The sequence below is a fragment of the Streptomyces sp. NPDC043176 genome (genome assembly GCF_056436715.1).
Map to the genome: position 1 here is coordinate 347,640 of NZ_JBWKCA010000002.1, position 168,382 is coordinate 516,021.

The 168,382-nt window shown below is 73.9% G+C and carries 146 protein-coding genes and 10 pseudogenes (1 of these 156 running past the window's edge); 84 read left to right on the top strand and 72 right to left on the bottom strand.

Annotated features, from left to right (window positions below; genetic code table 11):
• Positions 1 to 948, bottom strand: a pseudogene (locus AC067A_RS04145) (WD40/YVTN/BNR-like repeat-containing protein) (it extends 135 nt beyond the left edge of the window).
• Positions 949 to 1,050: 102 nt separating this feature from the next.
• Positions 1,051 to 2,133 carry an NADH:flavin oxidoreductase/NADH oxidase gene (locus AC067A_RS04150; protein ID WP_478614205.1) on the bottom strand — a complete coding sequence of 361 codons (1,083 nt, stop codon included), beginning with the start codon at positions 2,131 to 2,133 and terminating at the stop codon, positions 1,051 to 1,053.
• A 123-nt stretch (positions 2,134 to 2,256) separates the two neighbouring features.
• Here AC067A_RS04150 and AC067A_RS04155 point away from each other — a divergent pair, with 123 nt between their 5' ends.
• Complete coding sequence (locus AC067A_RS04155; protein ID WP_478614208.1) at positions 2,257 to 2,628, top strand: ArsR/SmtB family transcription factor; 372 nt, start codon at positions 2,257 to 2,259, stop codon at positions 2,626 to 2,628.
• 196 nt (positions 2,629 to 2,824) lie between these two features.
• Here AC067A_RS04155 and AC067A_RS04160 read toward each other — a convergent pair whose 3' ends face one another.
• Entirely contained in the window at positions 2,825 to 3,475 is a 651-nt protein-coding gene (locus AC067A_RS04160) for a DUF305 domain-containing protein (RefSeq protein ID WP_478614211.1), read from the bottom strand.
• A gap of 241 nt (positions 3,476 to 3,716) precedes the next feature.
• On the opposite strand from AC067A_RS04160, the gene AC067A_RS04165 reads away from it, so the two are divergent.
• The gene (locus AC067A_RS04165; protein ID WP_478614214.1) at positions 3,717 to 5,177 is read left to right on the top strand and encodes an LVIVD repeat-containing protein; all 1,461 of its coding nucleotides are present in this window, start codon (positions 3,717 to 3,719) and stop codon (positions 5,175 to 5,177) included.
• Here the strand turns inward: AC067A_RS04165 and AC067A_RS04170 are convergent.
• From AC067A_RS04170 to AC067A_RS04185, 4 genes are all read right to left on the bottom strand, one after another.
• Positions 5,165 to 5,827 carry a TetR/AcrR family transcriptional regulator gene (locus tag AC067A_RS04170; protein WP_478614217.1) on the bottom strand — a complete coding sequence of 221 codons (663 nt, stop codon included), beginning with the start codon at positions 5,825 to 5,827 and terminating at the stop codon, positions 5,165 to 5,167. The two genes, AC067A_RS04165 and AC067A_RS04170, sit on opposite strands and share 13 nt — an antisense overlap.
• Positions 5,828 to 5,956: 129 nt before the next feature.
• A complete protein-coding gene (locus AC067A_RS04175) occupies positions 5,957 to 6,637 on the bottom strand; it encodes a phosphatase PAP2 family protein (protein ID WP_478614220.1) in 681 nt (226 codons plus the stop codon).
• Positions 6,638 to 6,727: 90 nt separating this feature from the next.
• Complete coding sequence (locus AC067A_RS04180) at positions 6,728 to 7,663, bottom strand: M56 family metallopeptidase (protein ID WP_478614223.1); 936 nt, start codon at positions 7,661 to 7,663, stop codon at positions 6,728 to 6,730.
• A 285-nt stretch (positions 7,664 to 7,948) separates the two neighbouring features.
• Entirely contained in the window at positions 7,949 to 8,509 is a 561-nt protein-coding gene (locus tag AC067A_RS04185; RefSeq protein ID WP_478614225.1) for a DUF5134 domain-containing protein, read from the bottom strand.
• 211 nt (positions 8,510 to 8,720) lie between these two features.
• Between AC067A_RS04185 and AC067A_RS04190 the strand changes: the two genes are divergently transcribed.
• The 5 genes from AC067A_RS04190 (at position 8,721) to AC067A_RS04210 (ending at position 13,385) form a co-directional block, all read left to right on the top strand.
• Complete coding sequence (locus AC067A_RS04190; protein WP_478614228.1) at positions 8,721 to 9,272, top strand: GNAT family N-acetyltransferase; 552 nt, start codon at positions 8,721 to 8,723, stop codon at positions 9,270 to 9,272.
• Between the two features lie 156 nt (positions 9,273 to 9,428).
• Positions 9,429 to 10,835 carry a DUF6421 family protein gene (locus AC067A_RS04195; RefSeq protein WP_478614231.1) on the top strand — a complete coding sequence of 469 codons (1,407 nt, stop codon included), beginning with the start codon at positions 9,429 to 9,431 and terminating at the stop codon, positions 10,833 to 10,835.
• Between the two features lie 35 nt (positions 10,836 to 10,870).
• Positions 10,871 to 11,632 (top strand): SDR family NAD(P)-dependent oxidoreductase, encoded by a 762-nt coding sequence (locus AC067A_RS04200; protein ID WP_478614234.1) that lies wholly within the window; start codon positions 10,871 to 10,873, stop codon positions 11,630 to 11,632.
• Positions 11,629 to 12,708 (top strand): threonine aldolase family protein, encoded by a 1,080-nt coding sequence (locus tag AC067A_RS04205; protein ID WP_478614603.1) that lies wholly within the window; start codon positions 11,629 to 11,631, stop codon positions 12,706 to 12,708. The genes AC067A_RS04200 and AC067A_RS04205 overlap by 4 nt, the downstream gene beginning before the upstream one ends.
• A gap of 77 nt (positions 12,709 to 12,785) precedes the next feature.
• Positions 12,786 to 13,385 (top strand): transglutaminase-like domain-containing protein, encoded by a 600-nt coding sequence (locus tag AC067A_RS04210; protein ID WP_478614236.1) that lies wholly within the window; start codon positions 12,786 to 12,788, stop codon positions 13,383 to 13,385.
• Positions 13,386 to 13,397: 12 nt separating this feature from the next.
• Here the strand turns inward: AC067A_RS04210 and AC067A_RS04215 are convergent, their stop codons facing one another.
• Positions 13,398 to 14,123 (bottom strand): lysophospholipid acyltransferase family protein, encoded by a 726-nt coding sequence (locus AC067A_RS04215; RefSeq protein ID WP_478614239.1) that lies wholly within the window; start codon positions 14,121 to 14,123, stop codon positions 13,398 to 13,400.
• A 222-nt stretch (positions 14,124 to 14,345) separates the two neighbouring features.
• Between AC067A_RS04215 and AC067A_RS04220 the strand changes: the two genes are divergently transcribed.
• The 6 genes from AC067A_RS04220 (at position 14,346) to AC067A_RS04245 (ending at position 20,991) form a co-directional block, all read left to right on the top strand.
• Entirely contained in the window at positions 14,346 to 14,657 is a 312-nt protein-coding gene (locus AC067A_RS04220) for a TlpA family protein disulfide reductase (RefSeq protein WP_478614242.1), read from the top strand.
• Positions 14,658 to 15,006: 349 nt separating this feature from the next.
• The gene (locus tag AC067A_RS04225; RefSeq protein WP_478614245.1) at positions 15,007 to 15,531 is read left to right on the top strand and encodes a flavin reductase family protein; all 525 of its coding nucleotides are present in this window, start codon (positions 15,007 to 15,009) and stop codon (positions 15,529 to 15,531) included.
• 194 nt (positions 15,532 to 15,725) lie between these two features.
• The gene (locus AC067A_RS04230) at positions 15,726 to 16,511 is read left to right on the top strand and encodes an electron transfer flavoprotein subunit beta/FixA family protein (protein WP_478614248.1); all 786 of its coding nucleotides are present in this window, start codon (positions 15,726 to 15,728) and stop codon (positions 16,509 to 16,511) included.
• A 57-nt stretch (positions 16,512 to 16,568) separates the two neighbouring features.
• Positions 16,569 to 17,531, top strand: coding sequence for an electron transfer flavoprotein subunit alpha/FixB family protein (locus tag AC067A_RS04235; RefSeq protein ID WP_478614251.1), 963 nt, complete (start codon positions 16,569 to 16,571; stop codon positions 17,529 to 17,531).
• Positions 17,532 to 17,686: 155 nt separating this feature from the next.
• Entirely contained in the window at positions 17,687 to 18,976 is a 1,290-nt protein-coding gene (locus AC067A_RS04240; protein ID WP_478614254.1) for a DUF6986 family protein, read from the top strand.
• A gap of 101 nt (positions 18,977 to 19,077) precedes the next feature.
• Positions 19,078 to 20,991: a serine/threonine-protein kinase gene (locus tag AC067A_RS04245; RefSeq protein ID WP_478614257.1), complete on the top strand. Its 1,914-nt coding sequence runs from the start codon at positions 19,078 to 19,080 to the stop codon at positions 20,989 to 20,991.
• A gap of 56 nt (positions 20,992 to 21,047) precedes the next feature.
• Here AC067A_RS04245 and AC067A_RS04250 read toward each other — a convergent pair whose 3' ends face one another.
• Entirely contained in the window at positions 21,048 to 22,028 is a 981-nt protein-coding gene (locus AC067A_RS04250) for a LacI family DNA-binding transcriptional regulator (protein ID WP_478614604.1), read from the bottom strand.
• Positions 22,029 to 22,226: 198 nt separating this feature from the next.
• On the opposite strand from AC067A_RS04250, the gene AC067A_RS04255 reads away from it, so the two are divergent.
• Positions 22,227 to 23,210, top strand: coding sequence for an ROK family protein (locus AC067A_RS04255; RefSeq protein WP_478614260.1), 984 nt, complete (start codon positions 22,227 to 22,229; stop codon positions 23,208 to 23,210).
• 251 nt (positions 23,211 to 23,461) lie between these two features.
• The gene (locus AC067A_RS04260) at positions 23,462 to 24,496 is read left to right on the top strand and encodes an NUDIX hydrolase (protein WP_478614263.1); all 1,035 of its coding nucleotides are present in this window, start codon (positions 23,462 to 23,464) and stop codon (positions 24,494 to 24,496) included.
• A 145-nt stretch (positions 24,497 to 24,641) separates the two neighbouring features.
• Here AC067A_RS04260 and AC067A_RS04265 read toward each other — a convergent pair whose 3' ends face one another.
• Both AC067A_RS04265 and AC067A_RS04270 read right to left on the bottom strand, forming a co-directional pair.
• Complete coding sequence (locus tag AC067A_RS04265; protein WP_478614266.1) at positions 24,642 to 25,331, bottom strand: MBL fold metallo-hydrolase; 690 nt, start codon at positions 25,329 to 25,331, stop codon at positions 24,642 to 24,644.
• An 85-nt stretch (positions 25,332 to 25,416) separates the two neighbouring features.
• A complete protein-coding gene (locus AC067A_RS04270; protein ID WP_478614269.1) occupies positions 25,417 to 26,781 on the bottom strand; it encodes a M20/M25/M40 family metallo-hydrolase in 1,365 nt (454 codons plus the stop codon).
• 439 nt (positions 26,782 to 27,220) lie between these two features.
• Between AC067A_RS04270 and AC067A_RS04275 the strand changes: the two genes are divergently transcribed.
• On the top strand, positions 27,221 to 28,534 hold the full coding sequence (locus tag AC067A_RS04275) for a geranylgeranyl reductase family protein (RefSeq protein WP_478614606.1): 1,314 nt from the start codon (positions 27,221 to 27,223) through the stop codon (positions 28,532 to 28,534).
• 62 nt (positions 28,535 to 28,596) lie between these two features.
• Here AC067A_RS04275 and AC067A_RS04280 read toward each other — a convergent pair whose 3' ends face one another.
• Positions 28,597 to 29,049 carry a nitroreductase family deazaflavin-dependent oxidoreductase gene (locus AC067A_RS04280; RefSeq protein ID WP_478614609.1) on the bottom strand — a complete coding sequence of 151 codons (453 nt, stop codon included), beginning with the start codon at positions 29,047 to 29,049 and terminating at the stop codon, positions 28,597 to 28,599.
• Positions 29,050 to 29,342: 293 nt separating this feature from the next.
• On the opposite strand from AC067A_RS04280, the gene AC067A_RS04285 reads away from it, so the two are divergent.
• The 3 genes from AC067A_RS04285 to AC067A_RS04295 all read left to right on the top strand — a co-directional run bounded on the left by AC067A_RS04285 (position 29,343) and on the right by AC067A_RS04295 (position 32,592).
• Positions 29,343 to 30,038, top strand: a complete 696-nt coding sequence (locus AC067A_RS04285) for a TetR/AcrR family transcriptional regulator (RefSeq protein ID WP_478614272.1) — start codon at positions 29,343 to 29,345, stop codon at positions 30,036 to 30,038.
• Between the two features lie 548 nt (positions 30,039 to 30,586).
• Positions 30,587 to 31,678, top strand: a complete 1,092-nt coding sequence (locus AC067A_RS04290) for a sensor histidine kinase (protein WP_478614275.1) — start codon at positions 30,587 to 30,589, stop codon at positions 31,676 to 31,678.
• Between the two features lie 248 nt (positions 31,679 to 31,926).
• Positions 31,927 to 32,592 (top strand): response regulator transcription factor, encoded by a 666-nt coding sequence (locus AC067A_RS04295; RefSeq protein ID WP_478614611.1) that lies wholly within the window; start codon positions 31,927 to 31,929, stop codon positions 32,590 to 32,592.
• Between the two features lie 354 nt (positions 32,593 to 32,946).
• On the opposite strand, the gene AC067A_RS04300 is transcribed toward AC067A_RS04295, so the two are convergent.
• Both AC067A_RS04300 and AC067A_RS04305 read right to left on the bottom strand, forming a co-directional pair.
• Entirely contained in the window at positions 32,947 to 33,699 is a 753-nt protein-coding gene (locus tag AC067A_RS04300) for a maleylpyruvate isomerase family mycothiol-dependent enzyme (protein WP_478614613.1), read from the bottom strand.
• 97 nt (positions 33,700 to 33,796) lie between these two features.
• On the bottom strand, positions 33,797 to 35,026 hold the full coding sequence (locus tag AC067A_RS04305; RefSeq protein WP_478614278.1) for an MFS transporter: 1,230 nt from the start codon (positions 35,024 to 35,026) through the stop codon (positions 33,797 to 33,799).
• Positions 35,027 to 35,140: 114 nt separating this feature from the next.
• Here AC067A_RS04305 and AC067A_RS04310 point away from each other — a divergent pair, with 114 nt between their 5' ends.
• Positions 35,141 to 36,367 (top strand): ROK family protein, encoded by a 1,227-nt coding sequence (locus AC067A_RS04310; RefSeq protein WP_478614281.1) that lies wholly within the window; start codon positions 35,141 to 35,143, stop codon positions 36,365 to 36,367.
• Positions 36,368 to 36,668: 301 nt separating this feature from the next.
• Here the strand turns inward: AC067A_RS04310 and AC067A_RS04315 are convergent, their stop codons facing one another.
• A complete protein-coding gene (locus AC067A_RS04315; RefSeq protein ID WP_478614284.1) occupies positions 36,669 to 37,142 on the bottom strand; it encodes an SRPBCC family protein in 474 nt (157 codons plus the stop codon).
• A 210-nt stretch (positions 37,143 to 37,352) separates the two neighbouring features.
• On the opposite strand from AC067A_RS04315, the gene AC067A_RS04320 reads away from it, so the two are divergent.
• The gene (locus AC067A_RS04320; protein ID WP_478614287.1) at positions 37,353 to 38,123 is read left to right on the top strand and encodes an SAM-dependent methyltransferase; all 771 of its coding nucleotides are present in this window, start codon (positions 37,353 to 37,355) and stop codon (positions 38,121 to 38,123) included.
• Positions 38,124 to 38,201: 78 nt separating this feature from the next.
• Here AC067A_RS04320 and AC067A_RS04325 read toward each other — a convergent pair whose 3' ends face one another.
• Both AC067A_RS04325 and AC067A_RS04330 read right to left on the bottom strand, forming a co-directional pair.
• Positions 38,202 to 38,786: a DUF4865 family protein gene (locus AC067A_RS04325; protein ID WP_478614290.1), complete on the bottom strand. Its 585-nt coding sequence runs from the start codon at positions 38,784 to 38,786 to the stop codon at positions 38,202 to 38,204.
• A gap of 55 nt (positions 38,787 to 38,841) precedes the next feature.
• Positions 38,842 to 39,411: a TetR/AcrR family transcriptional regulator gene (locus AC067A_RS04330; RefSeq protein WP_478614615.1), complete on the bottom strand. Its 570-nt coding sequence runs from the start codon at positions 39,409 to 39,411 to the stop codon at positions 38,842 to 38,844.
• A 213-nt stretch (positions 39,412 to 39,624) separates the two neighbouring features.
• Here AC067A_RS04330 and AC067A_RS04335 point away from each other — a divergent pair, with 213 nt between their 5' ends.
• Entirely contained in the window at positions 39,625 to 39,912 is a 288-nt protein-coding gene (locus AC067A_RS04335; protein ID WP_478614293.1) for an SHOCT domain-containing protein, read from the top strand.
• A gap of 308 nt (positions 39,913 to 40,220) precedes the next feature.
• Entirely contained in the window at positions 40,221 to 40,775 is a 555-nt protein-coding gene (locus AC067A_RS04340) for a dihydrofolate reductase family protein (RefSeq protein WP_478614296.1), read from the top strand.
• A 56-nt stretch (positions 40,776 to 40,831) separates the two neighbouring features.
• On the opposite strand, the gene AC067A_RS04345 is transcribed toward AC067A_RS04340, so the two are convergent.
• The gene (locus AC067A_RS04345; RefSeq protein WP_478614299.1) at positions 40,832 to 41,431 is read right to left on the bottom strand and encodes an ATP-binding protein; all 600 of its coding nucleotides are present in this window, start codon (positions 41,429 to 41,431) and stop codon (positions 40,832 to 40,834) included.
• Between the two features lie 188 nt (positions 41,432 to 41,619).
• The gene (locus AC067A_RS04350; RefSeq protein WP_478614302.1) at positions 41,620 to 41,931 is read right to left on the bottom strand and encodes a hypothetical protein; all 312 of its coding nucleotides are present in this window, start codon (positions 41,929 to 41,931) and stop codon (positions 41,620 to 41,622) included.
• A gap of 173 nt (positions 41,932 to 42,104) precedes the next feature.
• Here AC067A_RS04350 and cds1 point away from each other — a divergent pair, with 173 nt between their 5' ends.
• Complete coding sequence (cds1, locus tag AC067A_RS04355; protein WP_478614305.1) at positions 42,105 to 43,247, top strand: L-cysteine desulfhydrase Cds1; 1,143 nt, start codon at positions 42,105 to 42,107, stop codon at positions 43,245 to 43,247.
• Here the strand turns inward: cds1 and AC067A_RS04360 are convergent.
• The 3 genes from AC067A_RS04360 to AC067A_RS04370 all read right to left on the bottom strand — a co-directional run bounded on the left by AC067A_RS04360 (position 43,207) and on the right by AC067A_RS04370 (position 45,944).
• Positions 43,207 to 43,710: an SRPBCC family protein gene (locus AC067A_RS04360; RefSeq protein WP_478614308.1), complete on the bottom strand. Its 504-nt coding sequence runs from the start codon at positions 43,708 to 43,710 to the stop codon at positions 43,207 to 43,209. The genes cds1 and AC067A_RS04360 overlap by 41 nt on opposite strands.
• A 969-nt stretch (positions 43,711 to 44,679) precedes the next feature.
• Positions 44,680 to 45,120 (bottom strand): SRPBCC family protein, encoded by a 441-nt coding sequence (locus AC067A_RS04365; protein WP_478614311.1) that lies wholly within the window; start codon positions 45,118 to 45,120, stop codon positions 44,680 to 44,682.
• On the bottom strand, positions 45,117 to 45,944 hold the full coding sequence (locus tag AC067A_RS04370; RefSeq protein WP_478614314.1) for a DeoR/GlpR family DNA-binding transcription regulator: 828 nt from the start codon (positions 45,942 to 45,944) through the stop codon (positions 45,117 to 45,119). Before AC067A_RS04370 ends, AC067A_RS04365 begins: the two co-directional genes overlap by 4 nt.
• A 134-nt stretch (positions 45,945 to 46,078) precedes the next feature.
• On the opposite strand from AC067A_RS04370, the gene AC067A_RS04375 reads away from it, so the two are divergent.
• Positions 46,079 to 48,484 (top strand): hypothetical protein, encoded by a 2,406-nt coding sequence (locus tag AC067A_RS04375; RefSeq protein WP_478614317.1) that lies wholly within the window; start codon positions 46,079 to 46,081, stop codon positions 48,482 to 48,484.
• Here AC067A_RS04375 and AC067A_RS04380 read toward each other — a convergent pair.
• From AC067A_RS04380 to AC067A_RS04415, 8 genes are all read right to left on the bottom strand, one after another.
• Entirely contained in the window at positions 48,454 to 50,862 is a 2,409-nt protein-coding gene (locus tag AC067A_RS04380) for a right-handed parallel beta-helix repeat-containing protein (RefSeq protein WP_478614320.1), read from the bottom strand. The two genes, AC067A_RS04375 and AC067A_RS04380, sit on opposite strands and share 31 nt — an antisense overlap.
• 533 nt (positions 50,863 to 51,395) lie before the next feature.
• Complete coding sequence (locus AC067A_RS04385; RefSeq protein ID WP_478614323.1) at positions 51,396 to 52,220, bottom strand: MOSC domain-containing protein; 825 nt, start codon at positions 52,218 to 52,220, stop codon at positions 51,396 to 51,398.
• 53 nt (positions 52,221 to 52,273) lie between these two features.
• On the bottom strand, positions 52,274 to 52,762 hold the full coding sequence (locus tag AC067A_RS04390; protein ID WP_478614326.1) for a DUF6643 family protein: 489 nt from the start codon (positions 52,760 to 52,762) through the stop codon (positions 52,274 to 52,276).
• A 537-nt stretch (positions 52,763 to 53,299) separates the two neighbouring features.
• Positions 53,300 to 53,722 (bottom strand): GlcG/HbpS family heme-binding protein, encoded by a 423-nt coding sequence (locus tag AC067A_RS04395; protein WP_478614329.1) that lies wholly within the window; start codon positions 53,720 to 53,722, stop codon positions 53,300 to 53,302.
• A gap of 75 nt (positions 53,723 to 53,797) precedes the next feature.
• Positions 53,798 to 55,003, bottom strand: a complete 1,206-nt coding sequence (locus AC067A_RS04400) for an MFS transporter (RefSeq protein ID WP_478614332.1) — start codon at positions 55,001 to 55,003, stop codon at positions 53,798 to 53,800.
• Positions 55,004 to 55,254: 251 nt separating this feature from the next.
• A complete protein-coding gene (locus tag AC067A_RS04405) occupies positions 55,255 to 56,235 on the bottom strand; it encodes an ATP-grasp domain-containing protein (protein WP_478614335.1) in 981 nt (326 codons plus the stop codon).
• A complete protein-coding gene (locus AC067A_RS04410; RefSeq protein ID WP_478614338.1) occupies positions 56,232 to 57,530 on the bottom strand; it encodes an MFS transporter in 1,299 nt (432 codons plus the stop codon). The genes AC067A_RS04405 and AC067A_RS04410 overlap by 4 nt, the downstream gene beginning before the upstream one ends.
• A gap of 348 nt (positions 57,531 to 57,878) precedes the next feature.
• Positions 57,879 to 58,910: an MBL fold metallo-hydrolase gene (locus AC067A_RS04415; protein ID WP_478614341.1), complete on the bottom strand. Its 1,032-nt coding sequence runs from the start codon at positions 58,908 to 58,910 to the stop codon at positions 57,879 to 57,881.
• A gap of 802 nt (positions 58,911 to 59,712) precedes the next feature.
• On the opposite strand from AC067A_RS04415, the gene AC067A_RS04420 reads away from it, so the two are divergent.
• Both AC067A_RS04420 and AC067A_RS04425 read left to right on the top strand, forming a co-directional pair.
• Positions 59,713 to 60,618 (top strand): AfsR/SARP family transcriptional regulator, encoded by a 906-nt coding sequence (locus AC067A_RS04420; protein WP_478614344.1) that lies wholly within the window; start codon positions 59,713 to 59,715, stop codon positions 60,616 to 60,618.
• A 32-nt stretch (positions 60,619 to 60,650) separates the two neighbouring features.
• Positions 60,651 to 61,904: an MFS transporter gene (locus AC067A_RS04425; RefSeq protein ID WP_478614347.1), complete on the top strand. Its 1,254-nt coding sequence runs from the start codon at positions 60,651 to 60,653 to the stop codon at positions 61,902 to 61,904.
• A gap of 252 nt (positions 61,905 to 62,156) precedes the next feature.
• On the opposite strand, the gene cs1 is transcribed toward AC067A_RS04425, so the two are convergent.
• Genes cs1 through AC067A_RS04450 form a run of 5 tightly spaced genes read right to left on the bottom strand, consistent with a single transcriptional unit; the run spans position 62,157 to position 68,621 of the window.
• Positions 62,157 to 63,134 (bottom strand): clavaminate synthase Cs1, encoded by a 978-nt coding sequence (gene cs1, locus AC067A_RS04430; protein WP_478614350.1) that lies wholly within the window; start codon positions 63,132 to 63,134, stop codon positions 62,157 to 62,159.
• A gap of 4 nt (positions 63,135 to 63,138) precedes the next feature.
• Entirely contained in the window at positions 63,139 to 64,041 is a 903-nt protein-coding gene (gene speB / locus AC067A_RS04435; RefSeq protein ID WP_478614617.1) for an agmatinase, read from the bottom strand.
• A gap of 53 nt (positions 64,042 to 64,094) precedes the next feature.
• A complete protein-coding gene (locus tag AC067A_RS04440) occupies positions 64,095 to 65,378 on the bottom strand; it encodes an ATP-grasp domain-containing protein (protein WP_478614353.1) in 1,284 nt (427 codons plus the stop codon).
• On the bottom strand, positions 65,375 to 66,898 hold the full coding sequence (locus tag AC067A_RS04445) for an asparagine synthase-related protein (protein WP_478614356.1): 1,524 nt from the start codon (positions 66,896 to 66,898) through the stop codon (positions 65,375 to 65,377). Before AC067A_RS04445 ends, AC067A_RS04440 begins: the two co-directional genes overlap by 4 nt.
• Before the next feature lies 1 nt (position 66,899).
• Positions 66,900 to 68,621, bottom strand: a complete 1,722-nt coding sequence (locus AC067A_RS04450; protein ID WP_478614359.1) for a thiamine pyrophosphate-binding protein — start codon at positions 68,619 to 68,621, stop codon at positions 66,900 to 66,902.
• Between the two features lie 145 nt (positions 68,622 to 68,766).
• On the opposite strand from AC067A_RS04450, the gene AC067A_RS04455 reads away from it, so the two are divergent.
• The 4 genes from AC067A_RS04455 to AC067A_RS04470 all read left to right on the top strand — a co-directional run bounded on the left by AC067A_RS04455 (position 68,767) and on the right by AC067A_RS04470 (position 74,229).
• Complete coding sequence (locus AC067A_RS04455; RefSeq protein WP_478614362.1) at positions 68,767 to 69,849, top strand: GNAT family N-acetyltransferase; 1,083 nt, start codon at positions 68,767 to 68,769, stop codon at positions 69,847 to 69,849.
• The gene (locus tag AC067A_RS04460) at positions 69,849 to 71,477 is read left to right on the top strand and encodes an ABC transporter substrate-binding protein (protein WP_478614365.1); all 1,629 of its coding nucleotides are present in this window, start codon (positions 69,849 to 69,851) and stop codon (positions 71,475 to 71,477) included. The genes AC067A_RS04455 and AC067A_RS04460 overlap by 1 nt, the downstream gene beginning before the upstream one ends.
• Positions 71,474 to 72,526, top strand: a complete 1,053-nt coding sequence (locus AC067A_RS04465; RefSeq protein WP_478614368.1) for a GNAT family N-acetyltransferase — start codon at positions 71,474 to 71,476, stop codon at positions 72,524 to 72,526. The genes AC067A_RS04460 and AC067A_RS04465 overlap by 4 nt, the downstream gene beginning before the upstream one ends.
• A gap of 80 nt (positions 72,527 to 72,606) precedes the next feature.
• Positions 72,607 to 74,229, top strand: a complete 1,623-nt coding sequence (locus AC067A_RS04470; protein WP_478614371.1) for an ABC transporter substrate-binding protein — start codon at positions 72,607 to 72,609, stop codon at positions 74,227 to 74,229.
• Positions 74,230 to 74,307: 78 nt separating this feature from the next.
• Here AC067A_RS04470 and AC067A_RS04475 read toward each other — a convergent pair whose 3' ends face one another.
• Positions 74,308 to 75,543 carry a glycosyltransferase gene (locus AC067A_RS04475; protein WP_478614374.1) on the bottom strand — a complete coding sequence of 412 codons (1,236 nt, stop codon included), beginning with the start codon at positions 75,541 to 75,543 and terminating at the stop codon, positions 74,308 to 74,310.
• Between the two features lie 58 nt (positions 75,544 to 75,601).
• Here AC067A_RS04475 and AC067A_RS04480 point away from each other — a divergent pair, with 58 nt between their 5' ends.
• The 6 genes from AC067A_RS04480 (at position 75,602) to AC067A_RS04505 (ending at position 82,088) form a co-directional block, all read left to right on the top strand.
• Positions 75,602 to 76,402, top strand: coding sequence for a glutamate racemase (locus AC067A_RS04480; RefSeq protein ID WP_478614377.1), 801 nt, complete (start codon positions 75,602 to 75,604; stop codon positions 76,400 to 76,402).
• Positions 76,403 to 76,457: 55 nt separating this feature from the next.
• The gene (locus AC067A_RS04485; protein WP_478614380.1) at positions 76,458 to 77,021 is read left to right on the top strand and encodes a hypothetical protein; all 564 of its coding nucleotides are present in this window, start codon (positions 76,458 to 76,460) and stop codon (positions 77,019 to 77,021) included.
• Positions 77,022 to 77,106: 85 nt separating this feature from the next.
• Positions 77,107 to 78,705 (top strand): apolipoprotein N-acyltransferase, encoded by a 1,599-nt coding sequence (gene lnt / locus AC067A_RS04490; protein ID WP_478614383.1) that lies wholly within the window; start codon positions 77,107 to 77,109, stop codon positions 78,703 to 78,705.
• Between the two features lie 55 nt (positions 78,706 to 78,760).
• A complete protein-coding gene (locus tag AC067A_RS04495; protein WP_478614386.1) occupies positions 78,761 to 79,243 on the top strand; it encodes an NUDIX hydrolase in 483 nt (160 codons plus the stop codon).
• A 55-nt stretch (positions 79,244 to 79,298) separates the two neighbouring features.
• Positions 79,299 to 80,126: a 3-hydroxybutyrate dehydrogenase gene (locus AC067A_RS04500; protein ID WP_478614389.1), complete on the top strand. Its 828-nt coding sequence runs from the start codon at positions 79,299 to 79,301 to the stop codon at positions 80,124 to 80,126.
• 69 nt (positions 80,127 to 80,195) lie between these two features.
• On the top strand, positions 80,196 to 82,088 hold the full coding sequence (locus tag AC067A_RS04505) for a helix-turn-helix domain-containing protein (protein WP_478614392.1): 1,893 nt from the start codon (positions 80,196 to 80,198) through the stop codon (positions 82,086 to 82,088).
• Between the two features lie 54 nt (positions 82,089 to 82,142).
• Here AC067A_RS04505 and AC067A_RS04510 read toward each other — a convergent pair whose 3' ends face one another.
• Entirely contained in the window at positions 82,143 to 83,510 is a 1,368-nt protein-coding gene (locus tag AC067A_RS04510; RefSeq protein WP_478614395.1) for an MFS transporter, read from the bottom strand.
• Positions 83,511 to 84,023: 513 nt separating this feature from the next.
• Here AC067A_RS04510 and AC067A_RS04515 point away from each other — a divergent pair.
• A pseudogene (locus tag AC067A_RS04515) lies at positions 84,024 to 84,309 on the top strand (dihydropyrimidinase); the annotation flags it as partial.
• 248 nt (positions 84,310 to 84,557) lie between these two features.
• Positions 84,558 to 84,769 (top strand): annotated as a pseudogene (locus AC067A_RS04520) (ADP-ribosylglycohydrolase family protein); the annotation flags it as partial.
• 39 nt (positions 84,770 to 84,808) lie between these two features.
• On the opposite strand, the gene AC067A_RS04525 reads toward AC067A_RS04520, so the two are convergent.
• Positions 84,809 to 85,843: a helix-turn-helix domain-containing protein gene (locus AC067A_RS04525; RefSeq protein ID WP_478614398.1), complete on the bottom strand. Its 1,035-nt coding sequence runs from the start codon at positions 85,841 to 85,843 to the stop codon at positions 84,809 to 84,811.
• A gap of 106 nt (positions 85,844 to 85,949) precedes the next feature.
• On the opposite strand from AC067A_RS04525, the gene AC067A_RS04530 reads away from it, so the two are divergent.
• Positions 85,950 to 86,846, top strand: coding sequence for an alpha/beta hydrolase (locus tag AC067A_RS04530; RefSeq protein WP_478614401.1), 897 nt, complete (start codon positions 85,950 to 85,952; stop codon positions 86,844 to 86,846).
• A 71-nt stretch (positions 86,847 to 86,917) separates the two neighbouring features.
• Positions 86,918 to 88,156, top strand: coding sequence for a serine hydrolase domain-containing protein (locus tag AC067A_RS04535; RefSeq protein WP_478614404.1), 1,239 nt, complete (start codon positions 86,918 to 86,920; stop codon positions 88,154 to 88,156).
• 386 nt (positions 88,157 to 88,542) lie between these two features.
• Here the strand turns inward: AC067A_RS04535 and AC067A_RS04540 are convergent.
• Positions 88,543 to 88,660, bottom strand: a pseudogene (locus AC067A_RS04540) (IS5/IS1182 family transposase); the annotation flags it as partial.
• A 363-nt stretch (positions 88,661 to 89,023) separates the two neighbouring features.
• Between AC067A_RS04540 and AC067A_RS04545 the strand changes: the two are divergent.
• From AC067A_RS04545 to AC067A_RS04555, 3 genes are read left to right on the top strand one after another with little or no spacing between them, the layout of a single operon-like run.
• Positions 89,024 to 90,343 (top strand): esterase/lipase family protein, encoded by a 1,320-nt coding sequence (locus AC067A_RS04545; protein WP_478614408.1) that lies wholly within the window; start codon positions 89,024 to 89,026, stop codon positions 90,341 to 90,343.
• A gap of 11 nt (positions 90,344 to 90,354) precedes the next feature.
• Positions 90,355 to 91,380, top strand: a complete 1,026-nt coding sequence (locus tag AC067A_RS04550) for an alpha/beta fold hydrolase (protein WP_478614411.1) — start codon at positions 90,355 to 90,357, stop codon at positions 91,378 to 91,380.
• Positions 91,377 to 92,828, top strand: coding sequence for a carboxylesterase/lipase family protein (locus AC067A_RS04555; RefSeq protein WP_478614414.1), 1,452 nt, complete (start codon positions 91,377 to 91,379; stop codon positions 92,826 to 92,828). Before AC067A_RS04550 ends, AC067A_RS04555 begins: the two co-directional genes overlap by 4 nt.
• Positions 92,829 to 92,956: 128 nt before the next feature.
• Here AC067A_RS04555 and AC067A_RS04560 read toward each other — a convergent pair whose 3' ends face one another.
• From AC067A_RS04560 to AC067A_RS04575, 4 genes are all read right to left on the bottom strand, one after another.
• On the bottom strand, positions 92,957 to 93,568 hold the full coding sequence (locus tag AC067A_RS04560) for a hypothetical protein (RefSeq protein ID WP_478614416.1): 612 nt from the start codon (positions 93,566 to 93,568) through the stop codon (positions 92,957 to 92,959).
• Positions 93,565 to 93,936, bottom strand: coding sequence for a hypothetical protein (locus AC067A_RS04565; RefSeq protein ID WP_478614418.1), 372 nt, complete (start codon positions 93,934 to 93,936; stop codon positions 93,565 to 93,567). The genes AC067A_RS04560 and AC067A_RS04565 overlap by 4 nt, the downstream gene beginning before the upstream one ends.
• Positions 93,933 to 99,257 carry an HD domain-containing protein gene (locus AC067A_RS04570; protein WP_478614420.1) on the bottom strand — a complete coding sequence of 1,775 codons (5,325 nt, stop codon included), beginning with the start codon at positions 99,255 to 99,257 and terminating at the stop codon, positions 93,933 to 93,935. Before AC067A_RS04570 ends, AC067A_RS04565 begins: the two co-directional genes overlap by 4 nt.
• Positions 99,258 to 99,456: 199 nt before the next feature.
• Complete coding sequence (locus tag AC067A_RS04575; protein ID WP_478614423.1) at positions 99,457 to 100,254, bottom strand: SGNH/GDSL hydrolase family protein; 798 nt, start codon at positions 100,252 to 100,254, stop codon at positions 99,457 to 99,459.
• A gap of 148 nt (positions 100,255 to 100,402) precedes the next feature.
• Here AC067A_RS04575 and AC067A_RS04580 point away from each other — a divergent pair, with 148 nt between their 5' ends.
• Both AC067A_RS04580 and AC067A_RS04585 read left to right on the top strand, forming a co-directional pair.
• Positions 100,403 to 100,819, top strand: a complete 417-nt coding sequence (locus tag AC067A_RS04580) for a nuclear transport factor 2 family protein (RefSeq protein ID WP_478614426.1) — start codon at positions 100,403 to 100,405, stop codon at positions 100,817 to 100,819.
• A 141-nt stretch (positions 100,820 to 100,960) separates the two neighbouring features.
• On the top strand, positions 100,961 to 101,542 hold the full coding sequence (locus tag AC067A_RS04585) for a DinB family protein (RefSeq protein WP_478614429.1): 582 nt from the start codon (positions 100,961 to 100,963) through the stop codon (positions 101,540 to 101,542).
• A 39-nt stretch (positions 101,543 to 101,581) separates the two neighbouring features.
• Here the strand turns inward: AC067A_RS04585 and AC067A_RS04590 are convergent, their stop codons facing one another.
• Positions 101,582 to 102,496, bottom strand: a complete 915-nt coding sequence (locus tag AC067A_RS04590) for a LysR family transcriptional regulator (RefSeq protein WP_478614431.1) — start codon at positions 102,494 to 102,496, stop codon at positions 101,582 to 101,584.
• Between the two features lie 72 nt (positions 102,497 to 102,568).
• On the opposite strand from AC067A_RS04590, the gene AC067A_RS04595 reads away from it, so the two are divergent.
• Positions 102,569 to 102,961: a RidA family protein gene (locus AC067A_RS04595; protein WP_478614434.1), complete on the top strand. Its 393-nt coding sequence runs from the start codon at positions 102,569 to 102,571 to the stop codon at positions 102,959 to 102,961.
• A gap of 89 nt (positions 102,962 to 103,050) precedes the next feature.
• Here the strand turns inward: AC067A_RS04595 and AC067A_RS04600 are convergent, their stop codons facing one another.
• The gene (locus tag AC067A_RS04600) at positions 103,051 to 104,457 is read right to left on the bottom strand and encodes an MFS transporter (protein ID WP_478614437.1); all 1,407 of its coding nucleotides are present in this window, start codon (positions 104,455 to 104,457) and stop codon (positions 103,051 to 103,053) included.
• Positions 104,458 to 104,567: 110 nt separating this feature from the next.
• Between AC067A_RS04600 and AC067A_RS04605 the strand changes: the two genes are divergently transcribed.
• Positions 104,568 to 105,146 (top strand): helix-turn-helix domain-containing protein, encoded by a 579-nt coding sequence (locus AC067A_RS04605; protein WP_478614440.1) that lies wholly within the window; start codon positions 104,568 to 104,570, stop codon positions 105,144 to 105,146.
• Positions 105,147 to 105,254: 108 nt separating this feature from the next.
• Here the strand turns inward: AC067A_RS04605 and AC067A_RS04610 are convergent, their stop codons facing one another.
• Positions 105,255 to 105,608 carry a PRC-barrel domain-containing protein gene (locus AC067A_RS04610; RefSeq protein ID WP_478614443.1) on the bottom strand — a complete coding sequence of 118 codons (354 nt, stop codon included), beginning with the start codon at positions 105,606 to 105,608 and terminating at the stop codon, positions 105,255 to 105,257.
• Positions 105,609 to 105,747: 139 nt separating this feature from the next.
• Between AC067A_RS04610 and AC067A_RS04615 the strand changes: the two genes are divergently transcribed.
• The 8 genes from AC067A_RS04615 (at position 105,748) to AC067A_RS04650 (ending at position 121,715) form a co-directional block, all read left to right on the top strand.
• Positions 105,748 to 106,152, top strand: a complete 405-nt coding sequence (locus tag AC067A_RS04615) for a hypothetical protein (protein ID WP_478614446.1) — start codon at positions 105,748 to 105,750, stop codon at positions 106,150 to 106,152.
• A gap of 81 nt (positions 106,153 to 106,233) precedes the next feature.
• Positions 106,234 to 106,929 (top strand): DUF6766 family protein, encoded by a 696-nt coding sequence (locus AC067A_RS04620; RefSeq protein ID WP_478614449.1) that lies wholly within the window; start codon positions 106,234 to 106,236, stop codon positions 106,927 to 106,929.
• A gap of 117 nt (positions 106,930 to 107,046) precedes the next feature.
• The gene (locus AC067A_RS04625; protein WP_478614451.1) at positions 107,047 to 108,321 is read left to right on the top strand and encodes a geranylgeranyl reductase family protein; all 1,275 of its coding nucleotides are present in this window, start codon (positions 107,047 to 107,049) and stop codon (positions 108,319 to 108,321) included.
• 220 nt (positions 108,322 to 108,541) lie between these two features.
• Positions 108,542 to 109,399 carry a DUF4132 domain-containing protein gene (locus AC067A_RS04630; RefSeq protein ID WP_478614454.1) on the top strand — a complete coding sequence of 286 codons (858 nt, stop codon included), beginning with the start codon at positions 108,542 to 108,544 and terminating at the stop codon, positions 109,397 to 109,399.
• Positions 109,396 to 114,309 carry a DNA-binding protein gene (locus AC067A_RS04635; protein WP_478614457.1) on the top strand — a complete coding sequence of 1,638 codons (4,914 nt, stop codon included), beginning with the start codon at positions 109,396 to 109,398 and terminating at the stop codon, positions 114,307 to 114,309. Before AC067A_RS04630 ends, AC067A_RS04635 begins: the two co-directional genes overlap by 4 nt.
• Positions 114,310 to 114,670: 361 nt before the next feature.
• The gene (locus tag AC067A_RS04640) at positions 114,671 to 115,825 is read left to right on the top strand and encodes an ATP-binding protein (RefSeq protein WP_478614460.1); all 1,155 of its coding nucleotides are present in this window, start codon (positions 114,671 to 114,673) and stop codon (positions 115,823 to 115,825) included.
• The gene (locus AC067A_RS04645; RefSeq protein WP_478614462.1) at positions 115,822 to 119,709 is read left to right on the top strand and encodes a vWA domain-containing protein; all 3,888 of its coding nucleotides are present in this window, start codon (positions 115,822 to 115,824) and stop codon (positions 119,707 to 119,709) included. Before AC067A_RS04640 ends, AC067A_RS04645 begins: the two co-directional genes overlap by 4 nt.
• Entirely contained in the window at positions 119,706 to 121,715 is a 2,010-nt protein-coding gene (locus AC067A_RS04650) for a hypothetical protein (RefSeq protein ID WP_478614463.1), read from the top strand. The genes AC067A_RS04645 and AC067A_RS04650 overlap by 4 nt, the downstream gene beginning before the upstream one ends.
• Positions 121,716 to 121,770: 55 nt before the next feature.
• On the opposite strand, the gene AC067A_RS04655 is transcribed toward AC067A_RS04650, so the two are convergent.
• Positions 121,771 to 122,364 (bottom strand): CGNR zinc finger domain-containing protein, encoded by a 594-nt coding sequence (locus AC067A_RS04655; RefSeq protein WP_478614620.1) that lies wholly within the window; start codon positions 122,362 to 122,364, stop codon positions 121,771 to 121,773.
• A gap of 81 nt (positions 122,365 to 122,445) precedes the next feature.
• Here AC067A_RS04655 and AC067A_RS04660 point away from each other — a divergent pair, with 81 nt between their 5' ends.
• Entirely contained in the window at positions 122,446 to 123,669 is a 1,224-nt protein-coding gene (locus AC067A_RS04660) for an MFS transporter (protein ID WP_478614465.1), read from the top strand.
• Here the strand turns inward: AC067A_RS04660 and AC067A_RS04665 are convergent.
• The 3 genes from AC067A_RS04665 to AC067A_RS04675 form a co-directional block, all read right to left on the bottom strand.
• Complete coding sequence (locus AC067A_RS04665) at positions 123,593 to 123,931, bottom strand: NIPSNAP family protein (protein ID WP_478614467.1); 339 nt, start codon at positions 123,929 to 123,931, stop codon at positions 123,593 to 123,595. The two genes, AC067A_RS04660 and AC067A_RS04665, sit on opposite strands and share 77 nt — an antisense overlap.
• A 48-nt stretch (positions 123,932 to 123,979) precedes the next feature.
• On the bottom strand, positions 123,980 to 125,362 hold the full coding sequence (locus tag AC067A_RS04670; protein WP_478614469.1) for a cytochrome P450: 1,383 nt from the start codon (positions 125,360 to 125,362) through the stop codon (positions 123,980 to 123,982).
• Between the two features lie 175 nt (positions 125,363 to 125,537).
• The gene (locus AC067A_RS04675; protein ID WP_478614471.1) at positions 125,538 to 126,740 is read right to left on the bottom strand and encodes an MFS transporter; all 1,203 of its coding nucleotides are present in this window, start codon (positions 126,738 to 126,740) and stop codon (positions 125,538 to 125,540) included.
• On the opposite strand from AC067A_RS04675, the gene AC067A_RS04680 reads away from it, so the two are divergent.
• On the top strand, positions 126,739 to 127,005 hold the full coding sequence (locus AC067A_RS04680; protein ID WP_478614474.1) for a hypothetical protein: 267 nt from the start codon (positions 126,739 to 126,741) through the stop codon (positions 127,003 to 127,005). The genes AC067A_RS04675 and AC067A_RS04680 overlap by 2 nt on opposite strands.
• 84 nt (positions 127,006 to 127,089) lie before the next feature.
• Here AC067A_RS04680 and AC067A_RS04685 read toward each other — a convergent pair whose 3' ends face one another.
• Positions 127,090 to 127,413 carry a plasmid stabilization protein gene (locus AC067A_RS04685; RefSeq protein WP_478614477.1) on the bottom strand — a complete coding sequence of 108 codons (324 nt, stop codon included), beginning with the start codon at positions 127,411 to 127,413 and terminating at the stop codon, positions 127,090 to 127,092.
• Positions 127,414 to 127,571: 158 nt separating this feature from the next.
• Here AC067A_RS04685 and AC067A_RS04690 point away from each other — a divergent pair, with 158 nt between their 5' ends.
• Positions 127,572 to 129,863 (top strand): SpoIIE family protein phosphatase, encoded by a 2,292-nt coding sequence (locus AC067A_RS04690; RefSeq protein ID WP_478614480.1) that lies wholly within the window; start codon positions 127,572 to 127,574, stop codon positions 129,861 to 129,863.
• 81 nt (positions 129,864 to 129,944) lie between these two features.
• Here AC067A_RS04690 and AC067A_RS04695 read toward each other — a convergent pair whose 3' ends face one another.
• The 3 genes from AC067A_RS04695 to AC067A_RS04705 form a co-directional block, all read right to left on the bottom strand.
• Complete coding sequence (locus tag AC067A_RS04695; RefSeq protein WP_478614483.1) at positions 129,945 to 132,932, bottom strand: hybrid sensor histidine kinase/response regulator; 2,988 nt, start codon at positions 132,930 to 132,932, stop codon at positions 129,945 to 129,947.
• Between the two features lie 63 nt (positions 132,933 to 132,995).
• A complete protein-coding gene (locus tag AC067A_RS04700) occupies positions 132,996 to 133,457 on the bottom strand; it encodes an ATP-binding protein (protein ID WP_478614486.1) in 462 nt (153 codons plus the stop codon).
• Between the two features lie 28 nt (positions 133,458 to 133,485).
• Positions 133,486 to 133,887, bottom strand: a complete 402-nt coding sequence (locus tag AC067A_RS04705) for an STAS domain-containing protein (RefSeq protein WP_478614488.1) — start codon at positions 133,885 to 133,887, stop codon at positions 133,486 to 133,488.
• 158 nt (positions 133,888 to 134,045) lie between these two features.
• Between AC067A_RS04705 and AC067A_RS04710 the strand changes: the two genes are divergently transcribed.
• Together AC067A_RS04710 and AC067A_RS04715 are read left to right on the top strand one after the other, a co-directional pair.
• Entirely contained in the window at positions 134,046 to 134,471 is a 426-nt protein-coding gene (locus tag AC067A_RS04710) for an STAS domain-containing protein (RefSeq protein WP_478614490.1), read from the top strand.
• The gene (locus AC067A_RS04715) at positions 134,455 to 134,928 is read left to right on the top strand and encodes an ATP-binding protein (protein ID WP_478614492.1); all 474 of its coding nucleotides are present in this window, start codon (positions 134,455 to 134,457) and stop codon (positions 134,926 to 134,928) included. The genes AC067A_RS04710 and AC067A_RS04715 overlap by 17 nt, the downstream gene beginning before the upstream one ends.
• On the opposite strand, the gene AC067A_RS04720 is transcribed toward AC067A_RS04715, so the two are convergent.
• Entirely contained in the window at positions 134,876 to 135,796 is a 921-nt protein-coding gene (locus AC067A_RS04720; RefSeq protein ID WP_478614494.1) for a SigB/SigF/SigG family RNA polymerase sigma factor, read from the bottom strand. The two genes, AC067A_RS04715 and AC067A_RS04720, sit on opposite strands and share 53 nt — an antisense overlap.
• A 205-nt stretch (positions 135,797 to 136,001) precedes the next feature.
• On the opposite strand from AC067A_RS04720, the gene AC067A_RS04725 reads away from it, so the two are divergent.
• Complete coding sequence (locus tag AC067A_RS04725) at positions 136,002 to 136,343, top strand: DUF3040 domain-containing protein (RefSeq protein WP_478614497.1); 342 nt, start codon at positions 136,002 to 136,004, stop codon at positions 136,341 to 136,343.
• Between the two features lie 136 nt (positions 136,344 to 136,479).
• On the opposite strand, the gene AC067A_RS04730 is transcribed toward AC067A_RS04725, so the two are convergent.
• The gene (locus AC067A_RS04730; RefSeq protein WP_478614499.1) at positions 136,480 to 136,635 is read right to left on the bottom strand and encodes a hydrophobic protein; all 156 of its coding nucleotides are present in this window, start codon (positions 136,633 to 136,635) and stop codon (positions 136,480 to 136,482) included.
• Between the two features lie 210 nt (positions 136,636 to 136,845).
• Here AC067A_RS04730 and AC067A_RS04735 point away from each other — a divergent pair, with 210 nt between their 5' ends.
• The 3 genes from AC067A_RS04735 to AC067A_RS04745 all read left to right on the top strand — a co-directional run bounded on the left by AC067A_RS04735 (position 136,846) and on the right by AC067A_RS04745 (position 138,298).
• Positions 136,846 to 137,496 (top strand): type 1 glutamine amidotransferase domain-containing protein, encoded by a 651-nt coding sequence (locus tag AC067A_RS04735; protein WP_478614502.1) that lies wholly within the window; start codon positions 136,846 to 136,848, stop codon positions 137,494 to 137,496.
• An 88-nt stretch (positions 137,497 to 137,584) separates the two neighbouring features.
• Positions 137,585 to 137,761: a CsbD family protein gene (locus AC067A_RS04740; RefSeq protein ID WP_478614505.1), complete on the top strand. Its 177-nt coding sequence runs from the start codon at positions 137,585 to 137,587 to the stop codon at positions 137,759 to 137,761.
• Positions 137,762 to 137,878: 117 nt separating this feature from the next.
• Positions 137,879 to 138,298: a CBS domain-containing protein gene (locus AC067A_RS04745; RefSeq protein WP_478614507.1), complete on the top strand. Its 420-nt coding sequence runs from the start codon at positions 137,879 to 137,881 to the stop codon at positions 138,296 to 138,298.
• 65 nt (positions 138,299 to 138,363) lie between these two features.
• Here AC067A_RS04745 and AC067A_RS04750 read toward each other — a convergent pair whose 3' ends face one another.
• Complete coding sequence (locus AC067A_RS04750; RefSeq protein WP_478614510.1) at positions 138,364 to 139,101, bottom strand: nucleotidyltransferase family protein; 738 nt, start codon at positions 139,099 to 139,101, stop codon at positions 138,364 to 138,366.
• Positions 139,102 to 139,284: 183 nt separating this feature from the next.
• Here AC067A_RS04750 and AC067A_RS04755 point away from each other — a divergent pair, with 183 nt between their 5' ends.
• On the top strand, positions 139,285 to 139,602 hold the full coding sequence (locus tag AC067A_RS04755) for a hypothetical protein (RefSeq protein ID WP_478614513.1): 318 nt from the start codon (positions 139,285 to 139,287) through the stop codon (positions 139,600 to 139,602).
• Between the two features lie 163 nt (positions 139,603 to 139,765).
• Here the strand turns inward: AC067A_RS04755 and AC067A_RS04760 are convergent, their stop codons facing one another.
• From AC067A_RS04760 to AC067A_RS04770, 3 genes are all read right to left on the bottom strand, one after another.
• Complete coding sequence (locus tag AC067A_RS04760; RefSeq protein ID WP_478614516.1) at positions 139,766 to 140,812, bottom strand: iron-containing redox enzyme family protein; 1,047 nt, start codon at positions 140,810 to 140,812, stop codon at positions 139,766 to 139,768.
• Positions 140,809 to 141,126: a CDGSH iron-sulfur domain-containing protein gene (locus tag AC067A_RS04765; protein ID WP_478614518.1), complete on the bottom strand. Its 318-nt coding sequence runs from the start codon at positions 141,124 to 141,126 to the stop codon at positions 140,809 to 140,811. Before AC067A_RS04765 ends, AC067A_RS04760 begins: the two co-directional genes overlap by 4 nt.
• A 644-nt stretch (positions 141,127 to 141,770) precedes the next feature.
• Entirely contained in the window at positions 141,771 to 142,889 is a 1,119-nt protein-coding gene (locus AC067A_RS04770; RefSeq protein WP_478614521.1) for a carboxylate-amine ligase, read from the bottom strand.
• 147 nt (positions 142,890 to 143,036) lie between these two features.
• Here AC067A_RS04770 and AC067A_RS04775 point away from each other — a divergent pair, with 147 nt between their 5' ends.
• From AC067A_RS04775 to AC067A_RS04805, 7 genes and pseudogenes are all read left to right on the top strand, one after another.
• Complete coding sequence (locus tag AC067A_RS04775) at positions 143,037 to 143,693, top strand: UdgX family uracil-DNA binding protein (protein ID WP_478614524.1); 657 nt, start codon at positions 143,037 to 143,039, stop codon at positions 143,691 to 143,693.
• Between the two features lie 111 nt (positions 143,694 to 143,804).
• The gene (locus AC067A_RS04780) at positions 143,805 to 144,278 is read left to right on the top strand and encodes a hemerythrin domain-containing protein (RefSeq protein WP_478614527.1); all 474 of its coding nucleotides are present in this window, start codon (positions 143,805 to 143,807) and stop codon (positions 144,276 to 144,278) included.
• An 89-nt stretch (positions 144,279 to 144,367) separates the two neighbouring features.
• A complete protein-coding gene (locus AC067A_RS04785) occupies positions 144,368 to 144,553 on the top strand; it encodes a hypothetical protein (RefSeq protein ID WP_478614530.1) in 186 nt (61 codons plus the stop codon).
• 169 nt (positions 144,554 to 144,722) lie between these two features.
• Positions 144,723 to 145,181: pseudogene (locus tag AC067A_RS04790) on the top strand (SRPBCC family protein); the annotation flags it as partial.
• Between the two features lie 566 nt (positions 145,182 to 145,747).
• Positions 145,748 to 146,245: a hypothetical protein gene (locus AC067A_RS04795; RefSeq protein ID WP_478614533.1), complete on the top strand. Its 498-nt coding sequence runs from the start codon at positions 145,748 to 145,750 to the stop codon at positions 146,243 to 146,245.
• Between the two features lie 43 nt (positions 146,246 to 146,288).
• Positions 146,289 to 147,254, top strand: coding sequence for an LLM class F420-dependent oxidoreductase (locus AC067A_RS04800; protein WP_478614535.1), 966 nt, complete (start codon positions 146,289 to 146,291; stop codon positions 147,252 to 147,254).
• An 11-nt stretch (positions 147,255 to 147,265) separates the two neighbouring features.
• Positions 147,266 to 147,961: an HAD family hydrolase gene (locus AC067A_RS04805; RefSeq protein WP_478614538.1), complete on the top strand. Its 696-nt coding sequence runs from the start codon at positions 147,266 to 147,268 to the stop codon at positions 147,959 to 147,961.
• A 58-nt stretch (positions 147,962 to 148,019) separates the two neighbouring features.
• Here the strand turns inward: AC067A_RS04805 and AC067A_RS04810 are convergent, their stop codons facing one another.
• Positions 148,020 to 148,373, bottom strand: a complete 354-nt coding sequence (locus tag AC067A_RS04810) for a hypothetical protein (RefSeq protein ID WP_478614623.1) — start codon at positions 148,371 to 148,373, stop codon at positions 148,020 to 148,022.
• A gap of 292 nt (positions 148,374 to 148,665) precedes the next feature.
• Positions 148,666 to 148,857 (bottom strand): annotated as a pseudogene (locus AC067A_RS04815) (DNA topoisomerase IB); the annotation flags it as partial.
• A 155-nt stretch (positions 148,858 to 149,012) separates the two neighbouring features.
• Between AC067A_RS04815 and AC067A_RS04820 the strand changes: the two are divergent.
• The 4 genes from AC067A_RS04820 (at position 149,013) to AC067A_RS04835 (ending at position 152,088) form a co-directional block, all read left to right on the top strand.
• Positions 149,013 to 150,257, top strand: a complete 1,245-nt coding sequence (locus AC067A_RS04820) for a cytochrome P450 (RefSeq protein WP_478614541.1) — start codon at positions 149,013 to 149,015, stop codon at positions 150,255 to 150,257.
• 153 nt (positions 150,258 to 150,410) lie between these two features.
• A complete protein-coding gene (locus tag AC067A_RS04825; RefSeq protein ID WP_478614544.1) occupies positions 150,411 to 151,034 on the top strand; it encodes a DUF6328 family protein in 624 nt (207 codons plus the stop codon).
• Positions 151,031 to 151,282 (top strand): BON domain-containing protein, encoded by a 252-nt coding sequence (locus AC067A_RS04830; RefSeq protein ID WP_478614547.1) that lies wholly within the window; start codon positions 151,031 to 151,033, stop codon positions 151,280 to 151,282. The genes AC067A_RS04825 and AC067A_RS04830 overlap by 4 nt, the downstream gene beginning before the upstream one ends.
• A gap of 26 nt (positions 151,283 to 151,308) precedes the next feature.
• Positions 151,309 to 152,088 carry a metallophosphoesterase family protein gene (locus AC067A_RS04835; protein ID WP_478614625.1) on the top strand — a complete coding sequence of 260 codons (780 nt, stop codon included), beginning with the start codon at positions 151,309 to 151,311 and terminating at the stop codon, positions 152,086 to 152,088.
• Positions 152,089 to 152,106: 18 nt separating this feature from the next.
• On the opposite strand, the gene AC067A_RS04840 is transcribed toward AC067A_RS04835, so the two are convergent.
• The 3 genes and pseudogenes from AC067A_RS04840 to AC067A_RS04850 form a co-directional block, all read right to left on the bottom strand.
• A complete protein-coding gene (locus AC067A_RS04840) occupies positions 152,107 to 152,559 on the bottom strand; it encodes an iron chaperone (RefSeq protein WP_478614550.1) in 453 nt (150 codons plus the stop codon).
• A 157-nt stretch (positions 152,560 to 152,716) separates the two neighbouring features.
• Entirely contained in the window at positions 152,717 to 153,088 is a 372-nt protein-coding gene (locus tag AC067A_RS04845) for a hypothetical protein (RefSeq protein ID WP_478614552.1), read from the bottom strand.
• Between the two features lie 81 nt (positions 153,089 to 153,169).
• A pseudogene (locus AC067A_RS04850) lies at positions 153,170 to 153,728 on the bottom strand (dimethylarginine dimethylaminohydrolase family protein); the annotation flags it as partial.
• Between the two features lie 82 nt (positions 153,729 to 153,810).
• Between AC067A_RS04850 and AC067A_RS04855 the strand changes: the two are divergent.
• The 3 pseudogenes from AC067A_RS04855 to AC067A_RS04865 all read left to right on the top strand — a co-directional run.
• A pseudogene (locus tag AC067A_RS04855) lies at positions 153,811 to 154,137 on the top strand (hypothetical protein); the annotation flags it as partial.
• A gap of 1 nt (position 154,138) precedes the next feature.
• A pseudogene (locus tag AC067A_RS04860) lies at positions 154,139 to 155,353 on the top strand (phosphopantetheine-binding protein); the annotation flags it as partial.
• Between the two features lie 44 nt (positions 155,354 to 155,397).
• Positions 155,398 to 156,481, top strand: a pseudogene (locus tag AC067A_RS04865) (amidohydrolase); the annotation flags it as partial.
• A 33-nt stretch (positions 156,482 to 156,514) separates the two neighbouring features.
• Here the strand turns inward: AC067A_RS04865 and AC067A_RS04870 are convergent.
• Both AC067A_RS04870 and AC067A_RS04875 read right to left on the bottom strand, forming a co-directional pair.
• Positions 156,515 to 157,435 carry an adenosine kinase gene (locus tag AC067A_RS04870; protein ID WP_478614554.1) on the bottom strand — a complete coding sequence of 307 codons (921 nt, stop codon included), beginning with the start codon at positions 157,433 to 157,435 and terminating at the stop codon, positions 156,515 to 156,517.
• 87 nt (positions 157,436 to 157,522) lie between these two features.
• Entirely contained in the window at positions 157,523 to 158,515 is a 993-nt protein-coding gene (locus AC067A_RS04875; protein WP_478614557.1) for a GlxA family transcriptional regulator, read from the bottom strand.
• A gap of 88 nt (positions 158,516 to 158,603) precedes the next feature.
• On the opposite strand from AC067A_RS04875, the gene AC067A_RS04880 reads away from it, so the two are divergent.
• Positions 158,604 to 159,554 carry an NADP-dependent oxidoreductase gene (locus tag AC067A_RS04880; RefSeq protein WP_478614627.1) on the top strand — a complete coding sequence of 317 codons (951 nt, stop codon included), beginning with the start codon at positions 158,604 to 158,606 and terminating at the stop codon, positions 159,552 to 159,554.
• 102 nt (positions 159,555 to 159,656) lie between these two features.
• Here the strand turns inward: AC067A_RS04880 and AC067A_RS04885 are convergent, their stop codons facing one another.
• On the bottom strand, positions 159,657 to 160,367 hold the full coding sequence (locus AC067A_RS04885; RefSeq protein WP_478614630.1) for a LamG domain-containing protein: 711 nt from the start codon (positions 160,365 to 160,367) through the stop codon (positions 159,657 to 159,659).
• A gap of 283 nt (positions 160,368 to 160,650) precedes the next feature.
• Between AC067A_RS04885 and AC067A_RS04890 the strand changes: the two genes are divergently transcribed.
• The 3 genes from AC067A_RS04890 to AC067A_RS04900 are packed head-to-tail and all read left to right on the top strand — an operon-like array spanning position 160,651 to position 163,380.
• Entirely contained in the window at positions 160,651 to 162,225 is a 1,575-nt protein-coding gene (locus AC067A_RS04890; RefSeq protein ID WP_478614560.1) for an FAD-dependent monooxygenase, read from the top strand.
• Positions 162,226 to 162,276: 51 nt separating this feature from the next.
• Positions 162,277 to 162,990: a TetR/AcrR family transcriptional regulator gene (locus AC067A_RS04895; protein ID WP_478614562.1), complete on the top strand. Its 714-nt coding sequence runs from the start codon at positions 162,277 to 162,279 to the stop codon at positions 162,988 to 162,990.
• 42 nt (positions 162,991 to 163,032) lie between these two features.
• Entirely contained in the window at positions 163,033 to 163,380 is a 348-nt protein-coding gene (locus AC067A_RS04900; RefSeq protein ID WP_478614565.1) for a hypothetical protein, read from the top strand.
• 71 nt (positions 163,381 to 163,451) lie between these two features.
• Here the strand turns inward: AC067A_RS04900 and AC067A_RS04905 are convergent, their stop codons facing one another.
• From AC067A_RS04905 to AC067A_RS04920, 4 genes are all read right to left on the bottom strand, one after another.
• A complete protein-coding gene (locus AC067A_RS04905; RefSeq protein ID WP_478614567.1) occupies positions 163,452 to 165,017 on the bottom strand; it encodes a pectate lyase family protein in 1,566 nt (521 codons plus the stop codon).
• Between the two features lie 357 nt (positions 165,018 to 165,374).
• Positions 165,375 to 166,811: a DEAD/DEAH box helicase gene (locus tag AC067A_RS04910; protein ID WP_478614569.1), complete on the bottom strand. Its 1,437-nt coding sequence runs from the start codon at positions 166,809 to 166,811 to the stop codon at positions 165,375 to 165,377.
• Between the two features lie 213 nt (positions 166,812 to 167,024).
• Positions 167,025 to 167,228, bottom strand: a complete 204-nt coding sequence (locus tag AC067A_RS04915; RefSeq protein ID WP_057577999.1) for a cold-shock protein — start codon at positions 167,226 to 167,228, stop codon at positions 167,025 to 167,027.
• Between the two features lie 226 nt (positions 167,229 to 167,454).
• The gene (locus AC067A_RS04920; protein WP_478614573.1) at positions 167,455 to 168,240 is read right to left on the bottom strand and encodes a DUF817 domain-containing protein; all 786 of its coding nucleotides are present in this window, start codon (positions 168,238 to 168,240) and stop codon (positions 167,455 to 167,457) included.
• Between the last annotated feature and the right edge of the window lie 142 nt (positions 168,241 to 168,382).

Below are 168,382 nucleotides of genomic sequence, written 5' to 3' on the forward strand. Positions count from 1 at the left end.
GTCCGTGCAGAGGGCGTCGCGCAGCACCGTGCCGTAGTGGTCGCCCTCGGGCAGGCCCCGGGTCAGCGGTTCCCAGGAGGCTCCGGCGTCGGTCGTGCGGTAGACGCGGCAGCGGCGGCCGGCCGGGACGCGGTCGGAGTCGGCGGTGATGGGGAAGACGTAGGCGGTGTCGGGGCGGTGGGGGTGCGCGGCGACCGCGAAGCCGAAGTCGGAGGGCAGGCCGGAGCCGATGTCGGACTAGTGGGCGCCGGCGTCGTCGCTGCGGAAGACGCCCCAGTGGTTCTGGAGGTAGAGCCGGTCCTTGTCGCCCGCGTCCTGGGCGATCTTGTGGACGCACTGCCCGAACTCGGGGTTCGCCTCGGGCAGGAAGACGGCGGACACCCCGTGGTTGGAGGGCGCCCAGGCGGCGCCGCCGTCCCGGGAGCGGAACACGCCCGCGGTGGACACCGCGACCGTCAGCGCCTCCGGGTCGCGCGGGTCGGTGACGACGGTGTGGACCGCCTCGCCGCCGCCACCGGGCACCCATTTCGAGCGGGTCGGGTGCTCCCAGAGCGGGCGGACGAGCTCGAAGGACTCCCCGCCGTCGGACGAGCGGAAGAGAGCCGCCGGCTCGGTCCCCGCGTACACGACGTCGGGGGAGTGGCGGGGCGCCGGGTGCAGCTGCCAGACCCGCTCCAGGGAGGCGCCGGTGTCCTCGGGGAACTTGACGGCGGGCCGGGCCGGTTCGGTCCAGGTCCTGCCGAGGTCGTCGGAGTGGAAGACGGACGGGCCCCAGTGGGCGCTGTCCCCGCCCACGAGCAGCCGCGGGGTCGGCCGCCGGGTGTCGATGGCGACCGAGTACACCGCCTGGGCGGGGAAGGCGGGGTCGTCGAACTCCCACCGTCCGTCGTGCCTGCGGCCGATGAAGAGGCCCTTGCGGGTGCCTACGGTGAGGAGTACGTCGGGCATGGCTGCCACCTCCAGGACGCCGTTGTCGCGGGACATCGGCCAGTCTGCACCCACCCTCTGACAACGACCCCCGGAACACACGTGCGTCCTGGGCCCGGCCGGTCAGATCGCCCAGGCGTACGGCGCCGGGGCATGGGTCTCGGCGCCGAGTTCGCGGGCGGCGCGGCGGGGCCAGGAGGCGTCGCGCAGCAGTTCCCGGCCGAGGAGGACCGCGTCGGCCTCGCCGTTGGCGAGGATCTTCTCCGCCTGCCGGCTCTCGGTGATCAGGCCGACGGCGGCCACCGGCAGCCCGGTCTCCGCCTTGACGCGGGCGGCGAAGGGCACCTGGTAGCCGGGGCCGACCGGGATCTCGGCCGGTCCGCCGTTGCCGCCGCTGGACACGTCGAGGAGGTCGACGCCGTGCTCGCGCAGGAGCGCGGCGAAGCGCACGGTCTCGTCGGCCGTCCAGCCCTGCTCCTCCAGCCAGTCGGTGGCGGAGACGCGGAAGAAGACGGGCAGTTCCTCGGGCCACACGGCCCGTACGGCGTCGACGACCTCCAGGGCGAGCCGGGTGCGGTTCTCGAAGGAGCCGCCGTACGCGTCCGTGCGGTGGTTGCTGTGCGGGGAGAGGAACTCGCCGATGAGGTAGCCGTGGGCGCCGTGCACCTCGACGACCTCGAAGCCCGCCGCGAGGGCCCGGCGGGCCGCGTCGGCGAACAGGCCGGTGATCTCGCGGATCCGCTCCACGGTGAGCTCGGTCGGCACCGGGTAGCCGTCGGCGAACTCGACCGGGCTGGGGGCGACGGGCTGCCAGCCCGGTCCGCCGGGTGCCACGGGGCCGCGGCCTTCCCAGGGGCGGTTGGTGGAGGCCTTGCGGCCGGCGTGCCCGAGCTGGATGCCGGGTACGGTGCCGTGCTCCTTGACGAAGCCGGCGATCCGGCGCAGGCCCTCGATCTGGTCGTCGTTCCAGAGGCCGAGGTCCGCCGGGCTGATCCGGCCCTCGGGGGCGACGGCGGTCGCCTCGACGAGGATCAGGCCCGCGCCGCCGGTGGCCCGGGCCGCGTAGTGGGCGAAGTGCCAGTCGCCGGCGACGCCCGCGTTCGGCCCGGTCATCTCCGCGGAGTACTGGCACATGGGCGCCATCCAGACCCGGTTGGGCACGGTCAGCGAACGCAGGGTGTAGGGCTGGAACAGGGCGACGCTCATGACGGACTCCGTTTCGGGGTGCCTCGAAGATGCTCGTACGATACGCATCGTAGTACGGCACCTGTCAAACTACGAGAGGTCTCGTACAATGGGCGTGATCCCGGAAGAAGTGGAGCCGCCGCCGTGACGACCACGACCAGCCCCCGCGCCCTCGAACACCCCGCGCGCGACCAGATCCGCCTGGAGGCGGTGCTGCACGCGCTCGCGGACCCGGTGCGGCTGCGGATCGTGCGCGACATGGCGCGGGAGGGCACCGAGCTGAGCTGCTCGCACTTCGACCTGCCGGTGACCAAGTCGACGACGACGCACCACTTCCGGGTGCTCCGCGAAAGCGGCGTGATCCGGCAGGTGTACCGCGGCACGGCCAAGCTCAACGCCCTGCGCGGCGACGACCTGGACGCCCTCTTCCCCGGTCTCCTGGACGCCGTCCTCGCGGCGGCCGTCGCCCAGGCCGGCCGCGAGGGTGAGGACGACCACGGGCTCGCGACACCGTGACGCCCCGCCGTACCCGGTGCGCGGGACGCCGCGAGTCCCTCGCGGTACCGGGTCGGCGCGGTGCGGTGACGCCCTCGCGGTGCCGGGTCGGCGCGGCGCCGCGGCGCCCTCGTCGTAACCGGTCCGCGGGGGGCGCCGCCGCGCCCCCGCGTCCCCGGTAGGCACGGCACCGTGACGTGAGCGGTGCCGTCTGTCCCTACAGGGACCGCATCCGGTTGATCTCCGCGGTCTGCTGTGCGATCACGTCGTTGGCCATCTCCTCCACGAGGACGTTGTTGCCGTCGCCGAGTACCTCGGCCGCCATCGTCACGGCGCCCTCGTGGTGCGTGATCATGAGCTTCAGGAAGAGCTCGTCGAAGGCCTTGCCCTTCGCGTTCCTCAGCTGGGTCAGCTGGGCCTCGGTCGCCATCCCCGGCATCGAGTGATGGTCGTGGCCGCTCTGTTCGCGCGGTCCGCCGTTGTTCTTCAGCCAACCCTCCATCGCACCGATCTCCGGCTGCTGGGCCGCCGCGATGCGCTCGGCCACCTTCCTCACCTGCGGAGAGCCCGCCCTCCGGGGGGCCAGTGCCGTCATCGTCAGCGCCTGGCGGTGGTGGGCGATCATCATCTGGGCGTAGCGGAAGTCCGCGCTGTTCGGGCTGTCGTCGGGCAGCAGCCGGGCGGCCTCCTCGGGGGATATCCGCCGAGCCGGCTCCCCGGGCCTGCCGGGTGCCACCACCGAGGCTCCGGTCGAGCTCTTGACCTGTGGCGCGGCCCCCTCCGGCCCCGACTCGCAGGCACCCAGGGCGAGTACGGCGCCGACGGCGAGTGCCACGGCGGGGAAGAGACGCTGACGGTAGATCAACAACACGACCTCCAGGCGTTCTTGCGGGGCGATGGACCGTTCCTAGCACTTATCTCGGGTCGACCCGCCAGAAACCCGCGTTACGTCTGTGTTGCCATCTGTTGATATGAGCACGGCAAGGCGGATACTGCCGGGGTCCAGCACTTGTTCCATGTCGAACGGCTACAAGGGAAGACGGGTGACTTCGTTGCGTACCTCGCGTGACGCGTCAGACACGCGCAACCCCCGTGCACGGAACCGCCACATGGGCGTGACGGCCGCCGCGGCCGGACTGTTGGCCACACTGCTGGCGGTGAGTCCCGCGGCCGCCACCCCCGACCCCGGGGACGCCCCGGCGGGAGGCACGGTCTCCGCGGAGCAGGCGGCCGAAGCGCGGGCCGCGATCCAGAGCGGTGAGATACCCGGCGTGGACGAGATCGTCCACAGCGGGAACATCGAGCACGTCGCGAACATCCCCAAGGACGCCCTCAAGGGGACCAACTCGGACCTCGCCTTCCAGGGCAAGTACGCCTTCGCCGGCAACTACGACGGCTTCCGGATCTTCGACATCAGCGACCCCAAGGCCCCGAAGACGGTCGCCCAGGTCCTCTGCCCGGGCTCCCAGAACGACATCTCGGTCTCCGGGAACCTCGTCTTCCTCTCCACCGACTCCTCCCGGAGCGACGACTCCTGCGCCAGCACCACGCAGCCCGCGTCGGTCAAGGAATCCTGGGAGGGCATGAAGATCTTCGACATCAGCGACATCACCAACCCCCGGTACGTCGCCGCCGTCGAGACCGCCTGCGGCTCGCACACCCACACGCTGGTGCCCCAGCGCAAGGACGTCTACGTCTACGTCTCCTCGTACTCGCCCAACGTCGCCTTCCCCGACTGCCGGCCCCCGCACGACGGCATCTCGGTCATCAAGGTGCCCCGCAAGGCGCCCGAACAGGCCGCCGTCGTCAACTTCCCCGTCCTCTTCCCGGGCGAGGGCCCGGACGGCGGCGGAAACCCGGGCGGACCGACCAACCCGGGCGTCTCCAAGACCACCGGCTGCCACGACATCACCGTGCTGCCGGAGAAGGACCTCGCGGCCGGCGCGTGCATGGGCGACGGCATCCTCTTCGACATCGAGGACCCCGAGCACCCGCGGGTGATCGACCGCGTCCAGGACAACGTCAACTTCGCCTTCTGGCACTCCGCGACCTTCAACCAGCGGGCGAACAAGGTCGTCTTCACCGACGAGCTCGGCGGCGGCGGCGCGGCCACCTGCAACGCCGTGGTCGGACCGAACCGCGGAGCCGACGGCATCTACGACATCGTCGGCAAGGGCAAGAACCGCAAGCTCGTCTTCCGCAGCTACTTCAAGATCCCGCGCCACCAGGCCGACACCGAGAACTGCGTCGCCCACAACGGCTCGCTGATCCCGGTCAAGGGCAAGGACCTCATGGTCCAGGCCTGGTACCAGGGCGGCGTCTCCGTCTGGGACTTCACCGACTCGGCGAAGCCGAAGGAGATCGCCTACTTCGAGCGCGGCCCGATCTCCGCGACCACCCTCTCCACGGGCGGCTCGTGGTCCGCGTACTACTACAACGGCCACATCTACTCGAACGACATCGCCAAGGGCTTCGACGTCCTGAAGCTCTCCGACCCCCGCACCGACCCCGCGAAGCGGATCCGGATGGACGAGCTCAACGTCCAGACCCAGCCGGACTACTTCGACTGACGAGGACCGTGACGGCCGGCTGACGGCCCGAACGCCTGCGTGCCGCCGGGCGGACCACCGTCCGGCGGCACGCCCATGTCCCAGTCGAGGCCGTAGCGGTGGAACAGCTCCGCACGCAGCCGCGCGAGGGGCATCGGAGCCCCCGGGAGCAGCACCGCCACCACCGTGCCCATCAGCAGGGCGCGCAGCATCGGATAGTCGGTGTCCACGTCCTCCGAGCCGTACCGGGTGACCGTGTCCCGCAGGAGGTGGGCGAGGCGCTGCTGCTCCTGGCACTGCACGAACCCCTCGGCCTGCAGGATGCCCGCCATGTGGGTGCGCATCAGCGTGGGACGTGCCGCCGCGAGCCCCAGGATCGCGTCGATCGCGCGGGCCAGCCGCTCGCGCCCGTCCTCCGTGCGCGGCTCGCGCTCCAGCCCCTCCTCCAGCGTCAGGTGCATGAGCCGGTGCACCGCGGACTGGAGGAGTTCGCGCTTGCCCGCGAAGTAGTAGGAGATCAGCCCGCGCGCCGTACCGGCCCGCTCCGCGATGTCGCCGAGCGTCGTCGACTCGTAGCCGTTCGTGTCGACGAGCTCCACGGTGGCCTGCAGAATGCGCTCGCGCGACCGGCGCCGGAGCTCTTCATTGACCGATGGGCTACGCGGGGACATGCTGGGCTCCTGCGTTGATTGGCTGCCAGCCAATATACTCGGCGCATCCGGTCGGCCTGCCTGTGTGGCGGGCCCTCCGGCATGCCGTCTGTTCTGGGCGACACGGGGGATCGTCCAGAACAGACGGCTTCATCGTCCTTCTCCCGTTCCGCGCCCCGGGGTGCCTCCGCCGGGCGCGGTCCGCGCCGGCCGCCGCTCGCCGCACCGGTACGTCAGGATCGCCAGGGCCACGCAGAACCAGCCGAGGAGCCATCCCCCGACGACGTCCGACGGCCAGTGCACCCCGAGGTAGACCCGGGTCCACCCCACTCCGGCCACGGAGACGACCGCGGCCCCGGCGAGGGCGCCCCAGCCGCGCCACTCCTCCCGCCAGTGCAGCGCGAGCACCCAGAGCAGCAGCCCGCAGGTCACCGTGGCCGTCATCGCGTGCCCGGACGGGAAGGCGGCGTACCGGGCCGAGTCGACCGGGTCGGGCCACTGAGGCCGGTCCCGTCCCACCAAGGCCTTGAGCCCCTGCTGGAGTCCGACGGCGAGCAGGCTCGTCCCGGCCACCCACAGGGCCGCCCGCGGCTCCCTCCGCGTGTACAGCAGCACCACTGCGGCGGCGGCCAGGGCGCGCATCGTCCACGGGTCCCACACCCAGTCGCTGAGCACCCGGTTGAGCTGGGTGAACCCGGGGTGGGCCAGGGCGTTTCGGTGGAGGGCGTCGGCGACCCACCGGTCGAAGGAGAGCAGCGGCGACCACCCCGCGGCGACGAGCGCGAGCAGGAGTACGGCCAGAACCCCGGAGACCACGGCGGAGGTGCGCATGCGCCGATCCTGCCCGACGAACCCGCCCGTGCGGTCGTCCGCGCGTTCCCCGCGTGCCGCCGCTGCCGGGGCACAGGCCGCCACCCGCGACTATCCGAGTGCGCTGAGGGCCGGGACGAAGGCGACGAGCACCGGGATCACGGGCACCAGCGAGGCGGCCGCGGTCAGCCGCAGCCGGCGTCCGGCCGTGAGCCGGGGGGCGGCGGTCAGCAGCCGGTTCACCCGCTGCGGCAGATCCGCGTCCGGAGCGTGGCCGGGGCCGAACACTCCGCGGTCCTCGTTCAGTTCGACGAGTGCGAGCGCGATCGTCAGCCGGCCGAACCGGCGCGAGGCGACGTCGTCGGCGGCGAGCTCCACCAGCCGGTGCATCTCCTCGCGGAACGCGGTGAAGACCGGAATCCCGGGGAATCCGCCGGCCAGTGCCGCCGAGCAGTGCAGCAGCCAGTCGTGCCGGGCCCGGGCGTGGCCCTGTTCGTGGGCCAGGACCGCGTCCAGCTGACGGCCCTTCAACCGCCGCAGTGCCGCCGTGGTGACGACCAGCCGGGGCGTGGTGCCCGCCATCCACCAGGCGTCGGCCCGCTCGCCCTCCAGAACGACGAGCCGCTCGCCGGCCGGCCGCTCTCCGGGCAGCAGGGGGGAGCGGACGAGGAGATCGCGACGGCGCTGCCCCCGCCGGACGCGGGCCCTGCCGATCTCACGGCCCAGCATCGCTCCGGACCAGAGTCCGCCCGCCGCCAGGACGACCGCGAGCACCGCCGACCACGGTCCGGTCGTGCCGAGTTCGTAGGCGTCGACCACCGCGCGCGGGGCGGGCGCGAAGAGCTGCCCCCGCACGGCCTGCCAGGCGGTCGAGGCGCTGAGCGTCATGGAGAGGGCGAAGCTGAGGAGCACTCCGGCGACCACGCACTGCCACACCCACAGCGCCACCACGGGTTCTCGCTCCACCCAGTCGGCCCGGGCCAGCAGCCGCGGTGCCGCGAGGGCGGTCAGAACACCGAGCAGGAGCAGTGCGAGGGAGACCCACATGGGCGCCACCCTATGAGCGTGGTACGGGTCGGGGGTATGGGCTCGGGCGGCAAGTGACGTACGCCACGGTTTCGTTGCGCACGGCGTCCGCACCACCGGCGAGCACAGGGCCGCATCACCGACGCACGGCGGGGAGGGATCGCCGGCGAGCACAGGGCCGCATCACCGACGCGCGGCGGGGACGGATCGCCGGCGAACGGAGGGCGGCATCACAGGCGCGTGGAGGGGCGGGGGTCCGGCGCGCGGAGGGCCGGACCACCGGCCCCCTTCACCGGCGTCGGGACCTCACAGCGTCACCAGCATGGCCAGCATGGCGAGCGCCATCGCGAGCCGGCACGCGAGCACCGACTCCGGGCGGGCCGCCCAGGTCGTCGCCGGCCCGCCGGCGGTCGCCGCCACGGGAACCAGCCGTGTCCCGGTGTGGAGCACGTACCCGACGTAATAGAGGAGCAGGGCGCCGGTCAGGACGGGTACGCCGCCGGCCGGGCCCGCCACGGACGCCGCGTGCCCCGCGTGCGCCCCCGGTGCGCCCATCGCCACCGCCATGTACAGCATCGCGAGCGACCCGATCAGATGGTGGAGATGGTGGCCGCCGCGCCCGAGCGCCGGCAGGGCGTGCAGGGTCGCCCCGCCGAACACCGCCGCGTACACCACCCAGCTCCAGCCGGGCTGCGCGAGGACGACGGCGGGCAGCGCCATGACCGCCATCCCGAAGCCCATGACCGCCTCGGCTCCCGCGCCGCGCCGCTCCTCACCGGCCGTGGCCCGCATCCGGATCAGGCAGGACAGGCCCGTCGCCGCGCAGAGTGCGAACAGCAGCCACCCGGACAGAGCCGGTCCCCCCACGACACACCTTCCCTTCGACGCCGTCCCGTCCAGGGAGCCATGCCCGCCGTCACCGCCCCGCACGCGGGCGCACGGGCGCGCACAGGCGTACGAGAGGGGAGTGGAAGGCGCGCGCGTTAGGCTCGACGACGATCGCGCACCGATCGCGCACGCCCGACGCGTGCGCCGTCGTCAGCGCCCGCACGTCAGCGCCCGAGGGAGCCACGCTCGTATGGACATCGCCACGCCCCAGGAGACCGGCCGGATCACCTACCGGGAGGCGGTCCTGGACGACGTCCCCGTGCTGGTCCCGCTCGTCGAGTCGGCCTACCGGGGCGACGCGAGCCGGGGCGGCTGGACCACGGAGGCGGACATCCTCCAGGGCCGGCGGACCGATCCCGAGGGCGTCGCCGCCGTCATCACCACCCCCGGCAGCCGGCTCATGGTCGTGGAGCGCGACGGAGCCGTCGTCGCCTGCTGCCAGCTCGAGCACCGCGGCGAGGTCGCCTACTTCGGCATGTTCGCGGTCCGCCCCGAGCTTCAGGGCGGCGGTCTCGGGAAGCGGATCATCGCGGAGGCGGAGCGCCGGGTGCGCGAGCTGTGGGACGTCCGCGAGATGCAGATGACGGTGATCTCCGTACGCGAGGAGCTCATCGCCTGGTACGAGCGGCGCGGCTACCGGCGGACCGGGCGGACGACGCCGTTCCCGTACGGCGACGAGCGTTTCGGGCTCCCCCAGAGGGACGACCTCGAGTTCGAGCTGCTGATCAAGCCGCTGCACTGATCGTCCGGCGGAAGAGTCGCCTCCTCCCCAGCGGACAGGAAAAACTTCGGTCTCCCCGGGGGTCGCACAGGATAATTTCTCTTGCTTCTACTTGTGGAGAAGAACCGTCGATGGTTACGGTGTCTTAACGCGAGGTTCTCCTGTGAAGGAAGAGGAATGACGGAAATTCTTGTGCAGGACGTGACCGGTGGGGGCATAGCCACGGACGCCCGGGTGATCGACCACCCGGCCTGGACCCAGCTCAAGAATGCCGTGGAGGAGTTCCGCGTCTGGCAGAGCGCCGACGGGTCCGTCGACTTCGAGGCCGAGGGCGCGCCCGCCCGCTCCCTCGTCGAGCTGACCGTCGACCGCATGGTCGCCGCGGTCGAGCAGCTCTCCCCGCTGGTCCCGCACGACGGCGCCTACCACCGCGCGCTCGTCTCCGACCTGCGCAAGTGGGTCGAGAGCGGCTTCACCGTGCCGGACTTCCTGGACTCCCTCATGGAGTTCCACCCGGCCGCCGGCCGTGCCGACGGGCTGCAGCACCTGGTGCTCTTCCCCATGTACACGCAGAACGGCAACCCGGACCGCAACTTCGAGGCCGTCGTGCTCCGCATGGTCTGGCCGGAGTGGCTCTCCGAGCTGGAGCGCACCCGCTACGACAACCCCGGGTTCTGCGGCATCACCTTCGAGGACTTCACCGCCGGGTACGACACCAACTCGGCCGTCCTCTTCCCCGAGACCGTCGCCGTCCGCGAGGTCCCGGAGCGCTTCACCTGGGGCGGCATCTTCTGCGACCGCGAGGCCGCGCGCTTCCGCAAGGTCACCGAGGCCGCGGTCGACACCCTCGGCGTCAAGCTGCCCGAGGACATCGCCGTCATGCTCGGCGACCAGCAGCGCTGCCAGCAGGCCTTCGCCCTGTGGGACCTGGTCCACGACCGCGCCCACAGCCGCGGCGACCTGCCCTTCGACCCCTTCATGATCAAGCAGCGCCAGCCCTTCTGGATGTACGGGCTCGAGGAGCTCCGCTGCGACCTCACCGCCTTCAGGGAGGCCGTGAAGCTGGAGGCCGAGGGCAACGCCCACGGCCGCGACGTGCAGTACACGGTGCTCTTCGACCGCATGTTCCGCTTCCCGCTCACCGGCGACCGCAACCGGAACTACGACGGTCTCGGCGGCCAGCTCCTCTTCGCGTACCTCCACAAGAACGACGTGGTGCGCTGGACGGACAACGTCCTGACCATGGACTGGGACCGCGTCCCCGAGGTCACCAACCGCCTCTGCTCCGAGATCGAGACCCTCTACCGCGAGGGCATCGACCGCCCCAAGCTGGTGCACTGGTTCAAGGCGTACGAGTTCGTCTCCGCCTACCTCGCCCCGCACCCGGGATCGAAGTGGGCCAAGGGTCCCGACGCCCTGGACCTCTCCCTTCCGCCGCGCAAGCTCGTCGACGACGTGCTTCCGGACGAGTTTCCGCTCAGCATGTTCTTTGAGGCCCTCGCCAAGAAGCTGAAGGGCGTGATCGCCGACACCAAGGGGATCACCGCCGCCGACGTCCCGAGCACCGTGCGGGCCGCCGCGTGAGCGACCTCACCGAGCACACGGAGGAGGCGTCGCCCATGAACGCCAACGGAAACGGCGGGCCGCTCGACGGCGCCGTCATCGCGGTCGCCGGCGCGGCCGGCCCCGCGGGCCGCGCGACGCTGATCCGCCTCGCCGAGGCGGGCGCCACCGTCGTCGGCTCCGACGCCGATCCGGCGCGCCTCGCGGAGGCCGTCGACGCCGCCCGCTACGCCCACGGCGGCGCCAAGGTCATCGGCGACACCGTCGACCTCCTCGACCTCGACGCCACCCGCGACTGGGCGGCGAAGACCGAGAAGGAGTTCGGCCGGATCGACGGCCTGGTCCACCTCGTCGGCGGCTGGCGCGGCAGCGCCTCCTTCACCGAGACCGACCTCGGCGACTGGAACTTCCTGGAGAAGCTCCTGATCCGCACCGTCCAGCACACCTCGCTGGCCTTCCACGACGGGCTGCTGCGTGCCGGCGGCCGCGGTCGCTACGCCCTGATCAGCCAGGTGGGCGCGCACAAGCCGCTCGCCAACAACGCCGCGTACAACGCCGGCAAGGCGGCCGCCGAGGCCTGGACCCTCGCCATGGCGGACTCGTTCCGCAAACTGGGGGGCGACGACGGCCCGCAGGCGGCGGCTGCGATCCTGGTGATCAAGGCGTTGGTGCACGACGCGATGCGCGCCGAGCGCCCCAACGCGAAGTTCGCGGGCTTCACCGACGTCAAGGATCTGGCCGACGAGATCGCCGGCCTGTGGGACAGGCCCGCCCAGGAAGCGAATGGACAGCGTCTGTGGCTGACCCCCAAGCCGTGACAGCGGCCCTCGGCCCCAGGACCGACGCACGTCGTCACCACGACCCGTCGGTCCGGGGCTTCGCCAGCGACAACTACGCCGGCGCCCACCCCGAGGTGCTCGCCGCCCTCGCCCTCGCCAACGACGGCCACCAGGTCGCCTACGGCGAGGACCAGTACACCGAGCACCTCCAGCGGATCATGCACAGCCACTTCGGCTCCACCGCCGAGGCCTTCCCGGTGTTCAACGGCACCGGGGCGAACGTGACGGCCCTCCAGGCGCTCACCGACCGCTGGGGCGCCGTGATCTGCGCCGAGTCCGCGCACATCAACGTGGACGAGGGCGGCGCGCCCGAGCGCATGGGCGGCCTCAAGCTGCTCACCGTGCCCACCCCGGACGGCAAGCTCACCCCCGAGCTGATCGACCGCCAGGCCTGGGGCTGGGAGGACGAGCACCGCGCGATGCCGCAGGTCGTCTCGATCACCCAGAACACCGAGCTGGGCACGGTCTACACGGTCGAGGAGATCCGCGCGATCGTCGAGCACGCCCACTCCAAGGGCATGAAGGTGCATCTCGACGGCGCCCGGATCGCCAACGCGGCCGCGTCGCTCGACGTGCCGATGCGCGCGTTCACCAACGCCGTGGGCGTGGACGTGATCTCGTACGGCGGCACGAAGAACGGCATGCTCTTCGGCGAGGCGGTCGTCGTCCTCAACCCGGACGCGGTCAGCCACATGAAGCACCTGCGCAAGCTGTCGATGCAGCTCGCCTCGAAGATGCGCTTCGTGTCGGTGCAGTTGGAGGCGCTCCTCGCGAAGGACCTCTGGCTGCGCAACGCCCGCCACGCCAACGCGATGGCCCAGCGTCTGGCCGCCGGGGTCCGCGAGGTCGACGGGGTGGAGATCCTCTACCCGGTGCAGGCCAACGCCGTCTTCGCCCGGCTCCCGCACGAGGTGAGCCGGCGACTGCAGGAACGGTTCCGCTTCTACTTCTGGGACGAGTCCGCCGGCGACGTCCGGTGGATGTGCGCCTTCGACACCACGGAGGACGACGTCGACGCCTTCCTCCAGGCGCTGAAGGAAGAGATGGCCCGGTAACCGGGATTCATGCATGAATATACGACCGGGCGGAAAGTCATTGACTCCGTCCGGTCGTCTTCATAAGGTCGTCCCGTATGGAACTCATCCAGCAGGACCCGGACATTCGCGCCTACCTCGCCGCGAGCGAGGCCGTCGACCATGGGCACCGGCTGGTCCGGAGCACGGCCGAGCGACTCTCCGGTGATCACCCCGACGCATACGCATACGCCGAAGCCGCCTTCGAGTTCGTGCGCGACACGATCCCGCACTCCGCCGATTCCGGAGACCTCCGCGTCACCTGGCGAGCCTCCGACGTCCTGGGGCAGCGCACCGGGATCTGCTACGCCAAGGCGATCGCGTACACCGCGCTCCTGCGGGCCCGCGGCATCCCGGCCGCCCTCTGCTACCAGCGGCTGGCCGACGACGACGGTACGCACCCGGCCGTCCACGGCCTCGTCGCCGTCCTGCTGCCGGGCAGGGCCGCCTGGGCCCGCCAGGACCCTCGGGGCAACAAGCCGGGCGTCGACGCCGGGTTCTCGCTGGGGGAGGAGCGGCTCGCCTGGACCGTACGGCCGGAGCTCGGCGAGGCGGACTACCCGGAACTCCACGCCGCACCGCACCCGGCCGTCCTGGGCGCCCTCAAGGCCGCCCGGGACCGCCCCCACCTGTGGCGGACGCTCCCGACGGCGCTCTGACCTCCGCGGGGGCTACTTCTCGGCGGCCTTGACCTGTTCCGGCGTCGGAGCCGTCCCGCCGAGGTGGGCGGGGATCCACCAGGTGTCGCTCGCGTCCTTGGGGCGGACCGGGTAGGCGCGCTGGGCGGCTTCGAGCAGCTCCTGGACGCGCTCGCGCAGCCGCCGCGTGATGGCGCCCGCGTACTGGTCGGCGGGGGCCTCGACGGGCTCGCCGACACGGATCGTCACGGGGATGTGGCTGCGCTTGAAGTTCCGCGGACGGCCCTTCGTCCACAGCCGCTGGGTGCCCCACAGCGCCATCGGGACCAGCGGCACGCCCGCTTCCTGGGCGAGGCGCGCCGCGCCCGTCTTGAAGCCCTTGAGCGTGAACGACTGGGAGATGGTCGCCTCGGGGAAGACGCCGACGATCTCGCCGGCCCGGAGGGACTCGAGGGCGTGCTGGTAGGCGTGCTCGCCCTGCGAGCGGTCGACGGGGATGTGCTTCATGCCGCGCATGAGCGGGCCCGAGACCTTGTGCCGGAAGACCGAGTCCTTCGCCATGAAGCGGACCAGACGCTTCTGCGGCAGGGCCGCGAGACCGGTGAAGATGAAGTCCAGGTAGCTGATGTGGTTGCTCACGAGCACGGCACCTCCCGTCCGGGGGATGTGCTCCGAACCCTGGGTGTCGATCTTCAGGTCGAGCGCCTTGAACACGGTCAGTGCGGCGCCGACGACCGGACGATAGACGAGTTCTGCCATCGGAGAGGAACCTCTTCTTCGTGTGCCCGGAGCGGGTTCTCCCGGCGAAGTTACGCGGCCGTAGGTTTTCGGCTTTGGGCAGATGGTGCCCCATGTAGGGCCCCGTTACCAGTCCAGGCGGCTTCGTACCGGGAGATTCTCGTCACGCGCGGTGGCCGTGGCGGGAATCGAACGCCGCCGTGCGACGCTGCACCCGGTGACAGGGACGGAAGGAAAGAGACGATGGGCGAGATGCTGGGGCCGGAGGCGCTCGGCGCCGAACTGGGGGAGCGGGCCACGCTCGTCCAGTTCTCGACCGCCTTCTGCCAGCCCTGCCGGGCCACCCGCCGCACGCTCGCCGAGGTCGCCGCGATGGTGCCCGGCGTGGGCCACGTGGAGATCGACGCCGAGGAGCGGCTCGACCTCGTGCGCGAGCTGGGCATCGTCAGGACCCCCACCGTGCTCGTCCTCGACGGGACGGGCCGCGTGGTCCGCCGGGCCTCGGGCCGGCCCCGCCGGGTGGACGTCATCGCCGCGCTGGGGCAGGCGGTCTGACGCGCCGCCACACCCGCAGGGGACGCGGCGGCGGGCCGCCCGGGCCGAACCCGACCACGCGCGCCGTGACCGCGCTCCGCCAAGGGGTCGCGCGCGTGTCGCGCGCCACGGGACCGGGCGCTGCGGGCGGGCCGCCGCCATGCCCCATCCGGCGCGGTGACGCTTCTCCCATATTGCGGTACACACTTGACTGCACCCGGCAACGATCGTCACCCTGACGGGGTGCCCATAGAACTCCTTCTCTACGGCCGCGTCCACGTGGACCTGGCCCGCAACGCGAGCGCGCGCTGTCCGGGTGTCTGACCACCCAAGGACTCCCCTCATGTCGCCCTCGCAGAAGGACAACTCCATGACGGTTTCGCCCGAGCTCCGCGCCGTTCCCACGATCGGCGCACCCCGGCAGGCCTCTTCCGATCTGCTCCGCTCCGTCTTCCGCAGACACGCCGCCGGTGTGGCGGTGATCACCGCGCACGGTGAGCGCCCCGTGGGTTTCACCGCGACCTCGCTCAACTCCGTCGCCGCCGAACCCCCGCTCGTCTCCTTCGGTGTGGGCACCTCCTCGTCCAGCTGGCCCGTGCTCTCCGAGGCCGAGTTCGTCGGGGTCCACATACTCGGCGAGCACCAGCAGGAGCTGGCCTCCACCTTCGCCCGGAGCGGTGCCGACCGGTTCGGCGAGGGGACAGGCTGGAGCATCGGCCCCGAGGGCGTGCCGGTTCTCGACGGCGTGCTCGCCTGGCTGGTGTGCCGCGTCGTCGCCCGGGTGCCGGCCGGGGACCACCGGATCGTGATCGCGCAGGCCGTCGCGGGCGACCCGGACGGGGCGGGTCGCCCGCTCCTCTACCACCACGGGCGCTTCAACGCGCTGCGCGACTGAGAGTTCCCGTAGCCGCGCCTCTCCGCGCGTTGGCCAGATCACATGCCTGAGCGCTTGCTTACTGGTAACGGACTGGGTGTACTGGCGAGTAATATTTCGGTGGGGGCGCCTGGCGCCCCGACCGGAAACCCGCCCTTCAGGCGCCTATGCTGCGAGCAGCAGCCCAGTTATCACGATGCAGTAGGAGAGCCGGCGTGAGCTTGAGGATCGTTGTCTGTGTGAAGTACGTGCCCGACGCCACCGGCGACCGGCACTTCGCCGATGACCTGACCGTCGACCGCGACGACGTCGACGGCCTGCTGTCGGAGCTCGACGAGTACGCGGTCGAGCAGGCCCTGCAGATCGCCGAAGAGGCGGACGACGCCGAGGTCACCGTCCTCACCGTCGGTCCGGAGGACGCCAAGGACGCGCTGCGCAAGGCGCTGTCGATGGGCGCGGACAAGGCCGTCCACGTCGAGGACGACGACCTGCACGGCACCGACGTCATGGGCACCTCGCTCGTGCTGGCCAAGGCGATCGAGAAGACCGGCTACGACGTCGTCATCGCCGGCATGGCCTCCACCGACGGCACCATGGGTGTCCTCCCGGCGATCCTGGCCGAGCGTCTGGGCGTCCCGCAGGTCACGCTGCTCTCCGAGGTCAAGATCGAGGACGGCGTGGTGACGGGCCGTCGTGACGGCGACTCCGCCTCCGAGCAGCTCCAGGCCTCCCTCCCGGCCGTCGTGTCGGTGACCGACCAGTCGGGCGAGGCGCGCTACCCGTCCTTCAAGGGCATCATGGCCGCCAAGAAGAAGCCGGTTCAGTCCCTGGACCTGGACGACCTGGACATCGACGCGGACGAGGTCGGCCTGGCCGGCGCGTGGACCGCGGTCGACTCCGCCGCCGAGCGTCCGGCGCGCACCGCGGGCACGATCGTCAAGGACGAGGGCGAGGGCGGCAAGCAGCTCGCCGAGTTCCTCGCGAGCCAGAAGTTCATCTAAGGCTCCCGCGAGCCGCTCCGACCGCCCCCCTTTTCGTTCGCAGGAGATTGAAGTCCCATGGCTGAGATTCTCGTCTACGTCGACCACGTCGACGGAGCCGTCCGCAAGCCCACCCTGGAGCTGCTGACCCTGGCCCGCCGTCTGGGCGAGCCGGTCGCCGTCGCGCTGGGCAACGGCGCCGCCGACACCGCCGCCGCGCTCGCCGAGCACGGCGCGACCCGGGTGCTGACGGCCGACGCCCCCGAGTTCGCCGACTACCTCGTCGTCCCGAAGGTGGAGGCCCTGCAGGCCGCGTACGAGGCCGTCTCCCCGGCCGCCGTGCTCGTCCCGTCCTCCGCCGAGAACAAGGAGATCGCGGCCCGCCTGGCGGTCCGCATCGGCTCCGGCGTCATCACCGACGCCGTGGACCTGGAGGCCGGCGACGAGGGCCCGGTCGCCACGCAGTCGGCGTTCGCCGCCTCCTTCACCACCAAGTCCCGTGTCTCCAAGGGCACCCCGGTCATCACGGTCAAGCCGAACTCGGCTCCCGTCGAGGCCGCCCCGGCCGCCGGCACCGTCGAGGCGCTGTCGGTGTCCTTCTCGGACAAGGCCACCGGCACCAAGGTCACCTCGCGCACCCCGCGCGAGTCGACCGGCCGCCCGGAGCTGACCGAGGCCGCGATCGTGGTCTCCGGCGGCCGTGGCGTCAACGGTGCCGAGAACTTCGGACTCATCGAGGCGCTCGCCGACTCGCTCGGTGCGGCGGTCGGTGCCTCGCGCGCCGCGGTCGACGCCGGCTGGTACCCGCACTCCAACCAGGTCGGCCAGACCGGCAAGTCGGTCTCGCCGCAGCTGTACATCGCCTCCGGCATCTCCGGCGCGATCCAGCACCGCGCGGGCATGCAGACCTCGAAGACCATCGTCGCGATCAACAAGGACGCCGAGGCCCCGATCTTCGACCTCGTCGACTACGGCGTCGTCGGCGACCTCTTCGACGTCGTCCCGCAGCTCACCGAAGAGGTCAAGACCCGCAAGGGCTGATGACCTGCGGTTCTGTCGGTCCCGGGGGCCGCACGGCGATCTGTCGCCGTGCGGCCCCCGGCCGTTTCGGACAACCATTGACTCAGGTCCGACCGCCTATTAACTTCGCTATACGGATTGTTGATTCCGTGCAGCGGAAAACAGGAGGGTGCAGGATGGGTCAGCAGGAGAAGGTGTCGACGAGCCTCGCGGGCGCGGTCAGCGAGGGCATCAGCGCCTCCCTCGCGGCGGTGGACGCCGAGCTGGACCGGCGCTACCCGGGAGACCCCGGCACCCGGCAGCCCGTCCACACGGTCTACGTCCCCGGCAACGTCTTCGACGCCGGAACCATCCGCTCCTGGGGTGACCAGGCCCTGGCCGCCCTCGACGAGCACGCCCCGGACGCGGCCTCCTTCGCCGCCGTGCTCGGCCTGACCGACGACCTCGCCGAGGACGTCTACGGCCGCGTGCGCTCCAAGCTGGAGCGCGAGCCCGTCGAGGACCTCCGGGTCGACTTCGAGGACGGCTACGCCGGCCAGGACGAGGACCAGGACGCCGCCCGCGCCGCCCGCCTGATCTCGGAGGCGTACGCGAACGGCACCGCCGCCCCCTACATGGGCATCCGCATGAAGTGCATGGAGTCCGCCGTACGCGACCGGGGCATCCGCACCACCGACGTCTTCCTCACCGGCCTCCTGGAGCACGGCGGCCTGCCCGACGGCCTCGTCCTCACCCTCCCCAAGGTGACCTACCCCGAGCAGGTCACCGCCTTCGTCCGCCTCCTGGAGGCCTTCGAGAAGACCCACGGCCTCGACGCCGGACGACTGGGCTTCGAGATCCAGATCGAGACCAGCCAGTCCATCCTGGCCACCGACGGCACCGCCGCCGTCGCCCGCATGATCGGCGCCGCCGAGGGCCGCGCCACCGGCCTGCACTACGGCACCTTCGACTACAGCGCCTGCCTCGGCGTCTCCGCCGCCTACCAGGCGAGCGACCACCCGGCCGCCGACCACGCCAAGGCGATCATGCAGGTCGCCGCCGCCGGCACCGGCGTCCGCGTCTCCGACGGCTCCACCAACGTCCTCCCGGTCGGCTCCACCGAGCACGTCCACGAGGCCTGGCGCCTGCACTACGGCCTCACCCGCCGCGCCCTGGCCCGCGCGTACTACCAGGGCTGGGACATGCACCCCGGCCACATCCCCACCCGCTACGCCGCCGTCTTCGCCTTCTACCGCGAGGGCTTCCAGGCCGCCGCCAAGCGCCTCTCCGCCTACGCCAACCACGCGGGCGGCGACGTCATGGACGAGCCCGCCACCGCCAAGGCCCTCAGCTCCTACCTGCTGCGCGGCATCGACTGCGGCGCCCTCGACACCGCCGAGGTCGACGCCCTCACCGGCATGAGCCGCGCCGCCCTCGACCGGTTCGCCGCCCCGCGCCGCGGCGACCTCACCGCGTCCGCCGAGTAGGCACGAAGATCAGCTAACAGGCACGATCCGGCCAACTGCCCCGTACCCTGTACGAGTTCACGCGCATACGCGCAGATGCTCGACAGGGGAACGGGGCAGCGGTGTCATCGGGGGAGAACGGGCGGCTCGCCGGCCGCTACAGAATCGTGCGCCAACTGGGGCGCGGAGGCATGGGAGTCGTCTGGAGGGCCGTCGACGAGGTCCTCGGCCGTGAGGTGGCCGTCAAGGAACTCCGTACGTACACGGACGCGGCCCCGCCCGAACTGGCCGACCTCCAGCTGCGGATGACCCGTGAGGCCCGGGCCGCCGCCCGGGTCCGGCACCCCGGCGTGGTCGCCGTCCACGACGTCACCGAACACGAGGGCCGGCCGGTCATCGTCATGGAACTCGTCGACGGGCCCTCCCTCGACGACGTCCTCGGCGAGCGCGGCACCCTCGACGCCGCCGAGGCAGCCCGGATCGGCGCCGGCGTCCTGGAGGCGCTGGCCGCCGCACACGACGTCGGCGTGCTCCACCGCGACGTGAAGCCCGGCAACATCCTGCTCGACCGCTCCGGGCGGATCGTCCTCACCGACTTCGGCATCGCGACGATGGAGGACCCGGGCGACGGCTCCGCGACCCACCTCACCCGCAGCGGCGAGATCGTCGGGTCCCTCGACTTCCTCGCCCCGGAGCGGGCCCGAGGGCAGGACCCGGGTCCCGCCTCCGACGTCTGGGCCGTCGGCGCCACCCTCTACGCGGTGGTCGAGGGCGCCTCGCCCTTCCGCCGTACGTCGACCTGGTCGACCCTCGCGGCCATCGTCACCGAACCCCTCCCCGAACCCCGCCGCTCCGGCCCCCTCGCCCCCGTCCTGCTCCGCCTCCTCGACAAGGACCCCGCCTCCCGCCCGACGGCCCGCGAGGCGGCGCGCCTCCTGAGCGCGGTCGCCGACTCGGCACCCGAGGGGAGGGAACCCGTAACGGCGGGTCCGGGACCGGCGGGTACGGAGCCGGTGACTCCGCAGTCGGTGACTCCGGCAGCGGCGGCCGCGCCGGTGGTCGGCTTCGGCGATCCGTACACGGGCCCGGTGGAGCCGTTCCCGGGCGCGGGCCCCGCCGAGTCGTTCCCCGGAGCCGGAGCCGGAGCCGGAGCAGGTTTCGGCCCGGCGATTCCGGTGCCCGGGCCGGTGTCCGTTCCCGGGGCCGCGTCTGCCGACGCTCCGGGCGCGGGGCGGCGGGCCGGGCGGCGGGCGGGGGCGAAGTCGCGGCGGGGCAGCGCCTTGGTCGCGGCCTCCGTGGCCGCCGTCCTGCTGGCCGGCGGGGGGATCACGTACGCCCTCATGGACGGCGACCCCGGGGCCCGGGCGGCCGGGGACGCCCCGGGGGACGGGGGGCAGGGCGCGGCGGCCGGTGGCGACTCCGGGCGCGTGCTGGACCCCGGGGGCCGCAGCGCGCCGCCGTCGGGGCGGCCGAGCGGCACCGCCTCGCCGTCCGCGGGGACGGGCCCGGGGGATCCGCCGGCCTCCGGCCCGGTGCCCGGCGCGGACGCGGGAGGTGCCGGCGGCTCCGACCAGGGAGCGCCGTCCGGCGACGCCGCGGCAGGCGGATCCGGGACGCGAGCCCCGTCCGGGGGCGGTACGACGCCGCCGGGCGTTCCCGGCGGCGGACCCGCTCCGACGGGCGGCACGAACGTGACCGGCGACCAGGGCGGCGGCGCCACCACCGCACCCACCACCGAGGCCCCGCCGCCCGCCGCCACGGGCTGCGCCGCGTCCGGCTCCTCGGCCACCTGCCAGGTCGTACGGAGTGCCACGACCACCCGCTATGACGGCGGCGAGATGGGCACGGTCGGCGCCGGCCCGCACACCTTCTTCTGTCAGGTGGACCTCGACCGCACGGAGTCGTACGGCGGCCACACCAGCCGCTGGTTCGCCCGCACCGACGACGACAGCGGCAACACCAACGTGTACCTCAGCGTCCTCCACCTCTCGGGAGGAGCGGGCGGCGGCGCCGTGGCGGGCCTCCGCATCTGCTGAGCGGGCCCGCGCGCCCGCCGGGGGAAGGGCGAAAGGCGCCCGGGCCGTCGGGAATCTCAGGCGGCCGGCGGCGTCTCGCCCGAGCCGCGGGCGAGGAGGGTGGTGCCGAGGACGACGCGCTCGGGGGCCTCGTCGGCGCCGTCGAGGCGGCGGAAGAGCCGTTCCGCCGCCGTACGGCCGAGCGCGGCCGCGTCCTGCGCGACGACGGTCACGCCGAGCAGGTCGGCCAGTTCGATGTCGTCGAAGCCGACGAGGGCGACCGGGCGGGGGTGGCCGGCGAGGGCGCGGACCACGGTGACGGTGACCCGGTTGTTGCCGGCGAACAGGGCCGTCACCGGCTCGGGCGCGGTCAGCAGCTCGCGTACCGCCGCGTTCACCCGCCCCGGGTCGGTGGAGCCGAGCGAGACCCACTCGTCCCTGACCGGCAGGCCCGCGTCCTCCATCGCCGCGCGGTAGCCGCGCAGGCGTTCGGCCGAGGTGTGGATGCGGGGCCGGTCGCCGATGAAGCCGATCCGGCGGTGGCCGTGGGCGATCAGGTGGGCCACGCCGTCCCGCGCCCCGCCGAAGCTGTCGGAGAGGACGGCGTCGGCGTCGATGCGGCCGGCCGGCCGGTCGACGAAGACCGTGGCGACGCCCGCCCTGATCTCCGGTTCCAGGTAGCGGTGATCGTCCCCGGAGGGGATGACGATGAGCCCGTCGACCCGGCGCGCGCACAGCGCGAGCGCCAACTCCTGCTCGCGCTCCGGGTCCTCGGCGCTCGAACCGTTGATGAGGAGCGCCCCGTGCGCCCGCGCGACCTCCTCGACCGCGCGGCTGAGCGGCCCGTAGAAGGGGTCGGCGAGGTCCTCCAGGACCAGTCCGACGGTCGCGGTCCGGCCCTTGCGCAGGACCCGCGCGCTGTCGTTGCGGCGGAAGCCGAGTATCTCGATGGCCTCCCGCACCCGGCGCTCGGTGTCGGGGGTGACCCCCGGTTCGCCGTTGACGACCCGGGACACCGTCTTGAGGCCGACGCCCGCCCTGGCGGCGACGTCCTTCATCGTGGGCCGGTTGCCGTAGCGGTTCTCGGGGCGGCGGGCGGTGTCGGCCACGGTGCGCGGTTCCTCCGTCGTGTCTGTTCCGGGCGGGACGGCTGCTGGTCTCAGGTCGAGCATAGGGCCTGGACAACGTTGTCATGGCAAGAGAGACTGGGTGGAACGACTCCTCGCACCCGGCCGCCGACTGGAGAATCCTCGTCCATGCACACCGACTTCACCGTGGGTCTCGTCGCCGCGCTCGACATCGGGGGCACCAAGATCGCCGGGGCCCTGGTCGACGGGGAGGGGCGGGTCCTCCACCGGGCCCAGCGGCCCACGCCCGCGCGTGAGTCCGGTGAGACCGTGATGCGCGCGGTCGAGGAGGTGCTCGCCGCCCTCGCCGCCTCGCCGCTGTGGGAGGCCGCCGGGGCGGTCGGCATCGGGAGCGCCGGTCCCGTCGACGCCGCGCGGGGGACCGTGAGCCCGGTGAACGTGCCCGGCTGGCGCGACTACCCGCTCGTCGAACGCGTCCGGCAGGCCGCGGGCGGACGGGCCGTCACCCTCGTCGGCGACGGCGTCGCCATGACGGCGGCCGAACACTGGGTCGGGGCGGCCAGGGGTCACGACAACGCCCTGTGCCTCGTGGTCTCCACGGGGGTCGGCGGCGGTCTCGTCCTCGGCGGGCGGGTCCACCCCGGTCCCACCGGCAACGCCGGCCACATCGGCCACGTCGTCGTGGACCTGGACGGCGACGCCTGCGCCTGCGGCGCGCGCGGCTGCGTCGAACGCATCGCCAGCGGCCCCCACCTCGCCCGCCGAGCCCTGGAGAACGGCTGGCGGCCGGGGCCCGACGGCGACGTGTCGGCCGCCGCGGTGGCCGCGGCGGCCCACGCCGGGGACCCGATCGCCCTCGCCTCGTTCGAGCGCGCGGCCCAGGCGCTCGCGGCGGGCATCGCCGCCACCGCCGCCCTCGTGGAGATCGACATCGCGGTCGTCGGCGGCGGCGTCGCGGGCGCCGGCGACGTGCTCTTCGCCCCGCTCCGGCGCAGCCTCGGCGCCTACGCCACGCTCTCCTTCGTCCGCGACCTCACCGTCGTGCCCGCCCTCACCGGCACCGACGCCGGCCTCCTCGGCGCCGCGGCGGCCGCCACGCGCGCGCGTGACGGCGGAGCGGGGCCCGCCTCCGGCACCGGGGGCGGTTCCTGAGGCGGGCCCCGCCGCTCCGCAGGACGCGCCACGTCCGTCGTCCCGACCTCCACGTCCGTCGTCCTGACACTCACGCCCGTGGTCCCGACACCCACCCCCGGCGTCCCGACACCCACCCCCGGCGTCCCGACACCCACCCCGTACGCCCCGGAGGCGTCCGATCGGGCACCCTCTCGCCCGGACATGTGTTCGTGGTTTCCGTGGCAGGGTGTTGAGGGCAAGCCACAGTGGGCTACCGATGAGGGGGAATCGTGATCGTCTGGATCAACGGGACGTTCGGCGCGGGGAAGTCCAGCACCGCGCGCGAACTGGTCGATCTGATCCCGCACAGCACCCTGTACGACCCCGAGGTCACCGGTGGGGGACTGCGCCGCCTCCTGCCGGCCAGACGGCTCGCCGAGGTCGAGGACTACCAGGACCTGCCGATCTGGCGCCGCCTGGTCGTCGACACCGCCGCCGCGCTGCTCGCCGAGGTCGGCGGCGTGCTGGTCGTCCCGATGACGCTGCTCCGGCAGGAGTACCGGGACGAGATCTTCGGCGGCCTCGCGGCCCGTCGGATCGAGGTGCGCCACGTCCTGCTCGCACCGGAGGAAACGATCCTGCGGCAACGGATCGACAACCGGGCGGAATACGGCGACCCCGAGATCGACGCCCGCGTCCGGGACTGGTGCCACGCGCACCTCCCGCCCTACCGCGCCGCCCTCGACTGGCTCGCCGCCGACGCGTACACCGTCGACACCTCGACGCTCACCGTGACCGAGGCCGCCCGGACCGTCGCCGACGCGGTCACGGCCGGCCGGGCCGCCCCCTGCGGCATCGTCCAGACCCCCGAGCCGACCGGCGAGACCCTCGCGGCCGGCGTCCTGCTGTTCGACGAACAGGACCGCTTCCTGCTCGTCGACCCCACCTACAAGCCCGGCTGGGAGTTCCCCGGCGGCGTCGTCGAACCCGGCGAACCGCCCGCCCGGGCCGGGATGCGCGAGGTCGCCGAGGAGATCGGCCTCGAACTCGACGCCGTACCCCGCCTGCTGCTCGTCGACTGGGAACGCGCTCAGCCGCCCGGCTACGGCGGACTGCGGCTCCTCTTCGACGGCGGCACCCTCCGCGGCGACGACACCACGCGCCTCCACCTCCCCGGCGCCGAACTCCGCGACTGGCGCTTCGTCACCGAGGAGGAGGCCGCCGAACTCCTGCCCCCCGTCCGCTTCCGCCGCCTCCGCTGGGCCCTCCGCGCCCGCGAACGCGGCACCGTCCTCAACCTGGAGGCCGGGGTACCGGTGGGGTGACGCCGCGCCCGGGGGCGCCGGGGTACCCATGGGTGACGCCCCGCCCGGGGCACGACGTCCGGACCGGTCCCGTCCACCCGGCACGATCCGGAAGGCCGGCCCTGGGGGTGTCTTGCCGATCATGCCGGGCTCGCCAGGACATCCCCTAGGCGACCGCGCCGGCCAGCAGGTCCGCCGTGTCGGAGACCACCGGGGCACCGTGTCCGCAGCAGAGCACCGACGGGCGGAGCTTCGCCAGTGTCCGCATCGAGTCCCTCGCGAGCGCGCGGTCGACGTGGAAGACGCCGAAGGTCACCCCCTGCACCGTCGCCACCGTGTCCCCGGTGAACAGCACGCCGTGGCGCGGCAGATGGACGGCGATCGATCCGGGGGTGTGGCCGGGGGTGTGGACGACCACCGCGCCGTCACCGAAGCCGAGCTCCTCGCCGTCCTCGACCTCCCGGTCCACCCGGGTCGGCGGCGCCTCCGGCACGGTCAGACCGTGCGCGAACAGCGGGACCTCCCACTCCAGAAGGTCGGGCTCGGGCACCGGCGCCTCGCCCCGGACGACCGGCGCGTCGAGCCGGTGCGCGAGGACCTCGGCGCCGTACCGCTCCGCCAGCTCGCCCGCCGCGCCCACGTGGTCGCGGTGGCAGTGCGTCAGCACGATCCGGCGCAGCCCGGCCGGATCGAGACCCGCCTTCCGTATCGCCTCCGCGATCGCCGGCGCCGAGCCGACCCAGCCGGCGTCGACCAGGGTCAGTTCCTCCCCGTCCCGCCACAGGTAGGCCTGGCCGATGGAGAAGTCGAGGAGGTGCAGCCGCGGGGTGATCTGGGTCAGCTCGATGGACGTCATACGGCGAACCTACGCATCCGCGCGGGTCCGCCGTACGCTTCTACGCTCTCGGCGAGCTTCGCCGAGCGCTGAAACCGAGCCGCGGTCAGCCCTGCTTCGAGCGGGCGTAGTTGACCAGGAAGTGGGCCTCCGCCACCGAGAGGCGCTCCAGCTCCTCCGGCGAGACGGACTCGTTCGGCGCGTGGATCTGGGCCTCCGGCTCGCTCAGGCCGATCAGCAGGATCTCCGACTCCGGGTACAGCGAGGCCAGCGTGTTGCACAGCGGGATCGAGCCGCCCATGCCCGCCGTCTGCATCTCCTGGCCGGGGTACGCGATCCGCATCGCGTCGGCCATCGACGCGTACGCCGGGCTCGACGTGTCCGCCTGGAAGGCCTGACCCTGACCGACCTGCTCGAAGGAGACCCGGGCGTTCCACGGGGTGTGCTTCTCGATGTGGGCGTAGAGCAGCTTCGTGGCCTCGGCCGCGTCCTGGCCCGGCGGCACCCGCAGGCTCAGCTGGGCGCGCGCCGACTTCGGGATCGACGGGGTGGCCCCGGCCACCGGGTGGCAGTCGATGCCGACCACGGTGACGGCCGGACGGGCCCAGATGCGGTCGGCGACCGTGCCGGACCCCGGCAGGGACACGCCCGACAGGACCTTGGCGTCCTGACGGAAGTCCTCCTCCGGGTACTGCAGCCCCTCCCACGCCTGGTCGCCCGGCAGACCGTCGACGACGGTCGAGCCGTCCTCGGCGCGCAGCGAGTCCAGGACGCGGATCAGCGCGGCGAGCGCGTCCGGGGCGGCGCCGCCGAACTGACCGGAGTGCAGGTTGCCCTCCAGGGTGTCGATCTGCACCCGGATCATCGTCATGCCGCGCAGCGTCGCCGTCACGGTCGGCAGGCCCACACGGAAGTTGCCCGCGTCGCCGATCACGATCGCGTCGGCCGCGAGCAGCTCGGGGTGCTGCTCCGCGTACCGCTCCAGACCGCCGGTGCCCTGCTCCTCCGAACCCTCCACGATCACCTTGACGGTGACCGGGACGCCACCGTTCGCCTTCAGGGCGCGCAGCGCGAGGAGGTGCATGACGAAGCCGCCCTTGCAGTCGGCGGCGCCGCGCCCGTACCAGCGCCCGTCGCGCTCGGTCAGCTCGAACGGCGGGGTGAGCCAGGCGGACTCGTCGAGCTTCGGCTGCACGTCGTAGTGGGCGTAGAGCAGGACGGTCGGCGCGCCGGCCGGACCGGGCAGGACGCCGTACACGGACTGCGAGCCGTCCGGGGTGTCCAGCAGCGCGACGTCCTGGAAGTCCTCGGCGCGCAGGGCGTCCGCGACCCAGTTCGCCGCGGCCTCGCACTCGCTGCGCGGCGCCACGGCCTCGTCCGCCACCGACTCGAAGGCCACCAGAGCGGCCAGTTCGGCCTTGGCCGTGGGCATCAGCGACCGGACGGTCTCGGCGATCGGATTCGAGGACATGGGCACGCTCCTGGTGGGTGCGACGTTACGACGGAGGGACGGCGTTCGGCGTAGGTCGTGGTACGGCGAACGCACCGTCGATCCTACGGCTCTGTGGCCTGGCTACCGCGCCGTAGGATGCGTCAGGAGCAGACCACCGGTCGGATCAGGAGCAGAACACATCGTGAGCAGCGAGCACGGAGACAACGCCGGTCCGGAGCACACCGAGCCCGCCGAGGCGGCTCCCGAGGGCACCGGTGCGGAGGCGGCGAACGACCCGGACCCGGGCCCGGCCACCGCGGCGGCGTCGGCCGAGGCGGGCGGCGCCCCGGCGGACGCGACGGACGGCGACACGGCGTTCGCGGCGGACGGCGCAACGGCGGACGCGGCCGACGGTGACCCGGCGTTCGCGGTGGCCGGCGAGACGGTGGCCGGCGAGACGCTGGACTCCGTGGACTCCGTGGGCAGCGGACCGGTCGGCGACGCGGCGGACGAGGCCGCGGACGTGTGGGACGTGGTCGTCGTCGGTGCGGGACCGGCCGGCGCGTCCGCCGCGTACGCGGCGGCGGTGGCCGGACGCCGGGTGCTGCTCCTGGAGAAGTCCGAGCTGCCCCGCTACAAGACCTGCGGCGGCGGCATCATCGGCCCCTCCCGGGACTCGCTCCCGCCGGGCTTCGAACTGCCCCTCCAGGACCGCGTGCACGCCGTCACCTTCTCGCTCGACGGACGCTTCGCCCGCACCCGCCGTTCGCGCCGGATGCTCTTCGGGCTCATCAACCGCCCCGAGTTCGACGCACAGCTCGTCGAGCACGCGCAGAAGGCCGGCGCCGAGCTGCGGACCGGGGCCACGGTGGTGCGGGTGGAGCAGCACGGCCCGGCCGTGCCGGACCGGCGGACCGTCGCCGTCGTCCTGGGCGGCGGCGAGACCGTCCTCGCGCGCGCGGTCGTCGGTGCCGACGGCAGCGCCAGCCGGATAGGCGCTCATGTCGGGGTGAGGCTCGGCCAGGTCGACCTGGGCCTGGAGGCGGAGATCCCCGTACCGCCGTCCGTCGCAGAGGACTGGAAGGGCCGCGTCCTCATCGACTGGGGCCCGATGCCCGGCAGTTACGGCTGGGTCTTCCCCAAGGGCGACACACTCACCGTCGGCGTCATCTCGGCCCGTGGCGAGGGCGCCGCCACCAAGCGGTACATGGAGGACTTCGTCGCCCGGCTCGGCCTCTCCGGCTTCGAGCCCACGATCTCCTCCGGTCACCTCACCCGCTGTCGCACCGACGACTCGCCGCTCTCCCGCGGCCGGGTCCTCGTCTGCGGCGACGCGGCCGGGCTCCTGGAGCCCTGGACGCGTGAGGGCATCTCGTACGCGCTCCGCTCGGGTCGCCTCGCGGGCGAGTGGGCGGTGCGGGTCGCCGAGGCGAACGACGCGGTCGACGCCCGGCGTCAGGCCCTGAACTACGCCTTCGCCATCAAGGCCGGTCTCGGCGTCGAGATGGCGGTCGGGCGCCGGATGCTCGCCGTCTTCGAGCGCCGCCCGGGGCTGCTGCACGCGGCGATCACGGGCCTGCGGCCGGCGTGGAACGCCTTCGCCGACATCACCCGCGGCTCGGCCACGCTCGGCGGCATGGTCCGCTCGAACGGCCTGGCCAGGCGTGCGCTTGAGGTCCTCGACCGGCGGATGGACACGTCGTCGGGGGTCGGTCCCGCGGGCCGGGGCGTCACCCAGCGGGAGCGGACGGCGTCCGAGCCTGCGGACGGGGAGGCTTCCGAGGAGCTCTGAGCTCCTCGTTCCCCGGCGTCGATCGCCAGGGAGGGACACGGGCTCCGCCGTCCCGGCCGCTGTCACGCGGCCGGGGTGACGGGGCCCGTCGTCGTGATGCGGAAGACGGGGTGCTTGGGCGCGACGGCGCGCAGTTCCTCGGTGGAGGAGTCCGGGCCGACGCCGGCGAAGAAGACGCCGACCTCGGCCTTCCAGCGCTTGAGGTAGGCGCGCAGCAGGACGGGCTTGTCGTCGTCGGCCACCTCGACGGCGGTGAACTCCTGCACGTGCCTGCCGAGGTGCAGCTGACCGCCGCCCGCGGCCCGCATGTTGTGGGTCCACTGGACGTGGCCGCGGGGAGCCACCAGGTACCGGGCCCCGTCCACCGTCAGGAGGTTGACGGGGGTGCGGCGCCATTCGCCGCTCTTGCGGCCGCGGACGGCGAGCACACGGGAGCCCCAGACGCTGATACCGCGGCGGGTCATCCAGGCGACCGCGCGGTTGAGGACGTTCACCGTGAACCAGCCGGGCTTCATGACGTGCGCGGCGGTCGGGGCGATCGGGGCGCTCCCGGTCGTGGGGCTGCTGGGGCCAGTGGAGCTGGTGGAGCTGGTAGGGCCGGCGGGGGCTGCCGGGGCGGTCGGCTCGGCAGCGTTGGCGCGGTTGGCGGAGGCGGCGGAGTCGGCGGGCTGAGCGGACATGGGGTCCTCCTGGGGGTGAAGTGTGAGCGCTGCTCTCGCTTGAGATCAGTGTGCACGCATCGGCGCTCACAATCAAGAGCAATGCTCTCGTTTCGTGGCGGTGCTCCGAAAATGGCACACTGCTCTCCATGACCACCGTTCGAGGAGTCCGCGCCCGCGCCCGCATCGAGATCACCGCAGCCATCAAGGACGAGGCGCGCACCCAGCTCGCCGCCGAAGGCGCCGCCAAGCTGTCCCTGCGGGCCGTCGCCCGCGAGCTCGGCATGGTGTCCTCCGCGCTCTACCGCTACTTCCCCAGCCGCGACGACCTGCTCACCGCCCTCATCGTCGACGCCTACGACGCCGTCGGCGCCGCCGCCGAACAGGCGGCGGCCGGCACCGCGGGTCAGCGCCCCCTCGCCCGCTGGACCGCCGTCTGCCGGGCCGTCCGGGCCTGGGCCGTCGCCCACCCGCACGAGTACGCCCTCATCTACGGCTCCCCGGTCCCGGGCTACACCGCGCCCCAGGACACGATCGCCCCCGCCGCCCGGGTCGGGCTCGTCCTCATCGACATCACCCGCCGCGCCCACGAGGGCGAGGGCGTCGCCCTTCCGCCGCTCCCCGACGACCTGCGCCCGGAAGCCGAGCGCATGGCCGCCGACATCGCCCCGGACCTTCCCCCTGCCCTGGCCGTCGCCCTGGTCGCCGCCTGGTCGCAGCTCTTCGGTCTGGTCTCCTTCGAGGTCTTCGGCCAGTTCCACCGGGTCGTCGAGGACCGCGACACCTTCTTCGCCACGGCTGCCCGCCGCCTGGGCCAGGACGTGGGCCTCCTGCCGCGCGGCTGAACCGGCCGGAGCCCGGTGGCCCCCCAGTGCCGTCGGCGGAGGGGTGGGGTGGGGGCGCGCCCCGGGCTGTCGGGGAGAGGCGGGGTAGTACCCCCGGGCCGTCGGGGAGAGGCGGGGCGGTGCCCCCGGACCGTCGGGGAAGGGCGGGATGGCGCCCCCGGACCGTCGGCGGAGGGCAGGGCGGAGCCCCCTCTACTCCGGCGGGAGTACGCGTGACCACCCCGCCGGGCTGACGCCCTCGCGCACGGCGCGCGGTTAGCGTGGCCGGTATGGACGAGGCGAGCACGGGCGGGAACGGCGGCGGGCCCCTCGGACGGTGGAGCCGGTCGGCCCGGCCGCCCCACGGGCCCGGGGGCCGGAAAGCCCGACCGCGCCACGGGCCCTGGGGCGGGACGGCCCGACAGCCCCACGGGTTTTGGAGAGGGACGGCCCGACGGCCCCACGGGCCCTGGGGAGGGAGGGCCCGAGGACCCCACGGGTCCTGGAGCCGGGCGGCCGACGACCCGGGCCTGCCCTGGCGTTCGACGCTGCTGATCGCCGTACTGGTCATGGTGGGCACCGGGCTCGCCGCGCGGAACCAGCCCGACCGGGAGGCGCTCGACGGGCTCGGGCGGGTCCTGCTGCTGCTCGCGGCGGCGCCGTTGCTGTTCCGGCACCGACGGCCCGTGCCGGTGGTGTTCGGCGTCGCGGCCGTCACCCTCGGCTATCTGGCGGCCGGTTACCCGTACGGGCCGGTCTTCGTCCTGGTGGCCGTCGCCTGCTTCGCCGCCGTCGTCCACGGGCACCGCACCGCCGCCTGGTGGGCCGTCGGCCTGCTGTGGGCCGGACACCTGGTGCTCTCGCACTGGCTCTACCGCCTGCTCCCGCCGCCCGGCGACGGCCCCGCCCCCTGGGGCCAGGAGCTGTCCGCCGCCGCGTTCGCCGTGGCCGTGCTCGCCGCGTCCGAGCTGGTAAGGGTCCGCCGCGAGCAATGGGCGCGACTGCGGGCCGAGCGGGCCGCGGCCGAGCGCCGGCGCGCCGACGAGGAGCGGCTCCGGATCGCCCGGGAACTGCACGACGTGCTCGCCCACTCCATCTCCGTGATCAACGTGCAGGCGGGGGTGGGCCTCGCCCTCCTGGACTCCGACCCCGAACAGGCCCGCACGGCGCTCGCCACCATCAAGGCGGCCAGCAAGGAGGCCCTCGGCGAGGTGCGCCAGGTCCTCGACACCCTGCGCACCCCCGGCGACGCGCCGCGCGCCCCGGCGCCCGGCCTCGACCGGCTCCCCGAGCTGGTCGAACAGGCCGCCGCGGCAGGCCTGACCGTCACCGTGACGACGAGCGGCCCGCGTACGGGCCTGCCGCCCGGAGCCGACCTCGCCGGCTTCCGGATCGTGCAGGAGGCGCTCACCAACGTGGTGCGCCACTCCGGTTCCCGTACCGCCCGGGTCGAGATCACCCGCGGTCCCCGGCGCCTGGACCTGCGCGTGGACGACGACGGCCCCGCCACCGGCACCGAGGCCGGCGGCAGCGGCAACGGACTCGCCGGCATGCGGGAGCGGGCCGCCGCCCTCGGTGGCACCATCGAGGCGGACGTCCGGCCCGACGGCGGCTTCCGCGTCCACGCCGTACTTCCGCTCCCCCCGGAGGAGACACCGTGACCGGCGCAGACCCCACGCCAGCAGGCCCCACAACCGGGACGGCTCCCGCCCCGGGCGCGGACCCCGCTGCCGAGACGGCTCCCACCTCTGGGGCAGGCCCCGTCGCCGGGACGACTCCCGTTCCCGGGGCGGGGCCCGCCCCCGGCGTAGGTCCCACCTCTGGGGCAGGCCCCGTCCCTGGGGCAGGTCCCGCCCTCGGCCCGGGCCCCGGCGCCGGGGCAGGCACCGGCACCGGCGGAGCGGCCCCCCTGATCCGGGTACTGCTCGCCGATGACCAGTCGCTGGTCAGGGCGGGGTTCCGCGCGCTGCTCGACGCCCAGCCGGACATCGAGGTGGCGGGGGAGGCGGCGGACGGCGACGAGGCCGTGGAGCGGGTCGGCGTGCTGCGGCCGGACGTCGTCCTCATGGACATCCGGATGCCGCGGCTCGACGGCCTGGAGGCCACCCGGCGCATCACGGACGACCCGGACCTCGACGGGGTCCGGGTCGTCATGCTGACCACGTTCGAGCTCGACGAGTACGTCTTCGAGGCGATCCGTTCCGGCGCCTCCGGCTTCCTCGTCAAGGACACCGAGCCGGAGGAACTGCTCCGGGCCGTGCGCGCCGTCGTCCACGGGGACGCGCTGCTCTCCCCGGGCGTCACGCGCCGCCTGATCGAGGAGTTCGCCGCCCGCTCCAAGGCCCCGGCCGCCACCGGTGCCCTCGGCGCGCTGACGGAGCGCGAGCGCGAGGTGATGGCCCTGGTCGGCATCGGCCTCTCGAACGAGGAGATCGCCCGCAGACTGGTCGTCAGCCCGCTCACCGCCAAGACGCACGTCAGCCGCGCCATGGTGAAGCTGGGCGCCCGGGACCGCGCCCAACTCGTCGTCATGGCCTACGAGTCGGGCCTCGTGCGGCCCGGCTGGCTGGGCTGACCGCGGCCGGCCGTCACGGCCGCGGGTCACGCCGGCCGGTGACGGCGACCGGGCCTGGCAGCCCGGCGTGTCCGCCGACCACGGCGTCCGGAAGTGGCAGCCCACCACGGCGCCCGGGCATGCCGGCCGCCACGGCGTCCGGGCGTGGCCGCCGATCACGGCAGCCGGGCTCGGCCGTTGATCGCAGGAACGCGCGGCCGATAGCCGACCGCCGTCCGCGCGGTCGGGGTCGCGGGTTCAGGTGTCGCGCGGTCCGGTCCCGGGTTCAGGCGACCGCACGGCCCTGGCCTCGGTTTCAGGCGATCGTGCGGTCCTGGCCCGGGTCCGGACCAACGCGCGGTCCGGCCCCCACGATCAGACGATCGCGGAGTTCTCGCGCCACAGCAGGGCGAGGGCGGTGTCCCCGGTCACGGTCACGGCGTCGCCGGGCAGCCGGTTCCAGAGGGTCAGGTACAACAGGTGGGCGGGGCCGGTCAGTTCCGTGTCAGCGGCGGAGGCCCCGGCGGACGCGGTGCCGCGCTCGGTCCGGGGCGGTTCCGTCGCCGAGAGGTGCACGGTCCAGACGTCGCCGGTGTCCGTGGCGCGGACGCGCAGGGTGCGGGGCTCGGGGGTGTGCACCCGGCTGCGGTCGCGGGCGTGGAAGCCGCGCAGCAGCTCGTCGATGCCGTCGGCGGCGAAGGAGGCTTCCACCGGAGCCGGGCCGGTCGCCAGCGCCGACTCGGCGTCGGCGCGGTGGACCGCCGTCTCGTGGGCCTGGCGGCGTGCCCAGAAGGCGAGCGGTGAGGGGGCGGGCAGGAAGGTCCAGCACTCCAGTGTCTCCGGCGCCGCGCGGAGGGCGGCGACGAGCAGGGCGTGTCCCTCGCGGTAGTGGCCGAGCAACGCGTCGCCGTCGAGCTCCGTCTCGTCGCCCTCCGGGTGGTACGCGGTGTGTCCCTCGACGACGAAGGCGGTGGCCCAGCGGTGCACCGTCGTCGTGTGCCGGAGCAGGTCGCGGATCCGCCATCCCGGGCAGGTCGGCACCTCCGCGTCCGGCCCGGCCTCGGCCGCCGCGTCGGCGAGGGCGTGGCCCGCCGCCTCCAGCGCGTCGATGTGGTCCCTGATCTTCATCGTGTGTTCGGTACTCGCGTCCATGGGGTGGATTCTGGCAGGTCCGAGCGGGCCGTCGCGGCGGTGCAGTCGACGGGGACGGCACCGTGCGGCGTACTCAACTCGCCCCGGCCGCTCCCGCGTTGCGGGCCCAGTAGCCCATGGCCGCCGCGCCGGCCGCGAGCACAGCGACCGTGGTGAGCGCCACCGGCAGGGAGAACCAGTCGGCGAGGAAGCCGATGGAGGGCGGGCCGAGCAGCATGCCGCCGTAGCCGAGGGTGGACGCCGTCGCCACGCCGCCGGGGCCGGCGAGCGCGCCCGCGCGGGCCACGGCGACGGGGAAGATGTTGGCGAGACCGAGGCCGGTGATCGCGAAGCCGAGCAGGGTGGCCCAGACGGTCGGCGCGAGTGCGCCGACGAGCATGCCGGCGGCGGCGGTGGCCCCGCCGGTCACCAGGGTGCGGGTCTGGCCGAGCCGTTCGAGCAGCGCGGTGCCGGAGAGTCGTCCGGCGGTCATGGTCAGCGCGAAGACGGAGTAGCCGGCGGCCGCCACACCGGGGTGGGCGTGGAGGTCCTGTTCGAGGTGGAGGGCGCCCCAGTCGGCGAGGGCCCCTTCGCCGTACGCCGTGCAGAGGGCGATCACCCCGAAGACGACGACGGCGCGGCGGGACGCACGCGTGCGCGTGACGGCCGGTCGGCGATCGGAGGGCGCGATGACCTCGGGCAGGGTGGGGGAGGGGTGGCGCAGGAGTACGGGCCCGGCGGCGGCCGTCAGGGCCAGGCCGACGACGGTGAGGCCGAGGAGGTGGGTGGTGGGGGAGAGGCTGCCGGCGAGCAGCCCGCCGATGCCGGCGCCGAGCATGCCGCCGAGGCTGAACGCGGCGTGGAAGCTCGGCATCACCGGTCGGCGCAGGGCGGTCACCAGGTCGACGGCCGCGCTGTTCATGGCGACGTTGATGCCGCCGTACGCGGCGCCGAAGACCAGCAGGACGAGGCCGAGCGAGAGCGGTGAGCGGGTGAGGGCCGGCAGCGCGACCGAGAGGGAGAGGAGGACCGCGGTGGCGACGGTGACGGGGTGGGAGCCGAGGCGCCGGCAGAGCCGGCCGGTCAGCGTCATGGTGATCACGGCGCCCGCGGAGACGCCGAGCAGGGCGAGGCCGAGGTCGCCGGCCGAGGCGCCCGTCTGCTGCTTGACGGCGGGGATGCGGACCACCCAGCCGGCGAACAGGAATCCGTCGAGGGCGAAGAAGAGGGTCAGGGCGGAGCGGAGGCGGGACAGGGAGCGGGTGGCGGTGTCTCCGCCGGGGCCCCCCGATACGGCCGTCCGTACTTTGTTTAGTAGCGGCACAAACTCAGGATAGGGGGCGGCCGCCCGTGGAATCAACCGCGCCGGCGGCGTACGGGCCGGGGTGCGGTGGGGCACGGGGCCCCGAGGCGGTCCGATCATGGGAGACTCGCCCCCATGAACGGCAAGGCGACGACGATCCGGACACGGCTGGACAGGGGGCGCAACGCGCTCGGCCCCGCCCTGGAGCTGGTGCACACCGGCAGGGCGCCGACACGGGCCGTCCTCACCGCCGAACTCGGCGTCACCCGGGCCACCGCGGGCGCCGTCGCCGCGGAGCTGGAGGCCCTGGGCCTCATCCGTGTCGACTCCAACCCGGGCGCCGCGGCAGGCTCCCAGGGCCGCCCCTCGCACCGGCTCGCCGTGGACGAGAAGGGCCCGGTCGCCCTCGCCGCCCAGGTCCACGCCGACGGCTTCCGGGCCGCCCTCGTCGGGCTCGGCGGCACGATCGTCGCCACCGCTCCCGGCTGCGTCACGGTCTCCGCCGACCCCGCCCAGGTCCTCGGGGCCGTCGTCGACGCGGGGGCCGCCCTGCTCCGGGAGAGCGGTCGCCGGTGCGTCGGCGCCGGGCTGGCCGCCCCCTCGGCCGTGGCCGAACCCGAGGGCACCGCGCTCAACCCGCTCCACCTCGCCTGGCCCGCCGGGGCGCCCGTCCGGGAGATCTTCGCCGAGCGGGTGCGCGCCGCCGGCATCGAGGGCCCCGCCTTCACCGGCAACGACGTGAACCTCGCCGCCCTCGCCGAGCACCGGCACGGCGCGGGGCGCGGCGCCCGGGACCTGCTCTGCGTGGCCACCGGTCACCGGGGCGTCGGCGGCGCGCTCGTCCTCGACGGGCGCCTGCACACCGGCAGCTCGGGCCTGGCCCTGGAGGTCGGCCACCTGACGGTCAACCCGGAGGGGCGGCCCTGCCACTGCGGCAGCCGGGGCTGCCTCGACGTCGAGACCGACCCGCTCGCGTTCCTCACGGTCGCCGGCCGGGCGCCGGGCCCCGAGGTCTCCCTGCTCCAGCAGGCCCGCGACCTGCTGCGGACGAGCCGGGACGACCCGGGCGTCCGGGTCGCCGTGGGCGAGCTGATCGACCGCCTCGGTCTCGGCCTCGCCGGCCTGGTGAACATCCTCAACCCGGACCGGATCATCCTCGGCGGTCTGCACCGCGAGCTGCTCGACGCCGATCCCGAGCGCCTGCGCGCGGTCGTCGCCGACCGCAGCCTCTGGGGCCGCAGCGGCGGGGTGCCGATCCTGCCCTGCACCCTCGACCACAACAGCCTCGTCGGGGCCGCCGAGCTGGCCTGGCAGCCGGTGCTCGACGATCCGCTGGCCGCGTTGGGGCGCGAGCCGGTCTGACCCCTGGCGGGCCGGACGCGAGCCGGTCCGACCCCCGACGGGCCGGGCGCGAGCCGGTCCGACCCGTGACGGCCGAGCGCCGTGCCCCCGACCCCGCTTGCGGGTGCGGCGACTTCGGCGGTTTCACGGGGAGGGGCGAGCACCGTGAGATCCGTACGATCTACGGCTTCCCGGGGCGGATCGCCGAGCGGCCCCTCCCCGCCCCGCGCGGCCAGAACGGGCGCTGGACCGGCGGTTCCGTGGACCAGGGGGTCGAGGAGCTGACCGGCGCCGTCCTGGAGCACGGCGCCCCGGCATCACCTCACCCCCGTGGATCCGGGCGGCCCTCGGCCACCGCGGCGAGCCGCTCCAGGGCCATGCGGGTGCCGGTCTCGTTGTCGGCCGGGGGGACGGCGTCGGGGACCCCCTCGTGGACGAGCCGCACCTCGGTGCCGCCCCCGTCCGGGATCAGCGTCGTCGTGAGGGTCATCGCGCCGAGCATCCGGGGGTCGTCGGACTCGAACTCGATGATCTCGACGACCCGTTCGTCCGGCACCAGCTCCACGAAGCGGCCGTGGTACGTGTCCGTGCGCGCGCCCGACTTCCCGGTGCCGTCGGTCGTGTCGTAGTGCAGCGAGACCCGGAACTCGCCCCCTTCGCGCACGTCGAAGGAATGCACCTCGCAGGTCATCCCGTACGGCACCCGCCAGCGCGCGACCGCGTCGGCGTCGAGCAGCGAACGGTAGACGGCCGACGGCGGGGCGTCGACGTGACGGGACGCGCGTGAGGTGTACACCCCCTCAGGCTAGGACGCGAAGGGCCCGACGGCAGGCTGATCTGCCGGGGCCCGGGCGGGTCGCCGCCTCTGGCCGGGGCAGCGGCCGTGGCGGGAGCTGGAGCTGGAGCTGAGGCGGAGGCTGGGGCTGGGGCGGCGGGGCGGGCGCGGTGACGGTTCCCGCCGGAAATGGGTTGGCGGGGGAGTGCGCACGCCGTACCGTTCGACTCCATGATCACCAACGAATCCGACCTGCCGCCGCGCCTCGGAAGCCTCACCTTCCACGGGCCGCTCTCCGAGGCCCGCGCCACCCGCATGATCGAGCGCCTCGCCGCCGCCGGACCCGCCGACGTGCTGGACATCGGCTGCGGCTGGGGCGAGTTGCTGCTGCGCGTCCTGGAGGCCGCCCCTGCGGCCAAGGGAGCCGGCCTCGACATCAACGCCGAGGACCTGGCGCGCGGGCGGGCCCTCGCCGAGGAGCGCGGGCTCGCCGACCGCGTGGCGTTCGTCGAGGAGTCGGCGCTCGGCACGGACCGGGGGCCGGTCGACGCGATCCTGTGCCTCGGGTCGAGCCAGGCGCTCTGCGACCCCGAGCTGCCGCACGACCCCGCCGTCGCCCTGCGCGAACTGCGCCGGCTCGTACGGCCGGGCGGGCGGGTCGTGCTCGGCGAGGGCTTCTGGGAGCGCGTTCCCACCGAGGCCGACCTGGCCGGGATGTGGCCCGGCGCCCGGGTCGACGACCACCTCACCCTCGGCGGGCTCGTCGACGTCGCGATCGAGGCCGGGTTCCGGCCCGCCTGGATCGAGACGGCGAACGCCGAGGAGTGGGAGGAGTTCGAGTCCGGCTACCGGTACGACACCGAGGTCTGGCTCGCCACCCACCCCGACCACCCGCTGGCCGCCGAGACCCGCGAGCGCGTGGACCGTCAGCGCTCGACCTGGGTGAACGGCTACCGCGGCATCCTCGGCATCACCTACCTCACGCTCGTCGCCGTCGCCTGACCCCCTCGTGACCTCGCGCCGGCACCGGCGCGCCGCCCGCCGGCCATGCCCCGATCCCGGGACCGGCTGGCACCCGCCTCACCACCGCCGCCCGGCCTTCAGTCCCGTGCGCTCCGGTGCGGAGAGGTGCAGCACCCGGAAGCGCTCGCCCTCACCGGCGGGCGCTTCCGCGTCCGCCCACAGGGTGAAGGCGAGCAGCTCCCAGTGGCGCGGATCGACCGCGAGCGCGGAGGCCACCACCCCGTCCCGCCGGGCCTCCCGCTCGTGCCGGGCGAGCGCCTCCGTCACCGCCTCACCCGGCGCGACCGCCTCCCCGAGCGGGGTCCGGCGGCGCGTGGCCGCGCCCGGCACCGACCCGGACGCAGGCCCCTCCTCGTACGACAGGCCCGTCCAGTGCTGCACGACGGGCCGGCCGAAGTCGTTCACGATGCCCTGGAAGCCGGGGCCCCAGAGGAACGAGTTCATCCCCTCGGGCGTGCGCCACAGGTAGAACGGCGCGTACTGGTTGACGGGCGAGCCGGCCTCCCGCTCCCGGATCAGGTACGCCTTCATGCCGAGGCCGGGGAAGGCGTCGAGCAGATGGCCCCTGGTCGCCACCCGCTCGCGGATGATCCCCATGTCGTAGTCGGCGGGCAGGGTGATCTCGTACTGCATCGCGTGCACGGGGCGGACTCCGCTTCTCTGGGGGTACGGGGGACCGGCTCGGCCGGTACGGCGGTCAGGCCCGGCCGTGGCGTGGGGCGAGGAGCGAGAGGAGGCCCCGCACCGCACTGTCGAAGGGCGCCCGCGAACCCGTCGCGCGGGCCAGCACGTAGCCGCCCTGAAGGGTGGCGGCGACGGTCGCCGCGATCGCGGCCGGATCGAGGGCGTCGCTCAACTCGCCCTTGTCCAGGCCCTCCTGGACGACCTCGGCGAGCCGGGTGCGCAGCCGGCCGAGCACCTCCTCGACCGGGGCGCGCAGCTCCGGCCGGGCGATCACCTCCGGGTCCATCGTCAGGCGCCCCATCGGGCAGCCGCGCAGGACGTCCCGCTCGCCGAGCAGATAGGCCTCGATCCGGTCGTACGCCGAGGCCTCGCCGCCGAGCACTGCCTCGGCCGCCGCCCCCATCTCCTCGGCGGTGCGCCTGATCGCCGCGAGGGCGAGATCGGGCTTGCCCGCGAAGTGGTGGTACATGCTGCCCTGGCCCGCGTCCGCCGCCTGCTGGACGGCCTTGGGGCTGGTGCCCACGTACCCGCGCTCCCACAGCAGCTCGCGGGTCGCCTCGATCAGCCGCTCGGAGGTCTCCATGCCCATGAGGGCACTGTACATACCAGTAGGTACAGAAAAGAAGGAGAGGGCCGCGCCCCGGCGTCCGCCGCCCTCCCCGGCCCGCCGTACTCCCGGCGCCGTACTCCCGGCGTCGTACGCGCGAAGCCGCTGCCCGTACGACGACCCGGACCCCGGTCCGGAGGGATTCTCGAACCACGGACAACCCGCAGCGCACCGAGGAGCTGAAACGTCATGAACACACTCGCCTACGCGGGGCCCGGCCCGTGGGTCCTCTTCGTCCCCCTCGTCTGGGCCGTCGTCGTCATCGGGGTCGTGACCCTCGCCCGCCGTGCGGGCCTCGGCCGGGGACGCGGTTTCCGGCCCGGCCGCGACGGCGGACCCGACGAGCGTTCGCCGATCGCCCTGCTCGGCCACCGGTTCGCCGCCGGCGAGATCGACGAGGACGAGTACTGGCGCCGGCTGACCGTCCTGGAGGAGCAGTTCGGCCGCGCCGTGACCGACAAGGGACGCCGGACCTGACCGGGGCCCGTGCGTCCTGCACACCGCCACGACCCCGGTGCGCCCGGGCCACCCGGGCCGCACGGGTCGCGTCGAACGGGAGGACGATCCAGGAGGGCGTCCCGGCCCAGGACCCGGCGCACCGGCTCGGCTGCTTCGACCGGCCGCACCTGGCGCGGTCCCCGACCCGGTACACCGGCCGGACGGCCGTCCAGCTCGGCGATCCGGCGCGCGCGGAGGCGCTGGCGCTTCCGTACGAGCCGTCGCCCCCGTCGCCCGCATAGTGTTCCTGACGTAGCGACAAACCCCGCACCCGGCACGGAGGAATCATGCGCAAGGTCGTTTCCGGTCTGTTCGTCTCGCTCGACGGTGTCGCCCAGTCGCCGAACGAGTGGCAGTTCGACTTCGACGAGGAGATGGGCGCCGCGCTGGCGCAGACGCTGGAGACGGCGGACACGATCCTGCTGGGCCGGGTGACGTTCACCGAGTGGGCCGGCTACTGGCCCACGGTCACCAGCGGAGAGGACGCCGGCTTCGCCCGGTGGATCAACGAGTCGCAGAAGTACGTGGTCTCCTCCACGCTGTCCAGCGTGGAGGACTGGGCCAACAGCACGCTCGTCGACGGCGACCTGACCGCCGCCGTCGAGAAGCTCAAGCAGGGCGAGGGCAAGGACATCACCGTCGCCGGCAGCCCGACCCTGGTGCGCTCGCTCCTCGAGCGGGACCTGCTGGACGAACTGGTCCTGCTGATCCACCCGGTGGTGGCCGGCGAGGGCCGCAGGAAGCTGTTCACGGACGACTCCGCCCTCAAGAGGCTGGAGCTGGTGAGCGCCCGCCCGACCAGCAGCGGAGTGATCATCGCGACGTACCGGCCGGTGCGCTGACCTCCGCGCCCGGCCCGCCGCACGACCACGCGGCGGGAGCGGGCTGTCCGGCCCGCTCAGCCCACCAGGACCGAGCGGGCCGCGAGCGGGGTCAGGACCGGGTCGATCGGCGTGCTGAGCGGCGCGCCGACCGGGAAGCGTCCGTAGCCGGCGAGGGGGCCCTCGGCGGGGGCGCCGTACACGGCGTGCGCGCACGCCTCGACCGGGGCGGCGGTCGGCGGCGCCGTGAGGGTGAACCACACGACCTTGCCGTCGGCCCCGCACGGGCGGACGCCCCAACTCTCGCTCACGGCACCGACGATGGCCAGACCGCGACCGGAGGTCGCGAGCCGCTCGTACGCGTCGAGGACGTCGAGGCCGTCGAGCCCGTCGAGCGGTTCCGGGTCGGCGGCCTCCGGTATGCGGGGGTCGTGGTCCCGGACGGAGACCGTCAGCCGGTCGAGCAGCAGCTCGACCTCGACGGTGCACCGCTTGTCCGGCTGCGCGTGCCGGTGGACGTTGCTCAGGAGCTCGGTGACACCGAGCACGGCGTGGTCGACCAGGGCGTCGAGATGCCAGTGGCGCAAATGGGCGGAGACGATCCTGCGGACCTGACCGATCCGCGACGGCAGGGCCTGGAGCTCCACCGCGTAATACCTGCTCGGCTCGCTGATCACGGCTGCGACTCCCCGAAGTAGTCCGGAAGAAGACGAAGATCCCGATTCCTCATGCGGTACAGCAGGGCGGCGACCGGAACACAATGTCACCGCCGATGACTGATGGTGAGATGGTTCCAGGGTGAACCAGCGGTGAGCAGCCCGCAACTCGCGGCGATCCGTGCCAGGTCAGGGGCGTGCGCGGCGCCTCAGCGCCGTCCTGCCGCCCGCTTGAGCGCGGCCAGGAAGCGCCCGGACTCGGCCGTCTCCCCGTCGTCGCCGTCCCGGTGCAGCGTCAGCCGGTACCGGGTGCCGTTCACGGTGGCCACCGCCTCGTCGGACTTCGCGAACCACGGCCGCCCCGCCCGGACCGCCCCCACCGGGGCGCTGTCGATCTCGCTGCCGTAACTCGTGAGCAGGGCCAGCCGCCCGTCCTCGATCCGCACCTCGCCCGCGCGGGTCAACGAGCGGGGCCAGCGCGCGATCCGCACCCCCCGCGCCGTGAACTCGGGTTCCGCCATGTCGATCCGTCCCTTTCACCCGGTTGTCGCTACCAGTGTGCCGGGCCGTCCGCGACCGCACCAGTAGCCCTCCCGCAAGACATCCCTATGGATACCCAAAGGGAACGTTTGCCCAGGTGAGAGGGGTATCGTCGGCAGTGGGGCACCCTGGCAGCGACCGAGGAGAAGCACGGATGAGCACCATGGAGAACAGTGCGGGCAGAAGCGTCACCGCCGCGGCGGTGACCGTCGACGTCGACCGCAGCGACCCGGCGTACCGGACCTGGCTCAAGGAGGCCGTCCGCAAGGTCCAGGCCGACGCCAACCGCTCCGCCGACACCCACCTGCTGCGCTTCCCCCTGCCCGAGAAGTGGGGCATCGACCTCTACCTCAAGGACGAGTCCACCCACCCCACCGGCAGCCTCAAGCACCGGCTCGCCCGCTCCCTGTTCCTCTACGGGCTCTGCAACGGCTGGGTCCGGCCGGGCAAGCCCGTCATCGAGGCCTCCAGCGGCTCGACCGCCGTCTCCGAGGCGTACTTCGCGAAGCTCGTCGGCGTGCCCTTCATCGCCGTCATGCCCCGCACCACCAGCCCGGAGAAGTGCCGGCTCATCGAGTTCCACGGCGGGCAGTGCCACTTCGTCGACGACTCGCGCACGATGTACGACGAGGCCGCGGCCCTCGCCGAGCGCACCGGCGGCCACTACATGGACCAGTTCACCTACGCGGAGCGGGCCACCGACTGGCGCGGCAACAACAACATCGCCGAATCGATGTACCAGCAGCTGAGACTCGAGCGCTACCCGGAGCCCGCCTGGATCGTGGCCACCGCCGGGACGGGCGGCACCTCCGCGACCATCGCCCGCTACGTCCACTACATGCAGCACGACACCCGCATCTGCGTCGCCGACCCCGAGAACTCCTGTTTCTTCGACGGCTGGACGCACAACGACCCGCACGCCACCGCCGACTGCGGCTCCCGCATCGAGGGCATCGGCCGCCCCCGCATGGAGCCGAGCTTCGTGCCCGGCGCCGTCGACCGCATGATGAAGGTCCCCGACGCGGCCACCGTCGCCGCCGTCCGCGCCCTGGAGGGCGCGATCGGCCGCAAGGCGGGCGGCTCCACCGGCACCGGCCTGTGGAGCGCCCTCAAGATCGTCGCCGAGATGGTCGCGCAGGAACGCACCGGCAGCGTCGTCACCCTCATCTGCGACGGCGGCGAGCGCTACCTCGACAAGTACTACTCCGACGACTGGCTGGCCGCCCAGGGCCTCGACATCACCCCGTACACCGCCGCTATCGAGCGCTTCCTGGCGACGGGGGCCTGGCCGGAGTGAGCCGTCGGTCGAGCCGGCGCGCCGCGTCCCGGAACGACAGCCCCACCCCCGGCCCGGCGGCCCGCAGCGCCAGGCGCAGCGGCGCCGGGCCCTCGACGGCCATCGTCCACCGCATCCGGGTGCCCTTCCCCGCCGGCGCCAGGAACCACTCCTCCGCCATGGCCGTCACCCCCGGCGCGTTCGTCTCGTCCACCCGGTACGCGTAGCGGACGTCCGGCTCGGCGGCCAGGATCGTCTCCTCGAACACGATCCCGCCCCTCAGCCGGACCGTCCGCCCCGCCCCGTCCCCGCCCCTCTGCACCGCCGACGTCACCGCCGTGAACCACGCCGGCATGCTCCCCACCTCCATCGCCAGCGACCGGAAGACGGCGGCGGGCGGTGCGGCGAGCGTCGCCGCGAACACCAGACGGACGGGGGCGGATGCGGTGAAGTCGAGCTCCACCGGCCTGAGTCGGCGTGCCATGGATCCTCCCGGGGAATGCGGTCGCCGCACCCTATCTGACCCCCCGTCAACCTCCCACCCCCCGCGGTCCCGCACCGCTTCGGGCCCGCCCCCGTCCCCACGTGGGCCGCGCCCGCCGCCGCGTGGGCCTGTGCCCGTGGCCGCGTGGCCCCGCGCCCGCCGGCGTGTGGGCCTGTGCCCGTGGCCGTGTGGCCCCGCGCCCTCGCCCCGTGGGGGGCCCGTGCGCCTGGGCCGCCGCCCGCCGCGCCCGCCGGCGTGTGGGCCCGCGCCCGCTGCTGTGTGGCCCTGTGCCCGTGGCCGCGTGGCCCCGCGCCCGCCGGCGTGTGAGCCCGCGCTCGCTGCCGTGTGGCCCCGCGCCCTCGCCCCGTGGGGGGCCCGTGCGCCTGGGCCGCCGCCCGCCGCGCCCGCCGGCGTGTGGGCCCGCGCCCGCTGCTGTGTGGCCCCGTGCCCGTCGCCGTGTGGCCTCTCGCCCGCTGCCGTGTGGGCCTTCGCCCACCCGCCGTGTGGGCGATCGTCCCGCTGGGCGGGACGGGTGGGCACACGGGACGGCACCCTTGGCGGCGCCTCCGCCCCCTGTGCCTGGACCCGCACCTTTACGGCGTCGCACACGGGGTGCGGGTGCAGGCCCGGAAGCCTGGGCCCGGCAAAGGGCGCCGTCCGTTGTGCCCACCCGTTCCGCCCCAGCGGAACGATTGCCCACAACGCGGGGCACCGGCGGTTGCGGGTGGGCACCGCCCCAGCGGAACGAGGGCCCACAACGGAGTGGGGCGCGGGGGTGGGCATCGCCCCGGCGGAGCGAATGCCCACAACGCGGTGGGCGGAGGTACGGGGGTGGGCATCGCCCCGGCGGAGCGATGGCCCACAAGGCGGCACCCCGGCGGAACGGGACCCCGGCGGAACGGGGACCGCAGCGGGCGGGGCGGGGGCGCAGCCTGCGACGGGGGCGCGGGCGCGTAGTGGGGTCGGGGGTCAGGGGTGGTGCAGGAGGGCGGTGAGGGCTCGGGAGAAGAGGTGGTGGGAGGCGAGGCGGAGCAGGGGGTCGAAGAGCCGCGGCAGGCCCCGCAGGGACAGGTCCTCCGTCCAGCGCACCCGACAGCCGCCTCCCGGCGCGGGCGCCACCTCGATCTCGGCCCAACCCAGGACGACTCGGCCGGACTTGGCGAGGCGGCACGTGCCGGGCCGGCCGGCGGCCGGGGGGTCCCAGCGGACGACTTCCATGGGGTCGTCGAAGGCGAGGCGGCCGATGCCGGTGCGGGCGGTGAAGCGGGTGCCCAGGCCGGTCGGGCCGGGGGTGAGGACCCGGGTGCGGGTGAGGGGGACCTGGCGGGCGTGGGCGGGCCAGTCCGTGAGGCGGCGCCAGGCGTCCTCCGGGGTGAGGGGGGCCGTCCGCTCGAGGCGGAAGAGGGTCACGCGTGGTCCTCGCCCGCCACGAGGACGCCCGGCAGGTGTTCGGCGACCTCGGCGCGTACGCCGTCGGGGAGGCCGCGGTCCGTGACCCAGGTGTCGACCTCGCCGAGGTCGCCGAACGAACTGAGGCCGACCGTCCCCCACTTGGTGTGGTCGGCGACGAGGACGACCCGGCGTGCCGAACGCATCAGGCAGCGGTTGGTCTCGGCCTCGGCGAGGTTCGGCGTGGAGAGGCCGGCCTCCACCGAGACGCCGTGCACGCCGAGGAAGAGCAGGTCGAAGTGGAGGGAGCGGATCGCCCGGTCGGCGACGGGACCCACCAGGGCGTCGGAGGGCGTGCGCACGCCGCCCGTCAGGACCACCGTCGCGGCCCCGCGCCGCGACTCGCCTCCGGAGCCCGCCGACTGGGCCTCGTGGAAGACGTCCGCGACCCGCACCGAGTTCGTCACCACCGTCAGGTCCGGCACGTCGAGGAGGTGCCGGGCGAGCGCGAAGGTGGTGGTGCCCCCGGACAGCGCGATCGCCGTGCCCGGGGCGACCAGGGCCGCCGCGGCCCGCGCGATCTCGTCCTTGGCGCTCGGTTCGAGCACCGACTTGGCCGCGAACCCCGGCTCGTGGGTGCTCGCCTCGACGACCGGAACGGCGCCGCCGTGGACCTTCGCCACCATGCCCTGCCGGGCCAGCGCGTCCAGGTCGCGACGGATCGTCATGTCCGAGACGTTCAGCCGCCGGGTCAGCTCGTTGACCCGGACACCGCCGCGCCGCCGGACCTCGTCGAGGATCAGGGCGCGCCGCTGCTCCGCGAGGAGGTTCTGGTTGTCAGTCACCGCCGGGGCCGGTCCTTCCGCAGAAGACAAGGGGATGGGTGTCGGATTCGGTGAGGGACGGTGCGCACCGGTGCGACCGTCCGCGATCCTGTTGCCGACGTCGCATCTTCCCACCCCGAGAGGAAGTCGCCTCAGTGTCCCCTGCCACACCCGCCCCGGAGAGCGGGGGCGCGGCACTCGAACTCCTCGTCCACGGAGTCGGCGGAGCCACCCCCGAGGACATGCTCGACGACCCCAGGACCGTGCGGATCACCGGGGACCGGACGGCCGCCGTGTACCGGCGCGGGGCGGACCTCGACGCCGAGGACCACCCGGAGCGGTACGCGGCCCGCCCGGTCCCGGAGGCGTACTGCTGGTCCAATCTGACCTCGGGCGACGGCGCCCGCGCGCTCTGGCTGCTGCTCCTGCCCTTCATGGTGGCGAACCTGGCGCACTGGATGCGCCCTCCGGCCCGGAACATGCCGGGGCTCGTCCGGTTCTACGGCATCCTCGTCCGCCTCGTCGCCCTCACCCTCACCGTGCTGCTCACCGCCGCGGCGTGCGAGGTCGCGCTCGACCTGACGGCGTGGCAGTGCGCGGGGACGGCCGCCTGCGCCGACGCGCACTCCTGGCTCGGCTTCCTCTCCGCCGGGCGCGGCGGCTGGTGGTCCGGGCCGGGCCGGCGCCTGGTCCTCGCGGCTGTGGTGCCGGTCGCCCTGGTAAGCCTCCTCTGGTACCTGTCCAACCGGACCTGGAGCGCCTACGAGGCCCAGCGCCCGCCCACGGGTGACGACGCGCCCGTGCCGGAGCCGCGGGCCGACACCGAGACCGCCGACAGCGGGGAGGGCGCGGAGGCCGACCCGACACCCGCCGAGCTCCGGCCGGCTCTCGGCCGCCCCGGCTTCTGGTACGGCCGCCGGCTCGTCGCCCGCCTCAGGGCCGCCCACACCGCCGCCGGCTTCCTCACCGTCGCGGCCGCCCTCGCCACGGCCACCGCCCGCCACGACGCGGGGGCTCCGGGGGCGCGGCCGGTCCTCGGCTGGGTCCTCCGGGCCGCCGTCGCCGTGCTCGCCGTCCTCGTCGTCTGGGTCGTCTGCCGCAGGGGGCGCAGCGAGAGCAGGCTCGACCTGCGCGTCGAGCACGCCCTGGTCTCCTGGCTGCCGGGCGTCTCCCTCGTCCTGCTCGTGCTCACCGCGCTGCACGCGGGCTGGTCCCGGCCCGGCTGGACCTCCTCCGGGACCCTCCCGGGCGACGCCGTGTTCGGCGCCCTCACCGTCGTCCAGGGCGGCCTGGTCGTCGTCCTCGGCGTGGTCGCCCTGCTCCTCCGGCGACCCCGCCGTGACCCGCGGACCGCCCTGCGCGGCCTCGGCGGTCCCGCCGTCGCCATGCTCGCCTGTGCCCTGGCGGGGGTCATGTCCGGCGGGGTGGCCCAGCGCGTCGCCGACTGGCTCGACGGCCCGGCCACTCCCGGCATGGGCGACGGGCCCCGGATGGGGCCGCCCGTGCTCCTCAGCTGGCAGGCGTCCGTCATCCCCCTGCTGCTCCTGCTGCTGCTCGTGCCCGCGGCCCTCCTCGCCGTGCGGACCGTGCTCACCGCCCGGCGGCTGAGGCGGGAGGTCGAGGACGACTACGCCGCTGCCGCGGAGCGCGACCCGGTCCGTACCGGGCAGATCGCGTCCGGCCGGGCCCGTGCGGGGCTCACCGACTCCGCGCCGGTCCTCGTCGGAGTCGTCTCGGGCGCCACCCTGCTCCTCGGGGCCGCTTCCGTCGCCGGTGCCTGGGCCAGCGGCAACGTACCCGGCCGGGCCTTCGACGGGGCCCATCCCGCGATCGCCTCGCTCGCCTCGGCGACCCAGGCACTCGGCTCCTGGATGATCGGCTTCGGTTTCCTGCTCTTCGTCACCTGGGGCCGGCGCGCCTACCGGGACGCCTCGGCGCGCCGCACGATCGGCATCCTCTGGGACGTCGGCACCTTCTGGCCCCGCGCGGCCCACCCGTTCGCGCCGCCCTGTTACGCCGAACGGGCCGTCCCCGACCTCACCTGGCGGATGAGCTCCTGGACCGCGAGCACCGGCGGCCGCCTCGTGATCTCGGGTCACTCGCAGGGCAGCGTCCTCGCCGCCGCCGCCGTCTGGCAGCTGCCGCCGGCCACGCGTGGCCGGGTCGCGCTGCTCACGTACGGGTCACCTCTGGAGCGGCTCTACGGACGCTGGTTCCCCGCCTACTTCGGTCCCGAGGCGCTCCGCGGCCTGCACCGCACGGTCCACTGCTGGAGCAACCTCCACCGCGCCACCGATCCCATCGGCGGCCCCGTGCGGGTGCCCGCCGAGGACGGCCGCCCCGCCGTCGACGCGGGGGTCCTCCTCGACCCGGTCGCCTACGGCCGCACGCGCCGGCATCCCCTGCCGGAACCGATCCTGGGGCACTCCGACTACCAGGCCGATCCGGCGTTCGCGGAGCGGCGCGCGGCGCTCCTCGACCGGCTCACACCCTTCCTGCCGCAGCAGCGCGGACCGAACGAGGCGTTGGATCAGGGGAGTTCGGGCAGGTCGTCCGGGTAGAGCAGGGTCAGGTCGTCCGTGCTCGCGTCAGCGAGCGCGGCGACCCGGCCCGCGTGCCGCTCCACCATCGACTCGAACGTCTGGCGCGCCGTGCGCCCGTTGCCGAACGCCGGGCCCTTGGGCAGCTTCGTGAAGTACGCGAGCAGCGCCTCGTCCGTGCCCTCGGCGAGCCGGTACTCGTGCTCGTCGGCCTGCTGTCCCACGATCCGCAGGAGCTCGTCCGGGGCGTAGTCGCCGAAGGTGATGGTGCGTGAGAAACGGGACGCCACACCGGGGTTGACGGTGAGGAACCGCTCCATCTCCGCCGTGTACCCGGCGACGATGACCACCACCGCGTCCCGGTGGTCCTCCATCAGCTTCACCAGGGTGTCGATCGCCTCCCGGCCGAAGTCCCGCCCCGAGTCCTCGGGCGACAGCGCGTACGCCTCGTCGACGAACAGCACGCCGCCGCGCGCCCGGTCGAAGGCCTCCTGCGTACGGATCGCGGTCGAGCCGATGTGCTCGCCGACGAGGTCCACCCGGGAGACCTCCACCAGGTGCCCGCGCTCCAGGACGCCGAGCGAGGCGAGGATCTCGCCGTACAACCGGGCCACCGTCGTCTTGCCGGTGCCCGGGTTCCCGGTGAAGACCAGGTGGCGGCGGACCGAGGCGGCCTTGAGCCCGGCCTCCTGACGCCGGCGCCCCACCTCGATCATGTTGGTGAGGGTCCGCACCTCCAGCTTGACGCTGTCCAGACCCACCAGGGCGTCCAGCTCCCCGAGCACGTCCTGCGACGAGCGGGCCTCCGGCGCGGGCGCCGCGGGTGCCGCCGTGACCGGCGGCTGCGCGCGCGGCACGGGCACCGACCCGAGCAGCCCCGGCGACTGCGTGGCCGTCAGGACGGTGCCGCCGTCCGGTACGGAGGACCGGACCGCGCTCTCGTCGCTGGTGCACTCCTCCGCGCTGGCGCCCTCCTCCGGGAACTCGTAGCCGCCGCGCGCGCACCTTTCCGTACGGCACTTGCGCAGTACGGTCCGGCAGCCGTCCGTCACGTGGAAGCCGTACCCGCCGCTGCCCGTGACCCGGCAGCCGTGGAAGGAGCCGCGGCCCTCCGCCGACACGTAGAAACCGGCCTCGGCGGGCGAGGTGACGGTGCACCGGTCGATCGTGGGGTCGGCGCCCTTGGTGACGATGACCCCGGTCTGCACGGCGTCGATCGTGCAGCCGCCGAGGGTGCCGCCGCTGCCGTGGTCCCGGAACCAGGCGCCCGTGGAGGCCTCCCGGATCCGGCAGTCGTCGAGCTGGGCGGTCGCCCCGTCGCTCACCGACACCGCCGTGTTCCGCACCTGCGACAGGTCGCTGTCGACGACGTCCACCCGTGAACCGCGGTCGAGGACGAACAGGGCGTCCGGCACGTCGTGCACCCGGCAGGCCTCCAGGACGGCGGTCGCCCCGTCGCTCACCCACACCGCCGGGTAGTCGCCGGTGCTGTCGTGGATCTCGCACCGGTTGGCGTCCACCCGGGTCCCCGGATCCCACACCGACAGGCCGTTGCGGCCGAAGCGGCGGACGGTCGACCGGGTCAGCGTGAGGACCGAGCGGGACCGCAGGTCCACCGCGTTCTCCGGGACGTCGTGGATGTCGCAGTCCGAGAGGGTGAGCACGGCGTCCGTGTCGAGCGTGATGCCGTCCCCCGACGTGCGGTGCACCGAGGAGTCCGTGAGGTGGGCCGTGGCGCGGGCCGCGATCTGGAGGCCGGCGCCCTTGATCTCGTACACCTCGCAGCCGACGCCCTCCAGGCCGCTGCCCTCGCCGGTGACGGCGATCCCGGCGCCCGAGGCGTGGTGGATCCGGCAGCGCTCCAGGCGGGGGTGGGCCCCGCCGCGCACCGAGACGCCCGCCTGCCCGGCGGAGACCACCTCGCACTCCTCGAACACCCCGCCCGCGCCGTCGAGCACGGCGATGCCGACGCCAGCCGGGTTGTCGATCGTGCAGCGTCGTGCGGTCGGCCGGGCGGCGCCCCGCACCTCGATCCCGGCGGCCGAGCGGGTCATGATCCGCAGGTCGAGCAGTTCGGGCGTGCCGTCCTCGACCAGCAGCGCGGGCGCGGCCACGTCCTGCCCCTCGATGTGCAGGTCCTGCAGGGTGACGGACGCGCGCAGCGTCAGCGGCACCCCGTCCGGCGGCGCGATCCGCACCGATCCGACCCCGCCCTCGGGGCCGCGCAGGGTGACGGCCCGCCGCACCACGAGGTTCTCCCGGTACGTGCCGGGCGCGACCGTGAGGACGTCCCCGTCGCCCGCGGCCTCCAGGGCGGCGGCGAGGGAGGGGTACTCACCCGTGCGGCGCCGCCACCGCGATGTGCCGGTGTGCGTCACCTGGACCGTGCCCTGTGCCATGGGTGTGTCCTGCCCCCGCCTCATGCCTCGCCGCTGATCCGATGCCCCACCGTAGCGCGCGCGGCGGCACGGGGCCGACGGGTCGTGGGGCCGGTCCGAGGTGGTCGGGCACGGTCGGCAGCGGTCCGGGACGATCGGGCTCGGTCGGCACGTTCGGAAACCGTTCGGCGCCGCCGGGCGGTGGTTCAGCCGCCGGTGCCCGTCCGGCCCCGGTCGCGGCCGGGGCGCGGTCGAGGCGGGCGTACCGGCCGAGTGCCAGGCGGTGCACCGCGAGGCGGCGGACGGCCTCCACGAGGAGGCCGGCGAGGGCGGCGGCCATCAGACCGGCCATCAGACCGGCGATCACCGCGTGCGCGCGGGCCGCGCCCGCCGCAGGGGCGGCGCCACCTGGTGCCTCCGCCGGTCCGTCCGGAGCGGGAAGGTGTCGCCGGCGCCGGACTTCGGTGGCCGCGCGCTCGGAACCCCCTCGTCGTTCGCCGCGGCTCCGACGAGTGTGTCCCGGGGGAGGGTTCCCCGCCTGCCGGACGGCCGACTCAGTCGATGATCTTCACGGCGTCGCCGACGCGGACCGTGCCGGTGTGCTCGGGGACGAGGTTCTGGCCGAAGATCACCCGGCCGTCGTTCCTGCGGTGCCGGGCGAGGGTCCACAGCGGCTCCTTGCCCCGCTCGGCGGTGCGCTGGTTCGTCGTGGTGACGACGCAGCGGCCGCAGGGCCGGGCGACGCGGAAGGTGACCTCGCCGACCGCCAGCCGCGTCCAGCCGTCCTCCGCCCAGGGCGCGGTCCCCTCGATCACCAGGTTCGGCCGGAAGCGGTTCATCGGCAGCGGGCCCTCGTCGGCGTGGTCGCCCCGCGCGATGAGGGAGTTGAGGGCGTCGAGCGAGGAGGCGGCGGCGACGAGCAGGGGGTACCCGTCGGCGAAGCTCACCGTCTCGCCGGGCAGCGCGTACGCGGGGTCGACCGGGCGCCGGTGCTCGGGCGCGTCCATGTGCACGAGGGTGGCCTCGCACTCCAGGTACGCCGACAGCCAGGCGGCGGCCGCGGCGCCGGCCGGCACCGCCTCCACGAACTTGTCGAAGATCTCCATCGTGACCGTGGCCGTGGGGTCCGGGACCTCGACCGTCAGCGACGGGTGGCCGGGCGCGGACAGCGCGATCGCGCCGTCCGGCAGCTGCTCGGCGGTGGCCAGCGCCATCCGGGGGTGACGGCGCTGGGTCACGACCTTGCCCGCGGCGTCGACGACGGCCCAGCGGCGGTCCCCGGCCAGCCCCCAGGGCTGCACCTCGGCCTCCGTGGGCGCCAGCGCGCGCATGGCCTTCACCGGGTGGACGTGGACGGAGCGGAGAACAGGAGTGGACATGCGGTCATCCTGCCAGCCGCCCCGGCCCGACATCGGCCGGTGCGGGGAGCCGGTCAGTAACCCCCGCCCTGGTAGGGACGGTTGTACGGGTCGTCGTAGGGCGCGGGGGCCGGCACGGGCCGGGGTGCCGCCGGACGCATCGCCTCGTACCCCGCGGGGGCCTGGCGGGCCTGCTGCGGGTACGAGCCCGTCTGGTAGCCGCGCGGGGCCACCTGCTGCTGCGGGATGTACGGGGTCGGCGCGTGCTGCAGGGGCACGGGGGCCATCTGCGGCGAGGGCTGGGGGTAACCGTAACCGCCGCCGTACGCGGGGGCGGGCTGCGGGCTGGGCGCCGCCGGCAGGGCGGGCAGAGCCGCGGGGAGCGCCGGCAGGTACGAGCCGCTTCCGGGGAAGCTGCTGCCGGTGTCGTAGGCGGCGGGCACTCGGATCGGGGCGATCTGAGGCGTGCCCCGCTCCGCGACCAGGGAGTCGTAGATCGGGGTGTCCGGGAAGGACGGCGCGGTGTAGTAACCGCCTCCATAGGTGGAGCGGGGGGAGGTCATGGCACATAAGTTAAGCCCACGATGTGCTGGTTGGGGAGCCCCCTTCTTGCGGTCATCCGATTTACGCTGGTTTTGTCCGCCTGACCTGCCAAAACCTCGATAAAGAACCCGTTAACGTCGCGGTTTCCCGAGGGTGCCCCGGTCAACGAGAAGTGACGGACGCGCTACAAAGGGCGACACCTGCCACGACATTCGCCGGAACGGGACTTCCGGCCGCGACCGCAGAGGGTGCCGCCGCCGTTCACCGGTTCTCGGGACCGCATCCACATCCTTCACACCGCCTTCTTCGGGGAGTAACAGAAAACCGCGTTTAGACGCAGGTGAATGCCCCGTCGGAAAAGTGGCAATGCGCCGAGCGGGCGTGTCCCGATCCCTGTTCCGGCCTCCTGTTGTCCCAACTCCCATTCCAGGAAGCCCGATCCCCCGTTCTCGGCTTTGCCCGCGCTTACCGGACCGGCGGAAGAGGCGCGGGTGACGACGGGCGCGGGGCCGCGCCCCGGACGGTCTGCCCGGGACGCGGCCCGCGGGGGGTGCGGGTTATCGGGACAGCTCCGCGAGTGCGGCGAGGGCGAAGGAGTGGTCCTGCTCGGGGGCGCCGCCGCCGACACCGACGGCGCCGACGAGTCGGCCGTCGCGGTGGACGGGAACGCCTCCGGCGATGAAGAGCAGCGGCCGGTCGAGAGCGGTGGAGAGGCTGTGGAAGGGGCCGTCGGGCTTGACGAGGTCGACCAGGTCGGCCGTGGGGGCGTCGAGCTGGAGCGCGGTGTACGCCTTGCGGGTGCTGGTCTCGCCCGAGATCAGGACCGCCCGGTCGTCCCGGCGGAAGGCCAGCAGGTGCCCGCCGGCGTCGAGGACGGTGACGCTCACCGTCACTCCGGCGGCTTCCGCCGCGCCCCGCGCGGCCGCTATCAGCGTCTCGGCGTCGGCGGTGGTCAGCGGGGTCAGGGTGGTCGTGCTCATGGTGCTTCTCCTGGAAGGGGGTTGGGGGAGGCCGGTGGAGTGCGGGGGTGCGGACGGCGGCGGGGCCGGGGGAGGTCAGTGGAGTGCGGGGGTGCGGACGGCAGCGGGGTCGGAGGTGTCCGCGGTGGGAGCGGCGGGGGTGCGGCGCTCCAGGGCCGCGGACCGGAAGGCGAGGCCCAGGGCGGCTGCGGCGAGGACGGCGCCGACCCAGTTGGGGGACGTGTAGCCGAAGCCGACCGCGATGACGAGTCCGCCCAGCCAGGCGGCCAGCGCGTTGCCGAGGTTGAAGGCGCCGATGTTGACGGCGGAGGCCAGCGTCGGCGCGCCGTGCGCCTGGTCGAGGACGCGCTTCTGCAGCGGCGGGACGGTGGCGAAGCCGAGCGCGCCGACGAGCAGGACGGCGACGGCCGCGAGGACCTTGTCGTGGGCGAGGACGGGGAACAGGGCCAGGACCACCGCGAGCCCGCCGAGGGTGGCGTACAGCAGGGGCATCAGGGCGCGGTCCGCGTACCGCCCGCCGAGCAGGTTGCCGAGGAACATGCCGACCCCGAAGAGGACCAGCAGCCAGGTGACGGCGCCGTCGGAGTAGCCGGTCACCTCCGTCATCATCGGCGCGATGTAGGTGATGGCGGCGAAGACACCGCCGAAGCCGAGGACGGTCATCGCCATGGCGAGCAGCACCTGCGGGTTGCGGAACGCGGTCAGTTCCCCGCGCAGCCGGGCGCCCTCGGGGCGCGGCATGGCCGGCACGAGCCGGGCGATGCCGAGCAGGCCGATCACGCCGAGCGCCGCGACGACGGCGAAGGTAGTGCGCCAGCCGACCGCCTGCCCGATGAAGGTGCCCAGCGGCACGCCCACGATGTTGGCGATCGTCAGCCCGGTGAACATGGTGGCGATGGCGCCGGCCTTCTTGTCCGGCGCGACCAGGCCGGCGGCGACGACGGACCCGATGCCGAAGAACGAGCCGTGCGCGAGCGAGGCGACCACGCGCCCGGTCAGCATCACCCCGAAGGACGGGGCCAGGGCCGAGATCACGTTGCCGAGCACGAACAGGCCCATCAGCACCATGAGCATGCGCTTGCGGCTCACCCTGTTGCCGAGCACGGTCAGGACGGGCGCACCGATGACGACGCCGAGCGCGTAGCCGGTGACCAGCAGGCCCGCCGTGGGGATGGTGACGCCGTAGTCGGCGGCGATCTCGGGCAGCAGGCCCATGATCACGAATTCCGTGGTGCCGATGCCGAAGGCACCGACGGCCAGGGCGAGAAGTGCGAGGGGCATGGGCCCGGCCTTCCTGGATTGCTTGAGAGGGCTCCTAACGAGCTCCCACAATAATTGCAGGCGCGCGATAAGTGCAAGCGCAGGTTAGTGGCGCAGTGAGGATGGGGGTGATCGCATACCCGGTGGGCCGCGCCGGCCGCGGAGGGGGCGTAGCGGAGGAGGCGCAAAAAAACCGACCCCGGCGTGATGCCGGGGTCGGTCGGTGGGCGCTGCGGGTGTCGCCGAACGGCGTCGGGCGCGAGGGTCGCGTGTCAGGCCGGGCGGGGCGCTCCCGCGTCGAGGCGGCGGCGGATGTGCCGCACGAGCGCGTCGGCGACGCGCCGGCGGTCCGCGTCGGGCAGGTCCTCGTACGCGGCCGAGATGGTCATCCACTCGTTGAACACGTAACCGGCCTCGGTGATCAGCCAGTCCACGCACAGGTAGTCCGCTTCCAGGCTCAGCGCGAGCCGCTCGCTGAGCTCGACCACCTCGGCCGGCGGCGCGTAGCCGGACCCGCTTCCCCCCTGGCTCACGTTGGCCAGGTACGCCTCCTCGGTCGGCTCGCGCAGCAGAGCGGCGATGACCTTGCCCTCGTGCACGTAGACCCGCACGTCGCCGTCATTGGCCACGTGCGGCTGGATCAGGCAGCCGAGACCCCCGGGGGTCAGCAGGTCTATCGCCGAGGAGAGGTGCTGGGTCGTGTCCGCCTTGAGCACCCCGAAGCCCATGGCCATGGAGCGCGGCTTCACGACGTACGGGCCCTCCGGCAACTCCGTGTGCACGGCGTCCAGGGCGCGCCGGGCGTAGCGCCCGAAGGGAACCGAGACCGTCGGCAGCACGGGGGCCCCCACCGCGGCCGCGTGGTGGTACATCGCCAGCTTGTCGAGGCCGAGGACCTCGGGGTCCAGGATCCCGTCCGTGAGGAGGACGGAGCCGGAGGCCCGGATGGTCCGTGTGACGGCTTCGAGGTGCCGGGCGATGGCCGGGTCCCACGACCAGGAGGTGACGAGGAATCCCGCGTACTCCGCGAGCAGGTCCTCCTTCTGCCACAGGAGGCGCGGGGAGCCGTTCCAGGCGGGGACGATGTCGCAGGAATGGGCGATGCGCACCTCGAAGCCCGCCGCGCGCAGCATGTCGACGCGCTCGGAGCCCTCGCGGCGCAGCCGCTCCTGCACCTGCGGGTCGTAGTTGTCGGGGGTGGTGATCCACACCAGTCTCTGCGGTGCGGAAGGTTCGGTGACGTTGTCGTTCACGGCGCTTCCTTGGTGACGGACGACTCGGACGAGGGCAACGCGAGCACGCGCATGCCGCGCAGGGGGGAACAGAGGAGCCAGAGAGAGGCGAGGGCCGTCCCGGCGGCGCCCACCCAGACGGCGGACCGGGCGCCGTGGAACTCGGCGAGGACGCCTCCCAGGAGTACGCCCAGGGGTCGGGCGCCCCAGGCGAAGAAGCGGACGGTCGCGTTGACGCGGCCCAACAGGTGCGTGGGCACGGTGCGTTGGCGGTAGCTCACCTGCGCGACGTTGTAGACGACCAGTCCCGCCGCGAAGGCGAACTGCGCGCAGACCACGAACGCGAGCCGTGCTCCGGACCCCGCCAGTCCCGCGAGGAGGGTGCACGGAGCGGTCAGGGTCACGCTCAGGACGACAGCCCGGCCGTCACCGAGCCGCTCGACGAGGCGCCGGACGACCGCGGTCGCGCACAGCCCCCCCACGCCACCCGCCGTGAACAGCAGGCCGAGGGTGAGGGCGGGCACTCCCAGGTCCTGGGCCAGCAGGACGAGGAGCATGCCGTAGCCCATGCTCCAGCAGAAGGTCATGGTCGTGGAGCACGCCACCAACCAGCGGAGTACCGGGTGATCCCACAGATACCGGATCCCCTGCAGGATCGATCGGCCCAGCGGGTCGCGCGGCGTCCCGTCGACCTGTTCGGGGCGCCGGTCCTGGATGCGGGTGACGCAGAGCGCCGAGCCCACGTAGGCGACCGCCGACACCAGTACGGCCGCCGGCGCCGCGATGGCCTGCACGATCAGACCGGCGATTCCCGGCCCGGCCACGGCGGCCGTCTGGTCCACGACGACGAGGCGCGCGTTGGCCGTCACCAGCCCTTCGGAGCCGACCAGATGGGGCAGGTAGCTCTGGTCGGCGACGTCGAAGAAGACGGTGGCGACACCGACCACGAACGCCACCGCGCACAGGTGCGCGACGGTCAGCGCGTCCAGCGCCCACAGCACGGGAACCGCGGCGAGTGCCACGGCCCGGGCGAGGTCGGCGACGATCATGACCGGCCGCTTGCGCATCCGGTCGACCCAGACGCCCACCGGCAGCCCGATCAGCAGGAAGGCGACCGTCTGCGAGGCGGCGACCAGGCTCACCTGGAAAGGGGTGGCGCGCAGACCGGTCGCCGCGAGCAGGGGCATCGCCAGGTTGAGCACCACGAATCCGGCCTGGCTGAGCGACTGTGCCACCAGCAGCTGCCGAAGGCCGGGAAACCGCCCGGGCGGTCCGGCCGGCCGGGTCACGCCGCCGCGGAACTTGCTGAGCTGCATGGCACCGCCGTGAAATCGTCTGGGCATCAGGCGTCGTGGAGGGCGAGGCGTCAGGACGTGCAGAAGCTATGCGCTTCACGCGCCCCCCGCAACGCTCCCGGCGGCCGGCTGTCGCGCCGCTCCGGGCGTCCTCGCAGGTCATCGCCCTGGGCCGGGCGAGGTGCGATGCGGGCCCCCGCTGAAAGGAGAGTCGCCGGAGAGCCCGGCAAGAGCTGAGCCAGAGCGCGCCGCGGTGGTGGGGTGTGCCGCGCTGCCTCCTCGGCGGCCCCTCGAACCGGCCGACGAGGGACCGCTCCACCGCCCGCCTCGGTCACACGGTGCCGACGGCCAGACCGATCTGAGGGAGCGTCACTTCTTGTCGGTCGCGGCGGTGAGGTCGAACGGCGTTACCGGCGTGGGGTCGAACGGCCTCAGCGGAGTGGGGTCGACGACCCGCGTTCCGTGTGCCCCGCGGGCCGCCGCCGCGTCCTCCAGCGCGAGGGCCGCGCTCGACCGGCCGGCGTTGCCCCCTGCCCGCCCGGCGCCGTCCGGCCCCAGGAGCGGGGAGAGCATGTCGTCGTGGTGGCTCGGCACCAGGACCGGTGGCTCGCCCAGGGCACTCTGGAGCCGGTCCAGATACCGGTGGACACCGCTGTGCGAGGTCATGCCGACGACCGCGACGTCCGGGCGCAGACCGGTGAGTTCCCGCTCGGCGAGGTTGCTCGTGCCGGAGAGGTAGACCGAAGGCCCGTCGTCGAAGGACACGACGTAGGCCAGCGTGAGGCCCTCGACCAGATCCCCGATCGTCCGCGGTGCGCGGGGCGGGCGGATGCGGGTGCCGGGGGCGAAGTAGCCGTGGTCGGTGAACTGGCTGTGCAGACTGCGCAGCACCTCGACGGTGAAGCCGGGAAAACGGAGGTGCTCGCCGCCCCGGACCCGGATCACGTCGGCCAGTCGGGCGTCCGGGGTGCCCAGGGCGGTGAGCAGGTGGTGGGAGGTCTCGTCGCACAGGGTGCGGATCCGGTGGCCGGCCCAGTCCCCGTGGGCCAGCAGCTGCGGTACGTCCGCCACGTGGTCGAAGTGTCCATGGCTGACCAGGACCAGTGCGGGTGGGCCCGCGAGGTGGCGGTCGGCCACGGACGCGACGGCCTTCCGGTCCCACCGCAGGGGGAGCGACGGGTCGACCGATCCGTCGGGTGCCTCGAACGGCATGCGGCTCAGGTAGGGGTCGAAGAGCAACCGGATCTCCCCGAAGCGGAGTTCCCAGCCGGCGACTCCGAGCCACTGCAGGAGCAGCCCTTCCGGCGGCGGGCGTCGGGCGTCCGCGCGGACGCGGTTCACCGGCCCCCGCGAGCCGACCGCCGCCGCACCCTCCGGGGCCGTCCGCCGACGTTGCCGCATGCACCCTCCACCGGTGACGTCGTGCGATCGGGCAGATGCACAGGGTATGCCGCACGGTCGCGGAAACCGGTCATATGGGCTGCGCGGCGAGGCGGACGCGTGGCGCCCTCAGGTGCGCCGACGAGGGCATGTCCGGTTCGCCGCCTCGCGCCGTGACGCCGGTTGGCCGAAACCCTGCCGCGCTCGACATCGCCCGCTCGTGAGGGAAGCGGAGCCGTAGCGGAATGACGTCGACGGTCGCGCGGGCCTCCACCACGGCGAGAGGCGACGGGTGTACGGAGCGCGTCGCGCGTCGCCTCGCGGTCGGGGTCCGCAGGTTCGGCGGCGGCCGAGCGCGACCCGGAGGGACGGTCCCGCCGCGCCCGCGATCGTTCTCGGGCGCGAACAGCGGCTTCCTCTGGCATATTCCAGGGCGCCGAGTCGCTTGCCGGAGGCGGGCGGACGGTGTGCCGAACGGTCAACGAAGCGCAGTTCGCGGGGCGTTGCGCGATCACGTCGGCAACGCGGCGCGCTCCGTCCGCTTACGACGACGGGCCCGTCCCGGCGTGCGAAGGGGGCGGCGCTCGTCGACTCCGCGGCGTCGACACGCCCGGGTTTCCTCGCTCACCGCGCGTCCGCTCTCACGCGAACACTGTCCGACATCCGGAGTCCCGTGGAGGGCCTGACCGTCTCTGAAAGAAATCAGCCAAACAATGCGCTGGTCCGGGCCTCCATTGACACACCCCTAGCGCCTTCCGTCTACTTCTCACGCACAGTTCGACCGGTCGCGGTCGACGCGCGTCACCACGTGAAGGGTCCCAGGATGTTCACCGATGACACAGACAGTGCACACGACAGAGATGCCGCAGACGTCAGACCCCGGCCCGTTCCGCTTGTTCGCATCGCCGTGCTGGGGCCGCTCGAAGTCAGGGTCGGCTCGCACGTCGTGACCGTTCCCGGCCACCGCCAGCGTGGAATCTTGGCCGCGCTGGCACTCCAGTCGGGGCGCGTCGTGGCCGCCGGCCACCTGATCAAGGCCGTGTGGTTCGACAAGCCCCCCAGAACCGTCATGGGGCAGGTGCAGACCGGTATATGGATGCTCAGGACGACACTTATCAATGCCGGAGCCCCGGCCGACGTGGTCCAGTCGTGTGCCACCGGATACCGGCTGAACAGTGAGGTGTGCTCCGTCGACGTGGCGAGCTACCGCGCGAAGGTCGCGGAGGCCCGCGCCATGCACCGCCGGGGCCAGCTCGACGAGGCGGCGCGGCTCGTGCGCTCGGCCCACGAACTGTGGCGCGGCCCCGCCCTCGCGGACCTCACGCACCAGGGCCTGCGCAGCTGGTCCACCCGCCTCGAGGAGGAGCACATCGTCGCGCTCCAGTACCGGGCGTCCCTCGAACTGCAGCTGGGACGGCATGAGGAGGTGATTCCCGAGCTGTTCGAACTCGTCGACAACTACCCGCTACGGGAGAGCCTTCACGCCGACCTCATGCTCGCGCTCTACCGGTCGGGTCGCCAGGCGGACGCCCTGGAGGTCTTCCATGGCGTGCGACAGACCCTCGCCGAGGAACTGGGGATCGACCCAGGGCCAGGCCTGCGCACTCTGGCCCAGGCGATTCTCCGTCAGGACAGCAGGCTAACACCCCGATTGACGACAAGTCAGCCACCTTTGCACGCGGCGTTATCCGCACACGCGTCATCGTTTTCCGGAGGAGATCCGCTGTGAGCACCGGGCGCAGGACCGACGACAGTGCACGTGTGCCCCCCTCGGGTGAGGAGGCCACGAAGCGCGTCCGGTCCATCCCCCGGGGCGAAGGAGTCGGCTGGTTCGGCGCGGCCGCCCTGGTGAACGCGACGGGCACCGGCTTCTTCTACCCGTATCAGCTGTTGTTCTTCGTCGCCGTCACCGACCTCTCGCTCACCACCGTGGGCGCCGGCCTCACGGTCGCCACGCTGATCGCCCTGCCCGCCGTCTTCATGGTGGGGCGGCTGGTGCAGCGCTGGGGACCGAGGACCGTGCTGATCGTGGCCGCGCTCGTGCGGGCGGGCGTCTTCGTGGGATACCTCTTCGTCCACCACATCGTGACCCTCGTCGCTCTCGCGGTCGTCGCGGCGGTGGCCCAGCGCGCGGAGCAGATCTCCATGCCGGTGCTGGCCGCGGGGGTCGCGCCCAAGGAGGAGCTCGGGCTCTGGCTCGCCCTGACCCGGGTCTCGTTCAACCTCGGCATGGGCTTCGGCGGTCTGCTGGCGGGCTTCATGTTCGTGGGAGTCGACGACGATTCGGGTTACATCGCGATGGGCCTGCTGAACGCGGCCAGCTTCGCCCTGGCGGCGTTGATGTACCTGCCGCTCGCGGCCGTGCGACAGGCGAGCTCCCAGAAGACCGCGAGCACCGGGGGTCCCTGGCGCGACGGGCTCTTCCTGCGGGTCGCGTTGGCCAACTTCCTTCTCATCACGGTCATCGTGGCCACCGAGGTGGGGCTTCCGGTCTACCTGATCGAGGAGTTGCACACGCCCGCGTGGACGGTGGGAATGGTCTTCGCCGTGAACACCGTGCTGATGGTGCTGTTCCAGCTCCCGATCACCGGCCGTGTGGAAGGCCGGGCGCCGCTGCGGGTCATCGCCGTCGGCAGCGTGCTGCACACCGCCATGCTGGCGGTGCTCGGCCTGGCGGGAGTGCTTCCCTTCGGGGCGCTGCTGCCCCTGCTGCTGCTGGGCGTGGCGATCTACACGCTGGGGGAGATCCTGGCCACCCAGGCGCTGTCGGTGCTGCTCGTGAAACTCGCTCCGGAGCGTGAACTCGGGGTCTACCAGGCCTTCAACCAGGTGCTCGTCGGGCTGTCACTCGCCATCGTGCCGCTGTTGGTGGCCTTCCTGCTCACCCACGCGGCCGCCGGCCTGTGGTGGCTGCTCGCGGCCCTGACCGTGGCACTGTCCCTCGGCATGCTGAGCCTGCACCGGACGTCGGGCACGGCGGTCGCCGCCGCGACGACCGCGCCGAGCGACTCCTGACCGAGAAGCCGGGACCGAAGAGCCGGGACCGACAGCGGACCGAGAAGCCGGGGTCGGACCGACAACGGACCGAGAAGCCGGGGTCGAGAGCCGGACCGGCAACGGACCGAGAGGTCGGGTCCGGCGGGCCGGGTCCGGCGGGTGGGAGCCGGCGGGTGGGAGCCGGGGGAGCGGGGGACCGAGGGGCCGCCCGGTGGCGTCCGGTCCGGGGCAGGTGCGACCTGCCCCGGACCGGACGTTCCGGCGTCGGGACTACCGGCGCGGGGTGAAGGTGATGACGTCACCGGCGCGCTCGCCGCCGGTGGGGAGCTGGCCGTGCGAGTTGGTGCGGATGTACACCCGGTGCAGCCAGCGGTCCTTGCCGTCCCAGCGCGGTGAGAACGGCGTACGCGCGTGCGTGGTACGGAAGTTGTCGATGATCAGGAGGTCGCCCGGAGTCAGGAAGACCCCCTCGGTGACGTCGTCGAGCGCCTGCGACAGCTTCGCCACGGCGTCGGCGTCCGGACCGTCCACGGGCTTGAGCAGCTCGCGGTCGTAACCCAGGAGCGGGTCGTCCTTGGGCCCGTACAGCGGCTTCACCTTGGCGATGGCGCCCGGGTCCTCGACGCCGCCGCGGAAGGCCACGTCGACCTCGCAGGGCTGCTTCGTGTCGTAGAGCCGGTCGATCGTCTCCTGGTCCAGCAGCCGGATGGCCTTGCGTATCGAGCCCACCAGCGTCTGGGCCTTGCGCTCGTGGTCGGCCCTGGAGCAGGCCAGGAGGACGTAGTTGGGCTGCAGCGTGTGGTAGGCCATCTCGGTGTGGAACTCCAAGAGGGTCTCGCTGGTCTCCGACGACAGGTGGTGCGCGCCCGGCGAGGGGTACACGTCGTGGTAGACCGTCCCGGAACGCAGTTCCGCGTAGCCGGTGTGCAGACCGAGCCGCCGGCCGATGATCGCGAGGAACGCCTCCATGTTGAGGCGACCGCGCTCGACCGGCGCCGGCGTGCTCGTCGGCGTCGTGGGCAGCTTGTCGTCGGGCTCGACCGGAAGCCCGCGGATCAGCAGGTAACCGTCCTCGTTGCCGACCTGGTTGAAGGCGTCGAGCGTGTCGCTGATCTCGTACGGCAGCTCCTGCGCGAGCTTGTGCGCCGCGTCCAGGAAGCCGTACAGGTCTTGGCGAGGCACGTCGGGCAGCCGCGACGTGAGCGACAGCAGATGTTCCTGGTGCTCGGTGGCGTCCAGAATGGCCATTCTTCTACCTCTCCTCTTCCGTCTTCTTCGTCTGATGCGCGCGGGCGTACTGGAAGAGCAGCTCCGCACCGACCTCGGTGGCCAGCAGGCTGGTGATGCCGGCGTGGTCGTACACCGGCGACACCTCCATCACGTCGAAACCGACCGGGTTCAGCTCGCCGACCGTGCGCAGCAGGGCGAGCACCTCCCGGCTGGTGGGACCGCCCGGGGCCGGAGTGCCCGTGCCGGGGGCGAACGCGGGGTCGAAGACGTCGATGTCCACCGAGACGTACACCGGCCGGTCTCCGAGCCGCTCCTTGATCAGGTCCGCCGTGGCCTTCACGCCCAGGTCGCCGAACTCGTCCGCGGTGACGACGCGCACCCCGTGACCCCGCGCGTAGTCGAGGCTGTCGGGCTTCGGGTTGTGCCCGCGGATGCCGAGCTGGATCATGGCGTCCGCCTGGATGAGCCCTTCCTCGATGCCGTGCCGGAACGGCGTCCCGTGGTGGAACTCCCCGCCGATCATGGCGGGGTTGGTGTCCGAGTGGGCGTCGAGGTGGAGGACGGCCACCGGGCCGTGCCGGCCGTGCACGGCGCGCAGCGCGGACAGCGTGAGCGAGTGGTCGCCGCCGAGCATGAGGAAGGCCGAGTTGTCCGCGAGCAGCGCGGACAGGTGCTCCTGCGCCGTCTGGATGGCGATGTGCTGGTTGAAGGGCGTCAGGTCGATGTCGCCGCCGTCGACGACCTTGATCAGGTCGAAGACACCGGGGCCGCGGTCGATGCCGACGCCGTGGATGAGTCCGGACTCGGTGCGGATCTGCTGGGGGCCGAACCGCGCGCCGGGACGGTAGCTGGTGCCGCCGTCGTAGGGCGCCCCGATGACCACGACGTCGGCCCCCCGGGGCGTCGGATCGTGCGGAAGCCGCATGAACGTGGGGATCTGCGCGTACCGCGGCGAGACGCTCGAGTTGATCTGACCGCTCACGGTGCCGTCCTTCGGGTGTGGATGTGGATGCGTGCCGCCGCGCTCCGGGCCTTGTCCAGCGCGTCCTCGGCGGTGTCGCCGTGGGCGTAGACGAAGCCGACGGAGGCCGAGTTGTCCAGCCTCTCGGCGACCAGGTCGCCCGGTTCGTGGTGCAGGCGAACCGACACGCCGAGCCGTTCCGCCTCGTCGAGGCCTTCGATGTGGGTGAACTCGCCGCTCTCGTCCGGGAACAGCACCACCACGGCGGCCCCTCCCGCCACCCCCTGACCGGGCTTTCCGTCCGGTGCGTGCTCCAGACCGAGAGCGAGCAGCTTCGCGTCCAGGTGGGGGTTGGTCCCGCACACGTCGGTGACCATCGTGGAGATCATGTGGGCCGGCAGCCGGGGGTTCACCTCGACGACGCGCGGCCCGTCCTCGGTGATCATCACCTCGGTGTGGGCCGGGCCCTGCCGGTACGAGATCGCCCGCAGGGTCCGGTCCACGCAGGACCGGACCGCGTCCCAGACGCCGGGTTCGAGCGCGAGGGGGAAGGAGTGGGCCTCCTCCAGCATGGTCTGCTTGTGCAGGTACTTGGAGGTGGCGCCGAAGAAGTGCGTGACGCCGTCCACGGTCATCGACTCGACACTGACCTCGGTGCCCCGCACGAACTCCTCGAGGAGCACGTGGCCGGGACGCGGCTGCCCCCTCAGGGACTGCCGGATGTCCGACAGCTCCCGCCACGCGTCGAGCGCCTCCGCACGGGTCGCGCACTTGCGGACGCCGTAGGAGATGGCCTCGGACGGGGGCTTGGCGACGAGGGGCAGCCCGACGTGGGCGATCGCCTCGTCGAGTTCCTCGGCGCAGGTCACCAGCCGCCACCGCACGTTGGCCGGGTCGTCGGCCAGCGCCGCCCGCAGCAGGTGCTTGTGGTTGGCCGCGCGGACGGCCTCCAGCCCCTGGGAGGGCAGTCCCAGGGACTCGGCCGCCCGGGCGGTGACCTCCGTGTGGTAGTCGGAGAACGACAGGATGCCGTCCACCAGGGGCTTTCCGTCGTCGTCGGTGAGGACGTCGACCACTGCGCGCCAGTCGTGCGTGTCGACGTGCAGGACGCGGTCGACCCGGCCCAGCGGATGCTCGGCCAGCGGACGCCCGCCGCCGGTGTACCACTCCTCGCCCTGCACCAGCAGCCACACCTCGCAGCCGAAGTCCCGCGCGCGGTGGATGCCGGAGTAGAAAGCGTCGTGCAGCATCGACTCGACGACGGCGAGCCGCTTGCCCTGGAACCCCTCGTATGCGGTCATCGCCTGCCCTCGGCCAGGATCTTCCCGATGATCTCCTCGACCTCGATCTCGTCCGGGTGGACACCGCCCACCACGGTCAGGTCGAACAGCTGCTGGACGACCCGCGTCTTGACGGCCGCCACGTCCTCCTCCGCCGCGCCGGCCTGGCGGACCAGCAGAGAGAAGGACGCGGTCGTCCCCGAGCCCTCGTGCACGCCGAGCTTGGGGCGGGCGACGGTCTCCGCGGGCAGCAGGTCGGACATGGCGGCCCGGAGCACCCACTTGTCCCGCCCGTACCGGCGCTTCAGACCGGCCTCGAGGACGGTCAGCAGCTCCAGTACCTCACGGTCCCAGTAGGGATGGGTGGACCAGTGGCCGGCCACCGTCGACAGCACCGGGCTCATCTCGTTCAGCCCGTCGAAGGTGTCCATGTCGAACGCCACCGCGGTGTCCAGGTTCGGCAGCCGGTCCTCCCGGTGCATGCCGCCGAGGGGAATGTCGGCCCCGTACCCGGTGAGGACTCTCCGCGGCGGCCCGTCGATGCGGCGGTACAGCGCGGTGAGCGGCAGCAGGTACTCGATGACCTCGGGGTCGAGCGACTCGGCCGCGTGCACGGTGTGCGGCAGCAGGGCCAGCAGGTCCCGGGTGTCGACGGTGAGTTCCCGGTGCCGCGAGTCGAGATGCCTCGCGACCACCCGGGCCTGCGGGAACTCGTCGGAGACGTCCGTCCCCATCGACAGGGTGTCGATCCCCGCGGTGACCACGCTGGCGGACAGCGCGGCCACCGCGGAGGAGTCGATGCCGCCGGACAGGACCACGAGCGGCCTGCCGCCGTCGGGAAGCCGCCGGATGACGGCCTTCTCCAGCGCGGCGCGCACGTTGTTGAGGGCCTCGTTCTCCACCGTCAGGAGCCGGTGCACGGGCGGCATCCACGTGCGGTGCACCGTCGCCTCACCGGTGTCCACGCGGACGTCGAGCACCGCCCCGGCGGGCACCTGGTGGACGCCGGGGATCCGCCGGATGCGGCGGGCCCCCGGGACCGGGGCGCCGCGGACCGCCGCCCCGGCCGCCGCCAGTCCCTTCACCTCGGTGGCGGCCAGCACGTGGCCGGGTTCGGGGCGCACGTACAGCGGGACCGAGCCCGCGTGGTCCGTGGCCGCCAGGACCCGGGTGCCCGACGCCAGCAGCGCCGCGTACCGGCCGTTGATCAGCCGGAACGCGTGGAGGTCGTACTTCTCGAACAGACCGGAGACCCGTTCGGCGTCCGAGGCGTCCGCGGGCGAGCCCAGGGTGTCGTCGATCTCGTCACGGTTGTAGATCTCCCCGGCGAACAACACCAGGATGTCCCCGTCGGAGGCGTGCGCACCGGACGGACCGGCATCGGGATGGACCAGAACGGCGTCCACGCTCTGCGCGCGCAGCCGCTCGGACAGCCGGGTGTGCCGGCCGCGCGTGGCGAACACTGCCGCGGGGATCGAGCCCCCACCGGTGTGGGCGGAGGCCAGGAAGCCGAAGGCGGCGGGAAGGTCGGTCTGTGTCATGTCAGATCTTCAGCGCTCCGAAGCCGCCGGCGGTGAACTCGTAGTTCACCGGCACCTCGATGAGGTACGGGCGGCCCAGCTCGACGCCCTTGCGCAGCGCGGCGAGCAGCTCCTCGCGCGTCGTCGCCCGGGCACCCTCGACGCCGTTGGCCGCGGCCAGCTGCACGAAGTCCACCCCGGTGAACTTGATCGCCGGGTCGTGGCTGCGGTGGTGACCGATGTTCTGGTACAGCTCGATCAGACCGTTGGTGTCGTTGTTCACGACGACCGTGACGATCGGCAGGTTGAGCCGCGCGATGGTCTCCAGGTCGGCGCTGTTGGAGTGGAAACCGCCGTCGCCGGCGATCAGGAACGTCGGCTGGCCGGGGCGGGCCATCTGGGCGCCGATGGCGGCGGGGATGCCGTAGCCGAAGCTGGAGCAGCCGGCCGAGGTGAGGAAGCCGTACGGCTGGTCGGCGCGGGCGAAGAGCACACCGTAGTGACGGAAGAAGCCGATGTCCGAGACGATCGTGCCCTCGCCGTCCTCGGCGGTCTCGCCCATGACGGAGTTCATGCAGTCGATCACCTGGTGGACGCGCATGCCGTCGTCGTACGAATCGGGGTCGGACAGCAGCTCGGCGATCCGCTCCCGCACGGCCGAGATCTCGTGGCGGTCCTTCGCCTCCACGTCCGCGGTGCCGGCGTCCAGGTGCTCGACGAAGGCGAGCACGTCCGTGACGACGTCCACCGTCGGGCGGTAGATCCGCGGCACCGGGTTGGCGGTCGGGGAGACGCGGACGGTCTTCTTCTCGCCGCCCCGCTCCCACATCGAGGGGCGCAGGTCCTCGGCGTAGTCGTAGCCGAGGGTGAGGATGACGTCGGCCGGGCCGAAGAGGGACTCCAGGGCCGGGAACGACAGGATGCCGTCCATGTAGCCGGTGACGGCGCCGTAGTTGAGCTCGTGCTTGTGCGGCAGGACGCCCTTGGCGATGTACGTCGTGATCACGGGGATGTTCAGGCGCTCCGCGAGCGCGCGGATCGCGGGGACCGCTCCGGCGCGGATCGCGGCGGCACCGACGACGAACACGGGGTTGGTGGCCTCGCGCACCAGGGCGACGGCCTGGTCCGCGCGCTTCTCCCAGCCCGGCTGGATCGCGGTGATCGGCTTCTCGGGGGTGAGCGCGGGACCGTGGTCCTTGTCGAGGTCGATGCCCTCGGAGGAGCCCAGCAGGTCCACCGGGAGGCTGATGAAGGAGGGGCCGACCGGCTCCGTCATCGCGGCCGACACGGCCGAGTCGACCAGGTCGGTGATCTCGTGGGGGCGCTCCAGCTCGACGGCGTACTTCGAGATCGGCTCGGCGATCTTGACCAGGTCGAGGCACTGGTGGGTGTCGTTCGGGAAGATGTCGTGCGACTCCGACTGCGCCGCCATCGCGATGACCGGGGAGCGGTCGAGGGCGCTGGTCGCCATGCCGGTGGCCAGGTTGGTCATACCGGGGCCCAGGGTGGCCCAGCACGCCTGCGGACGGCCGGTGATGCGGGCCAGCACGTCGGCGGCGACCCCGGCGGTGAACTCGTGACGGGTCAGGACGAACTCGATGCCGTCCTGCTCGTCGAACAGGATCGAGGCGGCTTCTCGGCCGACGACGCCGAAGACCTTCTCGACCCCGTGCTCGCGCAGGCGCTTGAGCAGAGCGTGCGCGGTGGTCGGCTGCTCACTGGGGCCGGTGGATACACGGGACATGGAACGGTTCTCCTGTTCACGGGATGACGGGATCAGGACTCACCCTGCGGCGGCGTTCTCTCGCCGTTCTCTCAGGCCGCTATCAGGGGCCGCCAGGGAGTGGGTCGAGAGCGGGCGGAGACCACCGCGACAGAGGATCTGCCCCGTGACCAGTGCAGTGGTGATCGACCAATGGCAGACGCCCGAGGACGCGCGGGAGGCCGGCTGGGACGCGCTCGTGGGGGCGGAGGACTTCTTCCTCAGCCCCGACTGGATGCGCGTCCTGCAGGATTCCGCCGGAGCGTGGATGGGTTACCTCACCGCCCGGGCGGACGACCGCGTGCTGGCCGCACTGCCGATGGTGCGGGCCACCCTCGACTCCCCGTGGTCGCTGGGCCGCACCGACCTGCTGGTGCGGCACTGCGCCGAAGAGGCCATGGACGGCGCCGCGGAGGTCCTCGCCGGACTCGGCGACATGGAGCGCCTCATGCCGTCGCTGATGGGCGGCGGCCGGCACCTGGGCCGCACCCGCCTGATGCTGAGCCCCGACGCCGGCGCGGAGACGGCGCACACGGTCCTCGAACACGCCGAGCGCCTCGCCGCCCGCGACGGCTGCGGATCGATCTGCCTCCCGTACGTGGACGCGTCCGACCGGATCCAGCGCGCCGTGCTCGAAGAACGCGGCTACCTCTCGCACGTCTCCGGGCAGTTCGCCTCGCTCACCCTGCCGGGGGAGGGGTTCATGGACTACGCGCTGGCGCTCCCCGCCCGGCGCTCGCGACGGGTGCGCTCCGAGCGGCGCCACATCGAGGCCTCGGACCTGCGGATCACCCTCGACCCGCTGGACCCCGCCGACATCCCGCGGCTCGCCGCCCTGGAGACCCAGCTGTTCGCCAAGTACGGCATGACGAGCTGGGACCCCCGGCGCTCCGAGGCCGTCCTCAGCGCCGCCGCGGAGCGCCTCGGCGACCGCGCGCTCGTGTCCAGGGCGGTGCTGGACGGAGACGTCGTGGGCTTCGGCCTGATCCTCTCCCACGGCGACAGCTGGTTCGCCCACCGCGCCGGCTTCGACTACGCGGCCGTGGGCAAGCTGCCGCTGTACTACGAGCTGCTGTACTACACGCTCGCCGACCACGCCCCGCGACACGGCGTCAAGACGGTCCACTACGGCATCGGCTCCACGGACGCCAAGGTGTCCCGCGGGTGCTCCCTGTCCGCGCAGTACCTGTACGTGAAGGAGATCGGCTGATGTCCGGCTGGAACGGCGCCGTCAAGAGCGTGGCGAACCCCGGCGGCAAGCCCGGCGGGCGGCTGGCCATGGTGGCCTCGGCCGACGTCGACTCGCTCGACCCGGCACGCACCTACTACGTGTGGTCGTGGCTGCTGCAGCGGACCATGCACCGCACCCTCATGGCCTTCGGCACCGATCCGGTCACCCCCACCGTGGTGCCCGACCTGGCGACCGGTCCCGGCGAGGTCTCCGACGACGGCCTGACATGGACGTACCGGATACGCGAGGGCGTCAGGTTCGAGACCGGAGAGGTGATCCGCGCCCGGGACATCGCCCACGCCGTGGAACGGATCTTCGCGCAGGACACCCTGCCCGGCGGACCCACCTACCTGCTCGACCTGCTCGACCACGGCGACTACCGCGGTCCCTACGGCGGGCAGCACTGCCGGGCCGTCGAATGCCCGGACGACCACACCCTCCGCTTCCGCCTCAAGCGGCCCTTCGCGGACTTCGACTTCGTCATGGCGCAGCCCAACACGGCCCCCGTCGCGGCACACCACGACACCCGCGAGGAGTACGAGAAGGCACCGGTGTGCTCCGGGCCGTACCGCATCGAGAGCTACCGCGCCGGACACTCCCTCCACCTCGTCCGCAACCCGATGTGGGACCGCGCCACCGACCCGCTGCGCCCCGCCCTGCCGGACGACATGACCGTCACGTTCGGCGTGGACGTCGACGACCTGGACAGCCGCCTCATCGCGGGCGAGTTCCACATCGACGTCGAAGGCCGCGGCATCCAGCACTCCGCACGCGACGTGATCCTCGCCGACCCCGTCCTGAAGGCCCGGTCCGACAACCCCGCCACCGGATTCCTGCAGTACATCACCGTGCAGACGTGCGTGCCCCCCTTCGACGACGTCCACGCCCGGCGCGCCGTGTTCTACGCCGCGGACAAGGCGGCGCTCCTCGAAGCGCGCGGCGGCGACGGAGTGGGCGGGTCGCTCGCCACCAGCCTGATCCCGCCCACCCTGCCCTCGCACACCGGCGCCGACCGCTACCCCAGCGGCACGGACCTCACCGGGGACCTGGAGGCCGCCCGGGCCGAACTCGTCGCCGCGGGGCTTCCCGACGGCTTCGAGACCAGGATCGCCACCCAGCCGGGCAAGTTCGAGCTCGTCGCGCGGACCCTCGCCGAGGCCGTCGCGCGGGTGGGCATCCGCGTGCACGTCGAAGTCCTGGACACCGCCTCGTACTACCGCTCCGGCCTGGGCCACCCCGACACCGTGCGGAAGCTCGGCCTCGGCCTCGGCGTGTCCGACTGGGGAGCCGACTACCCCACCGAGTACGGCTTCCTGGCCCCCCTGATCGACGGCCGGCAGATCAAGCACGGCGGCGGCAACTTCAACTTCGCCGAACTCGACGACCCCGTCGTCCGAGGCCTCGTCGACGAGGCACAGGCCCTCGCCGACCCCGTCGCCCGGCAACGGCTCTGGCAGCGGGTCGAGGAGACGGTCATGGAACGGGCCGTCATCCTGCCGATCGCCCACGACCGCACGCTGCACTACCGGCATCCCGACGTCACCGACGTGTTCGTGCACCCCGCGTTCGGGCTGTACGACGTCCAGGCGATGGGACTCGCCCGGTGACGGTCCGCCTCAAGGCCGTCGACGCCGCCGACCGGCAGGTGGTCGGAGACGTGTACGGGCTGCGCCTGGCCGGCCACGCCGTCGACCTCCCCCACTTGCCCCGGCCCTGCCGGGCCGACCTGGAGGGCTCCCTCGCCGTCGCCCCTCCGGCCACCGAGGTCGAGGAGTGGGCGGCCTACACCGAGGGCGGGCGGTGCGTCGCGTCCGCGCGCCTGGAGTTCCCGCTGGAGGAGAACACCGACGCCGTCACCGCGAGCGTCCTCCTCGTGCATCCCGCCTTCCGCCGGCGGGGAGTGGGGACACGCCTCGCGGAGTTCCTCCGGGGCCGCGCCGCCGCCCGCCGCCGCTCACGCGTCCTGCTGGTCGGGGACGCCGGACCGGGAGACCCCGCGGCGACCGCCGGGCACCGCTTCGCCGCCGGCCTGAACGCCCGCACCCTCGTGCGCTACCAGCACCTCCGGCTCCAGGTGGACGCCGCCCCCGGCCCCCCGCCGCCACCGGAGTCCCTGCGGCTGCGGTTCTGGGGATCGACGGTTCCCGAAGAACTGGTCGTGCAGGCCGCACGCCTGGAGGCCACCCTCTCCGCCGAGGCCCCGGCCGGACGGACCCGCTGGGAACCCCAGCCGAACGCGGTGTCCCGGATCCGCGACTTCGAGCGCATGCGCATCGCCCGCGGCCGGCGCGCCTACCAGTGCGGCGCCGTCGACGTCCGTACGGGGCGGATGGCCGCCTGGACGGCGCTGTCCATGACACGGGCCAACCCGGACAACGCGCTCCAGGCCGTCACCGTCGTCGACCCCGCCTACCGCGGGCGGGCCCTGGGGCTGCTGGTGAAGGCGCACAACCTGGCCGCGTGCCGGGCCGCCGAGCCGCGGCTCACCGTCGTGGACACCTGGAACGCGGCGGACAACGCGCACATGCTCCGCATCAACACCGGCTTCGGGTTCACCCACGCCGGCACCCGGAGCATCTGGGAACTCAGCGTCCGCCGGGCGCCGGTACGCACGGCCGGCGACCCGACGCGCCCCCTGACATCCCGTCTGCCCTGACGCGTGGTCACGCGCCCACCGTCGCAGGACGACGAGCCTTCCACACCATCCGCACAACGAGAGAGGCGCCGGGAACCCCCGTGGCATCGAACGCGCAAGCACGCGGCACCGTGAACCCGTCCGACCACCGGGGCGGCACGCTCCGGTACGTCCGCACCGACGACTTCGACTCCCTCGACCCCGCCGACACGTACTACGCGTACACCTGGAACTTCATCCGGCTCATCGGTCGCCCGCTCGTCGGCTACACGACCGACGCCGAGGGCGCCCCGAGCCTCGTGCCGGACCTGGCGGAGGCACTCGGCCACGCCTCCGAGGACTCCCGCACCTGGACCTACCGGCTGCGCGAGGGAATCCGCTTCGAGGACGGCACGCCCGTCACGTCCGAGGACGTGAAGTACGCGGTGCTGCGGGCCGCCTACCCCGAAGAGGTCTACGACGCCGCGATCACGCGCGGCGGGCCCGCCTACTTCCGCCAGTACCTCACGGGTCCGGAAGGGATCGAGACCCCGGACGACCGCACCCTCGTCTTCCGGCTGAGCCGGCCCTTCGCCGCCTTCGACTACCTCGCCGCGCTGCCCACCACCATCCCGGTGCCGCGCGAGCGCGACACCTTCCCCGAGTACCACCGCCACCCGGTGTCCTCGGGCCCGTACCGCATCGACACCTACGAACCGGGCAGCCGGCTCACGCTCCGGCGCAACCCGCACTGGGACGCCGGGACCGACCCCGTGCGGACGGCCCTGCCCGACCGGATCACGGTCCGCCTCGGCGTGAGCGGCCCCGAGGTCGACCGCATCCTGCTCGACGGGGAGGCGGACATCGACCTCGCCGGCGTCGGGGTGCAGCCCGAGACCCAGGAACTGCTGCTGGCCGATCCGGAACTGCGACAGCACGTGGACAATCCGCGCACCGGCTTCGTGTGGCTCTACTGCCTCAACCAGAACGTCGGCCCGCTGAAGAGCGTGCACGCCCGGCGCGCCGTGCAGTACGCCACCGACAAGGCCGCGATGCTCGCCGCCTACGGGGGCGACCCCGCCGGCGAGATCGCCACCACCCTGCTGCCCGCCTCCGTCGTCGGGTACGACCCCTTCGACCGCTACCCGGTCGGTCCCGAGGGCACCGGGGACCTGGAGGCGGCCCGGCTCGAACTGGCCCGTGCCGGCCTCCCGGACGGCTTCACCACCAGGATCGCCGCACGCGAGGACCGCAGGAAGGAATGGAACGCCGCGCTCGCCCTGTCGCGGGGACTGGCGCGCGTCGGCATCCGGGCCGAGGTCGTCCCCTTCACCTCCGGCGACTACTTCACCAAGGCGGCCGGCGTTCCCGCGTACGTGCGGGAACACGAGATCGGGATCGTGATGTTCGGCTGGGCCGCGGACTTCCCCGACGGCTACGGCTTCCTCCAGCAGATCGCCGACTCGCGGGCGATCAAGGAGACGGGGAACCAGAACCTCGGCGAGCTGGCCTCACCGCAGATCGACGCCCTCCTCGACAGCGGCGCGGCGACGCGCGACGACAAGGAGCGCGCCCGGATCTGGGCCGCCGTGGACCGCGCCGCCATGGACGAGGCCGTCATGTGCCCCTACATGTACGTCAAGTCGGTCGTGCTGAGGGGGCCGCGGGCCGCGAACATCACGATGTCCCCGGCCTACGGGATGTACGACTACGCGGTCCTCTCGGTCGCGGACGACGACGTGTAGGCGGCGGGCGGGGCGGAGACGCGCGGGCAGGCGGGCGCGGCGGCGGTCCGGCCGGCGGTCTCGTGCCGGAGGACGGCGCTACCCGCCGTGCCGCGAGACGCGGTCGGCGCCGTACGTGCGGCCCTTCCACGCCGCGCCCCTGCCCCGGTGGTGCCGCACGGCGGAGTCCACCGTCATCAGCAGGTAGAGGAAGGCGGTGAGGGGGAGGAGCGGGGCGAGCCACGCCGGCTGCCGGTAGTAGCGGAGCATCGGGAGGTACGTCCCCGCCATCACCGCCCAGGCCGTCCCGCCCGCCCAGGCGGCCGCGGTGTCCCCGGCCGCCGCCCCCGCGAGGAGCGCCGCCGGGGGCACCAGGTAGACGAGGACGAGCCCCGCCACCGTGCCCGCGAGGAGCAGCGGGTTGTTCCGCAGCTGCGTGTACGCGCTCCGCGACACCATGCGCCACAGCTCGCCGAGCCCCGGGTACGGGCGGACGCTGTCCACGTGGTCCGCGAGGCCCAGCCAGATCCTGCCGCCCGAACGCCGTACCGCGCGAGCCAGCGACACGTCGTCGATCACCGCCTGCCGGATCGCGTCCGGAACGGCCGCCGCGACCGCGGCCTCCGTCCGCAGCAGCACACAGCCGCCCGCGGCCGCCGTCGCCAGCGGCCGCGGGCGGTTGATCCAGCGGAAGGGGTAGAGCTGGGCGAAGAAGTAGACGAACGCCGGCACGACGAGGCGCTCCCACACGCTCACGACCTGGAGCCGGGCCATCTGCGACACCAGGTCCAGATCGTTCTCCACCGCCGCGGCCACCAGCAGCCGCAGACTCCGCGGATCGTGGGCGATGTCCGCGTCCGTCAGGAGCAGGAACTCCGGCGCGGGCTCACGCGCGCGTGCCAGCGCCATCCCGTGCCGCAGCGCCCACAGCTTCCCCGTCCAGCCCGGCTCCGGCTCCCCGGGGGAGACGACCGTCAGGGGAAGCCCGCCGAGCCGGTCGGCCAGCTCGCCCGCGAGACGCCCCGTGCCGTCCGTACTCCCGTCGTCGACGAGGAAGACCTCGGCCGGGCCCGGATAGTCCTGCTCGAGCAGCGACGGCAGGCTCAGCGGCAGCACCGCCGCCTCGTCGCGCGCCGGGACCACGACCGCCACCCGCGGCCACCGCTCCGGCGAACCGGCTCCGGGGGAGCCGCCCCCCTCCCGGCCGCCGTCGCCCGGAGGCAGGGGAGGCGTCCGGGGGAGCCGCTGGTCCGTACGCCAGAAGAACCCCTGGCCCAGCAGCAGCCAGACCCAGACGACGAGGGAGCCGGTCGCGAACCAGGCGAGGGTGCTCATTCGCGGCAGTCTGCCCCAGATCGAAGGGCTCACGGGGCTCATCGGCTAGGGTGACCGGGTGAAGATCGCGCTCATGGACTCCGGAATCGGCCTCCTCCCGGCGGCGGCCGCGGTACGCAGACTCCGGCCGGACGCGGATCTGCTCCTCTCCAACGACCCCGAGGGCATGCCGTGGGGCCCGCGCACCCCCGAGGACCTCACGGAACGCGCGCTCGCCGTCGCCCTCGCCGCCGCCGAGCACCGGCCCCAGGCGCTGATCGTGGCCTGCAACACCGCCACCGTGCACGCCCTGCCCGCCCTGCGCGCCGCCCTCGAACCCCACATCCCGGTCATCGGCACCGTCCCCGCGATCAAGCCCGCGGCCACCGGCGGCGGCAAGGTCGCCATCTGGGCCACCCCGGCCACCACCGGCAGCGCCTACCAGCGCGGGCTGATCCGCGACTTCGCCGACGGCGCCGACGTCACCGAGGTGCCCTGCCCCGGCCTCGCCGACGCCGTGGAGCACGCCGACCAGGACGCCGTGGACCGGACCATCGCCGCCGCGGCCGACCTCACCCCGGCCGACGTCCGCGCCGTCGTCCTCGGCTGCACCCACTACGAACTGGTCGAGGAGCGCGTCCTCGCCGCCCTGGAAACCCGCCGCCTGCCCGGGCTGCCGCCCCTCGTCTTCCACGGCTCCGCCGACGCCGTCGCCGCCCAGGCGCTGCGCCGCATCGGCGCCGAACCGGCACCCGACGCGGACCCCACCGGCACCCTCTCCGTCCTGCTCAGCGGCCGGCCCGGCCCGCTCCCCGTCACCGCCCTCACCTACACCGAGGGCCGGCTCCTCACCGCGACCGCCGCCGCTCACCGAGCGTGAGCGGTCGACACCGCTCCGGCGCGCTGGGTCCGGCGGTCCTGGGTACCCTCCCTGTATGAGGGAGCACCACCGGCCCCGGCAGGCCGACGAGCGGTCGCCCGTCGTCTGGTCCGGCCGCGCGACCAACCGACTCCAGTGGCTCGCGGCCGCGGGCGGCGCCGCCTGCATGGCCCTCGGCATCACCCTGGCCGTCGAATCGCCCTGGACCTCCGGCATCGCGCCCCTCCTCATGGCGGTGATCGGCTGCGTCGCGGCCGGACTGCTCGTCCTCTTCGGCACCCTCGCCTTCGTCCACGTGGCCGTGAAGGTCGACGACCGCGCCATGGAGGTCCGCTGCGGGCACATCGGGCTGCCGCGCCGGCGCATCCCCCTCTCCCACATCGTCGGCGCCGAATTCGCCCCGAGCGTCACCCCGCGCCAGTGGGGCGGCTGGGGCTACCGCTGGCGCCCCGAGATGGGCACGGCCGTCGTCGTCCGGCGCGGCGAAGGCCTGGTCCTGCGCCTCGGCGACGGACGCACCTTCACCGTCACCGTCGACGACGCCGAGTCCGCCGTCCGGGTCATCAGGGACCACCTCCACCACACGCCGCCGACCCCGCCCGCCGCCACCGGCGCCTGAGGTCCCGCGCGGGACCGGGCGACCGGCTCCGCCGCAGGTCGGACCAGACGCCGGACGGACAGGGACGACCCGTAGACTCCGCAAGGTGAGCACCACCATCACCCCCGTCGACGCGTCCGGAGCCGACACCGCACCCACGCCGGGATCCCGGCTGCGGCGGTTCGCCCGACCCGGAGCGGCCCTGCTGTCCGGGCTGCTGCTCTTCCTGAGCTTCCCGCCGCGCCCCCTGTGGTGGCTCGCGCTGCCCGCCTTCGCCCTGCTCGGCTGGGCCCTGCGGGGCCGCAGGCCGCGCGCCGGCTTCGGGCTCGGATACCTCGCGGGACTCGGCTTCCTGCTGCCGCTCCTCGTCTGGACCGGCGAGGAGGTGGGCCCCGGCCCGTGGCTCGCGCTCGCCGCCGTCGAGGCGCTCTTCGTGGCCGCCGCGGGCCTCGGCATCGCGGTCGTCTCCCGGCTTCCCTGGTGGCCGTTCTTCGCCGCAGGGGTGTGGATCCTCGCGGAGGGGGCACGCGCGCGCGTGCCGTTCGGGGGCTTCCCCTGGGGGAAGATCGCCTTCGGGCAGGCGGACGGCGTCTTCCTGCCGCTCGCCGCCGTCGGCGGCACGCCGGTCCTCGGCTTCGCCGTCGCCCTCTGCGGCTTCGGCCTGTACGAGGCGTTCCGGCAGGTCCGCGCCCCCCGGGCCACCGGCACCGTCCCGCGCGGCCCGCTCGCCGCCGCCGCGCTCTCCGTGCTCCTGCCCGTCACCGGCGCCCTGGCCGCCCTGCCGCTCGTCGACGACTCGGCCGAGGACGGCACCGCCACCGTCGCCGCGGTCCAGGGCAACGTGCCCCGGCTCGGCCTCGACTTCAACGCCCAGCGCCGGGCCGTCCTCGACAACCACGTCGCCCGCACCCGCGAGCTCGCCGAGGCCGTGAAGGCCGGCCGCGAGCCGCAGCCCGACTTCGTGCTGTGGCCGGAGAACTCCTCCGACATCGACCCGTACGCGAACGCCGACGCCGCCGACGTCATCGACGGCGCGGTCCGGGCCATCGGCGTGCCCACCGTGATCGGCGCCGTCGTCACGCCGGAGACCGGAAAGCTCCGCAACACGCTCATCCAGTGGGACCCGAACCGCGGACCGGTCGCGACGTACGACAAGAGGCACGTCCAGCCCTTCGGCGAGTACATCCCGATGCGGTCGTTCGTCCGGATCTTCAACAGCAACGTCGACCGGGTGAGCCGTGACTTCGGCCCCGGCACGAAGGTCGGCGTCTTCGACCTCGCCGGCACCAGGGTCGGCCTCGCCACCTGTTACGAGGCGGCCTTCGACTGGGCGGTGCGCGACACCGTCACCCATGGCGCGCAGCTCATCTCCGTGCCCAGCAACAACGCCACCTTCGGCCGCAGCGAGATGACCTACCAGCAGCTCGCGATGTCCCGGGTGCGGGCCGTCGAGCACAGCCGGTCGGTGGTCGTGCCCGTCACCAGCGGGGTCAGCGCGGTCATCCGCCCCGACGGAGAGATCGTCGCGCAGACCAGGATGTTCACCCCGGACGTCCTGGTCGAGAAGGTGCCGCTGCGCTCCTCCCTGACCCCGGCGACCCGGATGGGCACCCTGCCCGAGGCCCTGCTCGCGGCCCTCGCGGCCGCCGGCCTCGGCTGGTCGGCGTTCCGCTCGGTACGGGCCCGGCGCACCCCGGCGGAGTGACCGGGGCGCACCCGCTCGATCGGGCGCGCACCCGTAGATGATCTAGGGTCGGTTCATGGCTACCCCTGACTTCATCCGCGCCCTGCGCGAGACCGCGGGCCACCAGCTCCTCTTCCTGCCCGGGGTGAGTGCCGTCGTCTTCGACGACAGGGGCCGGGTGCTGCTCGGCCGGCGGTCGGACAACGGCCGCTGGGCGGTCATCGGGGGGATCGTCGACCCGGGGGAGCAGCCCGGGGACTGCGCGGTCCGCGAGGTGTACGAGGAGACCGCCGTGCGCTGCGAGGTGGAGCGGATCCTGCTGGTCGAGACCCTCCGCAAACCCGTCGTGTACCCGAACGGCGACGTGTGCCAGTTCATGGACGTGTCCTTCCGCTGCCGGGCCGTGGGCGGCGAGGCGCGGGTCAACGACGACGAGTCCACCGAGGTCGGCTGGTTCGAGGTGGACGACCTGCCGGAGATGAAGCGTTTCTCCCTGCTCCGGATCGAGAAGGCCCTCGCGGACGAACCCACATGGTTCCGCACCACAGCCACCGGCTGAACTATGGGCGTGGAGCACATCGGTGGGGGAGTGGCCCGTTCATAGGGTGCGGAGCATGAGCGCCCCCCTCACCACCCCCGGTCCCGGCCCCGCCGCGCCCCTGCCCCGCGCGGCCGGTCTCGCCCTCGACCTGACCGGCCGCACCGCGCTCGTCACCGGCGCGGCCGGCGGCATCGGACGTGCCTGCGCGCTGCGGCTCGCCGCCGCCGGAGCCCGGGTCAGAGCCGTGGACCGCGCCGCCGAAGGCCTGGAGACCCTCGCCGACGATGCCGCCGCGCTCCCGGGCGACCTCGAGACCCGGCTGCTCGACCTCACCGACCTGGACGCCGCCGAGGCGTCCGCCGCCGGCACCGACATCCTCGTCAACAACGCGGGACTACAGCTCGTCCGCCCCATCGAGGAGTTCCCGCCGGACGTCTTCCACACGGTGCTCACGGTGATGCTCGAAGCGCCGTTCCGGCTCATCAGGGGCGCGCTGCCGCACATGTACGGCCAGGGCTGGGGCCGCGTCGTCAACATCTCCTCCGTCCACGGGCTGCGCGCCTCCCCGTTCAAGTCCGCCTACGTGGCCGCCAAGCACGGGCTGGAGGGCCTCTCCAAGACCGCCGCGCTCGAAGGCGCACCGCACGGCGTCACCTCCAACTGCGTCAGCCCCGGCTACGTCCGCACCCCGCTCGTCGAACGGCAGATCGCCGACCAGGCCGCCGCCCACGGCATCCCGCCGGAGCGGGTGCTGTCCGAGGTCCTGCTCAGGGACTCCGCCCTCAAGCGGCTCATCGAACCGGACGAGGTCGCCGAGGCCGTCCTCTACCTCTGCACCCCGCAGGCCTCGTTCGTCACCGGCACCTCCCTCACCCTCGACGGCGGATGGACGGCCCACTGACCCGGGGGGTGCGTGAAGGTCGTCCACAGGGGTGGTGCGACCACAGGTACGGCAGGTATCCCTGTGTTCATGCCTCATGAACACGTCTCCTACCTGGAACTCCTCGCCCGAGGAGCCGCGACGGAGGCCTACGACCGGCCCGTGCTGCTCGCCCGCGCGAGCGGCGCGGCCCCCGAGGAGCTGGCCGGACTCGAAGAGGCCAAACAGCTCGCCCTGCGCGTCCGGGCCGAGCTGGAGGGGCGCCGGCGCCGGGAGGCGGAACTGTCCGCGCTCTTCGCCACCGCCCACGACCTCGCGGGACTCCGCGACCTCGACGCGGTGCTGCGCGCCATCGTGCAGCGCGCCCGCTCGCTCCTCGGCACCGAGGTCGCCTACCTGAGCCTCAACGACCGGGCCGCCGGCGACACGTACATGCGCGTCACCGAGGGCTCGGTCTCCGCGCGGTTCCAGCAGGTGCGGCTGGGGATGGGCGAGGGGCTCGGCGGCCTCGTCGCCCAGACCGCCCGCCCGTACGTCACCGAGGACTACTTCGAGGACCCGCGCTTCCAGCACACGCGCACCATCGACGCGGCGGTGCGCGACGAGGGACTCGTCGCCATCCTCGGCGTCCCGCTCAGTCTCGGCAGCCAGGTCATCGGCGTCCTGTTCGCCGCCGACCGCAGGGCCAGGGTCTTCGAACGCGAACAGGTCGCGCTGCTCGGCTCCTTCGCCGCGCACGCCGCCGTCGCCATCGACACGGCCAACCTGCTCGCCGAGACCCGCACGGCCCTCGCGGAACTGGAACGGGCCAACGACATCATCCGCGAGCACAGCGGCGTCATCGAACGCGCCTCGGAGGTCCACGACCGGCTCTCCGAGCTGGTCCTGCACGGCGGCGGCGTCCACGACGTGGCCGACGCCGTCTCCGAGGTCCTCGGCGGCACCGTCGAGTTCACCGAGACCGACGCCGGCCCGGCCCGCCGCGCCGACGGCCACGCCGTCCGCGACGGCGACGACTGGGTGGCCGCCGTCTCCGCCGGAGGCGAGACCCTCGGCGCCCTCGTCCTCCACGGGCAGCCCGACCTCGACCCGGTCGACCAGCGCACCCTGGAACGCGCCGCCCTCGTCACGTCCCTGCTGCTGCTCGCCCGCCGCTCGGCGGGCGAGGCCGAACAGCGGGTACGCGGCGAACTCCTCGACGACCTCCTCGACGCCCCCGACCGCGACCGTCGCCTCCTGCGCGAGCGCGCCGCCCGGCTCCGCGCCGACAGCGAGGCCCCGCACGTCGTGCTGGCCGCGCGCATCGACCGGGCCGGCGGCGACGCGGACGGCGACGGAGGCCGCCGCGCCAGTGCCGACCGCCAGCGCCTGTGGTCGGCCGCCTCGCACCTGGCCGCCACCCGCCACGGACTCGCCTCGGCACGCGACGGAGGTACGGTCTTCCTGCTGCCACTCGGCCCCGGCGAGAGCGCCGCCGACCTCGCCCGGCAGACCGCCAGGAACCTGGGCGGCACCCTGCGCGAGCCGGTCACCGTCGGCGCCTCCGCCCCGGTCCGCACCTTCCTCGACCGACCCGACCGGGTGGCCGTGGCGTACGAGGAGGCCCGGCGCTGTCTGGACGCGCTGGGCCTGCTCCACCGCTCGGGCCAGGGAGCGGCCGCCGAGGACCTCGGCTTCCTGGGCCTCCTGCTCGCCGACAGCCGTGACATCGACGGCTTCGTCGACCGGACCGTCGGCCAGGTCGTCGCCTACGACCTGCGCCGCGGGACCGACCTGGTGCGCACCCTGGAGGCGTACTTCGCCAGCGGCATGAGCCCCGCCCGTACCAAGGACGAGCTCCACGTGCACGTCAACACGGTGGCCCAGCGGCTGGAGCGGGTGGGCCGGCTCCTCGGCCCCGACTGGCAGTCCCCGGCCCGCGCCCTGGAGATCCAGCTGGCCCTGCGCCTGCACGCGATGTCCGCCGCGGTCGCCGGGAGATGACGGGAACGGCCCCGTGCCCCGCTCCTCGTGAGCGGGGCACGGCACCGGCTGCCGTCAGGCGTCGGCGGTGACGCGGGAGCTCGGCACGGCGTCCCCGGCGATCTCGCCGAGGTCCCGCTGCCGGGTCTCGCGGGCACAGGCGATGGCGACGACCGTGAGGAGCGCGGCGGCGATCACGTAGAGGGCGATCGGGGCCGAGTCGCCGTGGTCGGCGAGGAGCGCGGTCGCGATCAGCGGGGCGGGGGCGCCGGCGGCCACGGAGGAGAACTGGGCGCCGATGGAGGCGCCGGAGTAACGCATCCGGGTCGCGAACATCTCCGAGAAGAAGGCCGCCTGCGGCGCGTACATCGCCCCGTGCAGGACCAGGCCGACCGTGACGGCGAGGAGCAGCGAGCCGAAGGTGCCCCGGTCGATCAGCGCGAAGAACGGGAACATCCACGCACCGACGCCGACCGCGCCGATCAGGTACACCGGCCGGCGGCCGATCCGGTCCGACAGCGCGCCCCAGGCGGGGATCACGGCGAAGTGGACGGCCGAGGCGATCAGGACGGCGTTCAGGGCGGTCTGCTTGGTCAGGCCGACCTGGGTGGTCGCGTACACGAGGATGAACGCGGTGATCACGTAGTACGAGATGTTCTCCGCCATCCGCGCGCCCATCGCGATCAGCACGTCCCGCCAGTGGTGCCGCATCACGGCGACCAGCGGCATCCTCTCGACCTGCCCGGCGGTCGCCTCGCGCTCCCGGGCGGCGGCCAGCGCCGCCTTGAACACCGGCGACTCGTCGACCGAGAGGCGGATCCACAGGCCGACGATCACCAGGACGCCGGACAGGAGGAAGGGAACGCGCCAGCCCCACGAGAGGAACGCGGCGTCCGACAGGAGCGCGGTCAGCGCGGACAGCACGCCGGTCGCGAGCAACTGCCCCGCCGGCGCGCCGGTCTGCGGCCAGGAGGCCCAGAACCCGCGCCGCTTCGCGTCCCCGTGCTCGGACACCAGGAGGACGGCACCGCCCCACTCGCCGCCGAGCGCGAACCCCTGCACGAGGCGCAGCACCGTGAGCAGCACCGGGGCCGCGGAGCCCACGGTGGCGTGCGTCGGCAGCAGGCCGATGGCGAAGGTCGCCCCGCCCATCAGGAGCAGGCTCAGGACCAGCAGCTTCTTCCGCCCCAGCCGGTCCCCGTAGTGCCCGAACACCAGCGCCCCGAGCGGGCGGGCGGCGAACCCGACCGCGTACGTCAGGAACGACAGCAGCGTCCCGACCAGCGGGTCCGACCCGGGGAAGAACAGCTTGTTGAACACGAGCGCCGCGGCGGAGCCGTACAGGAAGAAGTCGTACCACTCGATGGTGGTGCCGATGAGGCTGGCGGCGACGATCCGCTTGAGGGATCCGGGTGGCGTCGGAGCGGTTGTTGCGGCGGCCATGTGCACCACTTCCAGGCAGGGAGACGGGGACGTTTCGTGTCGCCACACCGTAGGAAGCAGCAGGTCAGGGGCGTATGTGGTGGGACACCATAGTTCGGTGCTCGCGCATCCGCCCGGCCGCCATGGCCTTGCTTCATGGCCTCGTTGATCCCGGGGAAGCGGCCAGATGGACGCCTGTTCGTTTTGCGGTGATCGGGCGTGATTCGGCGCCCTCGTGCTGACTTCCGTGCTGGTTTCGTGCTGACTGAAATCCCACGTCAGCACCCGTGCCCACCTCTCCCGTGCTGACGTGGTGCTGACTACGGAGAGTGGAACCCGCGCACAGGGGACAGACCGGGCACGGCTGTCGCAGCAGCTGCCGGCGTCGTTCCGCTTCGGACCCGGAGGGGTCTTCCCGCATGCCTGCGGAAGGGGAAGGGAGGCAGGTTCACACGGGTGCCGCCCGGGGGCTGTCGGGTCATGGACCGCGGGAGGAGTTGGGGCAGCCCACTCGGAACGCAGGTTGCCGGAGACACCGGTGGGCTGATCATGACGCACGCGGAGAACGGCGTCGCGATCGACGTCCTCGTCGAGCAGGCGCTCGCCCGGGACGAGACCGGATCCGCGCTATCACGGGGAGGTTCGCAAGGCCTTGCTGGAGGCGGAGGCCACGCACCGGGCGATCCAGCTCGCTCGCGTCGCGGACGGTCCCTTGTACGTGGTGCACGTCTCCGCGCAGGAGGCGGTGGCCGAGTTGGCGGGGGCGAGGGACATGGGTCTGCCGGTCTTCGGCGAGACCCGTCCCCGGTACTTGTTCCTGCTGATGCTGTATCAGTAGGAGGAGGCCGTCTCCTGGGCCAGGCCGTGTGCCCGGCCGGGGGCGGCTTTCCGTATGCCGCGGTGTCGATGTCGGCGCCGTCCTCCAGGCGGACGACGCCGTGTCCGGCTCGTACGTCGGTGCCGGCCGAGCGGACGCCGGGAAAGCCTTCCGGCTCGGCGTCGATGAGCAGGCCGCGGCTGGTGCAACTGCATGCCGTCGATGGGGAGCACCACCTGTTCGCCGGTCACCTGGGCGGGGACACCGACACGGTGGGCGCGGTGACCGGCGCCCTGGCCGGGGCCGGTACGGGGAGCAGGCCATCCCCGGCCTCTGGACGGCCGGGCCGCACGTCCCGCTGCCGGGATCCGGGGACCGTGTCCTGGACACGGAGGACCTGCGCGGCCTGGCCGGGCGACTCGCCGCGGCGGGCACGCGCCGGCCCTCCGGGGCACGACCCTGATATCCCAGCCGCCGCGTCCCGTGGCGAGGCGGATCCTCCTCAGAGGTCAAGGAGCCGCCACATGGCGAGCGCGATCCTGGCTCGTGTCAGTCCCATGGGTTCGGTGAGTTCGATGTCCAGGGTCTTCGCGATCTGTTCGAGGCGGCGGGCGATGCTGCTGTGGTGCAGGTGGAGCAGCTCGGCGGCTCGGCGGAGGGAGCCGGTGGCGCAGTAGGTGTCCAGTGTCTCCAGGTCTTCCGGGTTGTCGGCTATGCGGGCGATGGCGGCCACGTCGTCGTTCTCCCGCGCGGTCCCCTGGGGCACCTCGGCCAGGAGCGCCAGCGCGCCCAGGTCGGCGTGGCGGATGACGGGTTCGCGCGGGGTCGTGAAGCGAAGGGCGGTGCGCGCCTCCCGCCAGGACCGGTCGGGGCTCTCGGCTGCGCCGATGCCCGCGCGTACGCCTGCCGGGAACCGCGCCGGGTCCACGAAGGTGGCCAGGATGACGCCGACGTCCGCGAGCGGCGCCGCCTTCACCTGGCGGCCTGGGCAGATCAGGCCGCCGATCCGGTCGAGCGGCAGCTGCGAGCGTACGACGACGACGTGGAGGGGCAGTTCGGCGGCGAATCCCAGGAGCCGCAGGGCCCGGGCTCTGGCCGCGTCGTCGCCGTCCGAGCTGATCGCCAGTTCGACGAGGGCGGGGTCGGCCATGGTGGTGCGGGCCGGGCCGTACCGCTCGGCGACGGCCGCGGCGGCGATGGCGAGCCTGTCGAGGAGCACTTCGTCGAGCGGATTCGGCGCGCCGGGGCGTTCCAGCCAAACCCTGCCGATCTCCTCCTCGTCGAGCGTGATCGGCGCTGTGGTGGACGCGGGTGCCGGCGGGGCGGACGCCGGCCTGCCGTCGGGCGAGACGCGGGTCGCCCGCCCCGTGCCGTGGAGACGTATCCCGGCCACGCACTCGGCCAGGCCCGCCGAGGCCCGGGCGAGCGCCGGGAGATCCACCCGTCGGCGCATCAGCGTGTCGTAGAACGCGACGATGCGCATCGCCCCGTCGACGTACGGATCCAGTCCCGACAGCCGAACGGCCAGTGCCTCCATGGCAGAAGGATAGAAGGAGGGGGTGCGCCGATCGGTGCGCGATCGGGGCGGGATGCGCGACGGATGGCGGGTGACCCCCTGGGTGACGACCGTAAGGATGGTCGTCATGGATCCCGAACTCGAAGCGTTCATCCCGTTTCTCCCGCGACTCGACATGAACGACCCGGCCACCGCACGCAAGGACTTCGCCGAGCGTGCGGCTGCGGCGCCGGCGCCGGACACCTCGGACATGGAGGTCGAGGACCGTACGGTGTCCGTCGATCCGGGCGTGGCGGTCCGGGTCTACCGCCCGCACGGGGCACAGGGCGCCGTCGTCTGGCTGCACGGCGGCGGCGGAGTCTTCGGCGACCTGGACACCGAGCATCCGTGGGCCGCCCGGGTCGCGTCCCTTTCCGGGGCGGTGGTGATCTCGGTGGGCTACCGCCTGGCGCCCGAGGACCCGTTCCCGGCGGCCTTCGAAGACGCTTACGCCGCACTGACCTGGACGGCCGAGCACGCGGACGAACTCGGCATCGACCCGGCGCGGATCGCGGTCGGGGGTCACAGCGCCGGAGCGAACCTCGCGGCCGCAGTGGCGTTGCGGGCGCGTGACGAGCAGGGACCGGCGATCCGCTTCCAACTACTCAACCAGCCGGGGCTGGACGACCGGCAGGAGACGTGGTCGGCGCGGAACTTCACCGACACGCCCTGGTTCGACCGCGACAAGATCGCCGCGGGGTGGCGGCACTACCTGGGCTCCCGGCCCGCCACGTCGTACGCCGCTCCCGCGCGGGCCGCCGATCTGTCCGGGCTGCCACCGGCCTACATCGCCACCGCGGAGTTCTGTCCGAACCGCGACGAGGGCATCGCCTACGCGCTGCGCCTGATGCAGGCGGGCGTGTCGGTCGAGCTCCACCAGTGGCCCGGCACCTTCCACGGATCGCAGGCGCTTCTCTTCGCCGAGGTCTCGCAGCGCCAGAACGCCGAACTCGGCGCCGCTCTGCGCCGCGCCCTGGCCCATTGATCCGTACACGTCGAAAGGCGCGGGGAGCGTCCCCGTCGCCTGCACTCATTGATCATGAAAGGACGACTGTCTTGAACATCCGACTGGCGATGTGTGGAAGTGTGGCCGCGCTGAGCGTCTGCGCGGGCACGGTGGCGGCAGCTCCCGCACCCGATGAGGCACATTCCGTGGCGGCCGGCGGCACGAGCCCGTCGTCCCCCTTCCGTCCCGCGGAGCTGAAGTCCGCCCTGGACGGTGTCCACCGTGCGGGGATACCGGGGGTGTACGCCGAGGTGCGCGAGGGCAGCCGGACATGGCGCGGTGCTTCCGGGGTCGCCGACGTCACGACCGGCCGTCCCGTCACGCCCGACATGCGGCAGCGCGTCGGGAGCATCACCAAGACCTTCACCGCCGCTGCGGTCATGCAGCAGGTCGAGCAGGGCCGGATCCAGCTCGATGCGCCGATCGGTGACCACCTGCCGCACCTGGTGCCGGGGGAGCGCGGCCGGAAGATCACGGTGCGGATGCTGCTCAACAACACCAGCGGCATCCCCGATTACATCCGATACGCGTTCCCGTCCCTCCAGACCGGCTCGCCCGAGAGCCTGGACGACAACCGGTTCAGGCAGTTCCGCCCGGCCGAGCTGATCGAACTGGGGCTCAACGCGCCTCCCACCGGCGAGCCCGGAGGCCCCACAGGGGTGTACTCCAACACCAATTACCTGCTCCTTGGCCAGCTCCTGGAGCACGTGACCGGTATCCCGGCCGAGGAGTACATCACCCGGAACGTCATCGAGCGCGCCGGCCTCCGGCACACCGGGTTCCCGACCGGGACGCGGATCCAGGGGCCGCACTCACGGATGTACGAGGCCCTGTGGGGCTTGCTCGACCCGCCGCGCGACTACAGCGTCTACAACATGTCCTGGACGGGGACGGGGGCCGCCCTGGTGTCGACCACGGACGATCTCAACCGCTTCTACGGCAAGCTGCTCGACGGTGAGATCGTCAACCGGTCGTCGCTGGAGGAGATGCAGCGCACGGTCCCGGTCATCGCCCTGGACGGATCGACGATCCAGTACGGCCTCGGTCTGCACAAGGTCGACATCCCGGGTTGCGGCACCTTCTGGGGTCACGACGGCACCGTCTGGGGGGCCGGAACGATCTCCCTGACCCGGGCCGACGGCAAACGCCAGATGTCGGTCGCGGTCAACCTCCAGAGGTGGAACACGTCGGACTCCTCGGGTACGCCGCGGCGCCACCCCATCGACGACGCGCTGAAGACGCTGTACGGGCAGGCGATGTGCGGCGACGGTCAGGCCGCGCGGCCGTAACCGTGGGAGGCCAGGGGCGTCCCGTTCGGCGATCTCCTGGATGCCGAGTTCGGGGGGTGGTGAAGGCGCGGGCGTAGCCGCCGGAGTCCTTGCCCGCAGCACGATTGTGGTGGGTCCGCCGGCCTTCGGCAGCGCGTTGACGTCGATGGCGTCCCGGACTTCGCCGCGGCCGAAAAGAGCCCCGGTCTTGGCCGCGGTGAGGTCGTCGAGGCGGAGGGCCGGCCCGAGTTCCGATTCGACCGGCGGGTGGTGGAGCAGGTCACCGGCCGGCTCCACCTTCGATTGGGCGCCGGAGGCGGGATCGGTGACGTGCAGGCGGGCGGAGCCAGCGGCGCAGGTGGTCGTAGTCGAACCCCTTGTCCGCGTGGAGCTTGACGGGCCGCCGGCGTCGCGGTCCCCGTGCCGGCGTCGGCCGCCGCCCTGCGGTCGTGCCGGAGCCGGCGGGACCACCCGCTGGAACAGCTCCCACAGCTCGTCCGGCACCAGGCGCTCGACCCTCACCACACAGGGCAGGCTGCTCAACCCGCCACATGAGACGACGTCTCAGTGGCAACTTCCAGGCAGCGGGACGGGGACGTTTCGTGTCGCCACGCCGTAGGAAGCAGCAGGTCAGGGGCGTATGTGGTGGGGCACCGTAGTTCGGTGCGCGGAGATGCACGCCGTCTCCATGGCCGCCCGTCCCGACCCTCGGTCGCCTTCGCGATCCCTCCGGACCCGCCCGCCCGCGGGCGCCCATGAACGACGCTCCCTTTGTGTGCTCTGCCCACATGCCCTGGCCCCGCCCACCCGCCTACCGTGTGCAGACCCGATGCCGGGACGGCACCGGGCCGACGCGCCGGGAGCGCACGAGTGGGGGAGGTCGGGACCGTGGCCGACAGACGGAGTGCGGGACGGCGGTGGCGCCTGCGCGCCGCCCGGGTCATGGCCGTGCTGGGGGTCGTCGCGGCGGCCGCCGTGGTGTCGCCCGCCGCCGCGAGCGGCACGGCGGGGACCGCCGCCGCCACACCGCCGCCCTACCTCACCCTGGAGGCGAGCTACGGGGCCGGGACCGTCACCAACGGCTGGGAGCGCGTCGAGCGCTACCTCGACACCACCACCGGATTCCGCACCGAGGGCTACCCGGCCGACGGCCGCGGCGACCAGGACGGCAAGCGCGTCACCTACTTCGGCGGCGTCACGCGGCCCTCGTCGGCCCGGTTCCTGCTCTATTCGGCACCCGGCTGGAACACCGGAAGCCGCACCACCCCCGTCCTCCTCGTGCACGGCGCCAACGACACCGCGGACCGCGCCTGGGCCAACCCCGGCGAATCCGGCGGCTACGGCTGCGGCGCGGCCTCCTGCCCGTCCACCGGACTCATGCAGTACCTCTCCCAGCGCGGCCACCGCGTGTTCGCCGTCGGCTTCGCCCACAAGCAGGGCGACAACCTGATGCAGGCGCAGATCGTGGGCGACGCCGTCGCCGCCGTCAAGGCGAAGCTCGGCGTCGACAAGGTGGACCTCGTCGGCTGGAGCAAGGGCGAGATGTCCACCCGCGCCTACGTGTCGTCCCTGAAGCCCGCCTGGGGACGGCCGTACGCCGGCGACGTGCGCAGGCTCGTCACCCTCGGCGGCCCGAACGGCGGCTACGACTACCCCTACGCCCACGGCTGGGCCCACGACTTCTCCATCTGGCCCGAATGCGGAGGCAAGGTCAACGCGCCCTCCCCGCACTCCCACATGACCTGCTACGGCCTGTACACCGTGCACCCCGAGTTCTCGACGACCCCGGCCGGCGGTCAGGACAACTACCCCGGTCAGCGCCAGATGCTGGCCCGCTGGGACGGGACGTACGGCGTCGACGGCGCCGCCCAGGACTGGTACACCACCTACTACGGCGGCCAGGGCCTCTACACCGCCGGCAGCGGCATCCAGGCCGCCATCGACGCCGGATCGCTGATCGCCCCGCTGCACGCCGCCGGGGTGCCGGCCTCCGTCACCACCTACCTCCTCGCCGGCGGATCCGCCGACATCGTCGGCATCTTCAACGAGAACCGCGGACCCAGCGACGGCGTCGTCTTCATCTCCAGCGCGCTCGACACCACGGGCATCCCGACCGTCGGCGGCAGGGCCACCATCGCCGCCGCCAACCACCTCGAACTGGGCTGGCACACCTCCGCCGCCGCCCAGGTCGCCACCTGGCTCTCCTGAAGGACCCGCCGATGACCACGCTCCACACCCGCCGCGTCACCACCGGCCGGCTGACCCAGCAGATCACCGAAGCCAGGACCGAGGGCGAACCGGTCGTCTTCGTCCACGGCAACGTCTCCTCCTCCGCGTTCTGGCACACCACCCTGGCCACGCTGCCGGACCCCTACCGCGCCCTCGCCGTCGACCTGCGCGGCTTCGGCGGCACGGACCCGCTCCCCGTCGACGCCACGCGCGGCCTGCGCGACTACGCCGACGACCTCGCCGAGCTGCTCGCGGCCCTCGACATCGACCGGGCCCACCTGGTGGGCTGGTCGATGGGCGGTGGCGTCGCCCTGCAGTTCCTGCGCGACCACCCGGCCGCCGTGCGGTCCCTCACCCTGGTCAACCCCGTCTCCCCGTACGGCTTCGGCGGCACCCACGGGGCGGACGGCACCCTCAACTCCCAGGACGGCGCCGGATCCGGCGGCGGCACCGCCAACCCGGACTTCGTCCGGCTCCTCGCCGAGGGCGACCGCGGCGAGGACTCCCCGCTCTCACCGCGCTCCGTCCTCGCGGCCTGCTACGTCAAACCGCCGCTGCGCCCCGAGCACGAGGACGCGTACGTCGACGCCATGCTCACCACGCGCCTCGGCGACGACCACTACCCGGGCGACAGCACGCCGTCCCCCGCCTGGCCCGGGATCGCGCCGGGCACCCGCGGCGTGCTCAACTGCCTCGCCCCCGTCCACTTCCGCGTGGACGACCTCCACCTGATCGACCCGAAGCCGCCCGTCCTGTGGATCCGCGGCGAGGACGACGTCATCGTCTCGGACACCTCCCTGTTCGACCTGGCCCACCTGGGCGCCCTCGGGGCGGTACCGGGCTGGGACGGCACCCCGGCGCAGCCGATGCTGGCGCAGACGCGGCACGTCCTGGACCGCTACGCGAAGGCCGGCGGCACCGTCCGGGAGGTCGCCGTGGCGGACGCCGGGCACGCCGTCCACCTCGAACGCCCCGAGGAGTTCGGCAAGGCCCTCCTGGAGGTGCTGTCGGCATGACGGTGTGCCGCACCCGGCAGGGGGAGGTCCGCGGCCGGACCTCCCCCGACGGGGTGACCTCCTTCCTCGGCGTCCCCTACGCCGCCCCGCCCTTCGGCGCCCGACGGTTCCGTGAGCCCGCCCCGCCCGAGCCCTGGACGGGCGTACGCGACGCCACCGCCCACGGACCGACGGCGCCGCACGCCCCCTACGCCCCGCCGTTCGACACGCTCATCCCGGAGAACGACATCCCCGGCGAGGACTGTCTGAACCTCGACATCCGGACCCCCGCCCCGGGGCCGGGCGCGGGCCTCCCCGTGATGGTCTGGCTGCACGGAGGGGCGTTCACCAACGGCTCGGGCTCGGCGTCCGGCTACGACGGAAGCGCCTTCGCCCGGGACGGCGTCGTCTGCGTCACGCCCAACTACCGCCTGGGAACCGACGGTTTCCTGCACCTGCCCGGCCGCCCCGACAACCGCGGCCTCCTCGACCAGATCGCCGCACTCCGCTGGGTCCGGGACAACATCGCCTCCTTCGGCGGCGACCCGGACCGGGTCACGGTCTTCGGCGAGTCGGCGGGCGCCATGAGCATCGGCCTGCTGCTCACCACCGAAGCGGCCCGCGGACTGTTCCGGCGCGCGATCCTGCAGAGCGGAGCCTGCCACCACCACCTGCGCCCGTCGTCGGCGCGGCTGATCGCGGCCCGCCTCGCGGAGAAACTGGGCATCGAACCGACCCCGACGGCCTTCGAAGCCGTCCCCTTGAAGGAACTCCTCCCGGCACAGGCCGAGTTGCGGGCCGAGGTGGGCGCCGACCCCGACCCGGCGAGGTGGGGCGAGGCCGTCCTCGACATGATGCCCTTCGAACCGGTCCGGCCGGGCCGCGCCCTCCCGGGCCCGGACTGCGGCGTCGACCTCCTCATCGGCAGCAACCGCGAGGAGTACCGCCTCTTCCTGGTCCCGACGCGGCGGCTCGACGTCTTCCCCGCGTCCTCGCTCCGCGCCATGACCGCGGCCTACGGCCTCGACCCGGCCGAAGCCCTGCCCGTCTACCGGGCCGCCCGCCCGGACGCCACGCCGGGCGAACTCCTCGACGCGGTGGCCACCGACTGGTTCTACCGGATCCCCGCCCTCCGCCTGGCCGAATCCGTCCCCGGCTCGTACCTCTACGAGTTCGCCTGGCGGTCCCCCCGGTTCGACGGCGCCCTCGGCGCCTGCCACGCCCTGGAGCTGCCCTTCGTCTTCGACCGCCTCCACGACCCTTCGTACGCCCCGCTGCTCGGCGACCACCCGCCCCAGGCGCTCGCCGACGCGATGCACGGCTCCTGGGTCTCCTTCGCCACGACCGGCGACCCCGGCTGGCCGGCGTACGACGAGGAGACCCGCGCGACGATGACCTTCACCACCACACCCACCGTGGTCACCGACCCGCGCCCACGGGAACGGCTCCTCTGGGAGGGCATCCGCTGAGAGCGGCCCCGGTCCTGGTCCTGGTCCCAGTCCCGCCCCCGGTCCTGGCCCCGGTCCCGCCCCCGGTCGCGGGGGAAGGCCCCGCCGGGACCGCGTCCGTCGAGCGGCCCGCGCCCCGGGCGGCGAAGCTACGGGGCCGTGCCGCACGCACGCGTCGGGCGCAGGCTCACCACGTCGGCCTGGGGCACGGCGACCACGACGCCGGAGCCGGTGCGGACCGACACCTGACGGCCGTCGGCGGCGACCAGCTCGCCGCAGGCGCGGCCGGTCCGCGTCAGCACGTCCACGACGGGAGCCGGGACGCCGCCGCCTCCCGTCGTGACCCAGGCGAGGATCACCGCCCCGACCACCAGGACGACACCGAGCACACAGCAGACCGAGGCGCGGGCCAGCGCCCGCGTCACCCGTGACACCTCCTGCTCGGTCCAGCGCCGCAACGACTGTCCCCCCAGCAGGATCTCGCTCCCCGGCACCCCGTGCGCGGCCCGCACCGCGAGCAGCGAACCCGCCGCGAGCAGGACGAACGCCGTCACGAGCGACCCGGTCGCCGTGTGACGCGCCCACTCCGGGAGGTCCGCGAGGTTGTCCCGGCCCTTCAGCAGCACGAGCACGGCGAGGAGCGTCGTCAGCCCGGTCAGGCCGGTGCGCCAGCCCTCGGCCTGCCTGCGCAGTTCCGGCAGCCGCGTGAACTCCAGCTCACGGGCCCGTTCGGCCCACCGCCGGTCCGACTGCGCGGTCACCGGGCCCGCCAACTGGCCCCGCACCCGCGGAACGAGGTGTCCGGCGGGCACCCGGGGTGCGCGTGCCCGCATTCGCAGAAGTGCGTCTCGTCCGTCAGCGGATCAGGCTCCACCGCCGCCCCGCGTGCCGCCCCGCTCCCCAGCATCCGGCCCAGCACCCCCTTGGTGCCGGTCCCCGGAAGGGCCCACGCGAACAGCGTCTCCGTACGGCCGTGACAGCGAGGGCAGTCGCCGACGATCACGACCCCCGTACCGGGCACCGTCCGCCGGGTGAACAGCGTGGCGTCGACCTCGCCGAGGTCCTCCTCCGCGTACACCGTGCCGTGGTCGTGCGGCCGGCCCCGCGTGCTCGCGCTCGTGCTCGTCATGCGTCGCCGTCTTCGTGCGCCTTCTCGTCCGCGTCCTCGGGCTCCACTTCCAGCCCGAACATCCCTGCGTACACGTCCAGCCGCCCCCGCACCCAGGCGGGCGACTCCCCGACCGCCCCGGCGAGGGCCGCCACCCGCTCCCGGCCCACCGTCCCGCCCAGGGCGGGCAGCATCCCGTCCAGCCGTTCCGAGAGGATCACCAGATCCTGCCAGCGGGGGACGACCTCGGGCACACCGCTGATCCGCGGCGCCCCTCCTTCGAGGGCCAGATAGGGCCTGATCCGCTCCCACGTGCGGCCGACCGGCTCCCCGAGCCGGCCCGCGACACTGACCAGGTCGAGCGGCACCAGCGGCGACCCCGCGGGGGACACACGATGGGCCGGGTCGACGGTCGCGACGGCGTACGCGTCGGGCACGTCGGCGGGCAGCCCGGCCACGGCGTCGGCGTCGAGCGGGGGCACGAGGGCGCCGATGGCGCGGAGCGGGAGGAGTTCGGCGTATGCGTCGCGGACGGTCCGGCGGGTCTCGCGGGCGTAGACGGCGAGGCTCGTGGGGGTGAGCGGTGTCCAGGTGGGGGTCTCGGACCACTCACCGTCGTTCTCGTCGTCGAACCCGTAGGTGACCAGAGCCTTCGTGGTCTGCCAGGACGGACAGAACTTCTTGAGCTCCTTCGGGAGTTCCGCCGCCGTCAGCTCGCGCCCGAGCTCCAGACGCTCGGCTTCGCGGGCGGCCGTCCTCCACAGCGACGACAGCTTCTCGCGCAGCTGCCCGCTCGCGGTGAGCAGGACGGCCGAGGTGGCGGGGACCGGGTAGTCAGCGGCGTCCCAAGCGGGGTCCACGCCGGAGAAGGCGTACTTGCTGAGCGTCGGCAGGTCGTCCCAGGCCCGCAGCAGGCGCGCCGCGTCGGGCGCGGACACCCCGGAGGAGCGCAGTTCGTCGAGGGTCCAGGAGAGCTCCTCCCACGTGGTCCTGTGCGGCCGGACGTAGGCGAGGTCCCGGAGGGACACACCGCCTTCGAGCCGGATGCCCTCCTCGTGCAACCAGCCCACGAGCCGGCCGGTCTCGGGCGACGGAACGCCCCCGCGCCCCGCCGATCCCTTGGCGTACCGGCGCTGGTGGGCCAGGCCGAGTTTCCGCGCGTGGGCGGAGAGGATCCGCTCCGCCTTGTGCAGCGGGATCTCCCACTCCGAGGCGAGGCCGAGCGTGGCGGCCCATGGCAGCATCGCCTGTCCGTCGCCGGTGTCGACGACGTAACGCCTCAGGAGGTCGAAGAGGTCGGGCGACACCGAGGCCCAGCGCTCCACGACGGTGGGATCGGGAGCGGAACGGAGCCAGCCGAAGGCGGTGACCGTGCGGAGTGCCTCCCGCGGAGTGCAGCCCACCCGGAGTGCCGCTGCCCGGAGGTCCCAGGCGGTCGTCGCGGGACGCCAAGTGTCCTCGTCCACGGGGGCGTAGAGAAGGGACAGTTCGTCCCCGGTGCACACGTGGTCGCGGTGGTGGTCCGGGACGACGGGAAGGGGCGTGGGCAGGAAGGGGGTGTACTTCGCGCACGCGTCGACCAACTCGCCCAGCTGCGCGCGGTACTCGAACGACGCTCGTGCGATTCCGCTGAGGTCCCGTGAGTCGTGCCGGTAGGAGAGCAGACCTCTGTCCGCGGAATCCCGCGGGATCGGTATGCGGTCCCCGAGAGCGATGGCAAGGCTGCTGTACCTGTCCTTGGGCCACCCCAGGAGCCCGGACATGATGTGCAGGTCGGTGGAGTCCGGCTTCCAGTCGAGGCCGCCGGTGCGGAGGACGGGCGGGGCGGCCAGGCGCGGATGCGCGACGCGCAGCGACCGGGCCGCGCGAAGCACCTCCGAGACCTCGATCCCCTGCGCGTGGGCGACCCTTACCGCGTTGCGCCAGTCGCCTCCGACCTTGCCGGCGATGTCCGACCAGCCGGGCCGAGGCACCGGATGCCCTTCGAGGGACACGGGAGGCGCTTCGAGCTCTCCGCGAGGCCGTCGGCCGAGGGCCGCGCCGCGCCAGGGCAGGACGGTGTCACGGGCCAGGCCGTTCTCGGCCTTGCCCCCCGACCTTTCTCCCACGGAGGAGTCCAGCCTGAACCAGCCGACCTCGTCGAGGTCGACCGTCCGGCCGTGGCCGGCCGCGACCCGCACGCCCCGGCCCCGCCACTGCCTCCAGAGCATCCGGGCGATCGTGGGATGCCGCGTCTCCATGGACCACAGCCAGTCGAGCGTCAGCCCGGGCCACTCGGCCAGCGCGCGAGCGCCCCGGCGGATCTGCTCGTGGGCCCACCTGGTGTCGTACTCCTCCAACTTGTTGCGGTTGACGCTCAGTCTGCCGCGGTGCTCGCCGGAGAGATTGAGGACGTAGCCGAGGCAGCCCTTGTCGGTGACGATGCCGTCGCACACGATCGCCCCGTTGCCCGCGACCCACCACAGGACGCCGGGCACCGCCTCCACGGCCGACTCCGCGGCCACCGTGAACTTCCCCTCGCCCGGCTGGAGGGCGCCGGCCCCCCAGGTGGCCCCGCGGCCGTGCTCGTCCCGTACGTCGAGGGTGAACTCGCTGACCAGGACCTGGGAACGGAGGGCTGACAGGCAGGACGCGCCCGTCACGTGGCGGTCGTCGCGCAGGTAGAGGCGCACGCGGGTGCCGCCGTCGGGGAGGACCGTGGTGCCGCGCTCGTCGACCTCGCGGACGCGGAACAGGCTGCCGCTGACGGGGATCTCCACGCGCAGCGCCTTCTCGGCGGGTCGGCCGTCGGGGCCGACAGGGCGGGTGACGATGACCATCTCGTCGGCCAGCATGAAGTAACTGAAGACGCCGATGCCGAAGCGGCTGTTGGGGTAGAGGCGCAGCGTCCTGTCCTGGCGGAGCCAGGCGGCCTGTTCGCGACGGAACGCCTGGGACTGGTCGAAGCGGCGGCCGGCCTGCGTGAAGGTGCTCCTGAGCTGCTTCTCGGTCATGCCGACGCCGTTGTCGAGGCATTCGACGTAGCGGCCCCGCTCGTCCCGGCCGGTCCGGATGGCGATCCCGCCCGTCCAGGGGCGGGGCGCCTTGCCGCGGCTCCCCAGGTAGCGGACGCGCATCTCCCGGTAGCGGCAGGCGTCCAGGGCGTTCTGGTACAGCTCACGGAGGGCGAGCGTGGGCTTGCCGTCGTACAGCTCCTCGCCCATGAGGAGGCGGCGGATCTCCGTCTGGGCCAGGGTGAAACGGGTGAGGGGCACGTCGTAGGCGTCGATGCCGTCCTGCTCGGCGGGCCGCAGCCGGTGGACCGTGAGGCGGGTCGGCAGGCCGCTCAGCAGCGCGCCCTCGTCGGTGGGGAGCCGCCTGGCGGTCTCGGCGAGCGCGTGGACGAGTTCGTCGGCGTCCTCGACGGTCGCGGTGAGCGCCGCGTGGATCGCGGGGTGGGGGCAGACGGCGTCGAGATGCAGGTACGCGGGTGCCTCGCCGGTCCGGTCGAGGTCCCACACGGCGTCGCGGAGCACTGTGATCAGCTCGGCCGGCACCACGGGATCGGAGACGGCCAGGTGTTCGGCGACGACCTCAGGCATCCGCCGGGCGTCGAAGGCGAGCAGTCCCGCCAGCCGGAGCAGCGCCGCCAGGGGGCCGGTCCGCAGGCGCTGCGGGGTCTTGCGCACGACGTGGCGGTCGGGGAGCGCGTTGCGGCGTCCCTCGGGCGGCTCGCCGAGGGCGAGGCCCGTGGCGACGGTCCGCAACGCGGCCGAGAGCTGGGCCGCCCGGCCGGTCGACGTCGTGCACCGACCTCGTGCCGGCTGGTCCGACCCGTCCAGGAGCCGGGTCACGAAGCCGGCGGACCAGACCTCGGGCACGGCCTCCTCGTCGGTGGCGAACCGTTCGGCGATCCACCGGTGGACCAGCCACAGCACGACGGCATGGCGGTCGTCCGACGGGGCGGTGTCCCACCGGTACCAGCCCGTCAGCTTGTCGGTGATCTGGGGGTGCTGCTCGGTGATCTGCTCGTAGTGCCGCCGGGGTTCGTCGGCGTCGGAGCGGCGGTGCACGCTGCGCGGACGGATCTCGGCCGCCTGGCTCAACCGGTCGGCCCAGGCGGCCTCGTGCAGCAGGACGCCGGCGACGAGCGCCGTGACCTCCAGGGCGGACAGCTCGGCGTCCTTCGACAGCAGCGTCGGGAGCACGTCGCGCAGCAGCCGTACGGGGAACTCGTCGTCGGCCCACGGGTCGTCGAGCCGTTCCCGCGCGTGGTGCACCTGCCGGGCCACGTCCGCGGCGAGGCGGGCCAGACAGTCCTGGAAGTCGGCGACGACCTCGCCGTCGGCCGCCGGTACGTGGTCCCAGAGCGCCGGTACGCGCACGGCCTCCTGCCACTCCTCAAGGAGGCGCCGGCCCCTGGCGACCTCGCGGGACCGGGTCTCGGCCTCCCGGTCGGTGCCGTAGTGGATCAGGACCCGCTGCGGCGCGGCCCGCGCGAGCCGGGCCAGGTGCTGCGTCTCGCGGCGTGCCGCCTCGTACACCTGCTCCACCGTGGTGGCCTCGGTCAGCGGGTCGAAGGCCCGTGCGAGCGCCAGCGAGAAGAAGCTGCCCGCCTCCGTGGCGCCGCTCGGTTCGTTGGGCCCGCAGCCGGTCAGCACGGCGAAGCCGGAGTCGGGCGGCCCCGTGACGATGCGGCTTCCGAACGCGGGGGCTCCCTCGTCCTCGGCCGAGCGGCAGGCGTCGACGATCCACAGGACCGTGTCGGCGGAGCAGTCGGCCAGGTACCGGCTGATGTCGGCTTCGAGGAGGGACTCACGCACGTGCGGCTGGTCCCATCCGCCGCGGTCCCGGCCGCCGCCGGCGCCGCCGTACCGGCACGGACCGTCCCCGGCTTCGCCGTAACGGCCCGTGCCGCCCCCGGCTTCGCCGGGAAGGCGACCCCCTTCGGGCGTCGGGCCGTTCCCGATCCCGCCGCCCGCGATGCCGCCGCCCCTGCCCCCGCCGCCCGCGGCCTCGTCTCCTGCCGCTTCGCCCTTCGCCGCTCCGCCGCTCCCGGCGGAGGCCCGGGCGTCGGCGGGCACCAGATAGTCGGTGTCCCCGATGCGTACGCCGTGCCCGGTGAAGTAGAGCAGCAGCGTGCTGCCGGGTGCCGCGCCGAGTGCCAGCGAGGTGATCCGCTCGGTGATCTCGTTGCGGGTGGGGTCGCGCAGCGTCTCGACGGCGTAGTCGCTTCCCCGCAGCGCCGCTTCCATCGCCGCGAGGTCGGCGTCGACGGTGGTTCCCAGCGGGCGGAGGAGCCGCGCGACACCGGGGTTGTCCCGCACACCGATCAAGAGCGCCACACGACGTGCGCCAGCCACACCGACCCCCTCGGTATCCCCTCCGAAGATCACATGATGACATCCGGCGGGGGTGCCGCGTGCCGGATGGCGGGTGCCGCCCCGGGGTGTCCCGCGGCGGCCGTGGCCATGCGGCACGCCCGGGGGCCGGGCGGCCAGGGGGCGTGCGGTGGGGCGGGGTTCAGCAGGCGGGCCCCGTACGCCTCCGGGCCGGTCGGCGTCACCTTCGTGCGGTGCCCTCGGCGTGGAGCGGAGTGAGGTCGGGGCGCTTGGCGGCACGGTCGTCGCCGGAGGAGCGGCCCCGCAGCCGGCGCCCGAGCCACGGGCCCAGGAACTCGGCGGCCCAGCGCAGTTCGCCGGCGACACCGGCGGTGCCGGGGCCGGGCGGCGTGGGCAGGGGCAGGGCCCAGGAGTCGTCGCTGTCGGGCAGGGCGAGGGCGTGGGCGACGGCGGCGGCGATGCGTTCGTGTCCGATCGGACCGGCGTGCAGGCGGTCCCGGCTCCACAGTCGTGGGTCGCTCACGACCTCGTGGTGACCGGTCTCCACGACGAGCACGCCGTGCCGTTCCGCGGCCGCGCGGATGCGGTCGTTGAGGGCGGTGATGCGCGGGCGTACGGGCCTGGCCAGCGGCATCAGGCGGGTGACGTCCGGGAAGGCGAGGGTGGCGACGCGTGCTCCGCCGGAGGTGAGCGCCGCGAACATCGCCTCCAGGTGGCCGGCGACCTCGTCGGCGTCGAAGCGGGGCCGCAGCAGGTCGTTGACCCCGGCCACCACGGTCGCCAGGTCGGGTCGCATCGCGAGCGCCGGCGCGAGCTGTTCGGCGCGGACCTGGTGGGCGACGCGGCCCCGGACGGCCAGGTTGGCGTAGTGCAGACCGGGCTCGTGTCGCGCCAGGTGCTCGGCGAGGCGGTCGGCCCAGCCGCGCAGCCCCGTGGTGTCGTCGCCGTCGCCGACGCCCTCGGTCTGGCTGTCGCCGAGGGCGACGAAACGCGCGAAGCGAACGGGTGTGGCGGTCATGGGCAGGGCCTCTTTCCTGGAGCCGTGCGACTTCCCGCCCCCGAGGGGCTCGCATCCTTGATTAGTCGCAGAAGTGAGTATAGACACCGGGACGTGTTCCTCATACTCTCCGATGCGCCTATTCAATGAATTGACTAAAGGTGATCCCGTGCACCCCTTCCGCAGGGCCGTAGAGGACCGCGACGAGGCCGCGATCGAGGCGCTGCTGGCCGACGGCGTCGTCTTCACCAGTCCTGTCGCCTTCAAGCCGTATCCCGGCAAGGCCATCACCGCGGCGATCCTGCGCGGCGTGATGCGCGTCTTCGAGGACTTCGCCTACCAGCGGGAGATCGCGAACCCCGACGGGCGCGACCACGCCTTCGTCTTCACGGCCACCGTGGACGGCAAGCGGATCCAGGGCTGCGACTTCCTCCACTTCGACGAGGAGGGCCGGATCGACGAATTCACCGTCATGGTCCGGCCGCTCTCCGCCGCCCAGGCGCTCGCCGCGGCCATGGGGGCGCAGTTCGACCGGATCGCCGGCGAGGCAGCCGGTGCGGCGGGGGTCGGCACCGCGGAGGCGTGACCGGCGTGGAGGGCTGGAGTCCGGCCGTGGCGCTGCCGCGCCGCGGCAAGTGACCACCCCCGGACCGCGCTTGCGAAAGATGATGAAAGAATTTGCAGGAAAGGGTTGACCGTCGCTCCGTCCGGGCGAGAGGGTCGCCCCATGCCCGCACACGTACCGCCCGTCGCCGACGAACGCGACGGCCTCCTCGCCTACCTCACGCAGCAGCGGCAGACCCTGCGCGCCACCGCCCACGGCCTGACGGACGACCAGGCCAGGCAGACGCCCACGGCCGGCGAACTGAGCATCGGGGGCCTCATCAAGCACGCGGCCCGCTGCGAGGCCGGCTGGACCGACCTGATCCTCCAGCGGCAGCGCGGTCCGCGGCGGGAGGCGGACGAGAGCGACTCCGCCGAGTTCCGGCTCACCCCGGAGGAGACCCTCGCGGAGGTGCTGGACCAGTACGAGGCCGCGGCCCGCGAGACGGACGCGGTCGTCGCCGGGATCGCCGACCTCGGCCAGGCCGTGCCCGTGCCGCAGGGCCTGCCGTGGTTTCCCGCCGACGTGCCGGCCTGGTCCGTCCGCTGGGTCCTGCTCCACCTCATCGAGGAGACCGCCCGGCACGGCGGCCACGCCGACATCATCCGCGAGACCCTCGACGGTGCCACCCTCTTCCCCCTTCTCGCCGCCGCCGAACAGTGGCCGAACCCCTGGTTCGAGCCGTGGCGCGCCCCGACCGCTTGACGCGCATGCCACCCCGCGGCACCGGCCGCGGCGGGCCGGCTACGGCGTGCGCGTGCCCGGCGACCGTTGACCGAGCGTCGCCAACAGGCGCGCGACCAGCGGATCAGGGTCGTCCGCACGCCAGGCGACGGCCACGCTCGTACGAGGGGAGCGGGGCCCGATCCCGCGGAACGCGACGCCCTTGAGGCGGATGCGGCGGATGCTCTCCGGGGCGAGCGACACGCCCAGTCCGGTCCCCACCAGGGCGCAGACCGTCTGCCATTCGACGGCGTGCTGCGTCACCCGGGGAGTGAATCCCGCGGCCGTGCACACCCCGGTGATCCGGTCGTGGAGCCGGGGGCCGACGGCGCGGGGGAACAGGACGAACGGCGAATCCGCCAACTGCCCCACCTCGACCGACCGTCGGGCCGCGAGCGGGTGCGAGGACGGCAGGACCGCCACGAACGGCTCGGTCAGCACGGTCTCGAAGGCGAGGTCCGCGTCATCGGGCGGCGGCTCGCGCAGCAGGCCGACGTCGACGGTCCGGTCGCGCAGGGCCGCCAGCTGCACCGTGGTGGTCATCTCGTGGATGTCCAGCCGCACGGCGGGGGACCGCTCCCGGAAGTCCCGCAGCAGGCCGGGCAGCACGGTGAGGGCGAGCGAGGCGGCGAAACCGATCCGCAGCCGGCCGGCCCTGCCGCTGCCGGCCTCGCGGGCCGCCGCCAGACCCTCCGCGAGCCCGGTGAGGGCGTGCCGGGCGGCCGGCAGCAGCTCCCGCCCCGCCGGGGTGAGGGCGACCCGCCCCGGCTCGCGACTGAACAGCGGATGGCCGACCTTGTCCTCCAGGCGCCGGATCTGCTGGCTCAGCGGCGGCTGGGCGATGCCCAGCCGGGCGGCGGCGCGGCCGAAGTGGAGCTCCTCGGCGAGGACGGCGAACGCGTGCAGTTGCGCGAGGGGAAGCTCCGGTCGATCCATACGCTCAGAGATATCACGCGGTGCTCACGGAAGTATTGGACGTATGCCCATCCGGTACCTAGCGTTCGGCGCATGACGGAACGACGCTCCATCCTCAGCGGTTCGACGTTCGAGGAGCAGATCGGGTACGCCCGCGCCGTGGTGGACGGCGACTGGGTGCACGTGTCCGGCACCACCGGATTCGACTACCCCACCATGACGATCCCCGACGACGTGGCGGAGCAGGCCGAGCAGGTCCTGCGCAACGTCGAAGCCGCCCTGGCCGAGGCGGAGTGCACTTTCGCCGATGTCGTGCGCGTGCGCTACCTGCTGCCCGACCGCGCCGACTTCGAGCCCTGCTGGCCGGTCCTGCGCCGCGCCTTCGGCGAGGTCCGGCCGGCCGCCACCATGCTCACGTGCGGACTCGCCGACCCCCGGATGAAGATCGAGATCGAGGTGTACGCGCGCCGCACCGCCACGGCCTGAACCGGGCTGGAGTCGTCACCTGCCGGGCTGTGCCACGGGCCTGGGGTGTACGCGCGCCGCACCGCCACGCCCTGAGCCGGGCCGGGCCTTCACCTGCCGGGCTGCGGCACGGGCCGGGGGCCCGCGGCGCGTGCCACGACCAGGAGGAAGAGGCCGCAGGCCGCCACGAGCAGCCATCCCGGAAGGGTCGCGGCGGCGAGGCCGGCGGGCAGGGTGTCCGCGACGAGGCCGCCGGCGACGGCGATGCCGACCGCGGCGCCGACCTGGCGGGCGGTGGAGGTGATCGCGCCCGCCACCCCCGCCCGCGACGGCGGGAGACCGCTCACCGCGGTGTTGGTCAGAGGAGCGTTGGCGAAGCCGAAGCCGATGCCGATCGACAGGAGGGCGGCCAGGACGAGCGGTACGCTCGTGTCCCCGTCGAGGCCCACCAGGCACAGGCCGCCGGCCGCGATGAACCCGCCCGCGAGGACCAGCGGACGCCGGGGTCCGAGGCGGCCCACCAGACTGCCGGACCAGGGCGCGCACAGCGTGGCGCCGAGCGCCATCGGCAGCGTCGCGGCGCCGGTCGCCAGCGGTGTCCAGCCGCGGGTGTGCTGGAGGTAGAGGGTGTTGAGCAGCAGGGTCGTGTTCAGCGCGACGAACACCGCCGTCGCGCCGAGCACCGCCGTGGCGAACGACGGCCGACGGAAGAGGCCGAGGTCCACGAGGGGTTCCCCGCGGCGCAGTTCGACCCGGACGAAGCCGGCCGTGGCCGCCGCGGTCAGCGCGTAGCCGACGAGCGTCACGGGTGACGTCCAGCCGAGGCGGGGGCCTTCGATGAGGAGTCCGACGACGAGGCAGAGGACCGTGGTGAGCAGCAGCTGGCCGGGAAGGTCGAGGCGGCGGGCGCGCTCTCCGCGCGACTCCGGTACGAACACGGCTGTCAGGACGAGGGCGGCGACGACCACCGGCGCGTTGATCCAGAACACCGAACGCCAGCCGAACGCGGCGATCAGCGCCCCGCCGGTGACCGGGCCCGCCGCCATGCTGAGTCCGAAGACGGAGGCCCACACGCCGATCGCGCGGGCCCGCTCCCGTGGATCGGGCATCGCGTTCACGACGATCGCCAGGGCCACCGGGCTCAGCATCGAGGCCCCGACGCCCTGGACGGCCCGTGCGGCGACGAGCACGCCCAGGGACGGAGCGAGGGCGCAGGCCAGGGAGGCCAGGCCGAAGACGACGAGCCCGCACCGGAACACCCGGCGGCGTCCGAAGCGGTCCGCGAGGGCGCCGGAGACGATGAGCAGGCCGGCCATCACCACGGTGTAGGCGTCGACGACCCACTCGAGACCGCGGACGCCCACGCCGAGGCCCCGCCCGATCTCGGGCAGCCCCACGTTGACGATGGTGGTGTCCACCCCCACCAGGAACATGCTGAGCGCGCAGACCGCCAGGACCGTCCAGCGTCCGCGCGCGCCGAGCGGGGCGGGCGGGGCGGGCAGGGATGTCGTGAGCACGGGCGTTTCCCCCTTCGACGAGGTCCCTTCGGCGGGACCGGACGCCGTCCAGGCTCGGGCCGGGGGAGGCCCCGGGACCAGGAACTTTGCGAAGACCGCAAAATGGCCGCATGGACAGCGAACTCGCCGCGCTCATCGACGGCATCGGACCCCGCCTGCGCGCGCTGCGCCGCGACCGCGGCCTCACCCTGGAGACCCTCGCGGCCGGCACCGGGATCTCCGTGAGCACCCTGTCGCGCCTGGAGTCCGGCCTGCGGCGGCCGACGCTCGACCTCCTCATCCCGCTCGCCAGGGCGCACCGCGTCGCCCTCGACCAGCTCGTGGCGGCCCCGGCCACCGGCGACCCGCGGGTCCACCTCACACCGCGCAGCCGCGCGCGCGGCAGCGTCCTCGTCCCCCTGACCCAGTACCCCGGCCGGGTCCAGGTCTTCAAACAGGTCCTCGCGTACCGGGAACCCCGCCTCGTCACCCACTCCGGCTACGAATGGCTCTACGTGCTCGCCGGCGAGCTCCGCCTCGTCCTCGGTGAACGCGAGGTCACCCTCCGGCCGGGCGAGGTGGCCGAGTTCGACACCACCGAACCCCACTGGTTCGGCCCCGCCGGCCCCGACCCCGTCGAGATCCTCCACCTCTTCGGCCCCCACGGCGACCAGGCCGTCGTCCGCACCGGCCCGGACGACGGCCGCTGAGCGGCGGCCCGGTGGGCCCCGCCCTTGAGCGGTGGCCCGGCGTGCCTCCCCGCCGCCCCGGCCACACGGGCACCCCCGACGGGCGCCCGCGGGGCCCGACGGGCGCGGTCACATGTGGGGCTGGCCGTAGTAGCGGGAGAACTGTTCGAGGTAGGCGGGCTCGTCGGCGTACTTGGCCTCGTCGAAGGCGGGGGCGTCCTTGATCCGGTCCTTGGCCCGGTCGACGTAGACCTTCTCCTCGGCGGTGTCGACCCGGGTGACGGTCCCGGCCGGCAGGAGGACGCGGCGGCCGAAGATCCAGGGTCCGGTGTCGACGACCAGGTAGGAGGAGCCGACGTCCGCGGAGTGTTTGTCGATCTTGCCGATGGGCCCGTCGGTGGCCTCGACCTCGTAGCCGATGAGGTCGAGGCCCTGCGGGTATTCGCTGCCCGGACGGTGGTTCCAGAGGTCGTACTCACTCATGGCGACACCTCTTCTCTGTCCTCATGGTCCCGTGGGCCACCCGCGCGCGCACGTCGTCGGGTGAGCCGAACGGGTGGGGAGCGTGACCATTCGGCCTCGCGGTCCTCCTCCCGGCCGGGAGGAGGGGCAGGGTGGAAGGGTGAGAGTCCTCCTGCTCCTCGGAACGACGACGGCCGTGGCCGTCCTGTCCGCCTGCGGCGCGCCGCAGGCCCGACAGGACGGGGCGAGCACGGCGGGCCGGACGTTCGAGGCGGCCCTCGCCGCCGGCGACTTCCGCGCCGCCTGCGGGCTGCTCGCCCCCGGCAGCCGTGAGCAGCTCGAGGAGGACGAGAAGAAGCCGTGCGCGGAGGCGCTGCCGTCACAGGAGCTGCCGCGGGCCGGCGGTGTGCGGAGCGTGGACGTGTACGGCAGACAGGCGCTGCTCGGATTCCGGGACGAGACGCTGTTCCTGTCGCAGTTCGGCGACGGCTGGCGGGTCACCGCCGCCGGGTGCGTGCCCGAACCGGGCGACGAGCCGTACAAGTGCGTCCTGAAGGGGGCATGAGGTGAGGGGCTTGTTCGTGTCGTGCGTGGTGACCATCGTGGGCGGCCTCGCCTACTTCACCGTGATCGGGCTGATGCACCGGTGACGGCCGACCGGTCCCCGAGCCGGGGGTTCTGGCGGACGAACAGCCTCACCCTCGGTTTCGGAGCGGCCTTCCTGATCGTCCTGGCCGCCCAGGCCGTCGCCGGGCGCGCCGAGTTCAACGAACAGCTCGCCGTCGAGGGGCTCCAGCAGATCGGCTTCGGCGACTACCTCATGTCGTCGGACTTCGCCGTCGACGTCACCGAGAACTGGCAGTCCGAGTTCCTGCAGTTCTTCCTCTACATCTTCGGCACGGTCTACCTGCTCCAGCGCGGCTCCCCGGAGTCCAAGGAACTGCACAAGGCGGGGTCGGAGAGCGACCGCGAGCAGCGCGTGGGCGACCACGCGCGAGCGGACTCGCCCCGCTGGGCCGGCACCAAGGACTGGCGGCAGAACCTCTACGCCCGCTCGCTCGGACTCGTCATGGCCGTCTTCTTCCTGCTGTCCTGGCTGGCCCAGTCGGTCTCCGGCGCCGCCGCCTTCAACGACCTGCGCCTGCGTCAGCTGCAGGCGCCCGTCACCTGGGTCTCCTACCTCGGCTCCGCCGACTTCTGGAACCGTTCGCTGCAGAACTGGCAGTCGGAACTGCTGGCCGTGGCGGCGATGGCCATCCTCTCCGTCTACCTGCGCCAGCGCGGCTCACCGGAGTCCAAGCCCGTCGGCGCCCCGCACGACGCCACCGGCATCGAAGGCTGACCCGACCCGGCCGCCGCGGAGATGCCTTCCGTGACGGGTGATCAAAGCCGTCGTACGTGGGTACGGATGGGAAGCCGTTCCCCCCAGCCCGCACCGGCCGCAGCAGAGGAAGATCTCATGGACCTGTCTCCCCACCGCGACTCGGCCGACGTCATCGTCGTCGGCGCGGGACCCGCCGGTTGCGCCGCCGCGTACCGCCTGGCGCTGGCGGGGCACGACGTCCTGCTCATCGAGAAGGCGACCTTCCCGCGCGACAAGATCTGCGGAGACGGCCTCACCCCGAGAGCCGTGAAGGAACTCGTGGGCATGGGCGTGGACATCGAGGGGGACGGCTGGGTCAGGACGCGGGGCCTGCGGGCCCACGGCTCCGGCACCACGGTGGAGATGCCCTGGCCCAGCGTGGCGTCCTTCCCCGACTTCGGACTCGTCCGCAGCCGGATGGACCTCGACGAACTGCTCGCCCGCAAGGCCGTGGCGGCCGGCGCCCGGCTCCTGGAGGGGACCAAGGTCACCGGCCCGGTCATCGACCCGGCCACCGGACACGTCAGCGGGGTGACCGCGGTGCGCGACGCGGAGACCCGCACCTATCGCGCGCCCCTGGTGGTCGCCGCCGACGGAGCGTCGAGCCGACTGGCCGTCGCCCTCGGTCTGCACCAGCGCGCGGACCGCCCGATGGGCGTGGCGGTGCGCCGCTACTACACGGTGCCGAGCCGTGACGAGGACCACCTGGAGGCCTGGCTCGACCTGGAGACCCGCGACACGCGCGGCCGCACCTACATGCCCTTCGGCTACGGATGGGTCTTCCCCGTCGGCGGCGGCACCTTCAACGTCGGCCTCGGCACCTTCCACGTCGGACGCAAACCCGACGTCGACCACCGGCAGCTCTTCCGGGAGTGGACCGCGCGCCTCTCCCCGGCCCGGCCGTTCGACGACGACCACGCCGACGGCCCGCTGCGCGGCGCGCCCCTGCCCGCCGGCTTCAACCGGCGGCCCCAGTACACCCGCGGTCTGCTCCTGACCGGGGACGCCGGCGGAATGATCAACCCGCTCAGCGGCGAGGGAATCGACTACGCGATGGAGTCCGGCCGCCTCGCCGCCGACACCGTCACCCGCGCCCTCGCGCGGCCCACCGCCGCCGCGCGCGAGGAGGCCCTCCACGGCTACCCCGAAGCCGTCCGGGGCGCCTACGGCCGCTACTTCACCGTCGGGCGCCTCGTCGTCCACGCCCTCAACCAGCCGCGGATCATGAAGCTCGTGGCCACGAGGAGCCTCAGCAGGCCGGTGCTGCAACGCTTCATGTTCAAACTCTGGGCCAACCTCACCGACCCGCACAGCAAGGACGCCCTCGACCGCGTCATCACCGCCATCCAGCGGGCGGTCCCGGCCGCCTGACCCTCCGTCCGTCACACACCGGCGGACCTTCCGCCCGCCACACACCGGCGCACCGCCCGCCCCCGCCCCCGCCCGCGGGGCCGACGCCGCACGACGGCGACGGCCCCGCGGGCGTTGTCAGTGGCCCTGGATAGTCTCCCCGCATACCGCAGCTCCGGGGTCATGGCCCCGTGGTTCGAGCTGCGCGGAAACCGACGGGACAGGCGGAGGGGCACGGCCGATGGCGTGGCTGACAGCGGGTGAGGGGTACGAGATCACCCTTGAGGACGGGCGCGTGGTGGCACGACGCGCCGGGGGACGGCAGCTGAAGACGCTGCCGAAGGCGCTGCGGGACGAGCCCGGGGTCGACCGGCTGCGCCGGCTCGCCGAGTGGCTGGACCGGCACACGGCAGCGTGCGTAACCCAGGTGGACACCTGGATGGTGTCCTCGCTCCCGGTGCCCACCGAGCTGATCGCCCGGGTGTGGCCGGACGAGGCCTGGCAGTCCGCCCTGCGCGACATGGCCGTGGTCGGCGACGACCCGGACGAGGTCGGCTTCCTGCGGGACGTCACCGCCGACGGCGAGCTCAAGGTCGTCGACCTCGACGGCGAGACCGTACGGCTCTCGCCGCGCACCGTCACCCTCCCGCACCCGGTGCTCCTCCCCGACCTCGACGACGTACGGGACTTCGCGGCCGAACTCGGCATCACCCAGCGCGTGGAGCAGATCCACCGCGCCACCTGGGCGAAGCCGGCCACCGGTCACACGGAGAGCGCGACGGAGGTACGGGACTACGCGGGCGGCAAGTTCGCCTCGCGCTTCGGCCTCGCGGCCCGCGCCACGGCCCTCGGCTACCGGGTCTCCGGCGGCTACGCCACGTGCAAGGTGCGCGACGGCGGCCGGAGCACGGAGGCGTCGGTGTGGATCGGCGAACCGTACTGGGACGGCGAGTCGGAGACCGGCGCCCTGACCTGGCACGACGGGGACGGCCGCGCGGTGCGGCTGCACGAGGTCGGGCCGGTGGCCTGGTCCGAGGGGATGCGCATGGCCGCGGCGCTCTACGCCGGCCGCAGGATCGAAGAGGGTGGGGACGCGTGACCAGCACGACCGCTTCCGACAACACGGAGCTGCTCCAGGCCGGAGCGGTGCTCCCGGCCGGCGCCGAAGGCGCCGGCGCCTCGGCCGTCGCCATGACCGCGCGGACCTACCGCCACCCGGCGCTCGGGGAGGACCGGGTCGTCGTCCGGCTGACCGCCGCCGAACTCGGACCCGCCGAGGACCTCGCCGCCGGCTTCCTCGGCCTCGAACCCGACGGGGAACCGGCCCTGGTGGGCCTCGGCCGGCGCAAGGAGCTGGGCTTCCCGGAATGGGTGCTCGTGCACCACCCCGAGGACGGGCACCACGCCCTCGCGGTCGTGCCCGAACTGGACCGGCTGGCCCGGCAGGCGAAGACCAAGCCCAAGGCCGCGCTCGACGCCTGCCACGAACTGGCCGGGCGGCTCGCCTCGTCCGTCCCGCACTTCCTGCCCGTCTTCTACGAGCAGTCCGCGCGGGTCTTCCTCGGCGTCGAGAACCCCACGTACGCCGGCCAGCTGTTCGGCCGCGCCCGCACCAGCGAGGCCCAGCACGGCCTCCCGGTCGACGAGGACCGGCTCGACGCCGTCTTCCTCGAGTTCGCCCTGGCCGGAGCACTGCCCGTGAAGGTCCTCGCCGGCTACGGCAAGGAACTCGCCGCCCGACTCACCCCGGCCGAGGCGTACGAGCGCTTCCGGCGCCTGTGCGTGCGCCGGACCGCCGGCGGCCTCGCCCCGTCCGCCCAGGCCGCCGTCGAACTGCGGCGCCTGGCGCGCGCCGCCGGACTCTCCGGCAACGAGGCGGAGCAGGATTACCTCGCCGAACTCCTGCCGCTGCCCGCCACCCTGCGGGCGGCGAGCGGCTGGTGGAAGGCGCACCGCACCGCGCTGATCGCCCTGGCCCGCCGCGTCCCCGAGGTGCGCGGCACGCTCCTGTCGATGACACCGCCCGGGGACGACGGCGAACTGAGCGTCCTGTGGCTCGACATCCTGGCGGAATCCGGAGCGGACGCGGGCCTCACCGACGCGGACGTGCCGCCGTCGGAGCGCTGCCCCGACGGCACGGCCGGCTGGCTGGAGCGCTTCCACGCCGCCCGGCACCGCGGCTGGGGCCCCCGCCCCACGCCCCCGGCCCTCCTCGACCTGGTGAACCGGGCCGCCGAGCGGCTGCGCGCCGACCTGGCGGACCGGCCCGTCGCCGAAGGGTCCCTGCGGATCGGCGTCGAGGACGCCGACCTCCTCGACCTGCTCCTCTCCCTCGGCCTCCCGGTCGCCGACCCCCGCCAGGACGCGCCCCACCGGCGCGGCGACTCGCTGAACCTGTCGGACTGGGCACGCGGCGAACAGCCCCGTGACCTCGCCGCGCTCGCCGCCGACCCACGCTTCCTCCCCGCCTTCAAGCGCGCCGCCTACGCGTACAACGGCGCGTCCACCGGCTCGGACGTCATGCTCCGGCTCGCCGGGACGGCCGGCGGCCGCCCGATGCTCGCCGAATGGATGCGCGAGGTGGCCCGCGGCTCCGTGGCCGCAGGACTGCCCGGCCTGCCGCAGGCGATCGAACGCCTGTCGTGGCTGCCTGCCGAGGCCCTCGCGCTCGCGCCCGACGAGGTCGCCGCGGCGGCCGCCGCCGACCTCGGCGCGACCCTGGCCCGCACCCTGCGCGGCGGCCTCTGGGAGGAACTCCACTGGCCCGCCTGGGAAGAGGCGCTCCGGGAACTCGCCCCCGCCCGCGACCACCGCGACGGCCTCACCGTCGTCGAGGCCTGGCCCCACCTGATCGTGGCCGGCGCGACACAGGTCCGGGTCATCGACGCCGACACCACCGTGCTCACCCACGACCTGCGCGTACCCGCCGGGCACGCCCACCGGTACGGCTTCCACTACGTGGACGGCGCCCTGCTCGTCTTCTGGAGCACCTACGGCCGCGGCGCCGGGATCCAGGCCTACTGGCACACCGCGCCCGACACGGTGTTCACCCTGGAGGGCGACACCGACTACTGGTCCCTGCGCACCCCGGGCCCCACCCTGCCGCTGCCCGGCGGCGGCCGTGCCACCGGCGGCGGAGTCCTGCACCGCGGCGACACCAGGCTGCCGCAGGAACGCCCGATGCTGTCCGACGGCGCCTCGTACTGGGTGTGGGAGGCGGGCGAGCGGCACCACGAGGGCGGCTGGGCCGAGTACGACCCCGTCGAGGGCGCCCACGGCCGGCGCTCCCAGCCCGGCTTCCTCGCCGACGCGCTCCGCCCGCACGCCGCCGGCGCCGAACTGAACGCGCGTTCCTCGTGGCTCAGGCCCGCCCCGGCCGTCCAGGGCTCGGCCCTGGGAGCCCCCGCGGACGGCCTGCTCGGCTGGCGCGTCGTACGCCTCCCCGGCAACGGCTGGCACGGCGAGGACACCGCCGGGCGCGCCGTCACCCTCCCCCAGGGCTCCGACATGCCGCTCGCCGCCGTGACGTTCCCCGGCGACGACAGGCCGAGGGCCCTCACCCAGCAGTGGCGGAAGCTGTCCCTCGTCGACCCGGACGGCGTCGTCACGACGACCAGCGAAGGCGACCGGCACGAGCTGTACGGCACCGCGAGCACGACCCTCCCCCCGCTCTCCCACCTGTACGCGCTCCGCGCCCGCGACGCGGAAGGCTCCGCCGCGCTCCGCGCCGCCGACGCGGAGACGGCCGGCGCCCTCCTGAAGGCGGCCGCCGTCGCCGAGCGCGAGGCGGACCTGCCCGCGCTCGTCGGCACCGCCCTGCCGGCGGTCACCGCGCCCGAACTCGTCGCGGGCGTGGTGCGGGTGCTCCGCTTCGCGCTGCGGCAGCAGAAGGCGCTCGACTCCGTCGCCGCACGCCTCGACCCGGCCGCCGAGCCCGCCGAGACCCGCGTCCAGGGACCGGCCGACCGACTCCTCGCCGAGGCGCTGAACGGCCTCGCGGGCACCGGCTACTACCGGGCGGGCGCCGACGAGGACGTGGCCCACCGCTTCCTCGCCGAGCTCGCGGCGGCCCGCGCCGACACCGCCGCCACGGCGAAGCCGGGCCGGCTCCACTTCGACCTGCCCTCGCTCCCGTACTCCGCCCTGCCCCTCGCCGCCCTCCTCGAGGAACCGGCCGCCCTCGCCTACCGGGCCGTCGCACCCGGCGGCTGCGACGCACACCGGACCGCGCTCCTCGGCCTCCTCGGCCAGGTCGACGCCCTGGGACTGGCCTCGGCGACGGGGTCGGCAGGCCACTGGCGCCGCGTCCTGGTCCACCTCGGCACCCCGCACCTGCACACCCCCGACGGCCTCCCGCGCGGCTCCGGGCACCGCTGCGTCCTCCCGCTGGGCGGCGGGGCGGCGCTCGGCATCACCGAACACCACACGGACGTCGACGGCGGGCGGGAGTTCGGGGCGCTGCTCCACGACCCCACCGGACGCTTCGACGTGCCCGGCCCCTACACCCTGCGCGGCGCCGCGCCGGTCGGCGACCCCAGCCGCGGCGCCGACTGGCTGACCGCCTTCCTGCGGGAGGCGACCGACCGCGCGCCGGCGCCGTTCCTCCCGGCGGCGGCCGACGAGTTCAGCCGGCTCACCGGTGCCTCCGGCGCGCTGGCCCGCCTCGTCCTGGTGGGGATGCCCGGCATCGACCGCTGGGAGAACAACTTCCTGCCCGCGGAAGTCCGCAAGACCCTCGGCCTGAAGGTGGCCGAGGCTGCGCAGGCCCGCGACCAGCTCCGCACACTCCCCGTCTCGGTGCGGCGGGCCGTCGTGGCGGCACTCCTGCCCGACGACCCGGCCCGGCTCTGGACCGACGGCCCCGACGTGACGTCGGCCGCGGCCGAGTGGAACGCGCGCGTGGGGCGGCGCGTCCCGGTGCCCGACTGGCTCGCGGCGGAGGCCTCGCGCGCCGCCCGCAGCGGCTGGCCCGTCCACAAGGCGCTGCCCGCGCTCCTCGACCCGGCGTCGTCACCGGAACTCGGCGCCGACGTGGCCTGGCACATCGAGCGCGACCGGCCGACGACCGTCACCCCCGCCGAGGACCCGTTCGACGCGTCCGTGCTCACGGGCTCGATGAGCCTCACGGCCTGGCTGGCCCACCGGCTGCCCGCCGGCGACCCGCTGCGGGCGAGGCTTCCCGCGGCCCTCGACGCCGTGCGGCAGCGCCTCGCCTCGCCCGAACTGCTGCTCTCCGTCGGCCACTTCGTCTCCCTCCCGGACTTCCGCAAGGTCGCCGGCGCCCCGACGGAGACCGCACCGGACCACGAGCGGTACGGCGCGGTGCTCATGGCCACGCACGACGAACAGCCCCAGCCGGCGCTGCGGCCCGCCCTCCTCGACTCCACCGGTTCCGATCCCTACCTGGCGGCACTGCGCGGCCCGGACCAGCTGCCCGGCGCCGTCGAGTCGGCCCTGCGGCGCGCCCACGACCCGGCGTTCGCACGGCTCCTCGCCGACCCGGGCGCGCCCGCGGCCGGCGAGACCGACCAGGACGGCACCTGGTGGCCGCAGGACCCCTCGCGCTCGGTGCCCGAGCTCGTGGACGAGGTCTCCCGGTCCCACGGCCTGGGAGCCGACGCGGCCGCGCTCTACCTGATGCTCCTCGCCCTGCCCGACCCCACCGACCGCAACACGGCGCGCTGGACCGGATGGAAGCCGGCCCGCCTCAAGGCGGCCCGCGCCGAACTCGCCGTCGGCGAGCACGTGGTGACGGCCGTACGGGCCCGGGCCGGACGCTCGCTGTTCCTCCCCGGCGCCTGGGCCGAGCAGTCGACGCCCGTCCTGCCCGTCGAGCAGTGGAAGCTGCCGATGTACGGGCCGGTGGCCGGCGCCCGGCCGGTCCTCGGCGCACTCGTGCCCGCCGAACCGGTCACGGAGCTCTTCGCCCGCGCCTGGCAGCGGATCCTCGACGGGGACGTCCCGCGCTTCGAGGAACTGAAGGTCCGGCGCACGAGACGCCGCCGCTGACCGCCCACCGCAGCGGTCCGGCACACGGCGCGGCGCACCCCGGCCCGGGGGGCGCCGCGCCGGCCCGGGAGCCCCCTGCTCGGCCCGGGAGCCCCCTGCTCGGCCCGGGAGCCCCTGCTCGCCCGGGAGGCCCCGAGCAGGCCCGGGGCCTCCCGGGCCGGCCCCGGAGCCCGGAGCCCCGAGCCGCCCGCCCGCCCCTTCGCGAGCGCGAGCGCGAGCCCGTGCCCCCGTCGTCGTCACCGGTACGCGTACCGGCCCCGTCCCCGCGCACCCCGTCCCCACGCACCCCGTCCCCACACCCCGTCCCCACACCCCGTCCCCGCACACCCCGATCCGAGCCCTACCCCGGAGGAATCCCCGCATGACCGTCACCGAACAGCCCGCGGCCGCCCGGCAGGTCCAGCCTGCCGAGGAGCGCCACGCCGCCGAGCTCGCCTTCCTGGCCGCGCAGGACCCGGGTCCGCGCCCGCCCGGCTGGGCGCTGACGCCGCGCGCGGTGGTCACGTTCGTCTGCGGCAGCGACGGGGTGGAGCTGGCGCTGCCCGGACGTCGGGCGGGGCTGCCGTCGAAGCTGGAGATCGTGCCGAAGTTCGTCGGCGAGCGCGCCCTCGTGGAGCGGTGCGTGGTCACCCTGGCTGGTGAGCGCGGACTGCTGCTCACCGGCGAGCCCGGCACCGCCAAGTCGATGCTTTCGGAGCTGCTCGCGGCAGCCGTCAGCGGGACCAGCGCGCTGACCGTGCAGGGCACCGCGGGCACCACCGAGGACGCGTTCCGGTACGGCTGGAACTACGCCCTGCTGCTCGCCCAGGGCCCCACCCCGCAGGCCCTGGTCGACTCACCCGTGCTGGCCGCCATGCGGACCGGTCGGGTGGTCCGGGTGGAGGAGATCACCCGCTGCCTGCCGGAGGTGCAGGACGCCCTGGTCTCCATCCTGTCCGACCGGCGCGTCACCGTGCCCGAACTGACCGCGACCGAGGACGCGGTGGTGGGCGCGGTGCCCGGCTTCACCGTCATCGCCACCGCCAACCTGAGGGACCGGGGCGTCTCGGAGATGTCCGCCGCGCTGAAGCGCCGGTTCAACTTCGAGACGGTGGAACCGATCGCCGACGCCGACGCGGAGGCCGTCCTGATCCGCCGCCAGGCCGTGGCGGCGGTGCAGCGGGCGGGCGCGGCCTTCGGCGTCGACGACGCCGTCCTGGACGCCCTCGTCACCGTCTTCCGCGACCTGCGCTCCGGCCGCTCCACCGAGGGCTGGGACGTCGAGCGGCCGGGCACGGTCATGTCCACGGCCGAGGCCGTCCAGGTGGCGGCGTCACTGGGGGTCGCGGCCGCGTACCTGCCCGGCGGGGACGTGCTCGACCTGCTGCCCGGCCACCTCCTCGGCGTCGTCCGCAAGGACGACCCGGCCGACCACGCGCGGCTCCTCGGCTACTGGGACGGCCCCGTCCGCCGCCGGGCCGAGAACGGCTCCGCGATGTGGCGCCGGCTCTGGGACCTGCGCGGGAGCCTGCGGTGAGGACCCTCGACCCCCGGTCGGCCGTCGACGCGCTCGCCGCGTCGCGCGCGCCGTACCTCCTCGGAGTCCGCCACCACAGCCCCGCGCTCGCCGCGGTCGTGCCCGCGCTCCTCGACGACGCGCGCGCCCAGGTGGTCTGCGTGGAACTCCCGGCCGACTTCCAGCCCTGGATCGACCACCTGGCCGACCCCGAGACCGTCGCCCCCGTCGCCCTCGCCGGCGCCGGGGACGGCGGACGCCTCTCCTTCTACCCCTTCGCCGACTTCTCCCCGGAGCTCGCCGCGGTGCGCTGGGCCCGGGCCCACGGGGCGGAGGTCGTCTGTTGCGACCTTCCCCTGACCGACCCCGGATGGTCCCTCCCCGGCATGGGCCGCGACGAAGGGCCCCACGAGGGCGGTGAGGCCGGGGCGGACGTGCCCGGCGCCTCCGCCGATGCCGGGCGGGCACGCGGCTCCTTCGCCGACGCGCTCACCGCCGCCGGCACGGGCCGCGACGGCGACGACCTGTGGGACCGCGCCGTCGAGGTCCTGGCCCCCGGCTGCTCCCCGGAGGCCGTGCGCCGCGCCGCCCTGGGCGTCGGCTGGGCCCTGCGCGCCGACGCCGCCGTACCCGCCACCGACCTCGCCCGCGAGGCCCGCATGCGCCAGGTGCTGGCCGAGGCCGCCGCCGGCGGTCGCCGGGTCGCCGCCGTGATCGGCGCCTTCCACGCGCCCGCCCTGCTCACGGCGGCCGGCCCGGACCTCCGGCCGGAGCCCGCGACGGAGCGCGTGGACGGCGCGCCTGACGAGGTGCCCGACACGGCGTCGGGCAGGGACGTTCCCGCCACGGGCCGCCCCGCTGCTGGGGATTCGGCCGCGGACGGGCCGGCCGCACGCGGTTCCGCTCCGGACGCGTCCGCCACCGACGGTCCGGCCACCGACGTTCCCGCCACGGGCCGCCCCGGCGCGAGTGGCCCCGGTGGGGCGCGGCGCGGGCGAGGCGCCCAGGCCGCGCCGGAGGCGGCGGTGACGTCCTTCGTCCCGTACTCCTACGACCTGCTCGACTCACGGTCCGGCTACCCCGCCGGAATCCGGGACCCGCTGTGGCAGCAGGCCGTGCTCACGGCGGCCGGCGACCCGGACGGGATCCGGGACGCGGCCGCCGCCGCGGTGACCGGGCTGTGCAGGGAGCTGCGCAGGGCGGGGCACACGGCCGGCACCGGTGAGGCGGCCGAGACGTTGCGGCTGGCGTGCGACCTGGCGACGTTGCGGGGGCTGCCCGCGCCGGGGCGGGGGGAGCTGCTCGAAGCCGTGACCACGGTCATGGGGCAGGGAGAACCCCTCGGCAGGGGAAGGGCGTTGGCCCGTGCCCTGGAGGCCGTGTTCGTGGGCACCGCGCGCGGACGGGTCAGCCCGCACGCCCCGCGCTCGGGCCTGGGGCCCTCCGTCGAGGAGGAGCTCACCGCGCTGCGGCTGCCGCGCCCGGAGGAACCGGAGCCCCGGGAGGTCCGGCTCGACCCGCTCCGTTCCGCGCTGGACGGCCGTCGCGAGGTGCTGCTGCGGCGCCTGCTGGTCATCGGCGCCTCGTACGGGGAACCCGTCGCGGTGGCCGCCACCGGCGACGGCACCGCGCTCGGCACCAAGTGGCGCCTGGCGTGGACCCCCGCCGTACCGGCGCGGCTCGACCTCGCCGGGGTGCGCGGAGTCACCGCGGCGCAGGCGGCCGCGGGCACGCTCGCCGAGACCGCGCGTCGCGAGGCGGCCGAGGGCGGCCCCACCGCGGCCCAGATCCTCGCCGGGCTGACCGACGCCGCCCGTTGCGACCTTCCCGGACTGGTCGACGCGCGACTGCGCGAGGCCTCCGCCGTCCTGCCCGACACCGCGGACCTGCCCGAACTCCTCTCGGCCCTCGACCTCCTGGAGGGCATCAGGCGCGGCCACTACCCGGGCGCCACGGAGGAGGCCCGGGACTTCGCCGGCGCACTCGGCGGCGAACTGCTCGACGCCGCCGTCCGGTCGGTCCCCGGTCTGGCCGGAAGCGACACCGCCGCGGACGCCGGTGCGCTGGTGGCCCTCGCGGACCGGGCGGCCGCCCGCCACCTGGGCCTCCGGCTGGACCGGGCACTCGCCGAACTCGCCTCCCACGCCTCTCCGCTGATGCAGGGCGCGGCCCTGGCCGTACGCGTGATGCTCGACCTGGACCCGGCCGGCGGGCTCGGCCGGCGCACGGCCGGCTGGATCGACGGGGCGACCACACCCGACACCCGACGGGCCCTGACGAAGCGCCTCGCGGGCCTCCTCACCGCCGCCGGCCCCCTGCTCCAGGCCTCACCGGACGCGCTCACACCCCTCCTCGACCGCGTCGACGACCTGGCCGACCAGGAGTTCCTCGACCGGCTTCCCGCCCTACGGGGAGGATTCGACGCGCTCGCCCCGGCGGCCCGCGACCGGCTCCTCGGCACGGTCACCGACCGGCTCGGCGACCGCCCCGACCTCACCCTCGACGTCCCGCCCGAGCTGCTCGCCCTCTGGACGGCGGCCGACGCCGCCGGACTCGCCGCGCTGAAGGCCCTGTCCCTGACCGGTTCGGACACCTTCGGACCGCCGGACGCCGCGACACGCCAGGCCCCGGCGTCGGCGCATCCGGCCGCTGCCGCGGTGACGGACCCGGCCGCCCCGCCGGAGAGGGCCGAGGCCGCCCCGCCGGTGACGGATCCGGCCGCCTCGCCGGAGACGGCCGAGGCCGCCCCGGCGACGGCGGGCCCCGGCGGCCGGGCCGACCGGCGGCTCGGTCCCGCCGACCGGTGGCGGCTGCTCCTCGGCCGGCACAAGGACCGGCTGACCGGCGACGCGCGCCGGTACGCGCGGGCCCTGGACGAGCTGTACGGCAGCGGGCACGGCGAGGGGGCCGGCGACGCGGACGGCGGCGGATCCGGGCAGGGCGGAGGACAGGACCCGTCCTTCCCCACGGCGCGGGAGTGGTCGCAGGAGCTGGAGGCCCTCTTCGGGGCGGAGGTGCGCGAGGAGGTGCTCGCCGAGGCGGCCGACGCCGGACGCGCCGACGTGCTCACGCAGTTGGACCCGGCGGCGGTACGTCCCTCGGTGGAGCTGCTGCGTTCGGTGCTGTCGCTGGCCGGCGGCATGCCCGAGGCCCGGCTCGCCCGGCTGCGGCCGCTGGTGAAGCGGCTCGTCGACGAGCTCGCCAGGGAGCTGGCCACCCGCCTGCGCCCGGCGCTCTCCGGACTGGCCACCCCCCGCCCCACGCGCCGCCCCGGCGGTCGGCTCGACCTCGCCCGCACCCTGCGCGCCAACCTCGCGCACAGCCGGCGCACGGGCGACGGCCGGGTCGTGGTCGTCCCGGAACGGCCGGTGTTCAGCACGCGGGCGAGCAAGGAGGCGGACTGGCGACTGATCCTGGTGGTCGACGTCTCCGGCTCGATGGAGGCCTCGGTGATCTGGTCGGCGCTGACCGCCGCGGTCCTGGGCGGTGTCCCGACCCTCTCCACGCACTTCCTGGCGTTCTCCACCCAGGTGGTGGACCTCACCGACCGCGTCGAGGACCCGCTCTCCCTCCTGCTGGAGGTCCGGGTCGGCGGCGGCACGCACATCGCGGCGGGACTCGCCCACGCCCGGTCGCTGATCACCGTCCCGAGCCGCACCCTCGTCGTCGTGGTCAGCGACTTCGAGGAGGGCGCGCCGCTCGCCGGACTCCTCGGCGAGGTACGGGCGCTGGCCTCCTCCGGCGCACACCTCCTCGGCTGCGCCGCCCTCGACGACGAAGGGGCGCCGCGCTACTCGGTGCCGGTGGCACGCCGGCTCGTCGCCGCCGGCATGCCCGTGGCCGCCCTCAGCCCCCTCGCCCTCGCCCGCTGGGTGGGCGAACGCCTCCGTGGAGAACCCCGTTGAACCCCGAAGACCTCCCGCCCGTCGCCCCCGACGTCCTCGCCGAAGCCGTCGAGCAGCTCAGCGCGCGCCTGCGCAAGAAGCTCGACGCCGCGATCGCGGCCTGCGCCGAGCACGCCGTCGCCTCCGCCGACGGCTCCGTCACCGTTCCCTTCGGGGAGGACGCGGTGGTCTCCCTGCGCCCCGCCCCGCCGGGCGCGATCACCCACGCCGAACAGGCCGTCTGCACCTGCCTCCTGGCACCCCGCTGCCTCCACCGGGCCGCGGTGCTCGGCGCGGCGCCGATCGCGGACGCGGAGCCGCCCGGCGGATCGGCGGAGGACGGCGACCCGGTGCCGGTCACCGAGGGAGCCCCGGTTCCTGCCGCCGAAGGAGCCCCGGCCGCCGAGGCCGCCCTGGTGCCGGGCGCCGAAGCCGCCCTGGGTCAGACCGCCGAATCGGCCCCGGGTCAGACCGCCGAATCCGCCCCGGGCCAGGCCACCGAAGCCGCCCCGGGCCAGGCCACCGAAGCCGCCCCGGCGCGGGCCGCGGGAGCGGTCGTACCGGTCGGCGCGCGTCCTGGCGCGGACGGGGGCGACGCGTCGAGCACCCTCACCTCGGCCCAGGTGCGGGCCGCGACCGCGCTGTGGGAGGCGGCCGCGGAGGCGCTGTCCGCGGGGGTGACGGCCGGTGGGGCGGTGGTCCAGGCGGAGCTGCTGCGGGCGGCGCACACCGCGCGGCTGGCCGGGCTGCCCCGTGCCGAGGCCGCCGCGCTGCGGGTCGTGCGGGGACTGCGGGCCGCGCGGCGGCGGGGGGAGGGGCAGCGGCTCGGCGACCTCGCGTCGGCCTTCCGGGAGCTGCTGGCGGGGGCGGCTCTGTCGGCCTCGGGGGTGGCCGGTCCCGGGGCGGTCGGTTCGACGCGGCGGGTGTACGAACAGGGCGGCAGCCTGCGGGTGTTCGGTCTGTGCCGGGAGCCCGTGCTGTCCGCCACCGGGTACGGGGGCGTGGCCACCCATGTGATGGGCCAGGACGGCTCCCGCTACACGGTGTCCGACGTGCGGCCGGGCGGCCTGGGCCGGGCCAGGGGCGCCGGCACCGCGTCCGTGGCGCTCGGCGGCGCGGTCCTCGACCACGCGGGGCTCGCGCGCGGGGGCCTGCGGATCGTCGGCGCGACGGTCTCCCCGGACGGGCGGCTCGGTGCGGGCCGGGGCGTCAGCGCGACGCCGCTGCGGGGGGTGGACTGGTCGGAGGAGCCCGTGGCGCCGCTGTTCGGCCGCCCGGTCCACGAGGCGGTGGTCACCGCGCTGGAGGAGCTCGCCCAGGAGGACGGGGCTCGCGAACCCGGACTCCTGGGCTGCGACGTGGAGGTGGTCGGCGCGGCGGGGGAGTACCTCGTGGCCAGGGTCGCCGGCGACGGCCCGCTCCTGCGCCTGCGCCCGGCCCACCCCCACCCGGAGCTGCCGCACGCGGCCAACCTGCGCCGGATCTCCGGGTATCCGGGGCTCGCCCTGCGGATCCTCGGCCGTCCCGATCCGGACCGGGCCGCCACCCTCCGTCCGCTGGCGGTCGGCCCGGTGCCGGGAGCCCCGTACACGCTGCGACTGCCGGAGGAGTGGCTCGGCCGGGCCGACCTGGGCTACGACCGGCTCCAGGGTGGCCACTTCCCGCGCGAGGCGCCGGAAACGGCCTCGCGCGGACCGGTGACCGCCGGTCCGGACCCGCTGGCGGACGCGCCGCTGTGGCGGGTGCGCCGGCTGCTCGAGACCGGTGTGGCGGGCGGGCGCCGCGCCCTCGCCGAGGCCGGCCGCGGCGCGGACGCCGCCGCCCTCCTCGTGCCCCTGCACCGCGCGGGCCTCGGTGGGGCCGCCCATCTGGCGGCGGCCCTCACCGCCGAGGCGGACCGCCGCCCCCGGGACGCCTTCGGCCGCCTCACCGACGCCTCGTCCGACGGCTACGCCCGTGCCTGGCTGGCCTCGGCGGTCCATCTGGCCGCCGCCGAACGCGCGTTGGTCCTGGCGTCCTGGACCTGACGCGACGGGCCGGACGGGCCACCGCCGACCCCGGCGCGGGCGAGGCGAGCCCGTCTCAGCCGCCGCCCTTGCGGGCGCGGAACGCGGCGGCCTTGGTGCGGTTCTGGCAGGCGGTGGAGCAGAACTGGCGGGCGGCGTTGCGGGAGGCGTCGACGTAGACGCGGTCGCAGCGGTCGGCGCGGCAGACGCCGAGGCGGCCGGCGAGGCTGCCGCCGACGGCGAGCGCCAGCGCGGTGGCGCAGGCGGCGCTGTGGCCCGCGGCGAAGGAGTCGTCGGCGCCGTGGAAGTGCAGCTGCCACGGGGTGCCGCCTGCGCCGTCCCCGGCGGGCGCGCGGTCCAGGCGGGGGCGGGCGCCGCTGTCGCGCAGCAGGCGGTTGACGGTGGTGGCGGCGAGGTCGGGGTCGCCGTCCTGCACGGCCTGGAAGACCTGGCGCATGGTGCGGGCGGTGGCGGCCAGGTACTCCGCCTCGGCGGAGTCGAAGGTGCGCGGCAGCGAGGCCGCGGTGCCGGCCACGGCGGCCTCGACCGCCTCGGGCAGGCCGGCGCCGCGGGGCACGGTGTGGGGACGGCCGCGGGACTCCCCGTCGGTCAGCGTGTTCACGAGCGATACGGCGTGTTCCAGCAGTATCGCCACGTGACTGTCGAACATCACTTGACCAGTCACTCCCTCGATGGCTAGCGTTCGTCACTGACATTACTCGATTCGACAGTCACTCGAAGGGGTGGTGGCATGCCGCGGACCGTATGGCTCCTGGTGGTGGCGCGGGGGGTCAACCGGCTCGGCGCCTTCTCGCTGCCCTTTCTGACCGTGCTGATCAGCGCGGACTTCGGGGCGGGCGTCACGACGGCCGGCCTGCTCTCCGCCGCCTTCGGGCTCGCCACGATCCCGTCGCGACTGGCCGGGGGCCGACTGGCGAGCCGCCTCGGCCGCCGTCGCACGATCGTGCTCGGCCTCACCGGATGCGCGGGCGCCCAACTGGGCGTCGCGGCGGCCCCGTCCCTGGCCGCGGTGGCGGTCTTCGCCGTACTGCTCGGCCTCTTCTTCGAGCTGTACGAGCCCCCGAGCCAGGCGCTGATCGCCGACGCGGTCGGCCCCTCCGAACGGGCCCGCGCCTACGGCCTGTTCAACGCCGCCCTCGCGGCCGGCGGCACCGGCGCCGGACTCGTCGCCGCCGCCCTGGGCCGCTGGGACCTGCGGTGGCTGTTCGTCGTCGACGCGGCCACCTGCCTCCTGTGCGCCCTGATCCTGCGCATCGCACTGCCCGCCGACCACGCCGACCCCCACCGCACCGCCCGCCGCGCGGTGCCGGAGGAGGCCGTGCGTCCCTGGCGGGACCGGGCGCTGCGGGCGGTGTTCCTCTCGGGGACGCTGTTCGCGCTGGTGACCACACAGATCACGATGGGTCTGCCGCTGACCCTCGCGCGGCGCGGCCTCGAACCCGCCGACGCGGGGCTGCTGTTCACCGCGTCGGCGGTGACGGTGGTCGCCGCCCAGCCGGCCCTGCGGCTGCGCCGACTCGCCACGCTGCCCGACTCCTCGGCCATCGCGATCGGTCACGTCCTGCTCGCGGCCGGCCTGGCGGGCTACGCGGCCGCGTCCACCCTGCCGTCGTTCCTCGCGGCCACGGCCCTGTGGAGCCTCGGTGACGTGCTCGTCCTCGGACGGGTCCTCACCGTGGTGGCGGACCTGGCGCCGCCGGGCGGAGCCGACCGCTACCTCGCCGCGTACGGCATCAGCTGGGGCGTCGCGACGGTCGCCGCCCCGGTCACCTCCACCCAGCTGCTCCAACACGTCGGCGCGGGCGCGCTGTGGGCCGGCACCGCGGGACTCTGCCTGGTGCTGGCCGCGGCGCAGCTCCGTGTGGTGGAGCCGCTCCTCACAGCTCCGGGGCGGCGGCCACCGGACCCGGGTCGAGGTCGAGCGGGCGCAGGAAGCGGCGCTCGTAGCGCCTGATGCAGCCGGTGGCGCGGGCCAGTTCGAAGGCGGCCCGGCACTCCGCGTCCTCGAAACTGGCGTTGCGGTAGACCTCGTACTCGGCGAGGCCGGGGAAGGAGAACAGCGCGTACGCGATGTCGCTGTCGCTCTCGCTCGGCAGGAAGTAGCCGTGGTGGGTGCCGCCGAAGCGGTTGACGAGAGTGACCCAGCGGCGGCCGTACTCCTCGAAGGCGTCGAGCTTGTCGGGGTCGATCTCGTACTTCAGGTGAATGGTGATCATGCCCTCAGTCTCGCCGACCTTCGCTCCGGGACGTGCCGGGGGCACGCGTCAGGGCAGCAGCCGTCCGGCGGAGGGCCCGGGGGGCGCGGCCGCCGCGGTGCGTGGCCGTGCCCGCATGTGGAGGTCGCGGAGTTCGAGCGTCACGGCGGCGGCGAGGCGGCCCCGGTGGCCCGGCACGTGTTCCAGGCGCCAGCGGGAGGCGATGGTCGCGAGCGCGAGGGTGGACTCGATCATGCTGAAGGAGTCGCCGATGCACTTGCGGGCGCCCGCGGCGAAGGGGAGGAAGGCGTGGCGGGGCGGCTGGGGGTGCGAGGGGGCCCAGCGGTCGGGGGCGAACGACCCGGGGTCGTGGTGGAGGTCGGGCCGGTGGTGGATGAGGTACGGGCTGTAGGCGACGCTGGTCCCGGCCGGCAGCGTGTACTCGCCGAGGTGGGTGTCGGCGGTGACCACGCGGGTGAAGAACCAGCCGGGCGGGCGCAGTCGGAGGGTCTCGTTGACGACGCGCTCGGTCAGGGGCAGGCGCGGCAGGTCGGCGTAGGCGGCCGGTCCGCCGTCCAGGACGGAGTCGACCTCGGCGTGCAGGCGCTCCTCGACCTCGGGGTGCCGGGCCACGAGGTCGAGGGCCGAGGACAGGGCGGCGGCGGTGCTCTCGATGCCTGCCAGGACGAAGGAGACGACGGTGTCGGTGATCTCGGCGCCGCTCATGCCGGGACGGTCGTCCTCGGGGTCGTGCGCCGAGACCAGTGCCGAGAGCAGGTCACCGTAGTCGGCGCCGTCGGCGCGGCGCCGGGCGATGAGGTCCTGGACGGTGTCGTGGAGGCGGGCGCGGGCGGCGAGGTGCGCGCGGTTGCCGGGGGTGGGCAGGCGATCCAGCGGCGGGATCAGGAACATGCGCTGGTAGAGGCTCTTGACCACGGTGGTGACGTCGTCGACGAGCTGCCCGTGCGCGGTCGCCGGCAGAGCGTCGGAGAACAGGGTGGCGGTGATGACGCGGGAGCTGGTCTCCATCATCTCGGCGGGGACGTCGAGGACCTGACCGGGAGTCCAGGAGTCGGTCGTCTCCTGGACGCAGCGGGTCATGGCCCGTGCGTAGTCCGGAAGCCGCGCCTGGTGGAAGGCCGGCTGAGACAGCCGCCGCAGCCGGCGGTGCGCCTGGTGCGGACACGAGACCACGCCGTCGCCGATCACCTCGCGCAGACGGTCGTACAGCGGTCCGCCCTTGTCGAAGACGCGGTCGTCCAGCAGGGCACGCCGGGTCAGTTCCGGATCGCAGATCACGATCATCGCGAGGGGACCGAGCCGGATGCGGACCAGGTCGCCGTGGGCGGGCAGCGACGTCAGGAACGCCAGCGGGTCCCGCAGCAGCGGTACGACGTGCCCGATCAGGGGCAGGCCACGGGGAGCGGTGGGGATCGAGCGGAAGTCCTTCATGACGCGCCGCGGCTCCTCTCGGGGGGGGTCCGTTCACGCGTCGTATCTAGCGCAACCCTCACGCGGCATATGCGTCCGCCAGGGGAACGGGCAGGTCAGCGGCCATCACCCGGATGGCTGCCGGGTTGACGGCCCAGGGGTGTCGTCTCGATCCGGTAGGTCCGTCCGGGTTCCCTCAGCCGCGCTCCGCGGCCCCGGCACGCACCGGGCGGCGGAGGAGGTACGCGGCGGCCGAGGCGACGAGCAGGAGCATGAAGGCGGTGAAGACCAGGCCGGCCCGCTCGAGCCCGAGGGGGTCGGAGAGGAGACCGACACCGATGACCGGGATGGAGATGCCGGTGTACGCCACCAGGAAGAGCGTCGAGATGACGGCCGCCCGCTGCTCCGGCGGGGCGGCCCCGGCGACGGCGGAGAGCGCGGCGCGGAAGGAGAGGCCCTGGCCGACGCCGCCGACGACGGCGGCCAGGACCACCAGCGCGAGCAGTTCGGTGGCGAGCGCGCCCGCCAGGAAGGCGAGGCCGGCGAAGAGGACGGCGCAGCCCAGGGGGAGGGAGCGGGCCACGCCGACGCGGCCGACGACGAGCTGGCCGGCGGTGGAGGCGAAGAAGGCCAGGGCGACGACCAGGCCGCTCACGGCGTGGTTGTCGACGTCGAGGTAACGGGCGAGGAAGGCGGGGCTGACGGAGGTGAAGACACCGAACAGGGCGAACCCCGCGAAGGCGGCGATCGCCGCCGGCACGAAGACCGGGCGGACCTTCGTGGGCAGGGCCGGCCGCTGCGGCCGTACGGCGGACAGGGGCCGTCGCTCCCGCACGGTCTCCGGCAGTCGCAGCAGGACGACGACCGACACGGCCACCAGGGCGAGGTGCACGGCGAACGGCAGGAGCAGGGGCTCGGGGGCGTACTCCGCGAGCACCCCGGCGAGCAGGGGGCCGCAGCCCAGGCCGCCCATGTTGGCGGCGGTCGCCACGAACGTCGCCCGGGCCGCGCCGCCCGGCGGGGCCAGGTCCATGACGTAGGCGGTGGCGGCGCCGGTGAACAGGCCGGCCGACAGACCCGACAGGAGCCGGCCCGCGTACAACCAGCCGAGGCTGTCGGCGCAGAGGAAGCAGACGGCGCTGACCGCCGCGAAGCCGAGGCCCCACAGCAGGACCGGCCGTCTGCCGATCGTGTCCGAGGCGTTGCCCGCGAGGAGCAGGACCCCGATGACCCCGAAGGCGTAGACGGCGTACACCACGGTCACCGTCAGCTCGGAGAAGCCGAACTTCTCCTGGTACAGCGGATACAGCGGTGTCGGCAGCGTCGTGCCGGTCATGCCCACCACGAACACGGCCCCGGCGAGCAGACACCGGAGCCACCCCTGACGATCACCGACCATGCCGTCGACCGTATCCCCGCCGACGGCACCCGGCGCGGTGAGCACCCGGGGACGATCAGGCCGCTCGCTCGCCCCGCACGTCCGCGCGGACCACGAGGAGGGGCGCGGCGCGCTGACGGCCGACGGAACCCGGGAGGAGCCGGGCGAAGCCGCCGCGGCCGGGGCGGCCCACGACGAGGAGTCCGGCGCCGGCCGCCGCCCCGGTCAGCGCCCTCGACGCGGTGCCGGCCCTCCCGTGGCTCCGGACGCGGCGTCGGTGAGGTGACCCGGGACCGCCGTCCCGTGGCTCCGGACGGGTGGTCGGTGGCCCAGGAACGGGGACCGCCGTCCCGTGGCTCCGGACGCGTGGTCAGTGGCCCAGGGACCGCTTCAGCTCGGCTTTGTTCATCGAGGAGCGCCCGTGCAGGTCGCGGCGCTGGGCCTCGGCGTAGAGCTGGTCGTAGGTCGGACCCTGTGAGCCGCTGTGCGAGCGCTTGCCGCCGCGGCGCGAGGAGGACATGTCCTCGGTGGAGCTCTTGCCGGCGGTCTTCGACTCGCCGGCCCGGGCCCGTTCCTTGTTCACGGTGCGTGCCGCGATCTCCTCGGCGCGCTTCTCGCTCTCGCCGCGGTCCAGTGCGCTCTCCTTGATGTGCTCGTACTGTCGTTCGCGCTTGGCGTTCGATCCGCGGGGCATGGCCCACTCCTCTCGGCGTCAGGGCACCTCGGCCTGTGAGGAACGCGTGCCCCTTCTGCCCCGGAATATTCGGATGGGGGTGGCTCTCGCGCGTAGAATCCGGAGCGCGGGCGCAGACACGTTCCGGACGCCCGCGCCATGGCGGGACGGAGGCCGTCTTGACCGGTTCCGAGGGGCACCGGGGGCCGTCCCGCGGCGCCCCGGGGGATCCCGGGCTCGCGGCCGAGAACCGCTGGCTGCGCACCCGACTCGCCCGGCGCCACCTGCTCGACCTCGCCGCCGGGGCGCTCGCGGCCCAGATGCGGCTGGCACCGTCCGAGGCGGCCGAGTACCTGGACGCCCTCTCCCGGGCGACCGGACTGTCGGTGGAGGACATCGCGGCGGACATCGTGAACGCCGTCGACGGAGACCGCGGACCGTCCGCGACCGTCCTCGCCGACTCCGGCGGCCACGCGCTCGAGCACCTCGCCGAGCGCCGGCGGTCCCGCCGCACGGCCGCCGCGGCGGAGACCGCCGACACGGCCGGTGAGGCGGCACGGACACTGCTGGACGGCGGGCTCTCCTCGCTCGGCGCGGACAGCCTCTGGCTGTGGCGGAGCACCGGTCCCGGCTGTCTGCGCCTCATCGGTCACGCGGGCGTGGGAGCCGCCGAGGCCGTGGCCTGGCAGTGGATCCCCCCGGCGGCCCCGGAACCCTTCCGGACCGTCCTCGCGGACAACACCCCCGTGTGGCTGCCGGAAGGCCCCGTCGACGGCGTGCCGCTGCCGGGACCCTCCCTCCGCGCGGCCCGCGCACTGCTGCCGCTGACCCGGCGCGACCGGACCGTCGGGGTCGCGCTGGTCGGCTGGCCGGGCCCGGCACTCTTCGACGCGGCGGCCCGCCGAGCCGTCGCCGGGCTCCTGGACGTCGCGGGCACCGTACTGGACACCGAGGACCAGGACGCGACGCCCCTCCCCGTTCTCGTCGACGTCCTCGACGGCCTCGCCCACCCGGCAGCGCTCCTCCGGTTGCACGGCACGCCCGGCACCGCGTCCGTCGAGCACGTCAACGACGAGGCGGTCGCCGTGCTGGGAGGCGCCGCTCCCGCCGGGGGCGGCTCCCTCGCCCGTGCCTTCCCACTGGTCCACCCGGAACTCGCCCGGCTGGCCCGGCGCGCCCTCTCCACCGCCCACCCCCAGCGGCTCGCACGCCTGCCGGCGTCGGCCCGGCCCGGCGAAGCCCCGCCCCTGCTCGACGTGCGTGTCCTGCCCGCCGGCGAGGAGCGCGTCGTGGTGCTGTGGCACACCGTCGGGGCGCCCGGTCTCGCCGCCGCCAGAGCGGTGGCGAGGCTGCAGAGCGTCGCCCCCTTCCAGGACAGCCTGACCGGCGGCGAGACGGTGTGGGCACCGCAGGCGTACGGCATCCTCGGCGTGGACCGGGCCGAGGCCCCGGTGCCGCTCCCCGACCTGCGCGACCGGGTCCACGAGGACGACCGCGCCACCCTCGCGGAGCTGCTCTCGGCTCTGGTCGAACGGCAGGCGGGCGCGCAGGCGGTGCTGCGGATCGTGCTCCCCGACGGAACCGTGCGCCATGTGTGCGTGGCCGCCGAGCCGCTGATCGACGACGGGGTGGTCACCGCCGTCGCCGGGGTCTACCAGAACGTCTCCGAAAGCCGCCGCACCGAGGCCGCGCTGACGGCGACCTTCGACCAGCTCACCGCACTCCACGGCCGGTCGGAGCTGCGCCACCACCTGGCGCTCCAGCTCCAGCAGGCCATCGTGCCGGAAGTCCCCGGCCTCCAGGAACTGCCCGGAGACCTCGTGGCGGCCGCCCGCTACCGGCCCGCCGCCGAGGAGTACCGCGTCGGCGGCGACTGGTACGACGTCCTCGCGCTCCCGGACGGCAAGGTCCTCGTGGCGGTCGGCGACATCGCCGGGCACGGCATCGACTCCGTCACCGGCATGGTGGCGCTCCGCAACGCCCAGCGGGCGCTCGCCTTCACCGGCCGGTCACCGCGACACCTCATGGGCTGGCTCAACGAGGTCACCCTGCGGACGGGTGGCGGCACGACGGCGACGGCGGTGTGCGCCCTGTACGACCCCGGGGACCACGGCCTCGTCTGGGCGAGCGCCGGACACCTGCCGATGCTGCTGCTCCGCGAGGGCCGGGCCCGGCTGCTCGACCCGCCGGGGGACATCCTGCTCGGCGCGGTGGCCCCGTTCGCCTACCGGGAGCAGCGGATCGGTCTCCGTCCCGGCGACACGCTGCTGCTCTACACCGACGGGCTGATCGAGCGCCGCCACACCGGTATCGACGAAGGCCTGGCACGGCTCTCCGCCGAAGCGGAACGGATCGCCGGCCGTGAGCCCGACCGGCTCGTGGACGAGCTGCTCAGGACGGCGACGGGGGACACCGACGACGACACCAGCGTCGTCGCCGTGCACGTACGGGACGGGCCGTCCCGGCGGTGACGCCGCCACCGGCGTCGGCTGTCCACGGCCGCCGGTCACGACCCCGGTCCTGCCACCGGCCGGCCCGCGTCCGCGTCCTCGTCAGCGGGTGAGCCAGGCGCCGATCTTGGTGATCAGCTCGTCTCCGTCGACCGGCTTGGACAGGTAGTCGTCGGCGCCCGCCTCCAGGGCCTCGTCGCGGTCGCCGGGCATCGCCTTCGCCGTCACCGCGATGACGGGCAGCCGGGCGCGGCCCGGTATCTTCCGGATGCCGCCGATGGCGGTGTAGCCGTCCATCCCGGCCATCATGACGTCCATCAGGACGAGCCGGACCTCGTCGTGCGCCGCGAGGACGCCGAGGCCGGCGCGGCCGCTGTCGGCCGTGAGGACGTGGAGCCCGTGTCCTTCGAGGACTTCGGTGAGGGCGAAGACGTTGCGGGCGTCGTCGTCGACGATCAGCACCGTGGTGTCCTCGGCGGGCCGCGCCGGGTGGCCGTCCGGGGATGACCCGGTGGCCGGGGAGGCGGGCCGCGCCGCGCCGCCGTCGGGACCCGCGTCCGTGCCGGGGAAGGCTCCGAGGGGTGACGGCCGCGACGTGGACAGGGGACGGGACGTGGGCAGGTAGAACGTGAAGGTGCTGCCGTGGCCCGGCCTGCTCTCGGCCTCGATGGCGCCGCCGAGGAGCCCGGCCACCTCCCGGCTGATGGAGAGCCCCAGGCCCGTGCCGCCGTACCGTCGGGCCGTGGTCCCGTCGCCCTGCTGGAACGCCTCGAAGACGTCCTTCAGCTGCCCGGAGGGGATGCCGATCCCGGTGTCGCTGATGCGGAAGGCGAGCACGGGCCGGCCGCCCAGGAGCGCGGGCGGCGTCTCGTCGAGGGCCGCGTGTTCGACGGTGAGCGTCACCTGTCCCTCTTCGGTGAACTTCAGTGCGTTGGAGAGGAGGTTGCGCAGGATCTGCCGGAGCCGTGCCTCGTCGCTGTCCAGTTCGTCGGGCACGTCGTCCGCCAGGGTGACCGTGAACGCGATCCGGCGTTCGTCGGCGACCGGACCGAAGGTCGCCGTCAGGTACTCCGTGAGCTGGCGGAGGGGGAACGGCTCGCGCCTGATGTCCATCTTGCCCGCCTCGACCTTCGACAGGTCGAGGATGTCGTTGATCAGCTGGAGCAGGTCGGAGCCGGCGGAGTGGATGACCTCGGCGTAGTCGATCTGCTTCTCCGTCAGGTTCCCCTCGCCGTTCTGGGCGAGCAGCCGGGCCAGGATCAGAAGGCTGTTGAGCGGGGTGCGCAGCTCGTGGCTCATGTTGGCGAGGAACTCGGACTTGTACAGGGAGGTGCGGGACAGCTGCTGGGCCCGCGCCTCCAGTTCCTGGCGGGCCTGCTCGATGACCAGGTTCTTGGACTCGATGTCCTTGTTGCGCTGGGCGAGGAGGGCCGCCTTCTCCTGGAGCTCCGCGTTGGAGCTCTGCAGCTCCTGCTGGCGGTTCTGCAACTCCTTGGAACGCGAACGGAGTTCGTCGGCCAGCCGGCGGTACTGCCCCAGGAGCTCGTCGGTGCGGAGGTTGGCGACCAGGGAGCTGAGGACGGCTCCCGCGCTGTCCGTGAACCGGTCGAGGAACTCGCGCCGTACGCCGGTGAAGGGGTGGAGCGAGGCGAACTCGAGGGCCCCGAGGACCTGTTCCTCGACGACGATCGGCAGGACGATCAGGGTGCGCGGCTCGCCCGCGCCCGTCCCGGAGGCGATGGTGGCGTACCCGGCGGGCACCTGCTCGACGACGAGGGCGCGCCGGTCGCGGGCGGCCTGCCCGACCAGGGACTGGCCGAGCCGGAAGCGGCGCGGCGGCGCGTCCGGGTCGTCGGGGGACCCGTACGCGGCGGTCATGACGAGTTCGGTTCCCCGCTCCCCGTCGTCGGCGAGGAAGAACGCCCCGTACTGCGCGGAGACCAGCGGGGGCACCTCGGACATGATCAGTTCGGCGATCTCGGGCAGGCCGCGGGTGCCCTGCAGCAGGCCGGTGATCCGGGCGAGGTTGGTCTGGAGCCAGTCCTGGTCCTGGTTGGCCCGCGTCGTCGCCCGCAGCGACTCGACCATCGAGTTGATGTTGTCGCGGAGGTCCCTGACCTCGCCGGGCGCGTCGACGGTGATGGAACGGGTCAGGTCGCCCTCGGCGACGGCACTGGTCACCTCGGCGATGGCGCGGACCTGGCGGGTCAGGTTCCCGGCGAGTTCGTTGACGTTCTCGGTGAGCCGCTTCCAGGTGCCGGAGACGCCCTCCACCTCGGCCTGGCCGCCGAGTTTGCCCTCCGTGCCGACCTCGCGGGCGACGCGGGTGACCTCGGCGGCGAACGAGGACAGCTGGTCGACCATGGTGTTGATGGTGGTCTTGAGTTCGAGGATCTCGCCGCGGGCCGAGACGTCGATCCGGCTGGTCAGGTCGCCCTGGGCGACGGCGGTCGTGACCTGCGCGATGTTGCGCACCTGGTTGGTGAGGTTGTCGGCCATCGAGTTGACCTTGTCGGTGAGGTCCTTCCAGGTGCCGGAGACCCCGTGGACGGTGGCCTGGCCGCCGAGCTTGCCCTCCGTGCCCACCTCGCGGGCCACCCGGGTGACCTCCTCGGCGAACGAGGAGAGCCGGTCGACCATCGTGTTGATGGTCTCCTTCAGCTCCAGGATCTCGCCCCGCGCGTCCACCCTGATCTTGCGTGTGAGGTCGCCGCCGGCGACCGCCGTGGCGACCTGGGCGATGGACCGCACCTGCGACGTCAGGTTGTCGGCCATCGTGTTGACGCCGGACGTCAGCTCCCGCCACACGCCCCGCGCCCCCGGCTCGCGGATCCGGCCGCCGAGGAGCCCCTGGCCGCCGACCTCGCTCGCGACCCGGGTGACCTCGGACGTGACGAGCGACAGCTGGCCGACCATGTCGTTGTAGACGCCGGCGATCTCGCCGTGGACACCGCCGCCGGCGTCGGGGAGCCGGACGGAGAGGTCACCGTCCCGTACGGCGGTGAGCCCGGCGAGCAGCCGGCGGAGGCCGTCCTCGCCCGGCTCCCCGTACGTCGGCTCGACGCCGGGGGCTGGTCTGCGCTCTGTCATGGAGGACCTCGCACAGGGCGACGCGACACGGGGCGGGTGCCGAGTGCGCCGCGCGGTCCCGCGTCACCCCTCCACTGTAGGCCGCTCGTGATCCCCGGGCCCGGGGATCACGACCACCTCGAACCAGACCGCCTTCCCCCGGCCCCGCGGGAGCCAGCCCCAGGCGGCGGAGAGCCGCTCCAGGAGGTAGAGCCCGTGTCCCGAGGCGCGGCCGGGGCGGTGCCGTCCGTGCGGCCGGGGCCGCTCCGGGCTCGTGTCGCTGACCTGGACCCACAAGCGGCCTCCGGCGCGGTCGAGGCGGAGTTCGTACGGGACGCCGCCGTAGGTGAACGCGTTCGTGACGACCTCGGAGACCAGCAGCAGGGCGTCGTCGACGGCGACGTGCCCGGGGGAGCCCGCGGGCCCGAACCACTCGCTCAGGGCCTGCCGGGTGTGGTCGCGGCACTCCCGCACCGCCCCGTCGGATGCGGCCAGATCGAAGCGACGGGTACGGGTGGGGGCGGACTGAGCGTGCCGACCGGTCATGGGCTGCCCCTTCCCGTCCCTCCCACCGCTATGCGGGCGAGGGCCGGTCGTCGAGAGCGGCTTCGGCGGTCTCGTACACCCGGAAGACCAGCCGCGCACCCGTGATCTCGAGCATCCGGGCCACCGGAGGGCGCAGGGCGGAGAGATCGACGCGCCCTCCCCGCGCCATGTGTCGCAGTCGGGCCCTGAGCAGCAGGTTCAGCCCGGTGGAGTCGCAGAACCGCAGCCCCGCGCAGTCCACGACCAGACGGGCGGCCCCGGAGTGCTCCTCCAGGGCGTCCCTCAGGGGCGCCGCCGTGTCGTGGTCGAGGTCCCCGTCCAGGAGCAGGACGACGGTACCGGGACGTCCACGGGGGCGGCTCTCCACACGCAGCCGTGCCGGCACCGGGGCGGTGGCGGAAAGTGCGGGAGGGTGGGGAGGTGTGGCCATGGCTCGTCCTGTCGGTACCTGCCTGATTAGGGCGGCTGCCCCTCCCGCGACCGCGTATGCGCGGGGTGCGCGATCGATCCGGACGTGTGAGGCATGAGCGTCGTAACCCGTGGAAAAGGTGTAAAAAGAGCGAAGGGTGCGAGGAAGCTGGTGAGTCCATGCGGGACGAAGAGCTGGTGGAGGAAGACCCCGGGCCGTCGCCCGACCGCTTCGGCGTCGACGTCCGGCCCGTGCCGGGGGCGGACACCGTCGTCCTGGTGCTCGTGGGCGAACTCGACCGCGACGCGGTCGGTCCGCTGTGGGGCGCGATGGAGAAGTGTCCGGCGACCGGAAGGATCGTCGTCGACTGCTCCGGCCTGCGGTTCTGCGACTCGTCCGGGCTGAACGTGCTGCTCAGAGCCCGCTTGTGGGCGCTGGAGGCCGGCGGGCGCGTGGAGCTCGCCGGGCTGCGCGCGCCGGTGGACCGGATGTTCGAGATCACCGGAGCACTGGGAGTGTTTCCGGTGCACGGAAGCGTCGGCGAGGCGCTGTCGGAGCGCGGGCGCGGCCCCGAAGGCGGCGGAAGCCATGGCAAAGATCGCTGAGGGCCCCCCGAGCCAGGTCCGCAGGCTCGTGCTGAACGGCACCCGCGGTGTGGTGGCCCGCTGCCGTGACTTCACCGCCGAGGCGCTGTCCGACTGGGGCTGGATCCCCCCGGAGACCGACGAGGTGGGGGAGCGGGTGGAGGACGTCCTGCTCATGGTCTCCGAGGTCGTGACCAACGCCTGTCTGCACGCGGGAGGCCCGGAGGAGCTCGTCCTGCGGCACGGGGACGGGCGGCTGCGGGTCGAGGTGGCCGACGCGAGTCCCGAACATCCGCGCCTGCAGACGCCCCGGTCGCCCGGCATGCCCGGCGGGCACGGTCTGATGGTGCTCGACCGGCTCGCCGGGAACTGGGGCACCGAGGACAAGGGGCAGGGCATGGTGGGCAAGGTGGTGTGGCTGGAGGTCAGCCGTCCGTCCCGTCCGCCGTGGCGCCGTCCTGGAGCAGGCCCTGCCTGAGCTCACCGAGGATCCGGGTGAGCAGACGCGAGACGTGCATCTGGGACAGGCCGATCCGTTGGCCTATCTCCGACTGGGTGAGTTCCTCGCCGAAGCGCAGTTCGAGGATGCGCCGGTCGCGCTCGTCGAGCCGGGCCAGCAGCGGCCGCAGCGACGTCAGCGACTCGACGAGCTCGTAGGAGGGCTCGAAAGTGGCGAGGTGGCGTGCGCTCGTACCGGAGACGGAGTCCTCGTCACCGGCGGGCACGTCCAGGGAGCGAGCCGCGTAGCCGTGCGCCGCCAGCTGGCCTTCGGAGACCTCGTCCTCGGTGACGTGCAGCCGGTCCGCCAGTTCCGCCCGGGTGGGGCGCCGGCCCAGGCTCTGCTCCAGGGCGTCGGCCGCCTTGGCCAGGTCGATCCGCATCTCCTGGAGGCGGCGGGGTACCCGAACGGACCAGCTGGTGTCCCTGAAGAAACGCTTCATCTCGCCGACGATGGTCGGCAGGGCGAACGCGGAGAAGTCGACGGCGCGGTCGGTGTCGAAACGGTCGATCGCCTTGATCAGGCCGATCGTGCCGACCTGCACGATGTCCTCGGTCGGCTCGGCGCGGTTCCGGAACCGCCGGGCCGCGAACTTCACCAGGCTGAGGTTGAGCTCGACGAGGGTGTTGCGCACGTACGCGTGCTCCGGCGTCCCCTCCTCCAGCGACCGCAGCCGCTCGAAGAGCGCTACGGAGAGGGTCCGGGCGTCGCCGGTGGAGGCGGCCCTCGGACGGACCGGCTCGGGGATCCCACCCAGCGCCGCCTGGCGCGTCGCGGCCCCTGGCCGGCCCACGGACTCGGCGGTCCGGGCGGTGGTGGTGACGGGGCGGTCTCCGGCGGTGCGCATCGAATGCTCCTTCGACGGTGGCGGTGGGCCGGCGCTGCCCTGTCGAGGGGGGCGGGGGTCCGTCGGTCGAGCGTCTGAAGGGATGATGCCCGTTATCCGGTGGTTTGACACGATTCGACTGGGAATCTGCCGGGTGCGACGCGATCGCGTCGGCCATCGATTCCGGTCTCCCCGAGGAGGCGGGGATCGGGAGGAGGTGTCCGTGATGGACGAGGCCCGACTCTCGGCGCGTGAACGACGCCTTCTGGCGGAGATCGAAGAGCAGCTGGACCACGACGAACCGCTCGCCCGCCGTCTGCGCACGATGCGACGGGGCCCCGCACTCCGGCTGCCGTCACTCGCGGCCGGCCGCCACCGGCTCCCGCTCCTCGGCGTCGCCGCGCTCGGAGCCGCGACCCTCGCCCTGCTCGTCCTCGCCGTGTCCACCGAGGCCCCGGTGCTGATCTGGCTCTTCGCGGCCGCGTGGGTGCTGACCCTCTTCTCGCTGCTGACCCTGGTCGTCCGCTGGTCGCGCCGCCGGTCCACCGACCCGCGGAAGACCGAGTGAGAACCGGGCAGGGCGGGCGACGCGCCGCCCGCCCTGCCACACACGCGCACGTGCCCGCGCCCCGGACCAGGTCCGGGGCGCGGGCACGGTGCTTCAGGCGGTGCGGCGACTCATCAGCGGTGGGCGGTGCGCCGACTCACCAGCGGTACCAGCGGCCGCTGCCGCTCCGCATCAGGAAGCCGAGCAGCCACAGGACGAGCACGGCGATGGCGACGTACCAGAGCACTTCCAAGGCGAATCCCGCGCCGAACAGCACCAGGATCAGAAGGAGTACGAGAAGAAGCGGAACCATGACGGCACCTCCACTGCCTCCGAGGCCTGCCGGCAGTCCTCGGCGCGAGGGCACTCGGTACGACCGCGCTTGCCCCCTCTCCCCGGGTTCATGCACGGGCATCGGCCGCGCCGGGCCCGGCCGGAAGACGCGCGCCGGGGACGTTTGAGGCGCGCGTGCGCGGTGAGGCGCAGAAGTGGCGGGGGGTCCGACGCCGGAAGGGATCACATCGTGGCGCCCGACGCAGAGAACGACGGAAAGCCCGACGGAGAACTCCACAAGAAGACCGATGGAAAGACCGACGCAAAGCTCGCCGGAAAGTCCGTCCTCGTCCTCACGACGAACTACGGGACGGAACAGGACGAGCTGCAGAAGCCGATCACGACCCTGCGCGAGGCCGGTGCGCGCGTCACGGTGGCGGCGCAGAAGGACGAGGACGTCAGGACCCTGGTCTCGGACCGTCGGCCCGGTGACGTCGTCCGTCCGGACACGACGCTGGAGAAGGCGGTCGCCGACGACTTCGACGCCGTGATCGTGCCGGGCGGCACGCTGAACGCCGACCGACTGCGCACCGACGACAGCGCACGGCGCCTCCTGTCGGCCTTCGCCGAGGCGGGCAAACCGGTCGCCGCCATCTGTCACGGACCCTGGCTGCTCGTGGAGACCGGGCTCGCCCGGGACCGCGAGCTCACGTCGTACCCGTCGCTCCGCTCCGACCTCGAGAACGCCGGCGGCACGTGGCTGGACCGTGAGGTCGTCGTCGACACCTCGGGAGGGCATCCGCTGATCACCTCCCGCAAGCCGGACGACGTCGGCGCCTTCGCGTCCGCGATCGTCCACAGCCTCGACGCGGGCGGGGACACCGCCCGGCGAGCGGCGTGACAGGACCACCGACACGAAACCCGACGAGAACCCGACACGAAACCCGACGAGAACCCGACACGAAACCCGACGAGAAGGGAACCCACTGATGGGTGGCAAGAGCGGTATGGAGAAGGGCAAGGGCAAGATCAAGGAGACCGTGGGCAAGGTCACGGGCAACGAGCGCATGGAAGCCGAGGGCAAGGGCGACCAGATGAAGGGCAAGGTCGAGGAAGTCGCCGAGAAGGCGCGCGAGCGGGCCGAGAAGACCCGAGGCGACCTGTAGGGACGGTTGCCGACACCGTCGTACCGTGCCCCTGGCGGCCTGCCGCCAGGGGCACGCCCGCAGGACGCGATCCCGCGGGCCGTACGCACCCCACCCCGATGAGCGCAGGTGATATCCATGACCACCGCACGCGAGATCATGACCCCGGACGCGACGTGCGTCCGGTCGTCCGAGAGCCTCGCCGACGCGGCGCGGAAGATGGCCGAACTCGACGTCGGGGCCCTGCCGATCTGCGGGCCCGACGAGAAGCTGCAGGGCATGCTCACCGACCGCGACATCGTCCTCAAGTGCGTCGCCCAGGGCAAGGACCCGAACACGTGCACAGCCGGTGAACTGGCCCAGGACACCATCGTCACGGTGAAGGCGGACGACGACGTCGAGCAGGTCCTCAGCGTCATGAGCGAGCACAGGATCCGCCGCGTCCCCGTCATAGACGAGCACGTCCTCGTCGGCATCATCGCCCAGGCCGACGTCGCGCGGGCCCTGCCCGGTCGGCAGGTCGGCGACCTCGTCGAGACGGTCTCCACGGAATCCTGAGACGCCCGGCGAAGCTCCCCGGCCCGGTCGCCGTCGACCGGGCCGGGGAGCCGTCCGCGTCCGGCTCAGGCCGCGGCGTCGCCGCGGGGCAGGACGTCCAGGAGTTCCAGCAGGTAGAGGAAGGCGGCGGCCATCGGCGCGTCGCCGGTCTCCCGGCGTACCCCCGCCCAGTCGACCCGCTCGCGCAGTCCGCGCGCCACCGGCAGCAGGGCACCGAAGTCGCAGTGGTGCTCGGAGAGCGCGAGGAGGCGGGAGACCATGATGTCGGTCGGGGCCAGCACCGGCATGTGGACGGAGTCGACCGGCACGGTCGGGGCGCGGGCGAGGAGCTCGGTCGTCACGGGCCGGCCGGCCAGCGAGAAGATCAGGTCGATCTCCTCGCCGCCCGCCCGCGCCTTGACGAGCCAGTCCTCGGGCGGGTCGACGATGCGGATCCCGCGCTCGCGCAGCGACCGGGTGACGATTTCGGCGTCCTCCCGGCGCACGGCGAAGTCCGTGTCGTGCTGGAGCCGGACCGGGATGCCGTGCGCGTACGCCGCCACGCTGCCGACCAGGGCGAACGGACAGCCGGACGCCTTGAGCACGGCGCCGACCTCCTTGGTCGTCTCCAGGATCGCCTGGGTGTGGTCGGGGGGCAGCACCCGCGCGCGATCGGCCTCCGGCCTCCCCGGCCCGCCTCCGGAACCCTCCCAGGGCTCCCGCGGAGCCGGGTCGCCGGCGGACGCGTGGGCCGGCCGCGTGAGCGGGGAGCGTGCCGCTCCGGCCGCCGCGTGATGCGGGGCCGGACCCTCCGTGAGGTTCATGGCCTGCTCCTGTCCTCGTCGCCGGTCACGACGCCCCTTCGGAAAGGGGCGGACCTGCGTCTACCCCACGCGACCCCCGTCATTCCGTCCGCGCCGCTCCGGGCCGCCTTCTGCGGAGCCGAGCAGGCGATCAACGGCTTCACCGCCTCCGTCCGGACCGAACTCCGGCACGAGCACAGCGCCGTGGCCGTCACCGTCGTGCGGCTCCCCGCTCTCGACACGCCACGGTTCACCCGGCCCCTTTTCCGCCTGCCGCACCCCGTCGTCCCGGCCTACCGCCCCGAGGCGGCGGCCCGCGCCGTCCTGCACGCCGTGCTCCGTCCGCGCCGGGCCGAGTACCGGGTGGGCGCCTCCACGGCCGCGACCCTCCTCGCCCACCGGCTCGCCCCCGGCCTCCTGGACCGCTACCTCGCCGTCCTGAACGGGGCGACCGCCGGGACGGGCACCGCCACGGCCGCCGTCCTGCGCGGCCGCCGTGCGCGGGAGCCCGGGGCGCGCTGACGAGGCGTCGTGCGCGAAAGCCCGGGGCGCTGACGAGGTGGCCCCGGGCGGTCGAGGACAGGCCCCGGGCGGTCGAGGACAGGCCCCGGGCGGTCGAGGACAGGCCCTCAGCGGCTCCCCGCCGGGCCCGTCAACACGCGCCCACGGGCCCGGCGCCGAGGGCTCACCGGTCGTCCCAGGCCCGGGTCGGCAGGGCGGCTCGTCCGTCGGCCGGGGTGCGCAGGGCGCTCTCGCCGCGGGACCAGGCGTCCGTCACGTGGGTGGCGAGCCGGTCCTCGACGAGGCAGGTGGCGGCGATGCCGAAGGCGACCTCGGGGGCGAGTTCCGGTTCGTCGGCGAGGAGGCCGCCGACGACCTCGCGGCGCACCAGCTGCTCGTGGACGGCGTCGGCCTCCACGTGTTCGTCGTAGTACAGCGCGGCGGCCGGCCCGGCACCGATCCGGCGCATCGCCTCGGCGAGGCGGGAGGCGGCGGGCGGCGAGGTCGTCTCCAGGACGGCGAAGTGCCCCACGAGGGCCCCGCGCAGCCTGCGGTGCAGTCCGAACAGGGACATCACGTTGGAGGCCGCCAGCGTCTCGGCGCCGGCCGCGTCCACGTACCGTCCGTACGACGGGTCGAGGTCCAGGTCGGTCATCAGGTCCGCGTACAGCCGGGAGTGCATGCGCTCCGCGCGTCCGCAGCCGTACTCGTCGTACTGGATCGCGACCATGGCCGCCTTGGCGCGACCCCGCAGCCGGGGGACGACCCACAGGTGCGGATCGGCCTCCCGGAGCTGGTGCACGGAGCGCAGCGCCGCGTACTCGCGCACCGGCCACGCCTCTCTCCGGGCGAGCAGGAAGCGGGAGACGCCCGTCCCGTCCACCGGCTCCACGAGCAGCGTGGACAGCGCCTCGTCCACCGGGGGCGCGTCACGGCAGTCGTGCCGCAGGGCGTTCTCGAAGCGGTGCTCCAGGAGGGCCCGGACCCTCAGCAGGTCGGGGTCCCATTCGAGGGTCTCGGGAACCTGGGCGAAACCCTGGTAGTGCAGCTCGTAGCAGAGGTACAGGGCGAGGTGCAGGTCCTCGCCGTACGGGGAGCAGCGGGCGATCTCCGACGGGTCGGGCAGCTGCCCGGGACCCCCGAGCAACCGGCCGCGGACCGCGTCGGACACGGTGCCGCGGGCTTCGGGGAGCGGGGGCGCCGTGGTGACGGGCGCCTGGAGGAGGGTCATGACGGATCGACCTCCCCGGTCGGTTCGGTGGCGACGCCCGGCCCGGGCGGTTCCGGCCGTGGCGGGAGCGGCCTGGCCGCGCCCGCCACGGACCGGCTGCTGCGCCGCAGACGGGGGCGGTGGCTCGTATCGCAGAACGGTGCCCGCAGGGTGCGCCGGCACGTGCAGAGCGCGATCATGGGCCGCTCGCACATGACCACCGATCCGTCCGGCATGAGGATCTCGGCGGGCCCCTCGACCAGCAGCGGCCCTTCGGGGAGCGGCTGGACACGGGGCGGCGTCGCGCGGCGCTCCACGGGGCGGGGGGCGCTCACCGGGTCGCCTGTCTCCTGCCGCGTCTGCGGGAGGGCCGTCTCGCGTGATCCGGGCTCCTGCCGGGTCTCCGGCAGTGCCGTCTCACGTGATCCGGGCTCCTGCCGGGTCTCCGGGAGGGCCGTCGCGCGTGATCCGGCCCGCGGGGCGTTCCCAGTGGGGGAAGCGGACATCTCACACCACCGATCCGATACGACTGCGCGGACATCGCGCGTGTGCCCGGCCCTTCCGGCCCCAATCACGGGTGGCAGGCCCGGATGACCACCAGCTCCTCGGTCCGCGTGCCCGGGGCCACCAGTCCCCGGGCCGCGAACCAGTCCGCCCGGGCCGACATCACCGGCCCGAACGGCTGTGCGGAACGCTCGACGACACGGTCCCGCAGCCCACCGCGCCGGGTCGACGGCGGTGGCGCGGGCGCCGCGCAGCGAGGCCATGACGGCGAGGACACCGGTGCCGGTGCACAGGTCGAGCGAGCGGGCGCCGGGGCGCAGGTCCTCGCGCCGCAGCCGTCCCATCAGGAGTCCGGTGTCGCCCTGGGGCGCGTACACGCCGGGAAGTCGGCACACCCGGGGGGCGTACGGCGCCTCGGGGCGCGGGCCGGCGGCCAGGAGGGCCGGCCGGTCGAAGAGGGCGACGCACACGCGGATCAGCTGCTCACCGTGGCCGCGGCGAGGGCGTCCACCACCGCGCTCAGCCTGCCGTGCCGGTGGTAGACGGCGCGCTGCCGTGCAGCGCCGCCGCCGTCCGTACGGACGCGTTCCCACTGGTCGCGCACCCACGCGAGGTCGTCGGCGGCGGTGAGACCGGGACGGGCGACCTCGATCAGCTCGTCCAGGAGGTCCGTGGCGGGTCGCTCCCGGCCGTCGACCGGATCGAGGCCCAGCCCGGAGATGCCCTGGACGGCCGCCAGCCGGTGCGCCCGCAGCAGCCTCGCCCCGGGTATCCGGGGCGGAGGGTCCGAGGACTCGACGCGCGCCAGCAGGGTCGCGGCGAGACCCCGGACGAGGATCGCGAGCAGGACGACCGTGTCGAGGTCCGCGTTGACGTCCGCCAGCCTGATCTCGAGGGTCGGCACGTGCTCCGAGGGGCGGGCGTGCCAGTACACCATCCGGTTGTCGAGCAGCGTCCCGTCCTCGACGAGCCGCGCGACATGGGCGAGGTACCCGGCCTCGTCGAGGACGGGGGTCGGGCCGACGGTCGGCCACCTCGCGTGCTCGACCGAGCGCCAGCTCTCGTACCCGGTGTCGCGGCACCCGGCGTACGGGGAGTTGCCGGCCAGCGCCTGCAGGACGGGCAGCCACGGCCGTATGTGCTGGGCCAGGGCGAGGGCCCGGACCCGGTCGAGCGTCCCGATGTGGACGTGGCATCCGCAGACCAGGCCGTCGTCCCGGGCCGTCCCGTCCCGCCGGGTCACCAGCGGGGCGAAGCGGCGGGCCATCAGCCGGTACCGGTCGGTGTTCGTGATCGTCAGCGGCGACGCCGGGGACAGCACGGGCGTCCCGCACGCGACGGGCATGCAGCGCTCGTCCCGCGCCGCCGTCCCCACCACCGTGCGCAGCCAGGACAGCTCCCGGCGCAGGTCGCCGCGGCTCGCGGTGGGCGCCGTACAGATCTCGATCTGGGCGTTGAAGAGCTCGGCCTGCACCTGATCGCCGAGTTCGCGCGCGGCCCGCCGGATGACCTCCGGCGCCCGGTTCACGGGCGTCCGCGTCACGCGGTCCACCAGCACGAACTCCTCCTCCACCCCCATGGTCAGGATCTTCATCGCGCCTCCTCGCCTCGGCGTGCCTCTACCCCTCGCCGCCCGCCTCATGCCGTTTCGTCCCGTTGTGCGGCGGGCAGCCGCCCACGCGTCAGCGGCCTCGCACCGGAGCGCGGGGCGGGGCCGGTCCGCCGGGCCGGGAGGTGCGCGATGGCCGGTGTCACCGAGCGGGGGCCCGCCCCCGAGGCCTACGACGCCACGCCCTACCTGCCGGACCGCGGCGGACTGCCGGCGCACCGGCGGGCGGCGGCCGGGTGCCGGGGCTGCCCCCTGTACCGCGACGCCACGGGCACCGTCTTCGGCCGCGGCGACCCGGGGGCCAGGCTGATGCCGGTCGGCGAGCAGCCCGGCGACCAGGAGGACCGCGAAGGCGTCCCCTTCGTCGGGCCCGCCGGACGGCTGCTCCACCGCGCCCTCGCCGAGGCGGGGATCGACGAGGACGAGCTGTACGTCACCAACGCCGTCAAGCACTTCAAGTTCACCCGCGACGAGACCCGCGAGCGGCGCATCCACAAGGCCCCCGGTCTGCGCGAGACGCGGGCCTGCAGGCCGTGGCTGCTGGCCGAGCTCCGCCTCGTCTCACCGGACCTGGTCGTGGCGCTCGGGGCGACGGCGGGCCGGGCCCTGCTCGGCCCCTCGTTCCGCGTCGGCACCGACCGCGGGGTCCCCAGGCCGCTGCCCGGCTCCGACGGGGGCCTCCGCGTCCTCGCGACCGTGCACCCCTCGGCCGTCCTGCGCTCCCCGGACCGGCGCGAGACGTACGCGGGCCTCGTCGCCGACCTGCGCACCGCGGCGGACGCCCTCTGACGGCCCCCGCCGAGACCGGAAGGCCTGATTCGACACGGCCGCACCGGGCAGTCGTGCAGGCGGACCGCCCCGGCAGGCCGGCCGGAGCGCCGACGTGAGAAGGGGTTCGTGATGGACGGGATCGTGCTGCTCCGCGACGACCACAAGACCGTCGAGAAGCTGTTCAAGGAGTTCGAACGGGCGGGTGACGACGACCGGGCGAAGAAGCGCGACATCGCCGAGCAGGTGATCCGCGAGCTCACCACCCACGCCTGGATCGAGGAGCAGGTCTTCTACCCGGCGGCCCGCGAGGCCGCCCCCGACACCACCGACCACGTCCTCGAAAGCGTGGAGGAGCACCACGTGGTGCTCTGGATGCTCTCCGAGCTGGCCGGGCTCGACCCCTCGGACGAGCGGTTCGACGCCAAGATGTCCGTCCTGATGGAGAACGTGCGGCACCACGTCGAGGAGGAGGAACAGGACTGGTTCCCCGACGTCCGCAAGGCCATGGGACGCAACCGGCTCCGCGAACTCGGCGAGCGGATGGACGAGGCCCGCAAGGACGCGCCGCTGAGCCCCCTCCACGTCCCGAGCGCCGATTCCTGAGCCCCGCGGAAATCCGCCGGATCCGCGGCTGCCCGGCTCCGTGCCGGGTAGTCGCCGGGCGCAGGGCGAGACCGTGAGGAGGTCCGGAGATGGGTGGGAACGCCGAGCACAGGACGGTACGAGACCGGCGCGGGCTCAGTGACGAGGAGTTCCGGACGCTTCTGCGGGAGGCACGCGCCGAGGCGCGCCGCCGCTACCTCGGCGAACCGCCCCGGGGAGAGTCCGACTTCGCGCTGCGGACGCAGCACGCCGAGTTCGGCGCCGCCGCCCACTGACCGGCCGGACCGCCGTACCCGCGAGGCGCCCCCGACCGGGGCGCCTCGCCCCGTGCGGGGGCCGCCGGCCCGCCCCGGCGCCTCCGGCCGTGAATGAGCCGGACGTCGCCGGGTACGCGCCGGTCGACCCCGAAGAGTGCGTACGGCACGACATGGAGGAGGCAAGGACATGAGCAAGGTCGAGCAGATGATCGACGTCGACGTTCCGGTGCGGAGCGCGTACGACCAGTGGACGCAGTTCGAGGACTTCCCGCGCTTCATGGAGGGCGTGGAGGACGTCCGGCAGCTCGACGACCGGCACTGCCACTGGCGGACCAAGATCGCCGGGGTGCGGCGCGAGTTCGACACCGAGATCGTCGACCAGCTCCCCGACGAGCGGATCGCCTGGCGCAGCATGGGCGAGGGCATCCAGCAGAAGGGCGTCGTCAGCTTCCAGCCGCTGGACGACGCACACACCCGGGTGCGCCTCGCCATGGACGTCGAGCCCGACAGCATGGCCGAGAAGGCCGCCGACGCGCTCGGCATGCTGGACCGGCGCGTCAAGGGCGACCTCAGGCGGTTCAAGGGCTTCGTCGAGGAGCACGACCAGACGACCGGCGGCTGGCGCGGCCGCATCCGCCCGCAGGACGCCGACACGGCGGGGACCTCGACCGGAATGCCGAGGGGCGAGGACCCCGGCCCCATGGCGGCCGGGACCGACGCGATGGGCGAAGGGCCCGGTCCGATGAGGGAGGAGCCCGGATCGATGGGCGACCCCGACCGGACGCGCGGGTCCTCGGGCACCGAGTCCTGGCCGCTGCCCCCCGGCCCCGGCGACCCGGGCCTGCGCTGACGACGCCGGGCCGTTCCACCGCCTGACGCGCAGTCGCGCCGGGAGCGCCCGGTGGTCCAGCTCCCCGGTCCGCAGCGTGCCGGGACCGCCGGGCCGTTCCATCGCCTGACGCGCAGTCGCGCCGGGAGCGCCCGGTGGTCCAGCTCCCCGGTCCGCAGCGTGCCGGGACCATCGGGTCGCTGCGTCGCCCGACGCGCATCGCGCCGGGACCGCTCGGTGGTTCCGTCCCGTGGTCCTCAGCGCGCGGGGTCCGTCCCGGGTACCCCCGCACACCCGCTCACACCCGCCCCGGGCGGCCCGCCCGGGGCGGACCCCCGAGGCGACGGGCCCCGCGAGGACGGGCACCGGAAGGAGGAACGACAGTGAACGGCATCGCCCTGACCCTGGACGCCCTGCGGGACGGCGAGCGGAGACTGTCCCTCGACCTGGCCGCCGCGGCCGACCGGCACCGCGCCGAACACGAGGTCCACCACGTGGCGACCGTCCTGGCCCAGTGGTCCGAAGAGCACGGCCGCCGCCTGGCGGAGGCCGCACGACGGCACGGCGCCCCGCCCGCGGACGGCCCGCTCACCGGCGCCCCGCCCATCGGGCCGCCGCCCACGCCGCTCCGGGAGGCGGCCGGAGCCGTCGGCGACCCGCCGGACCCCGGGCTGCTCCTCCTGGCGGACCTGAGAGCCCTGCACCTCGGCGCGGTCGGGAACTCGCTGCTCTGGGAGATGCTGACCCAGGCCGCGCACGCCACGCGGGACGCCCGGCTCCTGGAGCTGACCTCCTTCTGCCACCCCCGCACGCTCCGCCAGATGCGGTGGACCGCGTCGATGATCGAGAACCTGTCGGCGCAGTTCCTCACGAGCGTGTGAGACGACCCGTTTCGGGCACCCCGGACGCGGCAAGTCGCGAGACATGATGCACATCGGGTACACCATGATGACCGAGCAGGCAGGCCCCCGTGAGCTGGTTGGGCACGTCGTCGAGGCGGAACGGGTGGGGTTCGACTTCTCCGTGATCTCGGACCACTCCTTCCCGTGGCTCGCGTCGCAGGGACACGCTCCGTACGCCTGGAGCGTCCTGGGCGCGGCGGCGCAGGCGACCACGGAGATACCGCTCATGAGCTTCGTGACCTGCCCGACCTTCCGCTACCACCCGGCGGTGATCGCGCAGAAGGCCGCCACCGTCCAGCTGCTGTCCGAAGGCCGCTTCCGGCTCGGCCTCGGCTCGGGCGAGAACCTCAACGAGCACGTGGTGGGCGCGGGCTGGCCCTCGGCCCGGGTCCGCCTCGCCATGCTGGACGAGGCCGCCGAGATCATCCGCGCGCTGTTCGGCGGCGGGTACGTGACGCGGCACGGCCGGTACTTCCAGGTGGACGACGCCCGGCTGTGGGACCTCCCCGACACCCCGCCGCCCCTCGGCATCGCCGTGTCGGGCCCCCGCTCCTGCGCGCTCGCCGGCCGTCACGCCGACCTGCTGATAGCGACGGAACCGGAACGGGAGCTCCTCGACGCCTTCGACGCCCAGGGCGGCGCGGGCAAACCGCGCGTCGGACAGCTGCCCGTCTGCTACGACACCGACCGCGAGGCGGCGGTGGCCCGGGCGCACGATCAGTTCCGGTGGGCCCTGGGCGGCTGGCGGCTCAACGCCGAACTCCCGCTGCCGGCCGGCTTCGAGCAGGCCTCCGAGCACACCCGCCCGGAGGACGTGGCGAAGAGCATCCCCTGCGGGGACGACGTCGGAGCCGTCGTGGACGCGGTCCGGCCGTTCGCCGAAGCCGGGTTCACCGACCTCGCCCTCGTCCAGATCGGCGGGGACCACCAGGAGTCCTTCCTCCGCTGGGCGGAGACCACGCTGCTGCCCGCCCTCCGCGACCTGTAGGGAGCACCGCCATGGACCGCGCCGCGCTCTTCGACGTCGACGGGACCCTCGTCGACTCCAACCACCTGCACGTGGTGGCCTGGTGGGAGTCCCTGCGCCAGGGCGGCCACCGGGTGCCCACCCACGCCGTGCACCGGGCGATCGGCCTGCCGGGGGAGCGGCTCCTCGACCACCTGCTCGGCCAGGACCGCGACCACGCCCACGACGACCGGCTGAGCAACGGCCACGACACCCTGTACGGCGCCTTCTTCGAACGGCTCCAGGCCTTCGACCGCGCCGCCGACCTGCTGCGCGCCCTCGCCGGAGACGGCTGGCGGATCGTCCTGGTCACCTCCGCCAAGGACCGCGAACTCACCGCCCTGCGCCGGGCCCTCGACGCCGACGACGCCGTCACGGCCACCGCCACCGCCGACGACGTCGAGGAGGGCAAACCCGCACCCGACCCGATCGAGCACGCCCTCTCGCTCGTCGACGTCGGCCCCGACCGGGCCGTGTTCGTCGGCGACAGCGTCTGGGACATGAAGGCCGCACGCCGCGCCCGCGTGGTCCCCGTCGGCCTCCTCTGCGGCGGCATCCCGCGCGCCGACCTGACCGGGGCGGGAGCCGACACGGTCTACGACGACCCCGGCGACCTCCTCGCCCACCTGGACAGCAGTCCCTTCGCCGCCGTGCCGGCCGTACCGGACACGGCCGGCGCACGCGGATAGCCCCTCGGGCCGCCTCCGTACGGGCCGTACGCACCCCGAAAGCGCGTCCGGCGAAGGCTCACGGCAGCAGCCGCAGCACGGCCCGCTCCACCGCGCCGCGCGTGGCCGGATGGCCGAACCCGCCGCCCTCGCCCAGGCGGCCGAGCGCCGCCGCGACCGTGACGCCCTCTTCGAAGCGCTCGACGACCACCGGGTCGATGTAAGAGGCCCGGCGGACCGCGGGCGTGTTGCCGAGGTGGCCGCTGACCTCGTGGACGGCCCGCCGCACCGCCTTCGCCCGCGCCGGCCGGGAGGCCCCGCCGACCGGCGCCGACACCGCGAGCGCGACGGCGGCGAGCGCCGTGGCGTGCCGTGTGCGGAAGTCCTTGGCGGAGATGTCGGTGCCCGACCGCTCCCGCAGGTCCGCGTTCAGCTCCTCCGCGCGGACAGCGCGGGTCGCCGATCCGGAAGAAGCCGAGGTCGAGCAGGCGCGCCGCGCACACGAACACGCGGTTCCGGGTCAGCCCGCGCAGGGCCAGGTCCCGTTCGACGGCCGCCCGCAGCCGGGGCAGGCACCTGGCCGCCCGCCGGACGTGCGCGTGCTTGGCCTCCTCCTGTCGGCGGCGGAAATCCTGGTGGTACACGTACTGCCGACGGCCCGCGTCGTCCGTGCCGACGGCCTGGATGTGGCCGTTGGGCCACGGGCACACCCCCACGTCCCGCCACGCCGGCGGGATGACGAGCGCGACGACCCTGGCCCGTTCCTCCGCCGCCAGCGGGGCGCCGCCGGTGTCGAGGCAGCGGAAGCCGCGGCCGTGGCGGACCCGCCGCCGGCCCGGCCGGCCCGTGTCACTCGTCCTGAGCCGCGCCCCTCCACTGCGCCGCCGTACGGCCCCGCCTGCCTCCCGGGGCTCCATACCCCTGCCTGTTCCGCCGGGGCGTCCACACCCCGTCTTCCCCGGCACGTCCCCACCCGTGACGTCGTCCTCGCCGGGTCAGGCCCTCCGCCGTCCGGGTGGCGACCGCCGGATGGGCGTGCGGTACCCCGCCGCGGCGGGGTACCGCACGGGACATGTCCACACTCATCGCCGACCGCACCGTCGACCTGCTGCTCCGGGGCTACGGCTGGCTGCCCGACACGCGCCGCCGCGCGGGGAACGGCGAGGCCGTCCGCACGCGGCTGCTGGGACACCCAGCCGTCGCGCTGCACGGCCCCGACGCGGTCCGCTTCTTCTACGACGAGAGCCATGTGCGCCGTACGGACGCGCTGCCGGGACCCGTCCTCGACACGCTCTTCGGACGAGGGGCCGTGCACACCCTGGACGGCGCCGACCACCGCGTGCGCAAGGCGCTCTTCGTCGGCCGGCTCGCCGATCCCACGGCCGTCGCCTCCCTGGTGCGGCACGTGGAGAGCGGCTGGCGGACCGCTTCCGTCGCGTTCGCCGGGCGCGAGATCGTGCTGTTCGACGAGGTGGCGGCCGTGCTCGCCCGGGCCGTGCGCGACTGGGCGGGGCTGCCGATCGACGACGCGCGCGTCCCCGCCCTGGCGCGGGACTGCGTCGCCATGGTCGACGGCTTCGCCGCCCCCGGCCCGCGTCACCTGAGGGCCCGCCGCGCGCGGACCCGTCAGGAGGCACTGCTCGCCCGGGCGGTGAGTGAGGCCCGGACGACGGCGGCGCTCGGCGAGGACACGCCGTTCGCGGCGTTCGCCCGGCACCGGGGAGCGGACGGCGGACTGCTCGACCCGCACACCGCGGCCGTGGAGCTCCTCAACATCGCCCGCCCGACGATCGCCGTCGCCTGGTTCACCACGTTCGCCGGGCACGCGCTGCACCGTTGGCCCCGGACGCGGGACCGGCTGCGCGAGGACGGGGACGGTGGGGGCACCGGCCCGTACGCGACGGCCTTCGCCCACGAGGTGCGGCGGTTCTACCCCTTCGTGCCGTTCGTCGGGGGTCTGGGCGCCCGCGACCTGGAATGGCGCGGGCAGCCGATCGCCGACGGCGACCTCGTCCTGCTCGACGTGTACGGCCAGAACCACGACCCCGCCCTGTGGCCGGAGCCGTACCGCTTCGACCCGGAGCGCTTCCTCGGCAGCCCGCCGCACCGCGACACGCTGATCCCGCAGGGCGGCGGCGATCCGGCCGACGGCCACCGCTGCCCGGGGGAGGACATCACCGTCGCCGTCCTCGCCGCCCTGTCGACCGCGCTGGCCCGGCTGGAGTGGACCGTGCCTCCGCAGGACCTGCGGATTCCCCTGTCGCGGATTCCGACGGCGCCCCGGAGCGGCCTCCGGATCGCGGTGGGCGGGCCGTGAGCCGACCGGCGCGGGCCAGGGGCGGTCGCTCCAGGCCGCTGTCCGTGGCGTGTCCGTGGCACCGCGTGCCCGGGCCCGCGTCCTCCGTTTGATCGTCGTCCGACCGGGCACCGCACCTCGCAGAGCGGCGTTTGCCCAGCTGAGGAGGACGTCATGGCGATGACGAGGCGCCCGGCCGAGGCCGAGTGGCGCGCCGAGCGCGAGGAGGAGCCGCGCCGGGCGCGGGCCCAGAGACGACCCGAAGGGGCCAGGGACCGGGTCAACAGACGGTGGCAGGAGGTCCTTCAGGAGACGCGCGTCGCGCAGACCGGTGTGCAGATCCTGTTCGGCTTCCTGCTGAGCCTCGCGTTCACCGCGCGCTTCACTGAACTGGGCGGCTTCGACCGTGCGCTCTACGTGGTCACCGTCGTGCTGGCCGCGTCCGCGACGGCCGCGCTGATCGCCCCCGTGTCGATCCACCGCTGCCTGGCCGGGCTGCGCATGAAGGAGGAGGTCGTGGACGCCGCCGGCCGGCTGATGGTCTGCGGCATGGTCCTCCTCGCGCTGACCGTCGCCTGCACGCTGATGCTCATCCTCAACGTGGTGCTGAGCGGCACGCTCGCCGCCGGCGTCGTGGTAGGCGGCGTGATGCTCTGGTTCGTGCTCTGCTGGTACGCCCTGCCGTACCGCCTCCTGCGCAAGGCGCAGCGGCGCAACACGCCGGGAACGGCGAACGGCACCCCGCGGGCCGGCGAGGACGTGAGGGAGACGATCGGAACGGACGGAGGGACACGATGAGCGCAGGCGAGAGCGAGTACAGGATCGCCCGGTTCAGGGACCGGCTCGCCCGGGAGGAGACGGCCGAGCTCGGCGTGCGCGTCGAGGTGCGCGGCGCGGCCGTCCTCCTGACGGGCACCGTCCCGACCGCCGCCGGCCGCGACGAGATCCTCCGGATCGCCCGCGTGGAACTGGAGGGGATGCCGGTGCGACAGGACCTCCTGGTCGCCTGCGCCGACCCTCCCGACCGGCCCGAGGAGCTGCTGTGACCGAGCCCGGAGAACCGAACGGAGCGGTGGTGCGGGTGGCCGCCGTCGGCGACATCCATCTGAGCCCGGACTGCCGGGGCCTGCTCCGCCCGTCGTTCGAGACCCTGCCGCTCTGCGCGGACCTGCTCCTGCTCGCCGGCGACCTCACCCGCCACGGCACCGTGCCGGAGGCCGAGGTGGTCGCGGCGGAGGTCCGCGACCTCGGGGTGCCCGTGGTGGCCGTCCTGGGCAACCACGACTACCACGCGGAGCGCGAGGAGGACATCACGCGGGTCCTCACCGACGCCGGCGTCACCGTCCTGGAGGGAGAGAGCGTGACCCTGCCGGTGGACGGCGTGAAGGTGGGCGTCGCCGGTACGAAGGGCTTCTGCGGCGGGTTCGCCGGCCGCAGCGCCGGGGAGTTCGGCGAACGCGAGATGAAGGAGTTCGTCCGCACCGCGCGCCGGGGCGCCGACGGCCTGCACCGGGCCCTGACCGATCTGTCCGCCGACGACTGCGGGGCGCGGATCGCGCTCACCCACTTCGCCCCGGTGCCCGACACCCTGGCGGGGGAGCCGGTGGAGATCTACCCCTTCCTGGGGAGCTACCTCCTCGCCGAGGCCATCGACGAGGCCGGCGCGGATCTGGCCCTGCACGGCCACGCCCACCTCGGCACGGAGCACGGCATGACGGCGGGCGGGGTACGCGTCCGCAACGTCGCCCAGCCCGTCATCCGCAAGGCGTTCGCCCTCTACCACCTGCCGCTGGCCCGCCCGGGCGAGCGTCGCGGGGCGTCGCGGGAGACCGAGACCAGGGCGTCCGCCTGACCGGGTCCCGGTGTGGGGTCAGCTCACCGCCTGCTTCACGAGGGCGCCGATGCGCTCCTCCACCTCGGGCGTCACCTCGGTGAGCGCGAATCCGGCCGGCCACATCGTGCCCTCGTCGAGGTTCGCCTGGTCGCTGAAACCGAGCGTCGCGTAACGGGCCTTGAACTTCTCGGCGCTCTGGAAGAAACAGACGATCCTGCCGTCCAGAGCGTAGGCCGGCATGCCGTACCAGAGTTTCGGGGCGAGCGTCGGGGCGCTGGCCGTGACGACGGCGTGGACGCGTTCGGCGAGGACCCGGTCGGTGTCCTTCATCTCGGCGATCTTGGCCAGGACGTCCCGCTCCGCTTCGGCCGCCTTGTCCGCGCGCGAGCTGCGGCGCGCGGCCGTCTTCTGCTCCTTGGCGTGGTCCTTCATCGCGGCCCGCTCCTCGGCCGAGAACCCCTCGTACGTTCCGCTTTCGGTCTTGCCCATGGCAGATTCCCCCTTGAGGGTGTGGCGATCGGGATCTCGAGACGGGACTGTAGCCCGGCAGATCACCGGCGCCCGTCATAACGCGCTGGTTCCACCACTGTTGTCGTATCCGCTGCCGAATGCCTTCACTTTCTTGTACCGCGCGGTCACCGCGGTGTCACGAGGGTGCGGAGGTGAGGTGGTGGTGCACGCGCCGCAGGAGGGAGGCGAGTTGGCGTCGCTCGTCCTCGCCGAGCGGGCCGAGGACCTCGTCGTCCGTCGCCGCGATCTCCGCGCTCAGGCTCGCCAGGGAGGCCCCGCCCCGCCGGGTCAGGCGGACCACGACGCGGCGCCGGTCGGCGGGATCGCGGACGCAGCCCACGTCGCCGCGGGCCACGAGGTCGTTGACGATCTTCACGAGGGACAGGTCGGCGCCGGCGAGCGACCCGAAGACCTGCGCCCAGTCGGTCGGCACGTTCGAGATGCCGACGAGGGTGAAGCGGTTGCCCGTCGGGTCGTGCGCCGTACCCGAGATCACCGGCTGTTCCATCAACTCTTCCTTGGTGTCCGGCCGGTGCGTCGGAGACACCCCGGCGACGCGCCCCGGGACCGTCCGGGGCACGTCGGGGTTTCAGGAGGCCGTACGCAGCTCCAGCGTGCAGCACTTGACGCTGCCGCCGGCCTTGAGGAGCTCCGAGAGGTCCACTCCGACGGGACGGAAGCCCCGCTCGCGCAACTGCTCGGTCAGCGCGGTGGCGTTGTGGGGCAGGACCACGTTCAGGCCGTCGGACGTGGCGTTGAGGCCGAAGACCGCCGCGTCCTGTTCCGTGGCGACGACGGCGTCCGGGAACAGCCGCCGCAGCACGGCCAGGCTGCCCGCGGAGAAGGCCGCCGGGTAGTAGGCGATCGTCGTCTCGTCGAGCACGGTGAGCGCGGTGTCCAGGTGGTAGTCCGGGTCGACGAGCGTGAGGCCGATGACGGGACGTCCGAAGAACTCCTGCGCCTCGTCGTGCGAGCGCGGGTCGCTGCGGAACCCGGTTCCCGCGAGCAGCCATTCGCCGGCCAGGAGGTAGTCGCCCTCGCCCTCGTTGACGAACTCCGGCCGTACGGAGGTCGGGGAAGCCGTGGTCGCGCAGCCAGTCGTGGTAGGCGGGGCCTTCCGCGATGCGCTCGGCGTCGCGGAACCGGGTGAGGGCCAGGCCGTGGTTGCGGCCGGTGCGGGCGTCCGCTCCGGCGACGATCACGACCCCGTCGCCCTCGCGGTAGAAGAGCTGGTCGGCCTGGCTGTTCCTGGAGGAGCTGTTCACGCTGTACGAGCGGGCCGGCGACGCGACCGGGCTGCCGCTGCCCGGCTCCTACCGCGACTACCTGGCGTGGCTGGACGCCCAGGACACCACGGCGGCCCTGGAGGCCTGGCGCGGGGCGCTCGCCGGGTTCGACGAGCCGACCCTGGTCGCGCCCTCCGGCCGCGACGCCGGCCCGGTCATCCCGGTGGACTTCGACGCCCACCTCAGCGCCGGGAGCAGCGACCGGCTGCGCGCCCTCGCCCGGCGTCACGGACTCACCCTGAACACCGTCCCGAACGCGGCCTGGGGGCTGGGGCAGCCGGATGTACCGCACCGGCGACCGCGCCCGCTGGCGCGCCGACGGGAACCTCGACTTCCTCGGCCGCGTCGACACCCAGGTGAAGATCCGCGGCTTCCGCATCGAACTCGGCGAGATCGAGGCCGCGCTCGCCGCCCACCCGTCGGTCGCGCAGGCCGCGGTCCTGCCCGACCGCGACGGCGACATCGTCCGCCTCGTCGGCTACGCCGTCCCCGAGACGGGACCCGGCGCGCCGCAGCGGCCCGACCCACGGGAACTGCGCGCCCACGTCGCCGGGCAGCTGCCCGAGTACATGGTCCCCGCGCTCGTCGTCCCCCCGGAGGGCCCGCTGCCGCTGACGCCCAACGGCAAGCTGGACCGCGCGGCGCTGCCCGCGCCGGACTGGTCGGGGATGACCGGGGACGCGGGACCGGCGACGCCCACGCAGGCCCGGATCGCCGGGCTGTTCCGCGAGATCCTCAAGCTCGACGACGTCGGCGTGCACGACAGCTTCTTCGCGCTCGGCGGCCACTCCATGGCCTCGATGCGGCTCCTCGGCCGGATCCGGACCGAGTTCGGCGTCGAACTGACCATCCGGGACGTCTTCGACGCCCTCACCGTCGCAGGCATCGCCGGCAAGCTCGACGGAGCCGCCGCCGCCCGCCCCGCCCTGCGGCCGGGCGACGCGCCGGGCGTCGGAGACGCTTCCGCGGCCGCGCCCGTATAGCGGGCGCAGTGGCACGCGTACCGGCGCCGTCCCGGCTTCGACCACGCGCTGGTGCTGCGCTCGCCCGGCGGCCTCGACGCCCGGGCTCTCGCGGCGGCGCTCACCGACGTCACGGACCGCCACGAACCCCTGCGCACGGCGTTCGGCGAAGACGACGGCGGTCCGGTCCCGCGACCCGCCGCGCCCCCGGCCCTCGCCGTCGAGGAGTGCGACGACGTCGACGCCCGGGTGGCCGAACTCGCCGGGGGAGCACCCGACTTGGAGCGGGAGACCCCGCTGCGCGTCCGGCTGCTCACCGGCGCGGACGGGACCCAGGCGGTGCTCCTGACCGCGCACTACCTGGCGGTCGACGAATGGTCGGTGGTCCCGCTGCTCCGCGACCTCACCACGGCCTACGCCGCCCGCGCGGCGGGCCGGGCCCCCGACGGGGGTCCGCTCCCGGTGACGTACACCGACTACACCCGCTGGGCCCAGGCGGTACGCCCCCGCCCCCGCGGGCACCGCGGCGGCCCCGACCACCTGACGACGACGAACCGGACGGACCGACGATGCTCTGCACGCGGCTGACGAACGCGCACATCCTCACCATGGACCCCGACCACCCCGTCGCCCACGACCTCGGCATCTGGCGGGGCCGCGTCGTCGGCCTCGACGAGGCCGTCACCGGGCTCCCCGCCCGCGAGGTCGTCGACCTCCAGGGCGCCACCGTCCTGCCCGGGTTCATCGACAGCCACGTCCACCTCGCCTGGGCCGGACTGAAGGCCGGCACCCCCGGCATCGCCCCCTGCGCACGCGTCGAGGACGTGCTCGCCGTCGTCGAGGAGGCCACCGCCCGCAAGGCCGCGCCCGGCGGCTGGGTCGACATCGCCAGCTACGACCAGCGGGCCCTCGGCCGCCACCTGACCGCCGCCGAACTCGACCGGGTCAGCCAGGGGCGGAAGGTGTTCGTGATGCACGACTCGGGCCACGCCTGCGTCGTCAACAGCGCCGTCCTCGACCTGCTCCCGGCCGACGTCCCCCACCAGGACGGCTTCCTGGCCGAGAGCGCGATGACCGCCGTGCGCCGGCTGCGGCTGCCGTACTCCCAGGAGGAACTGGCCGACGCGATCGAGCACGCCGGGCGCGCCTGCCTCGCCGAGGGCGTCACCGCCTGCGCCGAGGCGGGCATCGGCGGCGGCCTCCTCGGGCACAGCCCGGTGGAACTCGGCGCCCACCAACTCCTCAGGGACCGTGGCCGGTTGCCGCTGCGGGTCCAGCTCATGGCCGCCGGCGACACCCTCCGTCCGGTCGGCGCCCACGCCGACGACGGCATCCCGCGCTCCCTCGACCTCGGCCTGCGCACCGGCTTCGGCGACGACTGGCTGTCCCTGGGCGCCCTCAAGATCTACACGGACGGCGGCATGATGGCCCGCACGGCCGCGCTCACCGCCCCGTACGAGGGCACCACCCACACCGGACAGCTCCAGGACGCCCCGGAGCGGCTTGACGGAACTGGTCGTGGACGGCCACCTCGCGGGATGGCAGCTCGCCGTCCACGCGATCGGCGACCGCGCCGCCGACCTCGCGCTCGACGCGCTGGAGCGCGCCCAGACGCTACGACCCCGCCCGGACGCCCGCGAAGGGAAGCGGCACCAGGAGAGTCCTGCCGAGCCGACCGAAGCCCCGTCAGCTCGCGTCGTGTGAACGGGAAGGGGCGACCGCGACCTCCCGCAGGAGTGTCGCGCGGTCGACGGCGTCGGTCGCGGTCGCCGGTACGGTGCAGGCGTGCGCGCCGGCCACCGCGCCGTAGAGGGCGCAGCGGTCCAGGTCCTCGCCCGTCAGGCGGCCGTAGAGGAAGCCGGCGGCGAAGGCGTCGCCCGCGCCGTTGGAGTCGACGACCGGCCCCCGGGGCGCGACGGCCGGCACGTGGACGAGACCGGCGGCGCTGAGCACGTACGCGCCTTCGGCGCCGGCGGTGGCGATCACGACCTCGGCCCGCCCCCGCTCCAGGATCCGGTGCATGGTCTTCTCCCGGTCGGGCAGGGCCGTGGAGGAGACGAAGACGATGTCGGAGCCGTAGGCGAACGGCTCGTGGTACGGGTTCTCGCCGTCCCAGTCGTGGAGGTCGGTGGAGAGGGTGAGGCCCGCCTCGCGGAGCAGGGGGAGGGCGAAGGCGCAGGGGTGGGTGATCGAGACGTGCGCGTGGCGGCTCGCCGAGGCCAGCGTGCCGACCAGCTCCGCGGGCAGCCGGTCGGACTCCGGGGAGCGGCTGTCGTCGTAGAGCGAGAGCCGCCGGCCGTCGGGGGCGACGAGGTTGACGGCCCGCTTGGTGCCGCCGGGGACCTCGGTGAATCCGATGCCGTGGTCGCGGTGGAACGCCCGGACGAGATCGCCCGGTACGTCGTCACCGATCAGGTCGATGTGGTGCGTCCGCAGTCCGAGCGAGCTCAGTCCGAGCGCCACGAAGTCGCCGGTCTGCCCGGCACGGGTCTCGATGCCGGGCCGGATCATGTAGCTGTCGGCGTACGGAAGGGGGAGCTCGGGCACGTACACGATCGTGTCGACGCCCGCTCCTCCGAGGACGAGGACGTCGTACTCGCTGCTCATCGCTGTTCTCCTCGGTGCGCCGGCTTCCGTGGGTCGCAGGCGAGTCAAACAGCCCGAACCAGGCTCGGCAAGATGTTGCCGCAAGTTTCAGAAAGACGCCGGCACGGCATCGGTCGCCCCGGCGTCGGCCGTGACCCCGCCGCGGAAGGTGCGGCGGTAGGCGAGCGGGGTCACGCCGATGGCGGCGTGCAGGTGCTGGCGCAGTGAGGTGCCGGTGCCGAAGCCGACCTGCCCCGCGATGTCGTCCACGGGCAGGTCGGTGGACTCCAGGAGGTGCCTGGCCCGCGCGACCCGCTGCTGGATCAGCCACCGCCCGGGGCTCATGCCGACCTCCTCGTCGAACCGGCGGGCGAAGGTGCGCAGGCTCATCCGGGCGTGCGCGGCGAGCTCGGTGAGGGTGATCGGCCCGTGCAGGTTCTCCAGGGCCCACTGCCGGGTCGCGGAGGTGTCGTTGGCCGTGGCCTCGGGCACGGGCTGCTCGATGTACTGCGCCTGCCCGCCGTCCCGCCACGGCGGTACGACGCACATCCGTGCCACCCGGTTGGCGACGGCGGTGCCGTGGTCCTTCCGTACGAGGTGGAGGCAGACGTCCACTCCCGACGCGGCGCCCGCCGAGGTCAGCACGGAGTCGTCGTCGACGAAGAGGACGTCCGGGTCGAGGGTGATGTCCGGGTACCAGGAGCGGAAGGTGTCGGTGAGCGCCCAGTGCGTCGTGGCGGGGTGGCCGTCGAGCAGGCCGGCCGCGGCGAGGATGAACGCGCCCGTGCAGATGGACACCAGCCGAACCCGCGGCGGCAGGAGGGCGAGCGCTCCGGCGACCCCGGCCGGCAGCTCGCGGGAGAGGACGCCGAGGTCGAAGGGCGGCAGCACCACCGTGTCGGCGGTGGCCAGCGCCTCGGGCCCGTGCTCGACGGTCACCGAGAAGTCGGCGTTCGTGCGGACCGGCCCCCCGTCCACCGAGCAGGTCACCACCTCGTAGAGATCGCCGAGGGTGCCGAAGACCCGGTTGGGGATGCCCAGCTCGAAGGGGTACACCCCGTCCAGGGCGAGGACGACGACGCGGTGGGGCCGACGGCTCATGGCAGAATCCCTTCGAAAGATGGCAATCATGCCATGGTACGGGACCGGGCCTCCGGCGACGCTGGTGTGCATGACGAATCACCGCACCATGCGCGCCATCAGCCAGGACGTCCACGGAGCCCCCGAGGTGCTCCGGGAGACCGTGCTGCCGCGGCCCGAGCCGGGCCTGAACCAGATCCTCGTCGCCGTCCGCGCGGCCGGCGTCAACCCGACCGACTGGAAGCACCGCTCCGCCGGCCTCTTCCTCGGCGACCGCCTCCCGCTGGTCCTCGGCTGGGACGTCTCCGGCGTCGTCGAGGCCGTCGGATACGGCGTGACCGTCTTCAAGCCGGGCGACGAGGTCTTCGGGATGCTGCCGTACCCGTACGGCGTCGGCTCCCACGCCGAGTACGTGACCGGCCCCGCCCGCGCCTTCGCCCACAAGCCGGCCGGCATCGACCACATCCAGGCCGGCGCCCTTCCGCTCGCCGCGCTCACCGCCTACCAGGCGATCGTCGACACCGCCCGCGTCGCCCCCGGGCAGCGCGTCCTGATCCACGCGGCGGCCGGCGGAGTCGGCCACCTCGCCGTCCAGATCGCCAAGGAGCGGGGCGCGTACGTCATCGGCACCGCCAGCGCTCCCAAGCACGACTTCGTGCGCTCCCTCGGTGCCGACGAGGTGATCGACTACCGCACCACCGACTTCGCCGAGGCCGTCGGGGACGTCGACATGGTCCTCGACCCCCTCTCCGGAGACACCCGTGTCCGCTCGCTCGACGTCCTCCGTCCCGGCGGAACGCTGGTCTCGCTCCTCCCCGGCACCGACCCCGACGAGCCGGCGAAGGCCGCGGCCCGCGGCGTACGCGTCGAGACCCTCCTCGTCGAGGCCGACCACGCCGGCATGAACGCCGTCGCCGCCCTCGCCGAGTCCGGCGCCTTGCGGGCCCACGTCGAGGCCGTCTTCCCCCTCGCCGACGCCGCCAAGGCCCACGCCCTCGGCGAGACGGACCGGACCACCGGCAAGATCGTCCTCGTCACGGCAGACACGGACGCCGGCTGACCCGGCGCGGACGCCGTCTTGCCCGGCCCGGGTGCCGTCCGGCCCGGCGCGGACGCCGGCTGACCCGACCCGGGTGCCGGTCCCCGGCACCCGGCACCCGGCTCAGGGTGCGGGCGGACGGCCGCCCTGGGCGGGGACGGTCCGGGACCGGCCGGACGGCGGCCGGTACACGCGCAACTCCGCCACCTCGTACGACATCTCGGACGTGTCGCGGTCGGGTGCCGGGTGGTAACGGCCCGCGCAGACCGACAGGTTCACGATCAGATGGGCCCGCCAGGAGCGCCCCACCCCCCGGCGGTCGTCGAAGACCCGCACGCCGTTGACCCACCAGACGACCGAGCGGGCGCCGAGTTCGACCCGCAGGTCGACCCAGGCGCCCGGCCGGACGGCCGGGTCCCGGAAGTAGTGGTAGCGCCCCTTGACCCGGTTGGAGAGCTCCAGCAGGTCCGGGTTGTCGGGGTGGTACTCGAAGACGTCGACCTCCTGGCCGCCGTCGAGCCAGGTCCAGATGGCGGGCCAGGCCCCGGTCTCCACCGGCAGCCGCACGCGCGCCACCAGGACGTCTCCGGCCCGCGCCAGAAAGCCCTCGCGGCTGCCCTCGGTCGTGAGGAGTCCGGTGTCCCAGTCGCCGTCCGGACGCGGGGTCGCGCGGAAGACGCCGGTGCGGCTGTACGCGGGATCCTCCACCAGGTGGTCGAGCTTGTTGTCGCCGTGATTGGTCGGGCCGCCGTCGGGATAGGCCCACGAACGGCCGGCGACCCACTGGTCGGCGGAGGAGAAGTCCGCGTCGAGCACGAGGTACTCCGGGGACAGGGCGGGGGCCGTCCCGGCCGGACCGGCCCCGGTCCCGCGTCGCAGGAGCCGGTCGAAGAGATCGGACAGCACGGGCACGCTCCTTTCGTGCGGGCGTCCACCGGCCCGCGGGCGATCCGTCCCACTTTCCACCGCGCGCCCGATGGGCGTGCCGGGTTGGCGAGAAGTCGTCACGACCTTCACTCGTCTTGATTGCGGTCACGCCGTATCCATTAATTCGGATACGCTGTATCCGTAAATCAGGTGCGCGTTCCCGCGAGCGGGAACCGACGAAGGGAGCGGCATGGACCGGACAGCCACCACGAAGGCCGAGAGCGACGTGATCGTCGTCGGCGCCGGGCCCGTCGGGCTCGCCCTCACCCTCGACCTGGCCCGGCGCGGCCTCGCGGTACGCCTCCTGGAACGCGACCGGGGGAGGTTCGAGGGCTCGCGTGCCAAGGGGATCCAGCCGCGCACCCTCGAAGTCCTCGACGACCTCGGACTGGCCGAGGCCGCCCTCGCGGCAGGCGGCGACTACCCGTCGATGGGGCTGCACCTCGGCCCCTGGACCAAGACCTGGCGCATGCACGCCGGCGCTCCCGACGGCGCCGGCACCCCGTACGCCGACGTCCTCCTGCTCCCTCAGTACGCCACCGCCCGCCTCCTCCACGACGCGGTCGAACAGCTCGGCGTACGCGTCGACTTCGGCGCCCGAGCCGTCGGGATCACCCAGGACGACGACGGCTGCGCGGTGCGCCTGGAAGACGGGCGGCTGCTCACCGCCCGGTACGTCGTCGGCGCCGACGGCGGCTCGAGCACCGTGCGCAGGGCCGCGGGCATCGCCTTCGAGGGCACCACCGACGAGACCGACCGGATGCTCCTCGTCGACGCGGCGGTCGACGGCCTCTCCCGTGACCGCTGGCACGTCTGGCCCCGCGCCCGGGGACGCGCCGTCGCGGCCTGCCCCCTGCCCGGCGGAGACCGTTTCCAGATCATGATCAAGGTCCGGCCGGGCGAAGCCACCGACGCCCAGGACCTCACCGACGCCGCCCTCGCCGCACTCTTCCGCCGCCGGGTCGGCCGCTCCCTCGGCCTCCGCGACATCAGCTGGTCCTCGGTGTTCCGGCCCAACGTCCGCCTCGCCCGGCGCTACCGCGACCGCAGGCTCCTGCTGTGCGGCGACGCCGCCCACGTCCACACCCCCGCCGGCGCACAGGGCCTCAACACCGGCGTCCAGGACGCCCACAACCTCGGCTGGAAACTCCAGCAGGTCCTCGCCGGCGCCGACGACACCCTCCTCGACACCTACGAGGGCGAGCGGCGGCCCGTCGCCGCCCAGGTCCTCGGCCGCACCACCGAGCTCTACGAAGGCCTCCGCCGCGCCCGACCGGGCAAGCTCACCCGCGGACAGGACGAACACCAGCTCGCCGTCTCCTACTTCGGAGGCCCCCTCGCCCCGACCGACGCGCCCCGCACCACCCGTCTCCGCCCCGGCGACCGCGCCCCCGACGCGACCCTGCCCCACCCCACCCCCACGGCGCGCACCCTCTTCGACCTCTACCGCGGCCCGCACTTCACCGCCCTCGCCTTCGGCGCCCGCGCCGAGGCCGCGGTGGCCCGCCTCCCGTGGCCGACCGCCGGTGCCCCGCTGCGCCGCCACACCGTCCTCACCCGCACCACCGCCCGCACACCGGCGGAAGCGGCCCTGCTCACCCCGTACGGCATCACGGAGGACACCGTCCTGCTCGTCCGCCCCGACGGGTACGTCGGCACCGTCGCCCCGGTGGACCGGACCGGCGACGTCCGGATCCCCGCCGCCTTCGGGCCGCACGGCCCCGGCGGGTACGGTGGCCAGCGCACCACCGACGGCCGCCGGTAGCCGCGCACGGCTCACGGCGGCACCCGCGCAGCGAGGGAGAAGCACCACCCCATGGCCGCCACCCCAGCACCCCCCGGCAGCCCCGCCTGGTGGGCGGCACGCCCCGCCCCCGCCCCCGCCGGGGAACGCCGGCGCGGCCGCCCCTCGCTCGACACCGCGCACATCGTCGCCACCGCCCTGCGCCTCGTCGACGAGCACGGCACCCAGGCCTTCTCGCTGCGCCTGCTCGCCGAGGCCCTGGACTCGGGCACCGCCACCCTCTACCGCCACTTCGACGGCAAGGACGAGATCCTCGCGTACGTCGTCGACCGCGTCCTCGGCGAGACCGTCCTCGACGACCTCGCCGAACGCGCCGACTGGCGGGAGGCGCTCACGGTCACCGCGCACCGCTTCCACGACACCCTGCGCGCCCACCCCCACGCCCTGCCGCTCCTCATCGCCCAGGTGCCCGTCGGCCCCCACGGACTCGCCCAGCGCGAGCGCGTCCTGAGCGCCCTCCTCGCCCACGGCCTCCCGGTGGACCTCGCCGCCCGGGCCTTCACCGCCGTCACGCACTACGTCATCGGCTTCACCGCCCAACAGCACGGCCCCGCGGCCGCCCCCGACGACGGACCCCGGCTCGCCGCCTTCTACCGAGGGCTCGACCCGGCCGCGTACCCCGCTCTCCTCCGGGCCGCCCGGACCCTCACCTCGGTCCCCCTGGACGAGGAGTTCGCCTTCGGCCTCGGTCTCATCGTCCACGGGCTCGACCGCCTCCACCCCTGAGCGGGCACCGCGCAACGGCCGCCGCCCCGGGTCGTCGACCACGTGGACGGGGCGGGCCGCGACGGGCTCCACCACATCGCCGGCGTCATCGCCAAGCGGTACGAGCAGGAGGCCGTGCTCACCTTCCGCTGTCTGCCCAGGAGTTCGCCGGAGACCGACGCCGTGGAGATCGAGGTCCCCGGCGTCTCCGTGAGCGCCCTGCGCGAGGCTCTGGTCGCCGACCCCGAGGCGCGCGAACGGCTCGGCGGCGGATCGGTCACCCTCGACGGCCGGCTGATCCTCGTCGCCCCGGTCGCGGACCTGCCGCTCGCCCGCGCGTTCACGGCCGGACTCGGAGCGGACCGGGGCCGGGCGGAAGTGCGCTACGGGGACCGCGAGTTCGTGAGCTGACCCGTCCGATGACACGACGGGGCCCGCCGGGTCCGGGCATCCGGACCCGGCGGGCCGTCGTCGTGCGGCGGTCAGGCGTAGGTCTCGAACTCGGCCACCTGCGGTGTACCGGTCGAGCCGGTGATCTCGAAGGTGATCTTGCTCAGTGCGGTACGGGCGAAGCCGATGACCCCGGCTCCGCTGCCGGAGGTCAGGACCGCGCCGGTGTCGGCGTTGACGACGCGCCAGGCGCCGATGCGGCCCGCGGCGCCCGATGTCTCCTTGATGACGACGCTGGACACGGACGTGGGGGAGCCCCACTTGATCGAGACGGAGCCGGTCGTCCCGGCCGGCGACCAGTAGGTGCTCAGGCTGCCGTCCCGGACGTTGCCGTAACTCGTCCCGTCGGCCTTGCTCGAGCCGTCGGACCCGGCGCCGATGCTGAGGTTGGTCCCGGAGGGCGGGGTCGTGGTGGGCGGGGTGGTGGGTGTCGTGGGTGTGGGTGTGGGTGTCGGCGTGGGGGTCGGGGTCGGGGTCGGCGTGGGGTTCTGCGGTGAGCAGGAGCCGTCCGACACGAGGACTCCCTTGCCCGCGCCCGCCGTGCGGCTCACGACGCTCGGCACGCAGCTCGCCGGGTCGGGGCTGAAGGCGTACGGGATGGTGACGCTCGTGTTGGACTGGGGGTCGGGGCCGGCCGGGTTGTTCTCGGTGCCGCGGCTCGACCAGCTGACGTTGTCGTAGATGTTGCCGCTGACCTGCCAGTACCCGGCGGCGTCGGTGTAGAAGGTGCCCAGGACGTCCTTGGAGTCCTCGAAGTAGTTGCTGTCCACCCTGGCGCGGGCGCCCGCCCGCGAGTTGATGCCGGACTCGTTGAGGCTCAGGTAGTGGTTGTTGTACATGTGGGCGACGCCGCCACGCAGCAGGGGAGCACGGGAGTCGATGTTCTCGTACAGGTTGTGGTGGTAGGTGATGAAGCTGTTCGACAGGTCGGTCTCACTGGAACCGACGAGGCCTCCGCGGCCGGAATTACGCAGAATGCTGTACGACAGGGTCACGTACTGGGTGTTGTCCTTCATGTCGAAGAGGCCGTCGAAGCCCTCGGACTCGCCGCCCGACGCCTCGAGGGTGGTGTGGTCGACCCAGACGTTGCGGACGGTGCTCTCCATGCCGATGGCGTCGCCGCCGTTGGACGTGGGCGAGCCCGACTTCTTGACGTTCCGGACGGTCACGTTCTGGATGATGATGTTGCTCGCGTCGCGCAGGTGGATGCCCAGCTGGTCGAAGACGGCACCGCTGCCCACCCCGACGATCGTGACGTTGCTGATCTGCTTGAGTTCGATCACGCCGGCGGCGGTGTTGCAGCTCTCGCCCGACACCTTGGCCGTGTTCGCGTGGTTGATCGTCCCTTCCACCTGGATGGTGATCGGCGTGCTGCTGCTGGCCCGGCCGCAGAGGGCCGCGTGGATCGCGGTTCCCGTGGTGGCCCGTACGGTCGTGCCGCCCGCGCCGCCCGTGGTGCCGCCGTTCTGGGTCGCGTAACCGGTGACGCCGCCGGTCGCCGCCGATGCCTCGGGCATCGTCAGGACCACGCCGGTCACGGTCGCCAGGGCCATCGCCGCCAGCGCCGCGTGGAGTCGCAGTGCGACTGGTCGTCTCATCCTCGCCTTCCTTCTCGCATGCGCCCCCCTCGCGTGGGGAAAGCGCTTTCTGTCGGCGACGATAGGGGCGCCCCTCGTGGCTGGCAAGGCTCTGTGCCGTGGCGGAATCGTGTCGAAGATCGACAGGAGCCGTGGGTGACGGGAGCGTCGAGCAAGGGCGTTGGGGACCGGCGGCACCCCGCCGAGCAGGACGCCGCCGCGAAGGGGCAGGTACGGGGAAGGGGCACCCGTCAGGAACGGTCGCCAGCGGGAAGGGGCGCCGCCGGGAAGGTCAGCTGCCGGGAAGAGGCGCCTGCCGGGAACGGTCGCCCCCGGGAAAGGGGCAGCCCCCGGGGAAAGGGCAGCCGCCGGGAAGGGTCAGCCGCCGCGGCGGACGCGCGCGGCCTGGCGGGCCTCGGCGGTCTTGCGGGCCTCGGTGGCGCGCCGGGACTCGTTCTTGGCGCGGCCCGGGCGGCCGGGGACGGTGCCGATGCCGCGGAAGGCCGCACCGCCGCGCTTGGGGCCCTCCTGGGTCGGCGCGGCGCCGTCGACGGGCACGCCCGAGGGGGTGCGGGCGCCGGTGATGCGGCTCAGTTCGGCCTCGCCCGAGCGGACCTGGGTGACCTTCGGGCGGATGCCCGCGTCCGCCATGAGGCGGGCCACGTCCCGGCGCTGTTCCGGGGTGGCCAGGGTGACGACGAGACCGGACTCGCCGGCGCGCGCGGTCCGGCCGCCGCGGTGCAGGTAGTCCTTGTGGTCGGCGGGCGGGTCGACGTTGACGACGAGGTCGAGCTCGTCGACGTGGATGCCGCGCGCCGCGACGTTGGTGGCGACCAGGACGGGCACCTCGCCGCTCTTGAAGCGGGCCAGGGTGCGGGTCCGCAGCGGCTGCGACTTGTCGCCGTGCAGAGCCGCCGCGCGTACGCCGCTGCCGAGCAGGTGGCGGGTGAAACGGTCGACGGAGTGCTTGGTGTGCAGGAACATGATCACGCGCCCGTCGCGGGCGGCGATCTCCGTGGCCGTGGCGAACTTGTCGGCGCCGTGCACGTGCAGCACGTGGTGCTCCATGGTGGAGACGGTGGCGGCCGACGGGTCGACGGAGTGGACGACCGGGTCCTCGAGGTAGCGCTCCACGACGAGGTCGACGTTGCGGTCGAGCGTGGCCGAGAACAGCATCCGCTGGCCCTCGCCGCCCACACGGTCGAGGATCTCCGTGACCTGGGGCAGGAACCCCAGGTCGGCCATCTGGTCGGCCTCGTCCAGGACGGTGACGGTGACCCGCTCCAGACGGCAGTCCTTGCGCTCCACGAGGTCCATCAGCCGGCCCGGCGTGGCGACGAGGACCTCGACGCCGTCGCGCAGCGCGGTGGCCTGCCGGCCGATCGACATGCCGCCCACCACGGTGGCCGTGCGCAGCTTCAGGGCGGCGGCGTACGGGGCGAGCGCGTCCGTGACCTGCTGGGCCAGCTCGCGGGTGGGGACCAGGACGAGGGCCAGCGGCTTGCGGGCCTCCGCCCGGCGCCCGGCCGTGCGCGCCAGCAGCGGCAGGCCGAAGGCGAGGGTCTTGCCGGAGCCGGTCCGCCCGCGACCGAGCACGTCCCGGCCCGCGAGGGCGTCGGGCAGGGTCGCGGCCTGGATCGGGAACGGTGTGGTGACGCCCTCGCGGGCCAGTACGTCCAGGACCGCGGCCGGCAGGCCGAGGTCGGTGAAGGCGGTGACGGCGGGGAGCGCCGGGGTGGCGGTCGGCGGCGTCGTGAATTCGTCCTTCGGCGCGGAACCGCGGCGTGCCCGGTCCGTGCGGGGGGTGCTGTTCATGGGGGACCTTCCTCGAAACGGTGCGTTTCGAGGGAATTCGCGACGGGCCGTGGCCCGTGAATCACCAGAACGTACCGAACGCCAATTGCGTACGGATCCGGCCACGCCGACGTGGGGAAAGCGGCGTCCGGTCCGTGAAAAAGCCGGAAAAGACAACGAGCCGAGGCCCTCACCACGACGGTGAGGGCCCCGGCTGCGTCGGACGTGTCAACGTCAGGCGGGGAGGATGTTCTCCGCCTGCGGGCCCTTCTGGCCCTGCGTGACGTCGAAGGTCACCTTCTGGCCTTCCTGGAGCTCACGGAAGCCGGAGGTGGCGATGTTGGAGTAGTGGGCGAAGACGTCCGGGCCGCCACCCTCCTGCTCGATGAAGCCGAAGCCCTTTTCGCTGTTGAACCACTTCACGGTGCCAGAGGCCATGTCAAATCTCCTTCGGGGCGTAACCCGGGAAGCCACACCGTGCGGCACCCGGCGTCGCCGTGATGATTGCCCCGTCGGAAAACTGCACCGAAAACACATAAAGTGCCTGACGATGGATCCACCGTCGAAGGCACTCATAAGTTCTTTGGGAACCACAACTGCAACTGCTGTCGACTGTAGCACGTCGTCCGCCATGGTGCACGAACGCCTCGGTGTGCGGAATTGCCTATTCGCGCACCGGGTCCGAGGGGAAGAGATTCCTCGCCCGGTGCGCCGTCAGGACGAAGGTGACCGTGATGAGGAGGGTCCACGCGCCGAACTTCGCGAGGGACACCGGCCGCCAGCCGTCGAGTTGGTCGGGATAGCTCCACGCGCCGACGTAGGTGGCCGCGTTCTCCGCGATCCACAGGAAGAAGCCGATCAGGACGAACGAGAGGGCCAGCGGCATCCGGAGGTCGTCCGCGCCCACCCGGAACCGCACCCAGGTGCCCGCCGTGGCGGCGAGCAGCAGCGCGGCGAGGACCCAGCGGGCGTCGGGCAGCCAGTGGTGGCTGAAGAAGTTCACGTACACGGCGCCGGCGAGGACCGCCGTCACCCGCGGCCGGTAACCGGTCAGCCGCAGGTCGAACAGGCGCCAGGCCCGGCAGACGTAGCTGCCCACGGCGGCGTAGAGGAACCCTCCGTACAGGGGGACGCCGCCGAACTTGGTCAGCGCGTCCTCCGGATAGCTCCACGAGCCCATCCGTACCTTGACCAGCTCGAAGAGCAGGCCGACGGCGTGGCAGCCGGCGATCACCGCCACGTCCCGGCCGGTGTCCCAGCCGAGCCTCCACGCCAGGACGGTGAGCCCGGTCCCGTAGAGCAGGAGCAGGTCGTAGCGGGCGACGGGCAGCCCGGGCAGCAGGGTGGACGCGGCGATGCCCGCGACCAGCGCGACGGCGAAGGCGCAGCAGCGCACCTCCAGGGCCGTGAACCGCAGCAGCTGTCGTGTCGCGTACATGAGCGTCTTCATGGCGGGAGGGACGCGGGAGCGACCCGTTCGGTTCGCCGTCCGGGCAGGCCGCGCGGGCCGGAGACGGCGGCGGGGGCGCCCCCCCCCCGGGGGGGGGGGGGGGGGGGGCGGGCCCGGGGGGGGGGGGGGGGGGGGGGGCGAC

What these genes read in the sequence shown, in the direction of transcription:
- AC067A_RS04440 (WP_478614353.1), bottom strand. Translation starts at nt 65,378, where the DNA reads ATGACCGCATACGAGGGGTTCCAGGGCAAGCGGCTCGCCGTCGTCGAG.
- AC067A_RS04845 (WP_478614552.1), bottom strand. Translation starts at nt 153,088, where the DNA reads ATGGAACAGCCGGTGATCTCGGGTACGGCGCACGACCCGACGGGCAAC.
- AC067A_RS04150 (WP_478614205.1), bottom strand. Translation starts at nt 2,133, where the DNA reads ATGAGCGTCGCCCTGTTCCAGCCCTACACCCTGCGTTCGCTGACCGTG.
- AC067A_RS04165 (WP_478614214.1), top strand. Translation starts at nt 3,717, where the DNA reads ATGGGCGTGACGGCCGCCGCGGCCGGACTGTTGGCCACACTGCTGGCG.
- AC067A_RS04170 (WP_478614217.1), bottom strand. Translation starts at nt 5,827, where the DNA reads ATGTCCCCGCGTAGCCCATCGGTCAATGAAGAGCTCCGGCGCCGGTCG.
- AC067A_RS04450 (WP_478614359.1), bottom strand. Translation starts at nt 68,621, where the DNA reads ATGTCCCGTGTATCCACCGGCCCCAGTGAGCAGCCGACCACCGCGCAC.
- AC067A_RS04270 (WP_478614269.1), bottom strand. Translation starts at nt 26,781, where the DNA reads ATGTCCTCGAATCCGATCGCCGAGACCGTCCGGTCGCTGATGCCCACG.
- AC067A_RS04905 (WP_478614567.1), bottom strand. Translation starts at nt 165,017, where the DNA reads ATGAGACGACCAGTCGCACTGCGACTCCACGCGGCGCTGGCGGCGATG.
- AC067A_RS04670 (WP_478614469.1), bottom strand. Translation starts at nt 125,362, where the DNA reads ATGAAGGACTTCCGCTCGATCCCCACCGCTCCCCGTGGCCTGCCCCTG.
- AC067A_RS04820 (WP_478614541.1), top strand. Translation starts at nt 149,013, where the DNA reads ATGTCCACACTCATCGCCGACCGCACCGTCGACCTGCTGCTCCGGGGC.
- AC067A_RS04555 (WP_478614414.1), top strand. Translation starts at nt 91,377, where the DNA reads ATGACGGTGTGCCGCACCCGGCAGGGGGAGGTCCGCGGCCGGACCTCC.
- AC067A_RS04360 (WP_478614308.1), bottom strand. Translation starts at nt 43,710, where the DNA reads ATGGCACGCCGACTCAGGCCGGTGGAGCTCGACTTCACCGCATCCGCC.
- AC067A_RS04705 (WP_478614488.1), bottom strand. Translation starts at nt 133,887, where the DNA reads ATGGCCACACCTCCCCACCCTCCCGCACTTTCCGCCACCGCCCCGGTG.
- AC067A_RS04320 (WP_478614287.1), top strand. Translation starts at nt 37,353, where the DNA reads ATGATCACCAACGAATCCGACCTGCCGCCGCGCCTCGGAAGCCTCACC.
- AC067A_RS04625 (WP_478614451.1), top strand. Translation starts at nt 107,047, where the DNA reads ATGGACCTGTCTCCCCACCGCGACTCGGCCGACGTCATCGTCGTCGGC.
- AC067A_RS04225 (WP_478614245.1), top strand. Translation starts at nt 15,007, where the DNA reads ATGACGGTTTCGCCCGAGCTCCGCGCCGTTCCCACGATCGGCGCACCC.
- AC067A_RS04175 (WP_478614220.1), bottom strand. Translation starts at nt 6,637, where the DNA reads ATGCGCACCTCCGCCGTGGTCTCCGGGGTTCTGGCCGTACTCCTGCTC.
- AC067A_RS04380 (WP_478614320.1), bottom strand. Translation starts at nt 50,862, where the DNA reads ATGGCACAGGGCACGGTCCAGGTGACGCACACCGGCACATCGCGGTGG.
- AC067A_RS04220 (WP_478614242.1), top strand. Translation starts at nt 14,346, where the DNA reads ATGGGCGAGATGCTGGGGCCGGAGGCGCTCGGCGCCGAACTGGGGGAG.
- cs1 (WP_478614350.1), bottom strand. Translation starts at nt 63,134, where the DNA reads ATGGCCATTCTGGACGCCACCGAGCACCAGGAACATCTGCTGTCGCTC.
- AC067A_RS04330 (WP_478614615.1), bottom strand. Translation starts at nt 39,411, where the DNA reads ATGGAGACCTCCGAGCGGCTGATCGAGGCGACCCGCGAGCTGCTGTGG.
- AC067A_RS04285 (WP_478614272.1), top strand. Translation starts at nt 29,343, where the DNA reads ATGACCACCGTTCGAGGAGTCCGCGCCCGCGCCCGCATCGAGATCACC.
- AC067A_RS04590 (WP_478614431.1), bottom strand. Translation starts at nt 102,496, where the DNA reads ATGGATCGACCGGAGCTTCCCCTCGCGCAACTGCACGCGTTCGCCGTC.
- AC067A_RS04665 (WP_478614467.1), bottom strand. Translation starts at nt 123,931, where the DNA reads ATGATCACCATTCACCTGAAGTACGAGATCGACCCCGACAAGCTCGAC.
- AC067A_RS04290 (WP_478614275.1), top strand. Translation starts at nt 30,587, where the DNA reads ATGGTGGGCACCGGGCTCGCCGCGCGGAACCAGCCCGACCGGGAGGCG.
- AC067A_RS04335 (WP_478614293.1), top strand. Translation starts at nt 39,625, where the DNA reads ATGAACACACTCGCCTACGCGGGGCCCGGCCCGTGGGTCCTCTTCGTC.
- AC067A_RS04800 (WP_478614535.1), top strand. Translation starts at nt 146,289, where the DNA reads ATGATGCACATCGGGTACACCATGATGACCGAGCAGGCAGGCCCCCGT.
- AC067A_RS04780 (WP_478614527.1), top strand. Translation starts at nt 143,805, where the DNA reads ATGGACGGGATCGTGCTGCTCCGCGACGACCACAAGACCGTCGAGAAG.
- AC067A_RS04200 (WP_478614234.1), top strand. Translation starts at nt 10,871, where the DNA reads ATGAACGCCAACGGAAACGGCGGGCCGCTCGACGGCGCCGTCATCGCG.
- AC067A_RS04585 (WP_478614429.1), top strand. Translation starts at nt 100,961, where the DNA reads ATGCCCGCACACGTACCGCCCGTCGCCGACGAACGCGACGGCCTCCTC.
- AC067A_RS04880 (WP_478614627.1), top strand. Translation starts at nt 158,604, where the DNA reads ATGCGCGCCATCAGCCAGGACGTCCACGGAGCCCCCGAGGTGCTCCGG.
- AC067A_RS04495 (WP_478614386.1), top strand. Translation starts at nt 78,761, where the DNA reads ATGGCTACCCCTGACTTCATCCGCGCCCTGCGCGAGACCGCGGGCCAC.
- AC067A_RS04400 (WP_478614332.1), bottom strand. Translation starts at nt 55,003, where the DNA reads ATGCCCCTCGCACTTCTCGCCCTGGCCGTCGGTGCCTTCGGCATCGGC.
- AC067A_RS04340 (WP_478614296.1), top strand. Translation starts at nt 40,221, where the DNA reads ATGCGCAAGGTCGTTTCCGGTCTGTTCGTCTCGCTCGACGGTGTCGCC.
- AC067A_RS04630 (WP_478614454.1), top strand. Translation starts at nt 108,542, where the DNA reads ATGGCGTGGCTGACAGCGGGTGAGGGGTACGAGATCACCCTTGAGGAC.
- AC067A_RS04250 (WP_478614604.1), bottom strand. Translation starts at nt 22,028, where the DNA reads ATGAAGGACGTCGCCGCCAGGGCGGGCGTCGGCCTCAAGACGGTGTCC.
- AC067A_RS04445 (WP_478614356.1), bottom strand. Translation starts at nt 66,898, where the DNA reads ATGACACAGACCGACCTTCCCGCCGCCTTCGGCTTCCTGGCCTCCGCC.
- AC067A_RS04195 (WP_478614231.1), top strand. Translation starts at nt 9,429, where the DNA reads ATGACGGAAATTCTTGTGCAGGACGTGACCGGTGGGGGCATAGCCACG.
- AC067A_RS04505 (WP_478614392.1), top strand. Translation starts at nt 80,196, where the DNA reads ATGCCTCATGAACACGTCTCCTACCTGGAACTCCTCGCCCGAGGAGCC.
- AC067A_RS04760 (WP_478614516.1), bottom strand. Translation starts at nt 140,812, where the DNA reads ATGACCCTCCTCCAGGCGCCCGTCACCACGGCGCCCCCGCTCCCCGAA.
- AC067A_RS04700 (WP_478614486.1), bottom strand. Translation starts at nt 133,457, where the DNA reads ATGACCGGTCGGCACGCTCAGTCCGCCCCCACCCGTACCCGTCGCTTC.
- AC067A_RS04785 (WP_478614530.1), top strand. Translation starts at nt 144,368, where the DNA reads ATGGGTGGGAACGCCGAGCACAGGACGGTACGAGACCGGCGCGGGCTC.
- AC067A_RS04870 (WP_478614554.1), bottom strand. Translation starts at nt 157,435, where the DNA reads ATGAGCAGCGAGTACGACGTCCTCGTCCTCGGAGGAGCGGGCGTCGAC.
- AC067A_RS04310 (WP_478614281.1), top strand. Translation starts at nt 35,141, where the DNA reads ATGAACGGCAAGGCGACGACGATCCGGACACGGCTGGACAGGGGGCGC.
- AC067A_RS04255 (WP_478614260.1), top strand. Translation starts at nt 22,227, where the DNA reads ATGCACACCGACTTCACCGTGGGTCTCGTCGCCGCGCTCGACATCGGG.
- AC067A_RS04730 (WP_478614499.1), bottom strand. Translation starts at nt 136,635, where the DNA reads ATGGTTCCGCTTCTTCTCGTACTCCTTCTGATCCTGGTGCTGTTCGGC.
- AC067A_RS04875 (WP_478614557.1), bottom strand. Translation starts at nt 158,515, where the DNA reads ATGAGCCGTCGGCCCCACCGCGTCGTCGTCCTCGCCCTGGACGGGGTG.
- AC067A_RS04525 (WP_478614398.1), bottom strand. Translation starts at nt 85,843, where the DNA reads ATGGAGGCACTGGCCGTTCGGCTGTCGGGACTGGATCCGTACGTCGAC.
- AC067A_RS04595 (WP_478614434.1), top strand. Translation starts at nt 102,569, where the DNA reads ATGACGGAACGACGCTCCATCCTCAGCGGTTCGACGTTCGAGGAGCAG.
- AC067A_RS04190 (WP_478614228.1), top strand. Translation starts at nt 8,721, where the DNA reads ATGGACATCGCCACGCCCCAGGAGACCGGCCGGATCACCTACCGGGAG.
- AC067A_RS04890 (WP_478614560.1), top strand. Translation starts at nt 160,651, where the DNA reads ATGGACCGGACAGCCACCACGAAGGCCGAGAGCGACGTGATCGTCGTC.
- AC067A_RS04660 (WP_478614465.1), top strand. Translation starts at nt 122,446, where the DNA reads ATGCCGCGGACCGTATGGCTCCTGGTGGTGGCGCGGGGGGTCAACCGG.
- AC067A_RS04725 (WP_478614497.1), top strand. Translation starts at nt 136,002, where the DNA reads ATGGACGAGGCCCGACTCTCGGCGCGTGAACGACGCCTTCTGGCGGAG.
- AC067A_RS04485 (WP_478614380.1), top strand. Translation starts at nt 76,458, where the DNA reads ATGAGGGAGCACCACCGGCCCCGGCAGGCCGACGAGCGGTCGCCCGTC.
- AC067A_RS04390 (WP_478614326.1), bottom strand. Translation starts at nt 52,762, where the DNA reads ATGACCTCCCCCCGCTCCACCTATGGAGGCGGTTACTACACCGCGCCG.
- AC067A_RS04610 (WP_478614443.1), bottom strand. Translation starts at nt 105,608, where the DNA reads ATGAGTGAGTACGACCTCTGGAACCACCGTCCGGGCAGCGAATACCCG.
- AC067A_RS04605 (WP_478614440.1), top strand. Translation starts at nt 104,568, where the DNA reads ATGGACAGCGAACTCGCCGCGCTCATCGACGGCATCGGACCCCGCCTG.
- AC067A_RS04710 (WP_478614490.1), top strand. Translation starts at nt 134,046, where the DNA reads ATGCGGGACGAAGAGCTGGTGGAGGAAGACCCCGGGCCGTCGCCCGAC.
- AC067A_RS04420 (WP_478614344.1), top strand. Translation starts at nt 59,713, where the DNA reads ATGTTCACCGATGACACAGACAGTGCACACGACAGAGATGCCGCAGAC.
- AC067A_RS04460 (WP_478614365.1), top strand. Translation starts at nt 69,849, where the DNA reads ATGTCCGGCTGGAACGGCGCCGTCAAGAGCGTGGCGAACCCCGGCGGC.
- AC067A_RS04350 (WP_478614302.1), bottom strand. Translation starts at nt 41,931, where the DNA reads ATGGCGGAACCCGAGTTCACGGCGCGGGGGGTGCGGATCGCGCGCTGG.
- AC067A_RS04265 (WP_478614266.1), bottom strand. Translation starts at nt 25,331, where the DNA reads ATGACGTCCATCGAGCTGACCCAGATCACCCCGCGGCTGCACCTCCTC.
- AC067A_RS04565 (WP_478614418.1), bottom strand. Translation starts at nt 93,936, where the DNA reads ATGACGAGCACGAGCGCGAGCACGCGGGGCCGGCCGCACGACCACGGC.
- AC067A_RS04695 (WP_478614483.1), bottom strand. Translation starts at nt 132,932, where the DNA reads ATGACAGAGCGCAGACCAGCCCCCGGCGTCGAGCCGACGTACGGGGAG.
- AC067A_RS04825 (WP_478614544.1), top strand. Translation starts at nt 150,411, where the DNA reads ATGGCGATGACGAGGCGCCCGGCCGAGGCCGAGTGGCGCGCCGAGCGC.
- AC067A_RS04720 (WP_478614494.1), bottom strand. Translation starts at nt 135,796, where the DNA reads ATGCGCACCGCCGGAGACCGCCCCGTCACCACCACCGCCCGGACCGCC.
- AC067A_RS04680 (WP_478614474.1), top strand. Translation starts at nt 126,739, where the DNA reads ATGCCGTCGACCGTATCCCCGCCGACGGCACCCGGCGCGGTGAGCACC.
- AC067A_RS04215 (WP_478614239.1), bottom strand. Translation starts at nt 14,123, where the DNA reads ATGGCAGAACTCGTCTATCGTCCGGTCGTCGGCGCCGCACTGACCGTG.
- AC067A_RS04300 (WP_478614613.1), bottom strand. Translation starts at nt 33,699, where the DNA reads ATGAAGATCAGGGACCACATCGACGCGCTGGAGGCGGCGGGCCACGCC.
- AC067A_RS04385 (WP_478614323.1), bottom strand. Translation starts at nt 52,220, where the DNA reads ATGTCCACTCCTGTTCTCCGCTCCGTCCACGTCCACCCGGTGAAGGCC.
- AC067A_RS04915 (WP_057577999.1), bottom strand. Translation starts at nt 167,228, where the DNA reads ATGGCCTCTGGCACCGTGAAGTGGTTCAACAGCGAAAAGGGCTTCGGC.
- AC067A_RS04830 (WP_478614547.1), top strand. Translation starts at nt 151,031, where the DNA reads ATGAGCGCAGGCGAGAGCGAGTACAGGATCGCCCGGTTCAGGGACCGG.
- speB (WP_478614617.1), bottom strand. Translation starts at nt 64,041, where the DNA reads ATGCGGCTTCCGCACGATCCGACGCCCCGGGGGGCCGACGTCGTGGTC.
- AC067A_RS04395 (WP_478614329.1), bottom strand. Translation starts at nt 53,722, where the DNA reads ATGAGCACGACCACCCTGACCCCGCTGACCACCGCCGACGCCGAGACG.
- cds1 (WP_478614305.1), top strand. Translation starts at nt 42,105, where the DNA reads ATGAGCACCATGGAGAACAGTGCGGGCAGAAGCGTCACCGCCGCGGCG.
- AC067A_RS04685 (WP_478614477.1), bottom strand. Translation starts at nt 127,413, where the DNA reads ATGCCCCGCGGATCGAACGCCAAGCGCGAACGACAGTACGAGCACATC.
- AC067A_RS04210 (WP_478614236.1), top strand. Translation starts at nt 12,786, where the DNA reads ATGGAACTCATCCAGCAGGACCCGGACATTCGCGCCTACCTCGCCGCG.
- AC067A_RS04410 (WP_478614338.1), bottom strand. Translation starts at nt 57,530, where the DNA reads ATGCAGCTCAGCAAGTTCCGCGGCGGCGTGACCCGGCCGGCCGGACCG.
- AC067A_RS04745 (WP_478614507.1), top strand. Translation starts at nt 137,879, where the DNA reads ATGACCACCGCACGCGAGATCATGACCCCGGACGCGACGTGCGTCCGG.
- AC067A_RS04475 (WP_478614374.1), bottom strand. Translation starts at nt 75,543, where the DNA reads ATGAGCACCCTCGCCTGGTTCGCGACCGGCTCCCTCGTCGTCTGGGTC.
- AC067A_RS04715 (WP_478614492.1), top strand. Translation starts at nt 134,455, where the DNA reads ATGGCAAAGATCGCTGAGGGCCCCCCGAGCCAGGTCCGCAGGCTCGTG.
- AC067A_RS04235 (WP_478614251.1), top strand. Translation starts at nt 16,569, where the DNA reads ATGGCTGAGATTCTCGTCTACGTCGACCACGTCGACGGAGCCGTCCGC.
- AC067A_RS04655 (WP_478614620.1), bottom strand. Translation starts at nt 122,364, where the DNA reads ATGTTCGACAGTCACGTGGCGATACTGCTGGAACACGCCGTATCGCTC.
- AC067A_RS04840 (WP_478614550.1), bottom strand. Translation starts at nt 152,559, where the DNA reads ATGGGCAAGACCGAAAGCGGAACGTACGAGGGGTTCTCGGCCGAGGAG.
- AC067A_RS04675 (WP_478614471.1), bottom strand. Translation starts at nt 126,740, where the DNA reads ATGGTCGGTGATCGTCAGGGGTGGCTCCGGTGTCTGCTCGCCGGGGCC.
- AC067A_RS04240 (WP_478614254.1), top strand. Translation starts at nt 17,687, where the DNA reads ATGGGTCAGCAGGAGAAGGTGTCGACGAGCCTCGCGGGCGCGGTCAGC.
- AC067A_RS04510 (WP_478614395.1), bottom strand. Translation starts at nt 83,510, where the DNA reads ATGGCCGCCGCAACAACCGCTCCGACGCCACCCGGATCCCTCAAGCGG.
- AC067A_RS04640 (WP_478614460.1), top strand. Translation starts at nt 114,671, where the DNA reads ATGACCGTCACCGAACAGCCCGCGGCCGCCCGGCAGGTCCAGCCTGCC.
- AC067A_RS04550 (WP_478614411.1), top strand. Translation starts at nt 90,355, where the DNA reads ATGACCACGCTCCACACCCGCCGCGTCACCACCGGCCGGCTGACCCAG.
- AC067A_RS04750 (WP_478614510.1), bottom strand. Translation starts at nt 139,101, where the DNA reads ATGAACCTCACGGAGGGTCCGGCCCCGCATCACGCGGCGGCCGGAGCG.
- AC067A_RS04910 (WP_478614569.1), bottom strand. Translation starts at nt 166,811, where the DNA reads ATGAACAGCACCCCCCGCACGGACCGGGCACGCCGCGGTTCCGCGCCG.
- AC067A_RS04530 (WP_478614401.1), top strand. Translation starts at nt 85,950, where the DNA reads ATGGATCCCGAACTCGAAGCGTTCATCCCGTTTCTCCCGCGACTCGAC.
- AC067A_RS04920 (WP_478614573.1), bottom strand. Translation starts at nt 168,240, where the DNA reads ATGAAGACGCTCATGTACGCGACACGACAGCTGCTGCGGTTCACGGCC.
- AC067A_RS04415 (WP_478614341.1), bottom strand. Translation starts at nt 58,910, where the DNA reads ATGCGGCAACGTCGGCGGACGGCCCCGGAGGGTGCGGCGGCGGTCGGC.
- AC067A_RS04180 (WP_478614223.1), bottom strand. Translation starts at nt 7,663, where the DNA reads ATGTGGGTCTCCCTCGCACTGCTCCTGCTCGGTGTTCTGACCGCCCTC.
- AC067A_RS04770 (WP_478614521.1), bottom strand. Translation starts at nt 142,889, where the DNA reads ATGAAGATCCTGACCATGGGGGTGGAGGAGGAGTTCGTGCTGGTGGAC.
- AC067A_RS04895 (WP_478614562.1), top strand. Translation starts at nt 162,277, where the DNA reads ATGGCCGCCACCCCAGCACCCCCCGGCAGCCCCGCCTGGTGGGCGGCA.
- AC067A_RS04740 (WP_478614505.1), top strand. Translation starts at nt 137,585, where the DNA reads ATGGGTGGCAAGAGCGGTATGGAGAAGGGCAAGGGCAAGATCAAGGAG.
- AC067A_RS04500 (WP_478614389.1), top strand. Translation starts at nt 79,299, where the DNA reads ATGAGCGCCCCCCTCACCACCCCCGGTCCCGGCCCCGCCGCGCCCCTG.
- AC067A_RS04280 (WP_478614609.1), bottom strand. Translation starts at nt 29,049, where the DNA reads ATGAAGCCCGGCTGGTTCACGGTGAACGTCCTCAACCGCGCGGTCGCC.
- AC067A_RS04805 (WP_478614538.1), top strand. Translation starts at nt 147,266, where the DNA reads ATGGACCGCGCCGCGCTCTTCGACGTCGACGGGACCCTCGTCGACTCC.
- AC067A_RS04575 (WP_478614423.1), bottom strand. Translation starts at nt 100,254, where the DNA reads ATGACCGCCACACCCGTTCGCTTCGCGCGTTTCGTCGCCCTCGGCGAC.
- AC067A_RS04775 (WP_478614524.1), top strand. Translation starts at nt 143,037, where the DNA reads ATGGCCGGTGTCACCGAGCGGGGGCCCGCCCCCGAGGCCTACGACGCC.